This window comes from Pseudomonas putida, from assembly GCF_002906855.1.
In the GTDB taxonomy this organism is placed as follows: Bacteria; Pseudomonadota; Gammaproteobacteria; order Pseudomonadales; family Pseudomonadaceae; genus Aquipseudomonas; species Aquipseudomonas putida_N.
Map to the genome: position 1 here is coordinate 1350048 of NZ_MINI01000028.1, position 230686 is coordinate 1580733.

A 230686-nucleotide genomic window follows, 5' to 3' on the forward strand; every position below is an offset into this window, starting at 1 on the left:
CCTTTTCGCGGGACAAGCCCGCTCTTACAGGGTATCGCGGACTCTGTAGGATCGGGCTTGTCCCGCGAAGAGGCCGGGGCAGGAGAAACGCAATCAAAAACGCCACCCGATGGGTGGCGTTCTTGTATTGGCAGGCGACTCAGTAGTCGTCCTTGTCGAACCGCCGTGCTTCACGCTGCAGCTGGTAGACAAAACTTTCGATCTTGCGTTGTGCCTGGCCATTGAGGTTATGGAAGCGCACACCAGCGAAGGTGGTGTTGATCCGCTCTTCATAATGCAGGTGGCGCAGCTCGACCATGGTGTCCACCAGGCCCAGCGGGTTGCTGGCCTTGAAGCGCTCGTACACCTGGCCCAGTTGCAGGCAGTCCTCGACGTTACCTTCGAAGCGCAGCTTGCAGCCGGTGGCAGAGATGTCCAGCAATTTTCCGCGCAGGGCACCGTTACCCTTGAGGAAGCTGCCGTCGAGAATGATGTCGACCAGTTGCGAAAGCTTCAGCGCGGCGCGGAAGGCGTTGCGACGCTGGTGGTAGGTCATCTCTTCCGGCATCGCGCCACGGTAGCAGCGGTGGCCGTCGACTTCGCTGATCTTCAGTTCCTGATTGCATTCCCAGGCGATGCGCACGCCGTCGTGGAAGCCTTCGACGCGGAACGGTTCGCCGTTCTCGATGAATTTTTCGCCATCGCGCGGGATCATTTCGTCCAGCGCCAGGGTATTGCTGTCACGGTCCACGTGTACCACGTAGCTCTGGAACCGCTGGCTGCGCTCATGGAAGGTGATGATCAGCGGATCATGGCTCTCTTGTAGCTGGCGCAGGTTGGCCGCGATCTCCAAGGGCGTGTTCAGCACCTTCGGCGGTTGCGGGGCATCGGCTTCATTGAACACGGGTTTTCAATCTCCAGGCAAAAACGACACACGCAAGTAACGGCATTTTGCCAGTATGTTCTGTGCCTTGATAGAAGTAATCACACTTGGCTGAGCGCCCGGGGCTTGGCAAGTGGTGAAGTGGCGCCACGGCTGTCGTAGAGCGACGGTGCTTCGCCACCCTGAAGGATTCTGATCTGGTTGGCCGTGACGTGTTGCTGCACCTGGATGATCCGGCCATTGGTCTCGTTGACCTTCTGGCAGGCATCCATCAACTGGGTCAGCACATCGAGCTGCTGCAGGATCAGCTCGCCGTTGTCCGACTGAGCCGCCAATGCCTGCACCCCGGCGCGGTTGGCGCTCAGGCCAAGGCTGGTGAGCAGGTTGTTGCGGCGCATGCCTTGCTGCTCGAGCAGGACGATCAGCGACTGCTTGCGGGCCAGAATACCCTCCAGCGGCGCCATGTCGCGACCGTGCAGGGCTACTGACTCCTGCTGGAGCAGGTCGAGCAGTTCCTGGGTCGGTGCGATGTCGTCTTCGATCAGTTGCAGCAAAGTGATGTCGTGCATGGCTAACTCTTGGCTTTACATAGCGTCCGTGAAGTCAGCGCGACGAACGGTCAGCGCTGGGCTTCGAAATCGAGCAGTTTGCTGGCGACACGGCCGGCATCGACCTGGTAGCTGCCGTCTGCGATCGCCTGTTTCAACTGCGCCACGCGGGCACTGTTGACGACGGGCTGGTCGCGCAGCTTGTCGCTGACCTTTTGCAACTGCTGGGCCTCTTGGCTGAGGTGTACCGCTTCTCCGCTGGCGCTGGCGCTTTTTGGCACTTCTTGGGTTTCGCCGGTTTTTTCGGCGTTGCCGGACGTGGCGTTGCCACGAACGCCGCCCGTGATGGACGGAGAGTTATTCAAACGACTGAAGTCGATGACCATGATCAGAAACCTCTGGGTATTTGGACGCTTGCCTTGTTTTCGGCCAACCCGAAAGAAACTTTAGGCACAAATGCTTAGCCGCCTGTCAGCAAGCTCGCGAACCCGTTTCTGGCACAGTTTAGGAAAAGCAGTTGCACACCGCCAGCGCAATCTACATGGCGACCTCAACCTGACCGGGGCCAGTGACCCGGGCCTTGACCACTCGCTGCGAATTGAGGTTGCGCACGCGGATCTGCTCGCCTTGGCCGCCCTTGGTCAAGGCTTCGCCCGGCATGCGCACGCTCAAGGGGCCGCTGCGTGCGGTGATCACCACATGGTCGCCCTTGCGCACCACCTCGGCTTGCTCCAGGTGCTGTGCCGTGAGCACCTGGTCCAGCACCGTCGGTCGCACCATCTTCATGCCCACCGCCTGGTCGAGGTCGGTAAGGAAGCCCTGGGTCAGCGTACCGACGTCGCGCTCGCGCAGGGCCACGTCATTTTCGCCAACGACGTTGTCGCGCTTGAGCGGGCGGGTCACCACCACCACGTCGCGGAACAGCTTCACCGTTGCCGGCACGAAGATGGTCCACGGTGCGCTACCGTCACAGCGCACCCGTACGGTCACCCGGCCCAGCGGCTGCGCCGGGCTCTCCAGCGAGGCGTCCAGCTGCTGGCTGCACAGCGGCATGCGCAGGCGTGGGTCGAGCGGGTTGACCTGGATTTCGTAGCGCCCAGGGGTCTGGGTGGTGGCCAGGTAGTCCTCGACACTGAATTCAAGAAACCCTTGGGTGACACCGATAAGCTGTTCAGGCAAGGTAACCGCGTCCGCCAGCGTGCGAACGCCGGGTGCCAGCAGGCACAGCACGGCGAGCGTGCCGCTCAGCAGGTGCGTCAGTCGTCGGAAATTTGTCGTTTTCGTGTACATGGCGCTCAAAAAAGCAAAGCCCGTGCCGACTTGGTGACTACGTGGCACCAAAAAGGCAGATCGCATAAGGAGTCAGGCATGGCGGGGGTAATGGATTCAGTCAACCAGCGCACGCAGCTGGTTGGGCAGAATCGCCTGGAGTTGCTGCTGTTCCGTCTCAACGGGGCGCAGCTTTACGGCATCAACGTGTTCAAGGTTCGCGAAGTGCTGCAGTGCCCGGAGCTGACCGTGCTGCCCAAGTCGCACCCGGTGGTGCGAGGCGTGGCCAACATTCGCGGGGCGACCATCCCGATCCTCGACCTGTCGATGGCGACCGGGCTGCCGGGGTTGCAGGAAGAAACGCGTAACAGTTTCGTGATCATCACCGAGTACAACACCAAGACTCAGGGCTTTCTGGTGCACTCGGTCGAGCGCATCGTCAACATGAACTGGGAAGAGATTCATCCGCCACCCAAGGGCACGGGTCGCGACCACTACCTGACCGCCGTCACCCGGGTCGACAACCGTATGGTCGAGATCATCGACGTGGAGAAGGTGCTGGCCGAAGTGGCGCCGTCGTCCGAGTCGGTGTCTGCCGGCGTGGTCGATGCCGAGGTGCAGGACAAGGCCACGCTGCTGCGGGTGCTGACTGTCGACGATTCGTCGGTAGCGCGCAAGCAGGTCAGCCGCTGCCTGCAGACGGTAGGTGTGGACGTTGTGGCGCTCAACGATGGCCGACAGGCCCTGGACTACCTGCGCAAGCTGGTCGACGAGGGCAAGAAGCCGGAGGAAGAGTTCCTGATGATGATTTCCGACATTGAAATGCCGGAAATGGACGGCTATACGCTTACCGCAGAGATCCGCAGCGACCCGCGTATGCAAAAATTGCACATCTGCCTGCATACTTCGTTGTCCGGAGTGTTCAACCAGGCGATGGTCAAGAAGGTCGGGGCCGATGACTTCCTGGCCAAGTTCAAGCCGGACGACCTGGCCCAGCGCGTGGTCGACCGGATCAAGGCAGCGCATTGAAGCAGCCGGGGGCATGCTCCCGGCACCAGTGATTGAAAAGAGGCGGCAGTAGTGTCTACGGGTAATTTGGAGTTCGAACAGTTCAGGGTCTTCCTGGAAAAAGCCTGTGGCATCCTGCTGGGCGAGAATAAGCAGTACCTGGTTTCCAGCCGTCTCAACAAGCTGATGGAACAGCAGGGCATCAAGAGCCTGGGCGAGCTGGTGCAGCGCATCCAGACCCAGCCGCGGGGCGGCCTGCGCGAACAGGTGGTGGATGCGATGACCACCAACGAGACCCTGTGGTTTCGCGATACCTATCCGTTCGAAGTGCTGAAGAACAAGGTTATTCCCGAATTCATCAGGAACAACCCCGGGCAGCGCCTGCGCATGTGGTCGGCAGCCTGTTCGTCGGGCCAGGAGCCGTACTCGATCTCGATGGCCATCGATGAGTTCGAGCGCAGCAACCTGGGCCAGTTGAAGATGGGCGCGCAGATCGTTGCCACCGACCTGTCCGGCTCGATGCTGACCAATTGCAAGACCGGTGAGTACGACAGCCTGGCGATTGCCCGTGGCCTGTCCCAGGAGCGCCTGCAGCGTTATTTCGACACCAAGGCGCCGGGGCGCTGGGCGGTCAAGCCGGCCATCCGCAGCCGTGTCGAGTTCCGGTCGTTCAACCTGCTCGACAGCTATGCGAGCCTGGGCAAGTTCGACATCGTGTTCTGCCGCAATGTGCTGATCTACTTCTCGGCACAGGTGAAGAAGGACATCCTGCTGCGTATCCACAGCACCCTGAAGCCCGGGGGCTACCTGTTCCTCGGTGCCTCGGAGGCGTTGAACGGGTTGCCGGACCACTATCAGATGGTCCAGTGCAGCCCGGGGATCATCTACCAGGCCAAGTGACCGAATAGGGCCGGCAGCGAAAGTTGCCGGCCTTTTTTTGAGCGCTCGCCACAGCATTTTTTAACGTCGGTGAGATCGAGCGCCGCCCGCGCAGCGCATCGCGAGCTTTGCTCGCTCCTACGTTTGTTTCGGGCCAATTATTTCTGTGGGATTTGCGCGCGTAGCCTTGGCGCATGACGCGATATCGCGTCGTACCAACAAGGCGGTCGCGCGCGCCCGTCACAGGCATTACTGTCCCGAAACAAACGTAGGAGCGAGCAAAGCTCGCGATGCGCCGCGCGGGCGGCGCTCGATCTGTGCATCAACTCAGAACACGAGACAAGCACCTGGCAGCCCTCACCCAATCTCCCGGCAAGAAAGGGCAAGGTCAGGAAAATACTGACGTCAATTTTTTGTTTTGCCGCTTCTGCCACCCTGCAATTGCCGCTTTCGCTTCGCCAGGCGGAAGCACTTTGCCGCTTTTCTGGCATCGCGCCATCAGCCTTCGGTGCTACGCCCCAGCATTTCCGGGGTTTCGAGAATGTGGCACAGCCCTTGCTATACCTTGCTCAACGATATTCCGGCCAACCTTCGAAGGTTTTCCCGACATGAGCATCAGTTTCGACAAGGCGCTTGGCATTCACGAAAAGGCACTGGGCTTCCGCGCCCAGCGCGCCGAAGTGCTGGCCAACAACATCGCCAACGCCGACACGCCCAACTACAAGGCGCGTGACATGGACTTCTCTTCGGTGCTCGCCGCCGAGAGCCAGAAGCAGCAAAGCGGCCGCTTCGCCATGGACCGTACCAATAGCCGCCACATCGAGGCCGAAGGCCTGGCGATGGCTGACGACTCGCTGCAGTACCGCGTGCCCACCCAGCCGTCGATCGACCAGAACACCGTGGACGCCCAGATCGAGCAATCGAACTACACGGAAAACGCCATCGGCTTCCAGGCCAGCTTCACCTTGCTCAACAGTAAATTCAAAGGGCTGGTTTCGGCCCTGCGCGGAGAGTAATTCATGTCCCTTTCCAGTGTTTTCAACATTGCCGGCAGCGGCATGAGCGCGCAGAACACCCGCCTCAACACCGTTGCCTCGAACATCGCCAACGCCGAAACCGTGTCGTCGAGCATCGACCAGACCTACCGTGCGCGCCACCCGGTGTTCGCCACCACCTTTCAGAACGCGCAGAGCGGTGTCAGCCAGTCGCTGTTCGAGGACCAGGGCGAGGCGGGGCAGGGCGTGCAGGTCAAGGGCATCGTCGAAGACCAGAGCAATCTGGAGGCGCGCTACGAGCCGAATCACCCGGCGGCGAACAAGGACGGCTACGTCTACTACCCGAACGTCAACGTGGTCGAGGAGATGGCTGACATGATCTCCGCCAGCCGTGCGTTCCAGACCAACGCCGAGCTGATGAACACCGCCAAGAACATGATGCAGAAAGTTCTGACCCTGGGTCAGTGATAAGGAAGCCGGACCATGGCCATCGATACCTCCACTACCGGTGTCAATCTCAACGACGTCCTCGCGGCGTCCGGTGTCAGCACTGGCACTACCAAGAAGACCACCACCGATACCGCGTCCCAGACCGGCAACAGCTCGCTGGGCAAAGATGCGTTCCTGCAGCTGCTGGTTACCCAGATGCAGCACCAGAACCCACTCGACCCGCAGGACAACGGCGAGTTCGTGGCCCAGTTGGCGCAGTTCAGCAGCCTTGAGGGCATCACCTCGCTGAATGAGTCGGTCACCAACATTACCAGTGCCATGGCCTCGTCCCAGGCGCTGCAGGCGTCGTCGCTGGTCGGCCGCTCGGTGATCGTGCAGAACGACAAGGCTGTGGTCGACACCGCCGACAGCTTCAATGGCCAGTTCGTCGTGCCGCAGGCCATCGACGGGGCGAAGATCTCCGTCAAGGACAAGGACGGCAACACCGTCAAGACCATCGAGGTGGGCGAGCAGAAAGCCGGCTATGCCGACTTCATCTGGGATGGCACCAACTCGAGCGGTGCCAAGGTCGACCCAGGCACCTACACCTTCACTGCCAGCACCACCGTGGATGGCAAGTCGGTGCAGATGAACACCCTGCTGCCGGCCAAGGTCACCAGCGTCAGCTTCAACACCACGGGCGAGATGGTGCTCAACCTCGCCGGGGTCGGCAAGGTTTCCCTGTCCGACGTACAAACCATCGGTATCTAAGGCCAGAACGGCACAAGGAGCAACAGCATGTCTTTCAATATCGGCCTTAGCGGTCTGTACGCAGCCAACAAGCAGCTGGACGTTACCGGCAACAACATTGCCAACGTCAACACCACCGGTTTCAAGTCGTCGCGCGCCGAGTTCGCCGACGTCTACGCCGGCGCCAACCGCCTGGGCGTGGGCAAGAACCAGGTCGGCAACGGTGTGCGCCTGGCCGCAGTTTCCCAGCAGTTCACCCAGGGTGACGTGAACAACACCGGCAACGTGCTGGACATGGGGATCCAGGGTCAGGGTTACTTCGTGCTGTCCGACAACGGCTCGATGGTCTACACCCGTGCCGGTGCCTTCCAGACCAGCAAGGACAACTATGTCGTCACCTCCGATGGCCTGCGCCTGCAGGGCTATGCTGCCGACAGCAGCGGCAACATCAAGAAAGGTGTGCTGACCGATCTGCAGATCGACACCTCGGCGCTGCAGCCAAAGGCCACCAGCCTGATCGACCAGGGCATCAACCTGAACTCCTCGGCCGCGTCGATCCCGCTGCCGTCGACGCCGCCGGTTGCCGGTGACATCGTGTTCGACCCGACAGACGATACCACGTATACCAAGTCGTTCCCGACCAAGGTCTACGACAGTCAGGGTAACGAGCACACCATGGAGCAGTTCTACCGCAAGACCGACACCAACCAGTGGACGATGTACACCCTGGTAGATGGTCGCAACCCGATGGACCCGACTTCCACGGCGCCGCTGCAAGCGACCATGACCTTCAATACCGACGGTAGCGTGGCGTCCATGGCTACCGACCCGGCCAGCATTCCGCCGGGTGCTCCGGCCAACGCCGAATGGGCGGTGACCAACAATACCTTCACCCTCAAGGGCTGGGTCCCGGCCGCCAAGGACGCTGCAGGCAACTGGGCCTCCAACGGTTCGGCGGAGAACACCGACGGCATGAAGCTGTCGATGAACAGCACCACCTCGTACAACACTGAGACCGCGCGCATGTCGCAGTCCCAGGACGGTTATGCCACCGGCATCCTGTCGAGCCTGAGCATCGACTCCACTGGCGTGATGTTCGCCAGCTTCAGCAACCAGCAGTCGCGTGCCATTGGCCAGGTAGCCCTGGCCAGCTTCGCCAACGATCAAGGCCTGCAGCAGATCGGTGGCACCCGCTGGACCGAGACCTACTCCTCGGGCATTCCGGGTATCGATACGCCGAAGACCGGTACCCTGGGCAGCGTCGAGTCCAACTCGCTGGAAAACTCCAACGTCAACCTGACGCAAGAGCTGGTCGAGCTGATCAAGGCGCAGAGCAACTACCAGGCGAACGCCAAGACCATCTCTACCGAAAGCACCATCATGCAGACCATCATTCAGATGACCTGATGGTTGCTGGCTGAGCATGCGTGGACTGACCCCTTTCCTGTAAAGGGGTCAGTCGCATTTGCAGGAGGGTTGATGAAAAGGCTGGTTGTCACGTTGATTGCCGCTTTCTGCCTGTACCAGGCCCACGCCGGCACCGCGCCCTGGTGGCGCTGGGAGAGCCAGGTGGATGGCCGCCTGGTGTGCTCGCAATGGCCTCCGGGTGAGGGCTGGAAGAAATTCGCTGGTCCATTCACCAATGGCGGTTGCCGCGAGCCTTGATGAGGCCGGTACAGGATTGCCGCCATCGGCAACCCGGCGCCGGATAACCGGCGGCATCCCAATCGCGAAACCCCGAAAAAGCCCGTATTCACGGGCTTTTTCATGAATTCGAAAAGTTGGTTCGGAACTTGCTTTAGAGCCTGCACAGCAACGGCGAGCGGCAAACGATCGTCAGTGCAGCGGAGGATGACTGTGGACAAGATGCTTTACGTGGCCATGACCGGCGCCAGCCAGAACGCGCTGGCGCAGAAGGCCCACGCCAACAACCTGGCGAACGTTTCCACCAACGGGTTCCAGCGCGACCTGGAACAGGCGCGCTCGATGCCGGTGTTTGGTGACAGCTTTCCGTCACGGGCGTTTGCCATGACCGAACGCCCGGCCACCGACTTCAGCGAAGGGCCGATGGTCGAGACCGGGCGTGAGCTGGACGTGGCCGTGAGCGGGCAGGGCTTCATCGCCGTGCAGGCGCCGGATGGCAGCGAAGCCTACGTGCGCACCGGCAGCCTGAACATCGACGCCCTCGGCGTGCTGCGCGCCGGCAATGGCATGCCGGTGATCGGCAACGGTGGCCCGATCGCCATTCCGCCAGAGCAGAAAGTCGAAGTCGGTGCCGACGGCACCATCAGCATTCGCTCGATGGGTGAAGACCCGCGAGTGATGGCCGAGGTCGACCGCATCAAGCTGGTCAACCCGGACATCAAGAGCATGACCAAGGGCCTGGACGGGCTGATCCACACCCAGAACGGCCAGCCGGCTCCCGCTGACGTCAATGTGCGGGTGGTGTCGGGCTTCCTCGAAGGCAGCAACGTCAACGCCGTGGAAGAAATGACTTCGGTGCTGGCGCTGTCCCGCCAGTTCGAGCTGCACGTGAAAATGATGAACGCGGCCAAGGAAGGCGATGAAGCCATGGCGCGTGTTTTGCAAATCGGCTAACCAACTTTGAACGGGTGCCGTAAAACAGGCGCACGAGGAGAATACTGATGCTTCCGGCTCTTTGGGTCGCTAAAACCGGCCTGTCCGCCCAGGACACCAACCTGACCGTCATTTCCAACAACCTGGCCAACGTCTCGACCACCGGCTTCAAGCGTGATCGTGCCGAGTTCGCCGATCTGCTGTACCAGATCAAGCGTCAGCCAGGCGCGCAGTCGACCCAGGACAGCGAGCTGCCGTCGGGCCTGCAGGTCGGTACCGGTGTGCGTATTGTCGGCACCCAGAAGAACTTCCAGACCGGCAGCCTGCAGACCACCGAAAACCCGCTGGACATGGCGGTCAACGGCCGTGGCTTCTTCCAGGTGCTGCAGCCGGACGGCACGGTCTCGTACACCCGTGACGGTACCTTCCACCTGAACTCCGATGGCCAGATCGTCACCGCCCAAGGCTTTGCCCTGGAGCCGGCGATCGTGGTGCCGAACGACGCCCAGACCTTCACCGTCGGCCAGGACGGCACCGTGTCGATCACCACCGCCGGCAACCCGGCAGCACAGGTTATCGGCAACCTGCAGACCGCTGACTTCATCAACCCGGCCGGCCTGCAGGCGATCGGTGACAACCTGTTCCTGGAAACCGCCGCCAGTGGCGCGCCACAGGTCGGTACCCCAGGCCTGAACGGCTTCGGCACCACCCTGCAGCAGACCCTGGAAAACTCCAACGTCAGCACCGTGGAAGAGCTGGTGAACATGATCACCACCCAGCGCGCCTATGAGATGAACTCCAAGGTCATCTCCACCGCCGACCAGATGCTGTCGTTCGTGACTCAACAGCTCTAAAGCCCTAGTGCAGGTTCTACTCCCGTTACACCGTGAGGTAAGTGTCATGAAGCGTCTGTTGTCTGTGTTCGCCCTGGGGGGGGCGGTTGTGTTGGCAGGTTGCGTCGCGCCGACGCCCAAGCCGAACGACCCGTATTACGCGCCGGTTCTGCCGCGCACCCCGCTTCCGGCGGCAGCCAACAACGGTTCGATCTACCAGGCTGGTTTCGAGCAGGGCCTGTACACCGACCGCAAAGCGTTCCGCGTGGGTGACATCATCACCATCACCCTCAACGAACGCACGTCGGCAAGCAAGAACGCAGGTTCCCAGATCCAGAAGAACAGCAAGGCCGACATCGGCCTGACCTCGCTGTTCGGCTCCACCCCCAACACCAACAACCCGTTCGGCAGCGGCGACCTGTCGCTGGAAGCGGGTTACAGCGGTGACCGCACCACCAAGGGCGACAGCAAGGCCACCCAGGGCAACACCCTGACCGGCTCTATCACCGTCACCGTGGCCGAAGTGCTGCCCAACGGCATCATCGCCGTGCGCGGCGAAAAGTGGATGACCCTGAACACCGGTGAAGAGCTGGTGCGTATCGCCGGCCTGATCCGTGCTGACGACATCGCCACCGACAACACCGTGCCGTCCACCCGCGTGGCCGATGCGCGCATCACCTATTCGGGCACCGGCTCGTTCGCCGACGCCAGCCAGCCGGGTTGGCTGGACCGCTTCTTCATGAGCCCGCTTTGGCCCTTCTGAGTACGGATGAACATGTTCAACCTTAGGCAGCTGATAGCCGCGACCCTGCTCCTGTCCTGCGCGTTCGGTGCCCACGCCGAGCGCCTCAAGGACATTGCCAGCATCTCCGGCGTGCGTTCCAACCAGTTGATCGGCTATGGCCTGGTGGTCGGGCTCAATGGTACGGGTGACCAGACCACCCAGACGCCATTCACCCTGCAGACCTTCAACAACATGCTGTCGCAGTTCGGCATCAAGGTGCCGCCAGGCTCCGGCAACGTGCAGTTGAAGAACGTCGCCGCGGTCTCGGTGCATGCCGACCTGCCGGCGTTCGCCAAGCCGGGCCAGGTGGTGGACATCACCGTTTCATCGATCGGCAACTCGAAAAGCCTGCGCGGCGGCAGCCTGCTGATGACCCCGCTCAAGGGTATCGACGGCAACGTCTACGCCATCGCCCAGGGCAACCTGGTGGTCGGCGGCTTCGATGCCGAAGGCCGTGACGGCTCGAAGATCACCGTCAACGTTCCGTCGGCCGGCCGTATTCCTGGCGGCGCCTCGGTCGAGCGTGCCGTGCCGAGCGGCTTCAACCAGGGCAACAGCCTGACACTGAACCTCAATCGCCCGGACTTCACCACCGCCAAGCGCATCGTCGACAAGGTCAATGATCTACTCGGCCCTGGCGTGGCCCAGGCCGTGGACGGTGGCTCGGTGCGGGTCACCGCGCCGATGGACCCGAGCCAGCGGGTCGACTACCTGTCGATTCTCGAGAACCTCGAGATCGACCCGGGCCAGGCCGTCGCCAAGGTCATCATCAACTCGCGTACCGGTACCATCGTCATCGGTCAGAACGTCAAGGTCTCGCCAGCGGCGGTGACCCACGGCAGCTTGACCGTGACCATTACCGAAGACCCCATCGTCAGCCAGCCGGGGCCGTTCTCCAATGGCCAGACGGCGGTGGTTCCGCGGTCGCGGGTCAACGCCGAGCAGGAAGCCAAGCCGATGTTCAAGTTCGGCCCGGGCACCACGCTGGATGAGATCGTCCGCGCGGTGAACCAGGTGGGCGCGGCGCCCGGCGACCTGATGGCCATCCTCGAAGCACTGAAACAGGCCGGCGCCTTGCAGGCCGACCTGATCGTGATCTGAGGACGCAGCGGATGAATTCGAAAAGCCTGGTCTCCAGTCACGCTGACAGCGGTGCCTATACCGACCTCAACCGCCTGAGCTCGCTCAAGCACGGTGACCGCGACAGCGACGCCAACGTGCGCAAGGTGGCTCAGGAGTTCGAGTCGCTGTTCATCAGCGAGATGCTCAAGGCCTCGCGCAAGGCCAGCGACGTGCTGGCCGATGACAACCCGATGAACAGCGAGACGGTCAAGCAGTACCGCGACATGTACGACCAGCAGCTGGCCGTGAGCATGTCCCGCGAGGGTGGCGGTATCGGCCTGCAGGACGTGCTGGTGCGCCAGCTCTCAAAGAACAAGAGCACCCCGGTCAACACCAGCCCGTTTCCGCGTGTCGATGGCAGCGCGCCGACGCTGTGGGGCAACAAGGTGGCCGACCCGGTGCAGGCGACGCAAACCACGGCCACGCGCAACGACGTCGCCGCGCTCAACTCGCGGCGCCTGGCGCTGCCGGGCAAGCTCACTGACCGCCTGCTGGCCGGCATCGTGCCTTCGGCCACCAGCCCGGCTGCGGCCACCAATACCGCCGCCGTGCCGGCCCGTGACGGGCAACAGCTGGCCAAGGCCATCGCCATCCCGGACAACGGCCTGCGCATCACTGGCCGCGCGGTGGCGCAGCCGCCGCTGGCGCCGAAGAAGGCCTTTGCCGACAGCGACGAATTCGTCGCCACCATGCTGCCGATGGCCGAGCAGGCCGCCAAGCGCATTGGTGTCGATCCGCGTTACCTGGTGGCCCAGGCCGCCCTGGAAACCGGCTGGGGCAAATCGGTCATGCGCAACAGTGACGGCAGCAGCAGCCACAACCTGTTCGGCATCAAGGCCAGCAGTAATTGGGAAGGCGATTCGGCGCGGGCGATCACCAGCGAATTCCGCGACGGCCAGTTCGTCAAGGAGACGGCGGCGTTCCGTTCCTACGATTCGTACCAGGACAGTTTCCACGACCTGGTAAGCCTGCTGCAGAGCAATTCGCGCTATCAAGATGCGGTGAAGTCGGCCGATAACCCAGAACAATTCGTGCGGGAACTGCAAAAGGCCGGGTACGCCACCGACCCGAACTACGCCAGCAAGATCTCGCAGATCGCAAGACAGATGAAGTCGTACGAGAGCTACGCAATGCTCGGTACCACAACGAAACTTTAAGGGTATGGAACCATGGCGAGTCTGATCAATATTGGCATGTCGGGGCTTGGCGCCGCGCAGTCGGGGATGTACACCCTCGGTAACAACATCGCCAACGCCGATGTCGAGAGCTACTCGCGCCAGCAGAACGTGCAGAAGACCAAGGGCGGCCAGCAGGTCGGCCAGGTGTTCATCGGCTCCGGTACCACCCTGGCTGACGTGCGCCGGGTGTACAACGCGTTCCTCGAGAACCAGTTGCGTACCACCACCTCGCTGAATAGCGACGCCACCTCGTACCTGAATCAGATCACCCCGCTGGACACTGCCCTGTCGAGCAGCGACACCGGCATCACTGCCGCGCTGCAGAGCTTCTTCAGTGCCATGCAGGATGCTGCCGCCAAGCCGACCGAGGACGCCTCGCGCCAGCTGCTGCTGACCAGCGCCCAGTCCCTGGCCAAGCGTTTCAATACCCTGTCGGCGCAGCTCAACCAGCAGAACAGTGATATCAACGCCAACATGGCGTCGATTGCCGACAAGGTCAACGCGCTGACCAAGTCGATTGCCGACCTCAACGGCCAGATCTCCAAGATGACCGCTGTCAACGGCCAGCCCAACGACCTGCTCGACCAGCGCGATGGCGCGGTGCGCGAGTTGTCGTCGCTGATCGGTGCCGACGTGGTCGAGCAGAAGAACGGCAACTACGACATCTACCTGAAGAACGGCCAGGCCCTGGTGCTGGGCAACACTACCCAGACCATCGGCGTGGAGCCGAGCGCCACCGACCCGACCCGCATGAGCCTGGTCCTCAATCGCGGCTCGACCAAGATGGACATCACCAACAGCACCACCGGTGGTGAACTGGGCGGCTTGATCCGCTACCGCAAGGAAACCCTCGACCCGGCGCTCAACGAGCTTGGCCGCGTGGCCCTGGTGGTGGCCGATGCCATCAACAGCCAGCTGGCCCAGGGTATCGACAAGAACGGTGACTTCGGTGCCACCCTGTTCGGCGATATCAACAGCGCCGCGGCCATCGCCCAGCGCAGTGTCGCCAAGACTGGCAACAGTGCAGGCTCCGGCAACCTCGATGTGACTATCAAGGACACCGGCAAGCTGACCACCAGCGATTACCAGGTGACCTTCAACAGCGACAAGCAGTACACCGTGCGCAAGCTGCCTGATGGCACCGACATGGGTACCTACAGCCTCGACGACGACCCTGCGCCAGTGATCGACGGTTTCACCCTGTCGCTCAACGGTGGTGCCCTGAGCGCCGGTGACAGCTTCAAGATCACCCCGACACGCAATGCCGCAGCGAATATCGACACCGTGCTGACCGACCCCAAGCGCCTGGCGCTGGCCGCGCCGCTGACCGCCACCAGCGGTTCGGGCAACAAAGGCACTGGCGTGATCACCCAGCCGACGCTGACCTCCGAGATGGACATCTACGATGCCACCCAGCGCTCGCAGCTGCAGACCGGCCTGAAGTACTCGACCCCGGTCAAGCTGGTGTTCGGTGACGACGGCAGCTCGCCACAGGCGTACACCATGTACGACGCCAAGGGCAACAACATCGGCAGTGGCACGATCATCCCCGGCCAGGAGAACAAGCTGCAACTGTCGGTGCCGATGGTCGATGGCAGCGGCAACTCGCTGGGCAGCAGTTTCACCTTCGAGATGAGCGTCTCAGGCGCGCCGAAGAATGGCGACAGCTACACCGTCGCGCTGACCGGCGCGGGCTCGGCAGACAACCGCAACAGCCAGTCGGTGATCGACCTGCAGACCAAGTCCACGGTCGAGGTGGGTGCTGACGGCAAGGGCATCAGCTTCACCGACGCCTACGCCAAGCTTGTGTCCAACGTCGGCGGCAAGGCCGGCCAGGCGCAGATGGACAGCGACGCCACCACCGCCCTGCACACCTCGGCGCTGGATGCGCGTAACGGCGTGTCAGGTGTCTCGATCGACGAAGAGACCGGCAACCTGATCAAGTTCCAGCAGTACTACACCGCGTCGTCGCAGATCATCAAGGCGGCCCAGGAAACCTTCGCCACCCTGATCAACAGTCTTTAAGGAGCCGTAGATCGTGAGCGTACGCATCTCTACTTCGCAGTTCTATAACACCAACAGCGCCAACTATCAGAGCAACTTTGCCAAGACCGTGCAGACACAGCAGGAGGCCAGTGATGGCATTCGTGTGCGCTCGGCCAAGGATGACCCGGTAGGGGCGGCGCGGTTGTTGCAGCTGGAGCAGCAGCAGAACATGCTGAGGCAGTACAGCACCAATACTGTGAATGTGCGTAATGCGCTGGGCACTGCCGAAAGCACCTTGAACTCTATCGGCAATATTTTGCAGCGGGTCAATGAGCTGGCGGTGAGTTCTGGCAACGGTGCATTCACCGACTCCGATCGCAAGGCCAACGCCGATGAGCTGGCGTCGCTCGAAGACCAGCTGTTCTCGCTGATGAACAGCAAGGACGAGAACGGCAAGTACCTGTTCTCGGGCTCCAAGGGCGATACTCAGCCCTATGTGCGTAACGCCGATGGCACATACAGTTATCAGGGCGACCAGGGCAAGTTGAACCTGCAGGTGGGTGACATGCTGAGCCTGGCCGCGAATGAAACCGGCTACGATGCGTTCGAGCAGGCGCTTAATACCAGCCGCAGTCAGACCAGTATGACGGCACCCCCTGTCGACGATGGTCGCGTCAGCCTGTCCAATGGCCAGGTATCGGGCAGTTCGACCTACAACGACCGCTTCCGCAGCGGGGAGCCGTACAGCATCGAATTCACCAGCAGCACCGAGTACAAGATCCTGGATGCCAGCGGCAATGATGTGACGCTCGAGGCCAGCCAGGGTGGCAAGTTCGATCCCAATTCTGACAACAGCACGATCAGCTTCCGGGGTGTCGAGCTGCGTCTGGACATCACCTTCAAGGATGGCGACAAGGGCAATGAAGATGCTGTGATTGCCGGGCATACGTTTACCTTGAGCTCCAGGGCGGATGAAGTGTCGGGCACCCGCAGCCCTGGCAACACCTCGTCGGAGCAGGTCACAGGCGCGACGATCACCGACCAGGCGGCCTACCAGGCGGCATTCCCTTCAGGTGGTGCTGTGCTCAAGTTCACCAGCGCCAGCACGTTCGAGCTGTACGCAACGCCGGTCACTGCCAATAGCCGTCCTGTGGCGTCTGGCGCACTCGGCGGGGCGAATGGCACTACCGCGACTGCGGCCGGTGTTAGTTTCGAGCTGTCGGGGGCGCCCAGTGCGGGTGATTCGTTTGCGGTCAAGGTCGATACCCATCAGACCCAAAACCCGCTGGACACCATCAGCAAGCTTCGTACAGCGTTGAGCACGCCGCAGGACAACGATCCGGTCGCCCGGCAGAACTTCCTGGCTGCGCTGGATTCGGCCGGGGGGAACATCATCAGCGCGATCAATCAGGTATCGTCGTCGGTCAGTGCCATTGGTGGTCGCGGCCAGGCGTTGGACGTTCAGTCGGAGACCAACGAGGCGCTGAGTACCGAGAACGCCAAGACACAGAGCTCGATTCGTGAAAGCGACCCGGCTGAAGTGATGCTGCGTCTGCAGATGCAGACCAACATGTTGCAAGCTTCGTTGCAGGCATACGCCAAGGTTGCCGGGTTGTCGCTGGTCAACTACATCTGAGCTTCCCTTCTGCTTCAACCTCTTCTTCTGCCTTACCACGCCAGAGCGCCCGATCTGGCGTGGTACCTCCCCCCAAGGCCCAAATGTGAACGCACAACCTCTCGTCAGTATTGTCATACCTGCTTTCAATCCTCGCTTCTTCGCCATGGCGCTGCAAAGTGCAGTGGGGCAAACCTACGAGAATCTCGAAGTGATCGTGTGCGACGACAGCGAAGGTGACGAGATCGAAGGGATCGTTCAGTCGGTGCAGGAGCAGAGCGGAAGGTCGGTGCGTTATATTCGCAACCCGCATTGCCTGGGTTTTGTTAGTAACGTGCTAAAGGCCGTGCAGGCAGCAGATGGCGAATGGGTGAAGGTCCTTTGCGACGATGATCGACTTATGCCGCTGTGCGTGGCACGTCAGGCTCAGATATTGGCAGAGCATTCGGATGTCAGCTTGGTGCTCGCTCAGCGCATGTTTGCCGACGAAAATAACTATGTGCTTCCCATGCGTCTGGCTAACGCGCGCTTCGTCAATTCTGATTGCATATTCAACGGCAGCGATGTGTTGTCGGTGCTCAACGATCATCCAGCCAATTTTTTAGGCAACTTGTCTTCAGCTTTGATGCGACGAGACCAGGCACTCAGTTTGCTCGGCGTGTTGGCTCAGGGTGATCTGGGATTTGTGGCAATACTGGACCTGGCCCTTTTCTGCTGTCTGATGCGGGCTGGGCATCTGGTCCTGATCAGTGATGTATTGCTCATCGAGCGCTTGCACGCCGAGCGCCTGAGTAAGCAGCCAGCCGTGCAGGCCACGGTCGGTCTGGAATGGGGTTGGCTGCGGCAAATGCTGAAGGTACGCGGGGGCGAGGCAGCGCCAGCACAAGGCTGGGTGCGCTACAGGCAATTGGCTGGCGTATCCGAAGGGTCGAGTGAGTGGAAGGAAATCAATCTGGTGTTGGTGGTGGGCAACTGGCAGAACACCATGGAACGTCGCATTGGAAGCGCCAGTGAAAGTTATGCGGACCTCTATCGGGAATGGATCGCCGAGCGTCAGCTTAGTGCAGCCCAGATACAGCTGCTTCCTCGCACGTTGGAGACGTGTGCGAGCGTGCCCAGGATCGGCGTTCTGGTGCTGGATCCCGATGGCAATGTGGATGAACTGGGCCATACCTTGCGCAGCATTCAGGTGCAGCACTACTGCGCGCAGCATTGTGTAGTCCTGTCCAGTGCCGAGTGCTCCGAATGGCCGGGTGTAACTCGGTATGAGCTGGCAGTTGACTGGGTCACACAACTCAATCAGGTCGTTTTGGCGTTGGACGATTGCGACTGGGTTTATCTTCTGCAGGCAGGTGACAGGCTTGTAGATTCGAACTTGTTGCTTTTGGCAGAGCGTATCGCCGTGTTGCCAGGACTTGCCTGTATATACAGCGATGAAGACTCATGGGTCGATGGCGAGCCGATTGAGCCGATATTCAAACCCGACTTCAACATCGATCTGATGCGCAGCTATCCCTACACGGGGCGCACGTTGGCCTTCGATCGTGCCGAAATGATCGCGGCTGGTGGTCTGGACGCCCGTTTCGCCGATCTTGCCCCACATGATCTGCTTTGGCGCCTGGTTGAAAACAAGGGCCCGCAGGTCGTGGAGCATGTTGCGGAAATTCAGGTGCACTCCAGTTTCGGGTTTGCTCAGTGGCTATCGAAGGATGCGGTCATCGCGCAGAGTGAACGCGTTGCCAGCGAGCACCTTCATCGCCTGGGTATCAATCATCGGGTGCGCCACGATGAGTTGGCCCTGCTCAACCGAATCGATTACCAGCATGCCGATCAGCCTCTGGTCACGCTTGTGGTGCCCTGCAATCAGTGCCTGGATGTGCTTCAGCGCTGCGTCATGTCTGTGATGGAGCTCACAGCCTATCCTCGCTACGAGTTGCTTCTGGTCGCGTCTGGCGATCTGGAGCCAGACTTGGAAAGCTGGCTTCAGGCGATGGAGGAGGTCGGTGGGGCGATGCTTCGAGTGCTACGTCTTGCCGGCGATCCTGGTGTCGCGTCTATGGTCAACGAGGCATTCGCTGTCGCGCGGGGCGAATACCTGCTGATGCTGTCGGCAGGCCTGCAAGTCTGCGAGGGTCAGTGGTTGGGTGAAATGCTCAATCATGCTCAGCGTCCGGAAGTGGCAATCGTGGGTGCCAAGGTATTGGACGTTCATGAGCGAGTTGTGCACGCTGGATTGGTATTGGGTGGCAGCGGTGGAGTGGGGCTGGTTTGTGCGGGCGACGATGGCCAGAGTCGTGGCTACCTGCAACGGCTGCAGGTTGTTCAGAACTGGACGGCGGTGGCGGGTGATTGCCTGATGGTGCGCAAGTCTGTTTTCGAATCTCTGGGCGGTTTGGATGTTGCGCAATTCTCCAGCGGCCTGGGCGAAGTTGATCTGTGTTTACGCTCCAGAACTCAAGGGTATCTGGTCGTCTGGACGCCGCACGCGTGCCTGCGGGCTATCGGGGCTGTCGGCGCTGAGCCGCATGCCAATGCGCCGCTTGCGCAGCAGTCGGAATTCTTCGAGCGTTGGCGATCACTGATTGTCCGCGATCCTGCCTACAATCCCAACCTCGGGCTTGGGCGCATAAACTTCAGCCTCGACCCTAGCTCGCAAGGCAGCTGGGATCCCTTCTGTGCACGGACGCTTCCGTCGGTTCTTGCCTTGCCGGTCAATGCTTCGGCTGTAGGCGGATACAGAGTGATTGAGCCTTTCTATAACCTTGAGGCTGCCGGGCGTGTTGTCGGACGCGTTTCCTATGAGGTGCCAGGGACCATCCAGCTCGAACGCATGAACCCCGATATCATTGTGGTGCAACTGCGGCATAACGAAGAAGGCGTTCGGGACATCGAGCGCCTAGCCAAGTATTCCGATGCGCGGCGCATCTATGAAATCGACGACTATGTGCTGAAAGCACCGAAAAAAAACAAGCATGCCCGCAACAAGCCGGCGGACATAGAGAAGCATCTGCGCCGGGCCATCGGCCTCTGCGATCGGGTCGTGGTTACCACCCAGGCGCTGGCCGATGCCTTGGCATCGATGCATAGTGATTTCCGGGTTGTGCCAAACATGCTCAACGCGCAGGTCTGGAGCGGCCTTCAGAGCAAAAGGGCGATTGGGCCGAAACCAAGGGTAGGGTGGGGGGGTGGCACCAGCCACAGTGGTGATCTGGAAATCATAGCCGAAACTGTTCGGCAGCTCGCGAATGAAGTTCATTGGGTGTTCTTCGGCATGTGCCCTGATGAGTTACGGCCGTACATACATGAATTCCATCCGCTGGTTAATTTGGCCGACTACCCGGCGAAGCTTGCGAGCTTGAACCTCGACCTAGCCTTGGCGCCGCTGGAATTCCATATTTTCAACGACTGCAAGAGCAACCTGCGTCTGCTGGAGTATGGCGCGTGTGGTTACCCGGTGATCTGCACTGATACCGAGGCTTACCGGGGATCACTGCCTTGCACTCGCGTTTACAGCAATAGCACTGAAGAATGGGTCGAAGCCATTCGGTCGCACTTGGCCGATCCAGCAGCGAGCTACCGTATGGGTGATGAGTTGCACGCTGCCGTGATGCGTGACTATGTCTTGCGTGGTGAAAACCTGAAGCGCTGGGAGTGGGGCTGGCTGGCGGATTGACCCGCGTCGAACAGGGGGCGGTCGAATTGAAGGCCCCTGCAGCAGTTTGATGAGAGTGCCGCAGGGGATAGGTTTTTTACGCAGGCAACCAGGCCTTCTTCCACGCTTCTAAAATGTGCCCCTTCAATAGCCATTCGCTCCGAACGATAGCTTGCAGGTATTGGCCCAGCTGTGCGGATGCAACTTTGTCGTTCAAGTGCATTCGTATGGCATTGATCCATGCCTCGCTGTTATTGACGGCAGGGGTTGTGGGAAGGTTGTCGCTCAATGTATCCAGCTTGCTGCGGATCACTGGGTAGCCGCAGGCACCATATTCCAATACTTGCAGATTACTTCTGCAAAGGTTGGCCGGATTGTCCGCCCGCGGCGCAAGTGCCAAATCCAGGTTTAATTGCGCAAGCTTCTGGGGGCGCTGCTGCAAGTTCGGTTCATCGTGAATCTCATGTACATAGCGGCGCAACTCGGCAGGGCACGCGCCCATGATGACCCACTCCACTTCCTGCGCAAGCGCCTTGATCACATCCGACACGATGCGTAGATCGGTCGCTGAGCGTGCGTCGCCTGCCCATCCGATACGAGGGCGTTGGCCTGCATCACGGGTGCTTGCCAATGCACCCCATAAGTCGCCAGGCAAACGACTGGGCACAATGATGAGCTCGGTATCGGTGCTCCCTATCGCGTCAGCGAAACTTTCGGTGGCTACCAGTATTCGGTCGGCGAAGGGTAGTGCGCGGTGGACGTAGCGAATGAAGGTTTGCAAGTCACTTTCGGCGTGAGTAAGGCCGAGCGCAGGATGGTCTCCAAGGTCCAGGATTTTATATGAATATGAAAGATGATTGATTTGCTGCAGTGCGTCCAGCGACGCATTGGCGGGACCGTATTGGACGATAATGCTGTCCGGGCGAAGCCTTTCCAGCTCGCAAGGTTGCAGGAACACTTGGGATGTAACACCTTCGATGAGGCCGCTTGACGTCATGGCCAGCATTGGCTCGGTCACGCGCAAATGACGATTTTCAGTGTTGTCCAGGGGGTATGCGAGAACGGTTGGAAGAGGCTTCCATGATGATAGCGGGCGCCAGGACAGCGCGTTGTCGGCCAGGCCGAAGCCCCCGGCACTTGCGAGTGATAGGTTTGGATTGTAGGCAGGGTCGCGGGCGAGAGTAGGTAGCCATTTCTGGTACATGGCAATGTCATCATCAGCGTCAGGCGGCGCTTTCCGATTCGCCGTCGAAAGCAGTAATGCATTGGAGGCCCACACATTAAGATAGCCGGCATCCCTAATCCTCAAGCACAGATCGACATCAAAGTAGCGAGTTGATTGTCCCGGGTCGATGCCATTGATCTGGTCGAGTGTTTCGCGGGCGATCATCAGGCAGTCTTTGCTGAGCGCACTATAGTTTTGATCCACCTGCAAGCGTTGCAAGTATCCCGGCGAGTCCATGAACTCACCTGCGAATGCAGGTCCGGCCACACCATTTAGACCAAGAATCAGGCCAGCCTGCACCACAGCGCCTTCAGGCGATACCAACTTGGGGCCTACGGCACCGACTTCCGGGCGTTGGGCATGATTCAACAGTTCGTCAAGCCAGTCTTCCTTTATGACCACTGTTTCAGGGGAAAGCAGCAACAGGTAGCTACCGTTGGCGTGACCTGCGGCGTAATCGAGCGCGGCGGGCGCCGTCATCGTGGACGGTGGATTGATGACCAGGAGCCTGGCTTCTGCGAGGTCTTCAAGTGCGCGCAGCCATGCGCTGATATCCCTTGCCTCCGGGTTATCGCGGATCAGCAGAAGCTCGAAGTGACTGTATCGGGTCTTTTCCAGGACGCTGTCTATACAGCGTTGCAAATGGCCGAGGTCGTCACCCGCAAGCACCAGGATCGACACTAGCGGTTGCGAGGTATGGCCATAGCTTATGCGGTACTGGCCATTGTGCTCGAACCTGGCGTTAGCGTGTTCATACCCGCGTGAGGACAAGTGCTGAAGAATGGCGTGTTTTTCACCGGCCAGCTCTCGAATGGGTGGCGAGTCCGTTTTCAGAAGTACTTCGGGGATATGGCCTAGTCCCTGGAGTCCTGCGGCAGTAATCAACCGTAATACCAGCTCGAACTCAGGGTTTTCACTGCACTGGGAATCGAAGCCACCCGTTTCTATCAGCGCGCCTCGCCTGAAGAGCCAGTGGCGGCCCATTACCGACGGGAGGCTCAGCAGGTAGTCCAGGTTGAAGTCGGGTCTGAGGCCGGGGCCCTGGCTGCCATCCGCCTGGCGATAGATGAGGTCGAAGTACAGTGCGCGGCAGTCCGGGGCATTCAACAATTCCAGGCCGCTGAGCAGTAGTCCGCTAGCGATGATCTCATCGCCAGCGTGGATCAGGCCCAGCCAGTCGAAATCCGCCTCGGCGATTGATTGGTTGAGTGTCTCAAGCCAGTTTTCGCGGGTTACCTGCACGGCGATGTCGTGATAGCGCTCGGCTACGGCACTCGATGTCGACATGACCAGAGCGATTACGTGAGGATATTGGGCCTTGGCGAGTTGCAGCGACTCCAGTGTCACTGCCAGCTTGATCAGGTCGCCCTCCAGGTCGATCACGGCAATCGCGAAGCTAGGTGCTGGCGGGTGGGCAGCCAGGTGAGCACTGGCCAGTTCACGCTGTGCAGGCGTAAATGTGCGGCGTTCCAGCCAGCCTGCCAGGTGCTGGCCAGGGGTGAAGGTTGTATCGAGATGGCGGAGCATGGCCGCTCTGCCTCGGTGGACGGTGTCATTGTCCTGGACCGGGTGGCGGTCATAAAGCTGTCGATAGAGCGCGGGGTAGAAGTTTTTCACTGACTCGGATCGGCGCGTGGCATCAATCTTGGCGCTTCGCATCCGAACTTCGACCGTTTCCCGAGGGATATGGCGAAAGTTGGCGTGCCGAGTGAGGTGCATCAGGAAGTCCCAGTCTTCCAGGCCCTTGAGGTTTTCGTCAAACCCGTCGAACAGTGCCAGCAGTCGACGAGGAAATGCGAAGGTATTTACCGGTATGTAGTTGTTGGTAAGCAGCCGGTCTCTGGAATACTCACCATGCGTGTAGCGCTGCTCCCGATGCCGCTCGACTCGTTTGCCGTCGACAAGCTCTTCGATGATGAAGATGGCATCGCTGTAAATGATCTCGTCGGGATGTTGTTCAATGGCCTGCGCAAGCGTTTCGAGATGGTTTGGTAGGAACAGGTCGTCATCATCCAGATAAACAATGTATTGACCTTGGGCCAGGCGATGGGCTGTGTTTCGAGCCGCTGCAGGCCCGCGATTATGCGCCTGGCGTATATACATGATGGGGAATGGCAGCTCGACCAGCGACGATTCGACCGGGCAGCCCTTGTCATTCACCAGAAGCGCTTCGAAGTCAGCAAATGTCTGCCGGGAAAGGCTGTTGAGCGCGTCGGCTAGCAGGTTGGGCCTGTTGAAGGTGGTGATAATCACTGAAAACAGTGGTGTCGAGTCACATCGGCTCGCTGCCGAGTCGTCGCAGGATGTGGATAGCTGCATCAGGTCGCTCATGTGAATGCCCAAGGCCAGTCGATGATTAAGTTAGCAGTACGCATGGTGACGCTTCCAAGGTGGGCGTCTGCTAGCGCAGTCGCTGAGACGGTGGTTCGAGAATTCCCGGGGGTGAGATTGAAAGCCACCCTGTATTGACGCGAAACTCGGCTGAAGCAAGAAGAATGCCACTGGTTTCTGGCTTCAAGCGGCATTGGCGCGATACTTAATAGCTGATTTTGCCATTGAGCGTGCAGTCGTGACTTGGCAGTCGAAACGTGCATCTCTAATCTATTGAGATTAAGAGGGTGCTGGGATGGCGCGGCTAGCGACCGGTTGTCGAAGCCACAGCAACCCTGAAATTCCGCCATATTCACTGGGAAGCCACAATGATTGGCATCAAAAGCATTGCGAGTTACGTGCCTGCTGAGGGCCTGGACAACTACGCTCAGGGTGCGAAATTCGGCAAGGAGCAGGATTTCATCTTCGGCAAGATCGGTTCGACCTTCTTGCCGCGCAAGGATGTAACCCAGGAAACCTCCGATTTGTGCGTCGAGGCCGCCAAAAATCTGTTCGCTGCCAATGCCACGCTGGACCCGGCATCCATTGATGCTGTGATCGTTGTCACTCAGAATGGTGATGCCGAAGGCTTGCCTCACACTGCTGCGATCGTACAGCACAAGTTGGGCTTGACCACTGCTGTCGCAGCCTTCGACATCTCTCTGGGTTGCTCGGGCTACGTATACGGCTTGTACGCCATGAAAGGCTTCATGGAGGCCGCCGGTCTGAAGAACGGCCTGCTGATCACCGCCGACCCCTACTCGAAGATCGTCGACCCCGAAGATCGCAACACCACCATGCTGTTTGGTGATGCGGCCACTGCTACCTGGATGGGTGAGGGGGCTACCTGGCAGCTTGGCAAGTCTCTGTTCGGCAGCGACGGTGCGGGCGCCGAGCATTTGCGTACTACCGATGGCAAGTTCTTCATGAACGGCCGCCAGGTCTACAACTTCGCCCTGGTCAAGGTGCCGGCGCACCTGCAGCAGTTGCTCGATGCCAGTGAGTTGAAGTCTGACGATATCGACCTGTATTGCCTGCATCAGGGCAGCGCAGCCATCGTCGATGCCGTATCGGCGCGTTTCGCTGAGGGCGAGCACAGGCATAAGTTCGTCAAGGACATGATCGAGACCGGCAACACGGTGTCGTCGAGCATTCCACTGTTGCTGGAAAAGCACGTGATGGGCTCGCAGCACCAGCGAGTGGCGCTCAGTGGCTTTGGTGTGGGGCTGTCCTGGGGCTCGGCAATCATTGAACGCCGTGACTGAACGCTCATCGCAGTGATTGACGCCGCCGCTTTCAGGCGGCGTTTTCTTTTCTGCGCTGCACGTTGGAGGCGCCTGTTATCTGGCGTCAACTCCTTGATTTCATTGGGCTGGCAGGATGCCAGTAATTTTTTTTTGAAAATCCCCTAAAGAAACCCGCCCTGACGAAGATAACTATTACGAAGGTTCTCTGTGCCACACCCGGCGAATTGCCAAGGCCGGAAGCCGTAGTACCCAATCCAACGAGGAATTCGTCATGGCTTTGACCGTCAACACCAACACCACCTCTCTGGGCGTTCAGAAAAACCTGAACCGTGCTTCCGATGCACTGAGCACCTCGATGACCCGTCTGTCCTCCGGCCTGAAAATCAACAGCGCCAAAGACGACGCCGCCGGCCTGCAGATCGCTACCCGCATGACCTCGCAGATCCGTGGTCAGACCATGGCAATCAAAAACGCCAACGACGGTATCTCCATCGCCCAGACCGCTGAAGGCGCGATGCAAGAGCAGACCAACATTCTGCAGCGTATGCGTGAACTGGCTGTTCAGGCTAACAACTCGTCCAACAGCACCGACGACCGTGCCGCTCTGAACAAAGAGTTCGCTTCGATGTCGGACGAGCTGACCCGTATCGCCAACAGCACCCAGCTGAACGGCAAGAACCTGCTGAACAGTGGCGTCACCATGAGCTTCCAGGTGGGTTCCAACACCGGCTCCGAGAACCAGATCAGCATCACCCTGGCTGACCTGACTGCTGCTACCCTGTCCGTAGACAGTGGTTCGATCGCCATTTCCGGTGCCGACAGCGACATCGCTGCTGCCTTCAGCGCCGCAGTCAACGCCATCGACTCCGCTCTGCAGACCATCAACAGCACCCGTGCTGACCTGGGTGCCGCTCAGAACCGTCTGACCAGCACCATCAACAACCTGCAGAACATCAACGAAAACGCCGAAGCCGCTCGTGGCCGTGTGCAGGACACCGACTTCGCCGCTGAAACTGCTCAAATGACCAAGCAGCAGACTCTGCAGCAAGCTTCGACCGCTGTTCTGGCCCAGGCCAACCAGCTGCCATCCGCTGTACTGAAGCTGCTTCAGTAATCGGTGATGGTGATTGGCGGGGGAGTGCACATTGAGGCGCTTCCCCGCCTTTTCATTGCGAGGTGGTGGACATGGACATGAGCGTCAAGCTGAACCTGTCTTACCCGGCCACACAAAAGGCCGAGCAGGTTGCCGAAAAACCGGTTGCACGGTCGACGGAAGCGAGTAAAACCGATGATGCACATAAAGACACGCAAACGGTGCACGATGCCGCCAAGGTCAAAAGTGCTGTCTCGGAGATCGAAAAGTTCCTGAAGGCGTCTCAGCGCAATCTGGAATTTTCCACGGATGAAGAATCCGGCAAGATAGTTGTCAGAGTCATCGCCAGCGACAGCGGTGAGCTGATTCGTCAGTTGCCCTCGGAAGAGGCCTTGCGGATCGCCCACAGTCTGAGCGATGTCAACAGTGTTCTGTTCGACGCCAAGGTATGATTGGCGGCGAACATCAATGAAGTGGTGTATGTCGGTCCGCAGGATTGGGGCTGACGCGCTGATGAGAGGGACAACAGCATGGCAAGCTCGATTATTCCCAGTACCGGTCTGGGTTCCGGTCTCAATATCACCGAGATCGTGACTGCTCTGGTCAAATCCGATACCGCGGCCAAACAGGCGCAGATCACTCGGCAGACCAGCAACAATACCGCGTACATTTCAGGAGTTGGCGCGCTGCGTAGTGCGCTTACGGCTTTCACCACGGCCATGTCCAAGCTGAATGACAGTACCGCGCCGTCATTCAACGCTTTTGCCGCGACTTCCGCGAGCGACTCCATCGTCAAGGCTACCGCCAGCAACACAGCTGTTGCTGGTACTTACAATATCGAAGTGAAAAACCTTGCCACCGGCTCCAAGGTGGCGAGCCAGGCCTTTACCGGCGGGGCAGCGACTGCCATCCCTGAAGGTGACCTGATAATCAGTCAGGGTGATAAGGATTACACCGTCAAGGTGGGGGCGGGCGCTACGCTGCAGAGCGTGCGCGACCAGATCAACAAGGAACTGGGTGCCAACGGGCTCTCCGCCAACATTATCACCGGCGCCGACGGCGCGCGATTGGTGCTTGGCTCCACGACCACCGGCGCTGAAACTGACATTTCGGTGAGCGGTATTACCGAGCTGGCGATCGACGGAACGAAGTCCATGGCGGATAACGGTGCGGGCTTCATCACTGCTGTCGCCAAGGACGCCGTTGTCATGATTGATGGGCTCGAGGTGAAAAGCGCCACGAACACCATCAGCGATGCCATCAGTGGTATCAAGCTTGATCTGACCGGGGCCAGCGCGACCGGCGTGACGACCAAGGTGACGGTCGCTGCGAATAACGATGGTCTCAAGACTTCGATTCAAAGCTTTGTCGATGCGTACAACACGCTGCAGAAGGCCATCACTTCGCTGACCAGCACCAGTACCGATGATGATGGCAATACGGTGCTGGGTTCTCTGACCAACGACCCGACCACGCGCTCGTTGTTGCGCGATGTTCGCAGTGTGTTGTCGGAGGTAGGTGCGGGTGACCAATTGACCACGCTGAGTCAGCTGGGTATCAATACCCAGAAAGATGGCACGCTCGAGTTCAACAGCAGCAAGTTCACCGCTGCGATGAACGACAAGAAACTGGGCGGCGAAGTGCAAAACCTGTTCACTGGCACTAATGGCCTGTTCGAGCGCATGAACAAGGCCATCGACCCGTATAACGCCGTTGACGGCAGTTTGGCAACGCGCAAGGCGAGCCTGGACAAGGTTGCCAAGAACCTCAGCGACCAGCAGGCCGCTCTTGATCGCCGTACCGACTCGCTGACCGAGTCGTTGACCAAGAAGTACGTGGCGCTGGATACGGCTTTGGGCAAGATGAAGGCCCAAGCCGATCAGATCACCTCGATTTTCGAGGCGATCAACGCACAAGCTAAGAAGTCCTGATTTTCCGAGTTCTGCCAAAAGCCCGGCGGCGTCCCCAGGATGCCCCGGGCTTTTGGCTTTTTCCCTAAAGTTTTTTGACGTCCCGGCGATACACAGGGTACAAGCAACCTTTTTCGCAGCAACGAGGTAGATCCATGAACCCGATGTTGGCCCTTCGGCAATACCAGAAAGTCAACGGCGTGGCCCAGACATCCGAAGCCAGCCCTCACCGCCTGGTGCAAATGCTCATGCAAGGCGGGCTTGACCGTATGGCCCAGGCCAAGGGTGCAATCGCGCGCAATGATATTGCCCAGAAGGGCATCCTGATCGGCAAGGCCATCGATATCATCGGTGGTCTGCGCGAAGGTCTGGATCTGGAAAACCAGGCGGAAACCCTCGCAGAACTGGACAGCCTGTACACCTACATGAGCCGCCGCCTGATCGAGGCCAATGCCAAGAGCGACCCCGCCATCATCGACGAAGTCGCGCGTCTGCTCATTACCGTCAAGGAAGGTTGGGACGCAATCGGCGACCAGTCGTCGGCTTCCTGAGCAAGGAGGATGACATGAACGATGTGATCACCCGTATCGAACAGACCCGTCAGTTGCTGCTGACGGCGCTGGAAAAGCGCGATTGGGATGCCGTGGGCGAGCTGGACCTGGAATGCCGCCTGCGCATCAGCGATGTGCTGGGTGAGGCCCAGGGCCAGGAAGCGGATGTTCGCGACAGCCTGGAACAGCTGCTCGACGTTTACCGGCAATTAATCGACGTTGCAAGTGGCGAGCGTCAATCAATAGTCGACGAGATGACGCAAATCCGTCAGGCGAAAAACGCCGCCAAGGTATACCATCTGTTCAGTTGACCACAGATGAACAGAAAGCCGTGCGCCATTAATTTGACTGCACGGGTTTTTTTGACTTTACTAGTGGCTGTTTTCGAATTTCAGACGTCCGAACACTGACCATTCAGTCGGAGATGTCGAGCATGCCCTGATAAGGGCGCCGATATGACTAGGGAAGTTGCTATTGCATGTGGCGTGAAACCAAGATTCTCCTGATCGATGACGACAGCGCCCGCCGCCGCGATCTGGCGGTGGTCCTGAACTTTCTCGGCGAAGATAACCTCCCATGCTCCAGCCAGGATTGGCAGCAGGTCGTAGGGAGCCTGTCTTCGAGTCGTGAAGTGCTCTGCGTGCTCATCGGTACCGTCAATGCCCCGGGCAGTGTCCTCGGGCAGCTTAAGACAGTGGCTGGTTGGGATGAGTTCCTTCCGGTTCTGCTGATTGGTGAAATTTCTTCTGCCGACTACCCGGAAGAGTTGCGCCGTCGGGTTCTGTCCAACCTCGAGATGCCGCCGAGCTACAGCCAGCTGCTCGATTCGCTGCACCGTGCCCAGGTCTACCGCGAGATGTACGACCAGGCCCGTGAGCGCGGTCGTCAGCGCGAGCCTAACCTGTTCCGCAGCCTGGTCGGCACCAGCCGTGCCATCCAGCATGTGCGGCAGATGATGCAGCAGGTGGCCGATACCGATGCCAGCGTGCTGATCCTCGGTGAGTCAGGCACTGGCAAGGAAGTGGTGGCGCGCAACCTGCACTACCACTCCAAGCGCCGCGAAGCGCCGTTCGTGCCGGTCAACTGCGGAGCGATCCCGGCCGAGTTGCTGGAAAGCGAACTGTTCGGCCATGAGAAGGGCGCCTTTACCGGTGCGATCACCAGCCGTGCCGGGCGATTCGAGCTGGCCAACGGCGGTACTCTGTTCCTTGACGAAATTGGCGACATGCCGCTGCCGATGCAGGTCAAGCTGTTGCGTGTGCTGCAGGAGCGCACCTTTGAGCGCGTGGGCAGCAACAAGACCCAGAGCATCGATGTGCGCATCATTGCGGCGACCCACAAGAACCTCGAAACCATGATCGAGGACGGGACCTTCCGCGAAGACCTTTACTACCGCCTCAATGTGTTCCCGATCGAGATGGCGCCACTGCGCGAGCGCGTGGAAGACATCCCGTTGCTGATGAACGAGCTGATCTCGCGCATGGAGCACGAGAAGCGCGGTTCGATCCGCTTCAACTCGGCCGCGATCATGTCGCTGTGCCGCCACGGCTGGCCGGGCAACGTCCGCGAGCTGGCCAACCTGGTCGAGCGCATGGCGATCATGCATCCGTACGGGGTGATCGGGGTGTCGGAGCTGCCGAAGAAGTTCCGCTATATCGACGATGAAGACGAGCAGCTGGTCGACAGCCTGCGCAGTGATCTCGAAGAGCGCGTGGCGATCAACGGGCACACACCGAACTTCAGCAACCATGCGATGTTGCCACCGGAGGGGCTGGACCTGAAGGATTACCTTGGCAGCCTCGAGCAGGGTCTGATCCAGCAGGCGCTGGACGATGCCAACGGGATCGTTGCACGCGCGGCTGAACGTTTGCGCATTCGCCGTACCACCCTGGTCGAGAAGATGCGCAAGTACGGCATGAGCCGCCAGGGCGGCGAGGACCAGGCGGAAGACTGATTCCGCTTGTGCCGGCCTCTTCGCGAGCTTGCCCGCGAAGAGGTTGGGCCTGTAAGCGCTAATCCCCATCCCCGGCACGGCTATTGCTACACCGCTGGCAACATACCGTTTTTATGACGGTCAGCCACGCGAGAGAGCACGATGCCCCAGGCCGCCCACTTTTCCCGAGTCCCCGATCTGCAGGGGCGTACCCCGGTCGAACAGGAGAGTCGACAGGGGCTGGAGCAGGCGTTTGCCCTGTTCAATCAGGTTTCCAGCCAGCTCAACCAGTCCTACAGCATGCTCGAAGCCCGCGTCAGCGAGCTCAAGGGTGAGCTGGCGGTGGTCGGCGCGCAGCGCATGGCCGAGCTGAACGAAAAGGAACGCCTGGCCAACCGCCTGCAGAACCTGCTCGACCTGCTGCCAGGCGGGGTGATCGTGATCGATGACCAAGGCTTGGTGCGTGAAGCCAATCCCGCGGCCTGCGAAATGCTCGGCGAGCCTGTGGTCGGCCAGTTGTGGCGCCAGGTGATTGCGCGCAGCTTCGCCCCGCGCAAGGACGATGGCCATGAGGTCTCGCTGCGCGATGGCCGCCGCCTGTCGATCGCCACCCGCTCGCTGGACGCCGAGCCTGGCCAGCTGGTGTTGCTCAACGACCTGACTGAAACCCGCCGCCTGCAGGACCAGTTGGCCCGGCATGAGCGCCTGTCTTCACTGGGGCGTATGGTCGCCTCGCTGGCGCACCAGATTCGGACGCCGTTGTCGGCGGCGATGCTCTATGCCAGCCACCTGGCCGATAGCGAGCGTGAGCTCGCGCCAGAAACCCGCCAGCGCTTTGCTGGCAGCCTCAAGGAGCGCCTGCACGAGCTGGAGCACCAGGTGCGCGACATGCTGGTGTTTGCCCGTGGCGAGCTGCCGCTGGGTGATCGGTTGACCCCCAAGGCTTTGTTCCAGGCCCTGCAGCAAGCGGCTCAGCCCCATGTGCAAGGGCATGCCGTGCGCTGGCAGTGCGACAGCCACCTGGGCGAGTTGCTGTGCAATCGCGACACCCTGGTCGGCGCCTTGCTCAACCTGATCGAGAACGCCCTGCAGGCCAGTGACAGCCCGGCCCGGCTCAAGGTGCACCTGTTCCGCCGCGAGCGCACCTTGCACCTGAATATCAGCGATGCCGGCAGTGGCATCGATGCCGAGCTGCTGGGGCGCCTGGGCGAACCGTTCCTGACCACCAAGGCCACCGGCACCGGGCTTGGGCTGGCGGTGGTCAAGGCCGTGGTGCGTGCGCACCAGGGCAAGTTGCAGCTGCGCTCGAAGGTCGGGCGTGGCACCTGTGTAAAGGTTGAGCTGCCGTTGATCGACGGGCAGGCAACGGAGGTCGTGTGATGGCAATCAAGGTGCTGCTGGTCGAGGATGACCGCGTATTGCGCCAGGCGCTGAGCGATACCCTGGAGATCGGTGGCTTCGCCTTTGATGCGGTCGGTAGCGCCGAAGAGGCGCTGCAGGCAGTGGAGGGCGAGTCTTACAGCCTGGTGGTCAGTGACGTGAACATGCCGGGCATGGATGGGCATCAGTTGCTGGCGCAGCTGCGCCGTCATCAACCCCAGTTGCCGGTGTTGCTGATGACCGCCCACGCGGCCGTCGAGCGTGCCGTGGAGGCCATGCGCCAAGGGGCGGCGGATTATCTGGTCAAGCCATTCGAGCCCAAGGCTTTGCTGAGCTTGGTCGAGCGCCATGCTGCCGGGCGCCTGGCGGCGACCGACAATGAGGGGCCGGTGGCCTGCGAGCCCGCCAGTCGACAGTTGCTGGAGCTGGCTGCGCGGGTGGCGCGCAGCGACTCGACCGTGCTCATTTCCGGTGAGTCGGGTACTGGCAAGGAAGTGCTGGCGCGCTATATCCACCAGCAGTCGCCGCGGGCGGCGCAGCCGTTCGTGGCGATCAACTGCGCGGCGATCCCGGACAACATGCTCGAGGCCACGCTGTTCGGCCACGAGAAGGGGGCCTTCACTGGCGCCATTGCCGCCCAGGCCGGCAAGTTCGAGCAGGCCGAGGGTGGCACCTTGCTGCTCGACGAGATTTCCGAGATGCCCCTTGGGCTGCAGGCCAAGCTGCTGCGCGTGTTGCAGGAGCGCGAGGTGGAACGGGTTGGCGGGCGCAAGCCGATCGCCCTGGACATCCGGGTGCTGGCCACCAGCAACCGCGACATGGCAGGTGAAGTGGCGGCAGGGCGCTTTCGCGAAGACCTGTACTACCGCCTTTCGGTTTTCCCGCTGGCCTGGCAACCGCTGCGCGAGCGCAGTGGCGATATCCTGCCGCTGGCCGAACGCCTGCTGGCGCGCCACGTGGCGAAGATGAAGCACGCGCCGGTGCGGTTGTCTGCCGAGGCGCGCGCCTGCCTGCAGGCGCATGCCTGGCCGGGCAACGTACGCGAGCTGGACAACGCCTTGCAGCGGGCGTTGATCTTGCAGCAGGGCGGGGTGATCGAGGCGGCGGATTTTTGTCTGGCAGGCGCCATTCCATTGTCGGCTGGGGTAGTTGCCACTATATCGCCATCATCTGCTGAGGTGGTGGTTGATTCGGGTGGCCTGGGCGACGATATGCGTCGTCATGAATTCCAGATGATCATCGACACCCTGCGTGCCGAGCGTGGGCGGCGCAAGGAAGCTGCCGAAAAGCTGGGCATCAGCCCGCGTACATTGCGCTACAAACTGGCGCAGATGCGTGATGCCGGGCTCGACGTGGAAGCCAGTCTGTTCGGTTGAAGACAGTCATTTATATGTTTGCGGTTCGGGCTGGCACATGAGTTGCTAGTTCAGGGCTATCCGCCGCATGAGTGTCAAAAAAATGCGGCCGCCGGAGAGAGAAGGTCATGAGCCAAGGTGTTGAATTCAATCGTCTGATGTTGGACATGCGGGCCATGCAGGCCGATGCCATGTCGCTGCCCAAAGCCACCGTTGCCCCCGAGCTGGCGCCTGGCCAAAGCACCTTTGCCGACATGCTCGGCCAGGCCATCGGCAAGGTCAGCGAGACCCAGCAGGCGTCAACCCAGCTCGCCAATGCCTTCGAGATCGGCAAGAGCGGTGTCGACCTGACTGACGTGATGATCGCCTCGCAGAAAGCCAGCGTGTCCATGCAGGCGTTGACTCAGGTGCGCAACAAGCTGGTCCAGGCGTACCAGGACATCATGCAGATGCCGGTTTGAGGACGGAAGTAAGTCATGGCTGAAGCAGTCGTCGATAACGCCCCCGCCAAGAGCGGTGCGCCAGGTTCCAAGCCAGCGCGGTTCAACATGGCGTTCCTGGAAAACATCTCGCAGATGCCCATGCTGCGTCAGGTCGGCCTGCTGGTCGGATTGGCGGCGAGCGTGGCGATCGGCTTCGCCGTGGTGCTGTGGTCGCAGCAGCCGGATTACCGGCCGCTGTACGGCAGCTTGGCCGGCATGGACACCAAGCAGGTCATGGATACCTTGGCCTCCGCAGACATCCCCTATCACGTCGAGCCCAACTCCGGCGCTCTGCTGGTCAAGGCCGACGACCTCTCCCGTGCGCGCCTGAAACTGGCAGCGGCCGGCGTGGCGCCGAGCGATGGCAATGTCGGCTTCGAGCTGCTCGACAAAGAGCAGGGGCTTGGCACCAGCCAGTTCATGGAAGCCACCCGTTATCGCCGCAGCCTGGAAGGTGAGCTGGCGCGTACCGTTTCCAGCCTGAACAACGTCAAGGCCGCTCGCGTGCACCTGGCGATCCCGAAAAGCTCGGTGTTCGTGCGTGACGAGCGCAAGCCAAGCGCCTCGGTACTGGTTGAGCTGTATCCGGGCCGTTCGCTGGAAGCCGGTCAGGTGATGGCCATCGTCAACCTGGTCGCCACCAGTGTGCCCGAGCTGGACAAGTCGCAAGTCACCGTGGTTGACCAGCGCGGCAATTTGCTTTCCGAGCAGCTGCAGGACACCGCGCTGACCATGGCCGGCAAGCAGTTCGACTACAGCCGCCGCATGGAAGGCATGCTGACTCAGCGTGTGCACAACATCCTGCAGCCGGTGCTTGGCAATGACCGCTACAAGGCAGAAGTGTCCGCCGACCTGGATTTCAGTGCGGTCGAGTCGACCTCCGAGCAGTTCAACCCGGACCAGCCGGCGCTGCGCAGCGAACAGGCGGTCAACGAACAACGCGCCAGCAGCCAGGGCCCGCAGGGCGTGCCGGGCGCGCTGAGCAACCAGCCGCCAGGCCCGGCGTCGGCGCCGCAAACCACCGGTGGCGCTGCGGCGCCGGCCGGTGCCATCCAGCCAGGTCAGCCACTGGTGGATGCCAATGGCCAGCAGATCATGGACCCGGCTACCGGCCAGCCGATGCTGGCCCCGTACCCGTCGGACAAACGTGAGCAGACCACCAAGAACTTCGAACTGGACCGTTCCATCAGCCACACCCGCCAGCAGCAAGGTCGCCTGACCCGCCTGTCGGTGGCGGTGGTGGTCGACGACCAGGTCAAGGTCGATGCCAAAGGCGAAACCACCCGTGCCCCATGGGGTGCCGAAGACCTGGCGCGCTTCACGCGCCTGGTACAGGACGCGGTGGGCTTCGATGCCAGCCGTGGCGACAGCGTGACCGTGATCAACGTGCCGTTCGCCGCCGACCGTGGCGAAGAGATCGCCGATATCGCGTTCTACCAGCAACCGTGGTTCTGGGACATCGTCAAGCAGGTGCTGGGCGTGCTGTTCATCCTGGTGCTGGTGTTCGGTGTGCTGCGTCCGGTCCTCAACAACATCACCGGTGGCGGCAAGCAGGCTGCTGCGGACAGCGACATGGAACTGGGCGGGATGATCGGTCTGGATGGCGAACTGGCCAACGACCGTGTCAGCCTCGGTGGCCCGTCAAGCATTCTGTTGCCGAGCCCGACCGAGGGTTACGAAGCACAGCTCAACGCAATCAAAGGCCTGGTGGCCGAAGACCCGGGCCGCGTAGCCCAGGTCGTCAAAGAGTGGATCAACGCCGATGAGTGACAATCGAGCCATTACCGCCAAGCTGAGCCGTGTCGACAAGGCCGCGATCCTGCTGCTGTCGCTCGGTGAGACCGATGCTGCACAAGTGCTGCGGCACATGGGCCCTAAGGAAGTGCAGCGGGTCGGTGTGGCGATGGCGCAGATGGGCACCGTGCATCGTGATCAGGTCGAGCAGGTGATGAGCGAGTTCGTCGAGATCGTCGGCGACCAGACCAGCCTGGGCGTCGGCTCTGATGCCTACATTCGCAAGATGCTCAACCAGGCCCTGGGCGAGGACAAGGCCAACGGCCTGGTCGATCGCATCCTGCTCGGTGGCAACACCAGCGGCCTGGACAGCCTCAAGTGGATGGAGCCACGTGCCGTGGCCGATGTGATCCGCTACGAGCACCCGCAGATCCAGGCCATCGTGGTCGCCTACCTCGACCCCGACCAGGCCGGTGAAGTGCTGAGCAACTTCGACCACAAGGTGCGCCTGGACATCGTGCTGCGCGTGTCGTCGCTCAATACCGTGCAACCGGCGGCGCTCAAGGAGCTGAACCAGATCCTCGAGAAGCAGTTCTCGGGCAACTCCAATGCGGCGCGCACCACCCTGGGCGGTATCAAACGCGCTGCCGACATCATGAACTTCCTCGACAGCTCGGTGGAAGGTGCACTGATGGACGCGATCCGCGAGATCGACAGCGACCTGTCGGAGCAGATCGAAGACCTGATGTTTGTCTTCAACAACCTGGCCGATGTCGACGATCGCGGCATCCAGGCGCTGCTGCGCGAAGTGTCGTCCGATGTGCTGGTGGTGTCGCTCAAGGGTGCCGACGAGCGGGTCAAGGACAAGATCTTCAAGAACATGTCCAAGCGTGCTTCCGAGCTGCTGCGCGACGACCTCGAGGCCAAGGGCCCGGTGCGCGTCAGCGACGTGGAAACGGCGCAGAAGGAGATCCTCACCATCGCCCGACGCATGGCCGAGGCCGGCGAGATTGTGCTCGGCGGCAAGGGTGCCGAGGAAATGATCTGATCCACAGGCCCCTGATATGTGCAGGGGCCTTGTTGGTTTTGAGTAGCTGAAAACATGCCCACCAAAGAATCCCATCCCAGCGACCTGATCCGTGCCCGCGACCTCGAGGGCGTCGATGTCTGGGCGCTGCCCAGCTTCGACCCGGAGCCTGAGCCGGAACCCGAGCCCGAGCCGGAAGTCGTCGAAGAAGTCGAAGAGGTGCCGCTGGAAGAAGTCCAGCCGCTGACCCTCGAAGAACTCGAAGCGATCCGCCAGGAGGCCTACAACGAAGGCTTCGCCACCGGCGAGCGTGAGGGCTTTCACAGCACGCAACTGAAGGTGCGCCAGGAGGCCGAGGAGGCGCTCGCCGTCAAGCTGGCCAGCCTGGAGCAGCTGATGGGGCATCTGCTGGAGCCGATCGCCGAGCAGGACACGCAGATCGAGCGCAGCATGGTGCATCTGGTTGCTCACATGGCGCGCCAGGTCGTCGGCCGGGAGCTGCGCAGCGACTCCAGGCAGATTACCCAGGTGCTGCGCGAAGCGCTGAAGCTGCTGCCGATGGGGGCCGACAACATTCGCATCCACCTCAATCCGCAGGATTTCGAGCTTGCCAAGGCCTTGCGCGAACGCCATGAGGAGAGCTGGAAGCTGCTCGAAGACGAAGCCCTGCTGCCAGGCGGCTGCCGCATCGAGACGCTGCACAGCCGCATCGACGCGACCATGGAAACCCGCATCGAAAAAGCCGTGGCGCAACTGTTCGACCAGCTGCACGACCAGGCCCTGCACCCGGCGGCGGCGGACATGTCGGTCGAACTGGACACCCGCGATGCGCCTTGACCGCACCAGCTTTGGCAAGCGCCTGGGGGGCTACGCCGAGGCGATCGAGCTACCGGTGCAGCCGGTGGTCGAAGGTCGCCTGTTGCGCATGGTCGGCCTCACCCTCGAAGCCGAAGGTTTGCGCGCCGCGGTGGGCGGGCGTTGCCTGGTGATCAACGACGACAGCTACCACCCGGTGCAGGTCGAAGCCGAGGTGATGGGCTTTGCCGGCAACAAAGTATTCCTGATGCCGGTGGGCAGCATTGCCGGCATCGCGCCAGGTGCGCGCGTGGTGCCGCTGGACGACAGTGGTCGTCTGCCCATGGGCATGAGCATGCTCGGCCGGGTGCTCGACGGTGCCGGGCGCGCCCTCGACGGCAAGGGCGGCATGCGTGCCGAAGACTGGGTGCCGATGGACGGTCCGATCATCAACCCGCTCAACCGTGACCCGATCAGCACGCCGCTGGACGTGGGCATTCGCAGCATCAACGGCCTGCTCACCGTCGGTCGCGGCCAGCGCCTGGGGCTTTTCGCAGGTACCGGTGTGGGTAAATCGGTGTTGCTGGGCATGATGACCCGCTTCACCGAGGCGGACATCATCGTGGTTGGCCTGATCGGCGAGCGGGGTCGCGAAGTCAAGGAATTCATCGAGCACATCCTCGGCGAGGAGGGGCTCAAGCGCTCGGTGGTGGTGGCATCGCCTGCTGACGATGCGCCACTGATGCGCTTGCGCGCCGCCATGTACTGCACGCGCATTGCCGAGTACTTCCGCGACAAGGGCAAGAACGTCCTGCTGCTGATGGACTCGCTGACCCGTTTTGCCCAGGCCCAGCGCGAAATTGCCCTGGCCATCGGCGAGCCGCCGGCCACGCGTGGCTACCCGCCGTCGGTGTTCGCCAAGCTGCCCAAACTGGTGGAGCGCGCCGGTAACGGCGAACCCGGCGGTGGTTCGATCACCGCCTTCTATACCGTGTTGTCCGAGGGCGATGACCAGCAAGATCCGATCGCCGACTCGGCGCGGGGCGTGCTCGACGGCCACTTCGTGCTGTCGCGGCGCCTGGCCGAGGAAGGTCATTATCCGGCCATCGACATCGAGGCCTCGATCAGCCGGGTCATGCCGCAGGTGGTGGATGCCGACCACTTGCGCCAGGCGCAGAAATTCAAGCAACTGTGGTCGCGCCTGTCCCAGAGCCGCGACCTGATCAGCGTGGGCGCCTATGTCGCCGGCGGCGATCCGGAAACCGACCTGGCCATTGCCTTGCAGCCCAGGCTGGTGGACTTCCTGCGCCAGGGCCTGGACGAGAATGTCGGCATGGGCCAGAGCCGCGACGAACTGGGGGCGATCTTCACGCCTCCAGCAAAGGGCTGATAGGCCATGAGCCTGCCCGGTCGTGCCACGCGCCTGGCCCCTGTGGTCAACATGGCCGAAGAGGCGGAGCGCAAGGCTGCCCAGCGCGTGGGGCACTTCCAGCAGCAGGTGGTTCAGGCTCAGGCCAAGCTGACCGAGCTGGAATCGTTCCGCGAAGGTTACCAGGCGCAGTGGATCAATCGTGGCGGGCAAGGGGTGAATGGTAGTTGGCTGCTCAACTACCAGCGCTTCCTGGCCCAGCTGGAAACAGCCATGACCCAGCAGCGGCAAAGCCTGGCCTGGCATGAGAACAACCTGAAGAATGCCCGTGGCACCTGGCAGCAGGCCTATGCCCGGGTGGAAGGGTTGCGCAAGCTGGTGCAGCGCTACATGGACGAGGCGCGGCGGGCTGAAGACAAGCGCGAGCAGCGCTTGCTGGACGAACTGTCGCAGCGTTTGCCCAGGCAGGGACATATGTAAGCTGTACCGGCCTCTTCGCGGGGCAAGCCCGCTCCTACAGGAACGCGTGATCCCCTGTAGGAGCGGGCTTGCCCCGCGAAGAGGCCGGTACAGGCTTGCCTTGCCAGTCCTGCCACGGGCTGCTAAACCTTGAAGAGTTGCATTCGCCATCATCGAAGGAATCGCTAGCATGGCAGTCGAGACTGATTTTTCGCAGGACGGGAAAAAGCTCACGATCAAGGTCAAGGGGCGTTTCGATTTCGGCAAGCATCAGGAATTCCGTGATGCCTACGAACGCCAGCCTGACAGGCCCGACTCAGTGGTGGTCGACCTGAAGGACGCCACCTATCTGGACAGCTCTGCGCTGGGCATGCTGCTGTTGCTGCGTGATCATGCCGGCGGTGACGACTCGGACGTGCGCGTGGTGCATGCCAGCTCCGACGTGCGCAAGATCCTGGCCATTTCCAATTTCGAAAAACTGTTCGACATCAGTTGAGTGCCCAGATGCCGGCCGAACAGGCATTGACCGTGCTGGTGGCCGAGGACGGGGCGGTCGACCGCCTGCTGCTGGCGCAGATCGTCCGTCGCCAGGGCCATCATGTGTACACGGCGGAAAATGGCGAGCAGGCCGTGGCGCTGTTTGCCGAGAAGCGCCCGCAGCTGGTGTTGCTCGACGCCTTGATGCCGGTGATGGATGGTTTCGAGGCGGCGCGGCAGATCAAGGCGCTGGCCGGCGAGGCGCTGGTGCCGATCATCTTCCTGACTTCGCTGAACGAGGAGGATGCACTGGTGCGTTGCCTGGAGGCCGGGGGCGACGACTTCATGGCCAAGCCCTACAGTGCGGTGATCCTCGCTGCGAAGATCCGCGCCATGGACCGCCTGCGCCGCTTGCAGGCGACCGTGCTCGAGCAGCGGGATCAGATCACCCGTCACCATCACCACTTGCTCAATGAGCAGCGGGTGGCCAAGGCGGTGTTCGACAAGGTCGCGCATTCCGGCTGTATCACGGCGCCGAACATCCGTTACCTTCAGTCACCTTATGCGCTGTTCAATGGCGACTTGCTGCTGGCCGCGTTCACCCCGTCCGGTGACATGCATGTGCTGCTGGGGGATTTCACCGGCCATGGCCTGCCGGCCGCAGTTGGCGCGATGCCGCTGGCGGAAGTGTTCTACGGCATGACTGCGAAAGGCTACGGCCTGGCGCAGATGCTCCGCGAGATGAATGCCAAGCTCAAGCGCATCCTGCCCGTGGACATGTTCTGCTGCGCGCTGCTGCTCAACCTGAGTGTGCAGCGCGGTGCGGTGGAGGTGTGGAATGGCGGCATGCCGGACGGCTACCGGCTGTCGGCCGACGGCGAAGTGCTCGGCTGCCTGGGTTCGCGTCATCTGCCGCTGGGCATCCTGGCACCGGAGCGCTTCGATGACAGCACCGAAGTGCTGCCGTTGGCGGCGGGAGAGCGGCTGCTGCTGCTGTCCGATGGCGTGGTTGATACCGCAGATGAGCAGGAACGCCTGTTCGGAGTCGAGCGCCTGCGCGAGGTGCTGGCCGCCAATCGTGACCCGGCGCAGTTGTTCGATGAAGTGATGCATGCCCTGGAACATTTCGGCGGGCGGCCTCGGGATGACATCAGTCTGTGTGACATTCGCATGTTCAGTAGCGAAGACCGGGTGCCTGCGCCGACTCTGTATTCCGACAGCGGGCGCTCCAGCCCGCTGGACTGGGTGCTGGGGTTCGAGTTGCGTGGCGAAAGCCTCAAGCGATTCAACCCGGTGCCTTACCTGGTGCAGTTGTTGCAGGAAATACACGGACTGCGACCGCGTACCGGCGCCTTGCACAGTGTGCTCAGCGAGTTGTATTCCAATGCCCTGGAGCATGGTGTGCTGGGCCTGGACTCACGGCTCAAGCGTGATGTACAGGGGTTTGCCAACTACTATCAGGAGCGGGCCCGGCGCCTGGTGGTGTTGGCTGAGGGCTTCGTGCGCATCGACCTGAAGGTGGAACCCTCGGGGGCGGGTGGGCGTCTCACCATCGAGGTCCGCGACAGTGGTGCGGGGTTCGACGTGCAGCGCGTATTGTCGCGTCCGTCCCATGAACAGCAATTGAGCGGGCGCGGGCTGAACCTGGTGCAGCGGCTTGGCAGCCGTGCCGAGTGGAGTGAAGGCGGCCGCTGTGCGCGCGTTCAGTTCGATTGGTGATGCGTATGGAGGGCCGCGGGGCGGCTCAGGCATAATCCGGCTTGATCAAGGAGTGAACAAGTGACTGACATGCATATCGATCACAAGGTACTCAGCGAGCTACAGGAGGTCATGGAAGATGGCTACCTGCAGCTGCTGGAAACCTTTCTGGAAGATTCCGAGCAGCGTTTGAGCCAGCTGCATGAGGCCAAGAGCGCCGATGAGCTCGGCATGGCCGCGCACAGCTTCAAGGGCAGCAGCAGCAACATGGGGGCTGTCGGCCTTGCCCGGTTGTGCCAGCAGCTTGAAGAGCGCGTGAAGGTGCGGCCGCTGTATGGCATCGAAGACCTGATCCACCGGATCGACGAGGAATACCTGGAGGTGCAGTGCTTCTATCGCAGCGAGCGTGAGCGCGTTTCGGCTAATTGATGGAAAGTTGGCGCGAGTTTTGCCTCTCCATGGCCAGATGATATTTCAGTTTCTGGCGCGGAGACCGCTCAATGCCTGTCGCACCTAACCCTTTGTTGCAAGCCAGCTCCCTGAGCAAGCCGTCGAACGCGGGCTCCTCGCGGGTGGACAAGCCGCTGCAGGTGGCGGGCGGACTAGGCGGCGGCTTCGATCAGGTCATGGCGGGGCAGGCGCGTGACAAGACACCCGCTCGCAATGACAAGGTTGCTCAGCCCAATCCAAAGGACAAACCCGACGTTGCCCAGGGCGGCAAGAAGCAGGCCGACGACAAACCGACGGTTGCCGATGGCGGCAACAAATTGCCAGCAGACGATGCGTCGCAGGCCACCGATGCTGCAGCCACCAGCGACTCAGGCTCGCTCGATGCCAATCTGGTGGCGGGGCAGGTGACCGATGCGCAGCCCGGTGCGCAGTTGCTGCAGGCCCAGGCCGAAGCAGTGGCGCCGGTGTTGCAGGCGGCTATCCAGCAGCCTCCGGCGGCAGCGGTTGCCGAGCCATTGCCCGAGCAGCCCGAGGGCGAAGCCTTCGATCCGGATGCCGACCCCTTGGCCAACCTGCCAACGTTGCGCCTGGCCCTGGAGCAGAACGCCCAGGCCAAAGGCACGACGTCGGCGCACGCTGCCGAACCTGGCAAAACCCGGTCCGATGATGGGCAGGCGGCCGTCAATCCGTTGGCGACCCTGATCGAGAAGGTCGAGGGCGAGGCAGGAAAGTCCGAGACCGGCGACAAGGCTTTTGGCGCGTTGCTTGAAGACGGGCTCAAGGACACCAAGAGCGCCAGTAGCGATACCCGTGTCGATGACTTCGCCAACCGCCTGGCCAGCCTGACCCAGGCCGTTACCGCCAAGACCGCCAATGCCGTGCCGGTCAGCGCCAACCCGCTCCATCAGCCATTGCAGATGAACCAGGGCGCGTGGGCCGAGGGCTTGGTCAATCGGGTCATGTACCTGTCCAGCCAGAACCTGAAGTCGGCGGACATCCAGCTGGAGCCCGCTGAGCTCGGGCGCCTCGATATCCGGGTCAATGTCGCGACCGACCAGTCTACCCAGATCACCTTCGTCAGTGGCCATGCGGGTGTGCGTGATGCGCTGGACAGCCAGGTTTATCGCCTGCGCGAGCTGTTTGCCCAGCAGGGGCTGGCACAGCCGGACGTGAATGTCGCCGACCAGTCGCGCCAGCAACAGCAGCAGGCGCAACAGGATGGCTCGCAGCTGTCCGGGGTGGCCGCGCGCCGGGCGCAGGGTGGTGAGGGCGAGCAGAGTGGGCTGGGCGAGGCCTCCCGGGCTGTCGAGCAGCAGGTAGTCATTGGCGACAGTGCGGTCGATTACTACGCCTGATGGAGCTGACTTGGGATCTGCAGCGCCGGTGAGATTGAGCGCCGCCCGCGCGGCGCGTCGCGAGCTGCGCTCGATCGCAAAGGCGACACACCTCTCGAACCAAACATGGCATAACACTTGCTCAAGCCACGTCATCCTCCTTTGAAACCCCGATGGACGACGGATTATTGGCATGGCGAAGAGCGACGCAGTGAAAGACCCCGCCGCAAAAGGCAAACTCAAGCTGATCCTGCTGCTGGTGCTGGCCCTGCTGCTGGCAGTCGGCCTGTCGGTGGGTGCCACCTGGTTCATCATGCACAAGAGTGAATCGGCACCGGCCCCTGAAGCGGCCGCCACCACCGTCAAGGCCCCTGCGATCTACGTGCCGCTGGCGCCTGCCTTCGTGGTCAACTTCAACCAGAACGGCCGTCAGCGCTACATGCAGCTGAGCATCACCATGCAAGGCCGTAGTCAGGCCGACCTGGATGCACTCTCGGTGCACATGCCGGTGATCCGCAACAACTTGGTGATGATGTTCTCCGGGCAGGGCTTCGACACCCTGGCGGCCAGTTCGGTTGGGCAGGAGATGCTGCGTCAGAAAGCCACCGCGGTGGTCCAGGAAGTGGCGCAGAAGGAAGTCGGCAAGCCGGTGGTCGACCAGCTGCTGTTCACCAATTTCGTATTGCAGTAGGAGTCCGCAATGGCCGTACAGGACCTGCTGTCCCAGGATGAGATCGATGCCCTGTTGCATGGCGTCGACGATGGTCTGGTACAGACCGAGAGCGTTGCCGAGCCTGGCAGCATCAAAAGCTACGACCTGACCAGCCAGGATCGGATCGTGCGGGGTCGCATGCCGACCCTGGAAATGATCAACGAGCGTTTCGCCCGCTACACCCGCATCAGCATGTTCAACCTGCTGCGCCGCTCTGCGGATGTGGCGGTAGGCGGCGTGCAGGTGATGAAGTTCGGCGAGTACGTGCATTCGCTGTACGTGCCGACCAGCCTCAACCTGGTCAAGATCAAGCCACTGCGTGGCACCGCGCTGTTCATTCTCGACGCCAAGCTGGTGTTCAAGCTGGTGGACAACTTCTTTGGTGGTGACGGCCGTCACGCCAAGATCGAGGGTCGCGAATTCACCCCCACCGAACTGCGCGTGGTGCGCATGGTGCTGGACCAGTGCTTCGTCGACCTCAAGGAAGCCTGGCAGGCGATCATGCCGGTCAACTTCGAGTACATGAACTCCGAGGTCAACCCGGCCATGGCCAACATCGTCGGCCCGAGCGAGGCGGTGGTGGTGTCGACCTTCCATATCGAACTGGACGGTGGTGGCGGCGACCTGCATGTGACCATGCCCTATTCGATGATCGAGCCGGTGCGGGAAATGCTCGATGCCGGCTTCCAGTCCGACCTCGACGACCAGGACGAGCGCTGGGTCAAGGCCCTGCGCGAGGACGTGCTGGACGTCTCCGTGCCGCTGACCGCCACGGTTGCCCGCCGCCAGCTGAAGCTGCGCGACATCCTGCACATGCAGGCCGGCGACGTGATCCCGGTGGAGCTGCCCGAGCACTTGGTACTGCGCGCCAATGGCGTGCCGTCGTTCAAGGCGCGCCTGGGCTCGCACAAGGGCAACCTGGCCCTGCAGATCATCGACCCGATCGAGCGCCGCTGAACGCGTGCCGGTCGCTCTTAAAGAATTGAATGCCTGTCGAGGACATCATGGCTAACGAAAACGAGATCACTTCCCCGGAAGACCAGGCCTTGGCCGATGAATGGGCTGCGGCCCTGGAAGAAACCGGTGATGCCGGCCAGTCCGATATTGACGCGCTGCTCGCCGGTGACGGCGGCAAGCCCGGTGCCGGTCGCCTGCCGATGGAAGAGTTTGCAAGCTCGCCGCGGCCGAACGAGAACGTCAGCCTCGAAGGCCCGAACCTGGATGTCATCCTGGACATTCCGGTAAGCATTTCCATGGAAGTGGGCAGTACCGAAATCAACATCCGCAACCTGCTGCAGCTCAACCAGGGTTCGGTGATCGAGCTCGATCGCCTGGCCGGTGAGCCGCTCGATGTGCTGGTCAATGGCACGCTGATCGCCCATGGCGAAGTGGTCGTGGTCAACGAGAAGTTTGGCATCCGCCTGACCGACGTGATCAGCCCCAGCGAACGTATCAAGAAGCTGCGCTGAGTGAAGGGCACGATGCGGGCCGTGATGGCCCTGGCCACGCTACTGGTCAGCGACCTGGCCATCGCCGCCGCCACGCCTGCAGCCAGCCCGGCTGCGGCGCCGGCCGCTGCGCCTGGCAGCCTGGGTGGGCAGCTGGCGCAGATGGTGTTTGGCCTGTTGCTGGTGGTGGGGCTGATCTTCTTCCTGGCCTGGGCGCTGCGCCGCATGCAGGGCGCCACGCCCAAGGGCGGCCAGGTGATCGAGGTCGTCGGCAGTCGCGTCATCGGCCCGCGTGACCGGCTGTTGCTGGTGCAGGTCGGCAAGGAGCAGATCCTCATCGGCCATACCCCCGGCAGCATCGAGGCCTTGCATGTGCTGGCCGAGCCCGTCGAAGTGCCCGCCAGCGCCCGCCAGGCGACGCCGGAATTTGCCCAGCGGCTGATGGAGCTGATGGGCAAGGATCAGAAGGACAAGAAGTGATGAGCAGCGCGCTGCGCATTGTAGTGACCCTGGCGCTGCTGCTGGCCGCGCCGCTGGCCCTGGCCGCCGACCCGCTGTCGATCCCGGCCATCACCCTGTCCAACACTGCGGACGGGCAGCAGGAGTATTCGGTCAGCCTGCAGATCCTGCTGATCATGACGGCGCTGAGCTTCATTCCTGCGTTCGTCATCCTGATGACCAGCTTCACCCGCATCATCATCGTGTTCTCGATCCTGCGTCAGGCCCTGGGCCTGCAGCAGACGCCCTCGAACCAGGTGCTGACCGGCATGGCGCTGTTCCTGACCATGTTCATCATGGCGCCGGTGTTCGACCGAGTGAATCAGGATGCTTTGCAGCCGTACCTGAGCGAGAAGATGACGGCCCAGCAGGCCATCGAGAAGGCCCAGGGCCCGCTCAAGGACTTCATGCTGGCGCAGACCCGGCAGAGCGACCTCGACCTGTTCATGCGCCTGTCCAAGCGCACCGACATCGCCGGCCCCGACCAAGTCCCGCTGACGATCCTGGTGCCGGCGTTCGTCACTTCGGAGTTGAAAACCGCGTTCCAGATCGGCTTCATGATCTTCATCCCGTTCCTGATTATCGACATGGTGGTGGCCAGTGTGCTGATGGCCATGGGTATGATGATGCTGTCGCCGCTGATCATCTCGCTGCCATTCAAGATCATGCTGTTCGTCCTGGTCGATGGCTGGGCGCTGATCATGGGTACCTTGGCCGGCAGTTTCGGCGGCGTCTGACGCCGCCAAGGAGAGCCCTGCATGACACCTGAAGTTGCTGTCGACCTGTTCCGTGACGCGCTGTGGCTGACCACCCTGATGGTTGCCATCCTGGTGATACCGAGCCTGCTGATCGGCCTGATCGTGGCGATGTTCCAGGCGGCCACGCAGATCAACGAGCAGACCTTGAGCTTCCTGCCGCGCCTGCTGGTGATGCTGGTCACACTGATCGTCGCCGGGCCCTGGCTGGTGCAGAAGTTCATGGAGTACATCACCGGCCTGTACACCAGCATCCCGCAGCTGATCGGTTGAACCTGCCATGCTGGAGCTGACCGACGCGCAGATTGGCACATGGGTTGCCACCTTCATCCTGCCGCTGTTCCGGGTGACTGCGGTGCTGATGACCATGCCGATCTTCGGTACGCGCATGCTGCCGGCGCGCATCCGCCTTTACGTGGCGGTGGCCATCACTGTGGTGATTGTGCCGGCTCTGCCGCCGTTGCCCGAATTCGACCCGCTGAGTCTGCGCGGCCTGCTGTTGTGTGGCGAGCAGGTCATTGTTGGCGCGTTGTTCGGTTTCTCCCTGCAGTTGCTGTTCCAGGCCTTCGTCATTGCTGGGCAGATCGTCGCCGTGCAGATGGGCATGGCTTTCGCCTCCATGGTCGACCCGGCCAACGGGGTCAACGTGGCCGTGATCAGCCAGTTCATGACCATGCTGGTGAGTGTGTTGTTCCTGCTGATGAATGGTCATCTGGTGGTGTTCGAGGTCTTGACCGAAAGCTTCACCACCTTGCCGGTGGGGCACGCGCTGGTAGTCGGTCAGTTCTGGGAAATGGTCGGGCGTTTGAGCTGGGTATTCGGTGCTGGCCTGTTGCTGATCCTGCCAGCGATCACCGCGCTGCTGGTGGTAAACATCGCGTTTGGTGTGATGACCCGTGCCGCGCCGCAGTTGAACATCTTCTCCATCGGCTTCCCGCTGACGCTGGTGCTGGGTATGGGCATCTTCTGGGTGGGCTTGGCCGATATTCTTTCTCACTACCAGGCGTTGGCCAGTGAAGCGCTGCAGTGGCTGCGTGAAATGGCAAGGGCGCGCTGAGCATGGCTGAAAGCGAGAGCGGTCAGGACAAGACGGAAGAACCTACCGACAAGCGCAAGCGGGATGCGCGTGAAAAAGGTGAAATCGCCCGTTCCAAGGAGCTCAATACGGTCGCTTCGACGCTTGCTGGCGCGGGCGCTCTGTTGGCGTTTGGCGGCAATCTGGCAGAAACGCTGATGACGTTGATGCAGCTGAATTTCTCGCTGACACGCGAGGTGATTACCGATGAGCGGTCGATGGGGATGTTTCTGCTGGCGTCGGGCAAGATGGCCATCTGGGCGGTGCAGCCGATTCTCATGCTGCTGTTTGTGATCGCATTCGTGTCACCCATTGTCCTCGGCGGGTTCATCTTTTCCGGGAGCCTGTTGCAGCCAAAGTTCAGCCGGATGAACCCGTTGTCGGGCATCAAGCGCATGTTCTCGCTGAACTCGCTGACCGAACTGCTCAAGGCGATGGCCAAGTTCTTCGTGATCCTGATCGTTGCGCTGGTGGTGTTGGGCAATGATCGCCAGGCACTGCTGGCAATCGCGAACGAGCCACTGGAGCAGGCGATCATCCACAGTGTCCAGGTGGTCGGTTGGAGTGCTTTGTGGATGGCGGCCGGGTTGCTGCTGATTGCCGCCGCGGACGTGCCGTTCCAGCTGTGGCAGACCCACAAGAAGCTGAAGATGACCAAGCAGGAGATCAAGGACGAGTACAAGGACAGCGAAGGCAAGCCCGAGGTCAAGCAGCGCATCCGCCAGCTGCAGCGAGAGGTGTCGCAGCGGCGCATGATGGCCGCCGTGCCTGAGGCTGACGTGATTATCACCAACCCGACGCATTATGCCGTGGCCCTGCAATACGACCCGGAGAAGGGTGGGGTGGCGCCGTTGCTGGTGGCCAAGGGCACCGATTTCATCGCCTTGAAGATTCGCGAGATCGGCGTCGAGCACAAGATCCAGATTCTCGAATCGCCGGCCCTGGCGCGGGCGATCTACTACTCCACCGAGGTCGAGGGGGAAATCCCGGCGGGGCTGTACCTGGCGGTGGCGCAGGTGCTGGCCTATGTGTTCCAGATTCGCCAGTACCGCGCTGGCAAGGGCAAGCAGCCTGAGCCGCTTAAAGAAGACCTGCCGATTCCGCCTGATCTGCGTCGCGACAACTGATTCCAGCCTGTACCGGCCTCTTCGCGGGGCAAGCCCGCTCCTGCAGGTTCAGTGCAAATCCCGGATGTGGCGCAAATCCTGTAGGAGCGGGCTTGCCCCGCGAAGAGGCCGGTACAGGCAACATAAATCCATAGTCGAGCAAAGTTGGAAAGCTTCTTGCAAAGCCACGCCCAAGCGCCCCTTGGGCGTCAAAGTTTTGCATCAAGAGGACTCGCGGTGGATCGCACTCAGTTAATCAGCAACGCCCGCAACAACCTGGCCGGGCTCGGCCGGGGCAACCTGGGCGTGCCGTTGCTGCTGCTGGTGATGTTGGCAATGATGATGTTGCCGATACCGCCGTTCCTGCTCGACGTGTTCTTCACCTTCAATATCGCCTTGTCGATCGTGGTCCTGCTGGTGTGCGTGTATGCCTTGCGCCCGCTGGACTTCGCGGCGTTCCCGACCATCCTGCTGGTGGCGACCTTGCTGCGCCTGGCGCTGAACGTGGCCTCCACGCGGGTGGTCATGCTCCATGGCCAGGAAGGCCACGGCGCTGCCGGTAAAGTGATCCAGGCCTTCGGTGAGGTGGTGATCGGTGGCAATTACGTCGTGGGTGCGGTGGTGTTCGCCATCCTCATGATCATCAACTTCGTGGTGGTGACCAAAGGTGCCGGGCGTATTTCCGAGGTGAGCGCGCGCTTCACCCTCGACGCCATGCCCGGCAAACAGATGGCGATCGACGCCGACCTCAACGCCGGCCTGATCGACCAGGCCCAGGCCAAGATGCGCCGCGCCGAGGTGGCCCAGGAGGCCGAGTTCTACGGTTCGATGGACGGTGCCAGCAAGTTCGTTCGCGGTGACGCCATCGCCGGCCTGCTGATCCTCTTCATCAACCTGATCGGCGGCATGCTGATCGGTATGCTGCAACACAACATGTCTTTCAGCGATGCCGGCAAGGTCTATGCGTTGCTGACCATCGGTGACGGTTTGGTGGCGCAATTGCCATCACTGCTGTTGTCCACTGCTGCCGCGATCATGGTTACCCGTGCCTCGGGCTCCGAGGACATGGGCAAGCTGATCAACCGCCAGATGTTCGACTCGCCCAAGGCGCTGGGTGTGTCTGCGGGACTGATGATCATCATGGGCCTGGTGCCGGGCATGCCGCACATCGCCTTCCTCAGCCTCGGCCTGCTGGCCGGTGGCGGCGCCTACCTGGTGTGGAAGAAGCAGCAGAAGGTCAAGCTCGAAGCGCAGAAGGAAGCGCAGCGTCAGCAGGACTTGCTGCCGTCGCCGCAGCGCGCACTGGATACCAAGGAGCTGGGCTGGGACGACGTGACGCCGATCGACATGATCGGCCTGGAAGTCGGCTACCGCCTGATTCCGCTGGTCGACCGCAATCAGGGTGGCCAGCTGCTGGCGCGGATCAAGGGCGTACGCAAGAAGCTTTCCCAGGACCTGGGCTTCCTCATGCCGACCGTGCACATCCGCGACAACCTCGACCTGCAGCCCAGTGCCTATCGCCTGACGCTGATGGGTGTGATCTTGGCCGAGGCCGAGATTTACCCGGACCGCGAGCTTGCGATCAACCCCGGCCAGGTATTCGGCACCCTCAACGGTATCGCCGCGCGCGACCCGGCATTCGGCCTGGAGGCGGTGTGGATCGACATCGGCCAGCGCGCCCAGGCGCAGTCGTTGGGCTACACCGTGGTCGATGCCAGTACCGTGGTTGCCACCCACCTCAACCAGATCCTGCAGAAGCACTGCCACGAGCTGATCGGCCATGAAGAGGTCCAGCAGCTGTTGCAGGTATTGTCGAAAGCATCGCCTAAACTTGCTGAAGAGCTGGTGCCCGGTGTCATTTCCTTGTCGGGGCTGCTCAAGGTCCTGCAAGCGTTGTTGTCCGAACAAGTGCCGGTGCGTGACATCCGCAGTATTGCCGAGGCCATCGCCAACAATGCCGGCAAGAGTCAAGATACCGCCGCGCTGGTGGCGGCAGTGCGCGTCGGATTGTGTCGTGCCATCGTCCAAAGCATTGTCGGCGTTGAGTCCGAGCTGCCTGTGATCACCCTTGAGCCAAGGTTGGAACAGATCTTGCTCAATAGTTTGCAAAGGGCCGGGCAAGGTCAGGAAGACGGTGTTCTTCTTGAGCCGAGCATGGCCGAAAAGCTGCAGCGTTCGCTGATCGACGCCTGCCAGCGCCAGGAAATGCAAGGCCAACCGGCCATTCTTCTGGTAGCTGGCCCGATCCGTGCCATGTTGTCGCGTTTCGGTCGCCTGGCTGTACCGAATTTGCATGTTCTGGCGTATCAGGAAATACCGGATAACAAGCAAGTCACCATCGTTGCCACAGTGGGCCCCAACGGCTGAGGTAGTGGGTTATGCAAGTCAAGCGTTTTTTCGCCGCCGATATGCGTCAGGCCATGAAGCTGGTCCGTGATGAGCTGGGCTCCGATGCCGCCATCATCGGCAACCGCCGCATCGCCGGTGGTGTCGAGCTGACCGCCGCGCTGGACTACAAACTATCCGCGCTGGCGCCGCGCGTGCCCAACGTCGAGTTGGAAGAAGAGCTGCGCAAGACCCAGTCGCGCATTGCCACTGCCCAGGCCGAGCTGGACAACCGCGCCGAGGCCACCGAAGGCAGCCGCCAATTGTTCGCCGGCCAGTCGCTCACCGCTGCCGAGCCCTTGATCGAACCACATGTCGATGCCCCGGCAGCGGCTGCCGCGCCTGCCCCGGCCCCGGTCGACCCGCGCCTGTTCGACGCCATGCGTTCGGAGCTGTCGGGGCTGCGTGAGCTGCTCGAAGTGCAGCTCGGCTCGCTGGCCTGGAACCAGCTGCAGGGCAGCAAACCGGCCCAGGCCAATCTCTGGCGTCGCCTGCAGCGCATTGGCCTGTCCGGCCCGATCGCCCGCGAGCTGCTCGACCTCACCCATGAGATCGAAGAGCCGCGCCAAGCATGGCGCATGCTGCTCGCGCACCTGGCGCGGATGATCGAAGTGCCCCAGGTCGAACCGATCGAAGAGGGCGGGGTGATCGCCATGGTCGGCCCGGCCGGCATGGGCAAGACCACCACCCTGGCCAAGCTGGCGGCGCGTTACGTGCTCAAGTACGGCCCGCAGAACCTGGCCTTGGTGAGCATGGACAGCTTCCGCATCGGTGCCCAGGAGCAGCTCAAGACCCTGGGGCGCATCCTCAATGTGCCAGTGACCTACGTCGATCCGGGCCAGTCGCTGGCAGCCGCGTTGGAGCCATTGCTGCGCAAGCGCGTGGTGTTGATCGATACCGCTGGCCTGCAGGCCAGCGACCCGGCCCTGCGCATGCAACTGGAAACGCTGGCCGGGCGTGGCATTGCCGCGAAGAATTACCTGGTGCTGGCTACCACCAGCCAGAAGCAGGTGCTGACCGCTGCCTACCACAGCTACAAGCGCTGCGGCCTGGCTGGCTGTATCCTGACCAAACTCGATGAAACGGCGAGCCTCGGCGACGTGCTGAGCCTGGCCATCAGTCATGAACTGCCCGTGGCCTACCTCACTGACGGCCCGCGCATTCCTGACGACCTTCACCTGCCGCGCCCGCACCAGCTGGTGACCCGCGCGGTCAACGTGCAGTTGCAGGACGAGCCCAGCGAAGAGGCGATGGCCGACATGTTCGCTGATCTCTACCACAACCCGCGGCGCGCAGGTTGAGGATGAAGCGTATGCAAAGTACCTACATTCCGGGGTTGGCAGTACTACCCCGCGTGTGGCTTGGGTCCAAGCGAGACAAGGTAAACAACGAACATGGGTAGCATGCATCCCGTCCAGGTGATCGCCGTCACCGGTGGCAAAGGTGGCGTCGGCAAGACTAACGTTTCAGTGAACCTGTCCCTGGCACTGGCCGAACTCGGCCGCCGGGTGATGTTGTTGGACGCCGACCTTGGCCTGGCCAATGTTGACGTATTGCTGGGTCTCACCCCAAAACACACCCTGGCCGATGTCATCGAGGGGCGCTGCGAGCTGCGCGATGTGCTGTTGCAGGGGCCTGGCGGTGTGCGCATCGTGCCGGCCGCCTCCGGCACCCAGAGCATGGTGCACCTGGCCCCGGCCCAGCATGCCGGGCTGATCCAGGCCTTCAGCGAGCTCGGCGACAACCTCGACGTGCTGGTGATCGACACCGCTGCGGGTATCGGTGACTCGGTAGTCAGCTTCGTGCGCGCGGCCCAGGAAGTGCTGCTGGTGGTGTGCGACGAGCCGACCTCGATCACCGATGCCTACGCGCTGATCAAGCTGCTCAACCGCGACTACGGCATGAACCGTTTCCGCGTGCTGGCCAACATGGCGCAGAGCCCGCAGGAAGGGCGCAACCTGTTCGCCAAGTTGACCAAGGTCACCGACCGCTTCCTTGACGTCGCCCTACAATATGTCGGCGCCGTGCCGTACGACGAGAGCGTGCGCAAGGCGGTGCAGAAGCAGCGTGCGGTGTATGAGGCCTTCCCTCGCTCCAAGTGTGCCCTGGCCTTCAAGGCCATCGCACAGAAGGTCGACAGCTGGCCGCTGCCAGCCAATCCGCGCGGGCACCTTGAGTTCTTTGTCGAGCGCCTGGTGCAACCCACCAGCGCAGGACCCGTGCTATGAACGCGAGCGGCTTCAAGATGTACAGCAAGGCGTCGAAAGACGCCCAGTTCGAGCTGGTGGAACGCTATGCGCCGCTGGTCAAGCGCATCGCCTACCACTTGCTGGCACGCCTGCCGGCCAACGTCCAGGTCGAGGACCTGATCCAGGCCGGCATGATCGGCCTGCTGGAAGTGGCCAACAAGTATGACGCCAGCAAGGGCGCCAGCTTCGAAACCTACGCCGGCATCCGCATCCGCGGGGCGATGCTCGACGAGGTCCGCAAGGGCGATTGGGCACCGCGTTCGGTGCACCGCAATACGCGCATGGTCAGTGACGCGATGCGCGCCGTGGAAGCAAGAACTGGCCGCGACGCTAAAGATCATGAAGTTGCTGCCGAACTCCAATTGAGTCTCGATGATTACTACGGGATTTTGAACGATACCTTGGGGAGCCGCCTGTTCAGTTTCGACGACCTGTTGCAGGACGGCGAGCACGAAGGGCTGCACGAGGACGGCGCCAGTGGCCAGGTCGAGCCGTCGCGCGATCTGGAAGACGAGCGCTTCCAGGCTGCCCTGACTGATGCGATCGCCAACCTGCCGGAGCGTGAGCGCCTGGTGCTGGCGCTGTACTACGACGAAGAGCTGAACCTCAAGGAAATCGGTGAGGTGCTGGGGGTCAGCGAATCGCGAGTCAGCCAGTTGCACAGCCAGTGTGCCGCGCGCCTGCGCAGCCGCCTGGGGGAATGGCGGGCGCGTTGAGCCCGGGGTCGTTGCAGTCGTTTTCCACGTTGTACCGAATATGAATACGCGTGCTCGGGGCCGAGCGCGTTTGAGACTGCTTGGAGGTCTACTTGAACAAAGACATGAAAATCCTCATCGTTGACGACTTTTCGACGATGCGGCGGATCATCAAGAACCTGTTGCGTGACCTGGGCTTCACCAACACCGATGAAGCCGATGACGGCACCACCGCGCTGCCGATGCTCGAAAGCGGCCATTACGACTTCCTGGTGACCGACTGGAACATGCCGGGCATGTCCGGTATCGATCTGCTGCGCAAGGTCCGTGCCCACGATCGGCTGAAGACCATGCCGGTGCTGATGGTGACTGCCGAAGCCAAGCGCGACCAGATCATCGAAGCGGCCCAGGCCGGCGTAAACGGTTACGTGGTCAAGCCATTTACCGCCCAGGTGCTCAAAGAAAAGATCGAGAAGATCTTCGAACGCGTCAACGGCTGAGTTACGTCAGGGGGCGCCATGGAAACAACACAGACGTCTTTGGGGGAGTTCGAATCGACCCTGAAGAAACATGCTCAGGAGCTGGTCGAGAGCCTGGAACGGGGGCGTTTCGGCGAGGCGGTGCAGCTGATTCATCAGCTCAACCAGACCCGCGACCGTTGCCTGTATCAGGAAGTCGGCAAGCTCACCCGTGAGCTGCACAGCGCGATCGTCAGCTTCCAGATCGACCCGCGTATGCCGCAGGCCGAGGAAGTCTCACAGATTACCGATGCCACCGAGCGCCTGTCCTACGTGGTCAAGCTCACCGAGGGTGCCGCCAACCGCACCATGGATCTGGTGGAGGAGAGCACGCCGGTGCTCAACGACCTGGCTGCCGAGGCGCAAGGCCTGAGCGTCGACTGGCAGCGCTTCATGCGCCGCGAAGTCGCAGCGCCGGAGTTCCGCGAGCTGGTCAAGCGCGTCGACAGTTTCCTGACGCACAGCGCCGAGGGCAACCGCAAGGTCGCCGGCCACCTCAACGACATTCTGCTGGCCCAGGACTATCAAGACCTGACTGGCCAGGTGATCAAGCGCGTGACTGCGCTGGTGACCGAAGTGGAAAGCAATCTGCTCAAGCTCGTGCTGATGGCCAGCCAGGTCGACCGGTTTGCCGGTATCGAACACGACCACCAGCAGCTGCGCGCTGAAAAAGATGAAGAAAAACATCCGACTCGGGGTGAAGGTCCGCAGATTCATGCCGATAAGCGTGAAGACGTTGTGTCCGGTCAGGACGACGTCGACGATCTGCTGTCCAGCCTGGGTTTTTAAGGAGCACGTTTAATGAGCTTCGGCGCCGATGAAGAAATCCTTCAGGATTTCCTGGTAGAAGCCGGCGAAATTCTTGAGCAACTGTCCGAGCAACTGGTCGAGCTGGAAAGCCGGCCCGACGATGCCGACCTGCTCAATGCAATCTTTCGCGGTTTCCACACTGTAAAAGGGGGCGCCGGCTTCCTTCAGCTGAACGAGCTGGTGGAGTGCTGCCACATCGCCGAGAACGTGTTCGACATCCTGCGCAAAGGTGAGCGCCGGGTCGACGCGGAACTGATGGACGTGGTGCTCGAGGCACTGGACACGGTCAACAGCATGTTCGGCCAGGTGCGTGAGCGCAGCGAAGTGACCCCGGCCACCCCGGAGCTGCTGGCGGCCCTGTCGCGCCTGGCGGAACCTGCCAGCGCCGATGCCCCGGCAGCAGTGGTCGAGGCTGCAGCGGAGCCGGTGGCCGCCGAGGCGGACATCACCGACACCGAGTTCGAGCAGCTGCTCGACTCGCTCGACGCGGTCAAGGCCGAAGCGGCCGCTGCCGAAGCGCAGATGCAGGGCGAGACCCTGGGCGGCGCAGGTGACGACATCACCGACGCCGAGTTCGAATCGCTGCTCGACCAGTTGCATGGCAAGGGCCAGTTCTCGCCGGAAGTGGCCGCTGCCGAAGCGGTGGTCGATGCCAGTGCGCCGGTGAGCGACGAAATCACCGACGAAGAATTCGAGTCGTTGCTGGACCAGTTGCACGGCAAGGGCACCTTCCAGGCCGATGCCTTGCCGGCTGCCACTGCGGCAGTGGAAAGCGTTGTCGCGACCGCCAGCAGTGACGAGATCACCGAGCACGAGTTCGAAGCGCTGCTGGACCAGTTGCACGGCAAGGGCAAGTTCACCGGTGAAACCGTTGCTGCCGAAGCGCCTGTCACCGTGGCAGCACCGGTTGCGGCCGTGGCGCAAAGCCAACCGGGCGCCAGGCCTGCTGCAGCCCCGGCTGCCGCTGTACCTGCCGCCGCCGCCAAGCCGGCCGCGCCAGCCCGCAGTCCGGCTCCGGCCGCGGAAAAGCCTGCCAGCGAAGCGGAAACCACCGTGCGTGTCGACACTGCGCGCCTGGACGAGATCATGAACATGGTCGGCGAACTGGTGCTGGTGCGTAACCGCCTGGTGCGCCTGGGCCTGAACAGCGGCGACGAGGCCATGTCCAAGGCCGTGTCCAACCTCGACGTGGTCACCGCCGACTTGCAGACCGCGGTGATGAAGACCCGCATGCAGCCGATCAAGAAGGTCTTCGGCCGCTTCCCGCGCCTGGTCCGCGACCTGGCTCGGCAACTGAAGAAAGAGATCAACCTGGAGCTGGTCGGTGAAGAGACCGACCTCGACAAGAACCTCGTCGAGGCCCTGGCCGACCCGCTGGTGCACCTGGTGCGCAACGCGGTCGACCACGGTGTCGAGATGCCGGATGAGCGTGAAGCCTCTGGCAAGGCCCGGACCGGCCACGTGGTACTGTCGGCCGAGCAGGAAGGCGACCACATCCTGCTGTCGATCTCCGACGACGGCAAGGGCATGGACCCGAGCATCCTGCGCGCCAAGGCCGTGGAAAAAGGCCTGATGGACAAGGACGCGGCCGATCGCCTGAGCGAGTCGGACTGCTACAACCTGATCTTCGCCCCGGGCTTCTCGACCAAGACCGAGATCTCCGACGTGTCCGGCCGCGGTGTCGGCATGGACGTGGTGAAGACCAAGATTTCCCAGCTCAACGGCTCGATCAACATCTTCTCGGCCAAGGGCCAGGGCTCGAAGATCGTCATCAAGGTGCCGCTGACCCTGGCGATCATGCCGACCCTGATGGTGATGCTGGGCAACCAGGCGTTCGCCTTCCCGCTGGTCAACGTCAACGAGATCTTCCACCTCGACCTGTCGCGCACCAACGTGGTCGACGGCCAGGAAGTGGTGATCGTGCGCGACAAGGCACTGCCGCTGTTCTACCTCAAGCGCTGGCTGGTTCAGGGCCAGGTGCATGAGGAGCAGCGCGAGGGCCATGTGGTGATCCTCTCGGTCGGTACCCAGCGTATCGGCTTCGTGGTCGACCAGCTGGTGGGCCAGGAAGAGGTGGTGATCAAGCCGCTGGGCAAGATGCTGCAGGGCACCCCGGGCATGTCTGGCGCCACCATCACCGGTGACGGCCGTATCGCGCTGATTCTCGACGTGCCGAGCATGCTCAAGCGTTACGCGGCACGGCGTATCTGATTTTCGGCGGCGCACCCTGGCGGGTGGCGCCGCCTAATGGAGTGTTTATGGCAGTCAAGGTCCTGGTGGTGGATGATTCCGGTTTCTTCCGCCGCCGCGTTTCGGAAATCCTCTCGGCGGACCCGACGATCCAGGTGGTCGGTACCGCGACCAACGGCAGGGAAGCGATCGACCAGGCACTGGCGCTCAAACCCGATGTCATCACCATGGACTACGAAATGCCCATGATGGATGGCATCACCGCCGTGCGGCACATCATGCAGCGCTGCCCGACGCCGGTGTTGATGTTCTCCTCGCTGACCCATGAAGGCGCCCGCGTCACCCTCGACGCGCTGGATGCCGGTGCGGTGGATTACCTGCCGAAGAACTTCGAAGACATCTCGCGCAACCCGGAGAAGGTCAAGCAGTTGCTGTGCGAGAAGGTGCATACCATCTCGCGCAGCAACCGCCGTTTCGGCGGCTACACCAGCCATGCACCGGTCAGCGCAGCTGCGCCGGCCGCCAGCCATGCACCCGCCAGCAGCCTGGCCAGCGCCGCGCCGGTCCGTCCTGCCGCGCCAGCCCGTGCGGCGGTACCGGCAGCGGCCGCGGCGCATGCCCCGGCCCCCAAGCGCAAGCCTTACAAGCTGGTGGCGATCGGTACCTCGACCGGCGGCCCGGTGGCCCTGCAGCGGGTGCTGACCCAGCTGCCGGCGAGCTTCCCGGCGCCGATCGTGCTGATCCAGCACATGCCCGCCGCCTTCACCAAGGCATTTGCCGAACGCCTCGACAAGCTGTGCAAGATCAGCGTCAAGGAAGCCGAGGACGGCGACATGCTGCGCCCGGGCCTGGCGCTGCTGGCCCCAGGCGGCAAGCAGATGATGATCGACGGCCGTGGCACGGTGAAGATCCTGCCGGGCGACGAGCGCCTGAACTACAAGCCGTGCGTGGACATCACCTTCGGCTCGGCGGCCAAGTCCTACGGCGACAAGGTGCTGTCAGTGGTGCTCACCGGCATGGGCGCCGATGGTCGCGAAGGCGCGCGCCTGCTCAAGCAGGGCGGCAGTACCGTGTGGGCCCAGGATGAGGCCAGCTGTGTGATCTACGGCATGCCCATGGCCATCGTCAAAGCCAACCTGGCGGACGCGGTGTACAGCCTGGATGAAATCGGCAAACACCTGGTCGAGGCTTGTGTCTGATGGATGTGCTCAGCCTGATTGGCCTGATCCTGGCGTTCGTCGCCATCGTCGGTGGCAACTTCCTTGAAGGTGGCCACGTCGGTGCCTTGCTCAATGGCCCGGCAGGCCTGATCGTGCTCGGTGGCACCCTGGCGGCGGCACTGCTGCAGTCGCCGCTGTCGGCGTTCAAGCGCGCATTGCAGATCCTGCGCTGGATCTTCTTCCCGCCGCGGGTCGACCTGGCCGGTGGGATCGACCGGGTGGTCAACTGGAGCCTGACGGCGCGCAAGGAAGGCCTGCTCGGCCTGGAAGGCGTGGCCGATGCCGAACCCGACCCGTACGCCCGCAAGGGCCTGCAACTGCTGGTCGATGGTGCCGAGCCTGAATCGATCCGCAGCATCCTCGAAGTCGACTTCCTGACCCAGGAAAGCCGTGATATCCAGGCCGCCAAGGTGTTCGAGAGCATGGGCGGCTACGCCCCGACCATCGGTATCATCGGTGCGGTCATGGGCCTGATCCACGTCATGGGCAACCTGGCCGACCCGTCGCAGCTGGGCAACGGCATTGCCGTAGCTTTCGTCGCCACCATCTACGGCGTGGCCAGTGCCAACCTGATCCTGCTGCCGATCGCCAACAAGCTCAAGGCCATCGTCATGCGCCAGTCGCGCTACCGCGAGATGCTGCTCGAAGGCCTGCTGTCGATCGCCGAGGGCGAGAACCCGCGCTCGATCGAATTGAAGCTGCAAGGCTTCATGGAGTAAGCCATGCGCCGTCGCCGTCATACCGAGGAGCACGAGAATCACGAACGCTGGCTGGTGTCGTACGCCGACTTCATCACCTTGCTGTTCGCCTTCTTCGTGGTCATGTATTCGATCTCCTCGATCAACGAGGGCAAGTACAAGGTCATCTCGCAAGCGCTGCTCGGGGTGTTCAACGACCCTGAGCGGAGCATGAAGCCGATCCCGATTGGCGATGAGCAGCCGCTCAGCGTGAAACCGGCAGAACCCTTGATCAAGGACAGCGAGCAGACCGATGCGGGCCTGGCCCAGACCAGCATTGACCCGCTGAAGGCCATCAGCGACGACGTGCGCGATGCCTTCGGCGACCTGATCAAGTCCGACCAGATGACCGTGCGCGGCAACGAGCTGTGGGTGGAGATCGAGCTCAACTCGTCCTTGCTGTTTGGCAGTGGCGATGCCATGCCCAGTGACAAGGCATTCACCATCATCGAGAAAGTCGGCAACATCCTCAAGCCGTTCGCCAACCCGGTGCACGTCGAGGGCTTCACCGACAACCTGCCGATCCGCACGGCGCAGTACCCGACCAACTGGGAGCTGTCGGCGGCGCGGGCGGCGAGCATCGTGCGCCTGCTGGCCATGGAAGGGGTCAACCCGGCGCGCATGGCCTCGGTGGGCTATGGCGAGTACCAACCGGTGGCCAGCAACGACACCGCCGAAGGGCGTGCGCGCAATCGCCGGGTCGTGCTGGTGATTTCCCGTAACCTCGAAGTGCGCCGCAGCCTGACCGGCACAGGCAGTGCCAATGCCACCCCGGACTCAGCCTTGCGCCGGGCTGGCACACAAAGTGCACCGCCAGCCGCACGGCAGTAATTCGCCAATTCTCCGGCACCGGGTTGTCGTGGTTACGCGGCGCGGTCTTTGTAGGAGCGGGCTTGTCCCGCGAATGAGGCGACGCGGTGAATGGCACGGGCTGCGCCCGTGTTCGCGGGACAAGCCCTCTCCTACAGGGAGGGGGAACAATCAATGAGTCAAGAGTTGTCCTATGAGAGTCTGGGCAGTAGCCAATCAAAAAGGCGGCGTGGGCAAGACCACGACCACCATCGCCCTGGCCGGCCTGCTGGCCGAGGCGGGCAAGCGCGTGGTCGTCGTCGACCTCGACCCGCATGGCTCGATGACCAGCTATTTCGGGCACAACCCGGATGCCCTGGAGCACAGCTGCTACGACCTGTTCCTGCACAAGGGCAGCGTGCCCGAAGGTCTGCCGGGGCAGCTGTTGCTGCCCACCAGCGATGAGCGTATCTCGCTGCTGCCGTCGAGTACCGCATTGGCCGTGCTGGAGCGTCAGTCGCCCGGGCAGAGTGGCCTGGGCCTGGTGATCGCCAAGAGTCTGGCGCAGTTATGGCAGGATTTCGACTTTGCGCTGATCGACAGCCCGCCCTTGCTCGGCGTGCTGATGGTCAACGCCCTGGCAGCCAGCCAGCAGCTGGTGATCCCGGTGCAGACCGAGTTTCTGGCGGTGAAGGGCCTGGAACGCATGATCGGCACCTTGGCCATGATCAACCGCTCGCGCAAGCAAGCGCTGCCTTACCAGATCGTGCCGACCCTGTTCGACCGCCGTACCCAGGCTTCGCTGGGCACCCTCAAGGTTTTGCGCGATACCTATGAACACCAGGTGTGGCAGGGCTACATCCCGGTCGATACGCGCCTGCGCGATGCCAGCCGCAATGGCGTCACGCCGTCGCAGTTCGATGGCAAGAGCCGTGGCGTGATCGCCTACCGGGCACTGCTCAAGCACATGCTCACCTACAAGCCGGCCGCGCAGGTGGCTTCATGAACCGGCCTGTGGGTACCAAGCCGCAACTGGCCCTGCAGTCCTACCTCGATGGGTTGTTGCAGGAGGCCACCGAGGCCGAGGATATCATCGACCTGGCAACGCCTGCCCAGGCGCCCATGGCCAACGACGAATTCGCCGCCGCCGTGCGCGAAGAGCAGGCGCGGGACGCTCGCCATCCAACTCCCGCAGCCAGGCCTTTTGCCGAGCCGCAGGTGAAGGTGCTGCCAGCCGTGCTGCCGGTAGAGCAGCCGGTGGTGGCCGTGGTCGAAACTGAAGTGGTGGCTGAGGCCAGCATCCCGGTGCTGACCGAGGTGCCAGCGCCAGAGCCGGTTGCCCCCCTGGTGGACGTGCATCTGCCAGCGGCAGGCATGGCCGACACGCCAGCCCCACCGGCCAGCGTCGATGGTCGCCCGGCCTGGGCTGCCGAGCCGTTCGAGTGCCTGCTGTTCGACGTTGCCGGGCTGACCCTGGCGGTGCCGCTGGTTTGCCTGGGTTCGATCTACAGCCTGGAAGGCCAGGAGCTGACACCGCTGTTCGGCCAGCCGGACTGGTTCCTGGGTATCCTGACCTGCCAGGCCGGCAACCTCAAGGTGCTGGACACCGCGCGCTGGGTCATGCCCGACCGCTACCGCGACGACTTCCGCCAGGGCCTGAATTATGTGATTTCCGTGCAGGGCTACGAATGGGGCTTGGCGGTGCATCAGGTCAGCCGCTCGCTGCGCCTGGACCCCGCCGAGATCAAGTGGCGCAGCCAGCGTGGCCAGCGTCCCTGGTTGGCCGGCACGGTCATCGAACACATGTGTGCACTGCTCGACGTCGCCGCACTGGCCGAGCTGATCGCCAGCGGCGCGGTCAAGCAGTTGCATGCCAAACAGAAATGACACCGAACACAACCGCCAACAGCGGATTTAGAGGGCTAGGGGAATGAAAAAGTCGTCTGCGCAAGGTTCTGAAGATCCGATCCTGCAGTGGGTAACCTTCCGTCTGGACAACGAGTCCTACGGCATCAACGTCATGCAGGTGCAGGAAGTACTGCGCTACACCGAGATCGCTCCGGTGCCGGGCGCGCCAAGCTATGTGTTGGGCATCATCAACCTGCGCGGCAACGTGGTGACGGTGATCGACACTCGCCAGCGCTTCGGCCTGATGCCGTCGGACGTGACCGACAACACCCGCATCGTCATCATCGAGGCTGACAAGCAAGTGGTCGGCATCCTGGTCGACAGCGTGGCCGAGGTGGTGTACCTGCGTCAGTCGGAAATCGAAACCGCGCCGAACGTGGGTAATGAAGAGTCGGCCAAGTTCATCCAGGGCGTGTGCAACAAGAACGGCGAATTGCTGATCCTGGTCGAGCTGGACAAGATGATGACCGAGGAAGAGTGGTCCGAGCTGGAGAACATCTGAGTTGATCTTCGAGGTGGCGGTAATCTTGCTGGCGCTGCTGTGGGCCTTGAGCCTGTGGTTCTTCCTCAACTACAGCAAGCGCCAGCGCGAACTGGCGGCGCAGCAGGCCGTGGGCGATGCCCTGCGAGACCAGCGCATCAAGGACCTGGCCAAGCGCCTGGACGACTACCAGAACGGCACCGTGCGCATGGGTGAGGCCATCCATGAACTGCGCGCGACCGTGGCACCGCTGCCAGAGAAGCTGCAGCAGCTGGAGCAGCGCGACCCCAACAGCGTGACCTTTACCCAGGCCGCCAAGCTGGTGGGCATGGGGGCGAGCGTGGCGGAACTCACCGAGACCTGCGGCCTGACCCAGGCCGAGGCGGAGTTGATGAGCAAGCTGCACCGCGGCGAGTGAAACACGAAGGGCGCCGGAAGGCGCCCTTTGGTTTTCTGGCTCGGTGCGCGACGCGCTACGTCAGTGATTCAGATTACGCCAACCAAACCCGTTGTTGACGCGTACTACCCGTGAAACACGGAACAGTGACTGCAGCGTGTTCTGCAGCTCTTCGGTCGAAACAGGGTGAAGGTCGGCCCCCAGCAAGGTGGGCGGGTTCAGCAAGGGACAACTGAGCAGCTTGTAGATCTTTTTCATCTGCCGCAGTGCAGGCAGGCTATGGTCCACAGCCTCATTGAACATACCAATGCCGGTGAGCTCGCTCAGGGCTTTGGCATAGGTAGCGAATCTGGGTGCATGGGCGCCCTTGGCCGGCCAGTGCTTATTCTGAGTGAAGAATCCGGGCCTGGAATCGAGCTTGAGGTTCATCGTGTTAATGACCTCCATCAGGGTCGGGTTGCGCGGATGGCTACCGATCACGCTGGTGTTGTATTGCTGATGAGCGCCCCTGAACGGGTTCGATGTCGGCTGTTCCAGCAATAGCCCGTCGGCGGTGGTTCGCAGCGGTACATTGCCGATCCAGTCGTTGGCTGAAGCGTCGTTGATGATGCCTGCCGCCAAAGGATGGGAGGGGGGGGCCAGCAGGTCATTGTCGATGTCCATGTACAGGCCGCCATCCTGGTACAGCGCATGATACTTGAGCATGTCGTTGGCGGCCGTCACATGGGAGGAACCTCGGGCAGGGCCCTCCATGGCGGCATCGTAGAATTGCCTGGTGTATCCCATGTTGGTGTAGAACCCTTGTCGCTCAAGGGGAAGCACTTGCAGGTCGGGTGCGGCGACGGCCAGTGCACGGGCATTCTGGTTGAAGGCGGCGGCGTTTTGCTCGGACAGATAGAGGTAGTGACCGTAACCGGCATCCTTGAGCAAACTGGAATTGCGCCCGATGCGTGTGAGCATGCCGGCTGTCAGGGGCTTGTCGCCGATCCACAGGTGCACCACTCGCTTGGGAATGTGTGCCTGGTTGACCTCTGGAACCCTGGGTACTTCGATGGGCAGGTTTATTTCTATGCCAAGATTGCGCAGCGTGCTTTCACGCATGGCATTGGTGACGAAACGCGGGCCATCGATATCTGCCTGGTAGGCACGCAATTGCGTGTGCTCCGCGACATAGCGTGTGGGCGAGGGGTGTCCGATATCGCTTGTCTTCACAAAAGCGTCCGTTTCCAGTTCATACAGCCAATGCGTTGCCGGGTCGCGTACATCCACGAGCGTGTCCATGCCGACGTGGGTGGTCTGGCGGTTGATCAGCATTTGCCGCTGGGGTTCGGGAAGTGGCTCGACGGGGACCGGCTGCTCGAAGAATGCCTTGAAGTTGTCACCGGTCCAGCGCGGCCTGGGTGCCCTTGTCGGGCTGAGCGGGTAGCCGATCTGTCCATTGATTCTGCCAGGGGCGACGAATCCATCGAATTGTGTCTGGAAAACCTTCTTGCTGGCGGACCATAGCTTGTCCGCCAACGGCAGGGCGCACAGTGCTCCAAACGCGACGTTCAGGGCGCCATCGGTTTTTTCTTCAAGATTCTTGCCATTGATGACTTCATCCAGGCCCAGGCCGAGCTGGGTGATTCCGCCAATGGCAACCACCCATCCCAAGCCTGGTACCACCAAGGTCAATGGGGCTAGCAGGGTCATCGTCTGATTCAGGTAGCCTCGCCATCTGGCCTTGATGACATCGCTGTTGGTCGTGATCAGGAATCGGGCATCTTCGTAGCTTCGCTGCCGTAGCCGCGAAGTGATGTGGCTGAACAGGCCGTCGGTTACCAGCGGGCTGTACTCGTCGACCTTGTGGTTGATGTACTGCGTTGACCAGCCGCTGGCCGGGATGACCAGGTTGTTGACATACAGGAAGCGCGGCCCTTGGTAACTGGCCAGCCCTTTGAGGGTATCTTCCAGCCCTGTGTAGCCGAGCCCGGTTGGAAAGTCCTGGAGGCGAAAGTGCGTCAGCAATGACCTGCGCGTTTCGCTGTCCTTGCACTGTTGCACCAGCCAGGCTTTCATCGCACTGGTGTTCTCGAACTCGTGCAAAGGCGATGAATTGCCGGGTACGTAGAGCAAGGTCAGCCCCGAGTTCCGATCCGTAACGCACGGGATATCGGTGGCGACATAGCCATAGATGTTAAGCATGCGTGTTTCTACGGTGCCTGCATGCTCTGTCGAGGCTTCCCCATCGGGTACGATGCCAATCGCCCGCCAGGCCAGGTCGCAACCTGCTTCGCTCAGGCTGCCTTCCTCTACCTGCTTGTTGCAGGCCGCGAGAAAATTCACCTGGGACAGCGTCGCATAATCATCGAACTTGTGTTGCCAGTAGTCGTCGAGGCTGGCGATGTACTCATCGTGCAGGTCCAGTTCCCAGATGAACGTTTGAAATGCATGTGTATCGGTGGCGATCTGAGTTTGCTGGGTATACCGCATGGGCTGCGTCTTGCGGAACAGGCCTTGATAGACCGCGTAATCATCCAGCGCGCCGAACAGACCGCCCTCCGGGAGCTCATCGACGATCTGCACGTGCCCTTGGGCAAACGCCCTGGCCCAGCTCTCCCGAGGCAGGCTCCAGTCGCGCAGGAGCCCGAGAAAGTCGAGCACGCCATAGGTGCTGAGCGCGATGTACTGCAGGTTGTCGGGCTGCTCTTGCCACTTTGACAACACCGCCTGGCCGAGGGGGAGCTGCTCGACGACCTTGGCAAGCCATCCTCCTTCAGGGTTGGGCTTGTAATGCAGGGTCACCGCCAAGGCGGTATCGGGATCGAAGTCCGGACCCTGTGCCTTGGCCCACTCCCGTATTCGTTCGATGCTGAGCCGATCGGGGCGCGGGATGTGGGTGAGGTGGTCGAGTGCGTGCCGGATCCCGGAAGGGTGCAATTGAGTCGTCATGTGCTGACCTGCCATTGTGGTGGGGCCTGCATGATGGACGCAGGCCCGGCGCCGCAAGGGGTATGTATGTACTCAGGTCGTGGCCCAGGAGTGGTTGCCGCCGACCTTGACCGAGCGGTTCAGTGGTAGCAAGTTGCGCAATGCTTGTTGGTATTGATCAAGTTCAATGAACTGCCATGAATGGATACGCGGCATGTTGTACAAGTTCATGATCTGGCGCAGGGTGCGCAGAACCGGCAGGCGTTGATCGACAACATGGGTGAGCAGGTCAGGCCCTGTCAGGTAGCTCAGGCGCTTGGCGTAGCGATAGAAGCCAGCAGGGTCTTCGGCCAGGCTTGGCTTACTGTCGTAGAAATCCCGATTGGCCTGGTAACGAGCGAGCATCTCCTCGGAAATTGCCTCGAGCGTGGGGTTGCCTGCATGGCTGCCGATCACGCTGGTGTTGTAGAGGCAGTTCATGCTCATTTTCTCGTTGGACATGGGGGGCGGCAGCAGCAGGCCATCCGGGGCGGTGAGCAGTGCAACCTGCTCAAGCGGTTCGCCAGGGTTGCCGACGGGGTGCCCGTCGACGACCAGGGGCGGTTCGCCCGCTGCCAGCAGGTAGTCGTCCACATCCATGTACAGCCCACCTTCATGGTGCAGCATGGGGTAGCGCAGGACGTCGGAAGCTGAGGCGAAGTTGCACGCCACTCCGCCGTTGCCGTCCAGCGCAGCCTGGTACTGGGCGTAGTATCGGCTTTGCTGGAAGGTGCGGAAGAAGCTTTGCTCTTCCAGCGGCAGCACCTGCAGGCCCGGGGCGTGTTCGGCGAGGAGGCGCAGGTTTTCGGCGTAGGCCGATGGCGACTCAGCGGAAAGGAACAAACGGATAGCGTAGGCGCTGTCGTTGGCGCGTGCGGCGTTGCTTGCCAGGTTGGCGATGAGCGACGGGCTGAGCACCTTGTCGCCAACCCAAAGGCAGGAGATCGTTTTCGGGATGGCCTGGCTACTCTCGTCCGGTACTAGAGGAAAATCCACCGGCAGTGGCAAGTCGACGCCCAGTGCCCGAAGGGTGCGCATGCGTGTAGCGTTGCTGACTTCTCGACCGGCAGCTGCCGGGACCAGATCGTGGCTGCCAGGGCGGGCTATGTAGGCAACCGGGTCGACTTCATTGAGCGCGTTGTCCTGAATGAACGCGTCTCGCTCCATGTCGTAGATGACGCGTGCGTTGTAGGTATTGATACGCGTGTCGAGGTTATCCGGTGTGCCATCGTAGCGAGGGACCCGTATCACCGAGTCAGCCACGGCCTGATCGCCTTCCGGCAATGGCGGGATGGGGTCAGGGATGTGGAAGTACGGCGCGATATCGACGTTTGGCAGGTGCGGCGGCGAAAGCGGGCTGAGCGGGTAACCGAGCTGATCGTTGATGCGGCTTGGCACTACGAAACGGTCGCTCTTGCTTTCGAACAGCACCTTGCTGCGGGCAACCCCGTGCACGATCAGCGGCATGGCATTGAGCAGGCCCCAGGCGATTTCGGCCACGCCGTCGTGCCTGTCTTGCAGGCCCTTGCCATTGATGGCCTGGTCCAGCCCAAGGCCGAGCTGGGCGATACCACCGACCGCCAGCAGCGGTGCCAGGCCAGGTACCACAAGGCTCAGCGGCGCCAGCAGGTTGAGCGTGGTGTTCAGGTAGGTGCGCCAACGTGCCTTGGTGACGTCACTGTCGGTGGTGATGATGAAGTCGGCATCGTCGTAGCTGCGCTGGCGCTGCCGCTCAGCCAGGGCCTGGAACAGGTCGCCAGTGATTCTGGGGCTGTATTTGCCAGGCCGATAGTTCACATAGTCGCGGGGCGACCAGGTGCCATCGTCGTTGAAAAAACCGTGCTCCGGCGGCAAACGATGCCTGCGGGGATATTCGCCCAAGCCTTCCAGGGCGGTATCGAGACCACTGAAGTCCAGGCCCTGGGGGCCGTCGGCCAGTCTGAAGTGCTGCCTGAGTGCTTGGCGGCTGGCGGGGACCTTGCATTGTTGGCCAACCCAGTCCTTGAGTAGCGTTTCACTGGCGAACTCCAGCAACGGAGCGCTGTTGCCTGGGGCATAGAGTAGGGTCAGATCGCTACTGGCGTCGTTGATGTACAACAGGTCGGTTGCCGCGTAGCCATAGATGTTCAGGGTGCTCAGGCGCAGGCCTTGGCCTCGCGGCAATAGGTCGGCGGCACGCCAGGCCAGGTGGCGTCCGGCATTGCTCAGGCTGCCTTGTGCGACCTGAAGATTGCAGGCGGCGACGAAATTGAGCTTGCTGGACAATCGGTAGCTGTGCAGATGGTTGCGCCAGTAATCATCCAGCATGGCTTTGAATGGCGTGTGGAAGTCCAGCGCGGTGATGAACTGTTGAAAGGCCTCGGCGGCTATCGGAAGGTGCGTCGAGGCGTCGTAACGGGCGGGCTCGGTTCGCCGGAACAGGCCATTGAACACTTCGTATGCCGCGCCAGAGTGGTTGAGGGTTGGCGCTGGCAAGGTTTCGACCATGCGCAACGGGCCGTCGGGCAGGGTACCGGCCCAAGAGGGCTTGATCAGGGCATCGAGGAGATCATTGTTGGATTCACCTTGCCAGTTGCCCAGCAGCGCCTGTGCCAGGTTCTGGCGCTGGGTCACTGCCGCCAGGTAGGTGCGCGGGCCATCAGCGCGGTAATGCAGGGTGACGACATCGATCTGTTCGGGGTCGAGGTCGAGGCCACGCTGGGCCAGCCACTGGCGGATCCGCCGATTGGCCTCGCGATCGGGGCGTGGCATGTTGCTCAAGTGGTCGCGGACGTACTGCACACCGCTGGCGTTGATTCTGCTGGCAGACATGGGGTTTACCTTGCTCGGTTGGAAGAACGGGCAAGGCTGCGACGACGAGGCTCGCTGGCTGCGGTAGATATCTACAGGGATCGGCCTGGTGGCAGGCGCAATGGGTCGGGCGTGATGTCGCGCTCGGCGGCGGGCTCTTCGCTGAAGCCGACCGGAACCCGGCCACGCAATTGCCAGGCGAAGGCAATGATTTCGGCGATGGTCAGGTACAGCGCTTCGGGGATCTGTTCGCCCAGTTCCAGGCGGGCCAGCAGGCGCACCAGCTCGGCGTTTTCGTAGATCGGCACTTCGTGCTCGCGAGCAAGGGCCAGGATGGCTTCGGCCAGCTCGTCATCGCCCTTGGCGGTCAGCGTGGGGGCTTGCTGGCCATCGTAACTGAGGGCGATGGCCTGGCGCGGTTGCTTGTGGGTCATGCGGTTTCATCCACCCAGCGTTGCTCCACCCGCGTGCGCGGGCCCTGTGGTGGAATGCCGGGGTGGCATTCCAGGTCACCGACCTCCAGGCCGCGGGCCAGCAGGCGTTCGCGCAGTGCACCGAGCTGGCTCTCGATCAGCCGCGCGGTCTGCTCGCGCTCGGCCCACAACTGACCGGACAGGCGCCCTTGAACCAGTTGTGCCTGGACTTGCAGCGGGCCCAATGGAGCAAGATCAAAGGCCAGGTCGATCCGCCATAGCGCCTGCAGTGGGTCTTGCTGGTCACGCTGCTGACGCTCGGCCTGTTGTTCCGGGGTTTCTTCGCGCTGCAGTTTCACTTGCAGAGGGATGAACTCCTGTCCGTGGCGGACGGGTACTTCGGTTTGCCAGGTGGTCTGGAGGTTGCCGTTATCCAGCGTGCCGGATTGCTGCAGGCTGCTCAAAGCGTGGCTTTGCAGGCGCGAGATGGCAGCGGCGGCCAGGCGCAGCAGTTGCTGCAGGTCGCCTTCGTTTTCCATGGCCTGCAGCAACCGTGAGGGCAGCGGGAATGCGCCTGGCGGTGTCCTTGGGCTGACCCGGTCGAGCATGCCCAGTGCGCTGCGGGCCATGGCCGGCAGCGCCTGGGCCAGGGTGCTGGCGGCGGTCACCGGATTGGCCAGCGCGCTGACCGAGGCCTGCGCCACCAGCCGCACCAGTTGTGCCTTGAGATCGGTGGCCACGCTGGCGCTGAGGCCGCCGAGCAACTTGGCCTCGAGAAAGGCGCCGCTGTTGCTCAAGGCTTGGGCGAGCGCCTTGCCGTCACTGAGCTGGCGGGCATCCGGCAAGCTGGCCAGAAGGTTGCTGGCGGTGCTGCGCAGTTCACTGTCACTACCCGGGCTGTTGGCAATCTGCTGCAGCGCGCTGAGCAGGCCGGGCAGGGAAGCCTGGCGACCCTGCTGAGTCAGCAGCTGCTGGGCGATGTTCAATTGCTCCTGGCGACCGCTTAGTGGCATGAAACGCAGCGACTGGTCACCTTGTACCAGGGCACTGAGCAGGCTACCGATCGGCAGCGGGCGCGGGCTGTCGATGGTCAGCGTGGCACCGGCCTGGGCAGTGTTGAGCAGGCTCACCAGCGAGCGGAAGCTGGCCACTTCGCCCGCCCTTTGCGGCAGTGGCTGGTTGGTCAGGACCTTGCCCTGCAGCAGGGTACCGACCGGCACCTTGCTGGTATCGAGCTGGGTGAGGGTGGCAACGTTGCTGGCACTGGCTTGCTGCACCATGACGGCCAGGCGGTTGCTCTCTGGCTGGCTGATGGTGAACTGGCTGCCTTGCGCGAACGGCTGGCTGGCAGTGGCCTGGAGCTGGGTCTGGCTGCCGCTGGCCTGAATCACTTGCAGCACCAGCTGGAAGGTACTGCCGCTCTGACGCATCGCCAGCACTTCGGCCTGAGCGGTTTCGCCGGGCTTGAGCAGGCCGGGTTGGGCCTGGGTCAGGTTGAGCAGCTCACCGGTCAGCTGGGCCTTGATCGCCTGCGGATTGATGGCGGTTTGTGCGCCGAGACTATTGATTTCAGTCATGATTGTATACAACCTGTGGAGCCCGCCCTCTTGGCAGCGTGGCAGCACATGTAATAATGCCTGCCGCCTGTCACTGCCAGTATAACGGCAGCGAGCTGGGCGACTTGAGAAGCATATAGATAAGGCGAATCCGTGACCCTTCACCTCCAAGCCGTGGGCCTGGCCTGCGAGCGCGACTGGCGCCTGTTGTTCGAGCATCTCGATTTCGAGCTGCGCCCCGGCGACATGCTGCAGATCAGCGGCCCCAACGGCAGCGGCAAGACCAGCCTGCTGCGCCTGTTGGCCGGGCTGATGCAGCCGACTGCCGGGCAGATCCTGCTGGGTGGCCAGCCGCTCGGCGAACAGCGCGACGCCCTGGCCAGCATCCTGCTGTGGATCGGCCACGCCGCCGGTATCAAGGACCTGCTCACGGCGGAGGAGAACCTCACCTGGCTCTGTGCGCTGCACCAACCGGCCACCCCTGAAGCCATCTGGTCGGCACTCGAAGCGGTCGGGCTGCGTGGTTTCGAAGACGTTCCCTGCCATACCCTGTCTGCCGGCCAGCAGCGCCGCGTGGCCCTGGCCCGGCTGCACCTGGACAGCCCGCCGCTGTGGATCCTCGACGAACCCTTTACCGCCCTCGACAAGCAGGGCGTGGCCCAGCTTGAAGCGCACCTGGCCGCCCACTGTGAACAGGGCGGCACGGTGGTGCTGACGACGCACCACACGCTGGAACGCAAGCCGACCGGCTACCGGGAACTCAATCTGGGGCAATGGGCGGCATGAGCGTATTCATCCTGTTGCTGCGCCGTGAAGCGCGCCTGCTGTTCCGCCGCCCGGCAGAGCTGGCCAACCCGCTGGTGTTCTTCGCCATCGTCGTGGCGCTGTTCCCGCTGGCGGTGGGGCCTGAAAGCCAATTGTTGCAAACCTTGTCGCCTGGACTGGTCTGGGTCGCGGCCTTGCTGGCCGTGTTGTTGTCGCTCGACGGCCTGTTCCGCAGCGACTTCGAGGACGGTTCGCTGGAGCAGTGGGTGCTGTCGCCGCACCCGCTGGCCATGCTGGTGCTGGCCAAGGTGCTGGCGCACTGGATCTTTTCCGGGCTGGCGCTGGTATTGTTGGCGCCATTGCTGGCGCTGATGCTGGGCTTGCCCAGCCACTGCCTGCCGGTGCTGCTCGGCTCGCTGCTGCTGGGCACGCCGGTATTGAGCCTGCTGGGCGCTGTTGGCGCGGCGCTGACGGTCGGTCTCAAGCGCGGTGGTTTGTTACTGGCATTGCTGATTCTGCCGTTGTATATCCCTGTATTGATCCTGGGCAGTGGTGCACTGCAGGCGGCATTGCAAAATATGCCAGCCACTGGCCACCTGCTCTGGCTCGCCAGCCTGACAGCCCTGGCGGTTACCCTGGCGCCCTTTGCGATAGCGGCCGGCCTGAAGATCAGCGTCGGCGAATAACGAGTCCCGGGCTCTCAAGCCCGGCTAATACCCTGGATGTACCTGATGAAAATGAGCTGGACGTGGTTCCACAAACTGGGTTCGCCGAAATGGTTCTACGCCATCAGCGGCCGCATGCTGCCATGGCTGGCCGTTTCCGCCGTGCTGCTGCTGGTCACCGGCGTGGTCTGGGGCCTGGCCTTCGCCCCTGAGGACTACCAGCAGGGCAATAGCTTCCGCATCATCTATATCCACGTGCCGGCGGCGATGCTGGCGCAGTCCTGCTATGTACTGCTGGCAGTGGCGGGAGTGGTGGGGCTGGTTTGGAAGATGAAACTGGCCGATGTCGCCCTGCAATGCGCAGCCCCAATCGGTGCCTGGATGACCGCCGTGGCGCTGGTCACCGGGGCCATCTGGGGCAAGCCGACCTGGGGCAGCTGGTGGGTCTGGGACGCACGGTTGACGTCGATGCTGATCCTGCTGTTCCTGTACTTCGGCATCATTGCCTTGGGCCAGGCTATCAGCAACCGCGACAGCGCGGCCAAGGCCTGCGCGGTGCTGGCCATCGTCGGTGTCATCAACATTCCGATCATCAAGTACTCGGTGGAGTGGTGGAACACCCTGCACCAGGGCGCGACCTTCACCCTCACCGAAAAACCGGCGATGCCGGCCGAAATGTGGCTGCCGCTGCTGTGCACGGCGCTGGGTTTCTATTGCTTCTTCGGTACCGTGCTGCTGCTGCGCATGCGCCTCGAAGTGCTCAAGCGTGAGGCACGCGCCAGTTGGGTCAAGGATGAAGTGTTGAACAGCCTGGGGCGGAGGGCCGCGCGATGAGTTTCGCTTCCTTCGGCGATTTTCTCGCCATGGGCCACCATGCCCTGTATGTCTGGTCGGCCTATGGCATCTGCCTGGCGGTGCTGGCGCTGAATGTCGCTGCACCGCTGCTGGCCCGCCGTCGCTACCTGCAAGATGAGGCGCGCCGTCTGCGCCGGGAGAACCACCAGTGAATCCGCAGCGCAAGAAACGCCTGTTCATTATCCTCGGCCTGCTGGTCGGGGTTGCGGTTGCCGTCGGCTTTGCCTTGAGCGCCCTGCAGCAGAACATCAACCTGTTCTACACCCCGACCCAGATCGCCAACGGCGAAGCGCCGCTGGACACGCGCATTCGTGCCGGCGGCATGGTCGAGAAGGGCTCGGTGCAGCGTTCCTCCGATTCCCTCGACGTGCGTTTTGTGGTCACCGACTTCAACAAGTCGGTACCGATCACCTACCGCGGCATCCTGCCGGACCTGTTCCGTGAAGGGCAGGGCATCGTCGCCCTCGGCAAGCTCAATGGCGACGGCGTGGTAGTGGCTGACGAAGTGCTGGCCAAGCACGACGAGAAGTACATGCCACCCGAGGTCACCAAGGCCCTTAAGGAAAGCGGCCAGGCGGCCAACGGTGCGGGGGCCAAGCCATGAACGCGGCGCTGGTGATCCCCGAACTCGGCCAGCTGGCGATGATCCTGGCGATCTGTTTCGCCGCCGTGCAGGCCACGGTGCCGCTGCTCGGTGCCTGGCGGGGCGACAGCCTGTGGATGAGCCTGGCGCGCCCGGCCGCCTGGGGCCAGTTCACCTTCCTGGTGTTTGCCTTTGCCTGCCTGACCCACGCCTTCATGACCGACAACTTCTCGGTCGCCTACGTGGCCAGCAACTCCAACAGTGCCTTGCCGTGGTACTACAAGTTCAGTGCCGTCTGGGGCGCCCACGAGGGCTCGTTGCTGCTGTGGGCGCTGATCCTCGGTGGCTGGACCTTTGCGGTGTCGATTTTCTCGCGGCAACTGCCGCAGGTCATGCTGGCACGTGTGCTGGCGGTCATGGGCATGATCAGCGTCGGCTTCCTGAGCTTCCTGATCATCACCTCCAACCCGTTCCAGCGCCTGCTGCCGCAGGTGCCGACCGACGGCCGTGACCTCAACCCACTGCTGCAGGACTTCGGCCTTATCGTCCACCCGCCGATGCTGTACATGGGTTATGTGGGCTTCTCGGTGGCCTTCGCCTTCGCCATCGCCGCGCTGCTCGGCGGGCGCCTGGACGCGGCCTGGGCGCGCTGGTCGCGGCCATGGACCATCGTCGCCTGGGCCTTCCTCGGCGTCGGCATCACCCTGGGCTCGTGGTGGGCCTACTACGAACTGGGCTGGGGCGGCTGGTGGTTCTGGGACCCGGTGGAAAACGCCTCGTTCATGCCGTGGCTGGTGGGCACTGCGCTGATCCACTCGCTGGCGGTGACGGAAAAGCGCGGGGTATTCAAGAGCTGGACCGTGCTGCTAGCGATTGCCGCGTTCTCGCTGAGCTTGCTGGGGACCTTCCTGGTGCGTTCCGGCGTGCTGACCTCGGTGCACGCGTTCGCTGCCGACCCGGCGCGTGGCGTGTTCATCCTGATCTTCCTGCTGTTCGTGGTAGGTGGCTCGCTGACCCTGTTCGCCCTGCGCGCCCCGGTGGTCAAGAGCCAGGTCGGCTTCGCCCTGTGGTCGCGTGAAACCCTGCTGCTGGCCAACAACCTGATCCTGGTGGTGGCGGCTTCGATGATCCTGCTGGGCACGTTGTACCCACTGGTGCTCGATGCCCTGACCGGGGCCAAGCTGTCGGTCGGCCCACCTTACTTCGATGCCCTGTTCCTGCCGCTGATGGCGCTGCTGATGGTGGTGCTGAGTGTGGGGGTGGTGGTGCGCTGGAAGGACACCCCCGGCAAGTGGCTGGCGAAAATGATGACCCCGGTGCTGATTGGCAGCGCGGTGCTGGCGCCGGTCGCGGGCTTCATCGTCGACGATCTCGACTGGCCGGTCCTCAGCGCCTTCGCCTTGGCGGCCTGGGTGGTGCTCGGCGGGCTGCGTGACATCGTCGACAAGACCCGCCACAAGGGCCTGGCCAAGGGCGTGCAGGGCCTTTCCCGCAGCTACTGGGGCATGCAGCTGGCGCACCTGGGCCTGGCAGTGTGTGCCCTGGGCGTGGTGCTGTCGAGCAACAACAGCGCCGAGCGCGACCTGCGCATGGCGCCGGGCGAGAGCGTCGAGCTGGGCGGTTACCACTTCCTGTTCGAGGGCGCCAAGCACTTCGAGGGGCCGAACTTCATCTCCGACAAGGGCACCATCGTGGTCACCCGCGACGGCCGTGAAGTGACCACCCTGCACCCGGAAAAGCGCCTGTACACCGTGCAGCAGTCGATGATGACCGAGGCCGGCATCGATGCCGGGTTCACCCGTGACCTGTACGTTGCCCTGGGCGAGCCACTGGAGAACGGCGCCTGGGCGGTGCGCGTGCATATCAAGCCTTATGTCCGCTGGATCTGGCTGGGCGGTCTGCTGACCGGCCTGGGCGGGTTGCTGGCGGCCTTCGACCGACGCTATCGCGTCAAGGTCAAGACCCGGGTGCGCGAAGCCCTGGGCGTGTCTGGAGCTGCTGCATGAAGCGTTGGATCATGGTCGTGCCACTGGCGGTATTCCTGCTGATGGCGGTTTTCCTCTACAAAGGGCTGTTCCTCAAGCCCGACGAGTTGCCGTCGGCGATGATCGGCAAACCGTTCCCGGCGTTTGCCCTGGCGTCGACCCAGGGTGAGCGCAACCTGACCCAGGCCGACCTGCATGGCCGACCAGCGTTGGTCAACGTGTGGGCCACCTGGTGCCCGTCGTGCAAGGTCGAGCACCCGTACCTGAACCAGCTGGCCCAGCAGGGCGTGGTGATCCACGGTATCAACTACAAGGACGACAACGCAGCCGCGCAGAAATGGCTGGCCGAGTTCCACAACCCGTACCAGCTGGATATCCGCGACGAGCAGGGCAGCCTGGGGCTGGACCTGGGCGTGTATGGCGCACCGGAAACCTTCCTCATCGACGCCAAGGGCATCATCCGCTACAAGCACGTCGGTATCGTCGACGCCGACGTGTGGCGCGAGCAGCTGGCGCCGCTATACCAGGGCCTGGTCGACGAGGCCAAGCCATGAGGCGCTGGCTGGCAGCCGCCGTGCTGGGCATGAGCCTGGCCGGCGTGGCCAAGGCGGCCATCGATACCTACCAGTTCCGCGATGACGCCGAGCGCGAGCGTTACCAGCAACTGACCAAGGAACTGCGCTGCCCCAAGTGCCAGAACCAGGACATCGCCGACTCCAACGCACCGATCGCCGCCGACCTGCGCCGCGAGATCTTCCGCATGCTCGGCGAAGGCAAGAGCAACCAGCAGATCGTCGACTTCATGGTCGATCGCTATGGCGATTTCGTGCGCTACAAGCCGGCGCTCAGCGGCCGCACCTGGCTGCTCTGGTTCGGCCCGGGCATCCTGCTGGCCGGTGGTTTCGTGGTGCTGGCGGTGATCGTCCGCCGTCGCCGTGGCCCGGCAAGCCAGGCCGCACAGGAACTGTCCGTCGAAGAACGCGAGCGTCTCGCCAAACTGCTGGAAAAAGAACAGACCCATGACTGAATTCTGGCTTAGCGCGGGCCTGCTGCTGCTCGCCGCCCTCGGCTTTCTGCTGATCCCGATCCTGCGTGGCCGTCGCCAGCAGCAGGAAGAAGACCGCACCGCTTTGAACGTCGCCCTGTACCAGGAGCGCGTAGCCGAACTGGCCGCCCAGCAGGCCGCCGGCGTGCTCGACCAGGCGCAAATGGCCAAGGGCCGCGATGAGGCGGCCCGTGAGCTGCTGGCCGATACCGAAGGCGCAGAACCTGCACGCCAGGGGCACCTGGGCAAGGCCCTGCCATTGCTGGCGGCCGTACTGGTGCCAGTACTGGCACTGGGACTGTACCTGCACTTTGGCGCGGCGGACAAGGTCGAGCTGACCCAGGAATTCGCCGCTGCACCGAAGACCATGGACGAAATGACCACGCGTCTCGAGCGTGCCGTGCAGGCCCAGCCGGACTCGGCCGAAGGCCTGTACTTCCTTGGCCGTGCCTACATGGCCCAGCAACGCCCGGCCGACGCGGCACGGGCCTACGAGCGCGCCGTCGCCCTGGCCGGTCGCCAGCCAGAACTGCTCGGCCAGTGGGCCCAGGCGCTGTACTTCGCCGCCGACAAGAAATGGAGCGCGCAGGTGCAGGCGCTGACCGACGAAGCGCTCAAGGCCGACCCGAACGAGGTCACCAGCCTTGGCTTGCGGGGCATCGCCGCCTTCGAGGGTGAGCGCTACCAGGAAGCCATCGACTACTGGAACCGACTGCTGGCGCAATTGCCCGAAGGCGATGCCTCGCGGGCGGCACTGCAAGGTGGCATCGACCGCGCCGCGGAGCGGCTGGGCAGCACCGGCAGCAAAGCCCAGGCCACTACGACAGCCCGCCTGAAGGTGCGGGTGGAACTGGCGGCGGCGCTCAAGGACAAGGTCAAGCCTGACGACACCGTGTTCATCTTCGCCCGTGCCAGCAATGGCCCGCCCATGCCGCTGGCGGCCAAGCGGGTGACCGTGGCGCAATTGCCGCTGGAGGTGGAATTGTCCGATGCTGACGCTATGCTGCCGCAGATGAAACTGTCCCAATTCGCCGAAGTCCAACTGGTTGCACGAGTATCGCGCGCCGGCCAGCCGACCCGCGGCGAATGGATCGGCCAGGGTGCGCCTCTGGCCAATACCACCCAGGCCACCCAGCACCTGACCATTGACAGCCCAGACCAGTAAGAGAACAACGCCATGCACAGCACCGTCCGCTTGACCCTGATTACCCTGGCCCTGGGGTTGTCCGCGTGTACGGCGCATCAACCGTATGAGCAGCCGTCGCCGCCGATCGAGACAGCGCCACCGCACCAGGGGCCCGCAGTGAAACCGTTGCCAGGCGGCCAGCCGTCGACCCAGCCGAGCAAGCCAGCGGCGATTCCCAAGCCGATGCCACGCACTTCGGCCAGCTTCGCGCCGCCGCCGGGTGGCGCCAGCCACTGGGATCCGAAGCTTGGGGTGTATGTGCTGGAGAACAAGACCAATGTCTTTTACCGGCAGCGTACCTACTACCGCTATGACAATGGCTGGAGCTGGTCGTTGAACCCGGATGGCCCATGGCAAGAAACCGACAGCAGCGGTGTGCCGGGTGGGTTGGGGCGCGCTTACGGGCAGTAAATTTTGAGGCTTGCAGGTGTTCGCCTTTAGAGGTTTAGCTCCTGAGAGATCGAGCGCCGCGCGGGCGGCGCTCGATCTCACAGCCGCTGCAACTCTCCCGGCGAACACCTGGAAGCCCTGACACGCTCTCAAACCCACCCAACCCCTACAGTACAGTTTCCCGCTGTTTTCCCAATTGACTGTACCGGCCAGTTACTCCGCATAATGCCCCTCTGAAACTCAAAGGAAGGGTGGCATGCGCAAGACAATCCTAGTACTGGTAGAAACCGTCGACGATTATCTGCCACTACTCGAACAGGCCGGCTACCGACTGATTCGTGCCCCATCCCCGCAAATGCGTACCGACGCCATCCAGCGCCATGCCGGCGAGATCGACGCCGTGCTGACCCGAGGCCCGTTGGGCCTGACCGCTGCTGAGATCGCTGCCTTGCCCAAGCTGCAGATCATCTGCGTGATCGGTGCTGGTTACGAGCAGGTCGACCTGGCCGCCGCTGCCGCCCGTGGAATCACTGTCACCAATGGCGCCGGCGCCAATGCCGCGGCCGTCGCCGACCACACCCTGGCCATGCTGCTGGCGCTGTTGCGCGACATTCCTCATGCCGACGCCAGTACGCGTCGTGGCGAGTGGAACCGGGTGATCAGCCCTTCAGTCAGCGGCAAGCGCCTGGGCCTGCTGGGCCTCGGCGCGGTCGGCCAGGCCATCGCCAAGCGCGCCAGCCTGGGCTTCGACATGAGCATCAGCTACCACAGCCGCACCCCGCGAACGGACGTGCCGTACACCTGGTACGACAGCCCGTTGCACCTGGCCGAGGCTGTCGACATTCTGGTCATCGCCACCCCCGGTGGCGCCAATACCCGCCACCTGGTCGATGCCCAGGTGCTCGAGGCGCTGGGCGCGGAGGGTTACCTGGTGAATATCGCCCGGGCCAGCGTGGTCGACACCCGGGCGCTGGTATCAGCCCTTGAACAAGGCCGGCTTGCCGGCGCCGCGCTCGATGTGTTCGATGACGAACCCTCCGTGCCTGATGCCCTGAAGGCCCTTGGCAACACGGTGCTCACGCCCCATGTGGCTGGTCAGTCGCCCGAGGCCGCACGTGATACCGTGGCCTTGGTGCTGCGCAACCTGCAGGCCTTCTTTGCCGGCGAACCGGTGCTCACGCCGGTCCGCGCGTAACCTTTTCAATACCCACCCGGTATTGCCCGGATCACAAGGAGCGTTTGATGCAACTCGAAATTTTCCAGGTCGATGCCTTCTGCGCCGAGCCTTTTGGTGGCAACCCAGCGGCGGTGATCCCGCTGCAAAGCTGGCTGCCGGACGATGTGCTGCAACGCATCGCCGAAGAGAACAACCTGTCGGAAACGGCCTACTTCGTGCGCAATGGTGAGAGCTTCGACCTGCGCTGGTTTACCCCCACCGTTGAGGTCGACTTGTGCGGCCACGCCACACTGGCCTCGGCTTACGTGCTGTTCGAACAACTGGGCGAGAAAACCGAAGTGCTGTGCTTCAACACCCGCAGTGGCGAGTTGCGGGTCAGCCGTGGCGCCGACGGCCTGCTGGCCATGGACTTCCCGGCCAAGCAGCCGCAAGCCGTGGAGGTGCCAGCCGGCTTGCTGGAGGCGCTGGGCCTGAGCGCGGCCAAGGCCGTCTACCGTTCTGACGACTATGTGGTGGTGGTCGATGACGCCGCGCTGCTCGACCCGCTGAAGCCCGATTTCGTCGCCTTGTCGGCATTCGAAGTGCGTGGCATCGCGGTCACTGCCGCTGGCCGTGGTTTCGACTTCGTCACCCGCTGGTTCGGCCCGCGAGTCGGCGTCAATGAAGACCCGGTTACCGGCTCTGCGCATACCTCGCTGGCGCCGGTGTGGGCCGAGCGGCTGGGCAAGTCGTCGCTGAGCTGCGAGCAGGGCGGGGCACGCAAAGGGCAGCTGCACTGTGAAGTGCCCGGCACTGGCCGGGTGATCATCAGCGGGCGTGCGGCGCTGTACTTGCGCGGCAACGTGTTCATCTGACCGCATGGGTGGGCTGCGGGCGCTGTGGTGTGGGGCCCGATCTATACTTGCTGGCCCAACCTGCAAGGAGCCCCACCATGACCCTGGAAAAAAGCGGTAGCTGCCTCTGCGGTGAAACCCGTCTGCGCGTCACTGTCGACAACACCCATATCAGCGCATGCCATTGCAGCATGTGCCGCAAATGGACCGGCGGCCCGCTGCTGGTCGTGGACTGCAGCCAAGCGCCGGTCTTCGAGGGGCGGGCGCCGGCGGTCTACGATTCCTCCGAGTGGGCCCAGCGTGGCTTTTGCAGCCGTTGCGGCACGCACCTGTATTACCGGCTCAAGGACAAGGACCACTATGCGGTGCCTGTGGGCCTGCTGGACGGGGATGAGGCCTGGGAGTTCGACCTGCAGATCTTCGTCGAGCAGAAACCCGCCTGGTATTGCTTCGCCAACCAGACCACGGAACTGACCGGCGAGCAAGCGTTCGAGCAGTTCGGCTGAGCCATTCCCCGCGGGAATGCCTGCATGCGCAAAGATCCTTTGCCGCCAGCGCTGCACAGCATTAGCCTGCGCGCTGCGTCAGCATGGATCACCACGCGAGCTTGCCAAACCAGTGCATTCCTGAGAAAAGGGCGCCCTTGAATTTCAGCGTTGGAGCATGCCCATGAGCACAGAACTGCAGATCACCGACCTCGTCGAAGGCGACGGCAAAGCCGCCGTCAAAGGCGCCCTGATCACCACCCAGTACACCGGCTGGCTGGCCGACGGCAGCGAGTTTGACTCGTCGTGGTCGCGCGGCAAGCCGTTCCAGTGCGTGATTGGCACCGGCCGTGTCATCAAAGGTTGGGACCAAGGGCTGATGGCCATGCGCGTGGGCGGCAAGCGCAAGCTGCAGGTGCCAGCGCACCTGGGGTATGGCGAACGTAGCGTGGGGGCGATTCCGCCGAATTCGGACCTGACCTTCGAGATCGAGTTGCTGGAAGTTTTGACGCGGGGTGATTGATTGCAGTGGGGCTGGGAGGTGCATGCCTTGGGTTTTGCAGCGCCTGTGAGATCGGGCGCCTCAAAACTCAAGGCGAACATATTTGTGCAACACTTCTGCTCTAACGTAATCCTTGCCTAGGGAACGGCATCCACACTCAAGGAGGAACCAAACGGGTTGCGGACACTCTGAGTCCTGCTCGTTGCCAAGGATGGCAATCACTAACACGGATGCCTCGCGGCATAGGCCACGGGGCAATGTGGCGGGTATCCAGATACCTTTTGCCACAAGAGCCTGCTTGCATGAAGTTGCCATCTTTCTTTCGACGTCGCCGCCGCCTGTTGCTCAGCCTGGCGCTCGTCGCTGCGGCTGTGCCGCTGACACTGGAAGTGGTCGAGAGCCGTGCTCAACCGGTCGACGGCACCCAGACGCTGGTATTCCTGCGCCATGCCGAAAAGCCCGGTGAAGGCCTGGGGCAACTGAACTGCCAGGGCCTCAATCGCGCGCTGGACCTGGCCACCTTGTTGCCGGAGCGTTTCGGCAAGGCGGATTATGTGTTTGCGGCCAACCCCTCGCGGCATGTCGAGGAAGGCAGCCAGGACCAGAGCTACAGCTACATCCGCCCGCTGATGACCATCACGCCCAGCGCCATACGCCTGGGGTTGCCGGTCAATATCGACTTCGGCGCCAACGACACCGACGAACTCGCCGACGAATTGCTCAGCGAGAAGTACCGTAATGCCACCGTCTATACCGCCTGGTCTCATGGCTACCTGCCGGAGCTGATCAACGCCGTGGCCGGCAAGGCGTTGGGCGATGAGCGGGTGATCACCAAGGACTGGAGCGGCGACGATTTCGATACCCTCTACGTCCTCACCCTGACCTGGCACGACGGCAAGGCCAGCCTGCTCAGCCGCAACGTTCGCCAGGGCCTGAATGGCGGTGCCCATAGCTGCCCGACCTGATCCGCTGTTACTGTCCTGGCAAGGAGTCAGGACAGGGAAGGGCAATGACGCAACGGGTGACGGTAATCGGTGGTGGCGTGGTCGGCCTGGCGACGGCCTATGCGCTGGTGCGCGAAGGCCTGTCGGTGGTGCTGGTCGAGGCGCGAGACCAGTTGGCCTCGGCGACCAGCTTCGCCAATGGCGGGCAGCTTTCCTATCGCTATGTGGCGCCGTTGGCCGATGCCGGTGTGCCGTGGCAGGCGCTTGGCTGGTTATTGCGGGGTGACTCGCCACTGCGCCTGCGCTTGCGCCTGGACGTTGCCCAATGGCGCTGGTTGTTGGCGTTCGTGATGGCTTGCCGCAGCAGCGTCAATCGCCGTAACGCCGCACAGCTGCTGGAGTTGGCCTTGCACAGCCAGGCCACCCTGAAATGCTGGCGTGAAGATGATGGCCTGAGTGATTTCGCCTGGCGGCAGAACGGCAAGCTGGTGGCCTTTCGCAGTGAGCGGGCGTTCGCCCATGGGCGCGAGCATCTGCTCGATCCGGATCGTCAACGAGTGCTCGGTGCCAGCGAAGTCAGGGCGCTGGAGCCGGCGTTGGCGGATGCGCCCTTTATCGGCGCCGTGCTGACCCCGGATGAGGAAGTCGCCGATTGCCATCGATTCTGCGAGCGGCTTGCGGAGCGATTGCGTGCATCCGGGCAGTGCCAATTCCTACTGGGTAGGCCGGTCACGCGGCTGATCAGCCGTGATGATCGGGTGGTGGCACTGCAGCTAGGGCGTGAACAGATGGATGTCGAGCGACTGGTACTATGCGCCGGCCATCGAAGTGCTGGGCTGGCGCTACCGGGGTTGCGGCTGCCGGTCTATCCGCTCAAGGGTTACAGCCTGACGGCAGCGATCACAGCGGAGCATCGGGCGCCTGAGCTAAGCATTACTGACTACGAACGCAAGATCGTTTACGCGCGGCTCGACCAGCAACTGCGAGTAGCGGCGATGGTGGATATCGTCGGCTACGACGAAACGGTGGATGCGCGCAGGCTCGACAGCATGCGTCGACAGGCGCTGGAGACATTGCCGCGGGCGGCGGATTACGCGGGGGCGGTGGAATGGGCGGGGATGCGACCGGCGACGCCGACCGGAGTGCCTATCGTCGGGGCTTGCGCCTATCGCAACCTGTGGCTGAACCTGGGGCATGGGGCCTTGGGGTTTACCTTGGCCTGTGGCAGTGGCGAGCGGTTGGCTCGATTACTGTGTTGACTGTACTGGCCTCTTCGCGGGACAAGCCCGCGCATACAGGATCGCGCCGGACCTGTAGGAGCGGGCTTGCCCCGCGACGAGGCCGGCACAGACGAAGCGGTATTACCGCCCGAACTTCATCGGCCAGCCCACCACCTTCTTCGTCCGCGGTGTGGCATAGGTGCGCACCTTGGAGGTGCTGAGCCCCATCCGCACCAGCGACTCGGCAATGGTCACCGCCGCGCTCACGCCATCGACCACCGGCACCCCGGTACGCTGGCGAATCTGCTCGTCCAGTCCGGCCATGCCGCCGCAGCCCAGGCAGATCACCTCGGCCTTGTCGTCACGCACAGCACGTTCGGCCTGCTCGACGATGGCCTCCACCGCGCGTAGCGGGTCTGCTTCCAGTTCCAGCACCGCCAGGCCACTGGCCCGTACCGAGGCACAACGGTCATACAGCCCGGAAAGCTTCAGGCGGTCTTCGATCAGTGGCACGGTGCGGTCCAGGGTGGTCACCACCGAATAGGCGTGGCCCAGGTACATGGCGGTGCTGGCGGCGGCATCGGTGATGTCCACCACCGGTACGTCGAGCAATTCCTGCAGGCCCTCGCGGCCATGCTCACCGTAGCCGGCCTGGATCACGGCATCGTAGGGGCCGTCGTAGGCCAGCACCCGGTCCATAACGGCGATGGCAGCCAGGTAGCTCTCGAAATTGCCTTCCACCGATTCGGCGCCGAACCAGGGGGTCAGGCCGATGATTTCCGTGCCGGGCGCGGCGACGCTGCGCGCCTGCTCGGCAATGGCCTCAGTGATGGCTTCGGTGGTGTTGACGTTGGCGATCAGAATACGCATGGGCAGTCCTCCTTGATCAATGGCTGCTGTGGTCGACGGCAATGCACTCGCCGCTGACATCGTGGTATTGGCGGCTGCGCGGGGCGATCAACAGGTACACCGCAGCGGCGATACCAGCGCCGATCAGCCAGGAGAACGGCGCGATGCCATGGAAGTTCGGCACCAGCGCCAGGATGATGGCCAGCAGTGCAGCGGGCACGAAGGCGACCACGGCACGCAGGTTGATGCCCTTGCTGTAGTGGTAGGCACCGGTTGGGTGCTCGGTGTAGAGCTCCGGCACGTTGATGCGGCCTTTGCGCAGCAACCAGTAGTCGGCCATGATCACCCCGTACAGTGGGCCGAGCAGGGCGCCCAGGCCGGACAGGAAGTACACGATCACCAGTGGGCTGTTGTAGAGGTTCCAGGGCAGGATCAGCACAGCCAGGGTCGCGCTGATCAGCCCGGCGCGGCGGAAGTTGAGGTGGCGGGGCGCCAGATTGCTCAGCACGAACGCCGGCGCGACGAAGTTGGCCATGATGTTCACCGCTACGGTGACGATCAGGAAGGCCAGGCAGCCGAGCACCAGGAACGGGGTGCTGGGGATGCTGGCGACGATCTGGGTCGGGCTGTCGATGATCTGGCCGTTGATCTGGAACTGCGCGCCGCACAGCACCACGGTGATCATGGCGAACACCAGGATGTTCACCGGCAGGCCCCAGAAGTTGCCGACGCGGATGGTCTTGCGGCACGGCGAGGAGCGGGCGAAGTCGCAGAAGTTCAGCACCAGGGTGCCGTAGATCGCCAGCCACAGGGCGCCACCGGCGAAAATGTTGCGCCACATCTCATAGCCGGTCAGCGGCTCGGCCACCGACCAGGCGATGCGCGCATCGGCCCTGAAGTACATGAACACCGCCAGGCTGGCCACGGTCAGCAGGATCACCGGGCCGGCGAAGGCCTCGTAGCGGCGCACCATCTCCATGCCGTAGGCGAGGATCACCAGCTGCACCAGCCAGATCGCCACGAAGCATACCCAGCCCAGGCTCGACAGGCCGAGGATGCTGTCGTGGTCATAGGCGGCGACCTGCGGCCACACGGCGCTGAGCAGCACGCGCAGCACCACCGAGGCCAGGTAGGTCTGGATGCCGAACCAGGCGATGGCGATCACCGCACGGATCAGCGCCGGGATCTGTGCGCCGTGGATGCCAAAGGCGATACGGCTGATCACCGGGAATGGTACCCCGGTCTTCTGCCCCATGTAGCCGGACAGGTTCATGAAGAAGTACACGAGGGCTGCGCCGATCGCCAGCGACAGCAGGATCTGCCAGCCACCCAGGCCAAGGGCGAACAAGCCCATGGCGAAGGAGTAGTTGGCAATGTTGTGCACATCGTTGGTCCACAGCGCAAAGATGCTGTAGCGGCCCCAGCGGCGGCCTTCGATACGGGTGGGCGCGAGGTCGCGGTTATGCAGGCGTGGGCTCAGGCCCAGAGGCGGCATGTCGCCGGCAAGGGTGGAAGAGGGGCTGGTGCTGGCGACGGATCGTTCAGGGGCAAGGTCGAGGCTGGTACTCATTCCGGCAGGCTCCTGATGCACGTGGACTGCGATGAGCGGGCATGCGCACGGGCTCGCCGTCTCGTCGGTGCAGCTTGGCATCACTGGGTTCTGGGCGCGGCGGCCGGTGTTGGACCGGCGTCGCGAGTTTTTGTGTATTTATGTTTTGTAGGATTTGTATACAAAACACGAACACACAAAAGCGAGTTCCATGCCAGGGACTAAGCGAGTCTCGGGTAGCCACTAATTTGAATCTAAGCAGTTGAAAATTAAGTTGATGAAATAAAGGAAATATAAGTTGACCAAATGAACAGCTTTAAATTTTAGTTGGCTGATTAGTTGATCATTTGGTCAAATTTAGTTGCGCGTGATGTGTAACGTATTGGGGCGTTACCTGAGAAAGTGCACACAAAAATGGCACCTATGGTGACATTCTTGTGTACAAAAAATAGTCAGTATCCCTTTATAATGGATACACTCAGTCCATCGGCGGCAAGCGCCGCTTCACCGGGCTCTTCTTGATGATCGCGGTGTTGGTTTCGGCCAGCACATTGATGCGGTCGAGCAGGGTGTCTAGCTGCTCCATCGAACGCACATGCAGCCGTGCGATGAAGCAGTCCTCGCCGGTGACCTTGTCACACTCGGTGAACTCGGGGATGGCGATAATCTGCCGCTCCACTTCCTGCAACTGCCCCGGCAGCGGGCGAATGCGCACGATCGCCTGCAGTTGGTAGCCGAAGCTGCGCGGGTCGACTTCCACGGTGTAGCCACGCAGTACGCCGCGTTCTTCGAGGCGGCGCAGGCGCTCGCTGACGCTTGGGGCCGAGAGGCCGCTGATCTGCGCCAGGGCCTTGAGCGAGCGGCGCGAATCTTCCATCAAGGCATTGATCAGCAGTTGGTCGATGGCGTCGGTCATGTTTGTCTCATCAGGCAAATCGGGAAAGTTGCCTTGATAGTAAAGGTAAACCGGCTGATCTGCCTTGGATTTCAGCTGGAAGGCGTACGGCGACCCTCCGCATACTATGGCCATCATCCAAGGGAGGTGTGAGATGGACAGTTCATTGCGCCGTGGCTCGCTGGAAATGGTCGCCGCCATGCTGATTTCCGGGACCATCGGCTGGTTCGTGCTGGTGTCGGGGCAGCCCGTACTGGAGGTGGTGTTCTGGCGCTGCGTGTTCGGTACTGGCACCTTGATGGCAATCTGCGCGGCTTACGGTTTTCTCAAGCCTGGTGTGATAACCCGGACGGCATTCCTGTTGGCCATCGCCAGTGGGGTGGCCATCGTTGGTAACTGGGTGCTGCTGTTTGCCTCCTACTCGCGGGCGTCGATTGCCATCGGCACGGCGGTATACAACGTCCAGCCGTTCATGCTGGTGGGGCTGGCGGCGCTGTTCCTGGGCGAGAAGATCACCGCCGCCAAGGTTACCTGGCTGAGCGTGGCATTCCTTGGCATGCTGGCGATCGTCAGTGCCCATGGCGCGGGGCAGGCCAGTGGTGAGGACTACTTGCAAGGTATTGGCCTGGCGCTGGGCGCGGCGTTCCTCTATGCGATTGCCGCGTTGATCATCAAACGGCTGAAAGGCACGCCACCTCACCTGATCGCGTTGATCCAGGTTGCCACCGGGGTATTGCTGCTGGCGCCGTGGGTGAAGCTGGGCGGGCTACCTGGCGAGCCACCTGCCTTGGCCAGTCTGGTGACCTTGGGCATGGTCCACACCGGGTTGATGTATGTGCTGCTCTACAGCGCGATCCAACGCTTGCCCACGGCATTGACCGGTGCGCTGTCGTTTATTTACCCGATTGCCGCGATCCTGGTCGACTGGGTGGCTTTCGGGCACCGTCTGGCACCGCTGCAGTGGCTGGGGGTGGCGTTGATTCTGCTGGCGGCAGCGGGCATGCAGCAAGGCTGGTGGTTCCGTTCTGCACAAGTGCCGGCCAAGGGGTAGAATGGCGGCCTTTTCACTTGCTTGCGACCCGCCATGACTTCGCCGATCCACACCCTCGAACAGCACCTGCTCGCTGCCCTTGACCCCGCCCCCACGGAAACCCGCCGGCTGTTCCATGGCCGTGGCCGTTGCTGGGAGGGTCTGGAGCAGGTCACGGTGGACTGGCTGCAGGGTGTGCTGTCGGTGGCACTGTTCCGTGAACCGCCCGAGGGCCAGCTGGGTGAGCTCGAAGCCATGCTGCGCAACCTGGCCGTACACCCGCAGTGGGCCGGCCAAGCGATCCTCATCCAGCACCGTTACCTGCCCGACAGCCCGGGCCAGTGGCTGCTGGGCGAGCCTTGCCAGCAGCGCGAGGTGGTCGAGGATGGCCTGAACTATCTGCTTGACCTGGGCGTGCGGCAGAACAACGGCCTGTTCCTCGACATGCGCTATGGCCGGCGCTGGGTGCGTGAGCAGGCGGCGGGCAAGCGCGTGCTCAACCTGTTCGCCTATACCTGCGGCTTTTCGGTGGCGGCGATTGCTGGCGGTGCCGAGCAGGTGGTGAACCTGGACATGGCCAAGTCGGCGCTGTCGCGGGGGCGCGATAATCATCGCCTGAACGGGCACGATGCGTCGCGGGTCGCCTACCTGGGGCATGAGCTGTTCAAGTCGTGGGGCAAGGTGCGCAAGTACGGGCCTTACGACCTGATCATCATCGACCCGCCGACCTTCCAGCGCGGCAGCTTCGTGCTGACCCAGGATTACGCCAAGATCCTGCGGCGACTGCCGGAATTGCTGAGTGAAGGTGGGACGGTGCTGGCATGCGTCAACGACCCGGGGATCGGGCCGGAGTTTCTGATCGAGGGGATGGCCGAGCAGGCGCCTTCGCTGGCCTTCGTCGAGCGGCTGGAAAATCCGCCGGAGTTTCCAGATGTGGACCCGGCGGGAGGGCTGAAGGCTCTGGTATTCCGCCAGGTTTGATGTTGCCTTTACCGGCCTCCGCGGCTAAAGCCGCGAATAGGCCGGTCCTGCATACATAAATTACTGCTGGTTGGTATAGATCTGGTCGAACACGCCACCGTCGTTGAAGTGGGTTTTCTGCACGGTACGCCAGTCACCAAAGGTCTTCTCTACTGACAGGAAGTCGACTTTCGGGAAGCGGTCGTTGTACTTGGCCAGCACGGTCGCATCACGCGGACGCAGGTAGTTCTGCGCGGCGATTTCCTGGGCCGCCGGCGACCACAGGTATTTCAGGTATTCTTCGGCCACGGCCTGGGTGCCTTTCTTGGCCACCACCTTGTCGACCACGCTCACCGGCGGTTCGGCCTCGGCCGACACGCTCGGGTAGACCACTTCGAACTGATCGCGGCCGAACTCGCGGGCGATCATCTCGGCTTCGTTCTCGAAGGTAACCAGTACGTCGCCGATCTGGTTGGTCATGAAGGTGGTGGTGGCGGCACGGCCACCGGTGTCGAGCACTGGCGCCTGCTTGAACAGCTTGCCGACGAATTCGCGGGCCTTGGTTTCATCGCCACCTTGCTTGAGCACATAGCCCCACGCCGACAGGTAGGTGTAGCGGCCGTTACCCGAGGTCTTGGGATTGGGCACGATCACCTGCACGCCGTCCTTGAGCAGGTCAGGCCAGTCCTTCAAGGCCTTGGGGTTGCCCTTGCGCACGATGAACACAGTGGCCGAGGTGAACGGCGCGCTGTTGTTCGGCAGGCGGGTCACCCAGTTGTCCGGCACCAGCTTGCCGTTGTCGGCCAAGGCGTTGATGTCGGTGGCCATGTTCATGGTGATGACATCGGCCGGCAGGCCATCGATCACTGCACGCGCCTGCTTGCTCGAGCCGCCGAAGGACATTTGCACATTGACCTTCTCGTTGTGCTCGGCTTCCCAGTGCTTCTGGAAGGCCGGGTTGTAGTCCTTGTAGAAATCGCGCATCACGTCATAGGAAACGTTCAGCAGGGTCGGGGCAGCCTGGGCGAGGTTGCCCAAGGCCAGGCCGGCGGCGAGCAGCGAGGCGGTGAAGAGTCTTTTCACGTTGCTTCCTTGTTCTGGTTCAAATGTTTGGCAATTTGCCAGCAACTATAACGTTTGGTTCTTGAACGATTAAAGACCGAATGGCTCTTTGCTTATTCGGTTTTTGGAAACAGCACATTACCGCAGCGCGAGCAGAACGCCGCGCCATGCTCATGGGTCTTCTTGCTGCAGGTCGGGCAGTCATGTTGCAGCTGCTCGCCGCGCATGGCATTGGCCAGCTCGGCGGTAAAGATCCCGGTCGGCACGGCAATGATCGAGTAACCGGTGATCATCACCAACGACGACAGCACTTGCCCCAGCGGTGTCTTTGGCACGATGTCGCCAAATCCCACCGTGGTGAGCGTGACGATGGCCCAGTAGATCCCTTTGGGGATGCTGGTAAAGCCATGTTCCGGCCCTTCGATCACATACATCAAGGTGCCGAACACGGTCACCAGCGTCGAAACGGTGACCAGGAATACGATGATCTTCTGCTTGCTGCCGCGCAGCGCCTCCAGCAGGTAATGCGCCTGCTTGAGGTAGGGGCTGAGCTTGAGCACGCGGAAGATCCGCAGCATCCGTATCACCCGGATGATCAGCAGGTACTGGGCGTCGCTGTAGTACAGGGCGATGATCCCCGGCACGATCGCCAGCAAATCGACCAGGCCGTAGAAGCTGAAGGCATAGCGCAAGGGCTTGGGCGAGCAGTACAGGCGGGTGAGGTACTCGGCCAGAAAGATCGCGGTGAAGCCCCATTCGATGGCGGCCAGCAGGCCGGCGTAGCCCTGGTGCACATCGTCGATGCTGTCGAGGATTACCGTGACCAGGCTGGCCAGGATGATCAGCAGGAGGATTTTGTCGAAGCGTCTTCCAGCCACGGTGTCGGTCTGGAAGACGATGACGTAGAGCTGCTCGCGCAGGCTCGCAGGGTTGTTCATTGGCTCGTTCCACAATTGCGATGGGCAGAGCCTAGGGGCTGCGTTTCAGCTGTGCAAGCGGCTGGGGTTGCGCTGTCGGGGCTGGGCCAGGTGGCTGCCCAGATGCATCAGCCAGCAAGCAGCGACGAAGGGCGCAGTCAAACCGGAGACAGGCAATAGCTTGAACAACGGTTGCAGCAGCAGGGCCAGGGCAATGGCCAGCAACGTTACCCAAGGCCTTTCACCCTGGCGGCTGAAGGCCAGCGCTGCCAGCGCGGCATTGAAGCCGAACAAGCCCAGCCACGCGGCTTGCGCCTGCTCGGCGAGCAGTGCCACGCCGCCGCCAATGGCCGAACCGAGCACGGCCCACATCGCCGCATAGGGGTTGGCAATGAACATCCCGATAATGATCAGCAACCCGGCCAGCGGTTGGTCGAGCAGGAAGATCTGCCCCACGCCACGCGCCAGGGCATAGGCAGGTTCTGCCTCGACGAAGCCGCTGGGCGCGGGGCTTGCGAACAGCAGGGCAACCCAGCCGAGCAGCACGAACGGTGCGGTATAGGCGACCAGCAGCTTGCCGCCGCGCTTGCGCCATTGGTGGGTGATGATGCTCGACAGGCCGCCGGCGGCGATGATCAGCGCCGGCAGGATCACCGACCAGGGCAGCACGGCGCTGATCAGGATGCCGATCAGCACGCCGTTGTAGCTGTACAGCCCGGCCTGGCGGTCGGCGCGGTCGTAGCCGCGGCGTTGGGCGGTGAGCAGGCCTGACAGGGCGCCGAGCAGGGCACCGCCGACCAGGTCGGGGGCGGTCAGCAGGATGGCCAGCAGGCAGCACAGGCCGCACAGGGGGTTGCGCAGCAGCAGCACTTGGCTGAAGCCGTTGAGCAGCGCCGTGGCCCAGTCGGGGCACGGGTTGACGAAATTCTTGGTGTACATGGGCAGTCAGCAAGGGTTGATGGGGAGCGGTGGGCCTCTTTGGGCCTCGGTTTTCCGCAGGTTTGGTGTGTTGGGAGGGCTTTGCCCTCCATCGCGGTCAAGCCCGCTCCTACAGGGAATCGCATTCTTCTGTAGGAGCGGGCTTGACCCGCGAAAGGGGCGCAGAGCGCCCCCGGCGATCTCAGGCCAGGGTCTCGATCCGCAAGGTATTAGTCGAACCCGGCTTGCCGAAAGGCACGCCGGCAGTGATCAGCAGCGTGTCACCACGGCTGGCCATACCCTGAGCCTGAGCAATCTCCAGCGCGGTGGAAACCACCTCGTCGACCTGGCGCAGGCGGTCGTTGACCACCGAGTGCACACCCCAGGCCACGCTCAGGCGGCGGGCGGTGGCCAGGTTCGGCGTCAGGTTGAGGATCGGCGCCCGTGGCCGTTCGCGGGCGGCACGCAGGGTCGACGCCCCCGACTCGCTGTAGTTGACCAGCACCGCCACCGGCAGGATGCCGCTGATACGGCGGATCGCGCAGCTGATGGCGTCCGATACGGTGGCCTCGGCCTTCGGCCGGCCGACGTCGAGCTGGGCCTGGTAGTCCGGGCCGTTCTCCACCTGGCGGATGATCTTGCTCATCATCTGCACGGCTTCCAGCGGGTAGTCACCCGAGGCGGTCTCGGCCGACAGCATCACCGCGTCGGCGCCTTCGGCCACGGCGTTGGCCACGTCGGTGACTTCGGCGCGGGTCGGTGCTGGCGAGAAACGCATCGATTCGAGCATCTGGGTGGCTACAACGACCGGCTTGCCCAGCTGGCGGCAGGTGCCGATGATGCGCTTCTGGATCTGCGGCACGCTTTCGGCCGGCACTTCCACGCCCAAGTCGCCACGGGCAACCATGATCGCATCCGCCAGTTCAGCGATGGCTTGCAGTTGCTCGACCGCCGAGGGCTTCTCGATCTTGGCCATCAGATAGGCGCGGTCGCCGATCAGCTGGCGCGCTTCGACGATGTCTTCCGGGCGCTGCACGAACGACAGGGCTACCCAGTCCACGCCCAGTTCCAGGCCGAAGGCCAGGTCGCGGCGGTCTTTTTCGGTGAGCGGGGAGAGGTCGAGCACCGCTTGCGGCACGTTGACGCCCTTGCGGTCAGACAGCTCGCCGCCGTTCAGCACTTCGGTGTCGATGGCGTCATTGTGCTTGGCGGTCACCCGCAGGCGCAGCTTGCCGTCGTCGAGCAGCAGGTCCATGCCTGGCTCCAGCGCCGCGATGATTTCCGGGTGGGGCAGGTTGACCCGGCGGCTGTCGCCTGGGGTCTTGTCCAGGTCCAGGCGCAGGGCCTGGCCGCGTTGCAGCTGGACCTTGCCCTCGGCGAAGCGGCCGACGCGCAGCTTCGGCCCTTGCAGGTCCATGAGGATGCCCAGTGGGTAGTTCAGCTGCTGCTCGACTTCGCGGATCCACTGGTAGCGCAGGGCGTGGTCGGCGTGCTCACCGTGACTGAAGTTGAGGCGGAAGATGTTCACCCCGGCTTCGACCAGCTGGCGGATGTCGTCGATGCCTTTGATCGCAGGGCCGAGGGTGGCGAGGATCTTTACTTTTTTATCAGGCGTCATGATTGGGCAGTCTCGAGGATCAGGATGGCGCGGAAGTCGTTGACGTTGGTACGGGTCGGCTCGGTGACGATCAGTGCATCGAGCGCGGCGAAGTAGCCATAGCCGTTGTTGTTGTCCAGCTCGTCGCTTGCCGACAGGCCCAGGGCTTCGGCGCGGGCATAGCTGCCCGGGGTCATTAAGGCGCCGGCGTTTTCTTCCGAACCGTCGATGCCGTCGGTGTCACCGGCCAAGGCATACACGCCCGGCAGGCCCTTGAGGCTTTCGGTGAGGCTGAGCAGGAACTCGGCGTTGCGCCCGCCACGGCCGTTGCCGCGCACGGTGACGGTGGTTTCACCGCCGGAGAGGATCACGCAGGGCGCCTTCAGCGGCTGGCCGTGCAGCACGATCTGCCGGGCGATGCCCGCGTGTACCTTGGCGACTTCGCGCGATTCACCTTCCAGGTCACCGAGGATCAGCGGGCTGAAACCGGCCTGGCGGGCTTTCACTGCGGCGGCTTCGAGCGATTGCTGGGGCTTGGCGATCAGTTGGAAGTGGCTGCGGGCCAGGGCCGGGTCATCGGCCTTGACGGTTTCCGAGGCGGGGTTGTTGAGCCAGTCGATGACGGCTTTCGGCGCTTCGATGTTGTAGCGCTTGAGGATCGCCAGGGCATCGGCCGAGGTGCTCGGGTCGGCCACGGTCGGGCCGGAGGCGATGACGGTGGCCAGGTCGCCAGGCACGTCGGAAATCGCATAGGTGTAGACGGTGGCTGGCCAGCAGGCCTTGGCCAGGCGGCCGCCCTTGATCGCCGAGAGGTGCTTGCGCACGCAGTTCATCTCGCCGATGGTGGCGCCGGATTTGAGCAGCGCCTTGTTGATCTGTTGCTTGTCCGCCAGGGTCAGGCCTTCGGCAGGCAGTGCCAGCAGGGCGGACCCACCGCCAGACAGCAGGAAGATGACGCGGTCTTCTTCGTTGAGGTTGCTGACCAGCTCCAGCACGCGCTTGGCCACGGCCAGGCCGGCGGCGTCGGGGACCGGGTGGGCGGCTTCGACCACTTCGATCTTCTGGCAGTTGGCGCCGTGACCGTAGCGGGTCACGACCAGCCCGGAGACCTCGCCCTGCCAGCTCTTTTCGACCACTTCGGCCATGGCGGCAGCGGCCTTGCCGGCGCCGATGACGATGACCCGGCCGCTACGGTCGGCGGGCAGGTAGGGTTCGAGGACTTGGCGTGGGTGGGCGGCGGCGATGGCTGTGTCGAACAGGTCGCGGAGAAGTTTTTGCGGATCGACCGACATGGCAGGCTCCCATTTATTGTTGTTCTGCAGAATCGAAAACGCCCCTGGAACTGCCTCCGTGCAGGCCGAACCAGGGGCGGGTGTTGCTCGGGGTCACCCTTGAGCCTGTGGTCGCAGGCTCAAGGGTGTGAACGTCTTACTTGTCGTCGCGGATCGAGAAGTTGGCCATGTGCTCCAGGCCTTTGATCAGCGCCGAGTGGTCCCAGTTGCCGCCGCCCAGGGCCTGGCAGGTGTTGAACACTTGCTGGGCATTGGAGGTGTTGGGCAGGTTGATGCCCAGTTCCTTGGCGCCTTGCAGGGCCAGGTTGAGGTCTTTCTGGTGCAGGTTGATGCGGAAGCCTGGGTCGAAGGTGCCTTTGATCATGCGCTCGGCATGCACTTCGAGGATCTTCGACGAAGCGAAGCCACCCATCAGGGCCTCACGCACCTTGGCTGGGTCGGCGCCGTTCTTGGCGGCGAACAGCAGGGCTTCGGCCACGGCCTGGATGTTCAGGGCGACGATGATCTGGTTGGCCACCTTGGCGGTCTGACCGTCGCCGTTGCCACCGACGCGGGTGATGTTCTTGCCCATGGCTTCGAACAGCGGCTGGGCGCGCTCGAAGGCTTTCGGGCAGCCACCGACCATGATGCTCAGGGTCGCGGCCTTGGCACCGACTTCACCGCCGGACACCGGGGCGTCCAGGTAGGCGGCGCCGGTGGCCTTGATCTTCTCGGCGAAGGCTTTGGTGGCGGTAGGGGAGATCGAGCTCATGTCGATCACCACCTTGTTCGGGCCCACGCCTTCGGCGACGCCGTTTTCACCGAACAGGACGCTTTCGACCTGCGGGGTGTCCGGGACCATGACGATGATGAATTCAGCTTCCTGGGCCACTTCTTTCGGGTTGGCCAGGGCCACTGCGCCAGCGGCGATCAGGTCGGCCGGGGCAGCGTCGTGGTGGGTGGAAACGAAGATGCTGTGACCTGCTTTTTGCAGGTTCTGCGCCATGGGCTTGCCCATGATGCCGGTGCCGAGGAAACCGATTTTAGCCATGAGAAATTACCTCTTTATATTTGTTCGCATTCCCAGTGGGAGCAGTGATTCAGATCGCGTTGTGCGTTTTCAGCCAGCCCAGGCCCGCTTCGGTGGTGGTCAGCGGCTTGTATTCCGCGCCCACCCAGCCCTGGTAGCCGATGCGGTCCAGGTGTTCGAACAGGAAGCGGTAGTTGATCTCGCCAGTGCCTGGTTCGTTGCGGCCCGGGTTGTCGGCCAGCTGGATGTGGTTGATCAGTTTCAGGTTGGCTTCCATGGTGCGAGCCAGGTCACCTTCCATGATCTGCATGTGGTAGATGTCGTACTGCAGGAACAGGTTGTCACTGCCGACTTCGGCCTGGATTTCCAGCGCCTGTTTTGTGGTGTTCAGGTAGAAGCCGGGGATGTCGCGGGTGTTGATCATTTCCATGACCAGACGGATCCCGGCAGCTTTCAACTTGTCGGCGGCGTAGCGCAGGTTTTCCACGAAGGTCTTGCGCACGTCGGCGCACTGCAGGCCTTGTGGACGGATACCGGCCAGGGCGTTGACCTGGGTGTTGCCCAGGACCTTGGCGTACTCGATGGCCTTGTCTACGCCAGCGCGGAATTCTTCGACGCGGTCAGGGTGGCAGGTGATACCGCGCTCACCTTTCGACCAATCGCCCGCCGGCAGGTTGAACAGCACCTGGGTCAGGCCGTGGGCGTCCAGCTGCTGCTTGATTTCGGCAGCGCTGAAGTCGTATGGGAACAGGTATTCGACGCCGCTGAAGCCAGCGTCGGCGGCAGCCTTGAAGCGGGCCAGGAAGTCCTGTTCGGTGAACAGCATGGACAGGTTGGCAGCGAAGCGAGGCATGGGTTGTCTCCTTGCGATGAAGGCCCCCAGGGCAAGCCTGGGGGCGTCAGGCGATCAGTCGAGCATCGAGATGGCGGTTGGCGCGTCGTTGCCGACCAGGGCCAGGTCTTCGAACTCGTTGACCGCGTTGATCTCGGTGCCCATGGAAATGTTGGTCACACGCTCGAGGATCACTTCGACCACGACCGGCACGCGGAACTCTTCGGCCATCTTCTGTGCCTTGAGCAGGGCAGGGGCGATCTCGGCCGGCTCGAACACACGGATGGCCTTGCAGCCCAGGCCTTCGACCACCGCAACGTGGTCGACACCGTAGGTGGCAGCGTCGGTCGAGTTGATGTTCTCGAACGCCAGTTGTACACAGTAATCCATGTCGAAGCCACGCTGTGCCTGACGGATCAGGCCCAGGTAGGCGTTGTTCACCAGGACGTGGACGTACGGCAGGTTGAACTGCGCACCGACGGCCAGTTCTTCGATCATGAACTGGAAGTCGTAGTCACCCGACAGCGCGACGACCTTGCGCTTCGGATCGGCTTTGACCACGCCCAGCGCGGCAGGGATGGTCCAGCCCAGCGGGCCGGCCTGGCCGCAGTTGATCCAGTGGCGTGGCTTGTACACGTGCAGGAACTGCGCGCCAGCGATCTGCGACAGGCCGATGGTGCTGACGTAGCAGGTGTCCTTGCCAAACACCTGGTTCATCTCTTCGTACACGCGCTGCGGCTTGACCGGCACGTTGTCGAAGTGGGTCTTGCGTTGCAGGCTCGACTTGCGCTGCTGGCAGTCTTCCAGCCAGGCCTTGCGGCACTTCAGCTTGCCAGCGGCTTTCCACTCGCGGGCCACTTCGAGGAACACGTCCAGCGCCTTGCCGGCGTCGGAAACGATACCCAGGTCCGGGGTGAACACGCGGCCGATCTGGGTCGGTTCGATGTCCACGTGCACGAACTTGCGGCCTTCGGTGTAGACGTCGACGGAACCGGTGTGGCGGTTGGCCCAACGGTTACCGATACCGAACACCAGGTCGGACTTCAGCAGGGTGGCGTTGCCGTAGCGGTGCGAAGTCTGCAGGCCGACCATGCCGACCATCTGTGCGTGGTCGTCCGGGATTGTGCCCCAGCCCATCAGGGTAGGGATCACCGGTACGCCGGTCAGTTCGGCGAACTCGACCAGCTTGTCGCTGGCGTCGGCGTTGATGATGCCGCCACCGGCTACCAGCAGTGGGCGCTCGGCGTCATTGAGCAGGGCCAAGGCTTTCTCGGCCTGTACGCGGGTAGCGGACGGCTTGTTGATTGCCAATGGCTCGTAGGCGTCGATGTCGAATTCGATTTCGGCCATCTGCACGTCGAACGGCAGGTCGATCAGCACAGGGCCCGGGCGGCCGGTGCGCATTTCATAGAAGGCCTTCTGGAAGGCGTAAGGCACCTGGCCTGGCTCCAGAACGGTGGTGGCCCACTTGGTGACCGGCTTGACGATGTTGGTGATGTCGACGGCCTGGAAGTCTTCCTTGTGCAGGCGGGCACGGGGTGCCTGGCCGGTGATGCAGAGGATCGGGATGGAGTCGGCCGAGGCGCTGTACAGGCCGGTGACCATGTCGGTGCCGGCAGGGCCGGAGGTGCCGATGCACACGCCGATGTTGCCTGGGTTGGCACGGGTGTAGCCCTCGGCCATGTGCGAGGCGCCTTCGACGTGACGAGCGAGGACGTGATCGATGCCACCGACTTTCTTCAGGGCCGAGTACAACGGGTTGATGGCAGCCCCCGGGATGCCGAACGCGGTATCTACACCTTCACGGCGCATGACCAGAACGGCTGCATCGATTGCTCTCATTTTGCTCATGGTTTGTGCCTCATCGATTTTGTAATTGTATACAACTTGCTTTGTGCCAGAGTGTATTCATGGCTGGCCGCTCAGGTCAACGGGTTTTCGTCGGACAAGCTGGCTTTCGTTCGAGCGCCCGTGAAAACGGCGGTTTGCGATCTCGCATACGATCGTTTCAATTTATTGTATACAAAAATAGATTCAGTTGTGTTCTATTGGCTCATCGGTTTTTCACCTGCCCTCAGGGCTTCTCACAACAAGAAGAGGACCTTTCCATGAACGCTTTGAACCTGAAAGTCGCTGTCAGCCTGGTGAACGCCGCGCTGGCGGCGGGCCGCAAGATCAATGCAGCGCCACTGACCGTGGCCGTGCTCGATGCCGGCGGGCATCTGCTGGCCTTGCAGCGCGAGGACGGCGCCAGCCTGATTCGGCCGGAAGTGGCTACCGGCAAGGCCTGGGGTGCGATTGCCCTGGGCAAGGGCTCGCGCCTGCTGGCGCTGGATGCGCAGCAGCGGCCGGCGTTTTTCGCGGCGTTGAACGGCCTGGGCGAGCGGCCAGTGGTGCCGGCACCGGGCGGTGTGCTGATTCGTGATCAGGACGGCAAGGTGCTGGGAGCGGTGGGGATCAGCGGCGATACGTCGGATATCGACGAGCAGTGCGCGATCAGTGCGATCGAAGAGGTGGGGTTGAAGGCTGACGCGGGTGTAGCGGCTTAAGTCTCTATCTCTTGTACCGGCCTATTCTCGGGACAAGCCCGCTCCTACAGGGGAACGCGATCTTATGTAGGAGCGGGCTTGTCCCGCGAAGAAGCCACCACTGAGCTTCAGGCCACCTCGGGCTCACAGCCCTTGAGCACCATGCGAATGATGGTGTCAGCCGCAGCATCGTAGTCACTGTCGGCCAGTTTGGCCTTGCCGGTCACTGCGGAAATCTGCCAATCGAAATCGGCATAGGTCTGGGTCGCGGCCCAGATGCTGAACATCAGGTGGTGGGCATCGACATGGGCGATCTGTCCGCGGTCGATCCAGCGCTGGATGCACTCGATGTTGTGCCGGGCCTGCTCGTTCAACTGCTCCACCTGGTTCGGCGACAGGTGTGGTGCGCCATGCATGATTTCGCTGGCGAACACCTTCGAGGCATGGGGCAGGTCACGCGAAATGCGGATCTTCGAGCGGATGTACGCACTCAACACCTCTTTCGGATCCCCGTCGGCATTGAACGGCGTCGAGGCCTGCATGATCGGCGCGATGATGCTCTCCAGGACCTCGCGATAGAGGTTGTCCTTGGATTTGAAGTAGTAATAGACATTTGGCTTGGGCAGGCCGGCCTTGGCGGCGATATCGCTGGTCTTGGTGGCGGCGAAACCTTTGTCAGCGAATTCTTCACTGGCTGCGCGCAGGATCAGTTCCTTGTTGCGCTCGCGGATGGTGCTCATGGTGGGACGGTCCTTTGACGCTGCGAGCGAGGATGTTATCAAGAACCGCTGGACAGAGCACCCATGCGAGGAACCGCTTGCGTTGATGAAAGTCAGGCAGATTTGCGGGCAGCGCGCGTCTGCTGCCTGTTGAATACGCTCAGCGTGTGCAGGCTGATCAGAATCACGGCAGTTCCGATCCAGAACCTGGTATCGGGAACCGTACCCCAGAGTACCCAATCCGATATCGCCGACAGGATGACACTGATGAAGATAAATGGGGTGATTTCACTGACTTCTGCCAAGGCGAAGGCTTTGGTCGCGAACAGTTGGAAGCCGAGGCCGAACACACCGACGAGGCCAAGAAGCAGTGCTTCGTGCGCTGAAGGCACAACCCAGTCCGAGGTGTAGGTAAACGGCAGAATCACCGTTCCGCTAAGGAAGAAATAGAAAATGATGTTCAGCGCTGAGTGCTGACGACTCAGGGATTTGACGCCCATGTAGGCGAGAGCGGCGAAAATCGCACCCAGCAGCGCAGTCAGCAGGTAGGGCAAGCGGCTTTCGCCCAGGCCAGGTTCATAAAGCAGCATGCAGACGCCGACGAACCCACCGGCGGTACAGGCCAGTGTGGCCAGTGAGGTTTTCTTCTTGTAGATGATCAAGATGAACAGCGGCGCAAAAAATGCTGATGTATTTGACAGGATTATGGCGGTCGAGAGCGGCAGGTACTTGAGGCTGTAGAACATGAAAAGCATGCTCAACAGACCGGCTCCGTTTCGCACCATGCTGGACCTGAAGTCAAGGATTCGCCAACTGAATGCCCGCTCCCTGATGATCAGTGGCACCGTGAACAGAAGGCCGAGAAAAAAGCGAAAGAACAGTGTCTGGGTGGGCGGAACATCATGGTTCGACGCCTCTTTGACCATGCCGCTCATGATCACGATGCTGGCATAGGCCGCCAGCATGTACAGGGTTGCCTTGCGGAAATCATTCATAATGGAAGTCAGGCCCCATACTGCATGTACTGCTGGATATCATCCATGCTCATGCCGTTGAAAAGGTCTTTGGCGATTGCCCTGCCCTGGGAGAAATAGCAGGTGTCGTTGAGTAAAGACGACAGGGTGATGAGTGATTTCATTACGGCAGAGTCGTAGTGGGCATGCAGACCCAGGCTGTACCACGGCAGCATTACGTAGGGGATATCCTGAGTGAGGTATCTGTTGTTCACCGAGGCAGGGCAGAGTTTCAGTGCATTGTGTGCCGGGGATTGCGTGAAGAAGCCGTGGATGGTGCTGAAGTCATACCCGTAAAAGCTGTTCATGTTGTCCAGGTAGCTCGGTAGTTGCAGACCGTAGCGTTGGCCTATGTTGATTCTGTCGTTGTCCAGGGCCTGGATCAGCCTTGCCGTACTGGCGCCGATACCCTCTTTGTAAAAGTAGAACTCTGCCTGGCCTTCGCCAATCCGCCCGGCGTTGGTGATCATTACCGTGGGGTGGCTGATTGCACTGGTGATATTCAGGCCAAGTTCCAGGACAGAGGTGCTGGCGCTTAGCTTGCACGGGAAGCTTGCCGACAGCTTGGTCATGATGAAGGGTGTGCTCTTGGCCGGCATTGCCGCCAGTTGCATCGACCGCTTGATTTCGATGATTTCGACATGGCCGGGGCGATGCGCTCGGCAGGCATATGGCAGTGAAGCGGTATCTGCTATATGGATGGCCGGTGCGTGCGGCTGCCGCCTGAGTTCCCTGTACAAATAAAGAGCGCTGAAGTTGCCGGCTAGCGAGACGATGATCTGATTGTCGACCAGAAATGGCAACATCTTGCGAAACTGCGGCAAGTGCGCATGGGTTGGCAGGGACAAATAGATGATGTCTGCATTTCGCACGGCCATTTCGATATCGGTGGTCATGGCGGTAAGCGTGGTTGTCGCTTTGATCCTGCCCGTGAGCGTGATGGTATGGGCATGGATGCCATGCAGGTCGCCGGGATGTTGTTCATCTGCATAGAGTGTGATCGAGTGGCCGAGCAAGGTGAGGTGCGCGGCCAGTGCCTGGCCGCCATGGCCGCAACCGATAATGCTTATATTCACTGTTTTGTTCCGCTTGATTGAGGTTGGGACAACGCTTGTTCGAGTGATTCTGCGGTTGCTGGCCAAGGGATTGATTAGGCGTAATTGTCTTGAGGTGTGGTCCTGTTCGTTTTGATCTGTAGTGCGTTCGCGGGTAGCCGCCAACCGGGCAATGGCGGGGCAGGCTGCACGCCGGGGTGGCCAGCCAGCAAGCGGTGCGACCCGGCAGTTGCTGCTGTTGCGGAGCGAACAGAGCTTGGGCGGTGACTGGGAACCTTGAACGGCGCGGGGTATGCTGCGGCTTTAAACCGTAAGGAAGCGTTTTCCATGGCCGCAAGCAGTCTGCTGGTACTGATCGACGACATCGCCACGGTGCTCGACGATGTTTCGGTGATGACCAAGGTCGCGGCAAAGAAGACCGCAGGCGTGCTGGGTGACGACCTGGCGCTCAATGCCCAGCAGGTCACCGGCGTGCGCGCCGAGCGCGAGCTCCCGGTAGTGTGGGCGGTGGCCAAGGGGTCGCTGGTGAACAAGGCGATCCTGGTGCCAGCGGCGCTGCTGATCAGCGCGTTCATCCCCTGGGCGGTGACGCCGCTGCTGATGCTTGGCGGCGCCTACCTGTGCTTCGAGGGTTTCGAGAAGCTGGCGCACAAGTTCCTGCACAGCAAGGAAGAAGACGAGTTGCAGCACGAGGCGCGCAAGGAGGCCGTGGCCGATGCCACTGTCGATCTGGTGGCGTTCGAGAAAGCCAAGATCAAGGGTGCGGTGCGTACCGATTTCATCCTGTCTGCGGAAATCATCGCCATTACCTTGGGTATCGTCGCCGATTCGCCGCTGACGCAGCAGATCATCGTGCTGTCGGGCATCGCAGTGGTCATGACCATCGGTGTGTATGGGCTGGTGGGCGGTATCGTCAAGCTAGACGACCTGGGGCTGTGGATGACCCAGAAGTCTTCAGCGCTGGCCCGTTCGATCGGCAACGGCATCCTGCGGGCCGCGCCCTACATGATGAAAAGCCTGTCGGTGATCGGCACCGCCGCGATGTTCCTGGTCGGTGGCGGGATCCTGGTACACGGGGTGGCGCCGCTGCATCACGCGATAGAGGCGTTCAGCGAAGGGCGCGGAGGGGCGCTGACCAGCGGCCTGCTCAATGGCATGGCCGGTGTGCTGGCCGGGGCCGTTGTACTGGCAGTGGTAGCTGTTGCGGGGAAACTGTGGCGGGCGCTGCGGCCCGCCACATGAGGGCTCACTTGTCGGCTGCGACGCCTTGCTCCTCAGGGTTCCAGGCCAGCAGGCCCTGGCTGAAGCCGTAGGCCGCGCTCTGGTAGTAGGCGATCGCCCGGCGGATCAACGGGTTGTCGCTGGCGACCGTGGTTTCGTGGCTCTTGCCCAGGGCATCCTCATGCACACGCATGCCGCCACGTGGGCTGAGAATGGCCAGGTTGTTGCCGTCGAACAGCCCCAGGTGCTGGTAGTTGCCGATCAGCACGCGTGGCGGCAGGTCGTCTTGCTTGAGCAGGTCGCGGCCGAAGAAGGTCGAGGTGTAGTCGAAGTTGAGCAGGCCCAGCAGAGTAGGCGCCAGGTCGATCTGGCTGGCCAGCTTGTTGTCTTCGCGGGGCTCGATCATTTTCGGCGCGTAGATCCACAGCGGGATCTGGTAGTTGTTCACCGGCAGGTCCTCGACTCCGGCGCTGCCGGCCGTGTGGTCGGCAACGAAGACGAACAGGGTGTTGTCGAACCATGGCTTGCCCTTGGCTTCCTTGAGGAATTGGGCGATGGCATGGTCGGTGTACTTCACCGCGCCTTCGCGGCCGTCGCCTGACGGGATGTCGATGCGGCCGTCCGGGTAGGTGTAGGGGCGGTGGTTCGAGGTGGTCATCAGTTGCAGGAAGAACGGCTTCTGCTGGGCGTAATCGGCATCGGCCAGCTTGAGGGTCTGCCGGTACAGGTCCTCGTCAGCCATGCCCCAGGCGTTCTTGAAGCTGATTTCGCTTTCATCGACGCTGCTTTGGTCGACGATGCGGTAGCCATTGCCGCTGAAGAACGCGTTCATGTTGTCGAAGTAACCGCGCCCGCCATAGACGAAGACGGCATCGTAGCCTTTGGCGGTGAGTTGCTGGCCAAGGCTGGCGTAGCCGCTTTCGCGGCCGATGCGCTTGACGATCGAGCGGCCCGGGGTGGGCGGGATCGACAGGGTGATGGCTTCCAGGCCGCGGTCGGTACGGGTGCCGGTGGCGTAGAAGTTGTTGAAATACAGGCTCTCGCGGCGCAGGGCGTCGAGGTTTGGCGTGAGGTTGCGCGCATCGCCGTTGCTGCCCATGTACTTGGCGCTGAAGCTCTCGATGGTCACCAGGATGATGTTCGGGGTGCGCTGTTCACCGCTGGCACTGACGTGGCGGCGAATGTCCTGAGGTTCCTGGCCCTGGAAGCGGGCGTTGGGTTCGGCCAGTTCCTGGTGCATCTGCGCACCGACTTCGCTGGCGCCGAGGCTGGCGTAGAACTGGGTGTAGTCCAGTTCGTTGTTACGGAAGGCGGCGAAGAACTGGTACGGGCCGTTGCTGGCCAGTTCGCGTTGGTAGGCGTTGCCGCCCTGGCCGCGCGGGAACTGCTGATCGATCACCACGATGTTCAGGCCGACCAGCACCGCCAGCACGCCCAGCCCGGACCAGCGCTGGCGTGAGGTGGTGGCGGGGGCTGCGAGGGCCCGGGCCAGCGGCTTGCGCAGCACCAGGGCGAGCAGGACCGCGGCCACCGCGATACTGCTGAGCAGCGTGGGCAGAGGGTAGGACTCGCGGATGTTGTCCAGCACTTCCTTGGAATAGACCAGGTAGTCGACCGCGATGAAGTTGAAGCGTACGCCGAACTCGTCCCAGAACAGCCACTCGGCCACGGCGACGAACAGCATCACGAACAGGCTGACCACCCACAAGCCGGCGAGCAGCCAGCGGTGAGCACGCGAGCGCCACAAGGCATTCGGGCACAGGACCAGGTACACGCCCAGTGGCAGGGCGGTGTAAATGAGGAAGCTCAGGTCGTAGAGGGCACCGTCGAAGAAGATCGAGAAATAATTACCGCTGACCTCATCCAGATGTGTGGCCAGCAATATGAAACGTGTCAGCAGGAAGATGCCGAACCAGGTTGAGCAGAGTAGCAGCAGATAGCGCCATGGCGCGGCGAGGGGAGTACGCATCAAGTTGGCCTGTTTTCTTTCTTGGTTGGGCGAGGGCAACGAGTTTAGTCTAAAAATTGCAAAAATAATGTCAAAAATTTGCAGTGCAGGCGAAGGCGATGGCTTTATAGTCGTAACTTGCCATTTCAGATTTGCTCGGGAGGGCACATCACATGTTCGGTGTACTGACATACGACGCCTATCACCTGGCGCTCTACCTGCTCACGGCGCTGGCGTGGGGGGCTCTGGGCTTTGGCTTCCTGCTGCGAAGCGCCGACGCTCAGGCCCTTTACAAGTGCTGTGCGATGTTCGGCCTGGCATTGGCGATCAATGCAGCAGTGCTGGTGTTGGATATCTTTCGGGTCATCCCGCACCACGAAGTGGAGTTGATATTGCTGGGTTTTGGCATGGCATTGCCGTCGGCCCTGTTTTTGACTTATAAGGCAGTTTTGGTTTTAAGCAAGATAAGTCTTAAAAAGTTGTAAGCTTTAACTTACAAATCGTGATTGTGAAAGCGCCGCCAGAGGGCGGCGCTTTCACGTTCAAGCCGAATCAGAAGTGCACTTTCACCAGCAAACTCATGGTGTTCTGGTCGGTAGTGAAGCCATCGCTGTCCTTGATGCCGTACTTGTCCTTCCAGTAGTCGTACTCGACACCCACATACAACTGCTTCTCGCCCAGGTGCAGGGCCTTGCCCAGGTCGTACTTGATCTGTGGGTTGAAGTGCAGGTTGGCGTGGTAGGTGCCGTGACGGTTCTCGTCGTTGTCGACGACCCAGTCCATGAAGCCGTCGATCAGTACGTCAGAATCACCGACCGGAATGGTGTAGGACCAGACCGGGGTGATCTGCCAGACATTGTTGCCCGCGCGGCTGCCTTCAGGCATGCGGTTGTAGAAGTTCAGCTGGAAGTAGTCGAAACCGGGGATGTTCAGGTCGAAGCCTGGGCCGATCAGGTACGACTCGACGTCACCCTCGCCAAACTCGTAGGTCGCGGCCAGCAGCACGTCCTTGACCGGGCCGAACTCGAGCTTCTGGTCGAAGATCTTGCCGAACGACAGGCGCGGGCTGAACTCGCCATAGTAGCTGTTGGGACCGTTGTTGGCGTCCTTCTTGCCCTGGTAGAAGATCTTGTCGACGAAGAAGAAGTTGTCGCCGTACTTCCAGCCATCGGCGTGCTCGAAGGTGAAGGTCTGCTGGGTATCGGGGTTGACCTTGAAGTTCTTGCCCCACAGGTAGGTCAGGCTGTTGTTCTGCCACTGCAGCAGGTCGCCGGCGAAGGTGGTGCCGCAGGCCAGCAGGCCGCCCGCGAGAATCAGGCTATTGATGGTACGCATTGCGAGTGTCGCTCCCTTGATTGATCTATTGTCAGCGCTCGTTGTTGGCGCTTTTTTGTCTTTTGAGTCAGCTTTTTTCGATAGGCCACAGCTGTTTGGCAAGGGTCGAGCCAACTTTCCTGGGTTGGCGAAACCTTCCTGCTCGACTTCGTTCTGAACGGATGAAAAGGGTCTTTCAGGCTGGCAACACGTTGGCCAACCGCCCGAATTCATTGACTGAGCGGTCAGTAAACGCAGGCAGAATCCATCCTGCCTTGATCGAGGGGGCGCGCAGATTACTGGCTTGCGCGCCGCGCCTCAAGTGCTCCGTCCTGGAGCACAGTGATTCAAACCTGGGCGATTGATCAGGTTTTCAGAAATGTACCTTGATCAGCGCGCTGGCGACACTCTGATTGCTGTCCAGGTTGCCGCGGCTGTCGATGCCGTACTTGTCCTTCCAGTAGCTGTACTCGAAGCCGACGTAGAGCTGCTTGGCACCGATGTTCAGGGTCTTGCCCAGGTCGTACTTGATCTGCGGGTTGAAGTGCAGGTTGGCGTGGTAGGTGCCACGGTGGTTCTGGTCGTTGTCGGTGACCCAGTCCATGTAGCCGTCGATCAGAATATCGGACCTGCCCACAGGGATGGTGTAGGACCAGCCGGGGGTGATCTGCCAGACGTTGTCACCGGGGCGGTCACCCTCGGTGTTACGCACATAGAAGTTCAGGGTGAAATAGTTGAAGCCGGGAATGTCCAGGTCGAAGCCGGGGCCGATCAGGTAGGCCTCGTTGTCGCCTTCGCCACGTTCGTAGGTCATCGCCAGCAGCACGTCCTTGATCGGGCCGAAGGCGAGCTTCTGGTCGAAGATCTTGCCGAACGACAGGCGTGGGCTGAACTCGCCGTAGTAGGTGTCTTCGCCTTTGCCGGGGTCGGCCTTGCCGTTGTAGAAGATCTTGTCGACGAAGAAGAACGTGTCGCCGTACTTCCATTTGTTGGCGTGTTCGAAGGTGATGGTCTGCTGGATATCGGGGTTGATCTTGAAGTCCTTGCCGTACAAGTACGTCAGGCTTTCGCCGTGCCACAGCAGCCAATCGCCTGCATGGGCGGGGAGGGTGGCCAGCAGGCTGCTGCCCAGCAGCAGGGACGAGGTGGTGCGCTTCATGTTGTGATTCCCGGACTTATTGTTTTTGTTGGCGGTTTTTTCGGCGCGCAGGCGCCCCGAGCGGCCCATTCCGGCGGGCCGACGGTGAAGCGGTTACTGCGGAAAATGAGCAGGGGCGGCAAACTGCGCCGCCCCGCTCAGGGCTCAATGCTCGTGGCAGGCGTCGTTGTGCACGGCGCGCTCGGCACCACCGAGGATGTTGAACAGCACGTTGAGCACCAGGGCACTGACCGTGGCCATGGCGATCCCGCTATGGGTGATGGGTTCCATCCACTGCGGCATCTGCGCGAAAAACTCCGGCTTGACCACGGGGATCAGGCCGAAGCCGACGCTCACCGCCACCAGCAGCTGGTTGCGGCGGTCGCCGATGTCGGCTTCCTGGAGGATCTTGATCCCGGTGGCGGTGACCATGCCGAACATGGCGATGGACGCGCCGCCCAGTACTGCAGGCGGGATCGAGGCGATCAGGTAGGCCGCCTTGGGCAGCAGGCTGAGCGCGATCAGCAGTGCACCTGCCGTGATCGTGACGTAGCGGCAACGCACGCCAGTCATCTGCACCAGGCCGATGTTCTGGGCGAACGAGGAGTGGGTGAAGGTGTTGAAGAAGCCGGCGATGAACGACGCACCGGCATCGCACAACAGGCCGCGACGCAGCATCCCTGGTGTCACTTCACGGTCTGTCACCTTGCCCAGGGCGAGGAACATGCCGGTGGACTCGACGAAGATGATCACCACCACCAGGCACATCGACAGGATCGGCGCCAGGCTGAAGGTCGGCATGCCAAAGTGCAGTGGCGTCACCACTTGCAGCCACGGCGTGTCGCTCAGGCCCGACAGGTCGACCATGCCGATGGAGCCGGCCAGGATGTAGCCCAGGCCCATGCCCACCAGCACCGACACGTTGACCCAGAAGCCGCGCATGAAGCGGTTGATCAACAGGATGACGGCCAGCACCAGGCCAGCCACCAGCAGGTAGATCGGCGAACCGAAGGTCGCGGCGTTCTGGCCGCCACCGGCCCAGTTGACTGCCACCGGGAACAGCGACAGGCCAATCGAGGTGATCACCGTACCGGTGACCAGCGGCGGGAAGAACCGTACGACCTTGGACATGAACGGCGCGATCAGCATGCCGAAGAACCCGGCAGCGATGGTCGCGCCAAAGATCCCCTGCAGGCCTACGCCCGGCATGCCGGCCATGGCCACCATGCTGCCGACGGCAGCGAAGCTGGCACCCATCATCACCGGCATGCGGATCCCGACCGGGCCGATACCGAACGACTGGATGATGGTGGCGACACCGGCGACCAGCAGGTCGGCGTTGATCAGGAAAGCGACTTCTTCACGAGACAAACCAGCGGCCTGGCCGATGATCAGAGGGACGGCAATCGCACCCCCGTACATCAGCAGCACATGTTGCAGGCCAACCAGGAACAGTTGGAACAGGGGCAGAGGCTGTCGCGGCGGCGCAACTGGAATGTACGCCTTGCGTGACTCGGACATGCAGCACCTCGAGTTTTGTTTTTATTCTCGGATCCAAGCGCCAGTCGCATACGGCAGGCCCGATGGAGGCAGCCTGGGGGTCCCGCACGCAGTCGAACGCTCGATGCTTGCTTGTTGCATGAATCTATAAGGGCGAGGCCGGGGTTGCCGGCCTCTTCGCGGCGCAAGGCCGCCCCCGCCTGGGCGCGCGGACGCCCAGGCAGGAGAGGGTGGATCAGTTGACCTGAGCGCCTTTGGCGATCCAGTCACCGACGAGCTTGCGCTCTTCGGCGGTCATCTGGGTGATGTTGCCCAGCGGCATGATCTGGCTGGCAACCGCTTGCGCCTGAATGCGCGCGGCCTGGGCCTGGATCTGCTGCGGGGTGTCGAACATCACGCCGGCAGGTGCTGCGCTGAACAGTGGGCTGGTCGGTTTCGACGAGTGGCACACGCTGCAGCGTTCCTGGATGACTTTGTGGATCTTGTCGAAGTCGCCACCGGCGGCCTGTGCGGTCGCCTGGGCCGGAGCCTCGGCTGGCGCGGCAGGGGCTTCGGCGGCCTTGGCGGCTTCCTCGGCGCGCAACTCGGCAGCGGTCTTGCCGCCGACGGCGGTGGCTGGCAGCGGCTGGTACTCGACCTTCGCTGCGGCCTGCTCAGGGCTGACGGCGATCGGCTTGGGGCCGGTGACGTAGGCCAGGCAGATCATCGCCAGGGCGCCGACCGGCAGGGTCCAGGCGTACTTGTTGCTGTCGTGGCGGGTGTTGAAGTAGTGGCGGATCAGTACCGCGGCTACTGCGATGCCAGCCAGGATCAGCCAGTTGTACTGGCTACCGTAGGTGCTCGGGAAGTGGTTGCTGATCATGATGAACAGCACCGGCAGGGTGAAGTAGTTGTTGTGACGCGAACGCAGCAGGCCCTTGGCTGGCAGTACCGGGTCCGGGGTCTGGTTGTTCTCGATCGCCGCCACCAGCTGGCGCTGGGCTGGCATGATGATGCGGAACACGTTACCGACCATGATGGTGCCGATGATCGCACCGGTGTGCAGGTACGCACCACGGCCGCTGAACACCAGGCTGAAGCCGAAGCAGGCGGCGATGATCAGGACGAACAGTACGGCGCCGAGCAGGGCAGGGTGCTTGCCCAGCGGCGAGTCGCACAGGAAGTCGTAGATGAACCAGCCGGCAACCAGCGAACCGATACCGATGGCCACGCCTTCGGCACCGCTCAAGGTGCTGCCGGGTGCCAGCAGGTACAGGCTCGGGTTCCAGTAGAACACCACGCACAGCAGGGCGATACCGGACATCCAGGTGAAGTAGGCTTCCCATTTGAACCAGTGCAGGTTCTCGGGCATTTTCGGGGGGGCGAGCTTGTATTTCTCCAGGTGGTAGATACCACCGCCGTGAATCGCCCAGAGATCACCCGACAACCCATCGCGCGGGTTGCTTCGGTTCAGGTGGTTCTCCAGCCAGACGAAGTAGAACGATGCACCGATCCAGGCCACGCCGGTGATCATGTGAACCCAGCGAATGCTCAGGTTCAACCATTCGTGAAGGTGTGCTTCCACAGTATGTACCTCTGCCGATCACCGTGAACGATGACCGACCTTTTCTTATTGGTGGGGATTGAGGATCAGCATCTGTTCCTCGGTGAAGTAATGCTCATCGCAGTTGTTGCCAGAACCACTGCGATCAACCACCAGGAAGTCATCCCGCTTTTCGATCGTCAGCACCGGGTGGTGCCAGACGCCGCGATGGTAATTAACGCCCTGCCTGCCGTTACTACGGAAGGCACGGACCAAGCCTGATACAGGTGCATCGCCAACCGGCGCGACCACGATCAGAAAAGGGTTGCCGAGCAGCGGGATGAAAGCCTGGCTGCCCAGCGGATGGCGCTCCAGCATGCGTACGGTCAGCGGCATGTCCTGCGCGTCGGCGCGGAAGATGCTGATGATCGCCTTGTCTTCAGGCTCGGCGGTCTCGACCGTGGCGAGCTTGTGAAAGCGCATGGTCGAGCCGTTGTTGATCATGAAGTGGTCGCTGCCATCGGTTTCGATCACGTCTCCGAATTCGGCGAAGGCTTCTTTGGTCAGGGGCTCGATCATAAGGGTGCGCATGCGGTTATCTCTTCTATTGTTCGTTTTTCTAAAATAAGGGTTCGGCTGTTGCTTACAGCTGCAGCAGGCGGAACAGGGCGATCAGGTTGATCTGTGCCAAGGCTTCCTTGAATTCGGCATCGGTATCGTTGTGGATGCGTTTTTCGAAGGCAGCGAGGATCTGGTGCCGGTTGCTGCCTTTGACCGCCATGATGAACGGGAACTGGAACTTGGCCTTGTAGGCATCGTTCAGTTCGGTAAAGCGGGCGAACTCTTCGGCGGTGCACTCGTGGATGCCGGCGCCGGCCTGTTCGTTGGTGCTCGATTCGGTCAGCTCGCCCTGGATGGCGGCCTTGCCGGCCAGGTCCGGGTGAGCGTTGATCAGCGCCAGCTGGTCGGCATGGTTGGCGCTGAGCAGGATGTCGCTCATGCGCTGGTGCAGCGCCTCGATCTCGTCCAGTTCGCCCAGCTGGCCCAGGTCGTAGGCTTTTTCGGCGACCCACGGCGAGTGCTCGTAGATATCGGCGAATACCTTGACGAAGGCGTCACGGTCCAGGGCGGATGGCTTGAGGGTCTTGAAGGCGGTCATCAGGCGTTCTCTTTCTTGTACGGGTGGGTGGCGTGCCAGTGGCGGGCGATGTCCACGCGACGGGCGAACCAGACCTGGTCGTGGCTCTTGGCGTAATCGACGAAGCGCTTGAGCGCGGCCAGGCGTGCCGGGCGGCCGACCAGGCGGCAGTGCAGGCCGATGGACAGCATCTTCGGCGCTTCGGCACCTTCGGCGTAGAGCACGTCGAAGGCGTCTTTCAGGTACTGGAAGAACTGCTCGCCGCAGTTGAAGCCCTGCACCTGGGTGAAGCGCATGTCGTTTGTGTCCAGGGTGTACGGGATCACCAGATGCGGCTTGCCGGTCGGGTTGTTCGGCTCCCAGTAGGGCAGGTCGTCGTCGTAGGTGTCGCTGTCATAGAGGAAGCCACCTTCCTCCATCACCAGGCGGCGGGTGTTCGGGCCGGTGCGGCCGGTGTACCAGCCCACTGGGCGTTCGCCGGTGAGTTCGGTGAGGATGCGGATGGCTTCGAGCATGTGCTCGCGCTCCTGGGCCTCGTCCATGTTCTGGTAGTCGATCCAGCGGTAGCCGTGGCTGCAGATCTCGTGGCCGGCTTCGGCCATGGCGCGGATCACATCGGGGTGGCGCTGGGCGGCCATGGCCACGGCGAAGATAGTCAGTGGAACGCCGCTGTCCTTGAACAGCTTGAGCAGGCGCCACACGCCGGCGCGGCTGCCGTACTCGTAGAGCGATTCCATGCTCATGTTGCGCGCACCCTGCAGGGGCTGGGCGGCTACCATCTCGGACAGGAAGGCTTCGGACTCTTTGTCACCGTGCAGGATGTTGCGTTCGCCGCCTTCTTCGTAGTTGAGGACGAAAGACAGCGCAATGCGAGCGTTGCCCGGCCATTGCGGGTGAGGAGGGTTGTTGCCGTAACCGATCAGGTCGCGAGGGTAGTCAGCGCTCACTGCAGTCTTCCTTCTTGTGTGTTGGTGCGGGGTGGGCGGGCCGCGTCGGGATGTCGCACCACCGGATGGGCTGATTGTATACAACTTCTGAAATCTTTTGTAAGCCTGTTTTTCCGCATTTCTTCCCTTTTGTCGCTTGAGAACGTGTTGCAAGAAACCTGCCTGAATGGTCAGTTAATGACATTTACGTCCGTGCGCCGCCTGTATTTGCGACTGAAGGGCTGATTGGCGGGGTTGCGACGGGAGGGATCAAAAAATTGTGTACAATCCGGTGATGAAATGTCTTAATGGCGTCATTCCCGCACATCGCAGGCCCTAAGTTGGGGCGTTGGCTGTGTATTTTTTGCCCATAGATTGAACAAGAGGCGACAAGCAGATGGGACGTTTGACCACACACGTACTGGATGCCGCGCATGGCTGCCCAGGCAGCTCGATCAAGGTCGAGCTGTACCGCGTCGAAGGCCAGCAGCTGGAGCTGGTGAACACTGCCCTGACCAACAGCGATGGCCGCGTCGACGCACCGCTGCTGCAAGGTGACGATTACCGTACCGGCGTCTACCAGCTGCAGTTCAGCGCTGGCGCCTACTACCGTGCCCGCGGCGTGCAGCTGCCGGACACTGCGTTTTTGGATGTTGTCGTGCTGCGTTTCGGCATCGATGAAAAGCAGGAGCACTACCACGTGCCGCTGCTGATCTCGCCGTACAGCTATTCGACCTATCGCGGAAGCTAGTTGGTCGCTAGAAGAATCTTCGTAGGTCCTTTGGCCCGCTCCCACACTGGCGGGCTTTTTTTCGTCTGCTGTTTTTGTAATGCCTGTGCCGGCCTCTTCGCGGGGCAAGTCGGATCGCCGCACCGCCGCTCCTACAGGAATACGCAATCACTGTAGGAGGGGGCTTGTCCCGCGAAAGGGCCGGTACAGGCTATAGAAATAAAGAAAGGGCGCCGAAGCGCCCTTGGTTGGTGCGGTGAGGGTCAGAGGAACACGAACTTGGCAATGAAGATCGCGCACAGCACCCAGAGGCTGGCGGAGATCTCCTTGTATTTGCCGGTCCCCGCCTTCAACGCAACATAGCTGATGAAGCCCAGGGCGATACCGTCGGCAACCGAGAAGGTCAGCGGCATCATGATCACCGTGACGATCGCCGGAATGCTGTCAGTCGCTTCATCCCAATGAATGTGTGCCATGCTGCCCATCATCAGCATCGCCACATAGATCAGCGCGCCGGCAGTCGCGTAAGCAGGAATCATTCCGGCCAGTGGTGCGAAGAACATCGCGGCAACGAACAGAATGCCTACTACCACAGCCGTCAGGCCTGTGCGGCCACCAGCGGCCACACCCGCAGCACTTTCCACATAGCTGGTCACCGGCGGTACACCGACCACGGCGCCAAATACGCTCGAAGCACTATCAGCCTTCAACGCCCGCGACAGGTTCTCGATACGGCCATCCGGCGCCACCAGATTGGCACGCTGCGCCACACCCATCAGGGTGCCGGCGGTGTCGAACATATGCACGAACAGGAACGCCAGCACCACGCTGATCATGCTGACGTTGAACACGCCGGCCACGTCCATGGCCATCCAGGTCGGTGCCAGGCTCGGAGGCATCGACATCACCCCGCCGAACTTGACCAGGCCCAGGCCCCAGCCAGCCAGGGTGACGCCGATGATGCTGATCAGGATCGCGCCGAACACGCGCTTGTAGCTGAGGATGGCGATCAACAGGAAGCACAGCGCCGCCAGCAGCGGCCCCGGCTCATGCAGGGAACCCAGCTTGATCAGGGTGGCCGGGCTGTCGACAATGATGCCGGCGGTCTTCAGGCCGATCAGCCCGAGGAACAATCCGACGCCGGCCCCCATCGCATGGCGCAGGCTCACCGGGATGCTGTTGAGCAGCCATTCGCGCACGCGTGACAAGGTCAGGAACATGAACAGCACGCCCGAGACGAACACCGCTCCCAGCGCCGTTTCCCAGTTGTAGCCCATGGTGCCAACCACGGTGTAGGTAAAAAAGGCATTCAACCCCATGCCTGGCGCCAGGCCCACCGGCCAGTTGGCGTACAGGCCCATCAGCAGGCAGCCCAGCGCGGCGGCGATACAGGTGGCGACGAAAGCTGCACCATGGTCGATGCCGGCGTCGGCCATGATGTTGGGGTTGACGAAGATGATGTAGGCCATGGTGATGAAGGTGGTCACACCGGCGATCAGTTCGGTTCTGACAGTGCTGCCGTGTTGCTTGAGTTTGAAAATCCGTTCCAGCCAACTCGTTTCGAGCGGTGGCGCGAGATCCAGCGCAGGGGCTTCGGATTTGCGGCTTTCCACAGCGAGTACTCCTCAAGTCTTTCTTGTTGTTGTTGGAGCCAGGGTCCTGAGCAACGCACTTGGTGGCTCCGCGAGGGAAGGCAGACGACTGACGCGTTTGTTGACTTACGGGTCAAGAAGTTGCTTGGTGGATTATGCTTTTGTGTACAAAGAATGCAAATAATGTTTTATCTTTTGTGTGCGCAATGCGTCGTATAACGGCTATATAGGTAAAACGCCCCCTGCGGAATCGCCTCAGCCTGTGTACAATGGCGCCATACTTTCTCTTCGTGCCTCGAGAGCCCATGAACGAACAGCTGCAACCTCTGAAAAAACCTGCGCGCACTGGCAAGGCCGGCCGCAGTGGTACCCAGGACGACATCGTCTACGCGCACATCTTCGAGGCGATCCTCGAGCAGCGATTGGCGCCGGGCACCAAGTTGAGCGAGGAAGCGCTGGGCGAGATCTTTGGCGTCAGCCGCACCATCATCCGCCGCGCCCTGTCGCGCCTGGCCCACGAAAGCGTGGTGCTGCTGCGGCCGAACCGCGGTGCCGTGGTGGCCAGCCCGACGGTGGAAGAGGCGCGTCAGGTGTTTTTCTCGCGGCGCATGGTCGAACGTGCCATTACCGAACTGGCCGTGCAGCACGCGACGCTGGAGCAGCTCAACGAACTGCGCCAGATGGTCCGCGAGGAGCGCGACAGCTTCTCCCGTGGCGACCGTGGCGCCGGTATCCGCCTTTCCGGCGAGTTCCACCTCAAGTTGGCCGAAGCCGCAGGCAACGCCCCGCTGGTCAGCTTCCAGCGCAGCCTGGTGTCGCAGACTTCGCTGATCATTGCCCAGTATGAGACCGGCACGCGCTCACACTGCTCATACGACGAGCACATGCAACTGATCGATGCGATTGAGGCGCGTGATGCCGAACAGGCGGTGAGCCTGATGATGCACCACATGGACCATATCGACAGCAAGCTGAACCTGGACGAGGAAAGCGCCTCGGACGATCTGCATGCGGTGTTCTCCCACCTGCTGAAAAAGCCCAAGGCATCCGCCAAGGGTTGATCGTTTGCCTGGGCGGCAGGGCTGCGGTCTTTGTAGGAGCGGCGGTGCGGCGATCCTACAAAATAGCTAAACCTCTGCTAAATTTTTGTGAGCAAACCTTCATCAAGCAGTTGGGCTTGCGCGTCCATTGCGTTCCACTACTTGAGGAAAGGTCGATGACCATGTCTCTGGGTACACGGATGGGGGCCGAGATGGTCGGCACCTTCTGGTTGGTTCTTGGTGGTTGTGGCAGTGCCGTAATCGCAGCCAGTTCTCCCGTCGGTATCGGTGTGCTGGGTGTCGCCTTCGCCTTCGGTCTCACCGTGCTGACCATGGCCTTTGCCATCGGTCATATCTCCGGTTGTCATCTCAACCCCGCCGTGTCGTTCGGGCTGGTGGTCGGTGGGCGCTTCCCGGCCAAAGAGCTGCTGCCCTATGTGATCGCCCAGGTGATCGGCGCCATCCTGGCCGCTGGCGTGATCTATCTCATCGCCAGCGGCAAGGCCGGCTTCGAGCTGTCCTCGGGCCTTGCGTCCAACGGCTACGCCGACCATTCGCCTGGCGGCTACACGCTGGGCGCGGGCTTTGTCAGTGAAGTGGTGATGACCGCGATGTTCCTGGTGGTGATCATGGGCGCCACCGACGCGCGTGCCCCGGCAGGCTTCGCGCCGATTGCCATCGGCCTGGCCCTGACCCTGATCCATCTGATCTCGATCCCGGTGACCAATACCTCGGTCAACCCCGCGCGCAGCACTGGGCCGGCACTGTTCGTCGGCGGCTGGGCATTGCAGCAGCTGTGGCTGTTCTGGGTGGCGCCGCTGATCGGAGCTGCGATCGGCGGCGCGCTGTACCGGGGCCTGGCGAAAGAACCTTAGCGCTGGTGCACGCAACGCCCGGCGGCGTAAGTTTCGCGCACGGTGCGGTCGTCACCCAGGGTGGTTAGCACGAACAGGGTTTCCTCGATGCTGCTGGACTGCTGGATGCGGTAGTCCAGCAGCGGCGTGGCTTTGTAGTCGAGCACCACGAAGTCTGCATCGTTGCCCGGGCGCAGGCTGCCGATACGGTCGTCCAGGCGCAGTGCACGCGCGCCACCGAGGGTGGCCAGGTACAGCGACTTGTACGGGTGCAGCCGCGCGCCTTGCAGCTGCATCACCTTGTACGCCTCGTTCAGGGTGTTGAGCAGCGAGAAGCTGGTGCCGGCGCCGACGTCGGTACCGAGGCCTACGTTGACCTTGAAGCGCTCGGCCTGGGGCAGGTTGAACAGGCCGCTGCCGAGGAACAGGTTGGAGGTCGGGCAGAAGGCCACGGCCGAGCCGGTTTCCGCCAGGCGCTGGCATTCGCTGTCGCACAGGTGCACGCCGTGGGCGAACACCGAGCGCTCGCTGAGCAGCTGGAAGTGGTCGTAGACGTCCAGGTAGCCTTTCTGCTCGGGGAACAGCTCCTTCACCCAGTCGATTTCCTTGAGGTTCTCGGACAGGTGGGTGTGCATGTACAGGCCCGGGTATTCCTTCAGCAGCTGACCGGCCAAGGCCAGTTGTTCCGGCGTGCTGGTCGGCGCGAAGCGTGGGGTCACGGCATAGTGCAGGCGACCCTTTCCGTGCCAGCGCTCGATCAACTGCTTGCTTTCGGTGTAACCGGACTCGGCGGTGTCGGTCAAGTAGTCTGGGGCGTTGCGGTCCATCATCACCTTGCCGGCAATCATCCGCAGGTCCAGGCGCTCAGCTTCTTCGAACAGGGCATTGACCGACTGCGGGTGCACACTGCCGAACACCAGGGCGGTGGTGGTGCCGTTGCGCAGCAGTTCCTTGAGGAAGATCTTCGCCACCTTGTCGGCGTGGTCCTTGTCGGCGAACTGCTTCTCGCAAGGGAAGGTGTAGGTATTCAGCCAGTCCAGCAGCTGTTCGCCGTAGGAACCGATCATGCCGGTCTGCGGGAAGTGGATGTGGGTATCGATGAAGCCCGGGGTGATCAGCGCGTCCTGGTAATGCACCACCTCGATGTCGGCTGCGAGGTTCGGCAGCAGCTCGCTGGCAGGGCCGACGGCGCTGATGCGGCCATCGTCGATCACCAGCAGGCCGTCCTCGAAGTACTCATGGGAAGCGTCCAGGCCTACCTCGGCCGGGTCGGCGATGCTGTGCAGGATGGCGGCACGGTAGGCTTTGCGGGTAACGGTCATAACACACTCGTCAAATGGCTTGGCTGCGCCGGGAGGGCGGCAGCAACTGGGCAATAGGGCCGGCGTTGGCGGCAGCGTCGTGCTGGCCGAAGCAGGCGTTGTAGGTGGCAATGATTTCACCGGCGATGGACACGGCAATCTCGATCGGCAGCTTGCCCTTGACCTCGGGCAGGCCCATCGGGCAGCGCATGCGCGCCAGCACGGCATCGTCGTAACCGCGCTCGCGCAGGCGGTGCTCGAACTTGACCCGCTTGGTCTTCGAGCCGATCAGGCCGAACCAGGTGAAATCGTTGCGCTTGAGAATGGCGGCGGTCAGTTCCAGGTCGAGCTGGTGATTGTGGGTCATGACGATGCAGTAGCTGCCTGGCGGCAAATCCGCGACTTCGTCGACCGGTTCTTCACTGACGACCTTGCTCACCCCGTTGGGGATGAGTTCGGGGAATTCCTGTTCACGCGAGTCGATCCAGCGCACCCGGCAGGGTAGCGCGGCGAGCAAGGGTACCAGAGCACGGCCGACATGGCCCGCGCCGAACACGGCGATGTGCGCCTGCACCGCAGCCATCGGCTCGAACAGCAGCACGGTGGCGCCGCCGCAGCACTGGCCGAGGCTGGCACCGAGGCTGAAGCGCTCCAGGTGCGGGGTGTTGCGGTGCTCCGCGAGCATCTGCCGGGCGATGTGCAGGGCCTTGTATTCCAGGTGGCCGCCGCCGATGGTGTCGAACAGGCCGGTGGCGCTGACGACCATCTTCGAGCCGGCGTTGCGTGGGGTCGAACCGCGCTCCTCGATGATGGTCACCAGCACGCAGGCTTCGCCGCGGGACTGGTGGTCGGCGAGGGCGTTGATCCATTGGTGCATGATTCAACCTCTCTAGAGATCGACGCGGTCGCTGTGGGAGCGGGTAAACCCGCTCCCACACGGGCCTGCGTTGTCAGTGAGTCACGGTTTCGAGTTCGGCTTCGGCGGGTTGGGCGTCGGCCACCGCCTTGCGCATCTGCTCGCAACCCCACAAAACCCGCTCCGGCGTCGCCGGCGCATCCACCTGTGGCTGCACGCGGTAGTCGGCAATGCTGGCCACGGCGTCCTTGAGCGCACACCAGGCAGCGATGCCAAGCATGAACGGCGGCTCGCCCACGGCTTTGGAGTGGAACACGGTGTCTTCCGGGTTCTTGCGGTTTTCCACCAGCTTCACCCGCAGGTCCAGCGGCATGTCGGCCACCGCCGGTATCTTGTAGCTGGCCGGGCCGTTGGTCATCAGCTTGCCCTTGGCGTTCCACACCAGCTCTTCGGTGGTCAGCCAGCCCATGCCCTGGATGAAGCCGCCTTCGACCTGGCCGATGTCGATGGCCGGGTTCAGCGAGTCGCCCACGTCATGCAGGATGTCGGCGCGCAGCATCTTGTACTCACCGGTCAGGGTGTCGACGATCACTTCCACGCAGGCGGCTCCGAAGGCGAAGTAGTAGAACGGCCGGCCGCGCGCCTGGCTGCGGTCGTAGTAGATCTTCGGCGTGCGGTAGAAGCCGGTGGTCGACAGCGACACCTGGGCGAAGTAGGCCTGCTGCACCAATTGCTCGAAGCTGACGATCTGGTCACGCACGCGCACGTGGCCGTTGCGGAACTCGACGTCTTCCTCGGTCACCTGGTAGTGCCGTGCGGCAAACTCGGTGAGGCGCTTCTTGAGGATCTCGGCGGCGTTCTGGGCGGCCTTGCCGTTCAAGTCGGCGCCACTCGAAGCGGCGGTCGGCGAGGTATTGGGCACCTTGTCGGTGTTGGTGGCGGTGATCTGGATGCGGCTGAAGTCGACCTGGAACACCTGCGCCACCACCTGTGCCACCTTGGTGTTCAGGCCCTGGCCCATCTCGGTGCCGCCATGGTTCAGGTGAATGCTGCCGTCGGTGTAGATGTGGATCAGCGCACCGGCCTGGTTGAGGAAGGTGGCGGTGAACGAGATACCGAACTTGACCGGGGTCAGCGCCAGGCCTTTCTTCAGCACTGGGCTGTTGGCGTTGAAACGGCGGATCGACTCGCGGCGCTCGGCATAGTCGCTGCTGGCTTCCAGTTCGGCGGTCATCTCTTCGAGCATGTTGTGCTCGACGGTCTGGTAGTAGTGGGTGACGTTGCGCTCGTTCTTGCCGTAATAGTTGGCCTTGCGCACGGCCAGCGGGTCGCGGCCCAGGTGGCGGGCGATGTGATCCATCACCTGTTCGATGGCGACCATCCCCTGCGGGCCGCCGAAGCCGCGGTAGGCGGTGTTGGAGGCGGTGTTGGTCTTGCAGCGGTGACCGTGCACGGTGGCATCGCCCAGGTAATAGGCGTTGTCGGAGTGGAACATGGCGCGGTCGACAATCGAACCAGACAGGTCGGGCGAGTAGCCGCAGTTGCCGGCCAGGTCGAGGTTGATGCCGTGCAGGCGGCCGTCATCGTCGAAGCCGACGTCGTACTCCACATAGAACGGGTGGCGCTTGCCGGTCATGGTCATGTCTTCGACCCGCGGCAGGCGCATCTTGGTTGGCTGGCCGGTCAGGCGCGCGACCACCGCGCACAGGCAGGCCGGGCTTGCCGCCTGGGTTTCCTTGCCGCCGAAGCCGCCGCCCATGCGGCGCATGTCCAGTACCACCTTGTTCATCGGCACGTCGAGCACTTCGGCGACCAGCTTCTGCACTTCGGTGGGGTTTTGCGTGGAGCAGTAGACGATCATGCCGCCGTCCTCGGTGGGCATCACCGAAGAAATCTGGGTTTCCAGGTAGAAGTGCTCTTGGCCGCCGATGTGCAAGGTGCCTTGCAGGCGGTGCGGGGCGCTGGCCAGGGCGGCGGCCGAATCGCCGCGCTGGTGGGTGTGGCTGTCGAGCACGAAGTGCTTCTTGCGCAGGGCATCGACCACGTCCAGCACCGGCTCCAGGTCTTCGTACTCGACGATGGCGGCCATGGCCGCACGCCGCGCGGTATCCAGGTCGCGGGCCGCCACGGCGAGCACCGGCTGGCCGAAGAACTCGACCTTGTCGATGGCCAGCAACGGGTCGCCAGCGACCACCGGGCCGATGTCCTTCAGGCCCGGGATGTCTTCGTGGGTGATAGCGATGCGCACGCCTTCGAAGGCGTAACAGGGCGTGGTGTCAATGCGCACGATGCGCGCATGGGCACGGTCTGCGGTGCGCGCATAGACATGCAACTGGTTGGGGAATTCCAGGCGGTCATCGATGTACAGCGCTTCGCCCGATACATGCTTGTCGGCGCTGTCGTGCTTGACGCTGCGGCCGACCCCGGTGGTCAGGTCCTGGCTGAACAGTTCGGCCATCTCGGCCTGGCTCTTGGCTACGTGATGGTTAGACATAGTCGGTCACCCGGGTCTCGATGTAGGGCGTTTGCTGTTCGATGAAGTACTTGCGCAGCAGGTTCTGCGCGGTCAGCAGGCGGTATTCCTTGCTGGCGCGGAAGTCGCTGAGCGGGGTGAAGTCTTCGGCTAGGGCCTGGCAGGCGCGTTCGACGTTGGCCTGGTTCCACGGTTTGCCGCGCAAGGCGGCTTCGCAGGCGCGGGCGCGTTTCGGAATGGCCGCCATGCCGCCAAACGCGATGCGCACGCCGCTGACCACACCGTCTTCGATGCTCAGGTTGAAGGCGCCGCACACGGCGGAGATATCGTCGTCCAGGCGTTTGGACACTTTATAGGCACGGAAGGCCCAGTCGTTGCTGGCGCGTGGCACGATGATCTTCTCGATGAACTCGCTGTCCTGGCGGGCCGTGATGCGGTAGTCGATGAAGTAGTCTTCCAGCGGCATGACCCGCTGACGCTCGCCCTGGCGCAGCACCACCTGCGCATCCAGGGCAATCAGCAGGGGCGGCGAGTCACCGATCGGCGAGGCGTTGCCGATGTTGCCGCCGAGGGTGCCCTGGTTGCGAATCTGCAGCGAGGCGAAGCGGTGTAGCAGGTCGCCGAAGTCGGGGTATTCCTGGTTGAGTGCGCCGTAGCAGTCGGTGAGCGGGGTGGCGGCGCCGATTTCCAGATGGCTGGCGGTCTTGTCGATGCGCTTGAGTTCGGCGACGTGGCCGACGTAGATCATCACTGGCAGGGTCTTGTGGAACTGGGTGACTTCCAGCGCCAGGTCGGTGCCACCGGCCAGCAGGCGGGCTTCAGGGTGCGAGCTGTACAGGTCGGCCAGGTCGGCCACGGTCAGTGGCACCAGGCAGCGCTTGTCACCACTGTTGAGCTCGCCGGTCTGGGTCGGGGCGATAGCCTTGAGGCGGGCGATGGTCTGCCCCTGCTGGGCGTCGAACTGGTCGCGGCAGGGCAGGCGGCAGCTTTGCTCGGCGGCGTCGAGGATCGGGCGGTAACCGGTGCAACGGCACAGGTTGCCGGCCAGAGCTTCCTGGGCCTGGTGCAGGTCGGCGCCCTGGCTGTTCTTCTGCAGGGCGAACAGCGACATGACGAAACCGGGGGTGCAGAAGCCGCATTGCGAGCCATGGCAATCGGCCATAGCCTGCTGCACGCTGTGCAGTTGGCCGTTGTGCTTGAGGCCTTCGACGCTGATCAGTTGCTTGCCGTGCAAGGAGGAAACGAAGGTCAGGCAGGAGTTCAGGCTGCGGTAGCGCAGGCTGTCCTCGCCCTGTTCATCCTGGACAAGCTCGCCGACCACCACGGTGCAAGCGCCGCAGTCGCCACTGGCGCAGCCTTCCTTGGTGCCGGGTTTGCCCAGGTGCTCACGCAGGTACTGCAGCACCGTCATGTTCGGGTCCAGGGCATGCTCACTACGCAACTCCTGGTTGACGAGAAACTGGATCACGGGGATGGCCTCGCAATGGTTTTATTGTTGTTGGGCGGACAATAAGCAGACCTGTCGCAGTGGTCAATATTTTTCTGACTCAAAGGTCAGGAAATTGCGTATGTCGATGCCCAGCCGAATTCAGTGCCCCTATCACAAGCATAGATCGCGCCGTGTGGCCGGCTGCCTGGCGGGCCAAATAAAGCGCCATGCCCCTCTGCGCGTGCGCTGGGCAAGTGCGCTACAATCGCTCCCTTGTGCCCAGTTCAATGATTTTGAAGGAAAACCATGACGTTCAAGGCGCCGGACAGCCTCTCCGAGCAGATTGCCGATTACCTGGCCGAACGCATCATTCGCGGCGAGCTTGCGCCCGGTGAGCGGATCCAGGAGCAGAAGGTCACCCAGGCCCTCAGCGTCAGCCGCGGCTCGGTGCGCGAAGCGTTATTGATCCTCGAACGTCGCCATCTGGTCGCGATCTTGCCGCGACGTGGCGCCCATGTCACCGAACTGGACGAGCGTAGCGTGCGCAGCCTGTGCACCCTGATGGGCGAGTTCTACATCCTGCTGGGCAACGCCGTTGCCCAGAAATGGCGCCTGGAAGCCGACCTGCGCCCGTTTCTGGACATCCAGCAGCGCCTGCAGCAGGCACGCGATCATCAGGACATCAAGGTGTTCGTCGCCGAGAGCTTCGCGGTGATGCGCGCTGCTTACCCCTTCGCCGACAACCCTTATCTGCAGGAAACCGTGGAAAACCTGCAGCCGGCCATGAGTCGTGCCTACTACCTGGCCCTGGATCAGCGCCAGGCCAACATGGACGACTACCTCGACCTGTTCGCCCGCCTGCTCGAAGCCGTGGTTGCCCGTGACCTGTCGCGCATCCGCGAGGTGCTCACCGCCTATGGCCAGCGCAGCTGCGAACTGGTGCTGGCGGCGCTGGCCCGAGGCTGACCGATGCGCCTGAAGTGCATTCGCCTGGCCGGGTTCAAGTCGTTTGTCGACCCGACCACGGTCAACTTCCCCAGCAACATGGCGGCCGTGGTCGGGCCCAACGGCTGCGGCAAGTCCAACATCATCGACGCGGTGCGCTGGGTGATGGGCGAGAGTTCGGCGAAGAACCTGCGCGGCGAGTCGATGACCGACGTCATCTTCAATGGCTCCACCAGCCGTAAGCCGGTGAGCCAGGCCAGTATCGAACTGGTGTTCGACAACAGCGAAACCACCTTGCTGGGTGAATATGCCGCGTATGCGGAGATTTCCATTCGCCGCAAGGTCACCCGCGACGGGCAGAACAGCTATTACCTGAACGGCACCAAATGCCGCCGTCGGGACATCACCGACATCTTCCTCGGCACCGGCCTGGGCCCGCGCAGCTACTCGATCATCGAGCAGGGCATGATCTCCAAGCTGATCGAAGCCAAGCCCGAAGAGTTGCGCAACTTCATCGAAGAGGCGGCCGGCATCTCCAAGTACAAGGAGCGCCGCCGCGAGACCGAGAGTCGCATCCGTCGCACCCAGGAGAACCTGGCGCGGCTGACCGACCTGCGCGAAGAGCTGGAACGCCAGCTCGAACGCCTGCACCGTCAGGCCCAGGCCGCCGAGAAGTATCGCGAATACAAGGCCCAGGAACGCCAGCTCAAGGCGCGCCTGTCGGCATTGCGCTGGCGCGACCTGGACGAGCGTGTGCGCCAGCGCGAGACTGCCATCGGCGATCAGGACATTGCCCATGAGGCGCTGGTTGCCGAGCAGCGCAATGCCGATGCCAGCATCGAGCGCCTGCGTGACGGCCACCATGAGTTATCTGAACGTTTCAACCAGGTACAGGGCCGCTTCTATTCGGTGGCCGGTGATATCGCCCGGGTAGAGCAGAGCATCCAGCACGGCCAGCAGCGCCTGCGCCAGTTGCAGGACGACTTCAAGGAAGCCGAGCGCACCCGTCAGGAAACCGAATCCCACCTGGGCCATGACCGCACCCTGCTGGCCACCCTGGGTGAAGAGCTGGCCGTGCTCGAGCCGGAGCAGGAACAGACCCTGGCCGCCGCCGAAGAGTCCGCCGCTACCCTCGAAGAGGCCGAATTGGGCATGCACGGCTGGCAGGAGCAGTGGGACGGCTTCAATACCCGCTCTGCCGAGCCACGGCGTCAGGCCGAAGTACAGCAGGCGCGCCTGCAGCAGCTGGAAACCAGCCTGGAGCGCCTGGCCGATCGACAGCGCAAGCTGGTCGAGGAAGGCGAGCAACTGGGTGTGGAGCCACAGGATGCCACTCTGATCGATCTCTCCGAGCAACTGGCCAGCAGCGAGATGCTGCTCGAAGAGTTGCAGTTGTCGGAGGAACAGGTAGTCGAGCGCCTGGAAAGCGTGCGCGAGCAACTGCAGCAAGCCACCCATGCCCAACAACAGCAACAGGGTGACCTGCAACGCCTCGGCGGCCGCCTGGCTTCGCTGGAGGCGCTGCAGCAGGCTGCGCTGGAGCCGGGCGTCGGCGCCGCCGACTGGCTGCGCGAGCAAGGCCTGGAGCAGCGCCCGCGCCTGGCGGAGGGCCTGCGCGTGGAGCCGGGTTGGGAGCTGGCGGTGGAAACCGTGCTCGGTGCCGATCTGCAGGCCGTGCTGCTGGATGATTTTGCCGGGCTGGACTTCAGCGGCCTGGAGCAGGGCGAGCTACGTCTGTTGCTGGCAGCTGGTGACAGTGAGCGTCTGCCCGGCAGCCTGCTCGACAAGGTCGAAGGGCACATCGACCTGGCTCCGTGGCTGGGCCGGGTACAGCCGGTCGAAGACCTTGCCGAGGCCCTGGCACGGCGCGCCGCATTGGCTGAAGGGCAGAGCCTGGTCAGCCGGGATGGCTACTGGGTTGGCCGCCATTTCCTGCGCGTCAGCCGGGGTGGTGAGGCCCAAGGTGGCGTGCTTGCCCGTGGCCAGGAAATCGAGCGCCTGGGTCAGGAACAGCTTGAGCTTGAAGCAGCGCTGGAGCAGCTGGACCAGCAGCTTCAGGCAACCCGCGAGCAGCAGCTCGAGCTGGAGGAGCAGCGTGAACAGCTGCGCCGCCGCACTCAGGATGAAAGCCGCCAGCATGGCGAGCTCAAGGCCAGCCTCTCCGCTGGCCGCGCCCGCGCCGAGCAGGTGGAGCTACGTCGCCGTCGCTTGCAGGAAGAACTGATCGAGCTTCAGGAGCAGCGAGCCCTGGAGCAGGAGCAGCTGGGCGAGGCGCGCTTGGTGCTGCAGGAGGCTCTGGACCTGATGGCCCAGGACACCGAGCAGCGCGAACAGCTGATGGCGCGCCGCGACACCCTGCGCGAAGGCCTCGATCGTATCCGCCAGGAGGCCCGTCAGCACAAGGACCACGCCCACCAGCTGGCCGTACGCCTGGGTTCGCTGCGTGCGCAGCACGACTCCACCCGTCAGGCCCTGGAGCGCCTGGAGCAGCAGGCGGCACGCCTGAGCGAGCGCCAGGAGCAGCTGAGCCTGAACCTCGAAGAAGGTGAGGCGCCGCTCGAAGAGCTGCGCCTGAAGCTCGAAGAGTTGCTGGAGCGGCGCATGAGCGTCGACGAAGAAATGCGCCTGGCACGCCTGCACATGGATGAGGCCGATCGCGCACTGCGCGATGCCGAAAAGCGCCGCACCCAAGCCGAACAGCAAGCCCAGTTGTTGCGCGGTCAACTGGAACAGATGCGCTTGGAGAGCCAGGGATTGGATATCCGCCGCAAAACGCTGCAGGAACAATTGCTGGCCGACGGCTACGATTTGCAGGGCGTGCTCGCCACCGTCGAGGCCGATGCCAGCGAGCAGGGCACCGAGCAGGAACTGGAGCAGGTCGAAGGCCGCATCCAGCGCCTGAGTGCGATCAACCTGGCCGCCATCGAGGAGTACGAACAACAGTCCGAGCGCAAGCGTTACCTGGACGCCCAGGATGCCGACCTGGTCGAGGCTCTGGAGACCCTGGAAAACGTAATCCGCAAGATCGACAAGGAGACCCGCAACCGCTTCAAGGATACCTTTGATCAGATAAATGCCGGATTACAGGCACTTTTTCCAAAAGTTTTCGGTGGTGGCAGCGCTTATCTGGAACTGACGGGCGAAGATCTACTCGATACAGGGGTGACGATCATGGCGCGTCCGCCGGGCAAGAAGAACAGCACCATCCATCTGCTGTCCGGCGGCGAGAAGGCACTGACCGCATTGGCGCTGGTGTTTGCCATCTTCAAGTTGAACCCCGCACCGTTCTGCATGCTCGACGAGGTCGATGCGCCGCTGGACGATGCCAACGTCGGGCGGTACGCCCGGCTGGTCAAGGAAATGAGTGAGAGCGTGCAGTTCATCTACATCACCCATAACAAGATTGCCATGGAGATGGCGGATCAATTGATGGGGGTGACCATGCACGAGCCCGGTTGCTCACGTCTTGTTGCAGTTGATGTGGAGGAGGCCCTGGCCATGGTAGACGCCTGATGAGCGAAGATAGGGCGAAAACTGTAGGCAAATGCCCCTGTCATGTGCGACAGACGGTGTAAAGTTGTCTTTGGTCGTGCTAGCTTAATGTCACTCGTTTTTTGCGTGGGTAAAACGCCTGTCAGAACATAGAGTTGGCGCCACGTGTTAAAGGGCTTTGAACCCTTTGTTTTCAAGCATATTTTTATAGAGGCACGGGATTACATGGAAATCGGTCTGCGCGAGTGGCTGATCGTCATCGGCGTCATTGTCATCGCCGGTATTCTTTTCGACGGCTGGCGCCGCATGCGCGGCGGAAAAGGCAAGCTGAAATTCCGTCTGGATCGCAGTTATTCCAACCTGCCGGACGAGGAGGGCAACGCTGAAGTGCTCGGCCCGTCGCGGGTGCTGGATGCCCAGAAGGAGCCTGAACTGGACGAGGCCGACCTGCCGTCGCTCAGTGCACCGGCGCGTGAGCGCGAACGTGAGCGCGAGCCGAAGCCGGCCAAGGCCAGCAAGCGCGGTAAGCGCCCGGCAGAAGCGCAGCAGCAGGGCGACCTGAACCTGGCTGCCGAGCCGCGTGAACCCGACCTGTTCGCCGATGCCGACGAAGATTTCGCCGCCGACAATACCCGCAGCAGCGGCTTTGCTGCCACCGGCAATGCAACCAAGGAGTTGCCACCGGTCGAGGAAGTGCTGGTGATCAGCGTGATTTCCCGCGACGAAGGCGGCTTCAAGGGACCGGCCCTGCTGCAGAACATCCTTGAAAGCGGCCTGCGTTTCGGCGAGATGGACATCTTCCACCGCCACGAAAGCATGGCCGGTCACGGTGAAGTGCTGTTCTCCATGGCCAACGCGGTCAAGCCGGGCATCTTCGACCTGGACGACATCGACCACTTCAGCACCCGTGCCGTGAGCTTCTTCCTCGGCCTGCCAGGCCCACGTCATCCGAAACAGGCCTTCGATGTGATGGTGGCGGCTGCGCGCAAGCTGGCCCACGAGCTGAATGGCGAACTGAAGGACGACCAGCGCAGCGTGCTGACCGCCCAGACCATCGAGCACTACCGCCAGCGCATCGTCGAGTTCGAGCGCCGTGCGCTGACCCAGAAACGCTGATGTGCCCAAGTGGGCGGACCTGGCCTCGGTCTCGCCCACCCTGTTTCAAGCGCAAGAGCAGCCCTGGGCTGCTCTTTTGCTTTGCAAGAGAACCTGAAAAATGACCGCCGAAACCCGAATCCACGCACTGCGCGCCGAACTCGACCAGCACAACTACCGCTACTACGTGCTCGACGAGCCGAGCGTGCCCGATGCCGAATACGACCGCCTGTTCAACGAACTCAAGGCGCTCGAAGCCGAGCACCCGCACCTGGTGACCCCCGACTCGCCCACCCAGCGTGTCGGCGGCACTGCCTTGGCAGCCTTCAGTCAGGTACGTCATGAAGTGCCGATGCTCAGCCTGGGTAACGCCTTCGAGGAAGGCGACCTGCGCGAGTTCGGCCGCCGGGTGGTCGAGGGGCTCGACCAGCCTGGCGCGGTGGACTTCAGCTGCGAGCCGAAACTCGATGGCCTGGCGGTGAGCCTGCTGTACCGTGACGGCCAGTTGGTGCAGGGTGCCACCCGTGGCGACGGCACCACCGGCGAGGACATCAGCGCCAACGTGCGCACCGTGCGCAACATCCCGCTGAAGCTGCAGGGCGAAGGCTGGCCCGCCGTGCTTGAAGTGCGCGGTGAGGTGTACATGAGCAAGGCCGGTTTCGACCGCCTCAATGCTGCCCAGGCTGAAGCGGGCGGCAAGACCTTCGCCAACCCGCGCAACGCCGCTGCCGGCAGCCTGCGCCAGCTGGATTCGAAGATCACCGCCAGCCGCCCGCTGGAATTCTGCTGCTACGGCGTCGGGCAGGTTTCCGAGAGCATCGGCGAAAGCCACATCGGCATCCTTGAGCAACTCAAGCAGTGGGGGCTGCCGATCAGTCGCGAGCTCAGGCATGCGGCCGGTATTGAAGAGTGCCTGGCCTACTACCGAGACATTGGCGAGCGGCGCAACAGCCTGCCGTATGAAATCGACGGCGTGGTGTTCAAGGTCAACAGCCTGGCTGCCCAGCGCGAGCTGGGTTTCCGCGCGCGCGAGCCTCGCTGGGCCATTGCCCACAAGTTCCCCGCCATGGAAGAGCTCACCGAAGTGCTGGACGTGGAATTCCAGGTCGGCCGTACCGGCGCGGTCACGCCCGTGGCGCGCCTGAAGCCGGTCAAAGTGGCAGGTGTGACGGTGTCCAATGCCACCCTGCACAACATGGACGAAATCGCCCGGCTGGGGCTGCGCATCGGTGACACGGTGATCATCCGCCGTGCCGGTGACGTGATCCCGCAGGTCATGCAGGTGGTACTTGAGCGCCGTCCCGAAGATGCGCGCCCGGTACTGGTGCCGAGCGAATGCCCGGTCTGTGGCTCGCAGGTCGAGCGAACCCAGCTGGTCAAGCGCAGCAAGGGCAAGGAAACCACCAGTGAAGGTGCCGTGTACCGCTGCGTCGGCCGCTTGGCCTGCGCTGCCCAGCTCAAGCAGGCGATCATTCATTACGTCTCGCGCCGCGCCATGGACATCGATGGCCTGGGCGAGAAAAGCGTCGAGCAACTGGTGGATGAAGGCCTGATCAGCTCGCCGGCCGACCTGTACAGGCTGGAATTCGATCAGATCGTCGGCCTGGAGGGCTTTGCCGAGGTTTCCAGCAAGAAGCTGCTGGACGCCATCGAAGCCAGCAAGCGCCCGAGCCTGGCGCGCTTCATCTACGCCTTGGGCATACCGGATGTCGGCGAGGAGACCGCCAAGGTCCTGGCCCGCTCGCTGGGCAGCCTGGCCCGCGTGCAGCAGGCGCTGCCGCAGGTGCTGACCTACCTGCCGGACATCGGCCTGGAAGTTGCCTACGAGATCCACAACTTCTTTGAGGACGAGCACAACCGCAAGGTCATCGAGCAGTTGCTGGCCTGTGGCATGCAGCTGCAGGATGAAGGCGAGTTGGCTGCCGAGTTCGCCGCCAGCACGACCCTTGCCGGCATGATCGCCAAGCTGGACATCGCCTCGGTCGGCCCGACCGGTGCCGAGAAGCTGGTCGCCAAGCTCGACAGCCTGGACAAGATCATCGCTGCGGACGGCATCGACCTGCGCCAGGCCCTGGCGGCGAAGCAGGCCGATGCGGTGCGCGAGTTCTTCAAGGATGAGGCCAACCAAAAGCTGGCCCGAGATATCGAAGCCCAGCTGTTGGCCTTCGGTATGCACTGGAGCAGCGAGAAGAAGGTGGCCGAAGGCCTGCCACTTGCTGGCCAGACGTGGGTACTGACGGGGTCCCTGGAGCGCTTCAGCCGCGACATCGCCAAGGAGAAGCTGGAGGGGCTAGGCGCCAAGGTGGCCGGCTCCGTCTCTGGCAAGACCCACTGTGTGGTGGCTGGCCCTGGTGCGGGTTCCAAGCTGGCCAAGGCCAGTGAGCTTGGGGTGAAGGTGCTGGATGAAGAGGCTTTCGTAGCCTTCCTGGCGGAGCAGGGCATCACTGTCTGACCTTTTGCGGCCGCTCCTACAGGCATATGAGGTGCCTGTGGGGGTGGGTTTACCCGCGAAGAGGCAGGCCCTGCCATGCGCAACTCTGACAAGTCATTGAGAAATGATGACTTTTTCTCACCCTAGAGGTTGTATCTTCGCCCCAGACCGGTACAATGGCGCGGCTCGCTGCTTGGCGAGCTGTGTAGTGGTGGCCCCATCGGTCCCCCCGCATTGATTACCCGTTAACCTGGTCAGGCCCGGAAGGGAGCAGCCATAGCGGGAACATCGAGTGCCGGGGTGTGGCTGGTGGGGCCGCCTCCATTTTCGGGGTTTGAAAAAAATCATTCGGCCCTGCGCATCACCTCTTCCATCTTTTGATCGCTGCTTACAGCTGTCGCATGATCCAGGTGCCGACAACGATCACGATCAACGAAAACCCTGCTCCCATGCCAAAAGGTATCAGCACTTCCCAAGGGGAGGCGTTTCTGGCTTTGCGCATGTCTTCTTGCAGTGCCTCGATCTCAAGGTACATTTCCTCGCGTATTTCCTGAATGGAGCGTCGCATGGTTGTTCCTCTGCGTGATTATTTGATCAGAAGGCTGATGATTCCGCTCAGGGCTGCCAATGTGGTGGAACCGACGATGAAGGGATAACAGAAGGTCTCACGGTTGAGCTTGTTCACTTCGGCGGTAAATTTTCGGGCTTCAGCGCTGAGCCTCTGTTTTTCGATCAGTAATTTGTCGAGTTCCAGATTGTCACGGTCGTCCTGACGCATGAGGCTTCCTTTTGCAATAGCGAAAAGCGTGTGCGGCTATTTTGTTCTGTTTCCTTGCCTAGGGAAATCGTTCGTTTCAGATGTCGCTGTAGTCTCTGTGGACTTAAAACCTCGGTAACTCAAGGGCTGCAGTGCTCACGGGAAGTTTTCTTGGGACAAAAAGAGAAATCTCCTACAAGCATTCATCTCCTGAAGAATTATCCAACGCAACTTGTCGCCACCCGTCTGATTGTCCCTGAGAAGCCCGCCCTTTAGCATTTTGTGGTCGCTGTCGGTTCGGCGATCGGGTGTGGAAGCCCAGCAAGTACACTGGCGGTTGTCGTTATGGCAGCTGCGCGCGGGAGGTATTCGTACCTGCCGGGTTTGCCGTGTACCTGGTCTTCCACCCCGTGTACAGCTGCCACCCTTCTGCGTGGAAGCAAAAGGAGCGCAGCACAATCAACACGGAGCTGTTATGGAAAAGATTGTTCCAGACCCACCCCATAACCTTGACTTTAAACCAGGCAAAGTCCTGTCACAGGCCATCAGCGAGGGCATTGTCCCGATGGAATATGTGCTGAAGGTTGGATTTCCATCCGGCTCAAGGCTGAACCACCGAAATCTCCTCTGAATACCCCACTGCCCCATACCTCTGAACAATCCTGTCGATTTCCCCCAACTGCTTCATCCGCACCAGGGCGCGCAAAACCCCCTGGGTCGGTATCGCCGGATCATTCCTCACCATGCACCCCAGCGCCTGTTCCTCCAGCACGGCCTGCACCTGCAGCCGCTGCCCGGCCGGCAAACCCTGGTTGAACCACTGCAATGACAGCTCATTGCTCACCGCATGCTGATACCGCCCGACCTGCAACTTCTGCAGCGCCAGTTGCTGGCTGCGGCTGTCCTCCCGCAGCAGGCGCCCCTGGGCAAACAGCGGCTCCAAGGTGCCGTAGGCATACCCCAGCACCGTGCCGATCGCCTGCGGTGGCAGTTGTTCAGGGCGAGCAGGGGTGGCGTCGCCAGGCCGCCCGACCAGCACGTCGCGCTGCAGAATCAACGGAATGCTCCAGACGAAATTCCCCGGCCGATCATTGAACCACTGGCTGCTCACATAGCAGCGCACATCGATGTCACCCGCATCCATTGCCTGTTGCAGGCGCAGGCGGGCCATCACGTGGTACTCCGGGCGCACGCCGGCCTCCCGGGCCAGTGCCTGGATCAGGTCGAATACCAGGCCCTCCACCGGCTGGTCGCCTTCGACCCGCACCAGTGGCATGCTCCAGCTCTCGGCCACGGAAAAGCGCAGCACCGGGAGGTCCGCCAGGCTGTGGGTGGTCCAGAGCAATAGCAGGGCCAGCAAACGTCGCAATGCACATCCTCCTTGAACAGCGCGCCAGTTGCTTAGCTTAGACGAGCCGTGCAGGGTGCAATTTTGCCCCCGCTCCGCTAGCATTAGCGATCTTCCGCTCGATCAGGCTGCGATGGTTTTTCGATGAGTTATCAGGTTCTTGCACGTAAATGGCGTCCGCGCTCGTTCCGCGAAATGGTCGGCCAGACCCATGTGCTCAAGGCCTTGATCAATGCCTTGGACAACCAGCGCCTGCACCACGCCTACCTGTTCACCGGTACGCGGGGTGTGGGCAAGACCACCATTGCGCGAATCATCGCCAAATGCCTCAACTGCGAGACCGGCATCACCTCCACGCCCTGTGGCACCTGTTCGGTATGCCGGGAGATCGACGAGGGCCGCTTCGTCGACCTGATCGAGATCGACGCCGCGAGCCGCACCAAGGTCGAGGACACCCGCGAACTGCTCGATAACGTGCAGTACGCGCCAAGCCGTGGGCGCTTCAAGGTCTACCTGATCGACGAAGTGCACATGCTCTCCACCCACTCGTTCAACGCCTTGCTCAAGACGCTGGAAGAGCCGCCGCCCTACGTCAAGTTCATCCTTGCCACCACCGACCCGCAGAAGCTGCCGGCGACCATCCTGTCGCGCTGCTTGCAGTTCTCGCTGAAGAACATGAGCCCGGAGCGGGTGGTCGAGCATCTGAGCCACGTGCTGCAGGCCGAGAACGTGCCGTTCGAGCCGGATGCCCTGTGGCTGCTCGGCCGTGCGGCTGATGGTTCGATGCGGGACGCCATGAGCCTGACCGATCAGGCCATCGCCTTCGGCGAGGGCAAGGTATTGGCCGCCGATGTGCGCGCCATGCTCGGCAGCCTCGATCATGGCCAGGTCTATGGCGTGCTGCAGGCGCTGCTCGAAGGTGATGCGCGGGCGCTGCTCGAAGCCGTGCGCAACCTGGCCGAGCAGGGGCCGGACTGGAGCGGCGTGCTGGCCGAAATGCTCAATGTGCTGCACCGCGTGGCCATTGCCCAGGCGCTGCCCGAGGCGGTCGACAACGGCCAGGGCGATCGCGACCGGGTGTTGGCGCTGGCCTCGGCATTACCGGCCGAAGATGTGCAGTTCTACTACCAGATGGGCCTGATCGGGCGCCGCGACCTGCCGTTGGCGCCGGACCCGCGGGGCGGTTTCGAAATGGTCCTGTTGCGCATGCTGGCGTTCCGCCCGGCAGATACCGACGATGCGCCGAAACCGGTGCTAAAGCCAGTGGGGATCAGCCAGGCCACAGCTGATCCGGCAACCCCGGTGGCAGCGCCAGCCGTTGCTGTCGAGGCGCCCGCCGTTGAGCCGCCGCAGCCTGCGCCCGTGGCGCCGGCCCCGCAGGCTGAGGCCGCAGCGGTTGTGGAGCCAGAGCCTGAACCAGAGCCAGAAGTTGCCGCGCCTGAGCCGGTGGTGGAGGAGGTCATCGACCTGCCCTGGGAGGAGCCTGCTGCTGCGCCTGCGCCCGAGCCAGCACCCGCTCCGGTTGCAGCCTCGCAGAACGCCCAGCCGGCCTACGACGAGCCGCCCTTCGACCCGTCCGCCTACGCTTCGGCTGGCATGGACCGCGACGACGAGCCGCCCATGGATGAGGACTACTACGGTGGCGAAAGCGACCCGGTAGGCTTCAGCTACCTCGACGAGCTGGCCGAACACGTTCAGGAGGAAGCACCTGCCGCCGCCCCCGAGCCACTGCCGGCTGCTCAGCCCGCGACCGGCCTGGCCCTGCAATGGCTGGAATTATTCCCACAGTTGCCTGTGTCCGGTATGACAGGCAACATCGCTGCAAACTGTACGCTGATGGCCGCCGACGGCGACGACTGGCTGCTGCACCTGGACCCAGGCCAGGGCGCGCTGTTCAATACCACCCAGCAACGCCGGCTGAACGAGGCGCTCAACCAGCACCTGGGGCGCACCCTGAACCTGCGGATCGAGCTGATTCGCCCCGAGCAGGAGACCCCGGCCCAGGCAGCCTCACGCAAGCGTGCCGAGCGCCAGCAGGACGCGGTGCTGTCGATCGAGCAGGATCCGTTGATCCAGCAGATGATCAAGCAGTTCGGTGCCACGGTGCGACAGGATACTATTGAGCCTGTAGACGCCCTGGTCAGCCAGGCCCAGTAATCGATAACCATGCGGCCGGCCCCTCGCCGGGCCGCATCACATGACCCAATCGAGGTATACCCCCATGATGAAAGGTGGCATGGCCGGCCTGATGAAGCAGGCCCAGCAGATGCAAGAAAAGATGCAGAAGATGCAGGAAGAGCTGGCCAACGCCGAAGTCACCGGCCAATCCGGTGGCGGCCTGGTGAGCGTGGTGATGACCGGTCGTCACGACGTCAAGCGTGTCAGCATCGACCAGAGCCTGATGTCGACCGACGAGGACGACAAGGAAGTGCTGGAAGACCTGATCGCCGCTGCGCTGAACGACGCTGTGCGCAAGATCGAGCAGAACAGCCAGGACAAGATGGGCAACATGACCGCTGGCATGCAATTGCCGCCGGGCTTCAAGATGCCGTTCTAAGGCATCGCGTTGCACAGAGCCGCCGCTGGGTAACCGCGGCGGCTTTTTTTTGCCTGTGCAAATGGCTCGCTCACAGGGTCTACTGATTTGACGCCCATGCCTGCGCTGGGTATAAACCGCCTCTCATTGATTTATCAGGCATTTCCCATGAGCTTCAGCCCCCTGATCCGCCAACTGATCGACGCCCTGCGCACCCTCCCGGGCGTCGGCCAGAAAACCGCCCAGCGCATGGCCCTGCAGCTGCTCGAGCGTGACCGCAGCGGCGGCCTGCGCCTGGCCCAGGCGTTGAGCCAGGCCATGGAAGGGGTAGGGCACTGCCGCCAGTGCCGGACCCTGACCGAGCAGGAGCTGTGCCCGCAGTGCAGCGACCCGCGCCGTGACGACACGCAGCTGTGCGTGGTGGAAGGGCCGATGGATGTGTATGCGGTGGAGCAGACTGGCTATCGCGGGCGTTACTTCGTGCTCAAGGGGCACCTGTCGCCGCTCGATGGCCTGGGGCCTGAGGCGATCGGAGTGCCGCAGTTGATGGCGCGGATCGAAGAGCAGGGCAGCTTTACCGAGGTGATCTTGGCGACCAACCCGACCGTGGAGGGTGAGGCGACGGCACATTACATCGCCCAGTTGCTGAACGAGAAAGGGCTGGTGGCGTCGCGTATTGCCCATGGCGTGCCGTTGGGCGGGGAGTTGGAGCTGGTGGATGGCGGCACCCTGGCCCACGCTTTTGCCGGGCGCAAGCCAATCTCGCTTTGAGTCACAGGGGCCGCAAAGCGGCCCCAATCAGAAACTCAGTACTCGCTCAGGGAAAACTCGGTCAGGCAGAAGGTCGGCACCCCGGCCGCCTGCAGCCGGCGCGAGCCATCCAGTTCCGGCAGATCGATGATCGCCGCCGCCTCGAATACCTGCGCCCCGGTGCGACGCACCAGGTTGGCGGCCGCCAGCAGGGTGCCACCGGTAGCAATCAGGTCATCGAAGATCAGCACCGAGTCGCCTTCGCACAGGCTGTCGGCATGCACTTCCAGGAACGCTTCGCCGTACTCGGTCTGGTAACCCTCGCTCAAGACGTCAGCCGGCAGCTTGCCCTGCTTGCGGAACAGGATCAGCGGCTTGTTCAGCTGGTGGGCGATGATCGAGCCGATCAGGAAGCCACGCGCATCCATGGCGCCGATGTGGCTGAACTCAGCCTCGACGTAACGCTCGATGAACTGGTCGGCCACGTAGCGCAGCCCGCGCGGCGACTGGAACAGCGGGGTGATGTCGCGGAAGATCACGCCGGGCTTGGGGAAGTCCACTACCGGGCGGATCAGGGCTTTGAGGTCGAAGGCGTCGCTGTGCATTGTTGCGGGTATCCTGGGAAAACGAATGCCCAAGTATACCCGCTAAACGCCGGCCTCAGGCCTCGATTGCACCACCGGCCAGCGCGCACAGCTGGATCGGGTCGAGGATGTGCACTTCCTTGCCTTCGGCGCGGATCAGGCCGTTCTGCTGGAAGCGGGTGAACACCCGCGACACGGTTTCTACCGCCAGGCCCAGGTAATTGCCGATCTCGTTGCGCGACATGCTCAGGCGGAACTGGTTGGCCGAGTAACCACGGGCGCGGAAGCGGGCGGACAGGTTGACCAGGAAGGTGGCGATGCGCTCGTCGGCGGTCTTCTTCGACAACAGCAGCATCATCTGCTGGTCGTCGCGAATTTCACGGCTCATCACCCGCATCAGCTGGCGGCGCAGCTGTGGCAGCTGAACGGAGAGCTCATCGAGGCGCTCGAAGGGGATTTCACAGACCGAGGTGGTTTCCTGGGCCTGGGCCGACACCGGGTAGGCCTCGGTGTCCATGCCGGACAGGCCCACCAGCTCGCTGGGCAGGTGGAAGCCGGTGATCTGTTCTTCGCCGCTGTCGCTCAGGCTGAAGGTCTTGAGGGCGCCGGAACGTACGGCATAAACCGAGCCGAAATTGTCACCCTGGCGGAACAGGAACTCGCCTTTTTTCAGCGGGCGCCCGCGTTTGACGATTTCATCCAGTGCATCCATGTCTTCCAGGTTGAGCGAAAGAGGCAGGCACAGGGGGGCCAGGCTGCAGTCCTTGCAATGGGCCTGGTTGTGGGCGCGCAGTTTGACTGGCTCGGACATTTGAATCGATCCTTGTGGGAAAGCACACATAAGTCGTAAGGGTAACTCACGACGAGGGTGTAGGCCAGTCTGCGCTACTTTGAAGCGAACTGGCGAAACCCCGGCGGGAAAATGCCGGGAGTCCTTGTCAGCCCATAGTGTGCCAGCCCCAGGGGGCATGTCCATGTGGTCGATTGACTCCGTAATCAGATTACCCGCGAGAAGCGCTGGCGGTTTTGCATCGCCAGGTAGGCATCGAACACCATGCACACCGAGCGCGCCAGCAGGCGCCCAGCAGGGAGGATGCGGATGCCCTTGTCGTCCAGGCTGATCAGGCCATCGCGCTGCATGGTCTGCAGTTCGGGCCAAAGATCGTTGAAATAGCCGCGAAAATCGACGGTGAAGGCCGCTTCGATCGGCTCGAAGTCCAGTTCGAAATGGCAGATCAGCTGCTGGATCACGGTCCGCCGCAGGCGGTCGTCGTGGTTGCAGACCAGCCCGCGCTGGGTCGCCAGCTGGGCGTTGGACAGGCTGTCCTGGTAGGTGTTGAGGTCGCTGCTGTTCTGGCAGTACAGGTCGCCTATCTGGCTGATTGCCGATACCCCCAGGCCGATCAAGTCGCAATGGCCGTGGGTGGTATAGCCCTGGAAGTTACGCTGCAGGGTACCTTCTTCCTGGGCGATCGCCAGTTCGTCGTCGGGCAGGGCAAAGTGGTCCATGCCGATGTAGCGGTAGCCAGCGGCGGTTAGCTGTTCGATGGTGTTGTGCAGCATCTCGAGCTTCTCTGCCGGGGCCGGCAGGTCGTTGCTGTCGATGCGCCGCTGCGGCATGAAGCGCTCGGGCAGGTGGGCGTAGTTGAACACCGAGAGGCGATCGGGTTGCAGGCGGATCACTTCGTCGACGGTGCGGGCGAAGCCTTCCACGGTTTGTTTGGGCAAGCCGTAGATCAGGTCGAGGTTGATCGAGCGGAACTGCAGGGTGCGGGCTGCCTCGATCAGGGTGCGGGTCTGCTCCAGGCTCTGCAGGCGGTTGACCGCACGCTGCACGGCTGGGTCGAGGTCCTGCACGCCGAGGCTGACGCGGTTGAAGCCCAGTTCGCGGAGCAGGCCCATGGTCGACCAGTCGGCTTCGCGCGGGTCGATCTCGATGCCGTAGTCGCCGGAATCGTCATCCAGCAGGTTGAAGTGCTGGCGCAGGGTGGCCATCAGCTGGCGCAGTTCCACATGGCTGAGGAAGGTCGGTGTGCCGCCGCCGAAATGCAGCTGCTCAACGCGCTGTTTAGGGTCCAGGTGGCAGGCGATCAGCTGGATCTCCTGCTCCAGGCGCTGCAGGTAGGGCGCGGCGCGGCCACGGTCCTTGGTGATGACCTTGTTGCAGGCGCAGTAGTAGCAGATGTTGGCGCAGAACGGCACGTGCACGTACAGCGACAGCGGGCGCACGGCCCGGCGGCTCTCGCGCAGGGCGTGGAGCAGGTCGAACGAACCTACCTCGCTGTGCAGTTGCACCGCGGTCGGGTAGGAGGTGTAGCGTGGGCCGGCGAGATCGTAGCGACGGATCAGGTCGGCATCCCAACGTAGGTCGGCGAGCATGTGGGCGGTCCCCGGATGATGCAGCAGTGTCCGGAGTCTATGGCTGTCTGTAGGAAACTGTGTTGATTTGTATCAAGGCATACAGGGGCAGCAGAGCAGACCCCGTCAGTGGTCCATGAGCCAATGCTGGTGCGGGCCGGGCAAGGTCCAGATACCGAACAGGATCACCAGTACCCCGCCAGCCATGCGCACACTGCGCCGTCTCAACAAGGCGTTTACCCGCTCTGCCGCCAGCCCCGTGGCCAGCAGGATCGGCCAGGTACCCAACCCGAATGCCAGCATCAGCGCCGCGCTGTAGCCCGCATTGCCTTGGCTGGCCGCCCACAGCAAGGTGCTGTACACCAGGCCACATGGCAGCCAGCCCCACAGCGCCCCCAGCAGCAGTGCGCGGGGTACGCTGGACACTGGCATCAGGCGCGAGGCGGCCGGCTGGATATGCCGCCACAGCCCTCGGCCCAGCGCTTCGATGCGGGTCAGCCCGCTCCACCAGCCGGCCAGGTACAAGCCCATGGCGATCAGCAGCAACGCAGCCACCACGCGCAAGGCCATGGCCGCCGGGCTGCTGGCCAGGGCCCAGCCCGCCAGGCCCAGCAGCAGGCCAGCGCAGGCATAGCTGAGGATGCGCCCCAGGTTGTAGGCCATCAGCAGGCGCAGGCGCCTGCCGCGTTGCTCGGGGGGAATGGCCAGGGTCAGTGCGCCCATCAGGCCGCCGCACATGCCCAGGCAATGCCCGCCGCCGAGCAGGCCAAGCACCAGTGCCGAGCCGAGCAGGGGAAGCAGGTCAGGCACGGGGTGGTGTTTCCTTGTCGTCTGGCGTTGCGCTTTCTTCGGGTTTGACGGCCGCCTGGTGGCGCGGGTCCTGATCATCGAAGAGAATGCTGTGGGCCGGGCCTTCAAGGTCGTCGTACTGGCCGCTGTCCACTGCCCAGAAGAAGATGTATACCGCCACGCCAACCAACAGCAGGGCGGCAGGAATCATCACATAGAGGGCGGGCATGGCGACTTCCTTCCGTAAGCGGCTGTGTCGTTCGCGGGCAAGCCAGCAGATGCAGGCAAGCGGGTTAGACGCAGGGCATTGAGCACCACGATCAGCGAGCTGACCGACATGCCGATGGCCGCCCATACCGGGGTGATCCAGCCAAGCGCGGCAAACGGCAACATGAGGCCATTATACAGGGTCGCCCAGAGCAGGTTCTCGAGGATGTTGCGGCGGGTGCGGCGGGCCAGGTCGAAGGCTTGTACCAGTGCCTGCAGGCGGTTGGACAGCAGTACCGCGTCGGCGCTGGTCTTGGCAAGGTCCGTGGCGCAGCCCATAGCGATGCTGATGTCGGCAGCGGCCAGCACTGGCACATCGTTGACCCCGTCGCCGAGCATCAGCACCTTGCGCCCGGAGGCCTGCAGAGCCTTGAGGCGGTCCAGCTTGTCATCCGGGCGCAGGCCGCCGATGGCCTGGTCGATGCCCAATTGCGCGGCCACCTCGGCGACCATCGGCGAACTGTCGCCAGATAGCAACAAAGTGCGCCAGCCGCGTGCCTGGCAGGCCGCGAGCAGGGCCGGGGCGTCTTCGCGCAGGCGATCATCGAGGCCGAACCAGGCCAGCGGGCCCTGGCGGTCGCCCAGCAGCAGCCACTGGCCGCGAGGTTCCGGCACGGTGGGGATTTCGGCGCCACTCAAGGCGCAGACGAACGTGGCCTGGCCGATGCGTAGCGGCTGGCCGTCGACTCTGCCTTCAAGGCCGAGCCCGGGGACGGTCTGCACGTCGTCGGCGGGGGCGGCGGTGCGGCCAAAGGCGCGTGCAATCGGGTGCTCGGAGCGGTTCTCGAGGGCGGCGGCGAGGGCCAGGCAGCGGTCGGCCGGCAGGGCCGCCAGTGGGCGGATGCTGCGCAGGGTCAGGCGGCCTTCGGTGAGGGTGCCGGTCTTGTCGAAAATCACCGTGTCGATCTGGTTCAGGCCCTCAAGCACATGGCCGCGGGTCACCAGCAGGCCAAGCTTGTGCAGGGTGCCGGTGGCGGCCGTGAGCGCGGTCGGGGTGGCCAGCGAGAGGGCGCACGGGCAGGTCGCCACCAGCATGGCCAGAACGATCCAGAAGGCCCGTGTCGGGTCCAGGTACCACCACCACGCGCCGATGGCCACGGCGGCCAGCAGCGAGAACAGCAGGAAGAACTGCGAGGCGCGGTCGGCGATTTCCGCCAACCGGGGTTTCTCTGTCTGCGCGCGTTCAAGCAGGCGGACAATGGCGGACAGGCGCGAGTCATGGCCGAGGGCTTCGACTTCCACGCTCAGTGTGCTCTCGACGTTCAGCGTGCCGCCGGTGACGCGCTCGCCGGCCCGCCGTGGTTGTGGCAGGTACTCGCCGGTCAGCAGCGATTCGTCGACGCTGGAGCGCCCTTCGACGATGCGCCCGTCGGCCGGGATCACCGCGCCAGGCAGCACCTGCACGGTGTCGCCACTCTGCAGTTCACCGAGCAGGATGCGTTCGGCCCGCCCGTAGCTGTCCAGGCGCAGGCATGAGGCCGGTAGCAGGTTGACCAGCTGCGCGGTGGCAGCGGCCGTGCGTTCGCGGGCGCGGCGCTCGAGGTAGCGGCCCGTGAGCAGGAACAGGGCGAACATGCCGACGGTATCGAAATACAACTCGCCGCTACCGGTCACGGCCGTCCAGATGCCGGCGCCGAAGGCCAGGCCGATGGCCAGCGACACTGACACGTCCATGGTCAGGTGGCGGGTGCGCAGGTCGCGCGCGGCGCCCTTGAAGAACGGTGCGCAGCTGTAGAACACGATGGGGATGGTCAGAAACAGCGCGACCCAGCGCAGGATCGTATGCATCTCTGGCGACAGGTCGATGTTGAATTCCGGCCAGGTGGCCATGGTCGCCATCATCGCCTGGAACCACAGCAGCCCGGCCACGCCTAGGCGGCGCAGGGCGCTGCGGTTCTCCCTGGCGAGCTGCTCGGCGGCCTGGTCGGGCTGGTACGGGTGAGCGGCGTAGCCGATCTGGCGCAGTTCGGCGAGCAGCCGGGACAGCGGCAGCTGCTGGTCGTACCAGTTGAGCAGCAGGCGGTGGTTGGACAGGTTCAGGCGGGCTTCGGCGACGCCGGGCAGGTTGCGCAGGTGCTTTTCGATCAACCAGCCGCAGGCGGCGCAGCTGATGCCCTCGACCAGCAAGGTCGCCTCGGAAAGGTCGCCGGCATGGCGGACGAAACGCTGCTGCACATCGCTGCGGTCGTATAGGGCCAGTTCGTCCTGCAGTTGTTTCGGCAGTGCCTCGGGGTTGGCGCTGCTGTCGCTGCGGTGCTGGTAGTAGTGCTCCAGGCCGCCGGCGACGATGGACTCGGCCACCGCCTGGCAGCCGGGGCAGCAGAACTGCCGGGGCTCGCCGAGGACCACGGCGGTGAAGCGACTGCCGGCGGGGACGGGCAGGGCGCAGTGGTAGCAAGGGGTGGGTTGGGTCATAAGGCAGGCACGGCTGGTGGGGCAGATGGCAATCCCTGTGGGGGCGGGCTTGCCTGCCCCCCTCAGAGAATGATGATGTGGCTACTGTTGGTGTTCGGCGCCCTGGAGCGCTTCATCGCCCAGCTGCAAGGTCACGCCATGTTCGACCTTCTCTTCCTCGAACAACCGCCATACATGATCGTCCTGGCTACCCAGCAGTTCCACGAACCGGCGCCCGTCGACCTTGTCATCCAGCTGCCCGACATAGCGCCCGGACTCCACCCGGCTGAGCAGCACCTTGCGGTCCTTGTCCGGCTGGGTTGGGGAGATCAGGTTCAGCTCCAGGTTCTGCGGGTCGCTGTTGCCTTTGAGGCGCACGTCCACCTCGCCGGTCAGCTCATCCAGGTGCACGCTGGCCTTGAGGTTGAGGGTCTGGGCCAGCAACTCACGGTCCAGCGAGCGGTTGATGCCTTTGCCGGCCTCGTAGTAGTTGTCGTTGACCAGGTTGTCCGGGTTGTGCACGGCAATGCTGACCATGGTCAGGCTCAGGCACACCGAGGTGGTCAGGATGCCGATGATGATCCAGGGCCAGAGGTGCTTGTACCAAGGGCTGGCGGCGGTGGCGGCAGGCATTGTCAGGGTTCTCTTAGTCAGCGGATCTGTGGGCCGATGAAGCGGCTCTTGGCTTCAACCTTGGCGGCGCTGTCGTCGGCGCTCTTGAGGATGAAGGTGATTTCGTTGGTGGTCGAGGGCAGCTTCTCTGGCGCGATCGACAGCTGTACCGGCAGGTTGACGATATCGCCGGCGGCCACGCGGATTTCGCGCTGGCCCTCCAGGCGCAGGTCGGGCAGGCCGGCGGCGTCCAGCACGTAGACGTGGTCGCGCTGGTCCTTGTTCATCACCTTGAGGCTGTACACGTTCTCGATCCGGCCCTGGGCGTTCTCGCGGTACAGCACGCGGTCCTTGCTGACGTCGAAGCCCACCAGCGAGCGGGTGGCGAAGGCGGTGCCCAGGGCGATGATCATCACCAGCAGCACCACCGCATAGCCGATCAGGCGTGGGCGCAGCATGTGGGTCTTCTGCCCCGAAAGGTTGTGCTCGGTGGTGTAGCTGATCAGCCCCTTGGGGTAATTCATCTTGTCCATGATGCTGTCGCAGGCGTCGATGCACGCCGCGCAGCCGATGCACTCGATCTGCAGGCCGTCGCGGATGTCGATGCCGGTCGGGCAAACCTGCACGCACATGGTGCAGTCGATGCAGTCGCCCAGGCCCTTGGCCTTGTAGTCGATGTCCTTCTTGCGCGGGCCGCGGGTTTCGCCGCGGCGCGGGTCGTAGGAGACGATCAGGGTATCCTTGTCGAACATCACGCTCTGGAAACGCGCGTAGGGGCACATGTACACGCACACCTGCTCGCGCAGCCAGCCAGCGTTGCCGTAGGTAGCCAGGGTGAAGAAGCCGACCCAGAAGTAGGCCCAGCCATCGGCCTGGCCAGTGAAAAATTCGGTAAGCAGTTCGCGGATCGGCGAGAAGTAGCCGACGAAGGTCATGCCGGTGACGAAGCCGATCAGCAGCCACAGGCTGTGCTTGGCGAACTTGCGCAGAAACTTGTTGCCGCTCATGGGCGAGCGGTCGAGCTTCATGCGCTGGTTGCGGTCACCCTCGGTGACTTTTTCGCACCACATGAAGATCCACGTCCACACGCTTTGCGGGCAGGTGTAGCCGCACCATACGCGGCCGGCGAACACGGTGATGAAGAACAGGCCGAAGGCGGCGACGATGAGGATGCCCGAGAGCAGGATGAAGTCCTGGGGCCAGATGGTGGCGCCAAAGATGTAGAATTTGCGCTCCGGCAGGTTCCACCACACGGCCTGGTGGCCGCCCCAGTTCAGCCAAACGGTGCCGAAGTAGAGCAGGAACAACACGGCGCCGCCGACCATCCGCAGCCTGCGGAAGATGCCGGTAAAGGCGCGGGTGTAGATTTTCTCGCGAGAGGCGTAGAGGTCGACGGAATCCTTCCCTTTGTTGGCAGGCGGGGTGACGTCATGTACCGGAATTTGCTTGCTCATCATCAAGTCCCACGGCAGTGGAGAAACGCTGCGGCCAGTGCGTGCCGGCCGCAGTCTCGCGCATTCTGCTAGCGCTCTGCGATCCATGATACGCCGCTGGTGGCGATATGGGATCGCGCTGCGACCTTTAGTCGCGTTGGGTTCGTGGTGTGAATCGTGTTATGGCGGGTGTCAATTGATCCAGGTCATCTAGTGCTGCTTTTGCCGGCCTCTTCGCGGGGCAAGTCGGATCGCCGCACCGCCGCTCCTACAGGTGTGTGGAATTCCTGTGTAGGAGCGGGCTTGTTCCGCGAAAAGGCCTGGCCTCCTCACTCGGCCTGTTGAGCGGCCTCCGGCTGGTGCGACAGGCTGTACACATAAGCTGCCAGCAAGTGCACCTTGTCATTACCCTGCAGCTGTTCCTGCGCCGGCATCTGCCCCTGGCGACCATAGCGAATGGTTTGTTGCAGCTGGGCAAAGCTCGAGCCGTAGATGAACGCCTGCGGGTGGGTCAGGTTTGGCGCACCCATGGCTGGGGTACCCTTGCCCTCAGGCCCGTGGCAGGCCACGCAGTTGGCGGCGAACAGCTTCTGGCCGTTTTCGGCATCGGCCTTGGCGCCTTCCGGCAACGTGCGGCCATCGAGCTTGCTGGTGACGAACGCGGCGACATCGGCCACGCCCTGTTCGCCCAGCACTTCACCCCAGGCCGGCATTACCCCGTGGCGGCCGCCCATGATGGTGGTCTTGATGGTTTCCGGCTCGCCGCCCCAACGCCAGTCCTGATCGGTCAGGTTGGGGAAGCCGTAGGCGCCCTTGGCGTCGGAACCGTGGCACACCGAGCAGTTCGAGGCGAACAGCCGTGCGCCCATTTTCAGCGCCTGCGGGTCCTTGGCGACTTCTTCGATCGGCATCGCTGCGAACTTGGCGAAGATGGGCCCGAAGCGTGCGTTGGCCTTGGCCATTTCCTTTTCCCACTCGTGTACGCCGGTCCAGCCCGGCTGGCCGTTGGAAAACTCGGTCTGCTTGTCGGTCTCCAGGTACGAATAGCCCGGCAGGATGCCTTTCCAGTTGCCCAGGCCTGGGTACAGCACCAGGTAGCCGAGGGCGAAGATGATGGTGCCGACGAACAGCCAGAACCACCATTTTGGCAGCGGGTTGTCGTATTCCTCGATGCCATCGAAGGCATGCCCGACGGTTTCGTCGGTGACCTCTTCGCGCTGACCCTTGCGGGTCGACAGCAGCAGCCAGGTCAGCGAGAAGATGGTGCCCAGGGTCAGGACGGTAACGTACAGACTCCAGAAGGTTGTCATTGTTGTTTGCTCCCAGAAGCTTTTGCTTGCTCGACGTGCTTGCTGGCCCCGGGATCATCCGCGAAGGGCAGTTGGGTCGCTTCGTCGAAGTCCTTCTTGCGCCGTGGGTTGAACACCCACAGTGCCAGGCCCACGAAGGCCACCATCACCACGACGGTGCCCAGGCCGCGAATCATCCCGATATCCATCAGCGTCACCGTTTGCTTTTGATGATGGTGCCAAGACCCTGCAGGTACGCGACCAGTGCGTCCATTTCGGTCTTGCCCTTGACCGCGTCGCGGGCGCCGGCAATGTCGGCGTCGCTGTAGGGCGTGCCGAGGGTGCGCAATACTTCCAGCTTCTTCGCGGTGTCCTTGCCGTCGAGCTTGTTCTCGACCAGCCACGGGTAGGCCGGCATCTTCGACTCCGGCACCACGTTGCGCGGGTTGTACAGGTGCGCGCGGTGCCAGTCATCGGAGTAGCGGCCACCGACGCGGGCCAGGTCCGGGCCGGTGCGCTTGGAGCCCCACAGGAACGGGTGGTCCCAGACGCTTTCGCCAGCGACCGAATAGTGGCCGTAGCGTTCGGTTTCGGCGCGGAACGGGCGGATCATCTGCGAGTGGCAGCCAACGCAGCCTTCGCGGATGTAGATGTCGCGGCCTTCGACTTCCAGCGCGGTGCGCGGCTTCATGCCTTCGACCGGCTTGTTGGTGACGTCCTGGAAAAACAGCGGGACGATCTGGGTCAGGCCACCGACGCTCACGGCGATGACCATGAAGAAGGCCAGCAGGCCTATGTTCTTCTCGACGGCTTCATGCTTCATCAGTGCGCTCCCACGACGACGATCTTGGCGGCTTCCTCGGCCTGTGCCGGGTTGGCGGCACGTACGGTACGGAACACGTTGTAGGCCATCAGCAGCATGCCGGTGGCGAAGAACGCACCGCCCAGGGCGCGGACGATGTAGCCAGGGTGGCTGGCCTGGAGGGCTTCGACGAAGGAGTAGGTGAGCGTGCCGTCATCGTTGATGGCGCGCCACATCAGGCCCTGGGTAATGCCGTTGACCCACATCGAGGCGATGTACAGCACGGTACCGATGGTCGCCAGCCAGAAGTGCGCGTTGATCAGGCCGACGCTGTGCATCTGCTCGCGGCCGTAGAGTTTCGGGATCATGTGGTAGACCGCGCCGATCGAGATCATCGCCACCCAGCCAAGGGCACCGGCGTGCACGTGGCCGATGGTCCAGTCGGTGTAGTGCGACAGCGAGTTCACAGTCTTGATGGCCATCATCGGGCCTTCGAAGGTGGACATGCCGTAGAACGCCAGCGACACCACCAGGAAGCGCAGGATCGGGTCGGTGCGCAGTTTGTGCCAGGCGCCCGAGAGGGTCATCATGCCGTTGATCATGCCGCCCCAGCTCGGCGCCAGGAGGATGATCGACATCACCATGCCCAGCGACTGCGCCCAGTCTGGCAGCGCGGTGTAGTGCAGGTGGTGCGGGCCGGCCCAGATGTACAGGGTGATCAGCGCCCAGAAGTGCACGATCGACAGGCGATAGGAGTAGATCGGCCGCTCGGCCTGCTTGGGCACGAAGTAGTACATCATCCCGAGGAAGCCGGTGGTGAGGAAGAAGCCCACCGCATTGTGGCCGTACCACCACTGGATCATCGCGTCGGTGGCGCCGGCGTAGGCCGAGTACGACTTGAACAGGCTCACCGGCAGCGAGATGTGGTTGACGATGTGCAGCATCGCGGTAACCACGATGAAGGCGCCGTAGAACCAGTTGCCGACATAGATGTGCTTGGTCTTGCGCTTGACGATGGTGCCGAAGAAAACCAGCCCGTAGGTGACCCAGACGATGGCCAGGAGGATCGCCAGCGGCCACTCGAGCTCGGCGTATTCCTTGGTGGTGGTGAAGCCCATCGGCAGGGTGATCAGCGCGCCGACGATCACCGCCTGCCAACCCCAGAAGGTGAAGGCGGCCATGCTGTCGGAGATCAGCCGGGTCTGGCAGGTCCGCTGCACCACGTAGTAGCTGGTGCCGAACAGCGCACAGCCACCGAAGGCGAAGATGACCAGGTTGGTGTGCAGCGGGCGCAGGCGGCCGAAGCTGGTCCAGGGCAGGTCCAGGTTCAGTTGCGGCCACACCAGTTGCGAGGCGATGAAGACGCCCAGGCCCATGCCAAGGATCCCCCAGACCACCGTCATGATGGCGAACTGGCGGACGACCTTATAGTTATAAGCAGTCGGACTGATTGCTGTGCTCATTCTAAGGTTCCACGGTTTTGGTGTTCTTGTTGGTCGAAAAATCGGCGCCAGTATCGATAACCACTTGGGTTATGGCAACGCAAGGATCCTTGCGCCGACCCGTGTCCGGGCCCTCTCGCCGGTGTCCCGCGGCGAGAGGGTCGGGACGATTGTACACAAATAAATATTTGTAATGTGTACCGTTTTTCATCTTTTTCTGATCGATCGGTCAAGCTTTTTCCGGGGGCGGCATCAGGCTGTGCGCCGCGTCTGCTTCGGACCTTTCGGAGCGAAGCCCACTGTGGCAACAAGCTTAGTTCTGTTCGGAGGGGGTGCAAGGGAGGGGGGAGTGCGGAGGTAAGGCTGGTGTGTTGTGGTGGGGCGCAGATCGAGCGCCGCCCGCGCGGCGCATCGCGAGCTCTGCTCGCTCCTACGTTTGTTTTTGGCCAGTAACGCCTGTGACAGGCGCGCGCGACCGCCTTGTTGGTACGACGCGATATCGAGCCAGGCGCCAAGGCGTCCGCGCGCAAATCCCCCAGGAACAATTGTCCCGAAACAAACGTAGGAGCGAGCAAAGCTCGCGATGCGCCGCGCGGGCGGCGCTCGATCTCACAGGCGCCGATTCTCTCTCGGCGAACTCACTTGGCCTTCACCGCTTCAGCGGCGCCGTTCTGCGACAGGCTGTACACATAGGCTGCCAGCAGGTGCACCTTGTCATTGCCCTGGATCTCCGCCTGGGCCGGCATCTGCCCCTGGCGGCCGTAGCGAATGGTCTGCTGCAACTGGGCGAAGCTCGAACCATAGATGAACGCCTGCGGGTGGGTCAGGTTCGGCGCGCCCATTGCCGGAGTGCCTTTGCCTTCAGGCCCGTGGCAGGCCACGCAGTTGCTGGCGAAGAGTTCCTTGCCCTTGACCGGGTCGGCCTTGACCCCTTGCGGCAGGCTGCGGCCGTCGAGGTTGGTCAGCACGAACGCGGCGACATCCGCCACGCCTTGGTCGCCGATCACCTCGACCCACGCTGGCATCACGCCGTGGCGGCCATTCATGATCGAGGCCTTGATGGTCTCCGGCTCGCCGCCCCAACGCCAGTCCTTGTCGGTCAGGTTGGGGAAGCCGTAGGCGCCCTTGGCATCCGAGCCGTGGCACACCGAGCAGTTGGAGGCGAACAGGCGGCTGCCCATTTTCAGCGCCTGTGGGTCCTTGGCCACTTCCTCGACCGGCATGGCGGCGTACTTGGCGAAGATCGGGCCGAACTTGGCGTCGGCCTTTTCCATCTCCTTCTGCCACTCGTTGGTACCGGTCCAGCCATTCTCGTAGCCCGGCAGGATGCCTTTCCAGTTGCCCAGGCCCGGGTACAGCACCAGGTAACCGGCACCGAACACCAAGGTGCCGACAAACAGCCAGAACCACCACTTGGGCAGCGGGTTGTCGTACTCCTCGATGCCATCGAAGCTGTGCCCCATGGTCTGGTCGGTGGTGCTGTTGCTCTGGCCCTTGCGGGTCGACAGCAACAGCCAGGCCAGGCCGATCAGGCTGCCGATGGTCAGTACGCTGACGTAGGTACTCCAGAAGGTGGTCATTGCGCTTTGCTCCTCACAGCCGCAGTCATGGCAGCAGGTTCCTGCCCGGCGGGGGGCAGGCGGTCGTCGACGAAGGGCAGCAGGCGCGCTTCGGCGAAATCATGGTCGCGGCGACGGTTGAATACCCACAGTGAGAGGCCGATGAAGGCGATCATCACTACCAGGGTGCCCAGGCCACGGATCATGCCGATGTCCATTTCCATGGTGGTTACCTCTTGTTCTTGATCGCGGTGCCAAGCACCTGCAGGTAGGCGACCAGGGCGTCCATTTCGGTCTTGCCCTTGACGGCGTCACGGGCGCCGGCAATGTCTTCGTCGGTGTACGGCACGCCCAGGGTGCGCAGGGTGCGCATCTTGGTGTCGGTGTGGCTGTTGTCGACCTTTTCGGCGACCAGCCACGGGTACGACGGCATCTTCGATTCCGGTACCACGTTGCGCGGGTTGTACAGGTGCGCGCGGTGCCAGTCGTCCGAGTAGCGGCCGCCGACGCGGGCCAGGTCCGGCCCGGTGCGCTTGGAGCCCCACAGGAACGGGTGGTCCCAGACACTTTCGCCGGCGACCGAGTAGTGGCCGTAGCGTTCGGTTTCGGCGCGGAACGGGCGGATCATCTGCGAGTGGCAGCCAACGCAGCCTTCGCGGATGTAAATATCGCGGCCTTCCAGTTGCAGCGCGGTGTAGGGCTTCATGCCTTCGACCGGCTTGTTGGTGACGTCCTGGAAGAACAACGGGACGATCTGGGTCAGGCCGCCGATGCTCACGGCAAACACCATCAGCAGGGCCAGCAGGCCGACGTTTTTCTCGATGACTTCATGTTTCATCAGGCAGGTCTCCTCAAGCCAGCTGGGCGTTCGCAGGGGCGGCGTCGAGCGCCGGCGAACGCACGGTGCGCCAGGTGTTCCAGGCCATCAGGAACATGCCACTGAGGAAGATCGCGCCGCCGACGAAGCGCACGATGAAGCCTGGGTGGCTGGCCACCAGGGTTTCCACGAACGAGTAGGTGAGCGTGCCGTCGCTGTTGACCGCGCGCCACATCAGGCCCTGGGCGATGCCGTTGACCCACATCGAGGCGATGTACAGCACGGTGCCGATGGTCGCCAGCCAGAAGTGCGCGTTGATCAGGCCCAGGCTGTGCATCTGCTGCTTGCCGAACACTTTCGGGATGGTGTGGTAGAGCGCGCCGATCGAGATCATTGCCACCCAGCCGAGGGCGCCGGCGTGTACGTGGCCGATGGTCCAGTCGGTGTAGTGGGACAGGGCGTTGACCGTCTTGATGGCCATCATCGGGCCTTCGAAGGTGGACATGCCGTAGAACGCCAGCGACACCACCAGGAAGCGCAGAATCGGGTCGCTGCGCAGTTTGTGCCAGGCGCCCGAGAGGGTCATCATGCCGTTGATCATGCCGCCCCAGCTCGGTGCCAGCAGGATCAGCGACATCACCATGCCCAGCGACTGCGCCCAGTCCGGCAGGGCGGTGTAGTGCAAGTGGTGCGGGCCGGCCCAGATGTAGAGGGTGATCAGCGCCCAGAAGTGCACGATCGACAGGCGATAGGAATACACCGGGCGTTCGGCCTGCTTAGGCACGTAGTAGTACATCATCCCGAGGAAGCCGGCGGTGAGGAAGAAGCCCACCGCGTTGTGGCCGTACCACCACTGCACCATGGCGTCGGTGGCGCCGGCATAGACCGAGTACGACTTGGTCAGGCTGACCGGCAGCTCCAGGTTGTTGACGATGTGCAGCAGTGCCACGGTGAGTATGAAGGCGCCGAAGAACCAGTTGCCCACGTAGATATGCTTGGTGGTGCGTTTCATCAGCGTGCCGAAGAACACGATGGCGTAGCAGACCCAGACGATGGTGATCAGGATGTCGATCGGCCACTCCAGCTCGGCGTATTCCTTGGAACTGGTGTAGCCCAGCGGCAGGGTGATGGCCGCCAGCAGGATCACCAGTTGCCAGCCCCAGAAGGTGAACGCGGCCAGGCCTGGTGCGAACAGGGTGGTCTGGCAGGTGCGTTGCACCGAATAATAGGAGGTGGCGAACAAGGCGCAGCCGCCGAAGGCAAAGATCACCGCATTGGTATGCAGGGGTCGCAGGCGGCCGAAGCTGGTCCAGGGGAGGTCGAAGTTGAGGGAAGGCCAGGCGAGCTGGGCGGCGATGAAGACGCCGAGCCCCATCCCGACGATTCCCCACACCACCGTCATGATGGCGAATTGGCGGACCACCTTGTAGTTATAGGCGGTACTGCTGGTTGTGTTCATGTATGGGTTCCCATCCACGGTTATTTTGGCAGGCTTTACAGCGAGGCAAGCATGAGTAATGGGCAAAGTGCCGGTATTGACGGGGATCAATGGGCGCAAGTCGGAAATGTCCCAGGCTTGCGCTGCGATCCTCCGCGAAATGGAGGGGAAGGGCGTGCGTCCGCGTGCCTGATCCTGGCCCACGGCGCAGGTGCGCCGATGGACAGCGAGTTCATGATTGAGATGGCGCAAAGGCTGGCGGCGCTTGGGGTTGGGGTGGTTCGCTTCGAGTTTCCCTATATGGCCGAGCGGCGCAACGGCGGCGGCAAACGGCCGCCCAATCCGCAGAAGGTGCTGCTGGAATGCTGGCGCGAGATGTATAGGCAGGTGCGACCTTTGGTCACGGGCAGGCTGGCCATTGGCGGCAAGTCGATGGGGGGGCGCATGGCCAGCCTGCTGGCCGATGAATTGGGGGCTGATGCGCTGGTGTGCCTGGGGTATCCGTTCTATGCGGTGGGCAAGCCGGAGAAGCCTCGGGTCGAGCACCTGGCCGAGCTGAAGACGCGCACGTTGATCGTGCAGGGAGAGCGCGATGCGCTGGGCAATCGGGAGGCGGTGGAGAGGTATGCGCTGTCACCGGCGATCGAGGTGAGCTGGCTGGTGGCGGGGGATCATGACCTGAAGCCGCTGAAGGCTTCGGGGTTCAGCCATGAGCAGCACTTGCAGGCGGCGGCTGAAAAGGTGGCGGGTTTCCTGAAGGAGTGATGTTGGCTTCTTCGCGGGGCAAGTCGGATCGCCGCCCCGCGAAGGGGCCGGTACAGGCTGGCGCTTAGTCGCGGTACTCGCACAGGTAGGCGGTATCCACTTTCACCTGCAGCTGGAACTTGCTGTCGGCCGGCACGTTGAACTTGTCGCCAGCGTTGAAGGTTTCCCAGTTGTCGCTGCCCGGCAGCTTCACGGTCAGGGCACCGGAAACCACATGCATGATTTCACGCTTGGCGGTGCCGAACTCGTATTCGCCCGGGGCCATCACGCCCACGGTGGCAGGGCCTTCTGCGCCAGTAAAGGCGATCGACTTGACGGTGCCGTTGAAGTACTCGTTGACCTGGAACATGGGCGACTCCTGAAAGAAGGGGGGTGAAAAAGGGCTGGCCAGTATGCCCAAGCCCATTCGCTCCGTCATCTGCTTTCAAGTGTCGTTCGCGGGCAGGCTCAAGGGCAGCAGGCGTGCGGTGTTGCGCGCATCCTCCAGGGCTCGGTGCTGCTGCCCGCAGAAGTGCATGCCCGCCAGCTGCAGCGCGCCATTGAGCCCGGTCGGGCGCTGCAGGTGGCGAGCCTTGGCGAAGCGCTGCTTGAGGTTGATGTGCGGCAGCTCGCGCAGCAGGCTGTCGACCTCATGCTGGCGCCATTCCTGCAACAGCTGCTGGCGGTCGTAGTCGCCCCAGCTGACCCAGGCCTGCAACTGCCCGCGGTGGTGCCCCAGCCAACGTTCGAAACGCGCCCACACTTCGGGGAAGGCCGCAGCGCTGTCGACGCTGGCCTGGCTTATGTGCGTCAGCTCGCGGCAGAACGGCGTCAGCTGCGGCCGTCGCCGAGGCCGCACGAAGCGCTGGAAGTGGTCCACTTCACGGCCTTCGCGGGTTACCAGGCTGGCGCCAATTTCAATGATTTCCATCTCCGTGACCGGCCAGCCACCGTCATCGGTGGTGGCTTCCAGGTCGATCACCAACCAGTGGCCCATACCAGGCTCCCTCGCCATACATGCCAAAGCAGCGTAGCCAATGTCTGGCCACACGGCATCCCCTGGCAAAATGCCCTCACTTTGGCATAACCAGCAGTTGTGCCATGCCAGGAAAACGCCTAGCTTAAGCGCATCCAGGTATGAACCGTGATGAGCGTCCGCTTTGACTCCAGCGCCCGGCCTGAAGGTAATCTCCACCCTGATGATGCTTGCTGCAGCCTGGCTGGCGGTGCCGGCGTGGGCTGCCGACGCCATCGACGTGAAGATCGGCGCCGCGCATTTCCCGCCTTATACCGTGCGCCCGGAGCAGGGTGCCGACACCGGTTTGCTGCCCCAGCTGGTCGAGGCGCTGAACCGCTTGCAGCCCGACTACCACTTCGTCCTGGTGCCCACCTCCATTCAGCGGCGCTTTGGTGATTTCCAGCAAGGCCGCACCGACATGGCGATCTTCGAGAACCCCGAATGGGGCTGGCAGCAGATTCCGCACCAGACGGTGGACATGGGCCTGGAGGATGCCGAAGTGTTCGTCGCCAGAAAGCTCAATGGCCGTGACCAGCATTACTTCGACAGCCTGGGTGGCAAGCGCCTGGCGCTGTTCAACGGCTATCACTACGCCTTCGCCAACTTCAACCCTGACCCCAACTACCTGCGCAAGGCCTACAACGCGACGCTCACTTATTCCCATGACAGCAACCTGCTCATGGTTCAGGCTGGCCGTGCCGACATTGCCCTGGTAACGCGCTCGTACCTGAGCGACTTCCTGGCCCGCAACCCCGACAGCCTCAATCAGCTGATCGCCTCGCAGCGCATCGATCAGGTCTACCACCACTATGCCTTGCTGCGTCCCGGTGCCCCGATCACCGATCAGAAGTTCGCCGAGCTGCTGCGCTACCTGCGCGACACGGGCGAATTGACGCGCATCTTCCAGCCCTACCGGATCACCGTCGCCGCGCCGAACGACTAAATTCCCCGGGTATGGGCGCGTCATCAGAGGTGAGCCTTTCTTTCATTCTTTCGTGAGCCAAGACCATGCCGTTCGATGCCGCTTCGCAGCCTCTGTCTTTACCCCGCTGGCGCAGCCTCGATGCCGAGGAGGATGACAGTCGGTTGAGCCTGACCCTTGACGGGCGGCCATTGATCCAGCTGCGTCTGGAGCCAGGCGAAACGCTGCAAGTGTATGTCCAAAGCCTCTGCTCGGAGCGAGCGCAGCAGGCGTTGTGGGCTGCCTGCTATTGGCTGCTGTCCCGCGATCCTGCTCGCCAGCGCCTTGCCGTGCATCTGCCTTCCAGTGTGCCGCAAGCTTTGGCCAGCGGTTTGTTGCTGGCCGGCGAAGTCGCCAGCGTCTACCTGTGCGAGCGCGCATTGTTCTGGCAGTTGCCGCAGCCGTGGCTGGGCAGTTCGAGTGGCGGTGTCTACCCGCAGCAGATGCAGTTCAGTGACGGCAAGCGCCATCCGCGCCGGGCTCCCAAGCCGCGTGGCGAGGTGTATCGCCGCTTCGATGCGCGGCTGGGTGCCTGGGTGTCGTTGCGCACCCTGGAAATCGACCAGGACCTCGAGCGTTTCAACCGCTGGCAGAACAACCCGCGGGTGGAGAAGTTCTGGCAGGAAGCGGGTTCACTGGAGCAGCACCGCGAGTACCTGGCCAAGCTGGAGGCCGACCCGCATACCCTGACCCTGATCGGCTGTTTTGATGATCAGCCATTTGCCTACTTCGAAGCGTACTGGGCCAAGGAGGATCGCATTGCGCCGTTCTACCCGGCCGATGATTACGACCGTGGCATCCACATGCTGGTGGGGGAGGAGACGCACCGTGGCCCGCACAAGGTCGCCAGCTGGCTTTCGGCACTGGTGCACTACTTGTTCCTGGATGACCCGCGCACCCAGCGGGTGGTGGCTGAGCCCCGTGCCGACAACGGCAAGATGATCGGCTACATGCACGATCAGTGCTTCCATTGCGACAAGGAATTCGACTTCCCGCACAAGCGCGCGGCACTGATGATCCTGGGGCGGGAGCGGTTCTTCGATCGCTGCAAATTGGTCTGAGTCCGCATCGCCTGCTTCGCGGGGTAAGCCCGCGAAGCAGGCGACGCGGATGTATCAGGCTTGTCGGTTGGCGGTCTTGCGGCAGTGCACCAGCGCATCGCGAATCATGAAGTTGACCAGGGTCGGCGACACGCCCAGTTCCTTGGCGATGTCCTTCTGCGGCACACCGTGCAGGCGGTACATCTCGAAGGCATAGCGGGTGCGTTGCGGCAGTTCGTTGAGCGCCTCGGCGATGTGCTCGAGCGCAGCCAGGTTGATGTGCGTGGCCTCGGGCGAAGCGTTCGGGATGACCACGTTCAGGCCTTCCTCTTCGCTGCCGGAATACTTCAGCTCCATCGCCTGCTTGCGGTAATGGTCGATGGCCAGGTTGCGCACGATCTGGAACAGGTAGCTGAGCTGCGCCTTGAACGACGAGGTGATCTGCGGGGCGGCGCTGAGCCGGAAGAAGGCATCCTGCACCACGTCCTCGGCGCGCGAGCGGCAGCCGGTGATGCGGGCTGCGATCTTGACCAAAATACTGCGATTGTTGACGAATGCCTGGAGTAATGGTGAATCGCACTTACTTGTGGATAGTTGTTCCGCCATGGAAATCACCTTGTCTCGGAGGGGGAAGGGAGCACCCCATTTGGGGAAGCTTCCTACGACGTGCGACAAACTATTCAGAATGATAATGATTGTCAAATACGAAAGTTAATGAGTTTCTATTAGTTTAAGTTCTAAGCAGAATGGCGCGACGCATTTCAACTTGCGCCCCCGCTCACACCGCTAATTTCCCGCCGCGCCCATCCGTTCCCCTGTGTATATCCGGCCGCTGCCGCTGCCCGCCGACCTTGTGCGGGGCAGCCAGCCCGACTCAACCAGACACTGGCAGGAACTCCCCATGACGGACGCCTTCGAACTCCCGCTCTCGCTGGTCCAGGCCTTGGCGCAACGCGCCGCACAGACCCCGGACCGCATCGCCCTGCGCTTTCTGGCCGATGCCCCCGGCGAGCAGGCCGTGCTCAGCTACCGCGACCTGGATGCGCATGCGCGCACCATCGCCGCGGCATTGCAGGCCCGCGCCAGCTTCGGCGAGCGGGCCGTGCTGCTGTTCCCCAGCGGCCCGGACTACGTGGCGGCGTTCTTCGGTTGCCTGTACGCCGGGATCATTGCCGTGCCGGCCTATCCACCGGAGTCGTCACGCCGCCATCATCAGGAGCGCCTGCTGTCGATCATCGACGACGCCGAACCGCGTCTGCTGCTGACCGTCGGTGCGCTGCACGACAGCCTGCAGGGTCTCGAAGCCCTGGCCGGCGACAACGCGCCCGAACTGCTGGCAGTGGATGCGCTTGATCCGGCATTGGCCGAGTGCTGGCGCGAGCCGGTGTTGAATGGGCACGACATCGCCTTCCTGCAGTACACCTCCGGCTCCACCGCACTGCCCAAGGGCGTGCAGGTCAGCCACGGCAACCTGGTGGCCAACGAGCAACTGATCCGCACCGGCTTCGGCATCGACCTCAACCCGGACGATGTGATCGTCAGCTGGTTGCCGCTGTACCACGACATGGGGCTGATCGGCGGCTTGCTGCAGCCGATCTTCAGTGGCGTGCCGTGCGTGCTGATGTCGCCGGGCTACTTCCTCGCCAGGCCACTGCGCTGGTTACAGGCCATCAGCGAATACGGCGGCACCATTAGCGGAGGGCCGGACTTCGCCTACCGGCTGTGCAGCGAACGGGTCAGCGAGGCGGCCCTGGCCGGCCTCGACCTGAGCCGCTGGCGTGTGGCCTATTCCGGCTCCGAGCCGATCCGCCAGGACAGCCTCGCCACCTTCGCCGAGAAGTTCGCCGCCTGCGGCTTCCAGACGAGCAGCTTCTTCGCCAGCTATGGCCTGGCCGAAGCCACCTTGTTCGTCAGCGGCAGCCGCCGTGGCCAGGGCATCGGCGCGCTGGAACTGGACAGCCATGCGTTGGCCGCCAACCGTGCCGAAGCCGGCAAGGGCAATGTGCTGATGAGCTGCGGCTACCCGCAGCCTGGCCACGCGGTGCGCATCGTCGAGCCGCAGCAACTTGAAGTGCTGGGCGACAACCAGGTCGGCGAGATCTGGGCCGGCGGCCCGAGCATCGCCTTGGGTTACTGGCGCAACCCTGAGGCCACGGCCCGCACCTTCGTCGAAATGGACGGCCAGACCTGGTTGCGTTCCGGTGACCTGGGCTTCATGCGCGACGGCGAAGTGTTCGTCACCGGGCGCCTGAAGGACATGCTGATCGTTCGCGGTCAAAACCTTTACCCGCAGGACCTGGAAAAGACCCTGGAGCGTGAGGTCGAAGTCCTGCGCAAGGGGCGGGTGGCCGTGTTCGCTGTCGACGACCAGGGCGAGGAGGGCATCGGCGTGGCGGTGGAAATCAGCCGCAACGTGCAAAAGGCGGTAAAGCCCGAAAACCTGATCAAGACCCTGCGCCAGGTGACCGCCGAGGCCTGTCGTCAGGCACCGTCCGTAGTCCTGCTGCTCAACCCGGGTGCATTGCCGAAGACCTCCAGCGGCAAGCTGCAGCGTTCGGCCTGCCGCCTGCGCATGAATGATGGCAGCCTGGATTGCTATGCGCGCTTCCCCGCGGCTGCCGGGTCTGTTGCAGAGACAGCAACCGGCGATGACCTGCAAGCGCGCATTGCCGGTATCTGGCGCGAGTTCCTCAAGGTCGAGGCGGTTGCCGCGGACGATCACTTCCTGCTGCTGGGTGGCAACTCCATTGCGGCCACCCAGGTCACTGCCCGCCTGGCGGACGAGCTGGGTATCGCGCTGAGCCTGCGGACCCTGTTCGAGGCGCCGACACTGGCCGAGTACAGCGCTGCGGTGGCCGCCATCCTTGCTGAAGGTGCTGGTGAGTCCATCGCTATCACGGCGCTGCACCGTGGCCAGGCCTTGCCGCAGTCGCTGGCACAGAACCGCCTGTGGCTGACCTGGCAGCTTGAGCCGCAGTCTGCGGCCTACAACATTCCCGCCGGGCTGCACCTGCGCGGCGAGCTGGATCAAGCCGCACTTGAAGCAGCATTCCAGTCGCTGGTAGCACGCCACGAATCGCTACGTACGGTATTCAGCGAGGAGGATGGGCAGGCGTTGCAGCGCGTCCTGGCGGAGCAGCCTTTCACCCTTCAGCGCCTGGATCTGGAAGGGCTGGCGCCTGAACAGGTGATCTCGCGCCGCGAGCAAGAGGCGCAACAGCCCTTCGACCTGACCCAGGGCCCGCTGCTGCGTGTGACCCTGGTGCGCCTGGACGACGAAGACCACCAACTGTGGGTGACCTTGCATCACATCGTCGCCGACGGCTGGTCGCTGAACATTCTGCTCGACGAGTTCGCCAAGCTGTATGCCGCCCGTCGCCAGGGCCTGGACGCCAAGCTGCCAGCGCTGACACTGGGTTACGCCGACTACGGCAGCTGGCAGCGCCAGTGGCTGGCCGAGGGCGAAAGCGCACGCCAGCTGTCGTACTGGAAAGCCGCATTGGGCGATGACTCGCCAGTGCTCGACCTGTACCCGGACCAGCTGCGCTCCAGCCAGCATGAAAACCGCGCCGCGCGCTTGAGCGTGAAAGTGCCGGCCAGGCTGGCCGACGCCCTCAAGGGCCTGGCCCGCGAACAGCAGGCCAGCCTGTTCATGGTCCTGCTGGCCGCCTGGCAAGGCCTGCTGCACCGCTACACCGGCCAGGGTGATATCCGCGTCGGCGTGCCCAATGCCAACCGCCCGCGCCAGGAAACCCAGGGCATGGTCGGCTTCTTCATCAACACCCAGGTGCTGCGTGCGCAGCTGGATGGCCGCCTGCCGTTCGCCCAGCTGCTGGCCCAGGTGCGCGGGGTGACCCTCGACGCCCAGGCCAACCAGGATCTGCCGTTCGAGCAACTGCTCGAAGCCCTGCCCGAAGCCCGCGAGCAGGGCCTGTTCCAGGTCATGTTCAACCACCAGCAGCGTGACCTTTCAGCATTACGCCGTCTTCCAGGCCTGCTCGCCGAAGAGCTGCCGTGGCACAGCCGCGAAGCCAAGTTCGACCTGCAGCTGCACAGTGAGGAAGACCATCAGGGTCGCCTGAGCCTGGCCTTCGACTACGCCGCCGAGTTGTTCGAAGCCAGCACCGTCAAGCGCCTGGCCCAGCACCTGCTGGCGCTGCTCGAGCAAGTCTGCGCGCAACCGCAACTGCCGTTGGGTGACGTACAGCTGCTGGACGAGCAGGGCCGCCAGCAACTGCTGGCATGGGGTGCGGCACCCGCGCCTGCCCCGCAACGGCTGCTGGTCGAGCAGCTCAACGAACAGGCCCGCCTGACCCCGGGGCGCACCGCGCTGGTCTGGGAAGGCGGCAGCCTCGACTACGCCGAGCTGCACCAGCAGGCCAACCGCCTGGCGCACTACCTGCGCGACAAAGGCGTCGGCCCCGACACCTGCGTGGCCATCGCGGTCGAGCGTTCGCCGCAGCTGCTGGTCGGCCTGCTGGCCATCCTCAAGGCGGGCGGCGCTTACGTGCCGCTGGATGTCGACTACCCGGCCGAGCGCCTGGCCTACATGCTCGGCGACTGCCAGGCCAGCCTGTTGCTCAGCCATAGCAGCCTGCTTGGCACGCTGCCGCAGGTCGACGGCGTCAGCGCCATCGCCCTCGACCAACTGCACCTGGACAGCTGGCCAAGCCAGGCGCCGGGCCTGCACTTGCACGGCGACAACCTGGCCTATGTGATCTACACGTCCGGCTCCACCGGCCAGCCGAAGGGCGTGGGCAACACCCATGCTGCCCTGGCCGAGCGCCTGCAGTGGATGCAGGGCCGCTATGCGCTGGATGCCAGTGATGTGCTGATGCAGAAGGCACCGATCAGCTTCGACGTGTCGGTGTGGGAATGCTTCTGGCCACTGATCACCGGCTGCAAACTGGTGCTGGCCGGCCCCGGCGAGCACCGCGACCCGCAGCGCATCGCCACCTTGGTGCAGCAGCATTGCGTGACCACGCTGCACTTCGTGCCGCCGCTGCTGCAGGTGTTCGTGCAGGAGCCGCTGGCCGCTGGCTGCAGCAGCCTGCGCCGGCTGTTCTCCGGTGGCGAGGCGCTGCCTTCGAAGCTGCGTGACCGTGTGCTGCAGTTGCTGCCACAGGTGCAGTTGCACAACCGCTACGGGCCGACCGAAACCGCCATCAACGTCACCCACTGGCATTGCCAGGCTGAAGATGGCGAGCGCTCGCCGATCGGTCGCCCGCTGGCTAACGTGCTCTGCCGGGTGCTGGACGATGAGCTTGAGCTGGCTGCGCCTGGCGTGCCGGGTGAGCTGTACCTGGGCGGTGCCGGTCTGGCCCGGGGTTACCTGGGCCGCCCGGGCCTGACTGCCGAACGTTTCGTGCCCCAGGCCGATGGTAACGGCGCGCGCCTGTACCGCAGTGGCGACCGCGCCCGCTGGCAGGCGCAGAGTGAAGCCCTGGAATACCTCGGGCGTCTCGATCAGCAGGTCAAAGTGCGGGGTTTCCGCGTCGAGCCGGAAGAAGTGCAGGCATGCCTGCTGGCTCAGCCGGGTGTCGAACAGGCACTGGTGCTGATTCACCAGGACGCGATCGGTGCACAGCTGGTCGGTTACTACAGCGGCAGCGCACCGTCCGAGGTCTTGCTGGCCGCCTTGGCCAAGCAGTTACCGGCGTACATGGTGCCGGCCCAACTGATCGGCCTGGAGCACATGCCGCTGGGCCCGAGTGGCAAGGTCGAGCGCAAAGCGCTGCCTGCACCCGTCTGGCAGCAACGCCAACATGTCGAACCGCAGACTGCACTGCAGCAGCAGGTGGCGGCCATCTGGCGCGAAGTGCTGAATCTGCAGCAGGTCGGCCTGCATGACGACTTCTTTGCCCTCGGTGGTCACTCGCTGCTGGCCACCCAGATCGTCTCGCGCACCCGCCTGGCTTGTGATGTCGAGCTGCCGCTCAAGGCGCTGTTCGAGGCCAGCGAACTGGCCGCGTTCTGTGAGGAGATCGCCCGCATCCGCGCTACCGGTGAGCGCAACCAGCAAGGTGAAATCGTCCGGGTCGACCGCCGCCAGGCCGTGCCGCTGTCGTACTCGCAGCAGCGTATGTGGTTCCTCTGGCAGATGGAGCCGGACAGCCCCGCCTACAACGTTGGCGGCATGGCGCGTTTACGTGGAACGCTGCATGTGGATGCCTTCGAACGCGCCCTGCAGGCGCTGATCGTGCGCCATGAGACCCTGCGTACCACCTTCCCCAGCATCGATGGCGTGCCGTACCAGTGCGTGGCCGACGACAGCGGGCTGCAACTGGACTGGCATGACTTCACGGCCCTGCCGGCCGATAGCCGTCAGCGGCGCTTGCAGCAACTGGCTGACGACCAGGCCCACCAGCCATTCGACCTGGAGCGCGGCCCGCTGCTACGCGCCTGCCTGGCCAAGACTGAGGACCGTGAACACTACTTCGTGCTGACCCTGCACCACATCGTCACCGAGGGCTGGGCCATGGACATCTTCGCCCGCGAACTGGGCGAGCTATACGAAGCCTTCGTCGATGACCGCGAGTCGCCACTGACGCCGCTGCCAGTGCAATACCTGGACTACAGCGTGTGGCAGCGGCAATGGCTGGAAAGCGGCGAGGGCGCACGTCAGCTGGCCTACTGGAAAGCCCGCCTCGGCGATGAGCACCCGGTGCTGGCGCTACCCGCCGACCGCCCACGCCCGGCCGTGCAGAGCCACCGTGGCGAGCTGTACCGCTTCGACCTCGACCCGGCACTGGTCGCCCGCGTGCATGCGTTCAACAATCAGCGCGGCCTGACCCTGTTCATGACCATGACTGCCACGCTGGCTGCCTTGTTGCACCGCTACAGCGGCCAGCGCGACCTGCGCATCGGCGCACCGGTGGCCAACCGTATCCGCCCGGAAAGCGAAGGCCTGATCGGCGCCTTCCTCAACACTCAGGTGCTGCGCTGCGAACTGGACGGGCAAATGACCGCCACCGCCCTGCTCGACCAGGTGCGCCAGGCCGCCATCGAAGGCCAGTCGCACCAGGACCTGCCATTCGACCAGCTGGTCGAGGCTTTGCAGCCGCCGCGCAGCAGCGCCTACAACCCGCTGTTCCAAGTGATGTGCAACGTGCAGCGCTGGGCCTTCCAGCAGAGCCGTGAGCTGGCCGGCATGCAGGTGGATTACCTGGTCAACGATGCCAGCGCCACCAAGTTCGACCTGTACCTGGAGGTCACCGACCTCGACGGCCGCCTGGGCTGCTGCCTGACCTACAGCCGCGACCTGTTCGACGAGCCGCGCATCGCGCGCATGGCCGAGCACTGGCAGCAGCTGCTGGTCGGCCTGCTCGACAACCCGCAGCAGCGCCTGTGCGAACTGCCGATGCTGGCCGATGCCGAGCAGCAAGTGCTGGTCGGCCAGTTGCAGGGCGAACAGGGCTTCGCCCTCGACCAGACGCTGCACGGCCTGTTTGCCGCCCAGGCTGCGCGTACGCCGAAAGCGGGTGCACTGACCTTCGCCGGCCAGCACATGACCTACGCCGAGCTCGACCAGCAGGCCAACCGCCTGGCCCGTGCCCTGCGTGAACGTGGGGTTGGCCCGCAGGTGCGGGTGGGCCTGGCGTTGGAGCGTTCGCTGGAGATGGTGGTCGGCCTGCTGGCCATTCTCAAGGCCGGTGGCGCCTATGTGCCGCTCGACCCAGAGTACCCGCTCGACCGCCTGCGCTACATGATCGAGGATAGTCGCATCGGCCTGCTGCTGAGCCAGCGCGCGCTGCTCGAAACCCTTGCTGAACTGCCTGACGGCGTGGCGCGCTGGAGCCTGGAAGACGACGCCGCGAGCCTGTGTGCCTATAGCGATGCGCCGCTGGACAACCTCAACCTGCCGCAGCATCAGGCCTACCTGATCTACACCTCCGGCTCCACCGGCAAGCCCAAGGGCGTGGTGGTCAGCCACGGTGAAATCGCCATGCACTGCCAGGCGGTGATCGACGCCTTCGGCATGCGCAGCGATGACTGCGAGCTGCACTTCTACTCGATCAACTTCGATGCGGCCAGCGAACGCTTGCTGGTACCGCTGCTGTGCGGCGCCCGCGTGGTGCTGCGCGCTCAGGGCCAGTGGGGTGCCGAAGATATTTGCCAGCTGGTGCGCGAGCAGCAGGTGAGCGTGCTCGGTTTCACCCCGAGCTACGGCAGCCAGCTGGCCCAGTACCTGGCCGGCCAGGGCGAGCAGTTGCCAGTGCGGCTAGTGATCACTGGCGGCGAAGCGCTGACTGGCGAGCACCTGCAGCGCATTCGTCAGGCCTTTGCCCCGCAGCAGTTCTTCAACGCCTACGGCCCCACCGAAACCGTGGTCATGCCGCTGGCCTGCCTGGCGCCGGAGGTGATGCCCGCCGAGGCTGGCAGCGTGCCAATCGGCCGGGTGATCGGTGCCCGCACGGCGTACATCCTCGACGAGGACCTGGCCTTGCTGCCGCAAGGGGGAATCGGCGAACTTTACGTCGGCGGTGCGGGCCTGGCCCAGGGGTACCACGACCGCCCGGGCCTCAGCGCCGAGCGCTTTGTCGCCGATCCGTTCAGCCGCGATGGCGGGCGCCTGTACCGCACCGGCGACCTGGTGCGCCTGCGTGCCGATGGTCTGGTGGAATACGTCGGCCGTGCCGACCTGCAGGTGAAGATCCGCGGCTTCCGTATCGAGCTGGGCGAAATCGAAAGCCGCCTGCAGGACCATGCCGATGTCGACGAGGCCGTGGTCCTGGCCCTCGACCTGCCAGGTGGCAAACAACTGGTCGGTTACCTGGTGTGCCAGCAGGCCACTGCCGACAGCGAGGCTCAGTCCGCACTGCGCGAAGCGGTCAAGGCCGATGCCCGTCAGCATCTGCCGGACTACATGGTGCCCGCGCACCTGGTGCTGCTGGAGCGCCTGCCGCTGATGGGCAACGGCAAGCTCGATCGCCGCGCACTGCCGGCACCGGACCTGGAGCAGGCCCGCCAGCATTACCAGGCCCCGGCCAATGAGCTGGAGGAGCAGTTGGCGCACGTCTGGCGCGAAGTGCTCAACCTGTCCCGTGTGGGTGTGCAGGACAACTTCTTCGAACTCGGTGGCGACTCGATCCTGTCCATTCAGGTGGTCAGCCGCGCGCGCCAACTGGGCTTGCAGTTCACCCCGCGTGACCTGTTCCAGCACCAGACCATCCAGACCCTGGCGGCCGTGGTCAGCCGCAGCGCCGCGCCGAGCAGCATCGAACAGCGCCCGCGCGAAGGGCGCAGCGGCCTCACGCCGATTCAGCAGTGGTTCTTCGACAGTGCTGTGGCCCAGCTGCAGCACTGGAACCAAGCGGTGCTGCTGGAGGCACGCCAACCCTTGGACCGCGCCACCCTGGAGCAGGCCCTGGCGGCGTTGGTAGCGCACCACGACAGCCTGCGCCTGCGCTTCACCCAGGGGCAGGCGGCCTTCGCTGCGGTGTCTGCCGAGCAACTGTTGTGGACCGCCACGGTCGCCGACTTCGCCGACTGCCAGGCGCTGTATACCGACGTGCAACGCAGCCTCGACCTGGAACGGGGCCCGCTGTTGCGCGCCTTGCTGGTCAGTGACGGGCAGGGCACCCAGCGCCTGCTGCTGGCGATCCACCACCTGGTGGTCGACGGTGTGTCCTGGCGCGTGCTGCTCGAAGACCTGCAGGCGCTGTATCGCGGCCAGCCACTGGCGGCCAAGACCCACGCCATGGCCGACTGGGCCGCGCGCCTGGCCAGCTACGCCGTCAGCGATTCGCTGCGCGACGAGCTGGACTGGTGGCAAGGCCAGCTTGGCGGCGTGCGCCATGAGCTGCCGTGCGATCACCCGCAGGGTGGCAACCTGCACCGGCATGCCGACACCTTGGCAATCGCCCTGGACGCGGGGCAGACCCGGCAGTTGCTGCAACAGGCGCCGGCGGCCTACCACACCCAGGTCAACGACCTGCTGCTGACCGCGCTGGCCCGCACCCTGTGCCGCTGGAGCGGTGACCAGGAAGTGCTGGTGCTACTCGAAGGCCACGGCCGTGATGGCCTGTTTGAGGACATGGACCTGACCCGCAGCGTCGGCTGGTTCACCAACGCCTACCCGCTGCGCCTGAACCCGCAGGCCGGCGACGACGATGCCGCGCGTGCCACCTCGATCAAGCACATCAAGGAACAGCTGCGTCAGGTGCCGCACAAGGGGCTGGGCTACGGCGTGCTGCGCTATCTGGGCGATGCTGTCAGCCGCGAAAGCATGGCGGCGTTGCCGCAAGCGCGCATCACCTTCAACTACCTGGGCCAGTTCGACCAGCAGTTCGACGAGGCCGCCTTGTTCCTGCCGCTGGATGCGCCGGCCGGCCTGGCTCATGATCTGGATGCGCCGCTGCCGAACTGGCTCAGCATCGACGGCCAGGTCTATGGCGGTGCCCTGCAACTGCGCTGGACTTACAGCCGCGAGCGCTATGACGAGCGCACCATCGCGCAGTTGGCCGAAGCCTATCGCCAGGAGCTGCTGGCGCTGGTCAGCCACTGCCTGGCCGATGGCAACGGCAGTTTCACGCCCTCGGACTTCCCGTTGGCGCACCTGAGCCAGCAGCAGATCGACGCGCTGCCGGTTCCCGCCGCGCAGATCGAAGACGTCTACCCGCTGACGCCGATGCAGGAGGGCATGCTCTTGCATACCCTGCTGGAACCAGGCACCGGCCTGTACTACATGCAGGACCGCTACCGCATCAACAGCGCCCTCGACCCGCAACGTTTCGCCCAGGCCTGGCAAGCCGTGGTGGCGCGTCACGAAGCCCTGCGCGCCTCGTTCAGCTGGAATGCTGGCGAGACCATGCTGCAGATCATCCACAAGCCGGGCAACACGCCGGTGGACTATCAGGACTGGCGCGGCCTTGATGAGGCGGCCCAGGAGGCGCGCCTGCAGGCCCTGCACAAACAGGAACGGGAAGCGGGCTTTGCCCTGCTGCAGGAGGCGCCGTTCCACCTGCGCCTGGTGCGGGTGGATGACGAGCGCTACTGGTTCATAATGAGCAACCACCACATTCTCATCGATGCCTGGTGCCGTTCGTTGTTGATGAACGATTTTTTCGTGCTCTACCAGGCCCTCGGCGAAGGCCGTCAGGCCTCGTTGCCGGTGCCGCCGCGCTACCGCGACTACATCGGCTGGCTGCAACGCCAGGACATGGACGAAGCGCGCAGCTGGTGGCAGGCGAACCTGGCCGGTTTCGAGCGCGCCACGGCACTCCCCAGCGACCGCCCGCTGCGCAATGACCACGCCGGTGACGGCATGCTGGTGGGTGACTGCTACACCCGCCTGGAGGTGAGTGATGGCGTGCGCCTGCGCGAACTGGCCCAGGCCCATCAGCTGACCATCAACACCTTCGCCCAGGCGGCCTGGGCGCTGGTGTTGGCGCGCTACAGCGGTGATCGCGACGTGGCCTTCGGCGTGACCGTGGCCGGGCGCCCGGTGAGCCTGCCGCAGATGCAGCGCACGGTCGGTCTGTTCATCAACAGTATCGCCCTGCGCGTGCAACTGCCCGAACCAGGCCAGCGCCGCACCGTGCGCCAGTGGCTGCAGGGCGTGCTGGAGCGCAACATGGAGCTGCGCGAGTACGAGTACCTGCCGCTGGTGGCGATCCAGGACTGCAGTGAACTGCCCAAGGGCCAGCCGCTGTTCAACAGCTTGTTCGTGTTCGAGAACGCCCCGGTGGAAACGGCGGTGCTCGACCACGCCCAGCACCTCAACGCCAGCTCCGACTCCGGCCGCACCCACACCAACTTCCCGTTGACGGCGGTGTGCTACCCGGGCGATGACCTGGGCCTGCACCTGTCATTCGACCAGCGCTACTTCGACTACCCGACCGTCGAGCGCCTGCTGGCCGAGTTCAAGCGCCTGCTGCTGGCGCTGGTGCAAGGCTTTGAAGGGGAGGTGAGTGAGCTGCCGTTGCTGGGCGAGGACGAACAGCGCTTCCTGCTCGACGACTGCAACCGCACCGGGCACGCTTATCCGCTGGAACAGAGCTACGTGGCACTTTTCGAAGCGCAAGTGGCTGCCCACCCTGAGCGAACCGTCGCTCGATGCCTCGAAGCGTCTTATGACTATGCCGGGCTGAACCTCGCGGCCAACCGCCTGGGCCATGCCCTGGTTGCCGCGGGCGTGGCCATCGACCAGCCGGTTGCCCTGCTGGCCGAACGTGGCTTGCCGCTGCTGGGCATGATTATCGGCAGCTTCAAGGCCGGCGCCGGCTACCTGCCGCTGGATCCGGGCCTGCCATCGGCGCGCCTGCAACGTATCGTCGAGCTGAGCCGCACGCCGGTGCTGGTGTGCAGCGCGGCCTGTGCCGAGCAAGCGCGCCAGTTGCTGGGACAACTTGAGGGGGGGACGCGGCCGCAGTTGTTGGTATGGGAAGAGGTACAGGGCAGCAGCATCGCCAGCCACAACCCGGGCATCCACAGTGGGCCGGACAACCTGGCCTACGTCATCTACACCTCCGGTTCCACCGGGCTGCCCAAGGGCGTGATGGTCGAGCAGCGCGGTATGCTCAACAACCAGCTGAGCAAGGTGCCGTACCTGGCCTTGAGCGAGCATGACGTGATCGCCCAGACCGCCTCGCAGAGCTTCGACATTTCGGTCTGGCAATTCCTCGCCGCGCCGTTGTTCGGCGCCCGGGTGGAGATCGTGCCGAACGCCATCGCCCATGACCCGCAAGGCTTGCTCGCGCATGTGCAGGCCACCGGCATCACGGTGCTGGAAAGCGTGCCATCGCTGATCCAGGGCATGCTGGCCAGCGATCATCAGGCGCTCGATGGCCTGCGCTGGATGTTGCCGACTGGCGAGGCGATGCCGCCGGAACTCGCTGCGCAATGGCTGCAGCGTTATCCGCAGATCGGCCTGGTCAATGCCTATGGCCCGGCGGAGTGCTCGGATGACGTGGCCTACTTCCGCGTCGACATGGCTTCGACCCGCGGCAGCTACCTGCCGATTGGCACGCCGACCGACAACAACCGGCTGTACCTGTACGGCGAGGACCAGACCCTGGTCCCGCTGGGGGCGGTGGGCGAGTTGTGCGTGGCCGGCACTGGCGTCGGCCGTGGCTATGTTGGCGACCCGGTGCGCACGGCACTGGTGTTCATCCCGCACCCGCACGGGGCGCCGGGTGAACGCTTGTACCGTACCGGTGACCTGGCGCGGCAGCGCCCGGACGGGGTGCTGGAGTATGTCGGGCGCATCGACCACCAGGTAAAGATCCGCGGTTACCGTATCGAGCTGGGCGAGATCGAGGCGCGCCTGCACGAGCAGGCCGAGATTCGTGATGCGGCGGTGGGGGTACAGGAAGGTGCCAATGGCAAGCATCTGGTTGGCTATCTGGTGGCGCACCAGGGTGTGGTCGCCGATGCCGCGTTGCTGGAACTGGTCAAGCAGCGCCTGCGCGGGGAGCTTCCGGAGTACATGGTGCCGTTGCACTGGGGCTGGTTCGCCAGCCTGCCGCACAACGCCAACGGCAAGCTTGATCGCAAGGCGTTGCCGGCCATCGAGATCGGTGGGCAGCACAGCCAGGCTTACCAGGCGCCGCGGGATGAACTGGAGATAGTGCTGGCCGGTATCTGGGCCGACGTGCTCAAGGCCGAGCGGGTCGGGGTGCATGACAACTTCTTCGAGCTGGGCGGGCATTCGCTGTTGGCCACGCAAATCGCCTCGCGGGTGCAGAAGCAGTTGCAGCTGAACGTGCCGTTGCGGGCGATGTTCGAGTGCAGCACGGTGGAGGAGTTGGCCGAGTATGTGCGCGGGTTGCAGGGTAGCGTGGTGGATGAGGCGAAGGCTGATCGGCTCAGTGACCTGATGGCCGAGCTGGAAGGGCTGTAGATCGGGGGGGCGCTTTGCGCCCCATTGGCGGGGCAAGCCCGCTCCTACAGGTACTCCGCAAGGCTTGAATTTTGTGGGGTTTCTGTAGGAGCGGGCTTGTCCCGCGAAAGGGCCGGCTCAGGCAATCGAGGTGTCAGCGCTTGCCGAGAATCTTCCCGAGCAATTCGGGCCGAGGTGCGCCTTGCTGGCTCTGCAGATTGCCTTGCTCATCCTGATAGAAGATCGCCGGGGTTGCCTGTAGCCCCATCTCATCCATCAACGCCATGTTCGCCGCCAGCTTCTGCTGCACGGCATCTGGCACCTTGTCCAGCGGCTTCAAGGCACTCGCCTTGCCCGCTTTTTCATGCTCATGCAGCGCCTTGGCCGGGTCCTTGGCGGCCAGCAGGGCTGCCGACTTGCCCGGGCTGTCCTCGCGGATGATGCCGACCATGATATGGCGCAACTGCACCTTGCCCGACTCTACCCAGGGCCGCGCCTGCTCCCAGAACATGTTGCAGTACGGGCAGTTGGGGTCGCTGAACAGGTATACCTTGCGCGGCGCACTGTCCTTGCCGTCGGCGATCCAGGCGGTTTTCTCCATCTTCGCCCAGATTGCCTTGCTCATCGGCGCATACACCAGCTTCTGCAGCGGCTCGGCGCTGAGGTCCTTGCCCTGTTCGTCGAACAGGCTGCCGACCAGCACGTGCTTGCCGTCTGGCGTCAGGTACAGCGCCAGGGCACTGTTCTGGTACTCGGCGGCATAGCCGGTCAGGCCGTTGGGCGCATCGAAGCTGCCCTTGATCTCGGCGCCTTTGGCTTGCAGTTGCTGGATCGCCTTGGGCAGGTCTTCGGCCTGCACCAGCGGGGCGGCCAGCAGGGCCAGGGACAGGGGCAGCAGGGCAGTCAATCGCATGTCAGTTTCCTTGTGCGGCAGGGGCGGGCAGCTTGGCCCGCTCGAAAGGTTCCAGGGCATGACGCAGGCTGGCCCGCGACAGCTCGCCGAGGTGGCTGCCGATCAGGCGGCCGTCGGCGTCGTAGAACAAGGTGGTGGGCAGGGCCATCGAGCCGACCCGCTGGGCCAGCGCGCCGGTGCCGTCGAACAGCACATGGGTCAGGCTCAGCCCGGTGGTAGCGAGGAAGGTCGTGACGTTTTCCGGTGTTTCGCCCTGATTGACGAAGATGAAGGTCACGTGGGGGTATTCCCCCTGGGCCTGTTGCAGCACCGGCATTTCCCGGCGGCAGGGCGGGCACCAGGTGGCCCAGATATTGATCACCAGCGGCTTGCCACGGTAGCTGTGCAGGGCCACCGACTGGCCAGTGGCATTGCGCAGGCTCAATTCGGGCAGTGCGGTGCCCTTGCTGTACAGGTGGCTGCCCAGGCTGGTCAGGCCCCAGAACAGCGCACCGCTGAACAGTGCCCAGCCCAGCGGGCGCCGCAGGCCAGGCTGGCGCCAGCCCTGCCAGAGGGTGGCGAGGACGATGCCGACCAGGCCCGACCAGAGCAGGAAGCCGCCGTCACGGATGTCGATGACTTGCACCAGGTCGTCGCGGTACATCGGCCAGTAGGCCAGCACGAACCCCAGGCGGGCGCACAGCAATCCGACCAGAAACAGGTTGAACAGCGCAGATTCCGGGCTTTCGCCGCCCCGCCGCGCGACCCACCAGCCGACCAGGCAGGCCACGCCGAGGGCGGCGAGCATCAGCAGGTGGTTGAGGGCCATTGTCAGCGGCCCGAGGGTTACCGTCAGCATCAGCCTTGGCTCCGGGTCTGGGTCCAGTGTTGCAGGAACGCGGCGGCATCCACCTCACCAGTGATGCGCCGTGCGCGGCGCTCTTCGCCTTCCGGGCCGAGCCAGATGATGCTCGGCGGGCCGGGTACCTGGTAGCGCTGCAGCAGGGCGCGACTGGCGGCGGAGTCGGCGGTCACGTCCAGGCGCAGCAGGTGCACGCCGGCCAGGCTGGTTTGCACGTCGGGGCGGGTGAACACCTGCTTTTCCATGACCTTGCACGACACGCACCAGTCGGCGTAGTAGTCGACCATCACCCACTGGCCGCGTGCCTTGGCGGCATCCAGTTCGCGTTGCAGGGCTTCGGGGCTGCTGACCGTGACGAAGTGCTCGTCGGCCTTCTGCACGGTAGCGACTGCGGTGCCACCGGCGAACGGTCGCAACGGTTGCCACAGATCGTCGCCCCCCGCAGCAGCGCCGACCAGCAGCAGGCCACCCCACAAGGCGCCCAGCAGCGGGACGGCACGTAGCGCCGGCAAGCGCTGCAACGCCGGCCACATGGCCCAGCCCAGGGCGATCAGCCAGGCACCGCTCAGTGCCAGCAACACGGGGGCGGCGAGCAGGCTGCGCACGGTGTACAGGGCCATGGCCAGGAACACGAAGCCGAACACGCCCTTGACTCGGTTCATCCATGCGCCCGGGCGCGGCAGGTAGCGATTTCCGAGGGTCACCAGCAACAGCAGCGGCACGCCCATGCCCATGCCGAGGCTGAACAGCACCAGCGCACCTTGCAGCACATCGCCGCTTTGCGCGATGAACAGCAGCGCACCGGCCAGTGGCGCGGTCATGCAGGGGCCGAGCAGCAGGCCGGAAAGGGCGCCCAGTAGCGCTGCGCCGTACAGGTTGCCACCACGGGTGCCTTGGCCTGCGCGGTCGAGGCGATCGCGCAGGGCGGCCGGCAGTTGCAGTTCGAAAGCACCGAACATCGGCAGGGCGAGGACGATGAACAAGCCGGCCAGGCTGCCCAGCAGCCAGGGTTGCTGCAGCCATGCCTGCAGGCTGGCCCCCAGCAGTGCCGCGACCACACCCAGGGCCGCATACACCAGCGCCATGCTCAGCACATACACCCCTGCCAGCAGCCAGCCACGCCGGGCACTGGCGCCGTTGCCCAGGACCAGCCCAGCGAGGATCGGCAGCATCGGCAGCGAGCAAGGGGTGAAGGCCAGCAGCAGGCCGAGGCCGAAGAACGCCAGCAGGCTCCAGGCCAGGCTGGCGCTTTGCAGGCCGCTGGCCAGTGCCTGGTCGCTGGCTTGTTCGGCGGCCGGGGTCGCGCTGCCGCCCAGGTCAATGGCGGTGGTCTGCGGCGGGTAGCACAGGCCGGCATCGGCACAGCCCTGCCAGCCCAGGCGCAACTGGCCCTGGGCATTGGCTGGTATCAGCAGTTCGAGCTGGTCGCGGTAGACCGCGCTGTCACCAAAGAACTCGTCATGGTGATTAAGGGCGGGGGGGAGTTGCGGCTGCTGCTCAGCAGTCAAGCCGTCGAATTTCAAGCGCTTCTGGTACAGGTAGTAACCCTGCTTGATCTGGAAATACAGGCGCATCTGGCCATCGGCCTGGCGGTCGTGAGTGAGCACGAACGCCTGGTTGACCGGCAGGAAGTCGGGTTTGGCGTCGAACGGGTTGGCCTGCAACGGGCCAGCCAGGAGAAACGTCAGGAAGAGCAAAAGGATGCGCATGTCTTCGCCTTGGCAATACGGAATGGTGGCCATGCTGGCTGCGATTGATTAACCCAAGGTTAACCGTTCCTGCCGACGCTGTTGCGACGGTGCCGCATGTCGCTCCTCGACACGCCGCGACATATTGTCGGCTTGACTTTGCTTATGCCCATATTCTTGTTGTAAAGTTGACGCACAAGTCAGTTTTTTCCTGGCCCGCGTGACAAGGTTCTCACCCTTCCGAGTCCCCCGCACAAGAATCAAAAAAAGCATGGGCAGAAACTCTTCTGCCCAGAGGATCAAGCATGTCCAACCGTGATATTTCCCGGCGCGCCTTCTTGCAAGGCGGCCTGATCGCTGGTGTCGGCGTGACCATGGCGCCACTCGGCAGCCAGGCGTTCGCCGCCCTGATGGAGGAGCGCGTCACCACCTCGCCGCAAAAGTGGATGAACCATGACGGCAAGGCGCGTTTCCGTAACGACGCGCTGTCCAAGGTCTGTGGCAACAAGGTCTTCGCCCGCGACATCCGCGCCAAGGACATGCCCGGCTGGCCGACCCAGCAAGGCCATGCGCTGCTGCTCAAGGCAACCAAGGTCGACCGCATCTATGCCGGCCATGACCTCAGCCTGCTCGGCGCTGACCTGCAGCCAGACCGTGTCGTCACCGCCGCCGACCTGGCCAAGGATGGCATCGCCTGGCCCGAGGCCCATTCGCCCGACCCGCTGCTGCCGCCCGGCCAGGTGCCGATGTTCATCGGCCACCCGGTGGCGATCCTGATCTGGCACGACTTCGAGCGCTTCCGGCAGGCCAAGCGCAAGCTGCAGTTCAATGACAAGGCGATCCAGTACGGCGCCCAGGCTCCGCTGTACCAGCGTGACCCCTATGGCAGCTTCCGCTTCGTGCGTGTGGGCGGCGCCACGCCGTTCGACGACGATGAATTCTCCAGCCTGAAGAATTCCATGCTGTTCCCGACCATCCTCAATCGCAAACCGGTGTGGTCCAAGCAACCCAACCAGCATGGCGACCTGACCGAGCAGGGCCTGTTCTACGCCAAGCGCATGGGCGAGCAACTGGACAACCCGCCCGAGGACTGGCTGGTGTTCGACGAGCGCTACAAGACGCCGTCGATCGAGCCTGCCGCGCTGGAGCCAGACAACGGCAACGGCTGGTACGACCCGGCGACCGGCACGCTGCACTTCGTGGTCGCGACCCAGTGCCCGTTCGAAGTGGCGCAGGAATGCGTGCACATGATCAAACCGTCGCGCTTCGCCCTGAACACGCTCAACATGCACCCTGGCTACACCGTGGGCTACGGCTCAAAAGACAACAACATCTTCGTCTTCTACGCCGCCGTGGCCGCACTGTATGGCGCCGGTGTGCCGATCCGCCTGGCCAACGACCGCTACGAGCAGTTCCAGAGCGGCATCAAGCGCCATGCCTTCGACATCCGCTATCAGCTGGCCGTGGACAAGAAGGACAACCGCTTCAAGATCTTCCGCGCCGACATGAGCTGCGACGGCGGCGGGCGCATCAACTACAGCCCGTCGGTGGCTGCGGTGGGCGCCACTGCGGCGCAGTCGATCTACTACATGCCGCAGAACGACCTGTCGGTGACTGCCTACTACTCGCGCGGCGTCGAGGCAGGCTCCATGCGCGGTTACGGCACCCTGCAGAGCATGGCCGCCACCGAGATGATGGTGGATGAAATCGCCGGTCGCCTGGGCGTCGATGCCATCGACCTGCGCCGTGCCAACGCACTGAAGTCGGGCATGAAGAACACCCAGGGAGCGGTCCCGGCCGGTGCCCTGCGTTTGTACGAGATCCTCGACAAGGCCGCCGTGCACGACTGGTGGCGCAACCGCGATGCCCGCAAGCAGCAGATGGACGCCAAGGATCCGGACCACTGGTACGGCGTCGGCTTCGCCATCTGCCAGAAGGATTTCGGTACCGGCTCCGAGGCGCCGATGGCCAGCGTCGAGTTCACCGCTGATGGGCGCATCAGCCTGCGCCACATCGGCACCGAACTGGGCACTGGCATGTCCACCTCCCAGGCGCTGGTGGTCAGCGACTTCCTCGGCCGCTCGGCCGACGAGGTGAAGACGGCAGTCACCGAATGGCCGGAGTTGCAGCTGACCACCAGCGGCAACCCTTATCTGATCAGCCAGCCCGAGCAGGACAGCGCGCTGCGCAACCCGCGCTGGGTCGGCAAGCTGGCTTCGCCATCGTCGGCGACCAACTCGGCGTTCTACTTCAGCCACGCCACCCGTGAAGCGGCCCGCGTGCTGTTCAACCATGGCCTGTGGCCGGCGGCGATGGCCATCTGGAGCCAGGGCCCGTACGGCGGCCAAGCCAACCCGCTGGTGGTGCGTCGCGAGAACGCGGTGTGGGTCAACGGCGAGCTTACAGGCAATGGCCTGTCGCCGATCCCGTTCGCCCAGTTGGCACAGAAGGCCCATGAGATGGGGCTGGTCACTGGCGTCAGCGTGCACGGTTTCAACCGCTGGAGCTGGGCCGAGGCCGACTTCGTCATCGACGGCGTGCGCGAGCGCTTCCCGCTCGATGCCGTGGCGGTGAAGTACGGCGACGGCGCGGTCAATGCCAAGAAGGCGCAGATGAGCAGCCATGGCTACCACCTGCTCGACCGGCAGAACGCCGCCTACCCGGATACTCAGCTGAACAATGCCATGGTCACTTACTACAGCCCGGTGGCGACCATCGTCGAGGTCAAGGTCAACAAGGGCACCCACGAGGTTGAGGTGCTCAACCACCACAGCTGGGTCGAGTGTGGCCGTGTACTGGTGCCGGAACTGGTCAAGGGCCAGCTCGAAGGCGGTATCGCCATGGGTATCGGCCATGCACTGACCGAAGAAATGCCGTTGTACGAGGGCGGGCCCGGGGAGGGCGACTGGAACTTCAACCGCTACCGCCTGCCGCACGCACGGGATGTGGCGGTGTGGAAACAGACCAGCGAAATCCTCCCGCCGCTGTCACCGACCGACCCGTCCAAGGGCATCGCCGAAGTGGTGATGATCCCGGTCGTCGGTGCCATCGGCAACGCCGTGGCGCATGCCATTGGCAAGCGCGTGCGCGATCTTCCCATCACCCCAGCCCGTATCAAGGAGGCCCTCAATGGCTAACCGTCCACTGCAACTGACCCTCAACGGTCAACCGGTCGGCCCGGTCGAGGTCCCTGATGACCTGGCGATGATCGACTACCTGCACGAACACCAGAACCTTACAGGTTCGCGCCTGGGCTGCGGCCAGGGCATCTGCCATGCCTGCGTGGTGATCGTCGACAACCCCGACGGCACCAGTGAGGAAGTGCGCACCTGCATCACCGGCGCGCATTACTTCGAGGGCAAGAAGGTCCGCACCATCGAAGGCCATGCCAAGCAGGACGAGGCCGGTGACCTGACGCTGAACCCGATCCAGCAGAAGTTCGTCGACCTGTTCGCCTTCCAGTGCAGCTATTGCGCGCCGGGCTTCGTCAACGCCGCCACGGTGCTGGTGGAAACCGCCCAGCGCCAGCCGCTGAAGAAGAGCGAAGTGGAAGACCGTATTGAAGCCAGCCTCGGCCACCACATCTGCCGCTGCACCGGGTACGTGCGTTACTACGACGCTACCCGCACGGTGCTCAATGACCTTGGCCTGGTCAAGGAGGGTTGAGCATGGGCATCGTTCGTAGCACGCTCGCGCTGGCCCTGGGCCTTGCCGTCGCTTCACTGGCCCAGGCGGCCGATGTGGCGCAGGTCAAGCGCGGTGAATACCTGGCCCGTGCCGCCGACTGCATGGCCTGCCATACGGCCGAAGGCGGTGCCCCGTTCGCCGGTGGCCTGCCGATCCATTCGCCGTTCGGCACCATCTATGGCAGCAACATCACCCCGGACAAGCAGTACGGTATCGGCAACTATACGGCCGACGAATTCTTCGCCGCAGTCACCGAGGGCAAGCGCAAGGATGGCGCCAACCTCTACCCGGCGATGCCGTACACCTCGTACCACCTGATCAAGCGCGAGGATTCCGATGCGATCCTCGCCTACCTGATGACCGTACCGCCGATCAATCGCCCGGCGCCGCAGACGGCGTTGAGCTTCCCGTTCAACGTGCGCCTGGGGCTGACCGGCTGGAACATGCTCTATGGCAAGAGCGTGCAACTGCAGCCGACCGAGGGCAAAAGCCCGGCCTGGCAGCGCGGGCAGTACATGGTCGAGGTCATGGGCCACTGCGGCGAGTGCCACACGCCGCGCAACCCTATCGGTGCGCTGCAGCAGGACCAGCGCCTGAGCGGTGGCTTGCTCGGTGGCTACCTGGCGCCGAGCCTGCTGGCCCAGGACCTGGCCGACCGCGGCTGGACCCAGCCGGACCTGACTACCTTCCTCAAGCACGGTATCAGTGCCCAGGGCAGCATGTTCAACGAAATGTTCCCGGTGGTGCACCACAGCACCCAGCATCTGCAAGACGCCGACCTGGCGGCCATGGCCACCTACCTGCTCGGCGACCAGCCGCCGCCGGCCAAGCAGATCAAGGCCGTTGCCCTGGAGCAGATGAGTGACAGCGCCAAGCGCGGCCATCAGCAGTACCTCAATGTCTGCGCCGGCTGCCATGGTGTCGACGGCAAGGGCAAGCCACACATTGCGGTGGCCATGGACGGCAACACGGTGCTGCGCCAGAGCGACTCGCGCAACCTGGTCAAGGCCATCCGCGACGGCATCCGTGAGCAGCAGTTCACCGGCTTCGAGCGCATGCAGCCGATGCCGGGCTTTGCCGACAAGCTTGACGATCAGCAAGTGACGGACATGGTCAACTACCTGCGCCAGGCCTGGGGTGGATTGCCCGGTGACCTGACCGTACAGCAGCTCGCCGAGCTGAAGGCGGAGTAAACCGTGCAGCATCTCGATCTCCAGGTGATCAGCCAGGCGCTGCAGTGGTCGTGCAATGGCCAGCGGGTGTGGTTGTGCACGGTGCTCGCTACGTACGGCTCGGCGCCGCGTGCGCCGGGCTCGCTGCTGGCGGTCAACGCCAGCGGCCAGTGGCTGGGTTCGCTGTCGGGCGGTTGCGTCGAGGATGATTTCCTCGAACGTGTGGGGCGGGGTGAGTTTCCCGAGCCGATTGCCATCGTGCGCTATGGCGATGGTAGCGACCCGCGTTCGAGCATTCGCCTGCCCTGTGGCGGCGTGCTCGAGGTGCTGGTGGAGAACCTGCCGGCTGACTGTGACGTGCAGGCCCACCTGCGTGAGCTGGAAGGTGCACTGCGCGGGCAGCGCCGGTTGCTGCGCGAGGTGAGCCTGCCGCAAGGTGATCGCCAGCTCAGCGACGACCACCGCCAGGGCCCGCGCGTGGAGCGTGAAAGCGGCCGCGTGCGTTTGCGTGTCGGTGCCGCCCAGCGCCTGCTGCTGGCTGGGTATTCCAGCGTCGCGCATTTCTGTGCCGAGTTCGGTAAAGGCATGGGCTTTGAAGTCATCCTCTGTGACCCGCGTGATGAGGTGCTTGAAGGCGTGGTGCTGGACGGCGTCGAGGTGCGCCGTGAGCTGCCGTCGGAGTTCATCGCCAATGGCGGTTGCCATGCCGACACGGCGGTGGTTGCATTGACCCATGATCCGAAAATCGATGACCTGGCCATGCTTGAAGCGGTGCGGACCGAAGCGTTCTACATTGGCGTGATGGGCTCGAAGGCCACCTCCGACAAGCGTCGCGAACGTTTGCAGCGCATCGGCGGCCTGGGCGACGATGAACTGGCGCGGATTCACGCGCCAATCGGCCTCAACCTGGGCAGCAAGACTCCGGCCGAGATTGCCCTGGCGGTGCTCGCCGATATCCTGCGCCTGCGCAACGGCATCGGGCGGGCGGCGCTGTGAGTGTGGTGGCGCTGGTGCTGGCGGCTGGCAGCAGCGTGCGTTTCGGTGCTGACAAGCGCCGCGCGCTGATGGCGGATGGTCGCAGCTTGCTGGTGCACAGTGTCGAACGTGCCTGCACGGTGTTCGATGACGTGCGGGTAGTGTTGCGTGACGGCGAGCGGGGAGAGGAGCTGGGGTTGCCGTCGGCTTGCCGGGTCATCGGCAGTGCCGATTTCACGCAGGGCTTGGGCCATAGCCTGGCGGCTGGCGCCGCTTCGCTGGTCGACAGCGAGGCACAGGCGGTGGCAATCCTGTTGGGTGACATGCCCTGGGTGGAGCCCGCGACCCTGGGCTTGCTTGCACGCGAGGCCGGTGGGTCGACGATTGTTCTGCCGTGTCATGACGGGCAGCAGGGCCATCCGGTGCTGTTCGGGCGTGATTTTTGGCCAGCGCTTGCGCGGCTGACGGGCGATGAAGGGGCGCGGTCGGTCGTGAGGGCCCATCCGGACCGTTGCGTCAGGCTGGCGGTCGAGGATGCTGGTGTGCTGCGGGATGTCGATACGCCCGATGCACTGCGCCAATGAGCGTCGGTTCTACTCATCTGAGGGCGTTGCCGGCGACGAGCATTGCCATCTGCTCGGTGATGCCAGTTTTGTGCAGTGATATTCACATCATGAAGCGGGCTCGGAAGTTCCTGAGTCAGTTCTAGGAAAAGTCTATTTAGAGGGTTGGGCCAGCTCTTGGCCCATCCCCAATCAACCTGCAAGGGTCCATAATCCCCTCTTAATCCCTCCATAGTGCAATCCCAGCCACACCACTCCGGGAGCCCCACCATGCACGTTCTGCTCTGCGAGGACGACGACCTGATCGCCAGCGGCATCTGCGCCGGCCTCACCGCCCAGGGCCTCACCGTCGACCGTGTGGCCAATGCCGCTAGCGCCCGGGCCCTGCTGCAAGCGGCGCAGTTCGACGTGATGATCCTCGACCTCGGCCTGCCCGACGAAGACGGGCTGAAACTGCTGCGCCGCCTGCGCCAGCAAGGTGTGGACCTGCCCGTGCTGGTGCTCACCGCACGCGATGCGGTCACCGACCGGGTCGATGGCCTGCAGGCCGGCGCCGACGACTACCTGCTCAAACCCTTCGACCTGCGCGAACTGGCGGCGCGCCTGCACACTTTGTTACGCCGGGTGGCGGGGCGGGCGGTCAACGTGATCGAGCATGGCCCGCTGCGCTACGACCCGAGCAGCTGCGAGGCGACCCTGGCCGGCCAGCCGGTCGACCTGTCGCGACGTGAACAGGCGCTGCTCCAGGCATTGCTGCAGAACCCCGGCCGAGTGCTGTCCAGTGAACAGCTGAAGGACTGCGTGTACGGCTTCAGCGACGAAGTCGAGAGCAACGCGCTTAATGTGCATATCCATCACCTGCGGCGAAAGCTTGGCAACAGCATCGTCGAGACCGTGCGTGGCCTGGGTTATCGCCTGGGGCCGGCACAGGCGCCAGAGCAAACCTCCAAGAGAAGCGCATCATGAGCCTGCGGGTACGCCTCAGCCTGATCCTCGGTAGCGCCTTCATCATCATCTGGGCCTTGGCAGCGGCGTGGATGTTGCGCGACCTGCGCCAGCAGATGATGTTCTCCCTCGATCAGCGCCTGGTGGCGTCGGCGCGCATGGTCGCCGGGCTGATCGACCAGCTGCCGCAACCGCTGGCGGCCAAGGGCGAGGACGCGCACTTTTCCGCCGACCAGTTGAGCGTGCCCGACGGCATGGCCTGCCAGGTGAGTTCCCTGCGCGGCGAGATCCTCGCCAGCAACCACAAGCATGACGGCGCCATGGACGACCAGCGCAGCGGCTTCCGTGACCAGACCATCGATGGTGCGTTGTGGCGCACCTTCACCTACAACCACGGTGACGTGCGCATCACCACCGCCGACCGGCACATGGAGCGCGAGGCACTGAACCAGTCGATTCTGCTGGCCGCCTCGGCGCCGGTGCTGATGGCCTTGCTCGGCAGCCTCGGGCTGCTGTGGATCGGCCTGGGCAAAGGCCTGGAACCGCTCAATCGCATGCGCGACTCTCTGCGACGTCGGCGTGCCGACAGTGTCGAGCCGTTGCAGGTGGCCGGCTTGCCCAGCGAGCTGCAACCCTTGCTCGACACCCAGAACCAGTTGTTCCTGCGCATCGCCCAGACCATCGAGCGCGAACGGCGCCTGACCGACGATGCCGCCCACGAACTGCGCAGCCCGCTGACCGCGATCAAGACCCACCTGCAGGTGGCGCGAATGACCGATGGCGCGGTGCGCGAGCAGGCGCTGGAACATGCCGAGCAAGGCACCGACCGCATGCACCGGACCCTGGAACAGCTGCTGATGCTGGCGCGGGTCGAGGGCAGCCTGTCGTTCGAAGACGGTGTGCAGTGCAGCGCCGAGCAGGTTGCCCGCCAGGCGGTGCAGGATGCTGGCGGCGGTGACAATCGGCGCATCGTCCTGCACCTGCCGCAGGAGGCCACGCAGATCTACCTGGGCATGCCTGCGCCGCTGGCGGTAGCGGCCTTGCGCAACCTGCTGGACAACGCCCTGCGCCATGGGGGTGATACCGAGGTGGAGCTGGAAGTGCAGATGGCCGATGGGCAGGTGGGATTCATGGTGCGTGACCATGGGCCGGGCATTGCGGATGGCGATCTGCAGCACCTGACCGAACGTTTCTGGCGCAACGGGCAGAGTGGGGGGTGTGGGCTGGGGTTGGCGATCGTTCAGGCGATCGTGCAGCGCTGTGCCGGCAGCCTCAGGTTCGACAGTCGCCAAGATGGGTTGCGGGTTCTGCTGCAGGTGCCTGCGCGTTCGGCCAGCTGATCTTCAATGCCTGTGCCGGCCCCTTCGCGGGACAGGCTGAGGAAATTCCCGCAACAACCGCTAAATCCTCCCCGCACTCAAGCGTTTCCCAAGCGATAACTGCCCATTCGCTTGCTTGCGAGGATTCACCCATGTCCACCGCTACCAGCCTTGCCCAGGTCCCGCCGGCCAGAGCGCCGCATCCTTTGTACGAATTCAGGGAATCGCCCCTGCTGCTGCGCCAGCAGCAACAGGAATCCAACGCCCGCAGCTACCCTCGGCGCATCCCGCTGGCGCTCAAGCGCGCCCGTGGCATCCACGTCGAGGACGTCGAAGGCCGCCAGTTCATCGACTGCCTGGCCGGCGCCGGCACCCTGGCCCTGGGCCACAACCACCCGGTAGTGATCGAGGCTATTCAGCGCGTGCTGGCTGACGAACTGCCGCTGCACACCCTGGACCTGACCACGCCGGTCAAGGACCGTTTTGTCCAGGACCTGTTCGGTATCCTGCCCGAGGCCTTGCGCCGCGAGGCCAAGGTGCAGTTCTGCGGGCCGACCGGCACCGACGCGGTGGAAGCGGCGCTCAAGCTGGTGCGCGGTGCCACCGGGCGCAGTACCGTGCTGGCCTTCCAGGGCGCCTATCACGGCATGAGCCAAGGTGCGCTGAGCCTGATGGGTAGCCACGGTCCCAAGCAGCCACTGGGCGCGCTGCTGAGCAATGGCGTGCAGTTCATGCCGTACCCCTACGACTTCCGTTGCCCGTTCGGCCTGGGCGGTGAAGCCGGGGTCAAGGCCAACCTGCATTACCTGGAAAACCTGTTGCTGGACCCGGAGAGCGGCGTGCCGCTGCCGGCGGCGGTGATCCTTGAAGTTGTGCAAGGTGAGGGCGGGGTGATCCCGGCCGACATCGAGTGGCTCAAGGCTGTGCGGCGCATCACCGAACAGGCTGGCGTGGCATTGATCGTCGACGAGATCCAGAGCGGCTTCGCCCGGACCGGGCGGATGTTTGCTTTCGAGCATGCCGGCATCGTGCCGGATGTGGTCACGCTGTCCAAGGCCATTGGTGGCAGCCTGCCGCTGGCGGTGGTGGTGTACCGCGACTGGCTGGATACCTGGAAGCCAGGCGCCCATGCCGGCACCTTCCGCGGCAATCAGATGGCCATGGCCGCCGGTTCGGCGGTGATCAACTACCTGGTCGAGCACCGCCTGGCCGAACATGCCGAGGCCATGGGCCTGCGCTTGCGTGAGCATCTGCAGCGGCTGCAACGGGATTATCCACAACTGGGTGATATCCGTGGCCGTGGCCTGATGCTTGGGGTGGAGTTGGTCGACCCACAAGGTCAGCCGGATACTCTTGGCCACCCGCCTGCCAATCGGGTGCTGGCACCGAAGGTCCAGCGCGAATGCCTCAAGCGTGGGCTGATCCTCGAACTGGGCGGGCGCCATGGCGCCGTGGTGCGCTTCCTGCCGCCACTGATCATCAGTGCGCAACAGGTAGACGAGGTGGCGCAGCGCTTTGCCGAAGCAGTGGCCGCCTCCATTTGAGTCCGGGAGGGCCGCGCCGCGGCCCTCTCGTACGGCGAATCAACCGTTGTCCGCGTTCGCTACCTGCCAGCCACCCCCCAGCGCCTTGTACAGCGCCACGCTGACCTGCAGGCGAGCCAGGCGTAACTGTGCCTGCTGGTCCTGTGCGAGATAGAGCGTGCGCTGGGTTTCGAGCACGCTCAGCAGGGTCTCGGCCCCGGCCGCGTAGCGCCGTTGGGCCAGGTCGAAGGCCAGGCGTGCCTGTTCGACCTCCTGGTCCTGCCAGTGGCGCTGCTGCTCAACACCGTGGATGGCATTGAGGGCCTTCTCGACATCGGCGAAGCCGGCCAGGATACTGCTGCGGTAGCTTTCCAGCAGCTCGTCCTGCTGGGCTTGGGCCAATTGTTGCGCCGCTCGCAGCCGGCCATTATTGAAGATCGGCGCGACCAGGCCGGCGGTCAGGGTGTAATAAGAGCTGTCGAAGACCTCGGGCAGGGTGCGTGCGCCGGTGCCAATGTTGGCGCCTAGGGTCACTTTCGGCAGCAGGGCGGCCCTGGCCACCTGCACATTGGCGTGGGCGGCGGCCAGGCGTGCTTCGGCAGCGGCGATGTCCGGACGGCGGGCGAGCAGTTCGCTGGGTATGCCGCTGCCAATGCGCGGCCAGTTCACGGTTGCCAGCGCTTCAGCCGTGGTGGGCAGGGCCTGGACCGGGTCGCCTAGCAGTGTGGCCAGGGTAACGCGGTTGTCCTGCCACTGCTGTTCGAGCAGCGGCACTTGCCGCTCCTGAGCGGCCACCAGGCTGCGCTGCTGGGCCAGTTCCAGGCGCGTCGCGGAGCCGGCGCGCTGACGTGTCTCGACCAGCGCCAGGACATCACGGGCGTTACGCAGGTTGAGGCGGGCAATGCGCAGCTGTTCTTCCAGGGCCAGGCCCTGCAGGTAACTGTTGGCCACGCTGCTGACCAGCGTCAGTTCGACCGTCTGGCGATCGAAGCGGCTGGCGTCGAGGCTGTACAGGGCGCTCGAGCGCGCAGCGCGCAGGCCTCCCCAGAAGTCGATCTCGTAGCTGGCGACCAGCTGCATGCCGAACGACGTGCTGGTTCGCTCGTACTTGCTGACATCGAGTTGGTCATAGCCCTCGCCATGCAGCAGGCGCTGGCGGCTGCCGTCGAGCTCGAACCTGAGCTCCGGCAGCAGCGGCGCTCCGGCGATCACCGCCTTGGCTTGGGCCTGGCGCACGCGCGCAGCGGCGGCGGCAAGGTCGTGGGCATTCGACCGGGCGCGTTCGATGAGGTGGTCCAGTTCGGTGCTGTCAAAGGCCTGCCACCACTGCGCCGAAGGCAGGCTGGCAGAGGGCTGGAGGGTTTCGCCTTGCCAGGCGGTGGGTGCAGCGATGCCGCTGGATGGCGCGGGCGTCAGGCTGCAGGCGGCGAGGCCTAGGCACAGGGACAACAGGCTGATGCGGCTTGGCAGGGTCATGGACTATTCGCTGGTAAGGGCTTTGACCGGGTCGAGTCGGGCGGCTTTGCGGGCCGGCATGAAGCCGAACACGATGCCGGTGAGAACGGCGCAGGAGAACGCACCGAGCATGGCGGGCAGGGTGAAGGCCACGGCAACCTTGCCCATCATCAATGCACCACCGGTCAGCAGGGCCAAGCCGATGCCGGCCATGCCGCCGACCATCGACAGCATCACCGCTTCGCTGAGGAACTGGCGCAGGATGTCGTGCTGGCGTGCGCCGGTGGCCATGCGGATGCCGATTTCGCGGGTGCGCTCGCGCACGGTCATGAGCATGATGTTCATCACCCCGATGCCACCGACCAGCAGCGAGATCGCGGCAATCGCACCGAGCATCAGCGACAGGTTGTTCTGGGTGCGCGCCTCGGCCTGGATCAGCGCGGCCGAGTTGGTCAGCTCGAAATCGTGACGGCCCTGGTGGCGCCGGCGTAGAAGGCGGTCGACGGCAGCTTCGGTTTCATCGACCCGTGCCGCGTCGACGGCGGCGACGGTGATGTAATCGGGGTCGCGCTGGCCGAACAGGCGGATTGCCGCTGCCGAGTAAGGCACCACGATGCGCCCGTCGGCATCCTGGTCGCCGGAGCTGGCACCTTTGCCGGCGAGAATGCCGATGACCTGGAACGGCACATTGCCGATCAGCAGGTACTGGCCAAGTGGGTCGCGGTCAGCTGCGAGCATCTTTTCCCGGACTTTCTGGCCGATCACGGCCACTGCCGCGCCACTGGCTTCGTCGGCATCGGTGAAGAACGCCCCTTCGACCGCCGGCCAGTTGAAGATCAGCGGGAACTGGTTGTTGTTGCCGCCCACGTAGAAGCGCTGGCTGTTGTTGCCGTGGCGCACCATCACCTTTTCGCCCAGCACCGGCATGATCTGCCGGACCTGCGGCAGCTGGCCGATGGCGGCGACGTCGTCGAGGGTAATGGTGCCAGCGGGTTCGCCCAGGGTGGCGGGCTTGCCGTTGAGGTAGAGGATGTTCGAACCGAAGGCGGCCATTTGCGCCATCACCTGGCGCTTGCTGCCTTCGCCGACGGCCAGCATGACCACCACCGAGGCGACCCCGATGACGATGCCGAGCAGGGTCAGGGCGGTGCGAAAGCGGTTTACCCACATGACCCGCCAGGCGGCTTGCAGGGCTTCGACCAACTCACCTTTCCAGGCCCCGCGCTGGGTCGCGCCACGGTCCAGGCGCTGGCGCAGGTCGACGGCTTGCAAGGCTTGGCGCGGAGCGCTGGGCGCCTGGTCGGTCGCGGTGTCGCTGATCATCTGGCCGTCGCGGATCTCGATCACCCGCTGTGCCCGCGCCGCCACTTTGTGGTCGTGGGTGATCAGGATGATTACATGGCCCTGGCTGGCCAGTTCGTCGAGCAGCGCCATGACTTCGGTGCCGCTGTGGCTGTCGAGCGCACCCGTGGGCTCGTCGGCAAGGATGATATGACCGCCGTTCATCAGCGCCCGGGCGATCGACACCCGTTGCTGCTGGCCACCCGAGAGCTGGTGCGGGCGGTTGGCGCTGCGGCTGGCCAGGCCCAGGCGGGCGAGCAGGGCGGCGGCGCGGGCATGCCGCTCGCTGGCGGGTGTGCCGGCATAAATGGCCGGCATCTCGACGTTCTCCTGGGCCGAGCCCGAAGGGATCAGGTGGTAGCCCTGGAACACAAAGCCGAACGCCTCGCGGCGCAGCCAGGCCAGTTCATCGCTACCCAGCTTGGCCACGTTTTTGCCGGCGAAGCGGTAGCTGCCGGACGTCGGGCGGTCGAGGCAGCCGAGTATGTTCATCAAGGTCGACTTGCCCGAGCCGGATGCACCGACGATGGCGACGAACTCGCCGGGGTGGATGCACAGGCTGATGCCGCGCAGCACATCGACCTTGGGGCTGTCCTGGCCACCGTAGGACTTGCGGATATCGACCAGTTCGATCAGCGGCGCAGTCATTCAGCCTCCGCTGGCGCTGGGGGCGCCCATCAGCAGTTGCTCGCCTTCGCTGAGCCCGTCCAGCACCTGAACGCGCAGGCGGTCGCTGAGGCCGGTGCGCACCTGGCGCTGCACCACCTTGCCGTGCCGGTCGAGCACCCGTGCCATGAACAGGCCGCCGTGTTCGTCCAGCGCGGCCAGTGGCACGGTAAGGACCTGGCTGGCCTGGCCGGCGACGAAGAACACCTGGGTGGTCATGTCGGCCATCAGCGCACCATCCGGGTTGTCGACATCCAGCAGCACGGTGTACTGCACCACCTGGTTGCCGGTGCTGCCAGCACTGGCCGGGCTGCCACCGCCCTGGCTGGCTTGTTCGAGTGGCTTGGGCGGGATCGGCAGAATCTGCCGCACCGTGCTGCTCCAGCGGCGCTTGCCGCCGGACAGGGTAGTGAAGTAGGCGGTCATCCCTGGCTTGACCTTGCCGATGTCGGCTTCGGAGACCTGGGCCCAGACGGTCATGGGTGACAGCTTGGCGATGCGCAGGATCAGCGGCGTGCGTTGCTGGGCGTTGAGGGTCTGGCCTTCGCGGGCGTCGACGGCTACCACGGTGCCGTCCATCGGCGCATAGATGCGCGTGTAGCCCAGTTCCGCCTCGTCGCTGCGCAGGCTGGCCTGGGCCTGGCGGATCTGCGCCTGGAACATGTCGATGCGCGCCTGGGTGACCTTGAGCTGGGCAGCAGCGGCCTGGACGTCCTCATCGCGGGTGGCGCCTGCGGCGGCAAGCTTGCGCTGGCGCTTGAGCTGCTGGTTGGCCAGCTCGAACTGCGCACGCTGCTCGGCGAGCTGGGCCTTGAGGTTGTCGATCGAAAAGCGCCCGGCATCCAGCCGAGCCTGCTGGGTGGAGGGGTCGATCTCGACCAGCAGTTGGCCCTTGCGCACCGGGTCGCCCGCTTCCACGTGCAGTGTGCGGATTTGCCCCGAAGCTTGGGCGCCCACATCCACGTAGCGCCGGGGCTGCAAGGTGCCCAGGGCGGTCACGCTGCTTTCGATGTCTGCCCGCGTGACCGTGACGGTACCGAGCGGTTGTGCGCCGACGGGCAGGGCTTGCCAGGCTAGCAGGCAGCCCAGGCTCAGCAGGCCCACGCCAGCGAGGATGAGCTGGCGGCGGGGGGAGGTTAAACGGCTCATGCGGACTTCCAGCCTGGGTAGTGGTCACGCGCTGCCAATCGAGGTGCGCACCGAAGTCCCAGATAAACGAAGGCTGAGCAGGCGGATTTAGCCTGAATGAGGGGGTGGAGGGCGTGTTGCTGAGAATAGTTATAATTTGTACTATCACAGCCCGGTATCACTCAGTCCCGCACGTGGGTTGCAAGGACGATTTCAGGTGCTGTTGTGGAACATTATTATCGCGAACTGGTGAGCTTCCTTTGTGCCCGCCTGGGCAACCGCCAAGCTGCGGAGGACGTTGCCCACGATGCCTATCTGCGGGTACTTGAGCGGACCGACAGCGGGCAGATCGAGCATCCGCGGGCGTTTCTCTACCGTACGGCACTTAACCTGGTGGTCGACCGGCACCGGCGCCATCAGGTGCGCCAGGCCGAATCACTGGATGCGCTGGAGGCCGATGGGCGCTTTCTCAGCGCAGAACTGCAGCAGGACATGCAACTCGACCAGCGCCTGGCCATGATGCAAAAGGCCCTGGATGAGCTGAGCAAGGTGTGCCGCGACTGCTTTCTGTTGCGCAAGCTCGATGGTCTGTCACACCAGCAGATTGCAGAGCGGTTGGGCATCTCGCGCAGCCTGGTGGAAAAGCACATCGTCAACGCCATGAAGCACTGCCGTGTGCGCATGCGGCAGTGGGAGTCCTGAACGTGGGGTGAAGGGCAAGTGAAAATTCTGTGTGATGGCCACTTGATTTCTCTCGCTTTCCCGACAAGTATCTAAATTGACCCCTCCAGGTACAGCCTTGGTGGTTGCCTGTTTCTGGCGCAGTTTGGTCAGGGAGCTGTCCCTTTTCACCTGACGGCCCAGGTCCGACAATGACAAACAAGACCCTGCGCATCCTGATTGCCGATGAGCACCCGCAGCAGCGCCTGCAGCTGGAAAAACTGCTCAATGGCCTCGGCTATTACCGGATTGCCCCGGTCGAGTCGTTTGAAGAGTTGCAGCGCCTGGTGCAGTGCGCCTTGCAACCGTTCAACCTGCTGCTGGGCAACATCGAGCTGGCCAGCCATGCTGGCGTCGACCTGGCACGCTTCTGCCGGGTCAGCACGCAGATCCAGCATGCCCTGCTTTACCATTCGCAACACCTGAAAGTGCCTGTCGTGCCACAGACCGAGCGCCAGGCTGTCAGCGTGAGCCTGCCACAGGTGCCGGATAACGACGCGCTGCAATCGTTCATGGCGATCATCGACAGCCCGGTGCTGGTCGGCAAGATTGCCCTGCCTTCCGGGCTGGCGGGTGGCGCGGCCTATACGCGCAAGCCCAGGAACTTCGGCCACACCGTCTTCAGCCGTTAGTGGCGTGGCTGGGGCAAGGCTGCGGGCATTTGCTATCCTCTTGCCCTTTGCCGATCTGCGGACCCCTGCCATGACTGCCATCGATACCGCTCGCCCGCCCCGGTTCAGCCGCGGCGACCACCGGACCCTGGGCCTGGCGGCACTGGGCGGCGCGCTGGAAATCTACGATTTCATCATCTTCGTGTTCTTTGCCCTGACCCTCAGCCAGCTGTTCTTCCCGCCGGAAATGCCCGAGTGGCTGCGCCTACTGCAGAGCTTTGGCATCTTCGTCACCGGTTACCTGGCGCGACCGCTGGGCGGCATCCTGATGGCGCATTTCGCTGACCACCTCGGGCGCAAGCGGGTGTTCAGCCTGAGCATCCTGATGATGGCCTTGCCGTGCCTGCTGATCGGGGTGATGCCGACGTATACCGACATCGGCTATGCGGCCCCGCTGATCCTGCTGGCCCTGCGCATCCTGCAAGGCGCCGCTGTAGGTGGTGAAGTGCCGAGCGCGTGGACCTTCGTCGCCGAGCATGCGCCAAACGGTCGTCGTGGCTATGCCCTGGGCTTCCTGCAGGCAGGGCTGACTTTCGGTTACCTGCTGGGTGCGCTGACGGCCACACTGTTGGCTCACGTGTTCACGCCGCAGGAGATTCTCGATTACGCCTGGCGTTATCCGTTCCTGCTCGGTGGGGTGTTTGGCGTGATCGGTGTGTGGCTGCGCCGCTGGCTCAGCGAGACCCCGGTGTTCCTGGCCTTGCGCGAACGTCAGGAGCAACCAGTCAAGTTTCCGCTACGACGGGTGCTGGGCGAGCACCGCTCGGCGTTGATCCCGGCGGCGCTGCTGACCTGCGTATTGACTTCCGCAGTCGTGGTGCTGGTGGTGATTACCCCGACTGTGATGCAGCAACGCTTTGGCATGACGGCGGGGCATACCTTCGCCCTGAGCAGCGTGGGCATCGTCTTCCTCAATATCGGCTGTGTGCTGGCCGGGTTGCTGGTCGACCGCCTGGGCGCCTGGCGCGCACTGATGATCTACAGCGTGATGCTGCCGTTGGGCATCGCTGCGCTGTACGCCAGCCTGGTGGGGCAGTGGGGCATGACCTGGCTGGCCTACGCGCTGGCTGGGCTGGCCTGCGGTGTGGTGGGCGTGGTGCCGTCGGTGATGGTCGGGCTGTTCCCTGCCGAGATCCGCGTTTCGGGGATTTCCTTCACGTACAACGTGGCTTACGCCCTGTGGGCCAGTACCACGCCGCTGGCGTTGATTGCACTGATGCCGTGGAGCCCGTGGGTGTGTGTCGGCTTCTGCCTGATCATGGGCTCGGTGGGGCTGCTGACGGCCTCGTATTTCGGCCGTCGTGAACCATTGGCATTTGCCGCCGAGCCGATGCCGATCATATGTGCTGACAAGTAGCAGCAGCCGATACGAAAAAGCCCCCGGTTCTCTCGAGCCGGGGGCTTTTTGTTGCTGCAAGGGCAGTGGCCTTACATGTTCGGGTAGTTCGGCCCGCCAGCGCCTTCAGGGGTGACCCAGGTGATGTTCTGGGCCGGGTCCTTGATGTCGCAGGTCTTGCAGTGCACGCAGTTCTGCGCGTTGATCTGGAAGCGCTTGCTGCCGTCTTCCTGGCTGACCACTTCGTACACGCCCGCCGGGCAGTAACGCTGGGCCGGTTCGTCGTACAGCGGCAGGTTGCTGGCGATCGGCACGTTCGGGTCGGTCAGCTTCAGGTGGCAGGGTTGTTCCTCTTCGTGGTTGGTGCTGGAGAGGAATACCGAGCTGAGCTTGTCGAAGCTGAGCTTGCCGTCCGGTTTCGGGTAGTCGATCTTCTTCGACTCGGCAGCGAGTTTGAGGCAGGCATAGTCTGGCTTGGTGTCGTGCAGGGTGAACGGCAGCTTGCCGTTGAACCAGTTCTGGTCGACATAGTTGAAGGCGCCACCGAGCAGCGGGCCGAACTTGTGCAGTGCCGGGCCGAAGTTGCGGCTGGCGAACAGTTCTTCGTACAGCCAGCTGGCCTTGAAGGCGCTGACGTAGCCGTCGAGCAGGTCGCCACCTTCGCGGCCGGCAGCCAGTGCATCAGCTACTGCCTCGGCGGCGAGCATGCCGGATTTCATCGCGGTGTGGCTGCCCTTGATCTTGGAGAAGTTCAGGGTGCCGAGGTCGCAACCGATCAGCGCGCCGCCGTTGAAGACCATTTTCGGCAGCGAGTTCAGGCCGCCTTTGCAGATGGCGCGGGCACCGTAGCTGATGCGCTTGCCGCCTTCGAGGTACTGGCTCATCACCGGGTGGTGCTTGAGGCGCTGGAACTCGTCGAACGGGGAAAGGTAAGGGTTGGCGTAGGAGAGGTCGACGATCAGGCCGACCACCACCTGGTTGTTCTCCAGGTGATAGAGGAACGAGCCGCCGGTGTTGTCCTTGCTGGTCACGTCCAGCGGCCAGCCAGCGGTGTGCACCACCAGGCCCTGCTCGTGCTTGGCCGGGTCGATTTCCCAGATTTCCTTCAGGCCGATGCCGTAGTGCTGGACGTCGGCTTCGTTGTCGAGGTTGAAGCGCTTGATCAGTTGCTTGCCGATATGGCCGCGGCAGCCTTCGGCGAACAGGGTGTACTTGGCGCGCAGTTCCATGCCTGGGGTATACAGGCCGTCCTTCGGATTGCCTTCACGGTCGACACCCAGGTCACCGGTGACGATACCGCGGACTACGCCGTTTTCGTCGAACAGCGCTTCTTGGGCGGCGAAGCCCGGGTAGATTTCTACGCCAAGGTTTTCGGCCTGCTGGGCCAGCCAGCGGCACAGGTTGCCCAGGGAGATGATGTAGTTACCGTGGTTGTGCATGGTCTTGGGCACGAACAGGTCTGGGACCTTGGTCGAGCTGCCGGCGTCCTTGAGCACATAGATATCGTCGCGCTTCACTTCGGTGTTGAGCGGCGCGCCGAGTTCCTTCCAGTCGGGGAACAGCTCGTTCAGGGCGCGGGGTTCGAACACCGCGCCGGAAAGAATATGAGCACCTACTTCGGAGCCTTTTTCCACCACGCAGACGCTGATCTCGCTACCGGCTTCGGCGGCCTTCTGCTTCAGGCGGCAGGCGGCGGACAAGCCCGCAGGGCCTGCGCCGACGATGACCACGTCGAATTCCATGTATTCGCGTTCCACAGGTTCTCTCCTACTCATCAAGGCTCGTGCTGTTGCTTTGTCTTATGGGTGCTTGCGTGCAGCGGCGCTTCACTGGCGCGAAACTGTAGCTACGCAAAGGGCGGACTACACCGTTTTGTCTTGGCGCGCATTATATCTACACCACTTGGCGGGTCCAATACAAACGTTTGTTTGAATTTGCCGGAGCCCAGTAAAATCACTGGAACGCGGCTGGAAGGTGACCGATTTGCCGTATTGACCGGATTGGGTGTTGCGGTCAAGATACGAGCGGTTTTACGTTCGCCGTAGGCTTGCAGCCTGGCGCAGGTACACCTCTAAAGACCAGGTGTGGAGCAGGGTTTTGCGGCCTTTGGCCGGTTTGTAGTGGAGTTTACACGCCACCACAGAAAATGACCCGTGGGTATTTGCCGCAACAGTCGCGACAAGACTGTTCGGTCACCATGAAGTTTGCTCCTCCCGGTACGTTTTCAGAGGTGCCCTTGTACCCACGCGCATCGCCGGGCTCTGCCCCAGGCGACTATCTATTCACCGGAGAGTAACGAGGAATCCATGAAGGTTCTTGTAGCTGTCAAACGAGTGGTCGACTACAACGTCAAGGTTCGCGTCAAGGCGGACAACTCCGGCGTCGACCTTGCTAACGTCAAGATGTCCATGAACCCCTTCTGCGAAATCGCCGTGGAAGAAGCCGTACGCCTGAAGGAAAAGGGCGTCGCGACCGAGATTGTCGTCGTCTCCGTCGGCCCGACCACCGCTCAGGAGCAGCTGCGTACTGCCCTGGCCCTGGGTGCCGACCGCGCGATCCTGGTCGAAGTCGCTGACGAGCTGAATTCCCTGGCCGTGGCCAAGGCTCTGAAAGCCGTTGTCGACAAGGAGCAGCCGCAACTGGTGATCCTCGGCAAGCAGGCCATCGACAGTGACAACAACCAGACCGGCCAGATGCTGGCCGCGCTGACCGGCTTTGCCCAGGGCACCTTCGCCTCCAAGGTCGAAGTCGCTGGCGACAAGCTGAACGTCACCCGTGAAATCGACGGCGGCCTGCAGACCGTTTCGCTGAACCTCCCGGCCATCGTCACCACCGACCTGCGCCTGAACGAGCCACGCTACGCGTCGCTGCCGAACATCATGAAGGCCAAGAAAAAGCCGCTGGAGACCGTGACTCCAGACGCGCTGGGCGTGTCCCTCGCCTCCACCAACAAGACCCTGAAAGTCGAAGCGCCGGCTGCCCGCAGCGCTGGCATCAAGGTCAAATCGGTGGCCGAACTGGTCGAGAAGCTGAAGAACGAAGCGAAGGTAATCTAAATGACTATCCTGGTTGTCGCTGAACACGAGAACGGTGCCGTAGCCCCGGCCACCCTGAACACCGTCGCCGCTGCCGCCAAGATCGGTGGTGATATCCACGTGCTGGTCGCAGGCGCAAACGTCGGCGGCGTCGCCGAATCCGCTGCCAAGATCGCTGGCGTGGCCAAGGTGCTGGTTGCCGATAACGCCGCCTACGCCCACGCCCTGCCAGAAAACGTCGCGCCGCTGATCGTCGAGCTGGCGAAAGGCTACAGCCACGTGCTGGCCCCGGCCACCACCAACGGCAAGAACATCCTGCCACGCGTTGCCGCGCTGCTGGACGTTGACCAGATCTCCGAGATCATCTCGGTTGAATCGGCCGACACCTTCAAGCGCCCGATCTACGCCGGCAACGCCATTGCCACCGTGCAATCGAGCGCTTCGGTCAAGGTCATCACCGTGCGTACCACCGGCTTCGACGCCGTGGCCGCCGAAGGTGGCTCGGCTGCCGTTGAAGCGGTGGCTGCTGCGCACAACGCCGGCATCTCGGCCTTCGTTGGCGAAGAACTGGCCAAGTCCGACCGCCCAGAGCTGACCGCTGCCAAGATCGTCGTTTCCGGCGGCCGTGGCATGGGCAACGGTGACAACTTCAAGCACCTGTACAGCCTGGCCGACAAGCTTGGCGCTGCCGTCGGTGCCTCGCGCGCCGCGGTGGACGCAGGCTTCGTGCCGAACGACATGCAGGTCGGCCAGACTGGCAAGATCGTTGCGCCACAGCTGTACATCGCCGTCGGTATCTCCGGCGCGATCCAGCACCTGGCCGGCATGAAGGACTCCAAGGTGATCGTCGCGATCAACAAGGATGAAGAAGCGCCGATCTTCCAGGTAGCCGACTACGGCCTGGTCGCCGACCTGTTCGAAGCCGTTCCGGAGCTGGAAAAGCTGGTCTGATCCGCCTGCTTCACTTATAAAGAAGCCCGGCCCTCGCACTGAGGGCCGGGCTTTTTTGTTGCCGGGCAAGGAGTGAAGGATGGTGTTGCGCGAAGCGGGCAGGGTGCTGGCATGCATGGTGACGCTGCTGTCGCCGGTGGTGATGGCGGCAGGCAAGTGCGAGCGACTGGTGGCAACCGGCAGCCCGGACGCACCGCCGTATGCCTGGCAAGACCCGAGCGACCCGAAGCACCTGATCGGCGCCAATGTCGACCTGCTGCGCCAGGTACTTGGCGAGCTGGGGGTGAAAGTCGAGGTGCTCAGTGCCGGCCGGCGCGACCAGGCGCTGGAAGAGGTGCGCAGTGGGCGCATGGATCTGCTGCTCGATACCCCCATGCAAGTGGAGCAGCTGACGGCGCTGGACTACATCCACCCGCCCTTGCAGCTCAATGAATACCTGGTCTGGACGCGCCACGACGCCACGCTGGCGTTCGAAGGTCCGGCCGACCTGGCCAAGTATCAGGGCAGCCTGTCCGAGCGTGCGCGCCTGACCCCGGCGTTCACTGCCTTCGCCAAGGCCCAGCTGAAGCTGGTGTCGGCGCAGAACCTCACCCAGGCCTTCCAGAAACTGGTGCTGGGCCAGGTCGATTATGTATTGGCCGGGCGCTACTCGGGCATGGCCATGACCCAAAGCCTGGGCATGAGCAACAACCTCATCGCGCGTGGCTTGCCAGTGGACCGCCCGGGCCTGTACCTGGCCTTGTCGCACAATTCGGCCTGCAATGACGCGTGGTTGCGTGGGCAATTGGCGAAAAAGCTGACAGAATTGCCGATCTCCGGTGCGTCCGAAGCCGTGCTGCAACGTAATGTCGAGCGTTGGAAAGCGCAGATGCAAGTGCAGGCGGACGCCCCAAAACATTAGGAAGAGTGCGTGAGAACCCAATCCCTGATCCTAGCCGTGGCCATGCTCGGCCTGGCCGGCTGCGCCAATGACCCGGCGCCCAATGAGCAGATGCGAATTTCCGAGCAGGCGCTGGAGCAGGCCAAGGCAGTCGGTGCCACCGACCAGGTCGAAGCGCTGAAGCTGGCCGAAGACAAGTTCGCCCGGGCCCAGACCAACATGCTGACCGAGGACTACCGTGACGCACGCCTGCGTGCCGAACAGGCCGAGCTGGATGCCCGTCTGGCCGAGGCGCAGGTGCTGAACCAGAAGAGCGAAGAGCAGCTTCAGCTGCTGCAAACGCGGGTCAAGCGCCTGCGCAAGCAACTGGAGGTGCAGCCATGATGCGTCTGAATGCGAAAACCGCGCTTGCACTGCTGGTGCTGACGGCCGGCTTGCAGGGTTGCGCCAGCCAGCGCAGTTCGGCGGCACTGGATGACGCGACCGTGGCCTTCCAGAAGGTCAAGGACGATGCCGACGTGCTGCGCAGCGCCCCGCGTGACGTGATCCGTGCCGGTGAGTCGCTGTCCCGCGCCGAGCGCCTTTCCGGCTACATCGGTACGGGCAGCGATGTGCGCCATTATGCCTACCTGAGCCAGCGCTACAGCGAGATTGCCAGCGAGCACGCCAAGCTGGCGCTGAGCGAGGAGCGTCGGGCCAAGCTCGACCTCGAACGCCAGCGCCTGCAGTTGGCCTTGCGCGAGGCCAAGCTGGCCAGTGTGCAGCAGCAGGGCAAATGGGTGGAGAACCAGATTGCCGCGTTGGCCTCGGAGCAGGCTGACCGAGGCTTGGTGATGACCCTGAGTGACGTGCTGTTCGACACCGGCAGTGCCGACCTGAAAAATTCTGCCAGCCGCACCGTGCTCAAGCTGGTGCAGTTCCTCCAGCTCAATCCGCGTCGCGTGGTGCGGATCGAGGGCTATACCGACAGCACCGGTACGCCAGAAGATAACCTCAAGCTGTCGCGTGATCGTGCCCAGTCGGTGGCAGACATGCTGGTCGACCTGGGGATCGACGAGAAACGCCTGCAGGTCGAAGGCTATGGCGACCAGTACCCGATCGAGGCCAATGCTTCGGAGCGGGGCAGGGCGCAGAATCGCCGGGTGGAAATCGTCTTCTCTGACGATAAGGGTAGACTCGCGCCAGCGCGCTGAACACCTTGAAAAGGGGCCGCAAAGCGGCCCCGGCTTCCATCGGCATGGCGCGGATTAATCGTTTCGACAGGTGTCACGCAACGGTATTGTTGACTACTTAGCCATCTGTCCCAGTACACTTTGCAACTGTTACGGTATGCTCTACCGTCAGTGAGTCGTACAAGAATAACGAGCCGCCTGCGCGTCGAGATACCGCCATGACCAACCTGCTGCTGTACCAGCGTATCGCCCAGCAACTGGCCGACGACATCCGTCGCGGTGTCTACCAGCCAGGCGAGCGCGTACCGTCCGTGCGCAAGATGAGCGCCCAGCTCAACGTCAGCCATGCCACGGTGTTGCAGGCCTACGCCAATCTCGAGGATCAGGGGCTGATCCGTGCCCGGCCGCAGTCGGGCTACTACGTGCATCAGACGCCCGCCCTGACCGCGCAGACGCCGGACATCGCCCGGGTCGAGCGCCCTGGCCTGGTCACGCGTGCCAGCATCATCCAGCAGGTGTTGACCGAGGCGCGCCGCGATGGCGTGTTCCCATTCGGCGCTGCGGTGCCGCACGTCGATTACCTGCCGGTGCGCGCCTTGCACCAGCAGATCGCCAAGGTCACCCGCTTCCACAGCCCGCGTGCCTTCAGCTACATGTTCAGCCCCGGCTTCGAGCCACTGCGCCGGCAGATCGCGATTCGCATGCGTGATGCCGGCGTGCTGGTCGACCCGCGTGAGGTGATCGTCACCCATGGCTGTGTCGATGCGTTGCAGATGTCGCTGCGGGTGCTGACCCGCCCGGGTGATCTGATCGCGGCCGAGTCGCCAACCTATTACGGGCTCCTGCAGTTGGCGGACCTGTTGGGGTTGAAGGTGATCGAGATCCCCAGTGACCCGTCCACCGGCATCAGCCTTGAAGCTTTGCAACTGGCCGCCAATCAGTGGTCGATCAAGGCCTTGGTGTTGACCACGCGCCTGAGCAATCCATTGGGCGGCACTGTGCCAGAGGAGCGGCAGAAGCAGTTGCTGCGCCTGGCATCGGACTTCGATATCCAGATCGTCGAAGATGACATCTACGGCGAACTGATGTTCGAGCAGGGCAAGACCAAGGCGCTCAAGGCCTTCGATCGGCTGGACCGGGTCATCTACTGCTCGAGCTTTTCCAAGACCCTTTCGCCCGGGGTGCGGGTCGGCTGGATGGTGGCGGGGCGTTATCAGGATGAAATCCAGCGCCTGCAGACGTTCACTACCCACTCGGCGTGCAGCGTGACGCAAATGGGTGTGGCGGCGTACCTGGAGAACGGTGGCTACGACCGGCATTTGCGATATATCCGCCAGGAGTATCGCAAGAACCTCAGTGCCTACCAGCTGGCGGTTCAGCAGCACTTCCCGGAAGGTACCCAGATGACCCGGCCAACCGGCGGTTTCATCCTTTGGGTCAGCCTGCCGGGGCGGGTGAACACGCAGGAACTGCATGTGCGTGCACTGGAGCAGGGCATCAGTATCGCGCCTGGGCTGATCTTCAGTAACACCGAGCAGTTCAACCACTGCATCCGGCTCAACTGTGGCATTCCATGGAACAAGGAGGCCGAGCGGGCGGTCATCACGCTCGGGCTTTTGGCCCAGCAATTGTGCAGAGAATCGCAGCCCTCACTTTTGTAGGCTTGCCAGTAGCGGGCGGAACAGGGAGCATACGCACTTTTACAATTCCGCCTGCCTGTTGATGTCCATGAATCTGTTGCGTAGTGTCGCCCTGATGATCTGTATTGCGCCGTTGTGCCTGCCTGTAGTCCAGGCTGCGCAGGCTGCTGCCCAGGCGCAAGCAGGGCATGACAAGGCGGCAAAGCCTGTAGCCAAAGCCAAGCCAGCGGTCGCCAAGGCCAAGCCCAAGCCCAAGCCCAAGCCCAAGCCCAAGAAACCGGTCAGCAAGTCGGTCACGCAACCATTGCCCAAAGCCAAGCTGGACCTGAGTCTGCCGACCGAGATGGTGAACAATCTCGAGCCTGAAGTGGGCGATCCTTCGACCCGCCGCAAACCTTTGCTGCCCGCCATGTTCACGGAAAAGCCGGAAACCAACGACAGCCCGTTTCAGCTCAACGGCCGGTTGATAAGCAATGAGATGCAGCTGCAGCTGCGCAACGAAAGCCGGCACGATGTGGAAGGCGCGGCGATCGATTTCCAGTTCCGCAACTGAGCTTGCTCAACTGACTGCCGGGTCACGGCCGTTTTCATCGGGTTGCCAATTTAAAACGCATGTTTGAGCGGTTACTATCCAGGGACGATCGTCCCGTTTTGCTCCAGGGAGTCCTGATTCAGCCATGAAGTGTCGTGAGGGTTGTGGTGCCTGCTGCATTGCCCCGTCCATCAGCTCGGCGCTGCCGCGCATGCCCCAGGGCAAGCCGGCGGGCGAGCGCTGCCTGCACCTGACAGCGGAAAACCTCTGCGACCTGTTCGGTAAGCCCGAGCGGCCGGCGGTGTGTGGCGGTTTCAAGGCGGATATCGAGGTGTGCGGCAATGACCGCGACGAGGCAATCAGGATTCTTGGTTGGTGGGAGCAGATAACGGCGGCGTGAGAGGCTGGATCTTCGACAACAAGGATAAACATGATGAGATCGTTCAAGCGTATTGCACTGCTGTGTGGCATGGGTGTCCTGCTGGCGCCGGCTGCCTGGGCCGAAAACTGGCAGGTGGCCAAGGACGAGGAGGGCATCAAGGTCTCGCTCAGTGAGGTGCCGGGCTCCAAGTACAAGGCCTACCAGGGCGTGACCCTGATCAAGGCGCCGCTGGCCAAGGTCCAGGCGCTACAGGAAGACGTGGCTGGGGCTTGCAAGTGGATTCACGAGTGCAAGTCGCAGAAGTTGCTCAAGCACGAAGGCGACCAGAGCTGGACCTACACCCAGTTCAATACGCCGTGGCCGGTGACGCCGCGTGACTCCGTGTTGCGTGTCACCACCATCAAGGGGGCTGACGGCAGCCTGACCCGAAATCTGGTCGAAGAACCGACCTACATCCCGGAAGAGAAAGGCTTCGTACGGGTGGCCAAGGTGCAGGGCTTCTGGAAGCTGGTACCCAAGGGTGACAGCACTGAAGTGACTTACCAGGTGCACACCGAACCGGGCGGTAGCGTGCCATCGATGATCGCCAACAAGTTCGTGGTCGATTCGCCGTTCAATACCCTCAAAGGCTTGCGTGAACTGGCCGAGAAGAACTGAGCTCGGCCCGGCAAGGCAATAAAAAAGGCTGCCATGGGGCAGCCTTTTTTGCGTTCGGCGGGTAAGGCTTACTTGCGGTCCTTCAGCTCGACGATGTCGCGCTGCAGTTCGCCGGTGTACAGCTGGCGAGGGCGGCCGATCTTGTACGGGCTGGAGAGCATTTCTTTCCAGTGCGAGATCCAGCCGACAGTACGTGCCAGGGCGAAGATCACGGTGAACATGCTGGTCGGAATGCCGATCGCTTTCAGGATGATGCCCGAGTAGAAGTCGACGTTCGGGTACAGCGAGCGCTCGATGAAGTACGGATCGGTCAGGGCGATCTCTTCCAGGCGCATGGCCAGTTCCAGCTGCGGATCGTTCTTGATGCCCAGTTCACCCAGGACTTCGTCGCAGGTCTTCTTCATCACGGTGGCGCGCGGGTCACGGTTCTTGTAGACGCGATGACCGAAGCCCATCAGCTTGAACGGGTCGTTCTTGTCCTTGGCCTTGGCGATGTACTTGTCGATGTTCGAGACATCGCCGATTTCATCGAGCATGGTCAGGACCGCTTCGTTCGCACCGCCGTGGGCCGGGCCCCACAGTGCGGCGATACCAGCAGCGATACAGGCGAACGGGTTGGCGCCCGAGGAGCCTGCCAGGCGCACGGTGGAGGTGGAGGCGTTCTGCTCGTGGTCGGCGTGGAGGATGAAGATCCGGTCCATTGCCTTGGCCAGCACCGGGCTGATCGGTTTGATCTCGCACGGGGTGTTGAACATCATGTGCAGGAAGTTTTCCGCGTACGACAGGTCGTTGCGCGGGTACATCATCGGCTGGCCCATGGAGTACTTGTAAACCATCGCGGCCAGGGTCGGCATCTTGGCGACCAGGCGCACCGCGGAGATTTCGCGGTGTTGCGGGTTATTGATGTCCAGGGAGTCGTGGTAGAACGCCGACAGGGCGCCGACCACACCGCACATCACCGCCATCGGGTGAGCGTCGCGGCGGAAACCGTTGAAGAAGGACTTCAGCTGCTCGTGAACCATGGTGTGGTTCTTGACGGTGCTGACGAACTGGGCCTTCTGCTCGGCATTCGGCAGTTCGCCGTTGAGCAGCAGGTAGCAGGTTTCCAGGTAGTCCGATTTCTCGGCGAGCTGTTCGATCGGGTAGCCGCGGTGCAGCAGCACGCCCTTGTCGCCGTCGATGTAGGTGATCTTCGACTCGCACGAGGCGGTCGCCATGAAACCAGGGTCGAAGGTGAAGTGACCAGTGGCCCCCAACCCGCGGACGTCGATTACATCAGGACCAACGGTGCCGGTTAAAATGGGCAGCTCGACGGGGGCAGCGCCCTCGATGACCAACTGCGCTTTTTTGTCAGCCATGTGGCCTCCTATTAATGCTTGAAATCATCAGACAGCCCCCCACGCAGGGCCCGCACCACTATAGAGAAGTAAATTCGAATGTCAATTTGCCTAAAGGCTGGTTGAAAGCCCCTCTGAAGCCTGTTTTTTCTAGAATTTCTCGCCCGTTTACGCCTTTTGCTCGCTAAAGGCAATCCGCTATTTGGGCTACCCCGTCACGTTGTCATAAGCAGCCTAACTGTCTATACTCGGCACCCGACTCCCAGGGGCTTGCAAGCCCGAACTGCTGGGGGTCGCCGTTCCCTGGGTGGTGGGTACCTGACCAGTACACTTACCAACAACTTTGCCCTGATTCGCTAGGGGCTCTTCAGTGTGAAAAAAGCCGTGAAAAGCCAACGACCTGTAAACCTAGACCTAAGGACCATCAAGCTTCCTGTCACTGCGTACACGTCCATTCTGCACCGTATCTCCGGCGTCATCCTGTTCCTCGGCCTTGCCATCATGCTTTATGCACTGGGCAAGTCGCTGGGTTCCGAGGAAGGCTTCGGTGAGGTGAAGGCGTGTCTGACCAGTCCGCTGGCCAAGTTCGTGACCTGGGGTCTGCTGTCCGCCCTGCTTTATCACCTCGTGGCAGGTGTACGCCACCTGATCATGGACATGGGTATCGGTGAGACGCTGGAAGGCGGCAAGCTGGGCTCGAAAATCGTGATCGTCATCTCCGTGGTGCTGATCGTTCTGGTGGGAGTTTGGGTATGGTAACCAATGTCACGAACCTGTCGCGTTCGGGCCTCTATGACTGGATGGCGCAGCGCGTATCGGCGGTCGTTCTCGCGGCTTACTTCATCTTCCTGATCGGCTACGTGGTCTGCCACCCAGGCATCGACTACACCCAGTGGCATGGTCTGTTCTCCAACAACGCGATGCGCATTTTCAGTCTGCTGGCCCTCGTTGCCCTGGGCGCCCACGCCTGGGTCGGCATGTGGACCATCGCCACCGACTACCTGACGCCGATGTCGTTCGGCAAGTCGGCGACTGCGATTCGTTTCCTGTTCCAGGCGGTATGCGGCGTTGCGATGTTCGCTTACTTCGTCTGGGGTGTGCAGATTCTCTGGGGTATCTGATCCATGGCTAGCATTCCAACCATTTCCTTCGACGCCATCATCATCGGTGGCGGCGGCGCCGGCATGCGCGCAGCGCTGCAGCTGGCCCAGGGCGGTCACAAGACTGCCGTAGTCACCAAGGTCTTCCCGACCCGTTCGCACACTGTATCCGCCCAGGGCGGCATCACCTGCGCCATCGCTTCGGCTGACCCGAACGACGACTGGCGCTGGCACATGTACGATACCGTCAAGGGTTCCGACTACATCGGTGACCAGGACGCTATCGAATACATGTGTCAGGAAGGCCCGGCTGCGGTCTTCGAGCTGGACCACATGGGCCTGCCGTTCTCGCGTACCGAAACCGGCCGTATCTACCAGCGTCCGTTCGGTGGCCAGTCCAAGGACTTCGGTAAAGGTGGCCAGGCCGCCCGTACCTGCGCCGCTTCCGACCGTACCGGTCACGCGCTGCTGCACACCCTGTACCAGGGCAACCTGAAAGCCGGTACCACTTTCCTCAACGAGTACTACGCCGTTGACCTGGTGAAGAACCAGGAAGGCGCCTTTGTCGGTGTGATCGCGATCTGCATCGAAACCGGCGAAACCATGTACATCAAGTCCAAGGCCACCGTATTGGCCACTGGCGGTGCAGGCCGTATCTACGCCTCCACCACCAATGCCCTGATCAACACCGGTGACGGTATCGGCATGGCCCTGCGTGCAGGCGTACCGGTACAGGACATCGAGATGTGGCAGTTCCACCCGACCGGCATCGCCGGCGCCGGTGTACTGGTCACCGAAGGCTGCCGCGGTGAGGGTGGCTACCTGATCAACGCCCACGGCGAGCGCTTCATGGAGCGTTACGCGCCGAACGCCAAAGACCTGGCCGGCCGCGACGTGGTTGCCCGTTCCATGGTCAAGGAAATCATCGCCGGCAATGGCGTGGGCCCGAACAAGGACCACGTACTGCTGAAGCTGGACCACCTTGGCGAGGAAGTGCTGCACAGCCGCCTGCCAGGTATCTGCGAACTGTCCAAGACCTTCGCCCACGTCGACCCAGTCGTCGCGCCGGTGCCGGTCGTTCCAACCTGCCACTACATGATGGGTGGTGTAGCCACCAACATTCATGGCCAGGCCATCACCATGGACGAAGAAGGCAAGGATCACATCATTCCTGGCCTGTTCGCCGTAGGTGAAGTGGCGTGCGTATCGGTACACGGCGCCAACCGCCTGGGCGGCAACTCGCTGCTCGACCTGGTGGTGTTCGGCCGTGCTGCCGGCCTGCACCTGGAGAAGGCGCTGAGCGATGGCATCGAACACCTCGACGCCAGCGACACCGACATCGATGTTGCGCTGAACCGCCTGAACAAGCTCAACGAGCGTACATCCGGCGAAGACGTTGCCAGCCTGAAGCGCGAGCTGCAGAGCTGCATGCAGAACTACTTCGGTGTATTCCGCACTGGCGAATACATGCAGAAGGGTATCGAGCAGCTGGCCGGCCTGCGCGAGCGCATCGCCAACGTCAAGATCAACGACAAGTCCCAGGCCTTCAACACCGCGCGTATCGAAGCGCTGGAGCTGCAGAACCTGCTGGAAGTCGCCGAAGCTACCGCCATTGCGGCCGAAGCCCGTAAAGAGTCCCGCGGCGCTCACGCCCGTGAAGACTTCGAAGACCGTGACGACGAAAACTGGCTGTGCCACACCCTGTACTACCCGGGTGAGAAGCGCGTCGCCAAGCGTGGCGTCAACTTTGCGCCGAAGACTGTTCCAGCCTTCGAACCAAAAGTCCGGACTTACTAAGGGTGGCTGCTATGTTGAAAGTCGAAGTTTATCGTTACAACCCGGATACCGACTCGGCGCCCAAGATGGAGTCGTTCGACGTCGATACCGGCGGCAAGGACCTGATGGTGCTGGACGTGCTGGCGCTGATCAAGGAGAAGGACGAGGGATTCTCGTACCGTCGCTCCTGCCGTGAAGGCGTTTGCGGTTCCGATGGTATGAACATGAACGGCAAGAACGGCCTGGCCTGCATCACCCCGCTGTCGGGCGTGGTCAAGGGCAACAAGCTGGTTCTGCGTCCGCTGCCAGGCCTGCCGGTCATTCGTGACCTGGTGGTCGATATGAGCATCTTCTACAAGCAGTACGAGAAGGTGAAGCCGTTCCTGCAGAACGACACCCCGGCTCCGGCCATCGAGCGTCTGCAGTCGCCGGAAGACCGCGACAAGCTGGACGGTCTGTACGAGTGCATCCTGTGCGCTTGCTGCTCGACCTCCTGCCCGTCGTTCTGGTGGAACCCAGACAAGTTCCTGGGCCCGGCCGCCCTGCTGCAGGCCTATCGCTTCCTGGCCGACAGCCGTGACACCAAGACCCAGGAGCGCCTGGCGTCCCTGGATGACCCGTTCAGCGTATTCCGCTGCCGCGGGATCATGAACTGCGTCAACGTTTGCCCGAAGGGTCTGAACCCTACCAAGGCAATCGGTCACGTACGTAACATGCTGCTGCAAAGCGGCACCTGATACAAAGCGTTGTAACTGCAGTAAGCCGAGGTGCGGGTGGTGAGCCCGCACTGAGGTAAAACCTGAGCAAGGGCCCACAAAGCCCGCGCTCGATACCTATGAAGATATGAGACCAGCAGGGGCTTTCCGGGCTGGTACCCGGAAAATCAGCAGGATCCAAGTGGCGTGGCTCAGTCGCTTTATTCGGACTTTTCCAGGTTTGCTGTGGCTCTCGCCGATCAGTCCCCTAACCGAGGGTGACCAAGCATGCAAGAAAGCGTGATGCAGCGCATGTGGGATAGCGCCCACCTTTCAGGTGGTAACGCTGCATATGTGGAAGAGCTCTACGAGCTCTACCTGCACGACCCTAACGCTGTGCCAGAAGAGTGGCGCACTTACTTCCAGAAGTTGCCAGCCGACGGCAGCACCGCTACCGATGTATCGCACTCGACGATCCGCGACCATTTCGTACTGCTGGCAAAGAACCAGCGCCGCGCCCAACCGGTTTCCGCCGGGAGCGTGAGCACAGAACACGAGAAGAAGCAGGTTGAAGTTCTGCGACTGATCCAGGCCTATCGTATGCGCGGCCATCAGGCTGCCAAGCTCGACCCGTTGGGGTTGTGGCAGCGACCTGCGCCTGTAGACCTGTCGATCAATCACTACGGCTTGACCAATGCCGATCTTGATACGACCTTCCGTGCCGGCGACCTGTTCATCGGCAAAGAGGAGGCGAGCCTACGCGACATCTTCGAGGCACTCCAGAAGACATATTGTCGCACCATTGGCGCCGAGTTCACCCATATCGTCGATTCCGAGCAGCGCAGCTGGTTCCAGCAGCGCCTGGAAAGCGTGCGTGGCCGTCCGGAATTCTCGGTCGACGTGCAGACGCACCTGCTCGAGCGCGTGACTGCCGGTGAAGGCCTTGAGAAATACCTGGGCACCAAGTACCCAGGCACCAAGCGTTTCGGCCTCGAGGGCGGCGAAAGCCTGATCCCGATGCTGGACGAGATGATCCAGCGCTCCGGCTCCTATGGCACCAAGGAAGTCGTGATCGGCATGGCCCACCGCGGCCGTCTGAACGTGCTGGTCAACACCTTCGGCAAGAACCCGCGCGAGCTGTTCGACGAGTTCGAAGGCAAGAAGATGAACGAGCTGGGCTCCGGTGACGTGAAGTATCACCAGGGCTTCTCTTCGAACGTGATGACCCCGGGTGGCGAAGTTCACCTGGCCATGGCGTTCAACCCGTCCCACCTGGAAATCGTCTCGCCAGTGGTGGAAGGTTCGGTGCGCGCCCGTCAGGACCGTCGCAACGACACCGTGGGTGACAAGGTTCTGCCGATCTCGATCCACGGCGACGCTGCATTCGCCGGCCAGGGCGTGGTCATGGAAACCTTCCAGATGTCGCAGACCCGCGGTTTCAAGACCGGCGGAACCGTGCACATCGTGATCAACAACCAGGTTGGTTTCACCATCAGCAACCCGCTGGACGCACGTTCCACCGAGTACGCCACCGACGTCGCCAAGATGATTCAGGCGCCGATCCTGCACGTCAACGGTGACGATCCGGAAGCGGTACTGTTCGTGACCCAGCTGGCCATCGATTACCGCATGCAGTTCAAGCGTGACGTGGTCATCGACCTGGTCTGCTACCGTCGTCGCGGCCACAACGAGGCCGATGAGCCGAACGGCACCCAGCCGCTGATGTATCAGCAGATCACCAAGCAGCGCACGACTCGTGAGTTGTACGCTGAGGCGCTGATCCAGGCCGGTCGCATCGACGCCGAGCGTGCTCAGGCCAAGATCGACGAATATCGCAACGCCCTGGACAACGGCCTGCACGTGGTGAAGAGCCTGGTCAAGGAGCCGAACCGCGAGCTGTTCGTTGACTGGCGCCCGTACCTGGGCCATGCCTGGACCGCGCGTCACGACACCCGCTTCGACCTCAAGACCCTGCAGGACCTGTCGGCCAAGCTGCTGGAACTGCCGGAAGGCTTCGTCGTCCAGCGTCAGGTCGCGAAGATCTACGAAGATCGCCAGAAGATGCAGGCCGGTGGCTTGCCGATCAACTGGGGTTATGCAGAGACCATGGCTTACGCCACCCTGCAGTTCGAAGGTCACCCGATCCGCATGACCGGCCAGGACATCGGCCGTGGCACCTTCTCGCACCGTCACGCGGTGCTGCACAACCAGAAGGACGCCAGCACCTACGTACCGCTGAAGAACCTGTTCCCGGGCCAGCCACGTTTCGACCTGTACGACTCCTTCCTGTCGGAAGAGGCAGTACTGGCCTTCGAATACGGCTACTCGACCACCACGCCGAACGCGCTGGTGATCTGGGAAGCCCAGTTCGGCGACTTCGCCAACGGTGCCCAGGTAGTGATCGACCAGTTCATCACCAGCGGTGAGCACAAGTGGGGCCGCCTGTGCGGTCTGACCATGCTGCTGCCACACGGTTATGAAGGGCAGGGCCCGGAGCACTCCTCCGCGCGTCTGGAGCGTTACCTGCAGCTGTGCGCCGAGCACAACATCCAGGTCTGCGTACCAACCACCCCGGCACAGATCTACCACCTGCTGCGTCGCCAGGTCATTCGCCCGCTGCGCAAGCCGCTGGTGGTCCTAACGCCGAAGTCGCTGCTGCGCCACAAGCTGGCCATCTCGACCCTGGAAGACCTGGCAGAAGGCTCGTTCCAGACCGTGATCCCGGAAATCGACAGCCTCGATCCGGCCAAGGTCGAACGCCTGGTCCTGTGCAGCGGCAAGGTCTACTACGACCTGCTGGAAAAACGCCGTGCCGAAGGCCGTGAAGACATCGCGATCCTGCGTCTGGAGCAGCTGTATCCGTTCCCGGAAGACGACCTGGTCGAAATCCTGGCGCAATACACCAACCTCAAGCATGCGGTCTGGTGCCAGGAAGAACCGATGAACCAGGGCGCCTGGTACAGCAGTCAGCACCACATGCGCCGTATTCTGGGCCGCCACAACAAGGCGCTGGTCCTGGAATACGCCGGCCGCGACGCTTCCGCCGCGCCAGCCTGTGGTTACGCATCGAAGCACGCCGAACAGCAGGAAAAACTGCTGCAAGACGCCTTCACTGTTTAATGCCTTCGCGCACCTGAAACCGAATTTAAGGAAACACAGATAATGGCTATCGAGATCAAAGCCCCAACCTTCCCGGAATCGGTTGCCGATGGCACCGTTGCCACCTGGCACAAGCAGCCGGGCGATGCCGTCAAGCGTGACGAGCTGATCGTCGACATCGAGACCGACAAGGTCGTCCTGGAAGTGCTGGCCACCGCCGACGGCGTGCTGGGCGCGATCGTCAAGGGTGAGGGCGACACCGTCCTGTCCGACGAAGTGCTGGGTTCGATCGTTGAAGGTGGTGCTGCCGCCGCTGCTCCAGCTGCTGCTCCGGCCGCTGCTGCCCCGGCTGCCGCTGCTGCCGCCGACGCTGGCGAAGACGACCCGATCGCTGCTCCAGCCGCTCGCAAGCTGGCTGAAGAGAGCGGTATCGACCTGGCTACCGTCGCCGGCACCGGCAAAGGTGGTCGCATCACCAAGGAAGACGTCGTCGCCGCCGTCGCCAACAAGAAGTCGGCTCCGGCTCCTGCGGCCAAGCCTGCTGCTGCCGCTGCTGCCCCGGTTGTCGTTGCCGCTGGCGACCGCACCGAGAAGCGCGTGCCGATGACCCGCCTGCGCGCCAAGATCGCCGAGCGTCTGGTCGAAGCCCAGTCGAACATGGCCATGCTGACCACCTTCAACGAAGTCGACATGACCGAAGTCATGGCCCTGCGTTCGAAGTACAAGGACCTGTTCGAGAAGACCCACAACGGCGTACGCCTGGGCTTCATGTCGTTCTTCGTCAAGGCCGCCACCGAAGCCCTGAAGCGCTTCCCGGCAGTCAACGCCTCGATCGACGGCAACGACATCGTCTACCACGGCTTTGCCGACGTCGGCGTTGCCGTGTCGAGCGACCGTGGCCTGGTGGTGCCGGTACTGCGTAACGCCGAATCGATGAGCCTGGCTGAAATCGAAAACGGCATCGCCACTTTCGGCAAGAAGGCTCGTGACGGCAAGCTGGCCATCGAAGAAATGACCGGCGGCACCTTCACCATCACCAACGGCGGTACCTTCGGTTCGATGATGTCGACTCCGATCGTCAACCCGCCGCAGGCCGCGATTCTCGGCATGCACAACATCATCCAGCGTCCGATGGCCATCAACGGCCAAGTGGTTATCCGCCCGATGATGTACCTGGCACTGTCCTACGATCACCGCCTGATCGATGGCAAGGAAGCGGTAACCTTCCTGGTCACCATCAAGAACCTGCTGGAAGATCCGTCTCGCCTGCTGCTGGACATCTAACCCTCTGGCTGCGTACCGTGCCGGCCCTGGCTTCGCGAGAAGCCATGCCGCGCGGTTCGCGGCCTGTAGCTTGTAGCTGATAAGGAATCTTTTATGACCCAGAAATTCGACGTAGTGGTAATCGGTGCTGGTCCTGGCGGCTATGTTGCTGCCATCAAGGCCGCACAACTTGGTCTGAAGACTGCCTGTATCGAGAAGTACACCGACGCCGAGGGCAAGCTGGCCCTGGGCGGCACCTGCCTGAACGTAGGTTGCATCCCGTCCAAGGCGCTGCTGGACAGCTCCTGGAAGTACAAGGAAGCCAAAGAGAGCTTCAACGTCCACGGTATCTCCACTGGCGAAGTGAAGATGGACGTCGCCGCGATGGTCGGCCGCAAGGCTGGCATCGTGAAGAACCTGACCGGTGGCGTTGCCACTCTGTTCAAGGCCAACGGCGTTACCTCGATCCAGGGCCACGGCAAGCTGCTGGCTGGCAAGAAGGTCGAAGTCACCAAGGCTGACGGCACCACCGAAGTCATCGAAGCCGAGAACGTGATCCTCGCTTCCGGCTCGCGTCCGATCGACATTCCGCCGGCTCCGGTCGACCAGAACGTCATCGTCGACTCCACCGGCGCCCTGGAGTTCCAGGCCGTACCGAAGCGCCTGGGCGTGATCGGTGCAGGCGTGATCGGCCTGGAGCTGGGCTCGGTATGGGCCCGCCTGGGTGCTGAAGTCACCGTCCTGGAAGCCCTGGACACCTTCCTGATGGCTGCCGACACCGCCGTGTCGAAAGAAGCCCAGAAGACCCTGACCAAGCAAGGCCTGGACATCAAGCTGGGCGCTCGCGTCACTGGCTCGAAAGTCAACGGCAACGAAGTCGAAGTGACCTACACCAACGCCGAAGGCGAGCAGAAGATCACCTTCGACAAGCTGATCGTCGCGGTCGGCCGTCGTCCGGTGACCACCGATCTGCTGGCTTCCGACAGCGGCGTGACCATCGACGAGCGTGGCTACATCTTCGTCGATGACTACTGCGCTACCAGCGTTCCGGGCGTATACGCCATCGGTGACGTGGTGCGTGGCATGATGCTGGCGCACAAGGCCTCGGAAGAGGGCATCATGGTCGTCGAGCGCATCAAGGGCCACAAGGCTCAGATGAACTACGACCTGATCCCGTCGGTCATCTACACCCACCCGGAAATCGCGTGGGTCGGCAAGACCGAACAAGCCTTGAAGGCCGAGGGTGTTGAGGTTAACGTAGGCACCTTCCCGTTCGCGGCCAGCGGCCGTGCGATGGCAGCCAACGATACCGGTGGTTTCGTCAAGGTCATCGCCGACGCCAAGACCGACCGCGTCCTGGGTGTTCACGTGATTGGCCCATCGGCTGCCGAACTGGTACAGCAGGGCGCAATCGCAATGGAATTCGGCACCAGTGCCGAGGATCTGGGCATGATGGTCTTCAGCCATCCAACCCTGTCCGAAGCGTTGCATGAAGCAGCGCTGGCAGTGAATGGCGGCGCCATTCACGTGGCCAACCGTAAGAAGCGTTAATTATAAGAAACCACGGCGGGCTGCCCGTCGTGAGTCTTGCGCGCATGACTCACCGCGGAACGTCCGCCGGACCGGACTACACGGGAAAACCCGGGGTCAATGGTCACAGGTGGTGCGGCGCCAGCAATGGCGCAGCGCCGAAGCGCAGTACCTAACGAAGACGGTAAAAAGCATGAATCTTCACGAGTATCAGGGTAAGCAGCTGTTCGCTGAATACGGCCTGCCAGTTTCCAAGGGTTTCGCTGTCGATACCCCTGAGCAAGCTGCAGAAGCCTGCGACAAGATCGGCGGGAACGAGTGGGTAGTAAAAGCCCAGGTTCACGCGGGTGGTCGCGGTAAAGCGGGCGGCGTCAAGCTGGTTCGCAGCAAGGAAGACGCCAAGGCGTTCGCTGCACAGTGGTTGGGCAAGAATCTGGTTACCTACCAGACCGATGCCAACGGTCAACCCGTCTCCAAGATTCTGGTCGAATCCTGCACTGACATCGCCAAAGAGCTGTACCTGGGCGCTGTAGTGGATCGTTCGAGCCGCCGTATCGTGTTCATGGCTTCCACCGAAGGTGGCGTGGACATCGAGAAAGTTGCTCACGAAACTCCTGAGAAGATCCTCAAGGCTACCATCGACCCACTGGTTGGCGCTCAGCCGTTCCAGGGTCGTGAACTGGCGTTCCAGCTGGGTCTGGAAGGCAAGCAAGTTCAACAGTTCGCCAAGATCTTCGTTGGCCTGGCCAAGCTGTTCAAGGATCACGATCTGGCCCTGCTGGAAGTGAACCCGCTGGTGATCAAGGCCGACGGCGACCTGCACTGCCTCGATGCCAAGATCAACATCGACGCCAACGCCATGTACCGTCAGCCTAAGCTGAAGACCTTCCACGACCCGTCGCAGGACGATGCCCGTGAAGCCCACGCTGCCAAGTTCGAACTGAACTACGTTGCCCTCGAAGGCAACATCGGCTGCATGGTCAACGGTGCCGGCCTGGCCATGGGTACCATGGACATCGTCAACCTGCACGGCGGCAAGCCAGCCAACTTCCTCGACGTGGGCGGCGGTGCTACCAAAGAGCGCGTTACCGAAGCGTTCAAGATCATTCTGTCCGACAGCAATGTCGCGGCCGTTCTGGTCAACATCTTCGGCGGCATCGTTCGCTGCGACATGATTGCCGAAGGTATCATCGGCGCAGTGAAAGAAGTCGGCGTCAAGGTTCCGGTTGTCGTTCGCCTTGAAGGCAACAATGCCGAACTGGGCGCTAAAGTACTGGCAGAAAGCGGTTTGAACATCATTGCGGCCACCAGCCTGACCGACGCTGCTCAACAAGTTGTCAAAGCTGCGGAGGGCAAGTAATGAGCGTCCTGATCAATAAAGATACCAAAGTCATCTGCCAGGGCTTCACCGGCTCGCAGGGTACTTTCCACTCCGAACAAGCCATCGCCTACGGCACCAAGATGGTCGGCGGCGTTACTCCAGGCAAGGGTGGCACCACCCACCTGGGCCTGCCGGTGTTCAACACCGTCAAGGAAGCCGTGGAAGCTACCGGCGCTGATGCTTCGGTCATCTACGTTCCGGCTCCTTTCTGCAAGGACTCGATCCTGGAAGCTGCCTTCGGCGGCATCAAGCTGATCGTCTGCATCACCGAAGGCATTCCTACCCTGGACATGCTGGATGCCAAGGTCAAGTGCGACGAGCTGGGCGTGACCCTGATCGGCCCTAACTGCCCAGGCGTCATCACTCCGGGCGAGTGCAAGATCGGCATCATGCCAGGCCACATCCACCTGCCGGGCAAGGTCGGTATCGTTTCGCGTTCCGGCACCCTGACCTATGAAGCGGTCAAGCAGACCACCGACGCCGGCTTCGGCCAGTCGACCTGCGTGGGCATCGGCGGCGACCCGATCCCAGGCTCCAACTTCATCGACATCCTGAAGCTGTTCCAGGAAGACCCGAAGACCGAAGCGATCGTCATGATCGGTGAGATCGGCGGTTCGGCTGAAGAAGAAGCGGCGGCCTACATCAAGGCTAACGTCACCAAGCCAGTCGTTTCCTATATCGCCGGTGTTACTGCACCTGCGGGCAAGCGCATGGGCCACGCTGGCGCCATCATCTCCGGTGGCAAAGGCACTGCGGACGAGAAGTTCGCCGCGCTGCAGGACGCTGGTGTGAAGACCGTGCGTTCCCTGGCTGACATCGGCAAGGCCCTGGCCGAGCTGACCGGCTGGGAAGCCAAGAAGTAATACCTGCTACACCCCCCACGCGCACAGAGGCCACCTTCGGGTGGCCTTTGTCGTTTCTGCAGGTCGAACAGGCAGTTAGGTTTTTCGATGGGTTTGATAGGAATTTTCGCGCAGACGAAAGTTTCAATATGGTGATAATTCCTACTGTCTCCGGTCACACAGACGACAAACATATACGCACATCGGACAAGCAGCACTGTATCAGTGCGTTTACCGGGTAAAACGGTTAATCTACGCGTTCACTCTGTGCCCGTACCCCAAAAGGGAACGACACGCTAAACGGGTCTGGCCTATCAAGCCGGGCAGCATTTCCCTCATCCAAAGGGAAATCCCCTCTCGAATCCCGATTTCAGCAGTGTGGTACTACCTTAAATGAAAGTTCTCAAAGGCCAGGATATCCTGGCGCTTGGCTTTATGACGTTTGCGCTTTTCGTAGGCGCTGGCAACATCATCTTCCCGCCTATCGTCGGTCTGCAGTCTGGCCCGCACGTGTGGATGGCGGCCCTGGGCTTCCTGGTCACTGCCGTCGGCCTGCCGGTCATCACCGTGGTCGCCCTGGCCAAGGTCGGTGGTGGCATGGACGCCTTGAGCAGCCCGATCGGCAAGTTCTTCGGTGGCCTGCTGGCGGCCGTGTGCTACCTGTCGGTCGGCCCGCTGTTCGCGACACCGCGTACTGCGACCGTATCGTTCGAAGTGGGCGTGGCACCGCTGACGGGTGAAAGCCCGACGGCGCTGTTCATCTACAGCCTGGTGTACTTCGCCGTGGTACTGGCCGTGTCCATGTACCCGGGCAAGTTGCTCGACACCGTTGGCCGCTTCCTCGCGCCGCTGAAGATCATCGCCCTGGCGGTGCTGGGCATCGCGGCCTTCGCCCTGCCGGCCGGGACCATTGGTGAAGCGCAGCCGGCCTATGCCGCCGCTGCGTTCTCCAAGGGCTTCTCCGATGGCTACCTGACCATGGACACCCTCGGTGCCCTGGTGTTCGGTATCGTCATTGTCAACGCCATCCGCTCGCGCGGTGTTGAGTCGCCGAAGCTGATCACCCGCTACGCCATCATCGCCGGCCTGATTGCCGGTGTCGGCCTGGCGCTGGTGTACGTCAGCCTGTTCCGCCTGGGCGCCACTAGCCACGACATCGCCGCTGATGCCACCAACGGTGCAGCCGTTCTGCACGCCTACGTGCAGCACACGTTCGGCTCCTTGGGCAGCGGCTTCCTCGCGGTGCTGATCGCCTTGGCGTGCCTGGTGACGGCGGTGGGCCTGACCTGCGCTTGCGCCGAGTACTTCAGCCAGATTTTGCCGCTGTCGTACCGTGCTCTGGTGGTGATCCTGGCAGGCTTCTCGCTGCTGATCTCCAACCTGGGCCTGACCAAGCTGATCATGTTCTCGATCCCGGTGTTGACCGCCATCTATCCGCCATGCATCGTGGTGGTGGGCCTGAGCTTCGTGAAGGACCTGTGGAATTCGCCGACCCGCATCCTGGCCCCGGTGATGCTGGTGTCGCTGGTGTTCGGCATGGTCGACGCGATCAAAGGGAGCGATATTGCCCATGTGTTGCCGGACGTTCTGGCGCACCTGCCGCTTAGCGATCAGGGCCTTGCCTGGCTGGTGCCATCGGTGGTGACGCTGGTTGGCGCCGTGGCCTGCGACCGCATGCTCGGCAAGCCGCGCGAAGCGTTGGCCTGAGACGTTGAAGCCTGAGGTCGGCACCGGCCACAAGCCGTAGGGTGCTCGCCAAGGGTGGAGACTCGAAAGCCCCGCATCTGACAGGATGCGGGGCTTTTTCGTTTCAGTGTGTGCCTTTTGCCGCTTGTGGGCGTCGAAACCCGGTCACTATTCTTTATGCACCTGGCCCTCGGGAATCCTGCATGAATTTCATCCAAAGCAACCTCCACAACCTCCTGGCCGTCTGCTGGTTCGCCCTCTGCTGGGGCGGCTACACCCGCTATGCCATCTGGAAAGGCCGCGACACCGCGTGCCTGGCCAGCGTGCTGCACCTGTACCGGGAAGACTGGATGCGCCGCATGCTGCTGCGCGACAACCGTATCGCCGACGCCAGCGTGATCGGCAACCTGGAGCGCAATGCGTCGTTCTTTGCCTCCAGTACCCTGATCATCCTCGCCGGCATCCTCACCGTACTGGGCGCTTCGGATCGCGCGCTGTCGTTGCTCGCCGACCTGCCGCTGGTGCAGCAGGCGTCCCAGGGCATGTCGGAGATCAAGCTGCTGTGCCTGGCCATGGTGTTCGTCTACGCCTTCTTCACCTTCAGCTGGTGCATGCGTCAATACAACTTTGCTGCCGTGCTGGTGGGGTCCGCGCCGATGATCGGCGAGCGCCAGGTCAACGAGCAGGAGCGCAAGGCCTTTGCCTCGCGTGCCGCACGGGTGCTGTCGCTGGCAGCCAACCAGTTCAACTTTGGCCTGCGCTCTTATTACTTCGGCATGGCCATGCTGACCTGGTTCATCAGCCCCTGGCTGTTCATGGTCGTGAGTGTCGGTGTAGTGCTGATTCTGTATCGCCGTGAGTTCCATTCCGATGTATTGGACGTCATGGTGTTCACGCCAACCGAAAGTGCACTGACAGACATGCCCAGGGAAAGTTCCAGTAGTATTAACTGAAACGTTTAATCTACTAAAGGCAAGCACAAAAAAACCCGACAATGTCGGGTTTTTTTATTCGCTCGATTACTGCTTGGCAGGTTCGGCAGGCGCGGTTTCCGGCGCCGGAGTAGCCGGGGCGGCCTCTTCGGCGGCCTTCTTCTCGGCTTCAGCCTGATCTTTGGCGGCTTCGGCGTTTTCCTTGGCTGCGTCGTTCATTTTATCCTGAGCTTCGCCCATCTTTTCCTGGGCTTGCTCGGCGTGTTGCTGTGCGTCTTGGGCTTTGTCTTCGCTCGCTTTATCGCAAGCAGCCAGGCCCATGGCAGCAGCCAGCATCAGAGCAAAAGCAAAAGGTTTACGCATGGGGGTGTTTCTCCTTGGTGGAATAATTGACTTGTTCCTTCGAGTTCAGCCATGCGGAATAAGTTCCGCAGAGGTTACAGATATATAACACCCCGTTGTATATAGACTTTTTATTGATTTTATGCCGCTGCGGCAGTGCTTATGGACCTCGCCTATGAACGATCAAAGCTTGTTGGCCATGGCTGAGCGTTTTCTCTCGGCATTGAAACATTGCCAACGGTTGCAGATGCGCGTTGCCCATGCTGACAGTGAAGGTATGACGTTGGTCATGCCCTGGTCGCCAGCGATCGTCGGCAACCCGCAGACCGGCGCGGTGCACGGTGGTGCTCTGACCACGTTGATGGATACCACCTGCGGCATGGCCACGTTGTGCGTATTGCCGCGCTTCGAGGTGTGCCCGACGCTCGATCTGCGCATCGATTACATGCACCCGTCCGCCCCCGGCAAGCCGATCTACGGCCATGCACATTGCTATCGCGTGACCCGTGACGTCATTTTCACCCGCGGCACCGCCTACCAGGACGACCCCGAGCAGCCGATCTGCCAGGTGGTCGGCACCTTCATGCGCCTGGGCCAGGAGATCAAGGGTGGCATCCGTTTCGGCAACAGCCTGAAGGAGGGTGGGGCATGATCCCTGAACACGTTCGTCAGCAATTGAACGCAGCCCACGCGGTCGGCGACTATGGCCCCTTGCTGGCCTTGATCCCTTACGCCGGGCTGATCGGCATCGAGTGCCAGCGCGAGGGCGACGACCTGCTGTTCCGCTTGCCGGCCAGCCAGGACAACATCGGCAACCCGTTGCTGCCGGCCATCCATGGTGGTGTCATTGCTGGCTTCATGGAGCTTTCCGCAGCCCTGTATCTGCTGATCTATAGCGAGAGCGCGAGCATTCCGAAGATCATTGATTTCTCCATCGACTACCTGCGCGCCGGGCATTTTCGTGACACCTACGCCCAGTGCCAGCTGTGGCGTCAGGGGCGGCGGGTGACCAACGTTGCCATCACCGCCTGGCAGGCAGATCGACAGTCGCCGATCGCCACCGCCCGCGCGCATTTCAAGATCGAGCCGGAAAAGCCCTTGAAATCGTCCGGGCAGCCCCCATCTGCATGACATCCGCCGTTAAAGCAGGCCATGTCGGCCGCTAGGCGTCACTGCCATCAGATCGGAGTTTTGAAGACCATGAGTGTTGAGGCTCAAAAGGAAACACTAGGCTTCCAGACCGAGGTAAAGCAGCTGCTGCACCTCATGATTCACTCCTTGTACTCGAACAAGGAAATCTTCCTGCGTGAACTGATCTCCAACGCCTCCGACGCCGCCGACAAGCTGCGTTTCGAGGCCCTGGCCAAGCCAGAGCTGCTTGAGACCGACGCCGACCTGAAGATCCGCCTGAGCTTCGACAAGGACGCCGGTACCGTCACCCTCGAGGACAACGGCATCGGCATGAGCCGTGAAGATGTCATTGCCCACCTGGGCACCATTGCCAAGTCCGGCACCGCCGACTTCATGAAGAACCTCACCGGTGACCAGAAGAAGGACTCGCACCTGATCGGTCAGTTCGGTGTTGGCTTCTACTCGGCCTTCATCGTTGCCGACAAGGTCGATGTGTACAGCCGCCGTGCCGGCCTGCCAGCTACCGAAGGCGTGCACTGGTCGTCGAAGGGCGAGGGTGAATTTGAAGTCGCCACCATCGACAAGCCGCAGCGTGGCACCCGCATCGTCCTGCACCTGAAGAAGGACGAGCAGGAGTTCGCCGATGGCTGGCGCCTGCGCAACGTGGTCAAGAAGTACTCCGACCACATTGCCCTGCCGATCGAGCTGCCCAAAGAGCAGGCTGCAGCCGCCGAAGGTGAAGAAAAGCCAGCGCAGGAATGGGAAACCGTCAACCGCGCCAGCGCCCTGTGGACCCGTTCGCGCTCCGAGGTAAAGGACGAGGAATACCAGGAGTTCTACAAGCACATCGGCCATGATTTCGAGAACCCGCTGGCCTGGAGCCACAACAAGGTCGAAGGCAAGCTCGAATACAACTCGCTGCTGTACGTGCCGGCCCGTGCACCGTTCGACCTGTACCAGCGCGAAGCGCCGCGCGGTCTGAAGCTGTATGTTCAGCGCGTGTTCATCATGGACCAGGCCGAGTCGTTCCTGCCGCTGTACCTGCGTTTCATCAAGGGTGTGGTCGACTCCAATGACCTGTCGCTGAACGTCTCCCGCGAGATCCTGCAGAAAGACCCGATCATCGACTCGATGAAGACCGCGCTGACCAAGCGTGTGCTGGATATGCTGGAGAAGCTGGCGAAAAACGAGCCTGAGCAGTACAAGGGCTTCTGGAAAAACTTCGGCCAGGTGCTGAAGGAAGGCCCGGCTGAAGACTTCGCCAACAAGGAAAAGATCGCCGGCCTGCTGCGCTTTGCCTCCACCCAGGACGACAGCGGCGAGCAGAGCGTTGCCCTGGCTGACTACCTGGCGCGCGCCAAGGAAGGTCAGGACAAGATCTACTACCTCACCGGCGAGTCCTACGCGCAGGTCAAGAACAGCCCGCACCTGGAAGTCTTCCGCAAGAAAGGCATCGAGGTCCTGCTGCTGACCGACCGCATCGACGAGTGGCTGATGAGCTACCTCAACGAGTTCGATGGCAAGGCCTTCGTCGACGTTGCCCGTGGCGACCTGGACCTCGGCAAGCTGGACTCGGAAGAGGACAAGAAAGCCCAGGAAGAAGTGGCCAAGGGCAAGGAAGGCCTGGTCGAGCGCCTGAAAGGTGCCTTGGGTGACAGCGTCGCCGAAGTGCGCGTGTCGCACCGCCTGACCGACTCGCCGGCGATCCTCGCCATCGGCGAACAGGACCTGGGCCTTCAGATGCGTCAGATCCTTGAAGCCAGCGGCCAGAAGGTGCCGGATTCGAAGCCGATCTTCGAGTTCAACCCGACTCACCCGCTGATCGAGAAGCTGGACAACGAGCAGAGCGAAGACCGCTTCGCCGAACTGTCGCACATCCTCTTCGATCAGGCCGCGCTGGCGGCAGGTGACAGCCTGAAGGACCCGGCGGCTTACGTTCGTCGCCTGAACAAGCTGCTGGTCGAGCTGTCTGCTTGAGTTGATGCACAGGAAAGCCCGCTTCGGCGGGCTTTTTTTTAGTGAGTGCCTAAGGAGTGCTTGATGAGCAAGGTAATCGTCGAATCGCTGGTCTATCACCTGTCCGGCAAGGCCTATGAAAGCCGCCTGGTCTACGAGCCAGGTGCTCTGGGCCGCCCAGGCCTGGTGATGGCGCCGAACTGGATGGGCATCGGCGAAGGTGCCGAGCGTATCGCCAAGGAAGTGGCCGAGAAGGGCTATGTGGTACTGATTGCCGACCTGTATGGGCAGTCGGTGCGTCCCTCTAATGCCGAGGAGGCAGGGGCGGCGATGATGCCGCTGAAGGACGACCGCGGAGAACTGCGCAAGCGCATGAAGGAAGCGCTGGACCAGTTGCTGGGGCAGTCCAAGGCGCTGCTGGAGCCGGGCAAGGTGGCCACATTCGGCTTCTGCTTCGGTGGCTGCTGTGCCCTGGAGCTGGCCCGTACCGGGGCCGACCTGAAAGCGGCGGTGTCATTCCACGGCACGCTGGACACTCCGAACCCGGAAGATGCCAAGCGTATCAAGGGCTCGGTGCTGGTACTGCACGGTGCTTCCGACCCGTTGGTGCCGAAGGAGCAATTGCCGGCGTTCGAAGTCGAAATGAACGCGGCCAAGGTGGACTGGCAGCTGTTGAGCTACGGTGGCGCGGTGCACTCGTTCACTGATCCGAGTGCCAATGTGCCGGGCAAGATGCAGTACGACCGCCGTACTTCGGAGCGGGCGTTCCGCTCGATGCACAACCTGCTCAGCGAAGTGTTCCAGCGCTGATCGCTCTTTGGGGCCGCAGCGCGGCCCCAGTCTAGCGAGGCAACTCGATTCTCGAAGTCTCCCCGGGCACGACTGGCCAATCCCCCGCAGCCCACCTGGCCCGGGCCCGCTCGATCAGCTCCCCATCACTGGCCACAAAATTCCAGTTCATACGCCGCGGCCCATCCAGCGGGTCCCCGCCTATCAGCACCAACTGGCATTCTTCCTCGGCATACAGCGTGACCGCTTCCCCCTCTGGCAGTACGACCAGGCTACAGGTCTCGACCGATTCACCGCCCATGAACAGCTCACCGTCGAGCAGGTACAGCGCCCGTTGCACATGTTCTTCAGGCACCACCAGCGTGGTAGCCGGCTGCATCAGCACATGTGCATAGAGCGTAGGAGAGAGCACCGGCACCGGTGATTCCAGGCAGAACCCGCTGCCAGCAATCATGCAGATGCGCACGCCCAGGTTATCACTGACCGGCAGGCTTGCCGCCGGATGATGGCTGTAGCTCGGCTCGCCCTGTTCGAGCGGCTGTGGCGAGGCCAGCCACACCTGCAGCCCGTGCAAGCGTGAGCCATGGGCCAAGGCGTCCTCAGGCGTGCGCTCGACATGCGCCACACCTTTGCCGGCGGTCATCCAGCTCACATCACCCGGCAGCACGCGCTGCTCCGAGCCGAGGCTGTCCTTGTGCAGGATCGCGCCTTCGAACAGGTAGGTGAGGGTGGAGAGGCCGATATGCGGATGCTGGCGGATATCCATGCCATGGCCCGGTGCATAGTCGGTCTCAAGCATATGGTCGAAGAACACGAACGGGCCGACGCTGCGGCACTGGGCCGAGGGTAGCGGGCGCAGGATCGGCTGGCCCTCGACCGATTCGGCGCGTGGGCGGATGATCAGGGGGCTGCTCATGGCGGGCTCCAGGCGAGGTGGAAATGCCCCAAGCATAGCGGTTTGCCGGGCAATGCTGAACCGTTGCGCTGGCGGCCCGGTCTACCCTGCTGATGCCCGCAAAAGGAGGTTGCCCATGATTGCCAGAACGCTGGCCTGCATGCTGTTGTCTGGCTGGCTATGCCAGGCGGCGCAGGCCCGTGACTATCGCTTCAGCGATGCTCATCTGCACTACGTGGATTTCTTTCAGGAAACCGAAGGCATGCCGGCGCTGATCAAGGCCATGGATGATGCTGGTGTCGAGCATTCGATGATTTCCGGTATTCCGGTGGCCAAGAAATGGCATGAAGACGAACCCAAGCGCCCGCGCTACTACGCTGGCGACGATGCCGAGGCCTATTGGTACAGCGCGACCGATACCTACGTAGCTGCCGCGTTGGAAAAATTACCGGCCGAGCAGCGAAAGCGTTTCCATCCGTTTCTGACCGGTTTCAATCCGGTAGACAAGAATGCCGTCAGCCATATCGAGCGCATGCTCGAACTCAACCCTGGGCTGTGGCAGGGGATCGGTGAGGTTTTCACGCGCCATGACGACCTGACCGCGCTCACAAGTGGCGATACACCGCGGGCCAACAACGAAGCGATGACCCGCATTTACCACCTGGCGGCGGAGCGCGACATGCCGGTGTTGCTGCACTCGAACATCACCTCCAAGCGAGAGCGCAATCCGCTGTACCTGGCGGAGATCGAAGAGCCGCTGCGCAATCATCCGCATACCCGCTTCATCTGGGCGCATGCGGGGAGCAGCGCGGAGATTCATCGACACCAGATCTGCATGGAGTTTCTTCTGCCGGTGCTGACGCGGTTGCTGGCGGACTATCCGAACCTGTATGTGGATCTGTCGTGGAGTGTGCTGCAGCCGTATCTGCTGGACGAGCAGGGCGTGCCGCGCAAAGAGTGGTTGGCACTGGTCGAACGGTATCCGGACCGGTTCATGCTGGGCTCGGATGTGGTGGGCCGGTTTGGCAGCCTGGGGGAGCAGATGCACGGGTTTGTGCCGTTTCTGGATGCTTTGCCCGAAGAGGTGGCCAACAAAGTGGCCCGGGATAACTTTCTGGCGGTGTTGCCCAGGAACAAGTAGTACAGGCTATACAAATGAAAACGCCCCGAACCAGTCGGGGCGTTTTCAGTTACCGCAGCAGCGTCTTATTTGCCAGTCCAGCGCTTGAGCACGAGAGTGGCGTTGGTGCCGCCGAAGCCGAAGCTGTTGCTCATGACCGTGTCGATCTTGGCGTTTTCTTCGGTCTTGCGCAGTACCGGCAGGTCGGCAACTTCAGGGTCCAGCTCGTCGATGTTGGCGGAGCCGGCGATGAAGTTGTTTTCCATCATCAGCAGGCAGTAGATCGCCTCGTGCACACCGGCGGCGCCCAGCGAGTGGCCCGACAGGCTCTTGGTCGAGCTGATTTTCGGTGCCTTGTCGCCGAACACTTCACGCACGCCTTTCATCTCGGCGACGTCGCCGACCGGGGTGGAGGTGCCGTGGGTGTTCAGGTAGTCGATCGGGGTGTCGACGGTGGACAGCGCCTGCTGCATGCAGCGGATGGCGCCTTCGCCGCTCGGTGCGACCATGTCGTAGCCGTCGGAAGTGGCCCCGTAGCCGACGATTTCGGCGTAGATCTTGGCGCCGCGGGCGAGGGCATGTTCCAGCTCTTCGACCACGACCATGCCGCCGCCGCCAGCGATGACGAAGCCGTCACGGTCGGCGTCGTAGGCGCGCGAAGCCTTTTCCGGGGTTTCGTTGCGCTTGGTCGACAGTGCGCCCATGGCATCGAACAGGAACGACTGGCTCCAGTGCTCTTCTTCACCGCCACCGGCGAAGACGATGTCCTGCTTGCCCCACTGGATCTGCTCCAGGGCGGTGCCGATGCAGTGTGCGGAAGTGGCACAGGCCGACGAGATCGAGTAGTTGATACCCTTGATCTTGAACGGGGTGGCCAGGCACGCCGAAACGGTGCTGCCCATGGTGCGGGTGACGCGGTACGGGCCGACGCGCTTGACGCCTTTCTCGCGCAGGGTATCCAGCGCTTCCATCTGGTTCAGGGTCGAGGCGCCGCCGGAGCCGGCAACCAGGCCGGTACGCGGGTTGGAAACCTGCTCTTCGGTCAGGCCCGAGTCCTTGATCGCATCCTGCATTGCCAGGTAGGCGTAGGCAGCGGCGTGGCCGACGAAGCGGTAGACCTTGCGGTCGATCAGTTCTTCGAGGTTGAGGTCGATGGAGCCGGAAACCTGGCTACGCAGCCCCTGTTCCTTGTATTCCGGGTTGTAACGGATACCCGGACGGCTGTTGCGCAGGTTTTCGGTGACGGTAGCTTTGTCATTGCCCAGGCACGATACGATGCCCAGACCAGTGATAACGACGCGGCGCATGCGAATAACCCTTAGAAATTGTCAGTGGAGGTGAACACGCCGACCCGCAGGGCTTCGGCAGTGTAGATCTCGCGGCCATCAACGCTGACCGAGCCATCGGCGATGGCCATGTTCAGCTTGCCCTTCAGGACGCGCTTGATGTGAATGTTGTAGGTGACTTTCTTGGCGGTCGGCAGTACCTGGCCGAAGAATTTCACTTCGCCCGAACCCAGCGCGCGGCCACGGCCCGGCAGGCCTTGCCAGCCGAGGAAGAAGCCGACCAGCTGCCACATGGCGTCGAGGCCCAGGCAGCCCGGCATTACCGGGTCGCCTTCGAAGTGGCAGGCGAAGAACCACAGGTCCGGGGTGATATCCAGCTCGGCGACCAATTCACCTTTGCCGTACTTGCCGCCTTCTTCACTGATATGGGTGATGCGATCGACCATCAGCATGTTCGGCGCGGGCAGTTGCGCATTACCTGGGCCGAACAGCTCACCGCGACTGCAGCGCAGCAGGTCTTCCCGAGTAAAGGCGTGTTGTTTGGTCATGCGAGCTCCTCAATAACCCCCTGTGGCAGGGGATGAATCTTCCCGGCCGACCCTTCTTGCTTCTGGGACGGCAGCCTACAGGTAGACTATTGCGTTGTGGTGAAAGTCACAGTGCACCTGGCGAAAGAAGTACAGGTGTGCACTGAAACGTCTATTTTCAGGTCCGAACAAGGTCCTGTCCAGTACTTAAGACTGCCGCACTTTAGCATTTATCGCCAGTCGCTGCTGTCCGTCCAGGCAACCAGCGTTGCAATACCCGCTGCAACTCGGTGCGGCGGAACGGTTTGCTCAGGTAATCATTCATGCCGACGGCCATGCAACGTTCGCGGTCGCCCTGCAGGGCATTGGCGGTCAAGGCGATGATCGGCAGTTGGGCGCAGGCCGGCAACAGGCGGATACGCCGGGTCGCTTCATAGCCATCCATATGGGGCAGGCGGCAATCCATCAGCACCGCGGCGAACGGCTGCTGGCTGACCTGCTCCACCGCCTGAAGCCCGTCGTGGGCCACGCTGACCTCCATCCCCAGGCTGCGCAACATGGCTTCGATGACGCTCTGATTGACCGGATTGTCCTCCACCAGCAGGATGCGTTTGCCGACCTCAAGCGGTGCATTGGCCGCCGAACTGCCGGGTAGCGTTGCCGATGTGGTACTGGCCAGCGGCAGTGGCATTTCCAGGGTAAAGGTCGAGCCCAGCCCTTCGCGGCTTTCACCGCGCAGCTTGCCGCCCATGCGTTCAGCCAGGGTACGGGCGATCGACAGGCCCAGGCCGGTGCCGCCATAGCGCCGCGAAATCGAGCTGTCGGCCTGCTGGAAGGCGACGAACATCATTTCCAGGCGCTCGCTGTCGATGCCGATACCGGTGTCACGTACGCTGCAGGTGATCCACAGCAATTGCCGGTCGAGCAGTTGCCAGTGCGCCTCGACCTGCACCTGGCCGCGCTCGGTGAACTTCAGGGCATTGCCGATCAGGTTGAGGAGGATCTGGCGGATGCGCGTCGGGTCGCCGACCACCTGCGGCTGTGTGCCCTCTGCCGGCAACTGCAGGTGCAGTTCCAGGCCGCGCTGCTGGGCGCTGTGCTGGAACGACTGCACGCTGCTGGCGATCAGCTCAACCAGGTTGAAGTCGATGTGCTCAAGCTGCAGCGTCGTGCGTTCGATACGCGAGAAGTCGAGGATGTCATTGATGACCTTCAGCAAATGCCCGGTGGACTCGCTGGCCACCGCGGTGTAATCCGCCTGTTCACTGGTCAGCTGGGTGGTCTCCAGCAATTGCAGCATGCCCAGCACGCCGTTCATGGGGGTGCGCAATTCGTGGCTCATCATGGCCAGGAACTCCGACTTGGCGCCGTTGGCCTGTTCGGCTTCCTCGCGCGCCTGGATCAGCTGGGCGATGGCCTGCTTCTGTTCGGCGCTGGCCTGGTCCAGGGCATTGGCGAGGTTGTTGATATGCCGCGCCAGGTGGCCGAGTTCGCTGTCGTCGACCACCGGCAGCGGTGCGTTGTATTCGCCCTGCTGGATGGCCTTGACCGCATGGCTCATGTCGCTGATCGGCTTGGCCAGGCTCATGGCCAGGCGGCGGGCAAGAAGGAAGGTGAACAGCAGGGCGAACAGCGCCAGGATGGCCGCCTTGATCACGATTTCCTGCTGGCGCTGGCTGAAGGCATCGTCCGACATGCCGACGATCACCCGGCCCAGGTAGTCGTCTCCAATGGCCGGTGTCGGCGCTTTGCCTTGTTGCAGGAAGTCGCTGTCCAGGCGGATCTGCTGCAGGCGGATCGGCGCCTGGAACACTTCCACCTGCTGCGCCCGGTTGTTGCTCTCGTCCTGCTGCTCGACGTACACCAGGATGTGGTTGCGGCTGTCCTGTACTTCGAGGAAGCGTACGTGAGGGATGCTCAGGGTGGCGCGCATCAGGCCTTCGAGGACTTCATTGTTACCGGAGATCACACCGTACTCGGATGCCGGTGCCAGCTGGTTGGCAATCAGCTGACCGGTGTGGTTCAGCTCCTGGCGCAAATCCTGGATCCGTACGAAGGTGAAAAAGCTGATCAACAGCAAGGTCAGCAACAATGCCGGGCCCAGGCTGATGATCTGGGTGCGGGTATGGATGTCCCAGCTCAGGCGTTTGCTCATGGGGTGGGTTCTCCTTCGGCCAAGGCCTTGGCGGTGGCGTTCGGATCGATCGGTTCAAGGCCCAGGGCGCGCGCTACCTGCTGGTTGCCGCTGACGGCATAGAGCGCCGGGTAAAGGCTGCGCGGCCAGTGGGCCGGAGGCTGGTCGAGCAACCGGTCGAGCACTGCCAGCCAGTCGTCCTGGTCGCTGTAGGTGCTGGCCAGTGCGCCAGCGCGCACGAAGCCGGCATTCGGGCCGATCAGCGCCATCTGTCGGCCGTAGCTGCTAAGCAGCAGGTTCTTCGCGGTCTTGGAGTTGTACAGGTCGGGGTCATCGAGGCCCAACAGCACGTCGCTGCTGGCCAGCAGGTGTTGCAGGGGGCGGCTGTCGCGTTGGTCCGGCCAGTCCTGGGCGACGATCTCCAGGCCCAGCGGGCGTGCCGCCTGGCGCAGTTCGTCGAGCAGAAACTGACTGTGCTTACCGTATAACACGCCAATGCGCTGGGCCTGTGGCAACAGGTAGTGGGCCAGGCGCAGTTGCCGTGCCAGCGGCGCGTCGCTCCACAGCAGGGTCAGGTAAGCAGGGCGCGACTTTCCCAGGCGTTGTTCAGCCTGTACCCGGCTGACGCGCATGGCCAGCGCAGGTGGCCCGTTGTTGTCGCTCAGGCGCCACTCCAGCGCGCTGTTGTCGAGCAGCACCAGGCGCACGTCGGCCTTGAGCTGAGCGGGGCGGGGCAGTGCGGCAATGCTCTTGAAACGCACTTGGTCATGGCTGCGGCGGGCTTGCAGGGCTTCGACAAAGCTGCGAAAGCCAGGCTGGTCGTCGCCGCCGACCAGCAGGATTTCGCTGGCAGACAGCGTACCCAGTGGCCACAGGCAGAACAGCAGCAGGCGTAGCAGCCGGGCCATCAGAACTCCAGCTCCGCGCTGACGCTCAGGCGGTGGCGGCTGTCATAACGGTTCTGCTCCACCGTGGTGGGCTGGTCGTCCAGGCGTTGCTGCCACAGCGCGGCCAGCTCCAGGGTGCTGTCCTGTATACGGAAGCGCTTGGCCACGCGCAGGTCAACGCGTTCGTAGCGGTACGTGTTGAGGGCGTCATCACCGTAATAGAACAGCGCGCTCGACCAACCCTCGCCCCATTCGCGCATCCAGCCGGCCGAGCCACTGTTGCGGGCGCTGAGGCGACGGTCGGCGGGGTTGCTGGCCCAGGCATCGACATAGGCATAGGTCAGGCGCAGGCGGTCGCGTGGCGCCAGGCGCCAGTCGAGTTGCGCCTCGCTGCCGCTGAAGCGGGCCTTGTTGGCATTGCTGGCGATGTACTGGTTGTTCTTCAGGGGCTCGCTGATCATTCCGGTGATCTCGTCGTAGAACAGCTTCACATCCATGCTCAGGTCGAAGTCACTGAAGTAGCCGTTATAGCCCAGCTCGCGCGAGCGCATGCGTTCCTGTTCGAGGTCGCCAGGGCCGCGGGTCTTGACGAAGTATTCGGCATTGCGCTGGCCGAATGCAGCGGGGCTCAGGTTCTTGACCGTGTAGCTCCAGTTGACGTTGTTCTCGAACATGTCCGGCGAGCGCACGGCTTCGGAGTACACTGCACGCAGGCCGTGGCGCGGCGTGATCAGGTAGTTGACCGCCATGCGCGGGGTCAGCGAGCTGCCGGACAGGCGCGAGTCTTCGAACATCGCGCCGCCCTGGAGAATCCAGTGCTCGTCGGCGCGCCATTCCAGCTGGCCGAACAGGCGCCAGGTCTGGTCGTCGATGCTGCCGTCGAAGTAGGTCTGCGAATCGGCGCGGTCATAGCGGTAATTCATGCCGCTGAGCAGGCGCAGGCTGTCTGTCAGGCTCAGGGTGTCCTGTACTTCCAGGTCATAGCGGGTCTCGCGGGTGCTCTGGTCGACATCGCCGCAGACTACATTCTTGCCACCCTGATTGTTCCACTGGTCCTTGATCGCATCGACCAGCGCCTGTTCTTCGGGGTTGCTGCTGCTTGGCGGGTTGTTCGCCCCGCGGGCGACCTTTTCGGCGAAGTCGGGATTCATCTGCCACAGGCGGGTCAACTCGGGGCTGAACGACAGCGCCGCATCGCAGGCACGCCAGACCTGCTGGCGATCGAAAAGCTGGGCCGAACCCTGCACATACAGGCTGTGCTCGGGGTTGAAGTCGATGTTCCAGCGTACCGAACCGGCATAGTCCTTGGCATTGACGTCGGCGTTGTCGCCGGCCTGGGTGACGTAGGGGAACACCGGCTGGTAGGTATACGGCCGCTGGTTGCTGCCTTCCTTGGCCGCCAGTTGCCATTCCAGGGTCTGGTCTGGTGCCAGGACGTGGCTGACACTGAGGTTGAAACGGTTCAGGCGGCGGCTGTCACGGTAGTCCTGGCCGAACTGGTTCTTGTCGAAGCCATCGTCCTGCTGGCCGGACACCGACAGGCGCATGTCGCCACCGTCCCAGCCGAAGCCGTGGCTGAGGTAATAGTCGTTGATGCCATCCTGGCCGCGGGTCAGTTTCATGCGCGTGCCGTGGCTGTCGGCCGGGTTGCGGGTGAGGATGTTGACCACTGCCATCAGTGCGTTGGCGCCGTAACTGACGGTATTGGGGCCGCGGAACACCTCGATTCGTTCGATGTCCTCGATGGCGACCGGGATGTCGCTCCAGTCCACCGTGGCCAGGCCTGCGCGGTACACCGAGCGGCCGTCGATCAGCACCTGCATGCGCCGTGCATCGTTGACGTTGCTGCCGTGGTAGTTGACGGTCGGCTGGTTGCCGGCGCCGTAGCCGATCATCATGCCCGGTACCAGGCGCAGCAGTTCGGGGATGTCGCGGGCACCGCTGGCGCGAATCAGCTCGTTGTCGAGTACGGTCATGCTACCTGGTACCGCCGCCGGGGATTGTTTCAGGCGCGTGGCGGTCAGAACCTGCGGCAGGTCGGTGTTGTCGATGAACAAATCGTCGGCCATGGCCGAGCCGCCGATCAGGGCTGTCAGCAGCAGCAGGTGAGGGTAAGGGGGCGGGCCAGGGAACACAGGACAGCCTTGTCTCAGGATTGAAACAGGCATGGTAACTGACCTTGGGGGTTTTGCCAGTGGGCTGCGTTGGATTTGCGGGCTGGTGATGGTGTTTGGATTGGGAGGTGCCTGCCTTGGGATTTGCAGTGGGGCACAAATCGAGCGCCGCCCGCGCGGCGCATCGCGAGCTGCGCTCGCTCCTACGTTTATTTCAGGCCAATGCCTCCAGTGGGATTTGCGCGCGGACGCCTTGGCGCATGGCGCGCTATCACGTCGTACCAACAAGGCCGACGCGCGCGCCTGCCACAGGCGTTACTGGCCAAAAACAAACGTAGGAGCGAGCGTAGCTCGCGATGCGCCGCGCGGGCGGCGCTCGATCTCACAGGCGCTGAAAATCCCCCGCCCAACCCAAGAACCCACCACTGGTTCTGTAGCAGGCGACCCGTATAATGAGTGGGTCGCCACTTAACTTAATGGCTTTAACGGATTGAATATGACTGAACAGCAACCTGTTGCAGTTCTGGGAGGCGGCAGCTTCGGCACCGCCGTGGCGAACCTGCTGGCCGAGAATGGCGTGCCGGTACGCCAATGGATGCGCGACCCCGAGCAGGCCGAGGCGATGCGGGTCAATCGCGAGAACCCGCGCTACCTCAAGGGTATCCGCCTGCAGGACGGGGTCGAGCCGGTCAACGACCTGCTGGCCACCTTGCAAGCCAGCGACCTGATTTTCGTCGCGCTGCCTTCGAGTGCCTTGCGCAGCGTGCTGGCGCCCCATGCCGAGCTGCTGCGTGGCAAATACCTGGTCAGCCTGACCAAGGGCATCGAAGCGCAGAGCTTCAAGCTGATGAGCCAGATCCTCGAGGAAATCGCCCCCGAAGCCCGCATCGGTGTGCTCTCCGGCCCCAACCTGGCTCGCGAGATTGCCGAGCATGCACTGACCGCCACCGTGGTCGCCAGTGAAGACGATGAGCTGTGCCAGCGCGTGCAGGCCGTGCTGCACGGGCGCACGTTCCGGGTCTACGCCAGCAGCGACCGTTTCGGCGTCGAGCTGGGCGGTGCGCTGAAGAACGTCTACGCCATCATTGCCGGCATGGCTGTGGCCCTGGGCATGGGCGAAAACACCAAGAGCATGCTGATCACCCGTGCGCTGGCCGAGATGACCCGCTTTGCCGTCAGCCAGGGTGCCAACCCCATGACGTTCCTGGGCCTGGCGGGTGTCGGTGACCTGATCGTCACCTGCTCGTCGCCCAAGAGCCGCAACTACCAGGTCGGCCACGCCCTGGGTCAGGGCCTGAGCCTGGAGCAGGCCGTCAGTCGCCTGGGCGAAGTGGCCGAAGGGGTCAATACGCTCAAGGTGCTCAAGGCCAAGGCCCAGCAAGTGCAGGTCTACATGCCGCTGGTGGCCGGCCTGCACGCCATCCTGTTCGAAGGCTGCACGCTGAACCAGGTGATCGAGCAACTGATGCGCGCCGAGCCCAAGACCGACGTCGATTTCATTTCCATCAGTGGTTTCAACTAAGCGAAGGAGCAGCACATGAACGATACCCCCGAGCGCGCCCAGCGCGAGTCGATCATCCTGCGGGTGCTGTGGATGCTGGTGTTCCTGGTGGTCTGGCAACTGGCCGAGCTGCTGCTCGGCGGCCTGGTACTGGTGCAGCTGATCTACCGCCTGGTGTATGGCGCACCGAGCGCCAGCCTGATGAACTTCGGTGACAGCCTGAGCCAGTACCTGGCGCAGATTGGCCGTTTTGGTACCTTCCACACGGATCAGAAACCCTGGCCGTTCGCCGACTGGCCGGCAGCCCGTGCCCCGGAAGGCGAGGCGCCCCACGCCGTGGCCCCGGCACCGCACCCGGTACGTGACGAGGAGCCCAAGCTGTGAAGCTGTGGGTGTTGCGCCACGGCGAGGCGGAGCCGCGCGCCAACACCGACGCTGAGCGGCGCCTGACCGGCCATGGCCGCGAGCAGGTGCTGCACAGCGCGGCCCGGCTGCTTGGCCAGCCGTTGCAGGCGATCATCGCCAGCCCGTATGTGCGGGCACAGCAGA

Annotated in this window: 203 protein-coding genes and 1 other RNA gene (1 of these 204 running past the window's edge); 131 read left to right on the forward strand and 73 right to left on the reverse strand. The window is 62.9% G+C overall.

Going from position 1 to position 230686, the window contains the following annotated elements; genetic code table 11:
* Positions 1–139 precede the first annotated feature (139 nt).
* The 4 genes from BGP85_RS06650 to flgA form a co-directional block, all read right to left on the reverse strand.
* Complete coding sequence (locus tag BGP85_RS06650) at positions 140–883, reverse strand: flagellar brake protein (RefSeq protein ID WP_103446460.1); 744 nt, start codon at positions 881–883, stop codon at positions 140–142.
* An 80-nt stretch (positions 884–963) separates the two neighbouring features.
* Positions 964–1431: a flagella synthesis protein FlgN gene (locus BGP85_RS06655; protein ID WP_060508334.1), complete on the reverse strand. Its 468-nt coding sequence runs from the start codon at positions 1429–1431 to the stop codon at positions 964–966.
* 50 nt (positions 1432–1481) lie between these two features.
* Positions 1482–1796, reverse strand: a complete 315-nt coding sequence (gene flgM / locus BGP85_RS06660) for a flagellar biosynthesis anti-sigma factor FlgM (RefSeq protein ID WP_103446461.1) — start codon at positions 1794–1796, stop codon at positions 1482–1484.
* A 151-nt stretch (positions 1797–1947) separates the two neighbouring features.
* Positions 1948–2700, reverse strand: coding sequence for a flagellar basal body P-ring formation chaperone FlgA (gene flgA, locus BGP85_RS06665; protein ID WP_103446462.1), 753 nt, complete (start codon positions 2698–2700; stop codon positions 1948–1950).
* A 78-nt stretch (positions 2701–2778) separates the two neighbouring features.
* Between flgA and BGP85_RS06670 the strand changes: the two genes are divergently transcribed.
* The 15 genes from BGP85_RS06670 to BGP85_RS06740 all read left to right on the forward strand — a co-directional run bounded on the left by BGP85_RS06670 (position 2779) and on the right by BGP85_RS06740 (position 20508).
* Complete coding sequence (locus tag BGP85_RS06670) at positions 2779–3708, forward strand: chemotaxis protein CheV (protein ID WP_103446463.1); 930 nt, start codon at positions 2779–2781, stop codon at positions 3706–3708.
* A gap of 51 nt (positions 3709–3759) precedes the next feature.
* A complete protein-coding gene (cheR, locus tag BGP85_RS06675; protein WP_103446464.1) occupies positions 3760–4587 on the forward strand; it encodes a protein-glutamate O-methyltransferase CheR in 828 nt (275 codons plus the stop codon).
* Between the two features lie 587 nt (positions 4588–5174).
* Entirely contained in the window at positions 5175–5582 is a 408-nt protein-coding gene (flgB, locus tag BGP85_RS06680; RefSeq protein WP_103446465.1) for a flagellar basal body rod protein FlgB, read from the forward strand.
* 3 nt (positions 5583–5585) lie between these two features.
* Positions 5586–6029, forward strand: a complete 444-nt coding sequence (gene flgC / locus BGP85_RS06685; protein ID WP_027921143.1) for a flagellar basal body rod protein FlgC — start codon at positions 5586–5588, stop codon at positions 6027–6029.
* Between the two features lie 15 nt (positions 6030–6044).
* Positions 6045–6761 (forward strand): flagellar hook assembly protein FlgD, encoded by a 717-nt coding sequence (gene flgD, locus BGP85_RS06690; protein ID WP_103446466.1) that lies wholly within the window; start codon positions 6045–6047, stop codon positions 6759–6761.
* Between the two features lie 27 nt (positions 6762–6788).
* Entirely contained in the window at positions 6789–8147 is a 1359-nt protein-coding gene (gene flgE / locus BGP85_RS06695) for a flagellar hook protein FlgE (protein ID WP_103446467.1), read from the forward strand.
* A gap of 72 nt (positions 8148–8219) precedes the next feature.
* On the forward strand, positions 8220–8405 hold the full coding sequence (locus BGP85_RS06700; protein WP_103446468.1) for a hypothetical protein: 186 nt from the start codon (positions 8220–8222) through the stop codon (positions 8403–8405).
* 192 nt (positions 8406–8597) lie between these two features.
* Positions 8598–9338 (forward strand): flagellar basal-body rod protein FlgF, encoded by a 741-nt coding sequence (gene flgF / locus BGP85_RS06705; protein WP_103448216.1) that lies wholly within the window; start codon positions 8598–8600, stop codon positions 9336–9338.
* A 47-nt stretch (positions 9339–9385) separates the two neighbouring features.
* The gene (flgG, locus tag BGP85_RS06710) at positions 9386–10171 is read left to right on the forward strand and encodes a flagellar basal-body rod protein FlgG (protein WP_027921148.1); all 786 of its coding nucleotides are present in this window, start codon (positions 9386–9388) and stop codon (positions 10169–10171) included.
* Positions 10172–10217: 46 nt separating this feature from the next.
* A complete protein-coding gene (gene flgH, locus BGP85_RS06715) occupies positions 10218–10913 on the forward strand; it encodes a flagellar basal body L-ring protein FlgH (protein WP_103446469.1) in 696 nt (231 codons plus the stop codon).
* A gap of 12 nt (positions 10914–10925) precedes the next feature.
* Positions 10926–12035 carry a flagellar basal body P-ring protein FlgI gene (locus BGP85_RS06720; RefSeq protein ID WP_103448217.1) on the forward strand — a complete coding sequence of 370 codons (1110 nt, stop codon included), beginning with the start codon at positions 10926–10928 and terminating at the stop codon, positions 12033–12035.
* Between the two features lie 11 nt (positions 12036–12046).
* On the forward strand, positions 12047–13213 hold the full coding sequence (flgJ, locus tag BGP85_RS06725) for a flagellar assembly peptidoglycan hydrolase FlgJ (protein WP_103446470.1): 1167 nt from the start codon (positions 12047–12049) through the stop codon (positions 13211–13213).
* 12 nt (positions 13214–13225) lie between these two features.
* Positions 13226–15259, forward strand: coding sequence for a flagellar hook-associated protein FlgK (gene flgK, locus BGP85_RS06730; protein WP_103446471.1), 2034 nt, complete (start codon positions 13226–13228; stop codon positions 15257–15259).
* A gap of 13 nt (positions 15260–15272) precedes the next feature.
* Entirely contained in the window at positions 15273–16856 is a 1584-nt protein-coding gene (locus BGP85_RS06735; protein WP_103446472.1) for a flagellar hook-associated protein 3, read from the forward strand.
* An 85-nt stretch (positions 16857–16941) separates the two neighbouring features.
* Positions 16942–20508 carry a glycosyltransferase gene (locus tag BGP85_RS06740; protein WP_103446473.1) on the forward strand — a complete coding sequence of 1189 codons (3567 nt, stop codon included), beginning with the start codon at positions 16942–16944 and terminating at the stop codon, positions 20506–20508.
* Between the two features lie 76 nt (positions 20509–20584).
* Here BGP85_RS06740 and BGP85_RS06745 read toward each other — a convergent pair whose 3' ends face one another.
* Positions 20585–24043 (reverse strand): glycosyltransferase, encoded by a 3459-nt coding sequence (locus tag BGP85_RS06745; protein WP_103446474.1) that lies wholly within the window; start codon positions 24041–24043, stop codon positions 20585–20587.
* A 368-nt stretch (positions 24044–24411) separates the two neighbouring features.
* Between BGP85_RS06745 and BGP85_RS06750 the strand changes: the two genes are divergently transcribed.
* The 41 genes from BGP85_RS06750 (at position 24412) to BGP85_RS06950 (ending at position 63370) form a co-directional block, all read left to right on the forward strand.
* Positions 24412–25347, forward strand: a complete 936-nt coding sequence (locus tag BGP85_RS06750; RefSeq protein ID WP_103446475.1) for a ketoacyl-ACP synthase III — start codon at positions 24412–24414, stop codon at positions 25345–25347.
* Between the two features lie 253 nt (positions 25348–25600).
* On the forward strand, positions 25601–26443 hold the full coding sequence (locus tag BGP85_RS06755) for a flagellin domain-containing protein (RefSeq protein ID WP_103446476.1): 843 nt from the start codon (positions 25601–25603) through the stop codon (positions 26441–26443).
* Positions 26444–26514: 71 nt separating this feature from the next.
* Positions 26515–26874: a flagellar protein FlaG gene (locus BGP85_RS06760; protein ID WP_103446477.1), complete on the forward strand. Its 360-nt coding sequence runs from the start codon at positions 26515–26517 to the stop codon at positions 26872–26874.
* Between the two features lie 78 nt (positions 26875–26952).
* Positions 26953–28353 (forward strand): flagellar filament capping protein FliD, encoded by a 1401-nt coding sequence (gene fliD / locus BGP85_RS06765; RefSeq protein WP_103446478.1) that lies wholly within the window; start codon positions 26953–26955, stop codon positions 28351–28353.
* A 134-nt stretch (positions 28354–28487) separates the two neighbouring features.
* Complete coding sequence (gene fliS, locus BGP85_RS06770) at positions 28488–28883, forward strand: flagellar export chaperone FliS (RefSeq protein WP_103446479.1); 396 nt, start codon at positions 28488–28490, stop codon at positions 28881–28883.
* Between the two features lie 14 nt (positions 28884–28897).
* The gene (locus tag BGP85_RS06775) at positions 28898–29194 is read left to right on the forward strand and encodes a flagellar protein FliT (RefSeq protein WP_103446480.1); all 297 of its coding nucleotides are present in this window, start codon (positions 28898–28900) and stop codon (positions 29192–29194) included.
* A 167-nt stretch (positions 29195–29361) separates the two neighbouring features.
* Positions 29362–30837: a transcriptional regulator FleQ gene (fleQ, locus tag BGP85_RS06780; protein WP_103446481.1), complete on the forward strand. Its 1476-nt coding sequence runs from the start codon at positions 29362–29364 to the stop codon at positions 30835–30837.
* Positions 30838–30978: 141 nt separating this feature from the next.
* On the forward strand, positions 30979–32196 hold the full coding sequence (locus BGP85_RS06785; protein WP_103446482.1) for a sensor histidine kinase: 1218 nt from the start codon (positions 30979–30981) through the stop codon (positions 32194–32196).
* Positions 32196–33572, forward strand: a complete 1377-nt coding sequence (locus tag BGP85_RS06790) for a sigma-54-dependent transcriptional regulator (protein WP_103446483.1) — start codon at positions 32196–32198, stop codon at positions 33570–33572. Before BGP85_RS06785 ends, BGP85_RS06790 begins: the two co-directional genes overlap by 1 nt.
* A gap of 107 nt (positions 33573–33679) precedes the next feature.
* The gene (gene fliE, locus BGP85_RS06795) at positions 33680–34012 is read left to right on the forward strand and encodes a flagellar hook-basal body complex protein FliE (protein ID WP_103446484.1); all 333 of its coding nucleotides are present in this window, start codon (positions 33680–33682) and stop codon (positions 34010–34012) included.
* A 15-nt stretch (positions 34013–34027) separates the two neighbouring features.
* Positions 34028–35803: a flagellar basal-body MS-ring/collar protein FliF gene (gene fliF / locus BGP85_RS06800; RefSeq protein WP_103446485.1), complete on the forward strand. Its 1776-nt coding sequence runs from the start codon at positions 34028–34030 to the stop codon at positions 35801–35803.
* Positions 35796–36815, forward strand: coding sequence for a flagellar motor switch protein FliG (gene fliG / locus BGP85_RS06805; protein ID WP_060508302.1), 1020 nt, complete (start codon positions 35796–35798; stop codon positions 36813–36815). Before fliF ends, fliG begins: the two co-directional genes overlap by 8 nt.
* A gap of 54 nt (positions 36816–36869) precedes the next feature.
* Entirely contained in the window at positions 36870–37631 is a 762-nt protein-coding gene (gene fliH / locus BGP85_RS06810; RefSeq protein WP_103446486.1) for a flagellar assembly protein FliH, read from the forward strand.
* Positions 37621–38979 (forward strand): flagellar protein export ATPase FliI, encoded by a 1359-nt coding sequence (gene fliI / locus BGP85_RS06815; protein WP_103446487.1) that lies wholly within the window; start codon positions 37621–37623, stop codon positions 38977–38979. The genes fliH and fliI overlap by 11 nt, the downstream gene beginning before the upstream one ends.
* 6 nt (positions 38980–38985) lie before the next feature.
* Positions 38986–39438: a flagellar export protein FliJ gene (fliJ, locus tag BGP85_RS06820; RefSeq protein WP_103446488.1), complete on the forward strand. Its 453-nt coding sequence runs from the start codon at positions 38986–38988 to the stop codon at positions 39436–39438.
* A 169-nt stretch (positions 39439–39607) separates the two neighbouring features.
* The gene (locus BGP85_RS06825; protein ID WP_103446489.1) at positions 39608–39913 is read left to right on the forward strand and encodes an STAS domain-containing protein; all 306 of its coding nucleotides are present in this window, start codon (positions 39608–39610) and stop codon (positions 39911–39913) included.
* A gap of 8 nt (positions 39914–39921) precedes the next feature.
* Positions 39922–41613: a fused response regulator/phosphatase gene (locus BGP85_RS06830; RefSeq protein WP_103446490.1), complete on the forward strand. Its 1692-nt coding sequence runs from the start codon at positions 39922–39924 to the stop codon at positions 41611–41613.
* Between the two features lie 60 nt (positions 41614–41673).
* The gene (locus tag BGP85_RS06835; RefSeq protein WP_103446491.1) at positions 41674–42021 is read left to right on the forward strand and encodes an Hpt domain-containing protein; all 348 of its coding nucleotides are present in this window, start codon (positions 41674–41676) and stop codon (positions 42019–42021) included.
* Positions 42022–42092: 71 nt separating this feature from the next.
* Positions 42093–43397, forward strand: a complete 1305-nt coding sequence (locus BGP85_RS06840; protein WP_103446492.1) for a flagellar hook-length control protein FliK — start codon at positions 42093–42095, stop codon at positions 43395–43397.
* Positions 43398–43569: 172 nt separating this feature from the next.
* The gene (gene fliL / locus BGP85_RS06845; protein WP_103446493.1) at positions 43570–44067 is read left to right on the forward strand and encodes a flagellar basal body-associated protein FliL; all 498 of its coding nucleotides are present in this window, start codon (positions 43570–43572) and stop codon (positions 44065–44067) included.
* 9 nt (positions 44068–44076) lie between these two features.
* The gene (gene fliM, locus BGP85_RS06850; RefSeq protein ID WP_027921190.1) at positions 44077–45045 is read left to right on the forward strand and encodes a flagellar motor switch protein FliM; all 969 of its coding nucleotides are present in this window, start codon (positions 44077–44079) and stop codon (positions 45043–45045) included.
* Between the two features lie 47 nt (positions 45046–45092).
* Positions 45093–45557 (forward strand): flagellar motor switch protein FliN, encoded by a 465-nt coding sequence (gene fliN / locus BGP85_RS06855; protein WP_103448218.1) that lies wholly within the window; start codon positions 45093–45095, stop codon positions 45555–45557.
* A gap of 12 nt (positions 45558–45569) precedes the next feature.
* Positions 45570–46016 carry a flagellar biosynthetic protein FliO gene (fliO, locus tag BGP85_RS06860; protein ID WP_181004514.1) on the forward strand — a complete coding sequence of 149 codons (447 nt, stop codon included), beginning with the start codon at positions 45570–45572 and terminating at the stop codon, positions 46014–46016.
* On the forward strand, positions 46016–46771 hold the full coding sequence (gene fliP / locus BGP85_RS06865; RefSeq protein ID WP_103446495.1) for a flagellar type III secretion system pore protein FliP: 756 nt from the start codon (positions 46016–46018) through the stop codon (positions 46769–46771). The genes fliO and fliP overlap by 1 nt, the downstream gene beginning before the upstream one ends.
* A gap of 21 nt (positions 46772–46792) precedes the next feature.
* Positions 46793–47062: a flagellar biosynthesis protein FliQ gene (fliQ, locus tag BGP85_RS06870; protein ID WP_103446496.1), complete on the forward strand. Its 270-nt coding sequence runs from the start codon at positions 46793–46795 to the stop codon at positions 47060–47062.
* A 7-nt stretch (positions 47063–47069) separates the two neighbouring features.
* Positions 47070–47846, forward strand: coding sequence for a flagellar biosynthetic protein FliR (gene fliR, locus BGP85_RS06875; protein ID WP_103446497.1), 777 nt, complete (start codon positions 47070–47072; stop codon positions 47844–47846).
* Positions 47847–47848: 2 nt separating this feature from the next.
* On the forward strand, positions 47849–48991 hold the full coding sequence (flhB, locus tag BGP85_RS06880; RefSeq protein ID WP_103446498.1) for a flagellar biosynthesis protein FlhB: 1143 nt from the start codon (positions 47849–47851) through the stop codon (positions 48989–48991).
* Positions 48992–49207: 216 nt separating this feature from the next.
* Positions 49208–51337 (forward strand): flagellar biosynthesis protein FlhA, encoded by a 2130-nt coding sequence (gene flhA / locus BGP85_RS06885; protein WP_103446499.1) that lies wholly within the window; start codon positions 49208–49210, stop codon positions 51335–51337.
* A gap of 11 nt (positions 51338–51348) precedes the next feature.
* Positions 51349–52656 (forward strand): flagellar biosynthesis protein FlhF, encoded by a 1308-nt coding sequence (flhF, locus tag BGP85_RS06890; protein WP_103446500.1) that lies wholly within the window; start codon positions 51349–51351, stop codon positions 52654–52656.
* A 93-nt stretch (positions 52657–52749) separates the two neighbouring features.
* On the forward strand, positions 52750–53583 hold the full coding sequence (gene fleN, locus BGP85_RS06895; protein ID WP_103446501.1) for a flagellar synthesis regulator FleN: 834 nt from the start codon (positions 52750–52752) through the stop codon (positions 53581–53583).
* Complete coding sequence (gene fliA / locus BGP85_RS06900; protein WP_103446502.1) at positions 53580–54320, forward strand: RNA polymerase sigma factor FliA; 741 nt, start codon at positions 53580–53582, stop codon at positions 54318–54320. Before fleN ends, fliA begins: the two co-directional genes overlap by 4 nt.
* 104 nt (positions 54321–54424) lie before the next feature.
* Positions 54425–54799: a chemotaxis response regulator CheY gene (locus BGP85_RS06905; RefSeq protein WP_103446503.1), complete on the forward strand. Its 375-nt coding sequence runs from the start codon at positions 54425–54427 to the stop codon at positions 54797–54799.
* A gap of 18 nt (positions 54800–54817) precedes the next feature.
* A complete protein-coding gene (locus BGP85_RS06910) occupies positions 54818–55606 on the forward strand; it encodes a protein phosphatase CheZ (RefSeq protein ID WP_103446504.1) in 789 nt (262 codons plus the stop codon).
* 12 nt (positions 55607–55618) lie between these two features.
* On the forward strand, positions 55619–57838 hold the full coding sequence (locus BGP85_RS06915; RefSeq protein WP_103446505.1) for a chemotaxis protein CheA: 2220 nt from the start codon (positions 55619–55621) through the stop codon (positions 57836–57838).
* 47 nt (positions 57839–57885) lie between these two features.
* Positions 57886–59016: a protein-glutamate methylesterase/protein-glutamine glutaminase gene (locus tag BGP85_RS06920; protein WP_103446506.1), complete on the forward strand. Its 1131-nt coding sequence runs from the start codon at positions 57886–57888 to the stop codon at positions 59014–59016.
* A complete protein-coding gene (locus tag BGP85_RS06925) occupies positions 59016–59756 on the forward strand; it encodes a flagellar motor protein (protein ID WP_103446507.1) in 741 nt (246 codons plus the stop codon). Before BGP85_RS06920 ends, BGP85_RS06925 begins: the two co-directional genes overlap by 1 nt.
* Positions 59757–59759: 3 nt before the next feature.
* Positions 59760–60605: a flagellar motor protein MotD gene (gene motD, locus BGP85_RS06930; RefSeq protein WP_103446508.1), complete on the forward strand. Its 846-nt coding sequence runs from the start codon at positions 59760–59762 to the stop codon at positions 60603–60605.
* Positions 60606–60777: 172 nt separating this feature from the next.
* Positions 60778–61569, forward strand: coding sequence for a ParA family protein (locus BGP85_RS06935; protein WP_103446509.1), 792 nt, complete (start codon positions 60778–60780; stop codon positions 61567–61569).
* Positions 61566–62450, forward strand: a complete 885-nt coding sequence (locus BGP85_RS06940; RefSeq protein WP_103446510.1) for a CheW domain-containing protein — start codon at positions 61566–61568, stop codon at positions 62448–62450. The genes BGP85_RS06935 and BGP85_RS06940 overlap by 4 nt, the downstream gene beginning before the upstream one ends.
* Before the next feature lie 43 nt (positions 62451–62493).
* Positions 62494–62973: a chemotaxis protein CheW gene (locus BGP85_RS06945; RefSeq protein ID WP_016393802.1), complete on the forward strand. Its 480-nt coding sequence runs from the start codon at positions 62494–62496 to the stop codon at positions 62971–62973.
* A gap of 1 nt (position 62974) precedes the next feature.
* The gene (locus tag BGP85_RS06950) at positions 62975–63370 is read left to right on the forward strand and encodes a DUF2802 domain-containing protein (protein WP_103446511.1); all 396 of its coding nucleotides are present in this window, start codon (positions 62975–62977) and stop codon (positions 63368–63370) included.
* A gap of 60 nt (positions 63371–63430) precedes the next feature.
* Here BGP85_RS06950 and BGP85_RS06955 read toward each other — a convergent pair whose 3' ends face one another.
* The 4 genes from BGP85_RS06955 to fliK all read right to left on the reverse strand — a co-directional run bounded on the left by BGP85_RS06955 (position 63431) and on the right by fliK (position 71078).
* Positions 63431–66280, reverse strand: coding sequence for a dermonecrotic toxin domain-containing protein (locus BGP85_RS06955; RefSeq protein WP_146048964.1), 2850 nt, complete (start codon positions 66278–66280; stop codon positions 63431–63433).
* 72 nt (positions 66281–66352) lie between these two features.
* Complete coding sequence (locus BGP85_RS06960; RefSeq protein WP_103446513.1) at positions 66353–69109, reverse strand: dermonecrotic toxin domain-containing protein; 2757 nt, start codon at positions 69107–69109, stop codon at positions 66353–66355.
* 71 nt (positions 69110–69180) lie between these two features.
* Positions 69181–69522 carry an EscU/YscU/HrcU family type III secretion system export apparatus switch protein gene (locus tag BGP85_RS06965; protein WP_103446514.1) on the reverse strand — a complete coding sequence of 114 codons (342 nt, stop codon included), beginning with the start codon at positions 69520–69522 and terminating at the stop codon, positions 69181–69183.
* Positions 69519–71078, reverse strand: a complete 1560-nt coding sequence (gene fliK, locus BGP85_RS06970; RefSeq protein ID WP_103446515.1) for a flagellar hook-length control protein FliK — start codon at positions 71076–71078, stop codon at positions 69519–69521. The genes BGP85_RS06965 and fliK overlap by 4 nt, the downstream gene beginning before the upstream one ends.
* Before the next feature lie 132 nt (positions 71079–71210).
* On the opposite strand from fliK, the gene ccmA reads away from it, so the two are divergent.
* The 16 genes from ccmA to BGP85_RS07050 all read left to right on the forward strand — a co-directional run bounded on the left by ccmA (position 71211) and on the right by BGP85_RS07050 (position 83731).
* Positions 71211–71843: a cytochrome c biogenesis heme-transporting ATPase CcmA gene (gene ccmA, locus BGP85_RS06975; RefSeq protein ID WP_103446516.1), complete on the forward strand. Its 633-nt coding sequence runs from the start codon at positions 71211–71213 to the stop codon at positions 71841–71843.
* A complete protein-coding gene (gene ccmB, locus BGP85_RS06980) occupies positions 71831–72508 on the forward strand; it encodes a heme exporter protein CcmB (protein ID WP_371263234.1) in 678 nt (225 codons plus the stop codon). Before ccmA ends, ccmB begins: the two co-directional genes overlap by 13 nt.
* 45 nt (positions 72509–72553) lie before the next feature.
* On the forward strand, positions 72554–73321 hold the full coding sequence (locus BGP85_RS06985; protein WP_103448219.1) for a heme ABC transporter permease: 768 nt from the start codon (positions 72554–72556) through the stop codon (positions 73319–73321).
* The gene (ccmD, locus tag BGP85_RS06990) at positions 73318–73494 is read left to right on the forward strand and encodes a heme exporter protein CcmD (protein ID WP_103446517.1); all 177 of its coding nucleotides are present in this window, start codon (positions 73318–73320) and stop codon (positions 73492–73494) included. Before BGP85_RS06985 ends, ccmD begins: the two co-directional genes overlap by 4 nt.
* A complete protein-coding gene (gene ccmE / locus BGP85_RS06995) occupies positions 73491–73946 on the forward strand; it encodes a cytochrome c maturation protein CcmE (protein WP_103446518.1) in 456 nt (151 codons plus the stop codon). Before ccmD ends, ccmE begins: the two co-directional genes overlap by 4 nt.
* Before the next feature lie 11 nt (positions 73947–73957).
* Entirely contained in the window at positions 73958–75931 is a 1974-nt protein-coding gene (locus BGP85_RS07000; protein WP_181004515.1) for a heme lyase CcmF/NrfE family subunit, read from the forward strand.
* Entirely contained in the window at positions 75928–76464 is a 537-nt protein-coding gene (locus BGP85_RS07005) for a DsbE family thiol:disulfide interchange protein (protein WP_103446520.1), read from the forward strand. The genes BGP85_RS07000 and BGP85_RS07005 overlap by 4 nt, the downstream gene beginning before the upstream one ends.
* A complete protein-coding gene (locus tag BGP85_RS07010) occupies positions 76461–76937 on the forward strand; it encodes a cytochrome c-type biogenesis protein (RefSeq protein WP_103446521.1) in 477 nt (158 codons plus the stop codon). Before BGP85_RS07005 ends, BGP85_RS07010 begins: the two co-directional genes overlap by 4 nt.
* Positions 76930–78120, forward strand: a complete 1191-nt coding sequence (gene ccmI, locus BGP85_RS07015) for a c-type cytochrome biogenesis protein CcmI (RefSeq protein ID WP_103446522.1) — start codon at positions 76930–76932, stop codon at positions 78118–78120. The genes BGP85_RS07010 and ccmI overlap by 8 nt, the downstream gene beginning before the upstream one ends.
* Before the next feature lie 12 nt (positions 78121–78132).
* Positions 78133–78552, forward strand: coding sequence for a hypothetical protein (locus tag BGP85_RS07020; protein ID WP_103446523.1), 420 nt, complete (start codon positions 78133–78135; stop codon positions 78550–78552).
* Positions 78553–78787: 235 nt separating this feature from the next.
* The gene (locus BGP85_RS07025) at positions 78788–79726 is read left to right on the forward strand and encodes a 2-hydroxyacid dehydrogenase (protein ID WP_103446524.1); all 939 of its coding nucleotides are present in this window, start codon (positions 78788–78790) and stop codon (positions 79724–79726) included.
* 47 nt (positions 79727–79773) lie between these two features.
* Positions 79774–80562: a PhzF family phenazine biosynthesis protein gene (locus BGP85_RS07030; protein ID WP_103446525.1), complete on the forward strand. Its 789-nt coding sequence runs from the start codon at positions 79774–79776 to the stop codon at positions 80560–80562.
* A gap of 77 nt (positions 80563–80639) precedes the next feature.
* Positions 80640–81047 carry a GFA family protein gene (locus BGP85_RS07035; protein WP_103446526.1) on the forward strand — a complete coding sequence of 136 codons (408 nt, stop codon included), beginning with the start codon at positions 80640–80642 and terminating at the stop codon, positions 81045–81047.
* A gap of 163 nt (positions 81048–81210) precedes the next feature.
* Positions 81211–81549 (forward strand): FKBP-type peptidyl-prolyl cis-trans isomerase, encoded by a 339-nt coding sequence (locus tag BGP85_RS07040; RefSeq protein ID WP_103446527.1) that lies wholly within the window; start codon positions 81211–81213, stop codon positions 81547–81549.
* A gap of 281 nt (positions 81550–81830) precedes the next feature.
* Positions 81831–82493 carry a histidine phosphatase family protein gene (locus BGP85_RS07045; RefSeq protein WP_103446528.1) on the forward strand — a complete coding sequence of 221 codons (663 nt, stop codon included), beginning with the start codon at positions 81831–81833 and terminating at the stop codon, positions 82491–82493.
* Positions 82494–82537: 44 nt separating this feature from the next.
* Positions 82538–83731 carry a D-amino acid dehydrogenase gene (locus BGP85_RS07050; protein ID WP_103446529.1) on the forward strand — a complete coding sequence of 398 codons (1194 nt, stop codon included), beginning with the start codon at positions 82538–82540 and terminating at the stop codon, positions 83729–83731.
* 102 nt (positions 83732–83833) lie between these two features.
* Here BGP85_RS07050 and BGP85_RS07055 read toward each other — a convergent pair whose 3' ends face one another.
* The 3 genes from BGP85_RS07055 to BGP85_RS07065 form a co-directional block, all read right to left on the reverse strand.
* Positions 83834–84562 carry an aspartate/glutamate racemase family protein gene (locus BGP85_RS07055; protein ID WP_103446530.1) on the reverse strand — a complete coding sequence of 243 codons (729 nt, stop codon included), beginning with the start codon at positions 84560–84562 and terminating at the stop codon, positions 83834–83836.
* Positions 84563–84578: 16 nt separating this feature from the next.
* Positions 84579–86111, reverse strand: coding sequence for an NCS1 family nucleobase:cation symporter-1 (locus BGP85_RS07060; RefSeq protein ID WP_103446531.1), 1533 nt, complete (start codon positions 86109–86111; stop codon positions 84579–84581).
* Positions 86112–86568: 457 nt separating this feature from the next.
* The gene (locus tag BGP85_RS07065) at positions 86569–87006 is read right to left on the reverse strand and encodes an Lrp/AsnC family transcriptional regulator (protein ID WP_103446532.1); all 438 of its coding nucleotides are present in this window, start codon (positions 87004–87006) and stop codon (positions 86569–86571) included.
* Between the two features lie 133 nt (positions 87007–87139).
* Between BGP85_RS07065 and BGP85_RS07070 the strand changes: the two genes are divergently transcribed.
* Together BGP85_RS07070 and BGP85_RS07075 are read left to right on the forward strand one after the other, a co-directional pair.
* Positions 87140–88036 (forward strand): DMT family transporter, encoded by an 897-nt coding sequence (locus tag BGP85_RS07070; RefSeq protein ID WP_103446533.1) that lies wholly within the window; start codon positions 87140–87142, stop codon positions 88034–88036.
* 33 nt (positions 88037–88069) lie between these two features.
* A complete protein-coding gene (locus BGP85_RS07075) occupies positions 88070–88996 on the forward strand; it encodes a class I SAM-dependent methyltransferase (RefSeq protein ID WP_103446534.1) in 927 nt (308 codons plus the stop codon).
* Positions 88997–89056: 60 nt separating this feature from the next.
* Here the strand turns inward: BGP85_RS07075 and BGP85_RS07080 are convergent, their stop codons facing one another.
* The 8 genes from BGP85_RS07080 to gcl all read right to left on the reverse strand — a co-directional run bounded on the left by BGP85_RS07080 (position 89057) and on the right by gcl (position 98453).
* Positions 89057–90058 (reverse strand): sulfate ABC transporter substrate-binding protein, encoded by a 1002-nt coding sequence (locus BGP85_RS07080; protein WP_103446535.1) that lies wholly within the window; start codon positions 90056–90058, stop codon positions 89057–89059.
* A 92-nt stretch (positions 90059–90150) separates the two neighbouring features.
* Positions 90151–90975: an ion transporter gene (locus tag BGP85_RS07085; RefSeq protein WP_103446536.1), complete on the reverse strand. Its 825-nt coding sequence runs from the start codon at positions 90973–90975 to the stop codon at positions 90151–90153.
* A 45-nt stretch (positions 90976–91020) separates the two neighbouring features.
* Positions 91021–91893, reverse strand: a complete 873-nt coding sequence (locus BGP85_RS07090; RefSeq protein WP_103446537.1) for an urea transporter — start codon at positions 91891–91893, stop codon at positions 91021–91023.
* 181 nt (positions 91894–92074) lie between these two features.
* Positions 92075–93490, reverse strand: a complete 1416-nt coding sequence (gene pyk / locus BGP85_RS07095) for a pyruvate kinase (protein ID WP_103446538.1) — start codon at positions 93488–93490, stop codon at positions 92075–92077.
* Complete coding sequence (locus BGP85_RS07100) at positions 93487–94761, reverse strand: glycerate kinase type-2 family protein (RefSeq protein ID WP_103446539.1); 1275 nt, start codon at positions 94759–94761, stop codon at positions 93487–93489. Before BGP85_RS07100 ends, pyk begins: the two co-directional genes overlap by 4 nt.
* Positions 94762–94897: 136 nt before the next feature.
* Complete coding sequence (locus BGP85_RS07105; protein ID WP_103446540.1) at positions 94898–95791, reverse strand: 2-hydroxy-3-oxopropionate reductase; 894 nt, start codon at positions 95789–95791, stop codon at positions 94898–94900.
* Positions 95792–95840: 49 nt separating this feature from the next.
* Positions 95841–96623 (reverse strand): hydroxypyruvate isomerase, encoded by a 783-nt coding sequence (gene hyi / locus BGP85_RS07110; protein WP_103446541.1) that lies wholly within the window; start codon positions 96621–96623, stop codon positions 95841–95843.
* Positions 96624–96677: 54 nt separating this feature from the next.
* Positions 96678–98453, reverse strand: a complete 1776-nt coding sequence (gene gcl / locus BGP85_RS07115) for a glyoxylate carboligase (protein WP_103446542.1) — start codon at positions 98451–98453, stop codon at positions 96678–96680.
* 257 nt (positions 98454–98710) lie between these two features.
* On the opposite strand from gcl, the gene BGP85_RS07120 reads away from it, so the two are divergent.
* Entirely contained in the window at positions 98711–99151 is a 441-nt protein-coding gene (locus BGP85_RS07120; protein ID WP_008091653.1) for a GlcG/HbpS family heme-binding protein, read from the forward strand.
* 107 nt (positions 99152–99258) lie between these two features.
* On the opposite strand, the gene BGP85_RS07125 is transcribed toward BGP85_RS07120, so the two are convergent.
* The 3 genes from BGP85_RS07125 to BGP85_RS07135 form a co-directional block, all read right to left on the reverse strand.
* Positions 99259–99870: a TetR/AcrR family transcriptional regulator gene (locus BGP85_RS07125; protein ID WP_103446543.1), complete on the reverse strand. Its 612-nt coding sequence runs from the start codon at positions 99868–99870 to the stop codon at positions 99259–99261.
* A 92-nt stretch (positions 99871–99962) separates the two neighbouring features.
* Positions 99963–100844, reverse strand: a complete 882-nt coding sequence (locus BGP85_RS07130; RefSeq protein ID WP_103446544.1) for a DMT family transporter — start codon at positions 100842–100844, stop codon at positions 99963–99965.
* An 8-nt stretch (positions 100845–100852) separates the two neighbouring features.
* Positions 100853–101938, reverse strand: a complete 1086-nt coding sequence (locus BGP85_RS07135; RefSeq protein ID WP_146048965.1) for an NAD/NADP-dependent octopine/nopaline dehydrogenase family protein — start codon at positions 101936–101938, stop codon at positions 100853–100855.
* A 306-nt stretch (positions 101939–102244) separates the two neighbouring features.
* Between BGP85_RS07135 and BGP85_RS07140 the strand changes: the two genes are divergently transcribed.
* Entirely contained in the window at positions 102245–103159 is a 915-nt protein-coding gene (locus BGP85_RS07140; RefSeq protein ID WP_103446546.1) for a DUF808 domain-containing protein, read from the forward strand.
* Between the two features lie 4 nt (positions 103160–103163).
* Here BGP85_RS07140 and BGP85_RS07145 read toward each other — a convergent pair whose 3' ends face one another.
* Positions 103164–105107: an LTA synthase family protein gene (locus BGP85_RS07145; RefSeq protein WP_103446547.1), complete on the reverse strand. Its 1944-nt coding sequence runs from the start codon at positions 105105–105107 to the stop codon at positions 103164–103166.
* A 152-nt stretch (positions 105108–105259) separates the two neighbouring features.
* Between BGP85_RS07145 and BGP85_RS07150 the strand changes: the two genes are divergently transcribed.
* Entirely contained in the window at positions 105260–105571 is a 312-nt protein-coding gene (locus BGP85_RS07150) for a hypothetical protein (RefSeq protein WP_103446548.1), read from the forward strand.
* A 67-nt stretch (positions 105572–105638) separates the two neighbouring features.
* On the opposite strand, the gene BGP85_RS07155 is transcribed toward BGP85_RS07150, so the two are convergent.
* The 7 genes from BGP85_RS07155 to puuE form a co-directional block, all read right to left on the reverse strand.
* Entirely contained in the window at positions 105639–106421 is a 783-nt protein-coding gene (locus BGP85_RS07155) for an outer membrane protein OmpK (RefSeq protein ID WP_103446549.1), read from the reverse strand.
* A gap of 352 nt (positions 106422–106773) precedes the next feature.
* Positions 106774–107559, reverse strand: coding sequence for an outer membrane protein OmpK (locus tag BGP85_RS07160; RefSeq protein WP_103448220.1), 786 nt, complete (start codon positions 107557–107559; stop codon positions 106774–106776).
* Positions 107560–107703: 144 nt separating this feature from the next.
* Positions 107704–109059: a nucleobase:cation symporter-2 family protein gene (locus BGP85_RS07165; protein WP_103446550.1), complete on the reverse strand. Its 1356-nt coding sequence runs from the start codon at positions 109057–109059 to the stop codon at positions 107704–107706.
* A gap of 214 nt (positions 109060–109273) precedes the next feature.
* Complete coding sequence (locus BGP85_RS07170) at positions 109274–110602, reverse strand: urate hydroxylase PuuD (RefSeq protein WP_103446551.1); 1329 nt, start codon at positions 110600–110602, stop codon at positions 109274–109276.
* A 45-nt stretch (positions 110603–110647) separates the two neighbouring features.
* Positions 110648–111151, reverse strand: coding sequence for an ureidoglycolate lyase (locus BGP85_RS07175; protein WP_054884133.1), 504 nt, complete (start codon positions 111149–111151; stop codon positions 110648–110650).
* 52 nt (positions 111152–111203) lie between these two features.
* A complete protein-coding gene (gene uraD, locus BGP85_RS07180; RefSeq protein WP_103446552.1) occupies positions 111204–111719 on the reverse strand; it encodes a 2-oxo-4-hydroxy-4-carboxy-5-ureidoimidazoline decarboxylase in 516 nt (171 codons plus the stop codon).
* Entirely contained in the window at positions 111719–112645 is a 927-nt protein-coding gene (gene puuE, locus BGP85_RS07185) for an allantoinase PuuE (protein WP_027921250.1), read from the reverse strand. The genes uraD and puuE overlap by 1 nt, the downstream gene beginning before the upstream one ends.
* Positions 112646–113021: 376 nt before the next feature.
* Between puuE and uraH the strand changes: the two genes are divergently transcribed.
* Entirely contained in the window at positions 113022–113375 is a 354-nt protein-coding gene (gene uraH, locus BGP85_RS07190; protein ID WP_054884130.1) for a hydroxyisourate hydrolase, read from the forward strand.
* 242 nt (positions 113376–113617) lie between these two features.
* Here the strand turns inward: uraH and BGP85_RS07195 are convergent, their stop codons facing one another.
* Positions 113618–114967, reverse strand: coding sequence for an NCS2 family permease (locus tag BGP85_RS07195; RefSeq protein ID WP_103446553.1), 1350 nt, complete (start codon positions 114965–114967; stop codon positions 113618–113620).
* A 284-nt stretch (positions 114968–115251) separates the two neighbouring features.
* On the opposite strand from BGP85_RS07195, the gene BGP85_RS07200 reads away from it, so the two are divergent.
* A complete protein-coding gene (locus BGP85_RS07200) occupies positions 115252–116007 on the forward strand; it encodes a GntR family transcriptional regulator (RefSeq protein ID WP_103446554.1) in 756 nt (251 codons plus the stop codon).
* 155 nt (positions 116008–116162) lie between these two features.
* Positions 116163–116861, forward strand: coding sequence for an aquaporin Z (gene aqpZ, locus BGP85_RS07205; RefSeq protein WP_103446555.1), 699 nt, complete (start codon positions 116163–116165; stop codon positions 116859–116861).
* Here aqpZ and guaD read toward each other — a convergent pair.
* From guaD to xdhA, 4 genes are all read right to left on the reverse strand, one after another.
* Positions 116858–118162 (reverse strand): guanine deaminase, encoded by a 1305-nt coding sequence (gene guaD, locus BGP85_RS07210; protein ID WP_103446556.1) that lies wholly within the window; start codon positions 118160–118162, stop codon positions 116858–116860. The genes aqpZ and guaD overlap by 4 nt on opposite strands.
* A gap of 10 nt (positions 118163–118172) precedes the next feature.
* Positions 118173–119018: a xanthine dehydrogenase accessory protein XdhC gene (xdhC, locus tag BGP85_RS07215; RefSeq protein ID WP_103446557.1), complete on the reverse strand. Its 846-nt coding sequence runs from the start codon at positions 119016–119018 to the stop codon at positions 118173–118175.
* A 73-nt stretch (positions 119019–119091) separates the two neighbouring features.
* Positions 119092–121491 (reverse strand): xanthine dehydrogenase molybdopterin binding subunit, encoded by a 2400-nt coding sequence (gene xdhB, locus BGP85_RS07220; RefSeq protein WP_103446558.1) that lies wholly within the window; start codon positions 121489–121491, stop codon positions 119092–119094.
* A complete protein-coding gene (gene xdhA, locus BGP85_RS07225) occupies positions 121484–122938 on the reverse strand; it encodes a xanthine dehydrogenase small subunit (RefSeq protein ID WP_103446559.1) in 1455 nt (484 codons plus the stop codon). The genes xdhB and xdhA overlap by 8 nt, the downstream gene beginning before the upstream one ends.
* A gap of 267 nt (positions 122939–123205) precedes the next feature.
* On the opposite strand from xdhA, the gene BGP85_RS07230 reads away from it, so the two are divergent.
* The 5 genes from BGP85_RS07230 to ffs all read left to right on the forward strand — a co-directional run bounded on the left by BGP85_RS07230 (position 123206) and on the right by ffs (position 131177).
* Complete coding sequence (locus BGP85_RS07230; RefSeq protein WP_103446560.1) at positions 123206–123865, forward strand: GntR family transcriptional regulator; 660 nt, start codon at positions 123206–123208, stop codon at positions 123863–123865.
* A 3-nt stretch (positions 123866–123868) separates the two neighbouring features.
* Positions 123869–127357: a chromosome segregation protein SMC gene (gene smc / locus BGP85_RS07235; protein WP_103446561.1), complete on the forward strand. Its 3489-nt coding sequence runs from the start codon at positions 123869–123871 to the stop codon at positions 127355–127357.
* A 204-nt stretch (positions 127358–127561) separates the two neighbouring features.
* Positions 127562–128452, forward strand: a complete 891-nt coding sequence (gene zipA, locus BGP85_RS07240) for a cell division protein ZipA (RefSeq protein ID WP_103446562.1) — start codon at positions 127562–127564, stop codon at positions 128450–128452.
* Between the two features lie 100 nt (positions 128453–128552).
* Entirely contained in the window at positions 128553–130883 is a 2331-nt protein-coding gene (ligA, locus tag BGP85_RS07245) for an NAD-dependent DNA ligase LigA (protein ID WP_103446563.1), read from the forward strand.
* A 197-nt stretch (positions 130884–131080) separates the two neighbouring features.
* An RNA gene (gene ffs / locus BGP85_RS07250) (signal recognition particle sRNA small type) lies at positions 131081–131177 on the forward strand.
* A gap of 73 nt (positions 131178–131250) precedes the next feature.
* On the opposite strand, the gene BGP85_RS07255 is transcribed toward ffs, so the two are convergent.
* From BGP85_RS07255 to BGP85_RS07265, 3 genes are all read right to left on the reverse strand, one after another.
* Complete coding sequence (locus BGP85_RS07255) at positions 131251–131430, reverse strand: hypothetical protein (protein ID WP_103446564.1); 180 nt, start codon at positions 131428–131430, stop codon at positions 131251–131253.
* A gap of 18 nt (positions 131431–131448) precedes the next feature.
* Entirely contained in the window at positions 131449–131640 is a 192-nt protein-coding gene (locus tag BGP85_RS07260; protein ID WP_103446565.1) for a hypothetical protein, read from the reverse strand.
* Positions 131641–132220: 580 nt separating this feature from the next.
* Entirely contained in the window at positions 132221–132988 is a 768-nt protein-coding gene (locus tag BGP85_RS07265; RefSeq protein ID WP_103446566.1) for a substrate-binding periplasmic protein, read from the reverse strand.
* Positions 132989–133111: 123 nt separating this feature from the next.
* Here BGP85_RS07265 and dnaX point away from each other — a divergent pair, with 123 nt between their 5' ends.
* The 3 genes from dnaX to recR all read left to right on the forward strand — a co-directional run bounded on the left by dnaX (position 133112) and on the right by recR (position 136274).
* Positions 133112–135124 carry a DNA polymerase III subunit gamma/tau gene (gene dnaX / locus BGP85_RS07270; protein WP_103446567.1) on the forward strand — a complete coding sequence of 671 codons (2013 nt, stop codon included), beginning with the start codon at positions 133112–133114 and terminating at the stop codon, positions 135122–135124.
* A 64-nt stretch (positions 135125–135188) separates the two neighbouring features.
* Complete coding sequence (locus tag BGP85_RS07275) at positions 135189–135524, forward strand: YbaB/EbfC family nucleoid-associated protein (RefSeq protein ID WP_027921266.1); 336 nt, start codon at positions 135189–135191, stop codon at positions 135522–135524.
* A gap of 147 nt (positions 135525–135671) precedes the next feature.
* On the forward strand, positions 135672–136274 hold the full coding sequence (recR, locus tag BGP85_RS07280; protein WP_054884114.1) for a recombination mediator RecR: 603 nt from the start codon (positions 135672–135674) through the stop codon (positions 136272–136274).
* A 35-nt stretch (positions 136275–136309) separates the two neighbouring features.
* On the opposite strand, the gene BGP85_RS07285 is transcribed toward recR, so the two are convergent.
* From BGP85_RS07285 to ccoN (BGP85_RS07365), 16 genes are all read right to left on the reverse strand, one after another.
* Positions 136310–136858, reverse strand: a complete 549-nt coding sequence (locus BGP85_RS07285) for an adenine phosphoribosyltransferase (protein WP_009683910.1) — start codon at positions 136856–136858, stop codon at positions 136310–136312.
* Positions 136859–136913: 55 nt separating this feature from the next.
* Positions 136914–137648: a Crp/Fnr family transcriptional regulator FnrA gene (gene fnrA / locus BGP85_RS07290; RefSeq protein WP_060508220.1), complete on the reverse strand. Its 735-nt coding sequence runs from the start codon at positions 137646–137648 to the stop codon at positions 136914–136916.
* A 185-nt stretch (positions 137649–137833) separates the two neighbouring features.
* A complete protein-coding gene (gene hemN, locus BGP85_RS07295; RefSeq protein WP_103446568.1) occupies positions 137834–139216 on the reverse strand; it encodes an oxygen-independent coproporphyrinogen III oxidase in 1383 nt (460 codons plus the stop codon).
* Between the two features lie 105 nt (positions 139217–139321).
* On the reverse strand, positions 139322–140005 hold the full coding sequence (locus BGP85_RS07300) for a sulfite exporter TauE/SafE family protein (protein WP_103446569.1): 684 nt from the start codon (positions 140003–140005) through the stop codon (positions 139322–139324).
* Entirely contained in the window at positions 139998–140213 is a 216-nt protein-coding gene (gene ccoS / locus BGP85_RS07305) for a cbb3-type cytochrome oxidase assembly protein CcoS (protein ID WP_103446570.1), read from the reverse strand. The genes BGP85_RS07300 and ccoS overlap by 8 nt, the downstream gene beginning before the upstream one ends.
* A complete protein-coding gene (locus BGP85_RS07310; RefSeq protein ID WP_103446571.1) occupies positions 140195–142666 on the reverse strand; it encodes a heavy metal translocating P-type ATPase in 2472 nt (823 codons plus the stop codon). Before BGP85_RS07310 ends, ccoS begins: the two co-directional genes overlap by 19 nt.
* A gap of 81 nt (positions 142667–142747) precedes the next feature.
* Entirely contained in the window at positions 142748–143278 is a 531-nt protein-coding gene (locus BGP85_RS07315; protein WP_103446572.1) for a FixH family protein, read from the reverse strand.
* A 17-nt stretch (positions 143279–143295) separates the two neighbouring features.
* Positions 143296–144711, reverse strand: a complete 1416-nt coding sequence (ccoG, locus tag BGP85_RS07320) for a cytochrome c oxidase accessory protein CcoG (protein WP_103446573.1) — start codon at positions 144709–144711, stop codon at positions 143296–143298.
* Between the two features lie 308 nt (positions 144712–145019).
* The gene (ccoP, locus tag BGP85_RS07325; protein ID WP_103446574.1) at positions 145020–146000 is read right to left on the reverse strand and encodes a cytochrome-c oxidase, cbb3-type subunit III; all 981 of its coding nucleotides are present in this window, start codon (positions 145998–146000) and stop codon (positions 145020–145022) included.
* Positions 145997–146188 carry a CcoQ/FixQ family Cbb3-type cytochrome c oxidase assembly chaperone gene (locus tag BGP85_RS07330; protein WP_027921276.1) on the reverse strand — a complete coding sequence of 64 codons (192 nt, stop codon included), beginning with the start codon at positions 146186–146188 and terminating at the stop codon, positions 145997–145999. Before BGP85_RS07330 ends, ccoP (BGP85_RS07325) begins: the two co-directional genes overlap by 4 nt.
* A 5-nt stretch (positions 146189–146193) precedes the next feature.
* Positions 146194–146802 (reverse strand): cytochrome-c oxidase, cbb3-type subunit II, encoded by a 609-nt coding sequence (ccoO, locus tag BGP85_RS07335; RefSeq protein ID WP_054884105.1) that lies wholly within the window; start codon positions 146800–146802, stop codon positions 146194–146196.
* Positions 146802–148244 carry a cytochrome-c oxidase, cbb3-type subunit I gene (ccoN, locus tag BGP85_RS07340; protein WP_085677877.1) on the reverse strand — a complete coding sequence of 481 codons (1443 nt, stop codon included), beginning with the start codon at positions 148242–148244 and terminating at the stop codon, positions 146802–146804. Before ccoN (BGP85_RS07340) ends, ccoO (BGP85_RS07335) begins: the two co-directional genes overlap by 1 nt.
* 617 nt (positions 148245–148861) lie before the next feature.
* Positions 148862–149803, reverse strand: coding sequence for a cytochrome-c oxidase, cbb3-type subunit III (gene ccoP / locus BGP85_RS07350; RefSeq protein ID WP_103446575.1), 942 nt, complete (start codon positions 149801–149803; stop codon positions 148862–148864).
* On the reverse strand, positions 149800–150006 hold the full coding sequence (locus BGP85_RS07355) for a cbb3-type cytochrome oxidase subunit 3 (RefSeq protein ID WP_054884102.1): 207 nt from the start codon (positions 150004–150006) through the stop codon (positions 149800–149802). Before BGP85_RS07355 ends, ccoP (BGP85_RS07350) begins: the two co-directional genes overlap by 4 nt.
* 5 nt (positions 150007–150011) lie before the next feature.
* Positions 150012–150620 carry a cytochrome-c oxidase, cbb3-type subunit II gene (ccoO, locus tag BGP85_RS07360; RefSeq protein WP_054884101.1) on the reverse strand — a complete coding sequence of 203 codons (609 nt, stop codon included), beginning with the start codon at positions 150618–150620 and terminating at the stop codon, positions 150012–150014.
* A 13-nt stretch (positions 150621–150633) separates the two neighbouring features.
* A complete protein-coding gene (ccoN, locus tag BGP85_RS07365) occupies positions 150634–152058 on the reverse strand; it encodes a cytochrome-c oxidase, cbb3-type subunit I (RefSeq protein WP_060508208.1) in 1425 nt (474 codons plus the stop codon).
* A gap of 51 nt (positions 152059–152109) precedes the next feature.
* Here ccoN (BGP85_RS07365) and BGP85_RS07370 point away from each other — a divergent pair, with 51 nt between their 5' ends.
* Entirely contained in the window at positions 152110–152802 is a 693-nt protein-coding gene (locus BGP85_RS07370; protein ID WP_103446576.1) for an alpha/beta family hydrolase, read from the forward strand.
* Between the two features lie 64 nt (positions 152803–152866).
* Here the strand turns inward: BGP85_RS07370 and ppnP are convergent, their stop codons facing one another.
* Both ppnP and BGP85_RS07380 read right to left on the reverse strand, forming a co-directional pair.
* Entirely contained in the window at positions 152867–153151 is a 285-nt protein-coding gene (ppnP, locus tag BGP85_RS07375) for a pyrimidine/purine nucleoside phosphorylase (RefSeq protein WP_103446577.1), read from the reverse strand.
* 75 nt (positions 153152–153226) lie between these two features.
* Positions 153227–153778 (reverse strand): exonuclease domain-containing protein, encoded by a 552-nt coding sequence (locus tag BGP85_RS07380; RefSeq protein ID WP_103446578.1) that lies wholly within the window; start codon positions 153776–153778, stop codon positions 153227–153229.
* 163 nt (positions 153779–153941) lie between these two features.
* Here BGP85_RS07380 and BGP85_RS07385 point away from each other — a divergent pair, with 163 nt between their 5' ends.
* Together BGP85_RS07385 and BGP85_RS07390 are read left to right on the forward strand one after the other, a co-directional pair.
* Positions 153942–154742, forward strand: coding sequence for a substrate-binding periplasmic protein (locus BGP85_RS07385; RefSeq protein ID WP_103446579.1), 801 nt, complete (start codon positions 153942–153944; stop codon positions 154740–154742).
* Between the two features lie 65 nt (positions 154743–154807).
* The gene (locus BGP85_RS07390) at positions 154808–155821 is read left to right on the forward strand and encodes a GNAT family N-acetyltransferase (protein ID WP_103446580.1); all 1014 of its coding nucleotides are present in this window, start codon (positions 154808–154810) and stop codon (positions 155819–155821) included.
* Between the two features lie 54 nt (positions 155822–155875).
* Here the strand turns inward: BGP85_RS07390 and BGP85_RS07395 are convergent, their stop codons facing one another.
* On the reverse strand, positions 155876–156406 hold the full coding sequence (locus tag BGP85_RS07395) for an RNA polymerase factor sigma-70 (RefSeq protein ID WP_103446581.1): 531 nt from the start codon (positions 156404–156406) through the stop codon (positions 155876–155878).
* 295 nt (positions 156407–156701) lie between these two features.
* On the opposite strand from BGP85_RS07395, the gene BGP85_RS07400 reads away from it, so the two are divergent.
* Positions 156702–169643, forward strand: coding sequence for a non-ribosomal peptide synthetase (locus tag BGP85_RS07400; RefSeq protein ID WP_103446582.1), 12942 nt, complete (start codon positions 156702–156704; stop codon positions 169641–169643).
* A 133-nt stretch (positions 169644–169776) separates the two neighbouring features.
* On the opposite strand, the gene dsbG is transcribed toward BGP85_RS07400, so the two are convergent.
* The 3 genes from dsbG to dsbD are packed head-to-tail and all read right to left on the reverse strand — an operon-like array spanning position 169777 to position 173085.
* The gene (dsbG, locus tag BGP85_RS07405; RefSeq protein ID WP_103446583.1) at positions 169777–170535 is read right to left on the reverse strand and encodes a thiol:disulfide interchange protein DsbG; all 759 of its coding nucleotides are present in this window, start codon (positions 170533–170535) and stop codon (positions 169777–169779) included.
* A 1-nt stretch (position 170536) separates the two neighbouring features.
* Positions 170537–171373, reverse strand: coding sequence for a TlpA family protein disulfide reductase (locus tag BGP85_RS07410; protein WP_103446584.1), 837 nt, complete (start codon positions 171371–171373; stop codon positions 170537–170539).
* Positions 171373–173085: a protein-disulfide reductase DsbD gene (gene dsbD, locus BGP85_RS07415; protein ID WP_103448221.1), complete on the reverse strand. Its 1713-nt coding sequence runs from the start codon at positions 173083–173085 to the stop codon at positions 171373–171375. Before dsbD ends, BGP85_RS07410 begins: the two co-directional genes overlap by 1 nt.
* Before the next feature lie 284 nt (positions 173086–173369).
* On the opposite strand from dsbD, the gene BGP85_RS07420 reads away from it, so the two are divergent.
* The 8 genes from BGP85_RS07420 to BGP85_RS07455 all read left to right on the forward strand — a co-directional run bounded on the left by BGP85_RS07420 (position 173370) and on the right by BGP85_RS07455 (position 183269).
* Positions 173370–176201, forward strand: a complete 2832-nt coding sequence (locus BGP85_RS07420; RefSeq protein ID WP_103446585.1) for a xanthine dehydrogenase family protein molybdopterin-binding subunit — start codon at positions 173370–173372, stop codon at positions 176199–176201.
* On the forward strand, positions 176194–176730 hold the full coding sequence (locus BGP85_RS07425; RefSeq protein ID WP_103446586.1) for a (2Fe-2S)-binding protein: 537 nt from the start codon (positions 176194–176196) through the stop codon (positions 176728–176730). The genes BGP85_RS07420 and BGP85_RS07425 overlap by 8 nt, the downstream gene beginning before the upstream one ends.
* Before the next feature lie 2 nt (positions 176731–176732).
* Entirely contained in the window at positions 176733–177944 is a 1212-nt protein-coding gene (locus BGP85_RS07430) for a cytochrome c (RefSeq protein WP_103446587.1), read from the forward strand.
* A gap of 3 nt (positions 177945–177947) precedes the next feature.
* Entirely contained in the window at positions 177948–178919 is a 972-nt protein-coding gene (locus BGP85_RS07435; protein WP_103446588.1) for an XdhC family protein, read from the forward strand.
* On the forward strand, positions 178916–179482 hold the full coding sequence (locus BGP85_RS07440) for a nucleotidyltransferase family protein (RefSeq protein WP_103446589.1): 567 nt from the start codon (positions 178916–178918) through the stop codon (positions 179480–179482). The genes BGP85_RS07435 and BGP85_RS07440 overlap by 4 nt, the downstream gene beginning before the upstream one ends.
* 249 nt (positions 179483–179731) lie before the next feature.
* Positions 179732–180427: a response regulator gene (locus BGP85_RS07445; protein WP_103446590.1), complete on the forward strand. Its 696-nt coding sequence runs from the start codon at positions 179732–179734 to the stop codon at positions 180425–180427.
* Positions 180424–181746 carry an ATP-binding protein gene (locus BGP85_RS07450; protein WP_103446591.1) on the forward strand — a complete coding sequence of 441 codons (1323 nt, stop codon included), beginning with the start codon at positions 180424–180426 and terminating at the stop codon, positions 181744–181746. Before BGP85_RS07445 ends, BGP85_RS07450 begins: the two co-directional genes overlap by 4 nt.
* A gap of 131 nt (positions 181747–181877) precedes the next feature.
* Positions 181878–183269 carry an aspartate aminotransferase family protein gene (locus BGP85_RS07455; RefSeq protein ID WP_103446592.1) on the forward strand — a complete coding sequence of 464 codons (1392 nt, stop codon included), beginning with the start codon at positions 181878–181880 and terminating at the stop codon, positions 183267–183269.
* Positions 183270–183308: 39 nt separating this feature from the next.
* Here the strand turns inward: BGP85_RS07455 and BGP85_RS07460 are convergent, their stop codons facing one another.
* Genes BGP85_RS07460 through BGP85_RS07470 form a run of 3 tightly spaced genes read right to left on the reverse strand, consistent with a single transcriptional unit; the run spans position 183309 to position 187859 of the window.
* Positions 183309–184724 (reverse strand): efflux transporter outer membrane subunit, encoded by a 1416-nt coding sequence (locus tag BGP85_RS07460; RefSeq protein WP_103446593.1) that lies wholly within the window; start codon positions 184722–184724, stop codon positions 183309–183311.
* A gap of 3 nt (positions 184725–184727) precedes the next feature.
* Positions 184728–186692, reverse strand: coding sequence for a MacB family efflux pump subunit (locus BGP85_RS07465; protein ID WP_103446594.1), 1965 nt, complete (start codon positions 186690–186692; stop codon positions 184728–184730).
* On the reverse strand, positions 186693–187859 hold the full coding sequence (locus tag BGP85_RS07470) for an efflux RND transporter periplasmic adaptor subunit (protein ID WP_103446595.1): 1167 nt from the start codon (positions 187857–187859) through the stop codon (positions 186693–186695).
* A 204-nt stretch (positions 187860–188063) separates the two neighbouring features.
* On the opposite strand from BGP85_RS07470, the gene BGP85_RS07475 reads away from it, so the two are divergent.
* The 3 genes from BGP85_RS07475 to BGP85_RS07485 all read left to right on the forward strand — a co-directional run bounded on the left by BGP85_RS07475 (position 188064) and on the right by BGP85_RS07485 (position 190586).
* A complete protein-coding gene (locus BGP85_RS07475; RefSeq protein WP_103446596.1) occupies positions 188064–188540 on the forward strand; it encodes a sigma-70 family RNA polymerase sigma factor in 477 nt (158 codons plus the stop codon).
* 170 nt (positions 188541–188710) lie between these two features.
* Positions 188711–189190 carry a histidine kinase gene (locus BGP85_RS07480; RefSeq protein WP_103446597.1) on the forward strand — a complete coding sequence of 160 codons (480 nt, stop codon included), beginning with the start codon at positions 188711–188713 and terminating at the stop codon, positions 189188–189190.
* 70 nt (positions 189191–189260) lie between these two features.
* Complete coding sequence (locus BGP85_RS07485; RefSeq protein ID WP_103446598.1) at positions 189261–190586, forward strand: MFS transporter; 1326 nt, start codon at positions 189261–189263, stop codon at positions 190584–190586.
* Positions 190587–190657: 71 nt separating this feature from the next.
* On the opposite strand, the gene BGP85_RS07490 is transcribed toward BGP85_RS07485, so the two are convergent.
* A complete protein-coding gene (locus BGP85_RS07490; protein ID WP_103446599.1) occupies positions 190658–192340 on the reverse strand; it encodes an electron transfer flavoprotein-ubiquinone oxidoreductase in 1683 nt (560 codons plus the stop codon).
* A 531-nt stretch (positions 192341–192871) separates the two neighbouring features.
* Here BGP85_RS07490 and BGP85_RS07495 point away from each other — a divergent pair.
* The 9 genes from BGP85_RS07495 to BGP85_RS07535 all read left to right on the forward strand — a co-directional run bounded on the left by BGP85_RS07495 (position 192872) and on the right by BGP85_RS07535 (position 199814).
* Positions 192872–193621 (forward strand): electron transfer flavoprotein subunit beta/FixA family protein, encoded by a 750-nt coding sequence (locus tag BGP85_RS07495; RefSeq protein ID WP_103446600.1) that lies wholly within the window; start codon positions 192872–192874, stop codon positions 193619–193621.
* Positions 193622–194551, forward strand: coding sequence for an electron transfer flavoprotein subunit alpha/FixB family protein (locus BGP85_RS07500; protein ID WP_103446601.1), 930 nt, complete (start codon positions 193622–193624; stop codon positions 194549–194551). It abuts the gene before it with no gap.
* A gap of 79 nt (positions 194552–194630) precedes the next feature.
* Positions 194631–195452 carry a substrate-binding periplasmic protein gene (locus BGP85_RS07505; RefSeq protein ID WP_103446602.1) on the forward strand — a complete coding sequence of 274 codons (822 nt, stop codon included), beginning with the start codon at positions 194631–194633 and terminating at the stop codon, positions 195450–195452.
* Between the two features lie 9 nt (positions 195453–195461).
* Complete coding sequence (locus BGP85_RS07510; protein WP_103446603.1) at positions 195462–195815, forward strand: DUF4398 domain-containing protein; 354 nt, start codon at positions 195462–195464, stop codon at positions 195813–195815.
* Positions 195815–196624: an OmpA family protein gene (locus tag BGP85_RS07515; RefSeq protein ID WP_374755313.1), complete on the forward strand. Its 810-nt coding sequence runs from the start codon at positions 195815–195817 to the stop codon at positions 196622–196624. Before BGP85_RS07510 ends, BGP85_RS07515 begins: the two co-directional genes overlap by 1 nt.
* A 197-nt stretch (positions 196625–196821) precedes the next feature.
* On the forward strand, positions 196822–198264 hold the full coding sequence (locus tag BGP85_RS07520; protein ID WP_027921315.1) for an aminotransferase-like domain-containing protein: 1443 nt from the start codon (positions 196822–196824) through the stop codon (positions 198262–198264).
* A 67-nt stretch (positions 198265–198331) separates the two neighbouring features.
* Entirely contained in the window at positions 198332–198796 is a 465-nt protein-coding gene (locus BGP85_RS07525) for a hypothetical protein (protein ID WP_103448222.1), read from the forward strand.
* A 124-nt stretch (positions 198797–198920) separates the two neighbouring features.
* A complete protein-coding gene (locus tag BGP85_RS07530) occupies positions 198921–199175 on the forward strand; it encodes a YkgJ family cysteine cluster protein (RefSeq protein WP_103446605.1) in 255 nt (84 codons plus the stop codon).
* A gap of 33 nt (positions 199176–199208) precedes the next feature.
* Positions 199209–199814, forward strand: a complete 606-nt coding sequence (locus tag BGP85_RS07535; RefSeq protein WP_103446606.1) for an START domain-containing protein — start codon at positions 199209–199211, stop codon at positions 199812–199814.
* A 68-nt stretch (positions 199815–199882) separates the two neighbouring features.
* Here BGP85_RS07535 and gltA read toward each other — a convergent pair whose 3' ends face one another.
* Positions 199883–201172, reverse strand: a complete 1290-nt coding sequence (gene gltA / locus BGP85_RS07540) for a citrate synthase (RefSeq protein WP_054899921.1) — start codon at positions 201170–201172, stop codon at positions 199883–199885.
* A gap of 351 nt (positions 201173–201523) precedes the next feature.
* Between gltA and sdhC the strand changes: the two genes are divergently transcribed.
* The 11 genes from sdhC (at position 201524) to BGP85_RS07595 (ending at position 215476) form a co-directional block, all read left to right on the forward strand.
* Entirely contained in the window at positions 201524–201910 is a 387-nt protein-coding gene (gene sdhC / locus BGP85_RS07545) for a succinate dehydrogenase, cytochrome b556 subunit (RefSeq protein ID WP_012315350.1), read from the forward strand.
* Entirely contained in the window at positions 201904–202272 is a 369-nt protein-coding gene (sdhD, locus tag BGP85_RS07550; RefSeq protein WP_027921320.1) for a succinate dehydrogenase, hydrophobic membrane anchor protein, read from the forward strand. Before sdhC ends, sdhD begins: the two co-directional genes overlap by 7 nt.
* A 3-nt stretch (positions 202273–202275) precedes the next feature.
* Positions 202276–204048: a succinate dehydrogenase flavoprotein subunit gene (sdhA, locus tag BGP85_RS07555; RefSeq protein WP_103446607.1), complete on the forward strand. Its 1773-nt coding sequence runs from the start codon at positions 202276–202278 to the stop codon at positions 204046–204048.
* Positions 204049–204059: 11 nt separating this feature from the next.
* Entirely contained in the window at positions 204060–204764 is a 705-nt protein-coding gene (locus tag BGP85_RS07560; protein WP_012315348.1) for a succinate dehydrogenase iron-sulfur subunit, read from the forward strand.
* A gap of 246 nt (positions 204765–205010) precedes the next feature.
* Positions 205011–207842 (forward strand): 2-oxoglutarate dehydrogenase E1 component, encoded by a 2832-nt coding sequence (locus BGP85_RS07565; RefSeq protein ID WP_103446608.1) that lies wholly within the window; start codon positions 205011–205013, stop codon positions 207840–207842.
* 42 nt (positions 207843–207884) lie between these two features.
* Positions 207885–209105: a 2-oxoglutarate dehydrogenase complex dihydrolipoyllysine-residue succinyltransferase gene (odhB, locus tag BGP85_RS07570; RefSeq protein WP_103446609.1), complete on the forward strand. Its 1221-nt coding sequence runs from the start codon at positions 207885–207887 to the stop codon at positions 209103–209105.
* A gap of 93 nt (positions 209106–209198) precedes the next feature.
* Positions 209199–210635, forward strand: a complete 1437-nt coding sequence (lpdA, locus tag BGP85_RS07575) for a dihydrolipoyl dehydrogenase (RefSeq protein ID WP_010954949.1) — start codon at positions 209199–209201, stop codon at positions 210633–210635.
* A gap of 172 nt (positions 210636–210807) precedes the next feature.
* Complete coding sequence (gene sucC, locus BGP85_RS07580; RefSeq protein WP_003254205.1) at positions 210808–211974, forward strand: ADP-forming succinate--CoA ligase subunit beta; 1167 nt, start codon at positions 210808–210810, stop codon at positions 211972–211974.
* Positions 211974–212858 (forward strand): succinate--CoA ligase subunit alpha, encoded by an 885-nt coding sequence (sucD, locus tag BGP85_RS07585; protein WP_016393102.1) that lies wholly within the window; start codon positions 211974–211976, stop codon positions 212856–212858. The genes sucC and sucD overlap by 1 nt, the downstream gene beginning before the upstream one ends.
* A gap of 372 nt (positions 212859–213230) precedes the next feature.
* A complete protein-coding gene (gene brnQ / locus BGP85_RS07590) occupies positions 213231–214544 on the forward strand; it encodes a branched-chain amino acid transport system II carrier protein (protein ID WP_103446610.1) in 1314 nt (437 codons plus the stop codon).
* A 182-nt stretch (positions 214545–214726) separates the two neighbouring features.
* Positions 214727–215476, forward strand: coding sequence for a DUF599 domain-containing protein (locus tag BGP85_RS07595; RefSeq protein WP_103446611.1), 750 nt, complete (start codon positions 214727–214729; stop codon positions 215474–215476).
* A 66-nt stretch (positions 215477–215542) separates the two neighbouring features.
* Here the strand turns inward: BGP85_RS07595 and BGP85_RS07600 are convergent, their stop codons facing one another.
* A complete protein-coding gene (locus tag BGP85_RS07600; RefSeq protein ID WP_016393105.1) occupies positions 215543–215818 on the reverse strand; it encodes a hypothetical protein in 276 nt (91 codons plus the stop codon).
* A gap of 154 nt (positions 215819–215972) precedes the next feature.
* On the opposite strand from BGP85_RS07600, the gene BGP85_RS07605 reads away from it, so the two are divergent.
* From BGP85_RS07605 to BGP85_RS07620, 4 genes are all read left to right on the forward strand, one after another.
* Positions 215973–216449 (forward strand): PaaI family thioesterase, encoded by a 477-nt coding sequence (locus BGP85_RS07605; RefSeq protein WP_103446612.1) that lies wholly within the window; start codon positions 215973–215975, stop codon positions 216447–216449.
* Positions 216446–216928, forward strand: a complete 483-nt coding sequence (locus BGP85_RS07610) for a PaaI family thioesterase (protein ID WP_103446613.1) — start codon at positions 216446–216448, stop codon at positions 216926–216928. Before BGP85_RS07605 ends, BGP85_RS07610 begins: the two co-directional genes overlap by 4 nt.
* 69 nt (positions 216929–216997) lie before the next feature.
* Complete coding sequence (htpG, locus tag BGP85_RS07615; RefSeq protein WP_103446614.1) at positions 216998–218905, forward strand: molecular chaperone HtpG; 1908 nt, start codon at positions 216998–217000, stop codon at positions 218903–218905.
* 63 nt (positions 218906–218968) lie between these two features.
* The gene (locus BGP85_RS07620) at positions 218969–219694 is read left to right on the forward strand and encodes a dienelactone hydrolase family protein (RefSeq protein WP_103446615.1); all 726 of its coding nucleotides are present in this window, start codon (positions 218969–218971) and stop codon (positions 219692–219694) included.
* A gap of 31 nt (positions 219695–219725) precedes the next feature.
* Here the strand turns inward: BGP85_RS07620 and BGP85_RS07625 are convergent, their stop codons facing one another.
* Entirely contained in the window at positions 219726–220589 is an 864-nt protein-coding gene (locus tag BGP85_RS07625) for a pirin family protein (protein ID WP_103446616.1), read from the reverse strand.
* Positions 220590–220704: 115 nt separating this feature from the next.
* On the opposite strand from BGP85_RS07625, the gene BGP85_RS07630 reads away from it, so the two are divergent.
* Positions 220705–221709, forward strand: coding sequence for an amidohydrolase family protein (locus BGP85_RS07630; protein WP_103446617.1), 1005 nt, complete (start codon positions 220705–220707; stop codon positions 221707–221709).
* Positions 221710–221774: 65 nt separating this feature from the next.
* On the opposite strand, the gene fabB is transcribed toward BGP85_RS07630, so the two are convergent.
* From fabB to BGP85_RS07655, 5 genes are all read right to left on the reverse strand, one after another.
* Entirely contained in the window at positions 221775–222995 is a 1221-nt protein-coding gene (fabB, locus tag BGP85_RS07635) for a beta-ketoacyl-ACP synthase I (protein WP_103446618.1), read from the reverse strand.
* A gap of 11 nt (positions 222996–223006) precedes the next feature.
* Positions 223007–223522 carry a 3-hydroxyacyl-[acyl-carrier-protein] dehydratase FabA gene (gene fabA, locus BGP85_RS07640; RefSeq protein ID WP_012315334.1) on the reverse strand — a complete coding sequence of 172 codons (516 nt, stop codon included), beginning with the start codon at positions 223520–223522 and terminating at the stop codon, positions 223007–223009.
* A gap of 202 nt (positions 223523–223724) precedes the next feature.
* A complete protein-coding gene (locus tag BGP85_RS07645; protein WP_103446619.1) occupies positions 223725–225656 on the reverse strand; it encodes an ATP-binding protein in 1932 nt (643 codons plus the stop codon).
* On the reverse strand, positions 225653–226543 hold the full coding sequence (locus tag BGP85_RS07650) for an ABC transporter substrate-binding protein (protein ID WP_103446620.1): 891 nt from the start codon (positions 226541–226543) through the stop codon (positions 225653–225655). The genes BGP85_RS07645 and BGP85_RS07650 overlap by 4 nt, the downstream gene beginning before the upstream one ends.
* Positions 226543–228690, reverse strand: a complete 2148-nt coding sequence (locus BGP85_RS07655; RefSeq protein ID WP_181004465.1) for a TonB-dependent receptor plug domain-containing protein — start codon at positions 228688–228690, stop codon at positions 226543–226545. Before BGP85_RS07655 ends, BGP85_RS07650 begins: the two co-directional genes overlap by 1 nt.
* A 442-nt stretch (positions 228691–229132) precedes the next feature.
* Between BGP85_RS07655 and BGP85_RS07660 the strand changes: the two genes are divergently transcribed.
* The 3 genes in view from BGP85_RS07660 to sixA are tightly spaced (at most 15 nt apart) and all read left to right on the forward strand, a layout consistent with a single transcriptional unit that may run on beyond the window.
* Complete coding sequence (locus tag BGP85_RS07660; RefSeq protein ID WP_103446622.1) at positions 229133–230158, forward strand: NAD(P)H-dependent glycerol-3-phosphate dehydrogenase; 1026 nt, start codon at positions 229133–229135, stop codon at positions 230156–230158.
* A 15-nt stretch (positions 230159–230173) separates the two neighbouring features.
* Entirely contained in the window at positions 230174–230521 is a 348-nt protein-coding gene (locus tag BGP85_RS07665; protein ID WP_103446623.1) for a DUF4389 domain-containing protein, read from the forward strand.
* Positions 230518–230686, forward strand: the 5' end (the start) of a protein-coding gene (gene sixA / locus BGP85_RS07670; protein ID WP_103446624.1) for a phosphohistidine phosphatase SixA. Its footprint extends 290 nt past the window's final position; the window shows 169 of its 459 coding nt (coding positions 1–169); the start codon lies at positions 230518–230520; its stop codon lies off the right edge, out of view. Before BGP85_RS07665 ends, sixA begins: the two co-directional genes overlap by 4 nt.

What these genes read in the sequence shown, in the direction of transcription:
- fliO (WP_181004514.1), top strand. Translation starts at nt 45,570, where the DNA reads ATGCGGGCCGTGATGGCCCTGGCCACGCTACTGGTCAGCGACCTGGCC.
- fliL (WP_103446493.1), top strand. Translation starts at nt 43,570, where the DNA reads ATGGCGAAGAGCGACGCAGTGAAAGACCCCGCCGCAAAAGGCAAACTC.
- ccoP (WP_103446574.1), bottom strand. Translation starts at nt 146,000, where the DNA reads ATGACAACCTTCTGGAGTCTGTACGTTACCGTCCTGACCCTGGGCACC.
- BGP85_RS07610 (WP_103446613.1), top strand. Translation starts at nt 216,446, where the DNA reads ATGATCCCTGAACACGTTCGTCAGCAATTGAACGCAGCCCACGCGGTC.
- BGP85_RS06985 (WP_103448219.1), top strand. Translation starts at nt 72,554, where the DNA reads ATGAAAATGAGCTGGACGTGGTTCCACAAACTGGGTTCGCCGAAATGG.
- BGP85_RS06720 (WP_103448217.1), top strand. Translation starts at nt 10,926, where the DNA reads ATGTTCAACCTTAGGCAGCTGATAGCCGCGACCCTGCTCCTGTCCTGC.
- BGP85_RS06790 (WP_103446483.1), top strand. Translation starts at nt 32,196, where the DNA reads ATGGCAATCAAGGTGCTGCTGGTCGAGGATGACCGCGTATTGCGCCAG.
- flgE (WP_103446467.1), top strand. Translation starts at nt 6,789, where the DNA reads ATGTCTTTCAATATCGGCCTTAGCGGTCTGTACGCAGCCAACAAGCAG.
- BGP85_RS07155 (WP_103446549.1), bottom strand. Translation starts at nt 106,421, where the DNA reads ATGCGTACCATCAATAGCCTGATTCTCGCGGGCGGCCTGCTGGCCTGC.
- BGP85_RS07490 (WP_103446599.1), bottom strand. Translation starts at nt 192,340, where the DNA reads ATGAGTAGGAGAGAACCTGTGGAACGCGAATACATGGAATTCGACGTG.
- BGP85_RS07400 (WP_103446582.1), top strand. Translation starts at nt 156,702, where the DNA reads ATGACGGACGCCTTCGAACTCCCGCTCTCGCTGGTCCAGGCCTTGGCG.
- BGP85_RS07310 (WP_103446571.1), bottom strand. Translation starts at nt 142,666, where the DNA reads ATGACCCAACCCACCCCTTGCTACCACTGCGCCCTGCCCGTCCCCGCC.
- BGP85_RS06700 (WP_103446468.1), top strand. Translation starts at nt 8,220, where the DNA reads ATGAAAAGGCTGGTTGTCACGTTGATTGCCGCTTTCTGCCTGTACCAG.
- BGP85_RS07005 (WP_103446520.1), top strand. Translation starts at nt 75,928, where the DNA reads ATGAAGCGTTGGATCATGGTCGTGCCACTGGCGGTATTCCTGCTGATG.
- BGP85_RS07390 (WP_103446580.1), top strand. Translation starts at nt 154,808, where the DNA reads ATGCCGTTCGATGCCGCTTCGCAGCCTCTGTCTTTACCCCGCTGGCGC.
- BGP85_RS06840 (WP_103446492.1), top strand. Translation starts at nt 42,093, where the DNA reads ATGCCTGTCGCACCTAACCCTTTGTTGCAAGCCAGCTCCCTGAGCAAG.
- fleQ (WP_103446481.1), top strand. Translation starts at nt 29,362, where the DNA reads ATGTGGCGTGAAACCAAGATTCTCCTGATCGATGACGACAGCGCCCGC.
- BGP85_RS07175 (WP_054884133.1), bottom strand. Translation starts at nt 111,151, where the DNA reads ATGCGCACCCTTATGATCGAGCCCCTGACCAAAGAAGCCTTCGCCGAA.
- fliD (WP_103446478.1), top strand. Translation starts at nt 26,953, where the DNA reads ATGGCAAGCTCGATTATTCCCAGTACCGGTCTGGGTTCCGGTCTCAAT.
- BGP85_RS07130 (WP_103446544.1), bottom strand. Translation starts at nt 100,844, where the DNA reads ATGAATGATTTCCGCAAGGCAACCCTGTACATGCTGGCGGCCTATGCC.
- BGP85_RS06830 (WP_103446490.1), top strand. Translation starts at nt 39,922, where the DNA reads ATGCCGGCCGAACAGGCATTGACCGTGCTGGTGGCCGAGGACGGGGCG.
- BGP85_RS07525 (WP_103448222.1), top strand. Translation starts at nt 198,332, where the DNA reads ATGAATCTGTTGCGTAGTGTCGCCCTGATGATCTGTATTGCGCCGTTG.
- BGP85_RS07645 (WP_103446619.1), bottom strand. Translation starts at nt 225,656, where the DNA reads ATGAGCAAACGCCTGAGCTGGGACATCCATACCCGCACCCAGATCATC.
- ccoN (WP_085677877.1), bottom strand. Translation starts at nt 148,244, where the DNA reads ATGAGCACAGCAATCAGTCCGACTGCTTATAACTATAAGGTCGTCCGC.
- uraH (WP_054884130.1), top strand. Translation starts at nt 113,022, where the DNA reads ATGGGACGTTTGACCACACACGTACTGGATGCCGCGCATGGCTGCCCA.
- BGP85_RS07395 (WP_103446581.1), bottom strand. Translation starts at nt 156,406, where the DNA reads ATGGCGGAACAACTATCCACAAGTAAGTGCGATTCACCATTACTCCAG.
- BGP85_RS06755 (WP_103446476.1), top strand. Translation starts at nt 25,601, where the DNA reads ATGGCTTTGACCGTCAACACCAACACCACCTCTCTGGGCGTTCAGAAA.
- fliI (WP_103446487.1), top strand. Translation starts at nt 37,621, where the DNA reads ATGCGCCTTGACCGCACCAGCTTTGGCAAGCGCCTGGGGGGCTACGCC.
- BGP85_RS07315 (WP_103446572.1), bottom strand. Translation starts at nt 143,278, where the DNA reads ATGCCTGCCGCCACCGCCGCCAGCCCTTGGTACAAGCACCTCTGGCCC.
- sucC (WP_003254205.1), top strand. Translation starts at nt 210,808, where the DNA reads ATGAATCTTCACGAGTATCAGGGTAAGCAGCTGTTCGCTGAATACGGC.
- BGP85_RS07200 (WP_103446554.1), top strand. Translation starts at nt 115,252, where the DNA reads ATGAACGAACAGCTGCAACCTCTGAAAAAACCTGCGCGCACTGGCAAG.
- ccmB (WP_371263234.1), top strand. Translation starts at nt 71,831, where the DNA reads ATGGGCGGCATGAGCGTATTCATCCTGTTGCTGCGCCGTGAAGCGCGC.
- dsbG (WP_103446583.1), bottom strand. Translation starts at nt 170,535, where the DNA reads ATGCGATTGACTGCCCTGCTGCCCCTGTCCCTGGCCCTGCTGGCCGCC.
- BGP85_RS07595 (WP_103446611.1), top strand. Translation starts at nt 214,727, where the DNA reads ATGAATTTCATCCAAAGCAACCTCCACAACCTCCTGGCCGTCTGCTGG.
- sucD (WP_016393102.1), top strand. Translation starts at nt 211,974, where the DNA reads ATGAGCGTCCTGATCAATAAAGATACCAAAGTCATCTGCCAGGGCTTC.
- fliE (WP_103446484.1), top strand. Translation starts at nt 33,680, where the DNA reads ATGAGCCAAGGTGTTGAATTCAATCGTCTGATGTTGGACATGCGGGCC.
- BGP85_RS07100 (WP_103446539.1), bottom strand. Translation starts at nt 94,761, where the DNA reads ATGTCGGTCGATCCGCAAAAACTTCTCCGCGACCTGTTCGACACAGCC.
- BGP85_RS06960 (WP_103446513.1), bottom strand. Translation starts at nt 69,109, where the DNA reads ATGTCTGCCAGCAGAATCAACGCCAGCGGTGTGCAGTACGTCCGCGAC.
- BGP85_RS06745 (WP_103446474.1), bottom strand. Translation starts at nt 24,043, where the DNA reads ATGAGCGACCTGATGCAGCTATCCACATCCTGCGACGACTCGGCAGCG.
- fleN (WP_103446501.1), top strand. Translation starts at nt 52,750, where the DNA reads ATGGGTAGCATGCATCCCGTCCAGGTGATCGCCGTCACCGGTGGCAAA.
- flgC (WP_027921143.1), top strand. Translation starts at nt 5,586, where the DNA reads ATGTCCCTTTCCAGTGTTTTCAACATTGCCGGCAGCGGCATGAGCGCG.
- flgH (WP_103446469.1), top strand. Translation starts at nt 10,218, where the DNA reads ATGAAGCGTCTGTTGTCTGTGTTCGCCCTGGGGGGGGCGGTTGTGTTG.
- BGP85_RS07620 (WP_103446615.1), top strand. Translation starts at nt 218,969, where the DNA reads ATGAGCAAGGTAATCGTCGAATCGCTGGTCTATCACCTGTCCGGCAAG.
- BGP85_RS06905 (WP_103446503.1), top strand. Translation starts at nt 54,425, where the DNA reads ATGAAAATCCTCATCGTTGACGACTTTTCGACGATGCGGCGGATCATC.
- flhB (WP_103446498.1), top strand. Translation starts at nt 47,849, where the DNA reads ATGGCTGAAAGCGAGAGCGGTCAGGACAAGACGGAAGAACCTACCGAC.
- fliS (WP_103446479.1), top strand. Translation starts at nt 28,488, where the DNA reads ATGAACCCGATGTTGGCCCTTCGGCAATACCAGAAAGTCAACGGCGTG.
- BGP85_RS06940 (WP_103446510.1), top strand. Translation starts at nt 61,566, where the DNA reads ATGAACCGGCCTGTGGGTACCAAGCCGCAACTGGCCCTGCAGTCCTAC.
- BGP85_RS07655 (WP_181004465.1), bottom strand. Translation starts at nt 228,690, where the DNA reads ATGCCTGTTTCAATCCTGAGACAAGGCTGTCCTGTGTTCCCTGGCCCG.
- sdhA (WP_103446607.1), top strand. Translation starts at nt 202,276, where the DNA reads ATGGCTAGCATTCCAACCATTTCCTTCGACGCCATCATCATCGGTGGC.
- recR (WP_054884114.1), top strand. Translation starts at nt 135,672, where the DNA reads ATGAGCTTCAGCCCCCTGATCCGCCAACTGATCGACGCCCTGCGCACC.
- BGP85_RS07085 (WP_103446536.1), bottom strand. Translation starts at nt 90,975, where the DNA reads ATGAACAACCCTGCGAGCCTGCGCGAGCAGCTCTACGTCATCGTCTTC.
- BGP85_RS07445 (WP_103446590.1), top strand. Translation starts at nt 179,732, where the DNA reads ATGCACGTTCTGCTCTGCGAGGACGACGACCTGATCGCCAGCGGCATC.
- htpG (WP_103446614.1), top strand. Translation starts at nt 216,998, where the DNA reads ATGAGTGTTGAGGCTCAAAAGGAAACACTAGGCTTCCAGACCGAGGTA.
- fliH (WP_103446486.1), top strand. Translation starts at nt 36,870, where the DNA reads ATGCCCACCAAAGAATCCCATCCCAGCGACCTGATCCGTGCCCGCGAC.
- flgA (WP_103446462.1), bottom strand. Translation starts at nt 2,700, where the DNA reads ATGTACACGAAAACGACAAATTTCCGACGACTGACGCACCTGCTGAGC.
- BGP85_RS07025 (WP_103446524.1), top strand. Translation starts at nt 78,788, where the DNA reads ATGCGCAAGACAATCCTAGTACTGGTAGAAACCGTCGACGATTATCTG.
- BGP85_RS07495 (WP_103446600.1), top strand. Translation starts at nt 192,872, where the DNA reads ATGAAGGTTCTTGTAGCTGTCAAACGAGTGGTCGACTACAACGTCAAG.
- smc (WP_103446561.1), top strand. Translation starts at nt 123,869, where the DNA reads ATGCGCCTGAAGTGCATTCGCCTGGCCGGGTTCAAGTCGTTTGTCGAC.
- fliP (WP_103446495.1), top strand. Translation starts at nt 46,016, where the DNA reads ATGAGCAGCGCGCTGCGCATTGTAGTGACCCTGGCGCTGCTGCTGGCC.
- fnrA (WP_060508220.1), bottom strand. Translation starts at nt 137,648, where the DNA reads ATGTCCGAGCCAGTCAAACTGCGCGCCCACAACCAGGCCCATTGCAAG.
- BGP85_RS06775 (WP_103446480.1), top strand. Translation starts at nt 28,898, where the DNA reads ATGAACGATGTGATCACCCGTATCGAACAGACCCGTCAGTTGCTGCTG.
- BGP85_RS07050 (WP_103446529.1), top strand. Translation starts at nt 82,538, where the DNA reads ATGACGCAACGGGTGACGGTAATCGGTGGTGGCGTGGTCGGCCTGGCG.
- BGP85_RS06670 (WP_103446463.1), top strand. Translation starts at nt 2,779, where the DNA reads ATGGCGGGGGTAATGGATTCAGTCAACCAGCGCACGCAGCTGGTTGGG.
- uraD (WP_103446552.1), bottom strand. Translation starts at nt 111,719, where the DNA reads ATGACCGCCTTCAAGACCCTCAAGCCATCCGCCCTGGACCGTGACGCC.
- BGP85_RS07425 (WP_103446586.1), top strand. Translation starts at nt 176,194, where the DNA reads ATGGCTAACCGTCCACTGCAACTGACCCTCAACGGTCAACCGGTCGGC.
- BGP85_RS07010 (WP_103446521.1), top strand. Translation starts at nt 76,461, where the DNA reads ATGAGGCGCTGGCTGGCAGCCGCCGTGCTGGGCATGAGCCTGGCCGGC.
- BGP85_RS06965 (WP_103446514.1), bottom strand. Translation starts at nt 69,522, where the DNA reads ATGACCCACAAGCAACCGCGCCAGGCCATCGCCCTCAGTTACGATGGC.
- BGP85_RS07600 (WP_016393105.1), bottom strand. Translation starts at nt 215,818, where the DNA reads ATGCGTAAACCTTTTGCTTTTGCTCTGATGCTGGCTGCTGCCATGGGC.
- dnaX (WP_103446567.1), top strand. Translation starts at nt 133,112, where the DNA reads ATGAGTTATCAGGTTCTTGCACGTAAATGGCGTCCGCGCTCGTTCCGC.
- BGP85_RS07255 (WP_103446564.1), bottom strand. Translation starts at nt 131,430, where the DNA reads ATGCGACGCTCCATTCAGGAAATACGCGAGGAAATGTACCTTGAGATC.
- BGP85_RS07465 (WP_103446594.1), bottom strand. Translation starts at nt 186,692, where the DNA reads ATGACTGCGCCGCTGATCGAACTGGTCGATATCCGCAAGTCCTACGGT.
- BGP85_RS07485 (WP_103446598.1), top strand. Translation starts at nt 189,261, where the DNA reads ATGACTGCCATCGATACCGCTCGCCCGCCCCGGTTCAGCCGCGGCGAC.
- BGP85_RS06825 (WP_103446489.1), top strand. Translation starts at nt 39,608, where the DNA reads ATGGCAGTCGAGACTGATTTTTCGCAGGACGGGAAAAAGCTCACGATC.
- flgM (WP_103446461.1), bottom strand. Translation starts at nt 1,796, where the DNA reads ATGGTCATCGACTTCAGTCGTTTGAATAACTCTCCGTCCATCACGGGC.
- flgJ (WP_103446470.1), top strand. Translation starts at nt 12,047, where the DNA reads ATGAATTCGAAAAGCCTGGTCTCCAGTCACGCTGACAGCGGTGCCTAT.
- BGP85_RS07035 (WP_103446526.1), top strand. Translation starts at nt 80,640, where the DNA reads ATGACCCTGGAAAAAAGCGGTAGCTGCCTCTGCGGTGAAACCCGTCTG.
- BGP85_RS07165 (WP_103446550.1), bottom strand. Translation starts at nt 109,059, where the DNA reads ATGTCCGAGTCACGCAAGGCGTACATTCCAGTTGCGCCGCCGCGACAG.
- BGP85_RS07040 (WP_103446527.1), top strand. Translation starts at nt 81,211, where the DNA reads ATGAGCACAGAACTGCAGATCACCGACCTCGTCGAAGGCGACGGCAAA.
- BGP85_RS07160 (WP_103448220.1), bottom strand. Translation starts at nt 107,559, where the DNA reads ATGAAGCGCACCACCTCGTCCCTGCTGCTGGGCAGCAGCCTGCTGGCC.
- dsbD (WP_103448221.1), bottom strand. Translation starts at nt 173,085, where the DNA reads ATGCGCATCCTTTTGCTCTTCCTGACGTTTCTCCTGGCTGGCCCGTTG.
- BGP85_RS07515 (WP_374755313.1), top strand. Translation starts at nt 195,815, where the DNA reads ATGCGTCTGAATGCGAAAACCGCGCTTGCACTGCTGGTGCTGACGGCC.
- BGP85_RS06925 (WP_103446507.1), top strand. Translation starts at nt 59,016, where the DNA reads ATGGATGTGCTCAGCCTGATTGGCCTGATCCTGGCGTTCGTCGCCATC.
- BGP85_RS07430 (WP_103446587.1), top strand. Translation starts at nt 176,733, where the DNA reads ATGGGCATCGTTCGTAGCACGCTCGCGCTGGCCCTGGGCCTTGCCGTC.
- BGP85_RS07140 (WP_103446546.1), top strand. Translation starts at nt 102,245, where the DNA reads ATGGCCGCAAGCAGTCTGCTGGTACTGATCGACGACATCGCCACGGTG.
- ccoS (WP_103446570.1), bottom strand. Translation starts at nt 140,213, where the DNA reads ATGCCCGCCCTCTATGTGATGATTCCTGCCGCCCTGCTGTTGGTTGGC.
- BGP85_RS06655 (WP_060508334.1), bottom strand. Translation starts at nt 1,431, where the DNA reads ATGCACGACATCACTTTGCTGCAACTGATCGAAGACGACATCGCACCG.
- fliM (WP_027921190.1), top strand. Translation starts at nt 44,077, where the DNA reads ATGGCCGTACAGGACCTGCTGTCCCAGGATGAGATCGATGCCCTGTTG.
- BGP85_RS07665 (WP_103446623.1), top strand. Translation starts at nt 230,174, where the DNA reads ATGAACGATACCCCCGAGCGCGCCCAGCGCGAGTCGATCATCCTGCGG.
- BGP85_RS07090 (WP_103446537.1), bottom strand. Translation starts at nt 91,893, where the DNA reads ATGTACACCAAGAATTTCGTCAACCCGTGCCCCGACTGGGCCACGGCG.
- ccoO (WP_054884105.1), bottom strand. Translation starts at nt 146,802, where the DNA reads ATGAAGCATGAAGCCGTCGAGAAGAACATAGGCCTGCTGGCCTTCTTC.
- fabA (WP_012315334.1), bottom strand. Translation starts at nt 223,522, where the DNA reads ATGACCAAACAACACGCCTTTACTCGGGAAGACCTGCTGCGCTGCAGT.
- BGP85_RS07410 (WP_103446584.1), bottom strand. Translation starts at nt 171,373, where the DNA reads ATGCTGACGGTAACCCTCGGGCCGCTGACAATGGCCCTCAACCACCTG.
- BGP85_RS07275 (WP_027921266.1), top strand. Translation starts at nt 135,189, where the DNA reads ATGATGAAAGGTGGCATGGCCGGCCTGATGAAGCAGGCCCAGCAGATG.
- BGP85_RS07380 (WP_103446578.1), bottom strand. Translation starts at nt 153,778, where the DNA reads ATGGGCCACTGGTTGGTGATCGACCTGGAAGCCACCACCGATGACGGT.
- pyk (WP_103446538.1), bottom strand. Translation starts at nt 93,490, where the DNA reads ATGACGCCTGATAAAAAAGTAAAGATCCTCGCCACCCTCGGCCCTGCG.
- ccoO (WP_054884101.1), bottom strand. Translation starts at nt 150,620, where the DNA reads ATGAAACATGAAGTCATCGAGAAAAACGTCGGCCTGCTGGCCCTGCTG.
- BGP85_RS07500 (WP_103446601.1), top strand. Translation starts at nt 193,622, where the DNA reads ATGACTATCCTGGTTGTCGCTGAACACGAGAACGGTGCCGTAGCCCCG.
- hemN (WP_103446568.1), bottom strand. Translation starts at nt 139,216, where the DNA reads ATGCTCGCCGACCTACGTTGGGATGCCGACCTGATCCGTCGCTACGAT.
- BGP85_RS07455 (WP_103446592.1), top strand. Translation starts at nt 181,878, where the DNA reads ATGTCCACCGCTACCAGCCTTGCCCAGGTCCCGCCGGCCAGAGCGCCG.
- ppnP (WP_103446577.1), bottom strand. Translation starts at nt 153,151, where the DNA reads ATGTTCCAGGTCAACGAGTACTTCAACGGCACCGTCAAGTCGATCGCC.
- BGP85_RS07505 (WP_103446602.1), top strand. Translation starts at nt 194,631, where the DNA reads ATGGTGTTGCGCGAAGCGGGCAGGGTGCTGGCATGCATGGTGACGCTG.
- BGP85_RS07535 (WP_103446606.1), top strand. Translation starts at nt 199,209, where the DNA reads ATGAGATCGTTCAAGCGTATTGCACTGCTGTGTGGCATGGGTGTCCTG.
- brnQ (WP_103446610.1), top strand. Translation starts at nt 213,231, where the DNA reads ATGAAAGTTCTCAAAGGCCAGGATATCCTGGCGCTTGGCTTTATGACG.
- BGP85_RS07145 (WP_103446547.1), bottom strand. Translation starts at nt 105,107, where the DNA reads ATGCGTACTCCCCTCGCCGCGCCATGGCGCTATCTGCTGCTACTCTGC.
- flgB (WP_103446465.1), top strand. Translation starts at nt 5,175, where the DNA reads ATGAGCATCAGTTTCGACAAGGCGCTTGGCATTCACGAAAAGGCACTG.
- BGP85_RS07060 (WP_103446531.1), bottom strand. Translation starts at nt 86,111, where the DNA reads ATGAGTACCAGCCTCGACCTTGCCCCTGAACGATCCGTCGCCAGCACC.
- BGP85_RS07520 (WP_027921315.1), top strand. Translation starts at nt 196,822, where the DNA reads ATGACCAACCTGCTGCTGTACCAGCGTATCGCCCAGCAACTGGCCGAC.
- BGP85_RS07660 (WP_103446622.1), top strand. Translation starts at nt 229,133, where the DNA reads ATGACTGAACAGCAACCTGTTGCAGTTCTGGGAGGCGGCAGCTTCGGC.
- BGP85_RS06935 (WP_103446509.1), top strand. Translation starts at nt 60,778, where the DNA reads ATGAGAGTCTGGGCAGTAGCCAATCAAAAAGGCGGCGTGGGCAAGACC.
- BGP85_RS07420 (WP_103446585.1), top strand. Translation starts at nt 173,370, where the DNA reads ATGTCCAACCGTGATATTTCCCGGCGCGCCTTCTTGCAAGGCGGCCTG.
- BGP85_RS07450 (WP_103446591.1), top strand. Translation starts at nt 180,424, where the DNA reads ATGAGCCTGCGGGTACGCCTCAGCCTGATCCTCGGTAGCGCCTTCATC.
- BGP85_RS07150 (WP_103446548.1), top strand. Translation starts at nt 105,260, where the DNA reads ATGTTCGGTGTACTGACATACGACGCCTATCACCTGGCGCTCTACCTG.
- gcl (WP_103446542.1), bottom strand. Translation starts at nt 98,453, where the DNA reads ATGAGCAAAATGAGAGCAATCGATGCAGCCGTTCTGGTCATGCGCCGT.
- BGP85_RS07055 (WP_103446530.1), bottom strand. Translation starts at nt 84,562, where the DNA reads ATGCGTATTCTGATCGCCAACGTCAACACCACCGAAGCCATCACTGAG.
- BGP85_RS07020 (WP_103446523.1), top strand. Translation starts at nt 78,133, where the DNA reads ATGCACAGCACCGTCCGCTTGACCCTGATTACCCTGGCCCTGGGGTTG.
- BGP85_RS07560 (WP_012315348.1), top strand. Translation starts at nt 204,060, where the DNA reads ATGTTGAAAGTCGAAGTTTATCGTTACAACCCGGATACCGACTCGGCG.
- BGP85_RS07045 (WP_103446528.1), top strand. Translation starts at nt 81,831, where the DNA reads ATGAAGTTGCCATCTTTCTTTCGACGTCGCCGCCGCCTGTTGCTCAGC.
- fliQ (WP_103446496.1), top strand. Translation starts at nt 46,793, where the DNA reads ATGACACCTGAAGTTGCTGTCGACCTGTTCCGTGACGCGCTGTGGCTG.
- guaD (WP_103446556.1), bottom strand. Translation starts at nt 118,162, where the DNA reads ATGACCGTTACCCGCAAAGCCTACCGTGCCGCCATCCTGCACAGCATC.
- BGP85_RS07650 (WP_103446620.1), bottom strand. Translation starts at nt 226,543, where the DNA reads ATGGCCCGGCTGCTACGCCTGCTGCTGTTCTGCCTGTGGCCACTGGGT.
- motD (WP_103446508.1), top strand. Translation starts at nt 59,760, where the DNA reads ATGCGCCGTCGCCGTCATACCGAGGAGCACGAGAATCACGAACGCTGG.
- flgG (WP_027921148.1), top strand. Translation starts at nt 9,386, where the DNA reads ATGCTTCCGGCTCTTTGGGTCGCTAAAACCGGCCTGTCCGCCCAGGAC.
- ccmI (WP_103446522.1), top strand. Translation starts at nt 76,930, where the DNA reads ATGACTGAATTCTGGCTTAGCGCGGGCCTGCTGCTGCTCGCCGCCCTC.
- ccoN (WP_060508208.1), bottom strand. Translation starts at nt 152,058, where the DNA reads ATGAACACAACCAGCAGTACCGCCTATAACTACAAGGTGGTCCGCCAA.
- ccmD (WP_103446517.1), top strand. Translation starts at nt 73,318, where the DNA reads ATGAGTTTCGCTTCCTTCGGCGATTTTCTCGCCATGGGCCACCATGCC.
- fliA (WP_103446502.1), top strand. Translation starts at nt 53,580, where the DNA reads ATGAACGCGAGCGGCTTCAAGATGTACAGCAAGGCGTCGAAAGACGCC.
- sdhD (WP_027921320.1), top strand. Translation starts at nt 201,904, where the DNA reads ATGGTAACCAATGTCACGAACCTGTCGCGTTCGGGCCTCTATGACTGG.
- gltA (WP_054899921.1), bottom strand. Translation starts at nt 201,172, where the DNA reads ATGGCTGACAAAAAAGCGCAGTTGGTCATCGAGGGCGCTGCCCCCGTC.
- BGP85_RS06955 (WP_146048964.1), bottom strand. Translation starts at nt 66,280, where the DNA reads ATGACGACTCAATTGCACCCTTCCGGGATCCGGCACGCACTCGACCAC.
- xdhC (WP_103446557.1), bottom strand. Translation starts at nt 119,018, where the DNA reads ATGCACCAATGGATCAACGCCCTCGCCGACCACCAGTCCCGCGGCGAA.
- flgD (WP_103446466.1), top strand. Translation starts at nt 6,045, where the DNA reads ATGGCCATCGATACCTCCACTACCGGTGTCAATCTCAACGACGTCCTC.
- ccoP (WP_103446575.1), bottom strand. Translation starts at nt 149,803, where the DNA reads ATGACCACCTTCTGGAGTACCTACGTCAGCGTACTGACCATCGGCAGC.
- BGP85_RS07075 (WP_103446534.1), top strand. Translation starts at nt 88,070, where the DNA reads ATGACTTCGCCGATCCACACCCTCGAACAGCACCTGCTCGCTGCCCTT.
- BGP85_RS07530 (WP_103446605.1), top strand. Translation starts at nt 198,921, where the DNA reads ATGAAGTGTCGTGAGGGTTGTGGTGCCTGCTGCATTGCCCCGTCCATC.
- BGP85_RS07605 (WP_103446612.1), top strand. Translation starts at nt 215,973, where the DNA reads ATGAACGATCAAAGCTTGTTGGCCATGGCTGAGCGTTTTCTCTCGGCA.
- fabB (WP_103446618.1), bottom strand. Translation starts at nt 222,995, where the DNA reads ATGCGCCGCGTCGTTATCACTGGTCTGGGCATCGTATCGTGCCTGGGC.
- BGP85_RS07230 (WP_103446560.1), top strand. Translation starts at nt 123,206, where the DNA reads ATGACGTTCAAGGCGCCGGACAGCCTCTCCGAGCAGATTGCCGATTAC.
- BGP85_RS07120 (WP_008091653.1), top strand. Translation starts at nt 98,711, where the DNA reads ATGAACGCTTTGAACCTGAAAGTCGCTGTCAGCCTGGTGAACGCCGCG.
- fliG (WP_060508302.1), top strand. Translation starts at nt 35,796, where the DNA reads ATGAGTGACAATCGAGCCATTACCGCCAAGCTGAGCCGTGTCGACAAG.
- BGP85_RS07070 (WP_103446533.1), top strand. Translation starts at nt 87,140, where the DNA reads ATGGACAGTTCATTGCGCCGTGGCTCGCTGGAAATGGTCGCCGCCATG.
- ligA (WP_103446563.1), top strand. Translation starts at nt 128,553, where the DNA reads ATGACCGCCGAAACCCGAATCCACGCACTGCGCGCCGAACTCGACCAG.
- BGP85_RS07105 (WP_103446540.1), bottom strand. Translation starts at nt 95,791, where the DNA reads ATGGCTAAAATCGGTTTCCTCGGCACCGGCATCATGGGCAAGCCCATG.
- BGP85_RS06915 (WP_103446505.1), top strand. Translation starts at nt 55,619, where the DNA reads ATGAGCTTCGGCGCCGATGAAGAAATCCTTCAGGATTTCCTGGTAGAA.
- BGP85_RS06945 (WP_016393802.1), top strand. Translation starts at nt 62,494, where the DNA reads ATGAAAAAGTCGTCTGCGCAAGGTTCTGAAGATCCGATCCTGCAGTGG.
- fliK (WP_103446515.1), bottom strand. Translation starts at nt 71,078, where the DNA reads ATGACTGAAATCAATAGTCTCGGCGCACAAACCGCCATCAATCCGCAG.
- fliN (WP_103448218.1), top strand. Translation starts at nt 45,093, where the DNA reads ATGGCTAACGAAAACGAGATCACTTCCCCGGAAGACCAGGCCTTGGCC.
- BGP85_RS07565 (WP_103446608.1), top strand. Translation starts at nt 205,011, where the DNA reads ATGCAAGAAAGCGTGATGCAGCGCATGTGGGATAGCGCCCACCTTTCA.
- aqpZ (WP_103446555.1), top strand. Translation starts at nt 116,163, where the DNA reads ATGACCATGTCTCTGGGTACACGGATGGGGGCCGAGATGGTCGGCACC.
- BGP85_RS07625 (WP_103446616.1), bottom strand. Translation starts at nt 220,589, where the DNA reads ATGAGCAGCCCCCTGATCATCCGCCCACGCGCCGAATCGGTCGAGGGC.
- BGP85_RS06920 (WP_103446506.1), top strand. Translation starts at nt 57,886, where the DNA reads ATGGCAGTCAAGGTCCTGGTGGTGGATGATTCCGGTTTCTTCCGCCGC.
- BGP85_RS07370 (WP_103446576.1), top strand. Translation starts at nt 152,110, where the DNA reads ATGAGTAATGGGCAAAGTGCCGGTATTGACGGGGATCAATGGGCGCAA.
- BGP85_RS07065 (WP_103446532.1), bottom strand. Translation starts at nt 87,006, where the DNA reads ATGACCGACGCCATCGACCAACTGCTGATCAATGCCTTGATGGAAGAT.
- BGP85_RS07355 (WP_054884102.1), bottom strand. Translation starts at nt 150,006, where the DNA reads ATGGAAATGGACATCGGCATGATCCGTGGCCTGGGCACCCTGGTAGTG.
- zipA (WP_103446562.1), top strand. Translation starts at nt 127,562, where the DNA reads ATGGAAATCGGTCTGCGCGAGTGGCTGATCGTCATCGGCGTCATTGTC.
- BGP85_RS07285 (WP_009683910.1), bottom strand. Translation starts at nt 136,858, where the DNA reads ATGCACAGCGACGCCTTCGACCTCAAAGCCCTGATCCGCCCGGTAGTG.
- BGP85_RS07125 (WP_103446543.1), bottom strand. Translation starts at nt 99,870, where the DNA reads ATGAGCACCATCCGCGAGCGCAACAAGGAACTGATCCTGCGCGCAGCC.
- fliR (WP_103446497.1), top strand. Translation starts at nt 47,070, where the DNA reads ATGCTGGAGCTGACCGACGCGCAGATTGGCACATGGGTTGCCACCTTC.
- ccoG (WP_103446573.1), bottom strand. Translation starts at nt 144,711, where the DNA reads ATGAGCAAGCAAATTCCGGTACATGACGTCACCCCGCCTGCCAACAAA.
- BGP85_RS07460 (WP_103446593.1), bottom strand. Translation starts at nt 184,724, where the DNA reads ATGACCCTGCCAAGCCGCATCAGCCTGTTGTCCCTGTGCCTAGGCCTC.
- BGP85_RS06910 (WP_103446504.1), top strand. Translation starts at nt 54,818, where the DNA reads ATGGAAACAACACAGACGTCTTTGGGGGAGTTCGAATCGACCCTGAAG.
- BGP85_RS07260 (WP_103446565.1), bottom strand. Translation starts at nt 131,640, where the DNA reads ATGCGTCAGGACGACCGTGACAATCTGGAACTCGACAAATTACTGATC.
- BGP85_RS07480 (WP_103446597.1), top strand. Translation starts at nt 188,711, where the DNA reads ATGACAAACAAGACCCTGCGCATCCTGATTGCCGATGAGCACCCGCAG.
- lpdA (WP_010954949.1), top strand. Translation starts at nt 209,199, where the DNA reads ATGACCCAGAAATTCGACGTAGTGGTAATCGGTGCTGGTCCTGGCGGC.
- BGP85_RS07330 (WP_027921276.1), bottom strand. Translation starts at nt 146,188, where the DNA reads ATGGATATCGGGATGATTCGCGGCCTGGGCACCGTCGTGGTGATGGTG.
- BGP85_RS06785 (WP_103446482.1), top strand. Translation starts at nt 30,979, where the DNA reads ATGCCCCAGGCCGCCCACTTTTCCCGAGTCCCCGATCTGCAGGGGCGT.
- BGP85_RS07630 (WP_103446617.1), top strand. Translation starts at nt 220,705, where the DNA reads ATGATTGCCAGAACGCTGGCCTGCATGCTGTTGTCTGGCTGGCTATGC.
- BGP85_RS07470 (WP_103446595.1), bottom strand. Translation starts at nt 187,859, where the DNA reads ATGAGCCGTTTAACCTCCCCCCGCCGCCAGCTCATCCTCGCTGGCGTG.
- odhB (WP_103446609.1), top strand. Translation starts at nt 207,885, where the DNA reads ATGGCTATCGAGATCAAAGCCCCAACCTTCCCGGAATCGGTTGCCGAT.
- BGP85_RS06760 (WP_103446477.1), top strand. Translation starts at nt 26,515, where the DNA reads ATGGACATGAGCGTCAAGCTGAACCTGTCTTACCCGGCCACACAAAAG.
- fliJ (WP_103446488.1), top strand. Translation starts at nt 38,986, where the DNA reads ATGAGCCTGCCCGGTCGTGCCACGCGCCTGGCCCCTGTGGTCAACATG.
- xdhB (WP_103446558.1), bottom strand. Translation starts at nt 121,491, where the DNA reads ATGTCTAACCATCACGTAGCCAAGAGCCAGGCCGAGATGGCCGAACTG.
- flgK (WP_103446471.1), top strand. Translation starts at nt 13,226, where the DNA reads ATGGCGAGTCTGATCAATATTGGCATGTCGGGGCTTGGCGCCGCGCAG.
- BGP85_RS07030 (WP_103446525.1), top strand. Translation starts at nt 79,774, where the DNA reads ATGCAACTCGAAATTTTCCAGGTCGATGCCTTCTGCGCCGAGCCTTTT.
- BGP85_RS06750 (WP_103446475.1), top strand. Translation starts at nt 24,412, where the DNA reads ATGATTGGCATCAAAAGCATTGCGAGTTACGTGCCTGCTGAGGGCCTG.
- flhF (WP_103446500.1), top strand. Translation starts at nt 51,349, where the DNA reads ATGCAAGTCAAGCGTTTTTTCGCCGCCGATATGCGTCAGGCCATGAAG.
- hyi (WP_103446541.1), bottom strand. Translation starts at nt 96,623, where the DNA reads ATGCCTCGCTTCGCTGCCAACCTGTCCATGCTGTTCACCGAACAGGAC.
- fliF (WP_103446485.1), top strand. Translation starts at nt 34,028, where the DNA reads ATGGCTGAAGCAGTCGTCGATAACGCCCCCGCCAAGAGCGGTGCGCCA.